The sequence below is a fragment of the Pseudomonas brassicacearum genome (assembly GCF_009601685.2).
In the GTDB taxonomy this organism is placed as follows: domain Bacteria; phylum Pseudomonadota; class Gammaproteobacteria; order Pseudomonadales; family Pseudomonadaceae; genus Aquipseudomonas; species Aquipseudomonas kilonensis_B.
Window position 1 is genome coordinate 861520 of sequence record NZ_CP045701.2, and the last position, 230686, is coordinate 1092205.

Annotated in this window: 176 protein-coding genes, 3 tRNA genes, 2 rRNA genes, 1 other RNA gene, 3 pseudogenes and 1 riboswitch (1 of these 186 cut by a window edge); of the genes and pseudogenes, 110 read left to right on the forward strand and 75 right to left on the reverse strand. The window is 60.2% G+C overall.

Translation table 11 applies throughout. From position 1 onward, the window contains the following. Positions 1–89: 89 nt before the first annotated feature. The 8 genes from GFU70_RS03710 to GFU70_RS03745 all read left to right on the forward strand — a co-directional run bounded on the left by GFU70_RS03710 (position 90) and on the right by GFU70_RS03745 (position 15140). A 23S ribosomal RNA gene (locus tag GFU70_RS03710) occupies positions 90–2981 on the forward strand. Between the two features lie 169 nt (positions 2982–3150). Next, a 5S ribosomal RNA gene (gene rrf, locus GFU70_RS03715) occupies positions 3151–3266 on the forward strand. Positions 3267–3422: 156 nt separating this feature from the next. Then, a complete protein-coding gene (gene recC, locus GFU70_RS03720; RefSeq protein ID WP_058542092.1) occupies positions 3423–6875 on the forward strand; it encodes an exodeoxyribonuclease V subunit gamma in 3453 nt (1150 codons plus the stop codon). Then, complete coding sequence (gene recB / locus GFU70_RS03725; RefSeq protein ID WP_153387613.1) at positions 6872–10561, forward strand: exodeoxyribonuclease V subunit beta; 3690 nt, start codon at positions 6872–6874, stop codon at positions 10559–10561. Before recC ends, recB begins: the two co-directional genes overlap by 4 nt. Then, on the forward strand, positions 10558–12654 hold the full coding sequence (recD, locus tag GFU70_RS03730) for an exodeoxyribonuclease V subunit alpha (RefSeq protein ID WP_058542090.1): 2097 nt from the start codon (positions 10558–10560) through the stop codon (positions 12652–12654). The genes recB and recD overlap by 4 nt, the downstream gene beginning before the upstream one ends. A gap of 138 nt (positions 12655–12792) precedes the next feature. After that, complete coding sequence (locus GFU70_RS03735; RefSeq protein ID WP_058542089.1) at positions 12793–13368, forward strand: YfiR family protein; 576 nt, start codon at positions 12793–12795, stop codon at positions 13366–13368. Then, positions 13365–14633: a diguanylate cyclase domain-containing protein gene (locus GFU70_RS03740; protein WP_058542088.1), complete on the forward strand. Its 1269-nt coding sequence runs from the start codon at positions 13365–13367 to the stop codon at positions 14631–14633. Before GFU70_RS03735 ends, GFU70_RS03740 begins: the two co-directional genes overlap by 4 nt. A gap of 69 nt (positions 14634–14702) precedes the next feature. After that, on the forward strand, positions 14703–15140 hold the full coding sequence (locus GFU70_RS03745) for an OmpA family protein (RefSeq protein WP_226921146.1): 438 nt from the start codon (positions 14703–14705) through the stop codon (positions 15138–15140). Here GFU70_RS03745 and GFU70_RS03750 read toward each other — a convergent pair. Beyond that, positions 15137–16084, reverse strand: coding sequence for a LysR family transcriptional regulator (locus GFU70_RS03750; protein WP_058542084.1), 948 nt, complete (start codon positions 16082–16084; stop codon positions 15137–15139). The two genes, GFU70_RS03745 and GFU70_RS03750, sit on opposite strands and share 4 nt — an antisense overlap. 140 nt (positions 16085–16224) lie before the next feature. Here GFU70_RS03750 and GFU70_RS03755 point away from each other — a divergent pair, with 140 nt between their 5' ends. Beyond that, a complete protein-coding gene (locus GFU70_RS03755) occupies positions 16225–17751 on the forward strand; it encodes a CoA-acylating methylmalonate-semialdehyde dehydrogenase (protein ID WP_153387614.1) in 1527 nt (508 codons plus the stop codon). A 10-nt stretch (positions 17752–17761) separates the two neighbouring features. After that, positions 17762–18649, forward strand: coding sequence for a 3-hydroxyisobutyrate dehydrogenase (gene mmsB / locus GFU70_RS03760; protein ID WP_153387615.1), 888 nt, complete (start codon positions 17762–17764; stop codon positions 18647–18649). Positions 18650–18844: 195 nt separating this feature from the next. Here the strand turns inward: mmsB and GFU70_RS03765 are convergent, their stop codons facing one another. Both GFU70_RS03765 and GFU70_RS03770 read right to left on the reverse strand, forming a co-directional pair. Next, a complete protein-coding gene (locus GFU70_RS03765) occupies positions 18845–19189 on the reverse strand; it encodes a cupin domain-containing protein (protein ID WP_153387616.1) in 345 nt (114 codons plus the stop codon). A 97-nt stretch (positions 19190–19286) separates the two neighbouring features. After that, on the reverse strand, positions 19287–20168 hold the full coding sequence (locus GFU70_RS03770) for a LysR family transcriptional regulator (RefSeq protein WP_153387617.1): 882 nt from the start codon (positions 20166–20168) through the stop codon (positions 19287–19289). 144 nt (positions 20169–20312) lie between these two features. Here GFU70_RS03770 and GFU70_RS03775 point away from each other — a divergent pair, with 144 nt between their 5' ends. Then, positions 20313–21077, forward strand: coding sequence for a sulfite exporter TauE/SafE family protein (locus GFU70_RS03775; protein ID WP_153387618.1), 765 nt, complete (start codon positions 20313–20315; stop codon positions 21075–21077). On the opposite strand, the gene GFU70_RS03780 is transcribed toward GFU70_RS03775, so the two are convergent. Then, positions 21067–21381: a putative quinol monooxygenase gene (locus GFU70_RS03780; RefSeq protein WP_153387619.1), complete on the reverse strand. Its 315-nt coding sequence runs from the start codon at positions 21379–21381 to the stop codon at positions 21067–21069. The two genes, GFU70_RS03775 and GFU70_RS03780, sit on opposite strands and share 11 nt — an antisense overlap. 200 nt (positions 21382–21581) lie before the next feature. On the opposite strand from GFU70_RS03780, the gene GFU70_RS03785 reads away from it, so the two are divergent. The 3 genes from GFU70_RS03785 to GFU70_RS03795 all read left to right on the forward strand — a co-directional run bounded on the left by GFU70_RS03785 (position 21582) and on the right by GFU70_RS03795 (position 24275). Continuing rightward, positions 21582–22172, forward strand: coding sequence for an NAD(P)H-dependent oxidoreductase (locus GFU70_RS03785; protein ID WP_058542078.1), 591 nt, complete (start codon positions 21582–21584; stop codon positions 22170–22172). A 194-nt stretch (positions 22173–22366) separates the two neighbouring features. After that, on the forward strand, positions 22367–23278 hold the full coding sequence (locus GFU70_RS03790) for a LysR family transcriptional regulator (RefSeq protein WP_153387620.1): 912 nt from the start codon (positions 22367–22369) through the stop codon (positions 23276–23278). 103 nt (positions 23279–23381) lie between these two features. Continuing rightward, entirely contained in the window at positions 23382–24275 is an 894-nt protein-coding gene (locus tag GFU70_RS03795; RefSeq protein WP_153387621.1) for an NAD-dependent epimerase/dehydratase family protein, read from the forward strand. Between the two features lie 84 nt (positions 24276–24359). Here the strand turns inward: GFU70_RS03795 and GFU70_RS03800 are convergent, their stop codons facing one another. Then, positions 24360–25805 carry a SulP family inorganic anion transporter gene (locus tag GFU70_RS03800; RefSeq protein WP_058542075.1) on the reverse strand — a complete coding sequence of 482 codons (1446 nt, stop codon included), beginning with the start codon at positions 25803–25805 and terminating at the stop codon, positions 24360–24362. A 301-nt stretch (positions 25806–26106) separates the two neighbouring features. Between GFU70_RS03800 and GFU70_RS03805 the strand changes: the two genes are divergently transcribed. The 4 genes from GFU70_RS03805 (at position 26107) to GFU70_RS03820 (ending at position 30321) form a co-directional block, all read left to right on the forward strand. After that, a complete protein-coding gene (locus GFU70_RS03805) occupies positions 26107–27456 on the forward strand; it encodes a gluconate:H+ symporter (RefSeq protein WP_153387622.1) in 1350 nt (449 codons plus the stop codon). 27 nt (positions 27457–27483) lie between these two features. Beyond that, on the forward strand, positions 27484–28344 hold the full coding sequence (locus tag GFU70_RS03810) for a MurR/RpiR family transcriptional regulator (protein WP_018613046.1): 861 nt from the start codon (positions 27484–27486) through the stop codon (positions 28342–28344). A gap of 1 nt (position 28345) precedes the next feature. Then, on the forward strand, positions 28346–29818 hold the full coding sequence (locus GFU70_RS03815; protein ID WP_116643227.1) for an N-acyl-D-amino-acid deacylase family protein: 1473 nt from the start codon (positions 28346–28348) through the stop codon (positions 29816–29818). A 134-nt stretch (positions 29819–29952) separates the two neighbouring features. Then, positions 29953–30321, forward strand: a complete 369-nt coding sequence (locus GFU70_RS03820) for a glyoxalase superfamily protein (RefSeq protein WP_058542072.1) — start codon at positions 29953–29955, stop codon at positions 30319–30321. Here the strand turns inward: GFU70_RS03820 and GFU70_RS03825 are convergent. From GFU70_RS03825 to GFU70_RS29000, 6 genes and pseudogenes are all read right to left on the reverse strand, one after another. Continuing rightward, a complete protein-coding gene (locus GFU70_RS03825) occupies positions 30299–33109 on the reverse strand; it encodes an RHS repeat-associated core domain-containing protein (RefSeq protein WP_153387623.1) in 2811 nt (936 codons plus the stop codon). The genes GFU70_RS03820 and GFU70_RS03825 overlap by 23 nt on opposite strands. Next, positions 33106–37581: a SpvB/TcaC N-terminal domain-containing protein gene (locus GFU70_RS03830; protein ID WP_153387624.1), complete on the reverse strand. Its 4476-nt coding sequence runs from the start codon at positions 37579–37581 to the stop codon at positions 33106–33108. Before GFU70_RS03830 ends, GFU70_RS03825 begins: the two co-directional genes overlap by 4 nt. Then, positions 37578–42122, reverse strand: coding sequence for a neuraminidase-like domain-containing protein (locus GFU70_RS03835; protein ID WP_153387625.1), 4545 nt, complete (start codon positions 42120–42122; stop codon positions 37578–37580). The genes GFU70_RS03830 and GFU70_RS03835 overlap by 4 nt, the downstream gene beginning before the upstream one ends. A gap of 29 nt (positions 42123–42151) precedes the next feature. Next, positions 42152–44683: a Tc toxin subunit A gene (locus GFU70_RS03840; RefSeq protein ID WP_153387626.1), complete on the reverse strand. Its 2532-nt coding sequence runs from the start codon at positions 44681–44683 to the stop codon at positions 42152–42154. A 159-nt stretch (positions 44684–44842) separates the two neighbouring features. Continuing rightward, positions 44843–45706 carry a methyl-accepting chemotaxis protein gene (locus GFU70_RS28995; protein WP_413468847.1) on the reverse strand — a complete coding sequence of 288 codons (864 nt, stop codon included), beginning with the start codon at positions 45704–45706 and terminating at the stop codon, positions 44843–44845. Between the two features lie 42 nt (positions 45707–45748). Further along, a pseudogene (locus tag GFU70_RS29000) lies at positions 45749–46840 on the reverse strand (methyl-accepting chemotaxis protein); the annotation flags it as partial. A gap of 243 nt (positions 46841–47083) precedes the next feature. Between GFU70_RS29000 and GFU70_RS03850 the strand changes: the two are divergent. Together GFU70_RS03850 and GFU70_RS03855 are read left to right on the forward strand one after the other, a co-directional pair. Further along, on the forward strand, positions 47084–47755 hold the full coding sequence (locus GFU70_RS03850; RefSeq protein ID WP_058544348.1) for a histidine phosphatase family protein: 672 nt from the start codon (positions 47084–47086) through the stop codon (positions 47753–47755). A gap of 24 nt (positions 47756–47779) precedes the next feature. Then, a complete protein-coding gene (locus GFU70_RS03855) occupies positions 47780–48625 on the forward strand; it encodes a phosphatase PAP2 family protein (protein ID WP_116643222.1) in 846 nt (281 codons plus the stop codon). Positions 48626–48777: 152 nt separating this feature from the next. Here GFU70_RS03855 and katG read toward each other — a convergent pair whose 3' ends face one another. Continuing rightward, positions 48778–51042, reverse strand: coding sequence for a catalase/peroxidase HPI (katG, locus tag GFU70_RS03860; RefSeq protein ID WP_153387627.1), 2265 nt, complete (start codon positions 51040–51042; stop codon positions 48778–48780). A 370-nt stretch (positions 51043–51412) separates the two neighbouring features. Between katG and GFU70_RS03865 the strand changes: the two genes are divergently transcribed. Then, positions 51413–52003: a hypothetical protein gene (locus GFU70_RS03865; RefSeq protein ID WP_058546491.1), complete on the forward strand. Its 591-nt coding sequence runs from the start codon at positions 51413–51415 to the stop codon at positions 52001–52003. A 50-nt stretch (positions 52004–52053) separates the two neighbouring features. On the opposite strand, the gene GFU70_RS03870 is transcribed toward GFU70_RS03865, so the two are convergent. From GFU70_RS03870 to GFU70_RS03895, 6 genes are read right to left on the reverse strand one after another with little or no spacing between them, the layout of a single operon-like run. Continuing rightward, positions 52054–53568 (reverse strand): ABC transporter substrate-binding protein, encoded by a 1515-nt coding sequence (locus GFU70_RS03870; protein ID WP_058546492.1) that lies wholly within the window; start codon positions 53566–53568, stop codon positions 52054–52056. A gap of 29 nt (positions 53569–53597) precedes the next feature. Continuing rightward, complete coding sequence (locus GFU70_RS03875) at positions 53598–54569, reverse strand: ABC transporter ATP-binding protein (RefSeq protein WP_058546493.1); 972 nt, start codon at positions 54567–54569, stop codon at positions 53598–53600. Continuing rightward, complete coding sequence (locus tag GFU70_RS03880; protein ID WP_116643219.1) at positions 54566–55552, reverse strand: ABC transporter ATP-binding protein; 987 nt, start codon at positions 55550–55552, stop codon at positions 54566–54568. Before GFU70_RS03880 ends, GFU70_RS03875 begins: the two co-directional genes overlap by 4 nt. After that, complete coding sequence (locus GFU70_RS03885) at positions 55549–56406, reverse strand: ABC transporter permease (RefSeq protein WP_116643218.1); 858 nt, start codon at positions 56404–56406, stop codon at positions 55549–55551. Before GFU70_RS03885 ends, GFU70_RS03880 begins: the two co-directional genes overlap by 4 nt. Continuing rightward, positions 56403–57350 (reverse strand): ABC transporter permease, encoded by a 948-nt coding sequence (locus GFU70_RS03890; protein WP_058546496.1) that lies wholly within the window; start codon positions 57348–57350, stop codon positions 56403–56405. Before GFU70_RS03890 ends, GFU70_RS03885 begins: the two co-directional genes overlap by 4 nt. A 3-nt stretch (positions 57351–57353) precedes the next feature. Further along, on the reverse strand, positions 57354–58241 hold the full coding sequence (locus GFU70_RS03895) for a proline iminopeptidase-family hydrolase (RefSeq protein WP_153387628.1): 888 nt from the start codon (positions 58239–58241) through the stop codon (positions 57354–57356). 164 nt (positions 58242–58405) lie between these two features. Between GFU70_RS03895 and GFU70_RS03900 the strand changes: the two genes are divergently transcribed. From GFU70_RS03900 to GFU70_RS03945, 10 genes are all read left to right on the forward strand, one after another. Then, positions 58406–59167, forward strand: coding sequence for a LuxR family transcriptional regulator (locus GFU70_RS03900; protein ID WP_153387629.1), 762 nt, complete (start codon positions 58406–58408; stop codon positions 59165–59167). 90 nt (positions 59168–59257) lie between these two features. Next, entirely contained in the window at positions 59258–60157 is a 900-nt protein-coding gene (locus GFU70_RS03905; protein WP_153387630.1) for a proline iminopeptidase-family hydrolase, read from the forward strand. A 186-nt stretch (positions 60158–60343) separates the two neighbouring features. After that, positions 60344–62050 (forward strand): ShlB/FhaC/HecB family hemolysin secretion/activation protein, encoded by a 1707-nt coding sequence (locus GFU70_RS03910; protein ID WP_153387631.1) that lies wholly within the window; start codon positions 60344–60346, stop codon positions 62048–62050. Between the two features lie 25 nt (positions 62051–62075). Continuing rightward, positions 62076–71354: a hemagglutinin repeat-containing protein gene (locus GFU70_RS03915; protein ID WP_193034274.1), complete on the forward strand. Its 9279-nt coding sequence runs from the start codon at positions 62076–62078 to the stop codon at positions 71352–71354. A gap of 308 nt (positions 71355–71662) precedes the next feature. Then, positions 71663–72328 (forward strand): hypothetical protein, encoded by a 666-nt coding sequence (locus GFU70_RS03920; protein ID WP_058546210.1) that lies wholly within the window; start codon positions 71663–71665, stop codon positions 72326–72328. A 164-nt stretch (positions 72329–72492) separates the two neighbouring features. Beyond that, positions 72493–73527, forward strand: a complete 1035-nt coding sequence (locus GFU70_RS03925; RefSeq protein WP_058546205.1) for a hypothetical protein — start codon at positions 72493–72495, stop codon at positions 73525–73527. A 181-nt stretch (positions 73528–73708) separates the two neighbouring features. Beyond that, positions 73709–74275, forward strand: coding sequence for an Imm6 family immunity protein (locus GFU70_RS03930; protein ID WP_153387632.1), 567 nt, complete (start codon positions 73709–73711; stop codon positions 74273–74275). A 76-nt stretch (positions 74276–74351) separates the two neighbouring features. Further along, positions 74352–74834: a DUF6985 domain-containing protein gene (locus GFU70_RS03935; protein WP_058546206.1), complete on the forward strand. Its 483-nt coding sequence runs from the start codon at positions 74352–74354 to the stop codon at positions 74832–74834. Between the two features lie 155 nt (positions 74835–74989). After that, the gene (locus GFU70_RS03940; RefSeq protein WP_153387633.1) at positions 74990–75805 is read left to right on the forward strand and encodes a hypothetical protein; all 816 of its coding nucleotides are present in this window, start codon (positions 74990–74992) and stop codon (positions 75803–75805) included. Between the two features lie 136 nt (positions 75806–75941). Beyond that, on the forward strand, positions 75942–76391 hold the full coding sequence (locus GFU70_RS03945; protein WP_153387634.1) for an SMI1/KNR4 family protein: 450 nt from the start codon (positions 75942–75944) through the stop codon (positions 76389–76391). A 294-nt stretch (positions 76392–76685) separates the two neighbouring features. On the opposite strand, the gene GFU70_RS03950 is transcribed toward GFU70_RS03945, so the two are convergent. Beyond that, positions 76686–78047: a Fic family protein gene (locus GFU70_RS03950; RefSeq protein WP_153387635.1), complete on the reverse strand. Its 1362-nt coding sequence runs from the start codon at positions 78045–78047 to the stop codon at positions 76686–76688. A gap of 180 nt (positions 78048–78227) precedes the next feature. Next, on the reverse strand, positions 78228–78500 hold the full coding sequence (locus GFU70_RS03955; protein ID WP_116643210.1) for a hypothetical protein: 273 nt from the start codon (positions 78498–78500) through the stop codon (positions 78228–78230). 255 nt (positions 78501–78755) lie between these two features. Here GFU70_RS03955 and GFU70_RS03960 point away from each other — a divergent pair. The 4 genes and pseudogenes from GFU70_RS03960 to leuA all read left to right on the forward strand — a co-directional run. Continuing rightward, positions 78756–78941: pseudogene (locus GFU70_RS03960) on the forward strand (leucine-rich repeat domain-containing protein); the annotation flags it as partial. A gap of 99 nt (positions 78942–79040) precedes the next feature. Then, a complete protein-coding gene (locus GFU70_RS03965) occupies positions 79041–79874 on the forward strand; it encodes an oxidoreductase (RefSeq protein WP_153387636.1) in 834 nt (277 codons plus the stop codon). Positions 79875–79895: 21 nt separating this feature from the next. Then, positions 79896–80831, forward strand: coding sequence for an AraC family transcriptional regulator (locus tag GFU70_RS03970; protein ID WP_153387637.1), 936 nt, complete (start codon positions 79896–79898; stop codon positions 80829–80831). A 229-nt stretch (positions 80832–81060) separates the two neighbouring features. Then, entirely contained in the window at positions 81061–82755 is a 1695-nt protein-coding gene (gene leuA / locus GFU70_RS03975) for a 2-isopropylmalate synthase (RefSeq protein WP_153387638.1), read from the forward strand. Positions 82756–83021: 266 nt separating this feature from the next. Here leuA and ssrA read toward each other — a convergent pair. From ssrA to GFU70_RS04010, 7 genes are all read right to left on the reverse strand, one after another. Then, positions 83022–83415: a transfer-messenger RNA gene (gene ssrA / locus GFU70_RS03980) on the reverse strand. A 96-nt stretch (positions 83416–83511) separates the two neighbouring features. Further along, entirely contained in the window at positions 83512–83802 is a 291-nt protein-coding gene (locus GFU70_RS03985) for a hypothetical protein (protein ID WP_058543806.1), read from the reverse strand. Positions 83803–83901: 99 nt separating this feature from the next. Next, the gene (locus GFU70_RS03990) at positions 83902–86769 is read right to left on the reverse strand and encodes an FAD-binding and (Fe-S)-binding domain-containing protein (RefSeq protein WP_153387639.1); all 2868 of its coding nucleotides are present in this window, start codon (positions 86767–86769) and stop codon (positions 83902–83904) included. Further along, the gene (locus GFU70_RS03995) at positions 86766–87437 is read right to left on the reverse strand and encodes a LutC/YkgG family protein (RefSeq protein ID WP_058543804.1); all 672 of its coding nucleotides are present in this window, start codon (positions 87435–87437) and stop codon (positions 86766–86768) included. The genes GFU70_RS03990 and GFU70_RS03995 overlap by 4 nt, the downstream gene beginning before the upstream one ends. Further along, complete coding sequence (locus GFU70_RS04000; protein WP_058543803.1) at positions 87434–88891, reverse strand: LutB/LldF family L-lactate oxidation iron-sulfur protein; 1458 nt, start codon at positions 88889–88891, stop codon at positions 87434–87436. Before GFU70_RS04000 ends, GFU70_RS03995 begins: the two co-directional genes overlap by 4 nt. Further along, positions 88888–89712, reverse strand: a complete 825-nt coding sequence (locus GFU70_RS04005) for a (Fe-S)-binding protein (protein ID WP_058543802.1) — start codon at positions 89710–89712, stop codon at positions 88888–88890. Before GFU70_RS04005 ends, GFU70_RS04000 begins: the two co-directional genes overlap by 4 nt. Before the next feature lie 150 nt (positions 89713–89862). Then, entirely contained in the window at positions 89863–91557 is a 1695-nt protein-coding gene (locus GFU70_RS04010) for a lactate permease LctP family transporter (protein ID WP_058543801.1), read from the reverse strand. A gap of 262 nt (positions 91558–91819) precedes the next feature. Here GFU70_RS04010 and GFU70_RS04015 point away from each other — a divergent pair, with 262 nt between their 5' ends. After that, entirely contained in the window at positions 91820–92587 is a 768-nt protein-coding gene (locus tag GFU70_RS04015) for an FCD domain-containing protein (RefSeq protein WP_058543800.1), read from the forward strand. Between the two features lie 118 nt (positions 92588–92705). Here the strand turns inward: GFU70_RS04015 and smpB are convergent, their stop codons facing one another. Continuing rightward, positions 92706–93188, reverse strand: a complete 483-nt coding sequence (gene smpB / locus GFU70_RS04020; protein WP_047229073.1) for an SsrA-binding protein SmpB — start codon at positions 93186–93188, stop codon at positions 92706–92708. Positions 93189–93306: 118 nt separating this feature from the next. Here smpB and GFU70_RS04025 point away from each other — a divergent pair, with 118 nt between their 5' ends. Genes GFU70_RS04025 through GFU70_RS04035 form a run of 3 tightly spaced genes read left to right on the forward strand, consistent with a single transcriptional unit; the run spans position 93307 to position 95460 of the window. After that, positions 93307–94710, forward strand: coding sequence for a sodium-dependent transporter (locus tag GFU70_RS04025; protein WP_058543799.1), 1404 nt, complete (start codon positions 93307–93309; stop codon positions 94708–94710). Between the two features lie 7 nt (positions 94711–94717). Continuing rightward, entirely contained in the window at positions 94718–95161 is a 444-nt protein-coding gene (locus GFU70_RS04030) for a type II toxin-antitoxin system RatA family toxin (protein WP_153387640.1), read from the forward strand. After that, positions 95158–95460 (forward strand): RnfH family protein, encoded by a 303-nt coding sequence (locus GFU70_RS04035; RefSeq protein ID WP_058543797.1) that lies wholly within the window; start codon positions 95158–95160, stop codon positions 95458–95460. The genes GFU70_RS04030 and GFU70_RS04035 overlap by 4 nt, the downstream gene beginning before the upstream one ends. A gap of 59 nt (positions 95461–95519) precedes the next feature. On the opposite strand, the gene GFU70_RS04040 is transcribed toward GFU70_RS04035, so the two are convergent. Continuing rightward, positions 95520–96047: an outer membrane protein assembly factor BamE gene (locus tag GFU70_RS04040; protein WP_058543796.1), complete on the reverse strand. Its 528-nt coding sequence runs from the start codon at positions 96045–96047 to the stop codon at positions 95520–95522. Positions 96048–96144: 97 nt separating this feature from the next. Between GFU70_RS04040 and fur the strand changes: the two genes are divergently transcribed. Next, a complete protein-coding gene (gene fur, locus GFU70_RS04045) occupies positions 96145–96549 on the forward strand; it encodes a ferric iron uptake transcriptional regulator (protein WP_058543795.1) in 405 nt (134 codons plus the stop codon). Positions 96550–96625: 76 nt separating this feature from the next. Here the strand turns inward: fur and recN are convergent, their stop codons facing one another. Beyond that, positions 96626–98299 (reverse strand): DNA repair protein RecN, encoded by a 1674-nt coding sequence (gene recN / locus GFU70_RS04050; RefSeq protein ID WP_116643193.1) that lies wholly within the window; start codon positions 98297–98299, stop codon positions 96626–96628. Between the two features lie 240 nt (positions 98300–98539). Between recN and grpE the strand changes: the two genes are divergently transcribed. The 8 genes from grpE to GFU70_RS04090 all read left to right on the forward strand — a co-directional run bounded on the left by grpE (position 98540) and on the right by GFU70_RS04090 (position 109018). Beyond that, positions 98540–99106, forward strand: a complete 567-nt coding sequence (gene grpE / locus GFU70_RS04055) for a nucleotide exchange factor GrpE (RefSeq protein ID WP_058543793.1) — start codon at positions 98540–98542, stop codon at positions 99104–99106. A 101-nt stretch (positions 99107–99207) separates the two neighbouring features. Then, a complete protein-coding gene (gene dnaK / locus GFU70_RS04060) occupies positions 99208–101124 on the forward strand; it encodes a molecular chaperone DnaK (protein ID WP_014336568.1) in 1917 nt (638 codons plus the stop codon). A 322-nt stretch (positions 101125–101446) separates the two neighbouring features. Beyond that, a complete protein-coding gene (gene dnaJ / locus GFU70_RS04065; RefSeq protein ID WP_058543792.1) occupies positions 101447–102571 on the forward strand; it encodes a molecular chaperone DnaJ in 1125 nt (374 codons plus the stop codon). A 9-nt stretch (positions 102572–102580) separates the two neighbouring features. Next, entirely contained in the window at positions 102581–103387 is an 807-nt protein-coding gene (dapB, locus tag GFU70_RS04070) for a 4-hydroxy-tetrahydrodipicolinate reductase (protein ID WP_058543791.1), read from the forward strand. 255 nt (positions 103388–103642) lie between these two features. Then, a complete protein-coding gene (gene carA / locus GFU70_RS04075) occupies positions 103643–104779 on the forward strand; it encodes a glutamine-hydrolyzing carbamoyl-phosphate synthase small subunit (protein ID WP_058543790.1) in 1137 nt (378 codons plus the stop codon). 105 nt (positions 104780–104884) lie between these two features. Further along, positions 104885–108106 (forward strand): carbamoyl-phosphate synthase large subunit, encoded by a 3222-nt coding sequence (gene carB, locus GFU70_RS04080; protein WP_153387641.1) that lies wholly within the window; start codon positions 104885–104887, stop codon positions 108104–108106. A 2-nt stretch (positions 108107–108108) separates the two neighbouring features. Next, positions 108109–108585, forward strand: a complete 477-nt coding sequence (gene greA / locus GFU70_RS04085) for a transcription elongation factor GreA (RefSeq protein WP_116643809.1) — start codon at positions 108109–108111, stop codon at positions 108583–108585. A 28-nt stretch (positions 108586–108613) separates the two neighbouring features. Beyond that, positions 108614–109018, forward strand: a complete 405-nt coding sequence (locus GFU70_RS04090) for a hypothetical protein (RefSeq protein ID WP_058543788.1) — start codon at positions 108614–108616, stop codon at positions 109016–109018. A gap of 10 nt (positions 109019–109028) precedes the next feature. Here the strand turns inward: GFU70_RS04090 and GFU70_RS04095 are convergent, their stop codons facing one another. After that, positions 109029–109337: a YhbY family RNA-binding protein gene (locus GFU70_RS04095; protein ID WP_003177852.1), complete on the reverse strand. Its 309-nt coding sequence runs from the start codon at positions 109335–109337 to the stop codon at positions 109029–109031. A gap of 105 nt (positions 109338–109442) precedes the next feature. Between GFU70_RS04095 and rlmE the strand changes: the two genes are divergently transcribed. The 16 genes from rlmE (at position 109443) to GFU70_RS04175 (ending at position 124974) form a co-directional block, all read left to right on the forward strand. Next, positions 109443–110075, forward strand: a complete 633-nt coding sequence (gene rlmE, locus GFU70_RS04100) for a 23S rRNA (uridine(2552)-2'-O)-methyltransferase RlmE (protein WP_003177853.1) — start codon at positions 109443–109445, stop codon at positions 110073–110075. A gap of 200 nt (positions 110076–110275) precedes the next feature. Next, positions 110276–112186: an ATP-dependent zinc metalloprotease FtsH gene (ftsH, locus tag GFU70_RS04105; protein WP_013692252.1), complete on the forward strand. Its 1911-nt coding sequence runs from the start codon at positions 110276–110278 to the stop codon at positions 112184–112186. Between the two features lie 8 nt (positions 112187–112194). After that, positions 112195–113046: a dihydropteroate synthase gene (gene folP / locus GFU70_RS04110; protein WP_116643189.1), complete on the forward strand. Its 852-nt coding sequence runs from the start codon at positions 112195–112197 to the stop codon at positions 113044–113046. Positions 113047–113062: 16 nt separating this feature from the next. Beyond that, entirely contained in the window at positions 113063–114400 is a 1338-nt protein-coding gene (gene glmM, locus GFU70_RS04115; RefSeq protein ID WP_058543786.1) for a phosphoglucosamine mutase, read from the forward strand. A 66-nt stretch (positions 114401–114466) separates the two neighbouring features. Further along, positions 114467–115222 (forward strand): triose-phosphate isomerase, encoded by a 756-nt coding sequence (gene tpiA / locus GFU70_RS04120; protein ID WP_058543785.1) that lies wholly within the window; start codon positions 114467–114469, stop codon positions 115220–115222. A 4-nt stretch (positions 115223–115226) separates the two neighbouring features. Next, a complete protein-coding gene (secG, locus tag GFU70_RS04125) occupies positions 115227–115610 on the forward strand; it encodes a preprotein translocase subunit SecG (RefSeq protein WP_081264508.1) in 384 nt (127 codons plus the stop codon). A 21-nt stretch (positions 115611–115631) separates the two neighbouring features. Further along, positions 115632–115717: transfer RNA gene (locus tag GFU70_RS04130), tRNA-Leu, on the forward strand. Between the two features lie 97 nt (positions 115718–115814). Further along, positions 115815–115891 (forward strand) — tRNA-Met (locus GFU70_RS04135). Positions 115892–116031: 140 nt separating this feature from the next. Further along, positions 116032–116490 carry a ribosome maturation factor RimP gene (rimP, locus tag GFU70_RS04140; RefSeq protein ID WP_013692254.1) on the forward strand — a complete coding sequence of 153 codons (459 nt, stop codon included), beginning with the start codon at positions 116032–116034 and terminating at the stop codon, positions 116488–116490. A gap of 59 nt (positions 116491–116549) precedes the next feature. After that, entirely contained in the window at positions 116550–118031 is a 1482-nt protein-coding gene (nusA, locus tag GFU70_RS04145; RefSeq protein WP_003177868.1) for a transcription termination factor NusA, read from the forward strand. 27 nt (positions 118032–118058) lie between these two features. After that, the gene (gene infB, locus GFU70_RS04150) at positions 118059–120578 is read left to right on the forward strand and encodes a translation initiation factor IF-2 (protein ID WP_058543784.1); all 2520 of its coding nucleotides are present in this window, start codon (positions 118059–118061) and stop codon (positions 120576–120578) included. A 159-nt stretch (positions 120579–120737) separates the two neighbouring features. Next, positions 120738–121139, forward strand: a complete 402-nt coding sequence (gene rbfA / locus GFU70_RS04155; protein ID WP_003177871.1) for a 30S ribosome-binding factor RbfA — start codon at positions 120738–120740, stop codon at positions 121137–121139. 3 nt (positions 121140–121142) lie between these two features. After that, positions 121143–122060 carry a tRNA pseudouridine(55) synthase TruB gene (gene truB / locus GFU70_RS04160; protein WP_014336577.1) on the forward strand — a complete coding sequence of 306 codons (918 nt, stop codon included), beginning with the start codon at positions 121143–121145 and terminating at the stop codon, positions 122058–122060. Between the two features lie 143 nt (positions 122061–122203). Beyond that, entirely contained in the window at positions 122204–122473 is a 270-nt protein-coding gene (gene rpsO, locus GFU70_RS04165) for a 30S ribosomal protein S15 (RefSeq protein ID WP_003197723.1), read from the forward strand. Positions 122474–122667: 194 nt separating this feature from the next. Then, a complete protein-coding gene (gene pnp, locus GFU70_RS04170; RefSeq protein ID WP_058543783.1) occupies positions 122668–124773 on the forward strand; it encodes a polyribonucleotide nucleotidyltransferase in 2106 nt (701 codons plus the stop codon). 125 nt (positions 124774–124898) lie between these two features. Next, positions 124899–124974 (forward strand) — tRNA-Thr (locus GFU70_RS04175). A 9-nt stretch (positions 124975–124983) separates the two neighbouring features. Here GFU70_RS04175 and GFU70_RS04180 read toward each other — a convergent pair. After that, entirely contained in the window at positions 124984–125532 is a 549-nt protein-coding gene (locus tag GFU70_RS04180) for a hypothetical protein (RefSeq protein ID WP_153387642.1), read from the reverse strand. 305 nt (positions 125533–125837) lie between these two features. Here GFU70_RS04180 and GFU70_RS04185 point away from each other — a divergent pair, with 305 nt between their 5' ends. Together GFU70_RS04185 and ltrA are read left to right on the forward strand one after the other, a co-directional pair. After that, the gene (locus tag GFU70_RS04185; RefSeq protein ID WP_153387643.1) at positions 125838–126143 is read left to right on the forward strand and encodes a DUF6388 family protein; all 306 of its coding nucleotides are present in this window, start codon (positions 125838–125840) and stop codon (positions 126141–126143) included. A 559-nt stretch (positions 126144–126702) separates the two neighbouring features. Further along, positions 126703–128001, forward strand: a complete 1299-nt coding sequence (gene ltrA / locus GFU70_RS04190) for a group II intron reverse transcriptase/maturase (RefSeq protein WP_153387644.1) — start codon at positions 126703–126705, stop codon at positions 127999–128001. A 71-nt stretch (positions 128002–128072) separates the two neighbouring features. On the opposite strand, the gene nadC is transcribed toward ltrA, so the two are convergent. Then, positions 128073–128921 carry a carboxylating nicotinate-nucleotide diphosphorylase gene (nadC, locus tag GFU70_RS04195; RefSeq protein ID WP_058543957.1) on the reverse strand — a complete coding sequence of 283 codons (849 nt, stop codon included), beginning with the start codon at positions 128919–128921 and terminating at the stop codon, positions 128073–128075. 227 nt (positions 128922–129148) lie between these two features. On the opposite strand from nadC, the gene GFU70_RS04200 reads away from it, so the two are divergent. The 4 genes from GFU70_RS04200 (at position 129149) to GFU70_RS29005 (ending at position 135146) form a co-directional block, all read left to right on the forward strand. Continuing rightward, the gene (locus GFU70_RS04200) at positions 129149–131362 is read left to right on the forward strand and encodes a DUF1631 domain-containing protein (protein WP_153387645.1); all 2214 of its coding nucleotides are present in this window, start codon (positions 129149–129151) and stop codon (positions 131360–131362) included. Between the two features lie 64 nt (positions 131363–131426). Beyond that, positions 131427–131987 (forward strand): 1,6-anhydro-N-acetylmuramyl-L-alanine amidase AmpD, encoded by a 561-nt coding sequence (gene ampD, locus GFU70_RS04205; RefSeq protein ID WP_058543955.1) that lies wholly within the window; start codon positions 131427–131429, stop codon positions 131985–131987. Next, positions 131984–132820: a regulatory signaling modulator protein AmpE gene (gene ampE / locus GFU70_RS04210; RefSeq protein WP_058543954.1), complete on the forward strand. Its 837-nt coding sequence runs from the start codon at positions 131984–131986 to the stop codon at positions 132818–132820. Before ampD ends, ampE begins: the two co-directional genes overlap by 4 nt. A gap of 1621 nt (positions 132821–134441) precedes the next feature. Further along, the gene (locus GFU70_RS29005; RefSeq protein WP_413468848.1) at positions 134442–135146 is read left to right on the forward strand and encodes a methyl-accepting chemotaxis protein; all 705 of its coding nucleotides are present in this window, start codon (positions 134442–134444) and stop codon (positions 135144–135146) included. Positions 135147–135266: 120 nt separating this feature from the next. Here the strand turns inward: GFU70_RS29005 and GFU70_RS04220 are convergent, their stop codons facing one another. After that, positions 135267–136043 carry a TatD family hydrolase gene (locus GFU70_RS04220; protein ID WP_153387647.1) on the reverse strand — a complete coding sequence of 259 codons (777 nt, stop codon included), beginning with the start codon at positions 136041–136043 and terminating at the stop codon, positions 135267–135269. A gap of 20 nt (positions 136044–136063) precedes the next feature. After that, a complete protein-coding gene (gene cra, locus GFU70_RS04225; protein WP_058543951.1) occupies positions 136064–137059 on the reverse strand; it encodes a catabolite repressor/activator in 996 nt (331 codons plus the stop codon). Positions 137060–137347: 288 nt separating this feature from the next. Here cra and ptsP point away from each other — a divergent pair, with 288 nt between their 5' ends. From ptsP to GFU70_RS04245, 4 genes are all read left to right on the forward strand, one after another. Next, on the forward strand, positions 137348–140212 hold the full coding sequence (ptsP, locus tag GFU70_RS04230; RefSeq protein WP_153387648.1) for a phosphoenolpyruvate--protein phosphotransferase: 2865 nt from the start codon (positions 137348–137350) through the stop codon (positions 140210–140212). Next, on the forward strand, positions 140212–141153 hold the full coding sequence (gene pfkB / locus GFU70_RS04235; protein WP_058542938.1) for a 1-phosphofructokinase: 942 nt from the start codon (positions 140212–140214) through the stop codon (positions 141151–141153). The genes ptsP and pfkB overlap by 1 nt, the downstream gene beginning before the upstream one ends. A 14-nt stretch (positions 141154–141167) precedes the next feature. Beyond that, positions 141168–142910: a PTS fructose-like transporter subunit IIB gene (locus GFU70_RS04240; RefSeq protein WP_153387649.1), complete on the forward strand. Its 1743-nt coding sequence runs from the start codon at positions 141168–141170 to the stop codon at positions 142908–142910. Between the two features lie 97 nt (positions 142911–143007). Continuing rightward, on the forward strand, positions 143008–144549 hold the full coding sequence (locus GFU70_RS04245; protein WP_153387650.1) for an alkaline phosphatase D family protein: 1542 nt from the start codon (positions 143008–143010) through the stop codon (positions 144547–144549). A 152-nt stretch (positions 144550–144701) separates the two neighbouring features. On the opposite strand, the gene GFU70_RS04250 is transcribed toward GFU70_RS04245, so the two are convergent. Next, the gene (locus GFU70_RS04250; protein ID WP_193034298.1) at positions 144702–147227 is read right to left on the reverse strand and encodes a PepSY domain-containing protein; all 2526 of its coding nucleotides are present in this window, start codon (positions 147225–147227) and stop codon (positions 144702–144704) included. A gap of 676 nt (positions 147228–147903) precedes the next feature. On the opposite strand from GFU70_RS04250, the gene GFU70_RS04255 reads away from it, so the two are divergent. Beyond that, positions 147904–150165 (forward strand): alpha-xenorhabdolysin family binary toxin subunit A, encoded by a 2262-nt coding sequence (locus GFU70_RS04255; RefSeq protein WP_153387651.1) that lies wholly within the window; start codon positions 147904–147906, stop codon positions 150163–150165. 110 nt (positions 150166–150275) lie between these two features. Continuing rightward, positions 150276–151184 carry a hypothetical protein gene (locus GFU70_RS04260; protein WP_153387652.1) on the forward strand — a complete coding sequence of 303 codons (909 nt, stop codon included), beginning with the start codon at positions 150276–150278 and terminating at the stop codon, positions 151182–151184. Positions 151185–151232: 48 nt separating this feature from the next. Here the strand turns inward: GFU70_RS04260 and GFU70_RS04265 are convergent, their stop codons facing one another. The 5 genes from GFU70_RS04265 to GFU70_RS04285 form a co-directional block, all read right to left on the reverse strand. Then, positions 151233–152396, reverse strand: coding sequence for a type III PLP-dependent enzyme (locus GFU70_RS04265; RefSeq protein WP_058542932.1), 1164 nt, complete (start codon positions 152394–152396; stop codon positions 151233–151235). A 420-nt stretch (positions 152397–152816) separates the two neighbouring features. Next, positions 152817–153974 (reverse strand): betaine/proline/choline family ABC transporter ATP-binding protein, encoded by a 1158-nt coding sequence (locus GFU70_RS04270; protein ID WP_058542931.1) that lies wholly within the window; start codon positions 153972–153974, stop codon positions 152817–152819. Next, positions 153971–154624 carry an ABC transporter permease gene (locus tag GFU70_RS04275; protein WP_058542930.1) on the reverse strand — a complete coding sequence of 218 codons (654 nt, stop codon included), beginning with the start codon at positions 154622–154624 and terminating at the stop codon, positions 153971–153973. Before GFU70_RS04275 ends, GFU70_RS04270 begins: the two co-directional genes overlap by 4 nt. Positions 154625–154639: 15 nt before the next feature. Beyond that, on the reverse strand, positions 154640–155542 hold the full coding sequence (locus GFU70_RS04280) for a glycine betaine ABC transporter substrate-binding protein (protein WP_058542929.1): 903 nt from the start codon (positions 155540–155542) through the stop codon (positions 154640–154642). A gap of 26 nt (positions 155543–155568) precedes the next feature. After that, complete coding sequence (locus GFU70_RS04285) at positions 155569–156285, reverse strand: ABC transporter permease (protein WP_058542928.1); 717 nt, start codon at positions 156283–156285, stop codon at positions 155569–155571. 330 nt (positions 156286–156615) lie between these two features. On the opposite strand from GFU70_RS04285, the gene GFU70_RS04290 reads away from it, so the two are divergent. Further along, a complete protein-coding gene (locus tag GFU70_RS04290) occupies positions 156616–158199 on the forward strand; it encodes a peptide chain release factor 3 (protein ID WP_058542927.1) in 1584 nt (527 codons plus the stop codon). 897 nt (positions 158200–159096) lie between these two features. Continuing rightward, complete coding sequence (locus tag GFU70_RS04295; RefSeq protein ID WP_058546776.1) at positions 159097–159348, forward strand: hypothetical protein; 252 nt, start codon at positions 159097–159099, stop codon at positions 159346–159348. An 80-nt stretch (positions 159349–159428) separates the two neighbouring features. On the opposite strand, the gene GFU70_RS04300 is transcribed toward GFU70_RS04295, so the two are convergent. From GFU70_RS04300 to GFU70_RS04355, 12 genes are all read right to left on the reverse strand, one after another. Continuing rightward, a complete protein-coding gene (locus tag GFU70_RS04300; protein WP_064107094.1) occupies positions 159429–160409 on the reverse strand; it encodes a peptide ABC transporter ATP-binding protein in 981 nt (326 codons plus the stop codon). Beyond that, a complete protein-coding gene (locus tag GFU70_RS04305; RefSeq protein ID WP_058546775.1) occupies positions 160409–161377 on the reverse strand; it encodes an ABC transporter ATP-binding protein in 969 nt (322 codons plus the stop codon). The genes GFU70_RS04300 and GFU70_RS04305 overlap by 1 nt, the downstream gene beginning before the upstream one ends. A gap of 10 nt (positions 161378–161387) precedes the next feature. Continuing rightward, positions 161388–162299, reverse strand: a complete 912-nt coding sequence (locus tag GFU70_RS04310) for an ABC transporter permease subunit (protein WP_058546774.1) — start codon at positions 162297–162299, stop codon at positions 161388–161390. A gap of 10 nt (positions 162300–162309) precedes the next feature. Next, the gene (locus GFU70_RS04315; RefSeq protein WP_058546773.1) at positions 162310–163320 is read right to left on the reverse strand and encodes an ABC transporter permease subunit; all 1011 of its coding nucleotides are present in this window, start codon (positions 163318–163320) and stop codon (positions 162310–162312) included. A gap of 76 nt (positions 163321–163396) precedes the next feature. Continuing rightward, on the reverse strand, positions 163397–164992 hold the full coding sequence (locus GFU70_RS04320; protein ID WP_116643171.1) for an ABC transporter substrate-binding protein: 1596 nt from the start codon (positions 164990–164992) through the stop codon (positions 163397–163399). Positions 164993–165067: 75 nt separating this feature from the next. Next, a complete protein-coding gene (locus tag GFU70_RS04325) occupies positions 165068–166447 on the reverse strand; it encodes an OprD family porin (RefSeq protein WP_116643170.1) in 1380 nt (459 codons plus the stop codon). Between the two features lie 171 nt (positions 166448–166618). Continuing rightward, on the reverse strand, positions 166619–168220 hold the full coding sequence (locus GFU70_RS04330; protein ID WP_116643169.1) for an ABC transporter substrate-binding protein: 1602 nt from the start codon (positions 168218–168220) through the stop codon (positions 166619–166621). A gap of 305 nt (positions 168221–168525) precedes the next feature. Continuing rightward, positions 168526–170151, reverse strand: a complete 1626-nt coding sequence (locus tag GFU70_RS04335; protein WP_058546769.1) for an ABC transporter substrate-binding protein — start codon at positions 170149–170151, stop codon at positions 168526–168528. A gap of 255 nt (positions 170152–170406) precedes the next feature. Beyond that, positions 170407–172008, reverse strand: coding sequence for an ABC transporter substrate-binding protein (locus tag GFU70_RS04340; protein WP_058546768.1), 1602 nt, complete (start codon positions 172006–172008; stop codon positions 170407–170409). 279 nt (positions 172009–172287) lie between these two features. Further along, positions 172288–172968 carry a serine/threonine protein phosphatase gene (locus tag GFU70_RS04345; RefSeq protein ID WP_153387653.1) on the reverse strand — a complete coding sequence of 227 codons (681 nt, stop codon included), beginning with the start codon at positions 172966–172968 and terminating at the stop codon, positions 172288–172290. Next, the gene (locus GFU70_RS04350; protein ID WP_058546767.1) at positions 172965–173669 is read right to left on the reverse strand and encodes a hypothetical protein; all 705 of its coding nucleotides are present in this window, start codon (positions 173667–173669) and stop codon (positions 172965–172967) included. Before GFU70_RS04350 ends, GFU70_RS04345 begins: the two co-directional genes overlap by 4 nt. Continuing rightward, the gene (locus GFU70_RS04355) at positions 173666–174448 is read right to left on the reverse strand and encodes a MarR family transcriptional regulator (protein ID WP_081264531.1); all 783 of its coding nucleotides are present in this window, start codon (positions 174446–174448) and stop codon (positions 173666–173668) included. The genes GFU70_RS04350 and GFU70_RS04355 overlap by 4 nt, the downstream gene beginning before the upstream one ends. A gap of 1152 nt (positions 174449–175600) precedes the next feature. On the opposite strand from GFU70_RS04355, the gene GFU70_RS04360 reads away from it, so the two are divergent. From GFU70_RS04360 to GFU70_RS04370, 3 genes are all read left to right on the forward strand, one after another. Continuing rightward, positions 175601–175993: a DUF6124 family protein gene (locus tag GFU70_RS04360; RefSeq protein ID WP_058545385.1), complete on the forward strand. Its 393-nt coding sequence runs from the start codon at positions 175601–175603 to the stop codon at positions 175991–175993. Positions 175994–176126: 133 nt separating this feature from the next. Continuing rightward, a complete protein-coding gene (locus GFU70_RS04365) occupies positions 176127–176372 on the forward strand; it encodes a hypothetical protein (protein WP_153387654.1) in 246 nt (81 codons plus the stop codon). Positions 176373–176421: 49 nt separating this feature from the next. Continuing rightward, positions 176422–176679, forward strand: coding sequence for a hypothetical protein (locus GFU70_RS04370; RefSeq protein WP_153387655.1), 258 nt, complete (start codon positions 176422–176424; stop codon positions 176677–176679). 309 nt (positions 176680–176988) lie between these two features. Here GFU70_RS04370 and GFU70_RS04375 read toward each other — a convergent pair whose 3' ends face one another. After that, a complete protein-coding gene (locus tag GFU70_RS04375; RefSeq protein ID WP_058545382.1) occupies positions 176989–177705 on the reverse strand; it encodes an SIMPL domain-containing protein in 717 nt (238 codons plus the stop codon). Positions 177706–177939: 234 nt separating this feature from the next. Here GFU70_RS04375 and GFU70_RS04380 point away from each other — a divergent pair, with 234 nt between their 5' ends. The 9 genes from GFU70_RS04380 (at position 177940) to GFU70_RS04420 (ending at position 189897) form a co-directional block, all read left to right on the forward strand. After that, positions 177940–179202, forward strand: coding sequence for an ATP-binding protein (locus GFU70_RS04380; protein WP_058545381.1), 1263 nt, complete (start codon positions 177940–177942; stop codon positions 179200–179202). Beyond that, a complete protein-coding gene (locus GFU70_RS04385) occupies positions 179195–179755 on the forward strand; it encodes a response regulator transcription factor (RefSeq protein WP_003177957.1) in 561 nt (186 codons plus the stop codon). Before GFU70_RS04380 ends, GFU70_RS04385 begins: the two co-directional genes overlap by 8 nt. Positions 179756–179846: 91 nt before the next feature. After that, positions 179847–181574 (forward strand): ABC transporter ATP-binding protein/permease, encoded by a 1728-nt coding sequence (locus GFU70_RS04390; protein WP_116643164.1) that lies wholly within the window; start codon positions 179847–179849, stop codon positions 181572–181574. A 276-nt stretch (positions 181575–181850) separates the two neighbouring features. After that, positions 181851–182597 (forward strand): FadR/GntR family transcriptional regulator, encoded by a 747-nt coding sequence (locus GFU70_RS04395; RefSeq protein WP_058545379.1) that lies wholly within the window; start codon positions 181851–181853, stop codon positions 182595–182597. Between the two features lie 503 nt (positions 182598–183100). Then, complete coding sequence (gene kdgD, locus GFU70_RS04400) at positions 183101–184012, forward strand: 5-dehydro-4-deoxyglucarate dehydratase (protein ID WP_058545378.1); 912 nt, start codon at positions 183101–183103, stop codon at positions 184010–184012. Between the two features lie 129 nt (positions 184013–184141). After that, the gene (locus GFU70_RS04405) at positions 184142–185587 is read left to right on the forward strand and encodes an aldehyde dehydrogenase family protein (RefSeq protein ID WP_153387656.1); all 1446 of its coding nucleotides are present in this window, start codon (positions 184142–184144) and stop codon (positions 185585–185587) included. Between the two features lie 175 nt (positions 185588–185762). Then, positions 185763–187127: an MFS transporter gene (locus GFU70_RS04410; protein WP_058545376.1), complete on the forward strand. Its 1365-nt coding sequence runs from the start codon at positions 185763–185765 to the stop codon at positions 187125–187127. A gap of 13 nt (positions 187128–187140) precedes the next feature. Beyond that, a complete protein-coding gene (garD, locus tag GFU70_RS04415; RefSeq protein ID WP_058545375.1) occupies positions 187141–188694 on the forward strand; it encodes a galactarate dehydratase in 1554 nt (517 codons plus the stop codon). A 261-nt stretch (positions 188695–188955) separates the two neighbouring features. Beyond that, entirely contained in the window at positions 188956–189897 is a 942-nt protein-coding gene (locus GFU70_RS04420; protein ID WP_058545374.1) for an AEC family transporter, read from the forward strand. A gap of 144 nt (positions 189898–190041) precedes the next feature. Here GFU70_RS04420 and GFU70_RS04425 read toward each other — a convergent pair whose 3' ends face one another. The 6 genes from GFU70_RS04425 to gatC form a co-directional block, all read right to left on the reverse strand. Beyond that, the gene (locus GFU70_RS04425) at positions 190042–190422 is read right to left on the reverse strand and encodes a carboxymuconolactone decarboxylase family protein (RefSeq protein WP_003177973.1); all 381 of its coding nucleotides are present in this window, start codon (positions 190420–190422) and stop codon (positions 190042–190044) included. Beyond that, positions 190419–191480: a calcium/sodium antiporter gene (locus GFU70_RS04430; protein ID WP_064107092.1), complete on the reverse strand. Its 1062-nt coding sequence runs from the start codon at positions 191478–191480 to the stop codon at positions 190419–190421. The genes GFU70_RS04425 and GFU70_RS04430 overlap by 4 nt, the downstream gene beginning before the upstream one ends. Before the next feature lie 49 nt (positions 191481–191529). Then, the gene (locus GFU70_RS04435) at positions 191530–191907 is read right to left on the reverse strand and encodes a septal ring lytic transglycosylase RlpA family protein (protein ID WP_058546626.1); all 378 of its coding nucleotides are present in this window, start codon (positions 191905–191907) and stop codon (positions 191530–191532) included. Positions 191908–192100: 193 nt separating this feature from the next. Continuing rightward, entirely contained in the window at positions 192101–193546 is a 1446-nt protein-coding gene (gene gatB / locus GFU70_RS04440; protein ID WP_058546625.1) for an Asp-tRNA(Asn)/Glu-tRNA(Gln) amidotransferase subunit GatB, read from the reverse strand. 10 nt (positions 193547–193556) lie between these two features. Next, positions 193557–195008, reverse strand: coding sequence for an Asp-tRNA(Asn)/Glu-tRNA(Gln) amidotransferase subunit GatA (gatA, locus tag GFU70_RS04445; RefSeq protein ID WP_153387657.1), 1452 nt, complete (start codon positions 195006–195008; stop codon positions 193557–193559). A gap of 16 nt (positions 195009–195024) precedes the next feature. Then, positions 195025–195312, reverse strand: a complete 288-nt coding sequence (gene gatC / locus GFU70_RS04450; RefSeq protein ID WP_003197816.1) for an Asp-tRNA(Asn)/Glu-tRNA(Gln) amidotransferase subunit GatC — start codon at positions 195310–195312, stop codon at positions 195025–195027. A gap of 372 nt (positions 195313–195684) precedes the next feature. Here gatC and mreB point away from each other — a divergent pair, with 372 nt between their 5' ends. The 8 genes from mreB (at position 195685) to tldD (ending at position 207168) form a co-directional block, all read left to right on the forward strand. Continuing rightward, entirely contained in the window at positions 195685–196722 is a 1038-nt protein-coding gene (mreB, locus tag GFU70_RS04455; RefSeq protein WP_002555108.1) for a rod shape-determining protein MreB, read from the forward strand. 139 nt (positions 196723–196861) lie between these two features. Next, positions 196862–197998, forward strand: a complete 1137-nt coding sequence (gene mreC / locus GFU70_RS04460) for a rod shape-determining protein MreC (protein WP_081264529.1) — start codon at positions 196862–196864, stop codon at positions 197996–197998. Beyond that, positions 197995–198483 (forward strand): rod shape-determining protein MreD, encoded by a 489-nt coding sequence (gene mreD / locus GFU70_RS04465; RefSeq protein WP_003197820.1) that lies wholly within the window; start codon positions 197995–197997, stop codon positions 198481–198483. The genes mreC and mreD overlap by 4 nt, the downstream gene beginning before the upstream one ends. A gap of 238 nt (positions 198484–198721) precedes the next feature. Continuing rightward, complete coding sequence (locus GFU70_RS04470; protein WP_058546622.1) at positions 198722–199318, forward strand: Maf family protein; 597 nt, start codon at positions 198722–198724, stop codon at positions 199316–199318. A 56-nt stretch (positions 199319–199374) separates the two neighbouring features. Then, entirely contained in the window at positions 199375–200832 is a 1458-nt protein-coding gene (gene rng, locus GFU70_RS04475; RefSeq protein WP_018613976.1) for a ribonuclease G, read from the forward strand. Between the two features lie 60 nt (positions 200833–200892). After that, complete coding sequence (locus tag GFU70_RS04480; RefSeq protein WP_153387658.1) at positions 200893–204696, forward strand: YhdP family protein; 3804 nt, start codon at positions 200893–200895, stop codon at positions 204694–204696. 160 nt (positions 204697–204856) lie between these two features. Further along, positions 204857–205720 (forward strand): carbon-nitrogen hydrolase family protein, encoded by an 864-nt coding sequence (locus GFU70_RS04485; RefSeq protein ID WP_058546620.1) that lies wholly within the window; start codon positions 204857–204859, stop codon positions 205718–205720. A 5-nt stretch (positions 205721–205725) separates the two neighbouring features. Beyond that, entirely contained in the window at positions 205726–207168 is a 1443-nt protein-coding gene (gene tldD, locus GFU70_RS04490) for a metalloprotease TldD (RefSeq protein ID WP_058546619.1), read from the forward strand. Between the two features lie 243 nt (positions 207169–207411). On the opposite strand, the gene yjgA is transcribed toward tldD, so the two are convergent. Further along, positions 207412–207936, reverse strand: a complete 525-nt coding sequence (gene yjgA / locus GFU70_RS04495) for a ribosome biogenesis factor YjgA (protein WP_003197830.1) — start codon at positions 207934–207936, stop codon at positions 207412–207414. Between the two features lie 108 nt (positions 207937–208044). Between yjgA and pmbA the strand changes: the two genes are divergently transcribed. Further along, on the forward strand, positions 208045–209391 hold the full coding sequence (gene pmbA / locus GFU70_RS04500) for a metalloprotease PmbA (protein WP_058546618.1): 1347 nt from the start codon (positions 208045–208047) through the stop codon (positions 209389–209391). An 83-nt stretch (positions 209392–209474) separates the two neighbouring features. Here the strand turns inward: pmbA and GFU70_RS04505 are convergent, their stop codons facing one another. From GFU70_RS04505 to GFU70_RS04550, 10 genes are all read right to left on the reverse strand, one after another. Continuing rightward, positions 209475–209750 (reverse strand): HPr family phosphocarrier protein, encoded by a 276-nt coding sequence (locus GFU70_RS04505; protein WP_058546617.1) that lies wholly within the window; start codon positions 209748–209750, stop codon positions 209475–209477. 15 nt (positions 209751–209765) lie between these two features. Then, complete coding sequence (rapZ, locus tag GFU70_RS04510; protein WP_058546616.1) at positions 209766–210623, reverse strand: RNase adapter RapZ; 858 nt, start codon at positions 210621–210623, stop codon at positions 209766–209768. Between the two features lie 2 nt (positions 210624–210625). Further along, positions 210626–211090, reverse strand: coding sequence for a PTS IIA-like nitrogen regulatory protein PtsN (gene ptsN / locus GFU70_RS04515; protein ID WP_058546615.1), 465 nt, complete (start codon positions 211088–211090; stop codon positions 210626–210628). A gap of 12 nt (positions 211091–211102) precedes the next feature. Next, complete coding sequence (hpf, locus tag GFU70_RS04520) at positions 211103–211411, reverse strand: ribosome hibernation-promoting factor, HPF/YfiA family (RefSeq protein WP_058546614.1); 309 nt, start codon at positions 211409–211411, stop codon at positions 211103–211105. Positions 211412–211487: 76 nt separating this feature from the next. Next, positions 211488–212981, reverse strand: a complete 1494-nt coding sequence (locus GFU70_RS04525; protein WP_058546613.1) for an RNA polymerase factor sigma-54 — start codon at positions 212979–212981, stop codon at positions 211488–211490. 164 nt (positions 212982–213145) lie between these two features. After that, positions 213146–213871 (reverse strand): LPS export ABC transporter ATP-binding protein, encoded by a 726-nt coding sequence (lptB, locus tag GFU70_RS04530; protein WP_018614004.1) that lies wholly within the window; start codon positions 213869–213871, stop codon positions 213146–213148. Further along, positions 213871–214419, reverse strand: coding sequence for a lipopolysaccharide transport periplasmic protein LptA (gene lptA, locus GFU70_RS04535; RefSeq protein WP_058546612.1), 549 nt, complete (start codon positions 214417–214419; stop codon positions 213871–213873). Before lptA ends, lptB begins: the two co-directional genes overlap by 1 nt. After that, entirely contained in the window at positions 214406–214975 is a 570-nt protein-coding gene (gene lptC / locus GFU70_RS04540; protein WP_058546611.1) for an LPS export ABC transporter periplasmic protein LptC, read from the reverse strand. The genes lptA and lptC overlap by 14 nt, the downstream gene beginning before the upstream one ends. Before the next feature lie 7 nt (positions 214976–214982). Next, on the reverse strand, positions 214983–215507 hold the full coding sequence (locus tag GFU70_RS04545) for a KdsC family phosphatase (RefSeq protein ID WP_058546610.1): 525 nt from the start codon (positions 215505–215507) through the stop codon (positions 214983–214985). Continuing rightward, on the reverse strand, positions 215508–216482 hold the full coding sequence (locus GFU70_RS04550) for a KpsF/GutQ family sugar-phosphate isomerase (RefSeq protein WP_153387659.1): 975 nt from the start codon (positions 216480–216482) through the stop codon (positions 215508–215510). A 274-nt stretch (positions 216483–216756) separates the two neighbouring features. Here GFU70_RS04550 and GFU70_RS04555 point away from each other — a divergent pair, with 274 nt between their 5' ends. From GFU70_RS04555 to hisC, 10 genes are all read left to right on the forward strand, one after another. Then, on the forward strand, positions 216757–217566 hold the full coding sequence (locus GFU70_RS04555) for an ATP-binding cassette domain-containing protein (protein ID WP_058546608.1): 810 nt from the start codon (positions 216757–216759) through the stop codon (positions 217564–217566). Then, positions 217566–218363, forward strand: coding sequence for a lipid asymmetry maintenance ABC transporter permease subunit MlaE (gene mlaE / locus GFU70_RS04560; RefSeq protein ID WP_058546607.1), 798 nt, complete (start codon positions 217566–217568; stop codon positions 218361–218363). The genes GFU70_RS04555 and mlaE overlap by 1 nt, the downstream gene beginning before the upstream one ends. Then, entirely contained in the window at positions 218363–218830 is a 468-nt protein-coding gene (mlaD, locus tag GFU70_RS04565; protein WP_053118499.1) for an outer membrane lipid asymmetry maintenance protein MlaD, read from the forward strand. The genes mlaE and mlaD overlap by 1 nt, the downstream gene beginning before the upstream one ends. 11 nt (positions 218831–218841) lie before the next feature. Further along, positions 218842–219495: a phospholipid-binding protein MlaC gene (locus GFU70_RS04570; protein WP_058546606.1), complete on the forward strand. Its 654-nt coding sequence runs from the start codon at positions 218842–218844 to the stop codon at positions 219493–219495. Positions 219496–219503: 8 nt separating this feature from the next. Further along, on the forward strand, positions 219504–219809 hold the full coding sequence (locus tag GFU70_RS04575; RefSeq protein ID WP_058546627.1) for a lipid asymmetry maintenance protein MlaB: 306 nt from the start codon (positions 219504–219506) through the stop codon (positions 219807–219809). A gap of 115 nt (positions 219810–219924) precedes the next feature. Beyond that, positions 219925–220164, forward strand: coding sequence for a BolA family protein (locus GFU70_RS04580; RefSeq protein ID WP_003439919.1), 240 nt, complete (start codon positions 219925–219927; stop codon positions 220162–220164). 22 nt (positions 220165–220186) lie between these two features. Next, positions 220187–221452, forward strand: coding sequence for a UDP-N-acetylglucosamine 1-carboxyvinyltransferase (murA, locus tag GFU70_RS04585; protein WP_003197868.1), 1266 nt, complete (start codon positions 220187–220189; stop codon positions 221450–221452). Between the two features lie 243 nt (positions 221453–221695). Continuing rightward, positions 221696–222331 carry an ATP phosphoribosyltransferase gene (gene hisG / locus GFU70_RS04590; RefSeq protein WP_058546605.1) on the forward strand — a complete coding sequence of 212 codons (636 nt, stop codon included), beginning with the start codon at positions 221696–221698 and terminating at the stop codon, positions 222329–222331. Positions 222332–222454: 123 nt separating this feature from the next. Then, positions 222455–223807 (forward strand): histidinol dehydrogenase, encoded by a 1353-nt coding sequence (gene hisD, locus GFU70_RS04595; RefSeq protein ID WP_153387660.1) that lies wholly within the window; start codon positions 222455–222457, stop codon positions 223805–223807. A 1-nt stretch (position 223808) separates the two neighbouring features. Continuing rightward, the gene (gene hisC / locus GFU70_RS04600; protein ID WP_153387661.1) at positions 223809–224861 is read left to right on the forward strand and encodes a histidinol-phosphate transaminase; all 1053 of its coding nucleotides are present in this window, start codon (positions 223809–223811) and stop codon (positions 224859–224861) included. Between the two features lie 774 nt (positions 224862–225635). Here hisC and GFU70_RS29010 read toward each other — a convergent pair. Both GFU70_RS29010 and GFU70_RS29015 read right to left on the reverse strand, forming a co-directional pair. Next, positions 225636–226478: a methyl-accepting chemotaxis protein gene (locus GFU70_RS29010; RefSeq protein ID WP_413468850.1), complete on the reverse strand. Its 843-nt coding sequence runs from the start codon at positions 226476–226478 to the stop codon at positions 225636–225638. Between the two features lie 15 nt (positions 226479–226493). Next, positions 226494–227774, reverse strand: a pseudogene (locus tag GFU70_RS29015) (HAMP domain-containing protein); the annotation flags it as partial. Positions 227775–227992: 218 nt separating this feature from the next. On the opposite strand from GFU70_RS29015, the gene GFU70_RS04610 reads away from it, so the two are divergent. After that, positions 227993–228808, forward strand: a complete 816-nt coding sequence (locus GFU70_RS04610; protein WP_058543353.1) for a M48 family metallopeptidase — start codon at positions 227993–227995, stop codon at positions 228806–228808. 136 nt (positions 228809–228944) lie between these two features. Here the strand turns inward: GFU70_RS04610 and GFU70_RS04615 are convergent, their stop codons facing one another. Both GFU70_RS04615 and GFU70_RS04620 read right to left on the reverse strand, forming a co-directional pair. Next, positions 228945–229529 (reverse strand): TMEM165/GDT1 family protein, encoded by a 585-nt coding sequence (locus GFU70_RS04615; RefSeq protein WP_058543354.1) that lies wholly within the window; start codon positions 229527–229529, stop codon positions 228945–228947. Between the two features lie 89 nt (positions 229530–229618). Further along, a riboswitch (yybP-ykoY riboswitch) is annotated at positions 229619–229739 on the reverse strand. 50 nt (positions 229740–229789) lie between these two features. After that, positions 229790–230686, reverse strand: the 3' portion of a protein-coding gene (locus GFU70_RS04620; RefSeq protein ID WP_058543355.1) for a class I SAM-dependent methyltransferase. The gene runs 102 nt beyond the window's last position; 897 of the gene's 999 nt are visible here — the last part of the coding sequence; its start codon lies beyond the right edge, outside the window; it ends in the stop codon at positions 229790–229792.

A 230686-nucleotide genomic window follows, 5' to 3' on the forward strand; every position in this document is an offset into this window, starting at 1 on the left:
AGGTAAAATTTGTGAGTTGCTCTTTGAGCAAGATCGAATTTTCGGCGAATGTCGTCTTCACAGTATAACCAGATTGCTTGGGGTTATATGGTCAAGTGAAGAAGCGCATACGGTGGATGCCTTGGCAGTCAGAGGCGATGAAAGACGTGGTAGCCTGCGAAAAGCTTCGGGGAGTCGGCAAACAGACTTTGATCCGGAGATGTCTGAATGGGGGAACCCAGCCATCATAAGATGGTTATCTTGTACTGAATACATAGGTGCAAGAGGCGAACCAGGGGAACTGAAACATCTAAGTACCCTGAGGAAAAGAAATCAACCGAGATTCCCTTAGTAGTGGCGAGCGAACGGGGACTAGCCCTTAAGCTTCTTTGATTTTAGCGGAACGCTCTGGAAAGTGCGGCCATAGTGGGTGATAGCCCTGTACGCGAAAGGATCTTAGAAGTGAAATCGAGTAGGACGGAGCACGAGAAACTTTGTCTGAATATGGGGGGACCATCCTCCAAGGCTAAATACTACTGACTGACCGATAGTGAACTAGTACCGTGAGGGAAAGGCGAAAAGAACCCCGGAGAGGGGAGTGAAATAGATCCTGAAACCGTATGCGTACAAGCAGTGGGAGCCCACTTTGTTGGGTGACTGCGTACCTTTTGTATAATGGGTCAGCGACTTATTTTCAGTGGCGAGCTTAACCGAATAGGGGAGGCGTAGCGAAAGCGAGTCTTAATAGGGCGTCTAGTCGCTGGGAATAGACCCGAAACCGGGCGATCTATCCATGGGCAGGTTGAAGGTTAGGTAACACTGACTGGAGGACCGAACCGACTACCGTTGAAAAGTTAGCGGATGACCTGTGGATCGGAGTGAAAGGCTAATCAAGCTCGGAGATAGCTGGTTCTCCTCGAAAGCTATTTAGGTAGCGCCTCATGTATCACTGTAGGGGGTAGAGCACTGTTTCGGCTAGGGGGTCATCCCGACTTACCAAACCGATGCAAACTCCGAATACCTACAAGTGCCGAGCATGGGAGACACACGGCGGGTGCTAACGTCCGTCGTGAAAAGGGAAACAACCCAGACCGTCAGCTAAGGTCCCAAAGTTATGGTTAAGTGGGAAACGATGTGGGAAGGCTTAGACAGCTAGGAGGTTGGCTTAGAAGCAGCCACCCTTTAAAGAAAGCGTAATAGCTCACTAGTCGAGTCGGCCTGCGCGGAAGATGTAACGGGGCTCAAACCATACACCGAAGCTACGGGTATCACGTAAGTGATGCGGTAGAGGAGCGTTCTGTAAGCCTGTGAAGGTGAGTTGAGAAGCTTGCTGGAGGTATCAGAAGTGCGAATGCTGACATGAGTAACGACAATGGGTGTGAAAAACACCCACGCCGAAAGACCAAGGTTTCCTGCGCAACGTTAATCGACGCAGGGTTAGTCGGTCCCTAAGGCGAGGCTGAAAAGCGTAGTCGATGGAAAACAGGTTAATATTCCTGTACTTCTGGTTATTGCGATGGAGGGACGGAGAAGGCTAGGCCAGCTTGGCGTTGGTTGTCCAAGTTTAAGGTGGTAGGCTGGAATCTTAGGTAAATCCGGGATTCTAAGGCCGAGAGCTGATGACGAGTTGCCCTTTGGGTGACGAAGTGGTTGATGCCATGCTTCCAAGAAAAGCTTCTAAGCTTCAGGTAACCAGGAACCGTACCCCAAACCGACACAGGTGGTTGGGTAGAGAATACCAAGGCGCTTGAGAGAACTCGGGTGAAGGAACTAGGCAAAATGGCACCGTAACTTCGGGAGAAGGTGCGCCGGTGAGGGTGAAGCACTTGCTGCGTAAGCCCACGCCGGTCGAAGATACCAGGCCGCTGCGACTGTTTATTAAAAACACAGCACTCTGCAAACACGAAAGTGGACGTATAGGGTGTGACGCCTGCCCGGTGCCGGAAGGTTAATTGATGGGGTTAGCTAACGCGAAGCTCTTGATCGAAGCCCCGGTAAACGGCGGCCGTAACTATAACGGTCCTAAGGTAGCGAAATTCCTTGTCGGGTAAGTTCCGACCTGCACGAATGGCGTAACGATGGCGGCGCTGTCTCCACCCGAGACTCAGTGAAATTGAAATCGCTGTGAAGATGCAGTGTATCCGCGGCTAGACGGAAAGACCCCGTGAACCTTTACTATAGCTTTGCACTGGACTTTGAATTTGCTTGTGTAGGATAGGTGGGAGGCTTTGAAGCGTGGACGCCAGTTCGCGTGGAGCCATCCTTGAAATACCACCCTGGCAACTTTGAGGTTCTAACTCAGGTCCGTTATCCGGATCGAGGACAGTGTATGGTGGGTAGTTTGACTGGGGCGGTCTCCTCCTAAAGAGTAACGGAGGAGTACGAAGGTGCGCTCAGACCGGTCGGAAATCGGTCGTAGAGTATAAAGGCAAAAGCGCGCTTGACTGCGAGACAGACACGTCGAGCAGGTACGAAAGTAGGTCTTAGTGATCCGGTGGTTCTGTATGGAAGGGCCATCGCTCAACGGATAAAAGGTACTCCGGGGATAACAGGCTGATACCGCCCAAGAGTTCATATCGACGGCGGTGTTTGGCACCTCGATGTCGGCTCATCACATCCTGGGGCTGAAGCCGGTCCCAAGGGTATGGCTGTTCGCCATTTAAAGTGGTACGCGAGCTGGGTTTAGAACGTCGTGAGACAGTTCGGTCCCTATCTGCCGTGGACGTTTGAGATTTGAGAGGGGCTGCTCCTAGTACGAGAGGACCGGAGTGGACGAACCTCTGGTGTTCCGGTTGTCACGCCAGTGGCATTGCCGGGTAGCTATGTTCGGAAAAGATAACCGCTGAAAGCATCTAAGCGGGAAACTTGCCTCAAGATGAGATCTCACTGGGACCTTGAGTCCCCTGAAGGGCCGTCGAAGACTACGACGTTGATAGGCAGGGTGTGTAAGCGCTGTGAGGCGTTGAGCTAACCTGTACTAATTGCCCGTGAGGCTTGACCATATAACACCCAAGCAATTTGTATGCTCCAAGCTGAAAAGCAAAGAGACCAGATTGCGGTGTGTGAAGACGAAACGAACCGAAAGTTCGAGAGACTCACCAGCAACACACAAACTATCGCATACCCATTCGCTGGCACGTGACCGCAAGGCACGCACCGGCTACCGAATTTCTTGACGACCATAGAGCATTGGAACCACCTGATCCCATCCCGAACTCAGCAGTGAAACGATGCATCGCCGATGGTAGTGTGGGGTTTCCCCATGTGAGAGTAGGTCATCGTCAAGATTAAATTCCGAAACCCCTATCTGCTGACGCAGGTAGGGGTTTTGTTTTGCCTGCAAGAAAGTTCTTACGGCAAGCGCGGACAGCTCCCGGCTGTCACAACCCCCCGACAGTGCTAAGGTTCTGCCCCTAGCTTTTGCATTTTCAAGGATGCCTTTCATGCCGGACGCAACGTCCCTTAGCCCAGCGTTCATGGTGGTTCACGGAAATCGCCTTGATGAGTTGCGCAGCCTGGTAATCAGCCTGATGCGGCGCTATCCGCTGGCCCCCCTTGAAAATGAAATCGCCCTGGTACAGAGCAACGGCATTGCCCAATGGCTCAAGCTTGCACTGGCTGAAGACCCGGAAGATGACGATTCCGGCGGCTGCGGTATTGCGGCCGCCATTGATGTGCAGCTGCCGGGCAGTTTCATGTGGCAGCTTTATCGAACAGTCCTGGGACGCGACGAAATTCCGGCCAAGTCCCTGCTGGATAAGGCTCCGCTAACCTGGCGCCTGATGCGCCTGCTGCCGCAGTTGATCGAGCAGCCTCATTTCGAACCTTTGCGACGATTCCTTACCCACGACACCGACTTGCGCAAGCGCTATCAACTGTCCGAGCGCCTTGCCGATCTATTCGACCAGTACCAGGTCTACCGGGCCGACTGGCTCGAGGATTGGGCTGAAGGTCGACACCAGACCAGAAATGTCCGAGGCGAAATCAAGCCGCTCGCGCCGGCAAATTGCTGGCAAGCGGAACTGTGGCGAGCCTTGCTGCTGGATGTGGGGGAGCAAGGCATGGCGCAAAGCCGTGCCGGCGTTCATCAGCGCTACATCGAACGTATCAACAGCCTGCAAGTCGCTCCGAAAGGCCTGCCCGCACGGGTCATCGTGTTTGGTATTTCTTCGTTGCCTGCCCAGGTCCTGGAGGCGCTCGCCGGCCTTTCCCGGTTCAGCCAGGTTTTGCTCTGCGTGCATAACCCGTGTCGCCATCATTGGGCGGACATCGTCGCCGACAAGGACTTGTTGCGTCACCAATACAAGCGCCAGGCACGCAAGGCGGGCATGCCCGTCGTCCTCGATCCGCAGACCCTGCATCAACATGCCCATCCGTTATTGGCCGCCTGGGGCAAGCAAGGGCGCGACTATATCAACCTGCTCGACAGCTACGATGACCCCAACAGTTATCGCTCGGTATTTCGCGACGGGCGAATCGACCTGTTCACTGATGGAACCCCGACGACTCTTCTCAGCCAGTTGCAGGATGACATCCTGGAGCTGCGCCCCCTGAATGAAACCCGGGAACACTGGCCTGTCGTCGATACGGCGCGAGACGGCTCGATTCGTTTTCATGTGGCCCATGGCGCCCAGCGTGAAGTCGAAATTCTTCACGACCAATTGCTGGCCCACTTCAGTGCGGACCCGACCCTGCGCCCACGGGATATCATCGTCATGGTCCCGGACATCGACAGCTATGCACCGCACATTCGCGCGGTGTTCGGCCAGCTCGACAGGAGCGATCCTCGTTTCATTCCCTTCACGCTGACCGACCAGGGCCAGCGTGGACGTGACCCGTTGCTGATCGCCGTCGAGCATTTGCTCAAGCTGCCGGATAGTCGTTTCCCGGTCAGCGAAATCCTCGATCTGCTGGATGTCCCGGCGTTGCGCGAACGGTTTGGTATCGATGAAGCCGACCTGCCGACACTGCACCGCTGGATCGAAGGGGCAGGCATTCGCTGGGGGATGAGCGCCGAACACCGTGCCGGTTTGGGCCTGCCTGCCGAGCTTGAGCAGAACAGCTGGCATTTTGGCTTGCGTCGCATGTTGCTGGGGTATGCCGTCGGCAGTTCGAACGCTTATGAGGGCATTGAACCCTATGACGAGATCGGGGGCCTGGATGCGGCGTTGATCGGTCCCCTGGTTGCTTTGCTGGATGCCCTGGAGGTTGCCCATCAGGAACTCACCCGGCCGGCATCGCCGCAGCAATGGGGTTCACGGCTGCAAGACCTGATGCAGTTGTTTTTCCTGGCAAGCAACGAGCATGACGACTATTTGCTGGCCCAACTCGAAGACCTGCGGGAAACCTGGCTGGAAACCTGTGAGTCGGTGGGGCTGCACGATGAATTGCCGCTGACGGTGGTGCGCGAGGCGTGGTTGGCCGGACTGGATCAGGGGCGACTGTCCCAGCGTTTCCTGGCCGGCGCGGTCAACTTCTGTACCTTGATGCCGATGCGCGCGATCCCCTTCAAGCTGGTGTGCCTGCTGGGGATGAATGACGGTGATTACCCGCGAGCCCAGCCGCCTTTGGACTTCGACCTGATGGGCGGTGATTATCGCCCGGGCGACCGTTCCCGGCGTGAGGACGACCGTTACCTGCTGTTGGAAGCGCTGCTTTCTGCCCGGGAAAAGCTGTACATCAGTTGGGTGGGACGCAGCATTCGCGACAACAGCGAGCGCCCGGCATCGGTGTTGATCGGCCAACTGCGCGATCATCTCGCCAGTGGCTGGCGGTTGGCAGATGACAGCAAGCCTCTTCTCGAGGCTCTGACCCAGGAGCATCCGTTGCAACCGTTCAGCGCACGTTATTTCCATCAAGGTGACGAGCTGTTCAGTTACGCCAGCGAATGGCGGATGCTCCATGACGCTTGCGATCAAATCGATAAAAACCAGGTACTGGAACCCTACGTTCAGGAAGAGCCTTTGGGCCTCGGGCAGTTGCAGGACTTCCTGCGCAATCCTGTCCGCCATTTCTTCAGCCAGCGGTTGAAAGTGTTCTTCGAGGCCATCGAAGCGCCTTTGGCCGATGACGAACCTTTCGTGCTTGATGCGCTGCAACGCTACAGCCTGAGTGACAGCCTGCTCGAGGCCGCCTTGGTACGCCTGGACCAGCCGGACCTTGCCCTCACCGCTCACGCCAAAAGACTGCAGAACAGTGGCCTGTTACCCATGGCCGGTTTCGGTGAATGCATGCAGCGCGAATTGATCGAACCCTTGCCGGATCTGCTCCAGCGTTACCAACAGCTTCTGGCGTTATGGCCGACACCGTCGCTCAGCGCTGTGCCCGTCAGCCTGCAATTGCAGGGAGTGAATGTCGAAGGGTGGCTCAGTGGTTTGCACCAGCGTTCCGACGGTGCGGTCCTCGCTATCACGGCCATACCCAACAGCATTGGCTCCACCAAGACCCGTAAGTGGCATCGCCTGATACGGCCTTGGGTCAACCATCTCGTGGCCTGTGCTAATGGCTTGTCGTTGACGACGGCGCTGGTGGCCAGTGATGACAGCTTGCTCCTGGCCCCTTTTGAAGAGCCTGTCGCACAAAGGCTGTTGGCCGACATGCTGCTGGCCTGGCAGGCCGGTATGCGCCAACCGCTACCGATCGCGGTGAAGACGGCTTTCGCCTGGCTCGGTCAGAGTGATCCGGTCAAGGCCGAAGCGGCGGCTCGCAAAGCTTATGAAGGCGATGGGCAGACGTTTGAAGGCGAAAGGCGGGAAAGTCCGGCCTTGGCTCGACAGTTTCCTGATTTCGACGCATTGATGGCTGACGAAACATTCCCCGACTGGTGCGATGCGCTTTACCGACCATTGCTCCAAGCCCCATGGCGTTCATTGGTCGGCGAGGAGACCCGCTCATGAGTCGGCAGACACCATTGGCCCTGGCCTTCCCATTACGGGGCAGCCAACTGATCGAGGCGAGTGCCGGTACCGGCAAAACCTTCACCATTTCGGCGTTTTACCTGCGCCTGGTGCTGGGGCACGGCGGTTCGGCGTCCGGTTTTGGCCGCGAGTTGCTTCCACCGCAAATCCTGGTAGTGACCTTCACGGACGCTGCCACCAAAGAGCTGCGTGAACGGATTCGCACCCGTCTGGCCGAAGCGGCGCGTTTCTTCCGTGACGAAATTCCCGCCCCGGATTCGCTGATCGCTGCGTTGCGCGATGAGTTCAACGCTGACCAATGGCCTGGCTGCGCGAACCGGCTGGACATCGCCGCGCAGTGGATGGACGAAGCGGCCGTCTCGACCATCCACAGTTGGTGCCAGCGCATGTTGCGTGAGCATGCCTTCGACAGCGGTAGCCTGTTCACCCAGACCCTGGAAACCGACCACAGCGAATTGCTGGGCGAGGTACTGCGCGATTATTGGCGGTTGTTCTGCTATTCGATGCAAGGTGAGGCGCTGAACTGGGTGCGTACCCATTGGGGAGGGCCGGCAGCGCTGTTGCCGCGGGTGCGAGGTTTGTTTGCCAGCGAGCGTGGCGACGGTGACGGGCTTGAGCCTGCCGAACTCATCGCCGCGGCCCTGCAAGAGCGCAGCGCCGCCTTGCTCGATCTTAAGGCGCCGTGGCGGCAATGGGCGGTGGAACTGCTGGAGATCTGCCAGCAAGGCGTTGCCAGCAAGTCTGTCGACGGGCGCAAGATGCAGGCGCGTTACTTCGAACCGTGGTTTCAGAAAATCACTGCCTGGGTCGATGACGAAAGCCTTGAGCTGTTGGACATCGGCACCGGGTTCACGCGGCTGACGCCCGAGGGCATGGCCGAAGCCTGGAAAGGTGAAGTGCCCGACCATCCCGGGCTGGAAGCCATGGCCGGTCTCAAGGCCAGCCTGGATGCCTTGCCCACCCCAGATGCCGCGGTGTTGCAGCATGCCGCGCAATGGGTCGGGGCGCGCTTCGAGGCAGAGAAACGTCGCCGCGCCGAGATGGGCTTCGACGACATGCTGCTGCGCCTTGATGCGGCCCTGCAGGCCGACGGGGGCGAGCGTCTGGCGAGCCTGATCCGCGAACAGTTTCCGGTGGCGCTGATCGATGAGTTCCAAGACACCGACCCGGTTCAATACCGGATCTTCGAAAGCATCTACCGCATCGAAGACAATGATCCTGAGACCGGGCTTTTCCTGATCGGCGACCCGAAGCAGGCGATCTACGCTTTTCGCGGTGCCGACATCTACACCTACCTGCGTGCTCGCGAAGCCACTGCTGGCAGGTTGCACACGCTGGGCACGAACTTCCGTTCCAGCCATGCCATGGTGGGCGCGGTCAATCAGGTTTTCCAGAATGCCGAGTCCCGCCCGAAGGGGCGTGGGGCCTTTCTGTTCCGTGAGCCTTCGGGCGAGAACCCGGTGCCGTTCCTGGCCGTTGAGTCCCAGGGGCGCAAGGAGTCCTTGCAGGTTGCTGGGCAGGCGGTCGCGGCGCTGAACATCTGGCACCTGTCGTCGGACCAACCGCTTTCCGGTGCGGTGTATCGACAATCGATGGCGGCCGCCTGCGCCAGTGAGATCACGGCGTTGCTCAACGGCGGCCAGTCGGGACGCGACGGCTTCACGGTCGATGGCGGAACGTTGCGCGGGTTGCGCCCGGCGGATATCGCCATCTTGGTGCGCGACGGTAAAGAAGCGCAGGCGGTGCGAGACGCGTTGTCCGCGCGGGGCGTGCGCAGCGTCTATCTCTCCGACAAGGATTCGGTCTTTGCGTCGCAGGAAGCGCGGGATTTGCTGATCTGGCTCCGGGCCTGTGCCGAGCCGGATGCCGAGCGACCGCTACGGGCAGCCCTGGCCAGCATCACGTTGAACCTGTCGCTGACGGAACTGGAGCGTCTCAATCAGGATGAGCTGGCCTGGGAGGCCCGGGTCATGCAGTTCCGTGGTTATCGTACGGTCTGGCGCAGCCAGGGCGTGCTGCCGATGTTGCGGCGCCTGCTGCATGATTTCGAACTGCCCCAGGCCCTGATGGCGCGCAGCGATGGCGAGCGGGTGCTGACCAACTTGTTGCACCTTTGCGAATTGTTGCAGCAGGCCGCCGGTGAGCTGGATGGCGAACAAGCCTTGATCCGGCATTTGTCCGAGCACCTGGCCTTGTCCGGGCAAGCGGGAGAAGAGCAGATCCTGCGCCTGGAAAGCGATGAGCAACTGGTCAAGGTGGTCACGATCCACAAGTCCAAGGGGCTGGAATATCCGTTGGTCTTTTTGCCCTTCATCTGTTCGACGAAACCGGTGGACGGCAGTCGATTGCCGTTGCACTACCACGATGAGGCCGGCAAGGCGCAGATCAGCCTCAAGCCCACTGCCGAATTGATCGCCAAGGCCGATGACGAGCGCCTGGCCGAGGACCTACGGCTTCTCTACGTGGCACTGACCCGTGCACAACATGCCTGCTGGCTAGGTGTCGCGGATCTCAAGCGGGGCAGCAACAACCGCTCGATCCTCCATGTGTCCGCGCTGGGGTATCTATTGGGCGGTGGTGCACCGTTGGCCGAGTCGGTGGAACTGGGGCGTTGGTTGCAAGACCTGCAGCAAGACAGTGACGCAGTGAGCTGCCAGCCAATGCCCGAAGCCACCGACGAGCACTACCGGCCCCCGCGCAACGAAGCCGTGTTGCTTGAACCCTTGGTGCCCCTGCGAAAAGCCAGCGAGAACTGGTGGATCGCGTCCTACAGTGCCTTGCGCATCAGCGAAAACCTGAGCGAAGGCAGCGATACCGCGCCAGAGAGTCCGCAGGCCCAGAAACTGTTCGACGATGAGCGACTGGACCCGGACGCTCCCAGGGAGACCCTCGCTGTCGGTGGCGACATCCACCGCTTTCCCCGTGGCCCCAACCCCGGCACTTTTCTGCATGGCCTGCTGGAGTGGGCCGCAGGGGAGGGCTTTTCATCTGCGCCAGCGGATATCGAGGATGCCATTGCCCGACGCTGCAATCGCCGAGGTTGGAAAGGCTGGATCAGCACACTGAGCGATTGGCTGCAGCACCTGATCAAGATGCCCATGCACGTCGGCAATGACCAGGCGCCAGTGGTGCTCGAACAACTGACCCGGTTCCAGGTGGAGATGGAGTTCTGGTTCGCCAGCCACAAGGTCGATGTGCAAAAGCTTGACCAACTGGTCTGCCAGTTCACCCATGGCGGTGTCGCTCGCGTCGCGGCGGAACCGGTGCAGCTGAACGGCATGTTCAAGGGTTTCATCGATTTCACGTTCGAGCACGACGGTCGGTACTACGTGGCCGATTACAAATCCAACTGGCTGGGTGTCGATGACATGGCCTACACCGTACCGGCCATGGAACAGTCGATCCTGGACCACCGCTACGACCTGCAATACGTGCTGTACCTGTTGGCCCTGCATCGCCAGCTCAAGGCACGACTCCCCGATTACGACTACGACCGGCATGTCGGCGGTGCGCTGTACCTGTTCCTTCGCGGAACCCGCTCAGCCAGTCAGGGCGTGTATTTCACCAAGCCGCCACGGGCATTGATCGAACAACTGGATCGCCTGTTCCAGGGGGCGCCCGAACCCAAGGCTGAGCCGGCATGGGTTCAGGGAGAATTGCTATGAGTCGTTCCTTTGCCGACCTGCTGCCCAAATCGTCCGACGACGAAAGCCTGGTTGACCTGGCGCCCTTGAGCCGTGCGCAGGACCTGCTGTTGTTACTGACGCGCTGGGTCGAGCGCGGCTGGTTGCGCGCCCTGGACAAGGCATTCGTGGCGTTCCTCCATGAGCTGGCACCTGACGATGATCCTTTGGTCCTGCTCGCCGCTGCGCTGACCAGCCATCAACTGGGTCACGGGCATGTTTGCCTGGATGTGTTCGAGACGCTCAAGGAACCGGATTTTGCGCTGTCGCTGCCTCCCGAGGGTGACCTGCAGACTGGCGTGATGCTGTTGCCGTCGCAAATATTGGCGACACTGGACGGAGTCCATTGGTGCAAGGCCCTGGCGTCCAGTCGTCTGGTGGCCCTGGCCGTGGATGGGAGCGAAGAGGCGCAGCAACGTCCGATGGTGCTGTCTGGCAAGCGTCTTTATCTGCGCCGCTACTGGGGTTATGAACGGCGGATCGATGAGGCGTTGCGCCAACGGCTTATCGAGCATGAAGCGGCGCCCGGCGACTTGCGCGAGCGTTTGGACGGGCTGTTCGGGCCGGCCAATGCCAGCGGCCCGATCGATTGGCAGAAACTGGCCTGCGCGCTGGCGACTCGAGGGGCCTTCAGCATCGTGACCGGCGGCCCGGGCACAGGCAAGACCACCACCGTCGTGCGCCTGCTGGCCCTGCTCCAGGCACCGGCCGTCGAGGCCGGGAAGCCACTGCGGATTCGCCTGGCCGCGCCCACTGGCAAGGCGGCGGCGCGCCTGACCGAGTCCATCAGTCAGCAGGTCCGGACCCTGGATGTGGACGACGCGGTGCGCGAACGGATTCCCTGCGACGTCACGACAGTCCATCGTTTGTTGGGCAGCCGCCCCGGCACCCGGCATTTTCGCCACCATGCAGGCAATCGCTTGCCACTGGATGTGCTGGTGGTCGATGAAGCGTCGATGATCGACCTGGAGATGATGGCCAATCTGCTGGATGCACTACCGACCCATGCACGGTTGGTGTTGCTGGGGGACAAGGACCAATTGGCCTCTGTAGAAGCCGGTGCGGTGCTGGGGGATTTGTGTCGAGACGCCGAGGAGGGCTGGTACAGCCCCCGGACCCGAGCCTGGCTTGAGTCGGTCAGTGGTGAAAACCTGGCGGCCAGTGACCTGCAACAGGACCTCGACGGCACTCATCCCCTGGCACAGCAAGTGGTCATGCTCCGGCATTCCCGGCGTTTCGGCGAAGGCAGCGGGATCGGTCAACTGGCGCGCTGGGTCAACCAGCAGCAGCCTGAAAAAGCCCGTCAGTTGCTGGAGCAAGGGCAGTATGCCGATCTGTCTTCCTTGAAATTAACGAGTGAGCACGATACGCAGCTGGAAAAACTGTTGCTCGACGGCAAGCCCGAAGGGCCCCAGGGTTATCGGCATTACCTGAGCTTGCTACGGCAGCGACGCCCGGCCATTTCTCGTCCGCTGGAGGACCTTTGCTGGGCTGATTGGGCTCGGGAAGTCCTGGCGGCCTTTGACGAATTCCAATTGCTCTGCGCGGTGCGCAAAGGTCCATGGGGTGTCGAAGGGCTGAACCTGCGAGTCACCACCGCATTGCTCAAGGCCCGCCTCATCGATAGCGATCACCAGTGGTACGAAGGGCGTCCGGTGCTGATGACCCGTAACGACTATGGGCTGGGGCTGATGAACGGCGATATCGGAATTGCCCTCAAGTTGCCCGAGCGAGACGGGCCCGATGCCGGCAAACAGGTCCTGCGGGTCGCTTTCCCGCGCAACGATGGCCAGGGCGGTGTGCGTTTCGTCCTGCCCAGCCGCCTGAATGATGTGGAAACCGTGTATGCCATGACGGTGCACAAATCCCAGGGCTCGGAATTCACCCATACCGCGTTGATCCTCCCGGATGCGCTGAACCCGGTATTGACCAAGGAGTTGGTATACACCGCCATTACCCGGGGCAAGCAATGGTTCAGCCTGATAGAGCCGCGAGCGGGGGTGTTCGAGGAAGCGGTGCGGCGCAAGGTCAAGCGCTTGAGCGGGCTGATGCTGGAGTTGGAGCGTGATGACTGAGTGATCAGCTTTCGTGATTCAATGCCTGGGTCACGATTCTGACTGTTTTCTGTCAGATATGTCCGTAGGACGCCGGCTCGCTGGCTTTTGGGCACTGTGCTATCGTTCCGACATTTATCGTATACCAAGAGATTTTCCATGAAAGTGGCGGTTCGGGAGGCGGTGCGCAGCAAGGACTGGGGGCATTATCTGCTTGCCGGTCTTCTGTGGTTGCTGTCGTCTGTGGTGGTTGCCGAAGAGCCGCCATCCACGAGCCGGGCTGAACAGCGGGCCGAGTCGGTCACTCAAGTCGTCTTGGGCATTCTCAGCTACGCTCGCTGGCCAGTGGAGCCTGCGCAGTTGCAACTGTGCATCGTCGGCCCGACCCAATACACCGACGACCTGGTCAAAGGCACCACCCAGGCCACCGGTCGACCGGTGACCGTGCAGCGATTGCTGGCCGATCACCCTGGCATCGCCACGGATTGCAACGCTGTCTACATCGGCAGGCTGACCAGCGACGAACGCACCCGCCTGTTTGACTCTCTGATCGGCAAGCCCGTGTTGAGCATCAGCGAAGGCGGTGACCAGTGCACCGTGGGTAGCCTGTTCTGTCTGCGGGTCGGTGACGAGCAGGTATCGTTCGAGGTCAACCTCGACTCGGTAGCGCGCAGTGGCGTGCGTATTCATCCGAGCGTTTTGCAGCTTTCCCGTCGCAGGCCGGCAGTCCCATGAGTCTGTCCAAATCGCGGATCCGTCCCACCCTGGGTGCGGTCATCGGGCGCGGCCACCTGATTGTCGCGTTGGTGGCAATCACCATGGCCAGCGTTTCCCTGACGTTGCTGGGTGTGCTTGCGTTGCGGGTCTACGCCGATCACAACCTGCACCTGATCGCTCGCTCGATCAACTACACCGTGGAAGCGGCCGTGGTATTCGATGACGCGGCGGCGGCCACCGAGGCGCTGGCTTTGATTGCCTCCACCGAGGAGGTCGCCGATGCCCAAGTGTTCAATGAGCACGGCCGCCTGTTGGCGCGCTGGCAACGTCCGGATACCGGTTTATTGTCGGAACTGGAAATGCACATTGCCAAGGCGTTTTTGGAAAAGCCCATCAGCCTGCCGATCGTTCATCAAGGGCGCAACATCGGCAGCATTCTATTGGCGGGGCATGGCGGCAGCCTGTTGCGCTTTTTGCTCAGTGGTCTGGCAGGGATCATTTTGTGCACGGCGGTGAGTGCCTGGGTGGCGCTGTACCTGGCGCGCCGCCAGTTGCGGGCAATCACCGGACCATTGCGCAGCCTGGCCGAAGTGGCCCACGCCGCACGCAGCGAGCGGGCCCTGGACCGGCGTGTGCCGCCGGCCGCCATCGCCGAACTGGATAACCTGGGCAATGACTTCAATGCACTGCTCGACGAACTGGAATCGTGGCAGACCCACCTGCAAAGCGAAAACGAAACCCTGGCACACCAGGCCAGTCACGACAGCTTGACCGGCTTGCCGAACCGGGCGTTTTTCGAGGGCCGGTTGATCCGCGCCTTGCGCAATGCCAGCAAGCTCAACGAGCAAGTGGCCGTGTTGTACCTGGACAGCGACCGGTTCAAGGGTATCAACGACAATTTTGGTCATGCCGCCGGTGACGCGGTGCTGACGGCGGTGGCGACCCGGGTCCGGGCACAGTTGCGTGAAGACGACTTGGTCGCACGCCTGGGGGGCGATGAATTCGCCGTACTGCTGGCCCCCCTGCACAAGGCCGAGGACGCCGAGCGGATCGCTGAAAAAATCATCGCCAGCATGGAAATGCCGATTCAATTGCCCGGTAATGCTTCGGTGCTGACGTCCCTCAGTATCGGCATTGCCGTTTATCCCGATCATGGTGCCACGCCGGGCACCTTACTCCACGCCGCCGATGCGGCAATGTACCAAGCCAAACGCCTCGCTCGAGGCGGTCAACATACGACGGGGTCGGATCACCCCGTCGCTGATCTTCATACCAGGAGCTGACTCGTGCGTTCATATCTTCCATTTTCCCTGCGCTGGTTCGCGGCGTTTTTGTTGCTGGCCGTCCTGGCCATGACCGGTTGCCAGACGGCACCGCAGAAGGGCCTGACCCCGGCGCAAATCGCCGTACTCAAGCAACAAGGCTTCGAGCTGACTGACGATGGCTGGGCGTTCGGTCTTTCGGGCAAAGTCCTGTTCGGCAGTGACGTGGAAAACCTCAACCCGGCCAGTACCGAAATCGTCGAGCGCATCGGCAAGGCACTGTTGGGGGCGGGAATCCAGCGGGTACGCGTCGATGGTCATACCGACGCATCGGGCTCCCAGGCCTATAACGAACAACTGTCGATGCGCCGCGCCGTCAGCGTGAGCAAGGTGCTGACAAGCGTTGGCATGCGCGAAGAGAACGTCCAATTGCGCGGCCTGGGCAGCAGCAAACCGGTCGCCTCCAACGACACCGCCAGCGGCCGCACCGAAAATCGCCGTGTCGCCATCGTGGTCATCGCCGACTAGTCGGCGAACACCATCTCCCGGCTGTCACCCATCAGCAGTGGCTGGTTCTGTTCAGTCACCTCGCGAATGTAATCCCACAACAAGGTAATCCGCTTCAGCTTCCTCAAGTCCTCCCGGCAGTACATCCAGAACTGCCGGGTGACGGTGATTTCTTCCGGCAGTACCGGCAGCAGCCGTGGGTCCTGGGCGGCGAGGAAGCAGGGCAGGATTGCCAGCGAGCGGCCTTGCTGCGCTGCCACGAATTGCGCGATCACGCTGGTGCTGCGCAGGTGGGCGTTGGCGCCGGGCAGGACGTTGGCCAGGTAGAGCAATTCGGAACTGAACGCCAGGTCATCCACGTAGCTGATGAATGAGTGCTGGCCCAGGTCCGCCGGGCGCTGGATGGGCGGGTGGTTGTCCAGGTAGGACTGGGTGGCATAGAGCTGCAACCGGTAGTCGCACAATTTGCAGCATACATACGGGCCATGTTCGGGGCGTTCAAGGGCGATGACGATGTCGGCTTCGCGCTTGGAGAGGCTGATGAAGTGCGGCAGCGGCAGGATGTCTACCGAAATGGCTGGGTAGGCGTCGACGAAGTGGCTCAGTTGCGGGGTGATGAAGAAGCTGCCGAAGCCTTCGGTGCAGCCCATGCGCACGTGGCCGGACAGCGCGACGCCGGAGCCTGAGACCTGCTCGCAGGCCATGTGCAGGGTGCTTTCGATCGATTCGGCATAACCCAGCAGGCGCTGGCCTTCGGCCGTCAGGACAAAACCGTTGGTCCGGGATTTCTCGAACAGCAGCGTGCCCAACGAGGCTTCCAGCGAGCTGATGCGTCGCGACACCGTGGTGTAGTCGACGGCCAGGCGCTTGGCGGCCGTGCTGGCCTTGCGGGTGCGGGCCACTTCGAGGAAAAACTTGAGGTCGTCCCAATTCAGCGACCCCAGGGAGGTGATGTTTTTTTGCATGTTGGACCGGCTTTTATGTGCATTCTTATTAGAAGTTTGCACATCTATACTCCAAAAACAGTCTCATCACCAAGCGTGTCCCATGCGCCTTGGTTTTTGCTGAATCAGCGCTCTCTATAAGAACAATCCCGGAGGCCAGCATGAACGTTTCCCTTACGCCCAGCGATACCACCCTGCAAACCGTCAGACTACTGATCGATGGCGAGTGGGTTGAATCCCAGTCCAGCGAGTGGCACGACATCATCAACCCGGCCACCCAGCAGGTGTTGGCGAAGGTTCCGTTCGCCACGGCCTCGGAAGTCGATGCCGCCATCGCCGCTGCCCAGCGTGCTTTCCAGACCTGGAAACTGACACCCATCGGCGCGCGGATGCGCATCATGCTCAAGCTCCAGGCATTGATCCGCGAGCATTCCAAGCGCATCGCCGCCGTGCTCAGCGCCGAACAGGGCAAGACCATCGCTGACGCCGAGGGCGATATTTTCCGTGGCCTGGAAGTGGTCGAGCACGCCTGTTCCATCGGCACCCTGCAGATGGGCGAGTTCGCCGAGAACGTCGCCGGTGGTGTTGATACCTACACGCTGCGCCAGCCGATCGGGGTGTGCGCGGGCATCACTCCGTTCAACTTCCCGGCGATGATTCCGCTGTGGATGTTCCCGATGGCCATCGCCTGCGGCAACACCTTTGTGCTCAAGCCATCGGAACAGGATCCGCTGTCGACCATGCTCCTGGTGGAGCTGGCCATCGAGGCCGGCGTGCCGGCGGGCGTGCTCAATGTGGTGCATGGCGGCAAGGATGTGGTGGACGCGCTCTGCACCCACAAGGACATCAAGGCGGTTTCGTTCGTCGGCTCGACGGCAGTCGGCACCCACGTGTATGACCTGGCGGGTCGTCACGGCAAACGCGTGCAGTCGATGATGGGCGCCAAGAACCACGCGGTGGTGTTGCCCGATGCCAATCGTGAACAGACCCTCAACGCCTTGGTCGGTGCCGGCTTCGGCGCGGCGGGCCAGCGTTGCATGGCCACTTCCGTGGTGGTGCTGGTGGGCGCGGCCAAGCAGTGGTTGCCGGACCTCAAGGCCCTGGCACAGAAGCTCAAGGTCAATGCCGGCAGCGAGCCGGGCACTGACGTCGGCCCGGTGATTTCCAAGCGGGCCAAGGCGCGGATCCTCGAATTGATCGAGAGTGGCGTGCAGCAAGGGGCCAAGCTGGAGCTCGATGGTCGTGGCATCAGCGTGCCGGGTTTCGAGCAGGGTAATTTCGTCGGCCCGACCCTGTTTTCCGGCGTGACCACCGACATGCGCATCTACACCGAAGAAATCTTCGGCCCGGTGCTGGTGGTGCTGGAAGTCGACACCCTGGATCAGGCAATTGCCCTGGTCAACGCCAACCCATTCGGCAACGGCACCGGCCTGTTCACCCAGAGCGGTGCGGCGGCGCGCAAATTCCAGAGCGAAATCGACGTCGGCCAGGTAGGCATCAATATCCCGATCCCGGTGCCCGTGCCGTTCTTCAGCTTCACCGGTTCCCGCGGTTCGAAACTCGGCGACCTCGGTCCGTACGGCAAACAAGTGGTGCAGCTCTACACTCAGACCAAGACCGTGACCGCGCGCTGGTTCGATGACGACAGCGTCAATGACGGTGTGAACACCACCATCAATTTGCGTTAAGGAGCCGGACATGAACATCGCATTTATCGGCCTGGGCAACATGGGCGCCCCCATGGCGCGCAACCTGCTCAAGGCTGGCCATTCGCTGAACCTGTTCGACCTGAACCAGACGGTGCTGGCTGAACTGGCGGCGTTGGGCGGCACGATCAGCGCCTCGCCTCGCGACGCGGCCCAGGGCGCTGCGCTGGTGATCACCATGCTGCCGGCCGCCGCCCATGTGCGCAGTGTCTGGCTGGGTGAAGACGGCGTACTGGCCGGCATCGCCGCCGGCACACCGGCGGTGGATTGCAGCACCATCGACCCACAAACCGCCCGCGACGTGGCGGCTGCCGCGGCGAAACAAGGGGTGGCGATGGCCGATGCACCGGTCTCGGGCGGCACCGGCGGTGCGGCGGCCGGCACGTTGACCTTCATGGTCGGCGCCACGGCTGAATTGTTCGCCACCTTGCAACCGGTGCTGGCGCAAATGGGCCGTAACATCGTGCATTGTGGAGAAGTCGGCACCGGGCAGATCGCCAAGATCTGCAACAACCTGCTGCTGGGGATTTCCATGGTGGGCGTCAGCGAGGCCATGGCGTTGGGCGATGCCTTGGGAATCGACACCCAAGTGCTGGCCGGCATCATCAACAGCTCGACGGGCCGGTGCTGGAGTTCGGACACCTACAACCCCTGGCCGGGCGTGATCGAAACGGCGCCGGCGGCCCGTGGTTATACGGGGGGCTTTGGCGCCGATCTGATGCTCAAGGACTTGGGCCTGGCCACGGAGGCCGCACGGCAGGCCCATCAGCCGGTGGTGCTGGGCGCGGTGGCGCAGCAGTTGTACCAGGCGATGAGCCAGCGGGGCGAGGGTGGGAAGGACTTTTCGGCGATTGTGAACAGTTATCGCAAGCCGCAATAGGACCAGTGATATCGAGGGGCTTCTGTGGGAGCAAGGCTTGCCCGCGATTACAGGCGATGCGGTCTCTGAGAGAACGAGGTGCCTGCATCGCGGGCAAGCCTTGCTCCCACAGATTGCTCCGTCGCCACAGAGGCGGTGCAATCTACAAAGTTGTTTTCCGAGAGACCGCGTCGGGTGGTCTCTCGGTTTTTTGTTTCAGGCAAAGACGAAATATTTGCGCACGGTCTCGACCACTTCCCAAGTGCCTTTCATGCCTGGCTCGACGATGAAGATGTCACCTGCGCGCAAATGGATCGGCGCCATGCCGTCCGGGGTGATGATGCAGTAGCCTTCCTGGAAATGGCAGTACTCCCACTTCACGTAATCCACGCGCCATTTGCCAGGTGTGCAGATCCAGGTGCCCATGATCTTGCTGCCGTCTTCGCTGGTGTAGGCGTTGAGGTTGACGGTGTGCGGGTCGCCTTCGAGTTTTTCCCATTTGCAGGCGTCGAGTACGGGCAGCGGATGGGTGTCGCGCAGGACGGTGATGGGGGCGGTCATGTGAACTCCGAAAGGGGCAGAAGAGAACAGGCACCCTAACGTGCGGCATGAGCGGGGAGATGTCTGTGGTCGACACCGGGCTATCCAGAAGCGCGCATCAGTCGGCCAGATGCCGAGCCAGGGCCTTGGCGTAGGCAGGCAAACCGTCGAAGTGGCGGGCGCACAGCAGCAACGCCCGGTGCGCCCAGGCTTCTTGCAGCGGGACACATTGATACGAAGGCTCGGGTGGGCGCCGGTCGATGGCAGCCTTTGGCACGATGGCAATGCCTGCACCATGGGCCACCATGCGAATCATCCCATCGAAACCCTCGGCGCGAATGCGCACTTGCATGCGTGAGCCAATGTGCAGGGCCTGCTCTTCCAGGTGAATCGCCAAGGCACTGGAAGCGTTCAGGCCGACATAATCGTGGCTGAGGGTCTCGCTGAAACGTACGGTGCGACCGTCAGCCAGGGGGTGTCCGGTCGGTAGGATCAATACCAGTGGGTCGTCGCGAAAAGGCCAGGCCTGAAGGCCATCGGTGTCGACTGCGTCGGAAACGATCCCCAGGTCCGCCGCGCCTTGACGCAGTGCATGGGTGATCCGTGTGCTGGGCAGTTCCTGCAGGTCAATGTCGAGGTTGGGATGGGTCTTGAGAAAGCCGGCCAGCAGTTCGGGCAGGTACTCGGTCATAGCGCTGGTGTTGCACAGCAACCGCACCCGGCCTTTGACGCCCTTGGCGTATTCGGCCAGGTCCTGTCGCAGGCGTTCGGCCTGTTGCAGCAGGACCCGGGCGTGCTCGGCCAGGGCCTTGCCCGCCGGCGTGGGGGTTACGCCGCGCCGGCCGCGCTCAAGCAGATCGGTGCCCAGGGACGCTTCCATGGCGCGCACTCGTGCACTGGCCGCGGCCAGGGACAAATGGCTGCGAGCCGCACCGGCGGTGATATTGCCGGTGTCGAGGATGTTCAGGTAGAGGCGCAGGTCGGTGAGGTCGAAGTGCATGGGCGGGGATCCTGTCTCAAGTGCTGCGGCGCCTGGCTTATCGTCATCGCGAGCATCAGCGAATTCATAGCCTCTTGCCGCAAGAGAGGCACCCTCAGTATATGGCAGATTTTCAAGCCAAGGCCCGGGGCGCACGATACCCCCATGGACGCACTCATCGCTTTCTATCAGAACCTCGGCTTGGCCCTTTCCCTGCTGGTCATCGGCACCTTCCTGCTGGCCGGCACCCTCAAGGGCGTGATCGGCCTCGGCCTGCCGACCATCTCCATGGGCTTGCTCGGGCTGGCTATGGCCCCAGCGCAGGCTGCGGCGCTGCTCATCATCCCGGCCACTCTGACCAACCTCTGGCAGTTGGCTTTCGGCGGTCATCTGCAAGCGCTGCTCCGGCGCCTGTGGCCGCTGTTGCTGGCGATTTTCATTGGCACCGGGCTCGGTACGTTGTGGCTCGACATGATGGGCGGGGCCTGGGTGGTGCGGGCCTTGGGCGCGGCGCTGGTGCTGTATGCGTTGAGCGGGCTGTTGCTGCCAACGCTGCGGGTCGGCGCCGATGTCGAGCCGTGGATCGCTCCGCTCTGCGGGCTGCTCACCGGCCTCATCACGTCCGCCACCGGCGTATTCGTCATTCCGGCGGTGCCCTATCTGCAAGCGCTGGGCTTGAGCAAGGACGAACTGGTACAGGCCTTGGGCCTGTCATTCACCGTTTCTACCCTGGCCCTGGCCGCCGGCCTGTTGTGGCGCGGCGCACTGGGCGGGAGCGAGTTGAGCGCTTCGTTGCTGGCGCTGGCACCGGCGCTGCTGGGGATGTGGCTGGGGCAATGGTTGCGCCAGCGGATCAGCGCCGTGTTGTTCAAGCGGGTATTTTTCATCGGCCTCGGCGTGCTCGGCGGCCATCTGTTGCTCAGCGGCTAGCCGAGGACGGGCTGAGCATGTCGACGCGGCGGATTTCGAAGTCGCGCTCCAGATAATCCATGCGTTGTTCGAAGAACGCTTTCATGTGCGGCAGGTTCGAGTGCACCTCCAGATGCGCCTGGGAGGCCCAGATCTCATAGAAGATGAACAGCGTCGGATCCTGCTGGTCCCGCAGCATGTGATATTCGATGCAGCCGGGCTCGGCACGGCTTGGCTCGACGTAGGCACGGAACAGCGCTTCGAAGGCTTCGGCTTTTTCCGGACGGGTCTTGGCGTGCAGGATGAAACCGTGCAGTTCGCTCATTGAGGGGGCTCCTGAGATAAAAGAGGTCTCGAATTCTAAAGCAATAATCAGCCGCCCATTCGTGCGTATAGGTCAAATCAGTTTTGCCGTTGCGGCGCTTATTCCACGGAAGGTTCATCGTTATTGTGCCGCCATCATTTTCAACCTTTCCATGCGGCGGCCTTTGACGGCCCATGCTGTGGAACCCGATGAGGCTCCCCATGAAAAAAGTCCTGTTGCTCAATGGCGGCAAACAGTTCGCTCACTCCGACGGTCGCTACAACGCCACGCTCCACGATACGGCTGCCAGCGTGTTGGACCGTGGCGGTTTTGATGTGCAAACCACCTTCATCGACGGCGGCTACGACATCAAGGAAGAAGTCGCCAAATTCCTTTGGGCCGACGTGATCATTTACCAGATGCCGGGTTGGTGGATGGGCGCACCGTGGACCGTGAAGAAATACATCGACGAAGTCTTCACCGAAGGCCACGGCAGCCTCTACGCCAGTGACGGCCGGACCCGTTCCGATGCCTCGCAGAAATACGGCAGCGGTGGCCTGATCCAAGGCAAGCAGTACATGTTGTCCCTGACCTGGAACGCCCCGCAGCAAGCCTTCGACGACCCGACCGACTTCTTCGAGGCCAAGGGCGTGGACGCGGTGTACTTTCCGTTCCACAAAGCCAACCAGTTCCTCGGCATGACCGGCCTGCCAACCTTCCTGTGCGTGGACGTGATGAAGCGCCCGAACATCGAAGAAGATGTGGCGCGGTATGAGCAGCATTTGCGCGAGGTGTTCGGCCTGAAGGCGTGACCTTTCTTTTGCTGCGTATCCCGATACTATCCTGTGGCGGGTGGGTGAACCTGCGCCGTGGGAGCAAAGCTTGCTCGCGAAACAGACACCTCGATTCCCGAAAGGTCGCGGCGCCTTCATCGCGAGCAAGCTTTGCTCCCACATAGCGAGGATAAATCCCCTCGCCACAAGAGATCAGTCGACAGGGGGGATACGTGAAAGCCAGATCCGACGAATTGCAGATTTTCGTCTGCGTGATCGAATGCGGATCCATCTCCGCCGCCGCCGAGCAGGTCGGGCAGACGCCGTCGGCGGTCAGCCGCACGTTGTCGCGGCTGGAGGCCAAGCTCGACACCACGCTGATCAACCGCACCACGCGGCGCATGGACTTGACCGAGGAGGGCAAGTATTTCTTCGAGCAGGCCAAAGGTATCCTCGACCAGATGGATGAGCTGGAAGAGCGCCTGTCATCCCGCCAGAAGAACCCTGCAGGCCGCTTGCGGATCAACGCGGCCTCGCCGTTCATGCTGCACGCCATCGTCCCGCACATCGAAGAGTTCCGCAGGCTCTACCCGGACATCCAGCTCGAACTCAACAGCAACGACCTGATCATCGACCTGCTGGAGCAAAGCACCGACATCGCCATCCGCATCGGCACCCTCACCGACTCGACGCTCCATGCCCGTGCCCTGGGCTGCAGCCCGTTGCACATCCTGGCCAGCCTCGCTTATCTGAAACAGCACGGCACGCCGTCAAGCGTTGCCGAGCTGGCAGGCCATGCGCTGCTGGGGTTTGCCCAGAACGAGGGCCTCAACCAGTGGCCGCTGCGCCACGTACACGGCGATCGTTGGCCGATCCAGCCCGCCATCAGCGCGTCCAGCGGCGAAACCGTGCGCCACCTGGCGCTGCAAGGGCAGGGCATTGCCTGTTTGTCGGACTTCATGACCCGCGAAGACATCCGTGCCGGGCGGTTGAAGGTGCTGCTGGCCGATGCCAACAGCGGATATCGCCAGCCGATCAATGCCGTGTACTACCGCAACTCGCAACTGGCCCTGCGGATCCAGTGTTTCCTGGACTTCATCCAGGGCAAGCTCGCCGGCTACGCCGCTCGGGAATTCAAGGGCTGATTCGTGACTTCAAGGCAAGAGTGATTTGGGCAATGTGGACTGTTTCGTCAGGGAAGGGTCCTCGATACTCGCGCCATCACTGATCTGGCCAAGGAGTTTCTCCATGAACGTATTCGTCACCGGCGCTGCCGGTTTTATTGGCGGTTCCATCGCCACCGGCCTGGTACGCGCCGGGCACCGAGTCACTGGTCTGGTGCGTAGCGCCGACCAGGCGAGCGAACTGACGGCGCTGGGCATCGAGCCGGTTATCGGCACCCTCGAAGACAGCGCGCTGCTGACCGAGCAGGCCCGTGCCGTCGATGCGGTGATCAATGCCGCCAGCAGCGACCACCGCGGTGCGGTCCAAGCCTTGATCGAAGGGCTCAAGGGCTCGAACAAAGTGCTGCTGCACACCAGCGGTTCGAGCATCGTCGGCGACGCGTCGGGCGGTCGTTCCAGCGATGCCATCTACTACGAAAATGACCTGCCGGCACCCACCGCCGACAAGGCTGCCCGTGTCGCCATCGACAATCTGGTCCTGGATGCAGCGAAGCAAGGCGTGAACTCGGCGGTGATCTGCAACACCTTGATCTACGGCCACAGCCTGGGCGTCAAGCGTGACAGCGTGCAACTGCCGCGCCTGCTCAAGCAGGCAGCTAAAAGTGGCGTGGTGCGGCATGTCGGGCCGGGACAGAACATCTGGTCCAATGTGCACATCGAGGACGTGGTCCAGTTGTACAAACTGGCCCTGACCCGCAACCAGCCGGGCACCTTCTACTTCGTCGAAAGCGGCGAAGCCTCGTTCATCGACATCACCACCGCCATGGCCCGGGCGTTGAACCTTGGCGAACCGCAGGACTGGCCATTGGCCGATTCCGAAGCGGAGTGGGGCTACGAAATGGCCAACTACGGCCTGGGCTCCAACAGCCGTGTACGGGGCAAGAACGCCCGTGAGCTGCTGGGTTGGACGCCGAAGCGAACGTCGGTGGTGGAGTGGGTTCTTAATGAGATGGTGTGAGAATCATCAGTAGAACATAGGACCTGTGGGAGCGGGCTTGGTGGGAGCAAAGCTCGCTCCCACAGGGTTTGTGTTGGCATGTCCTCAGTCGTGATGCACGCCCGCGCGCTTGAGCATCTGCTTGCAGCGCTCGGACAGGTGGAACACCCGCAGGTGCTTGCCGGCTCTGCTGTAGCGTTCGCGCAGGGTCTTGAGTGCGGCGATGGCCGAGTAGTCGACGAAGCTCAGATGCCGGCAGTCCAGGGTGACCTGGGCCGGGTCGTTGGCCGGGTCGAACTGGTTGAGGAACGGCGTCGTCGAGGCGAAGAACAGCGTGCCGTGCAGGCGATAGAGTTTGCTGCCGTCGGCTTCCTGGTGCGTGTCGGCGTAAAGCTCCCGGGCCTGTTGCCAGGCGAAGTTGAGCGCTGCGATGACGATGCCGCAGAGCACGGCCACCGCCAGGTCGGTGAACACCGTAATGACGGTCACCGCGATGATCACCAACACATCATTCTTCGGCACCTTGTTGATCACCCGCAGCGAAGCCCAGGCGAAGGTCTGCTGCGCAACCACGAACATCACGCCCACCAGCGCCGCCAGCGGGATGCGCTCGATCAACGGTGACAGGAACAACACGAACAGCAACACCATCACCCCGGCCACCACGCCCGATAACCGTCCGCGCCCACCCGAGCTGAGGTTGATGACCGTCTGGCCGATCATGGCGCAACCACCCATGCCGCCGAACAACCCCGACGCCATGTTCGCCGCGCCCAACGCCACGCATTCACGGTCCGGATAACCGCGGCTCTGGGTGATTTCATCGGTCAGGTTCAGGGTCAGCAGGGTTTCCAGCAAACCAACCATCGCCATGATCACCGCGTAGGGCGCGACGATCTGCAGGGTCTCCAGGTTCCAGGGAAGCTCGGGCCAGGCGAAGGCGGGCAAGCCGCCGGCGATGTGGGCCATGTCGCCCAGCGTTCGGGTGGGCAGGCCGAGCAGGTAGACCGCCAGGCCGACGCCGAGGATCGCCACCAGGGCCGGCGGCACGCTGCGGGTCAGGCGTGGCAGCAGGTAGACGACGGCCATGGTCAGGGCTACCAGACCGGCCATCAGGTACAGCGGGCTGCCGCTGAGCCAGGTTTCACCCTGCTTGAAATGCTCCAATTGGGCCAGCGCAATGACAATCGCCAGGCCGTTGACGAAGCCGAGCATCACCGGGTGCGGGACCATGCGCACCAGCTTGCCCAACCGCAACAGCCCGAAGGCCATCATGATCAGTCCACTCAGCAGCACGGTGGCCAACAGGTATTGCACGCCGTGCTGCACCACCAGCGCGATGATGACCACGGCCATCGACCCTGCCGCCCCCGACACCATGCCTGGCCGGCCGCCGAACAGGGCGGTCAGCGTACAGATGATAAAGGCGCCATACAGCCCCATCAGCGGATTGAGGTGGGCCACCAGGGCGAAGGCGATGCATTCGGGGAGCAAGGCGAAAGAGGTGGTGAGGCCGGCGAGGGCGTCGGCGCGAAGACGTGCTGGTTTCATGGTTTACCTGACTGGGCGCCGGTGGAGAGTCGGCTGCCGGAGAGTGGTGCAAAAACAGGTGCGAATGGTACGGAATTGAACGCGGTGCGGCCAGCCGTCTGTGTCGAGCGGATCAATCCCCTGGCCACAAGGGGCGATGAAAGTCTTGCGCTGGATTTTCATCAGCGCCGTGTCGCGATGTCCGTCAGCGACAAATTTTATCTGTGCGCGAAAATTACTTTCAGTGGGTTTGAAGATTCTCCGTCGAAATGATTTATGAGTTTCACAACACATCGACGTGACCCCATTCGAGGAGTAACGCATGGCCCCTGCTTTCGGTTATTGGCTACTGGTCTACGCGGCCATCGCGATCATTGCGCTGATCGTTCTGATCGCTCGTTATCGGCTTAATCCGTTCATTGTGATTACCCTGGTGTCCATTGGCCTGGCGCTGCTGGCCGGGATGCCGCCCTCGGGCGTGGTGGGGGCGTACGAGGCGGGTGTCGGCAAGACGCTGGGGCACATTGCGCTGGTGGTGGCCTTGGGCACGATGCTCGGCAAAATGATGGCCGAGTCTGGCGGGGCCGAGCGCATGGCGCAGACGTTGATCGAGCGCTTCGGCGAGCGCAACGCTCATTGGGCAATGGTGTGCATCGCGTTTCTGGTCGGGCTGCCGTTGTTCTTCGAAGTCGGTTTTGTGCTGCTGGTGCCCATCGCCTTTACCATCGCCCGGCGTGTGGGCGTGTCGATCCTGATGGTGGGGCTGCCGATGGTCGCCGGGCTTTCGGTGGTGCATGCGCTGGTGCCGCCGCATCCGGCGGCGATGCTGGCGGTGCAGGCATTCCAGGCTTCGGTGGGGCAGACCTTGCTGTACGCGATCCTGATCGGCATTCCCACCGCGATCATCGCCGGCCCCCTTTACGCCAAATTCATCGTGCCGCGCATCCAGCTACCGGCCGAGAACCCGCTGGAGCGACAATTCCTCGACCGTGAGCCGCGCGCCAACCTGCCGGGTTTCGGCGTGACCCTGGGGACCATTCTCCTGCCGGTGATCCTGATGCTGATCGGCGGCTGGGCCAACCTGATCTCCACGCCGGGCAGCGGTTTCAACCAGTTCCTGCTGTTCATCGGCAACTCGGTGATTGCCCTGCTGCTGGCGACCATCCTCAGTTTCTGGACCCTCGGCCTGGCCCAGGGCTTCAACCGTGAGTCGATCCTCAAGTTCACCAACGAATGCCTGGCACCGACCGCCAGCATCACTTTGCTGGTAGGGGCAGGCGGCGGCTTGAACCGGATCCTGGTGGACGCCGGGGTCACGCAACAGATCGTCTGCCTGGCCCAGGAATTCCAGCTGTCACCGCTGGTCATGGGCTGGCTGTTCGCCGCACTGATGCGCGTCGCCACAGGGTCAGCCACCGTGGCAATGAGCACGGCCTCGGGCATCGTCGCGCCCGTGGCGATTGGCCTGGGTTATCCCCATCCCGAACTGTTGGTGCTGGCGACCGGCGCCGGGTCGGTTATCTTTTCCCACGTCAACGACGGCGGCTTCTGGCTGATCAAGGAATACTTCAATATGACCGTCACGCAAACCTTCAAGACCTGGACCGTGCTCGAAACGCTGATCTCCGTGGTCGCGTTCGCCTTGACCCTAGGGCTTTCACGCTTGCTTTGAGCGCAACGCCACCCAACAGGAGCCGCCATGGACATCCTCTACCAGATCCGCTCCCGTCAGGATTCCTTCAGCGCCGGCGAAGGCAGAATCGCCCGGCTGATGCTCGACGACGTAGGCTTTGCCGCTTCTGCCAGCCTCGATGAACTGGCCCAGCGGGCGGAAGTCAGCAGCGCCACCCTGTCGCGCTTCGCCCGTACCGTCGGCTGTCGTGACCTGCGGGACTTGCGCCTGCAACTGGCCCAGGCCAGCGGTGTCGGCAGCCGCTTCCTCGACCCGGCGGGCGCGCCGGAGCAATCGGCGTTTTATGGGCAGATCGTCGGCGATATCGAAGCGACCCTGCGCCAGCATTTGTCGGCGTTCGAAGAGTCGCGGTTCGGCGATGCGGTGCGGATGATCGGCAAGGCGCGGATGATCCATGCGTTCGGCCTCGGTGGCTGGTCGGCGCTGTGCGGTGAGGAATTGCAGGTGCGCCTGGTGCGGTTCGGCTATCCGATTGCCGCCTGCCGCGACCCGGTGATGATGCGCATCACCGCCACCTCGTTGAGCGACCAACATCTGGTCATCGCCTGTTCACTGACCGGTATCACGCCGGAGCTGTTGAGCGCGGTGGAACTGGCCCGCAGCTACGGCGCGGCGATCCTGGCCATCACCCGCGCCGACTCGCCACTGGCTCAATTGGCCGACTGCGTGTTGCCCCTGCAAGGCGCCGAAACCTCGTTCATCTATAAACCCACGGCGGCACGCTACGGCATGCTGCTGGCCATCGACGTGCTCGCCACCGAGCTGGCGCTGGCCCACCCCGAAGACAATCAAGAGCGCCTGCGGCGAGTCAAACTCGCCCTGGACGATTACCGCGGTGGCGACGATCACTTGCCGCTGGGAGACTGACATGCTGTACGACACGCTTATCCGCAATGCGCTGGTCATCGATGGCAGCGACACGCCTGGTTACCGCGCCGACGTCGCCATTCGCGCCGGTCGCATCGAACGCATCGGCAACTTGCACGATGCCCGGGCGGTGGAAGACATCGACGCCGCCGGCCGCGTGCTCGCGCCAGGCTTCATCGATGTCCACACCCACGACGACACGGTGGTCATTCGCCAACCGCAGATGCTGCCCAAGCTCAGCCAGGGCGTGACCACGGTCATCGTCGGCAACTGCGGCATCAGCGCTTCGCCAGTGAGCCTGCGGGGCGATCCGCCGGACCCGATGAACCTGCTCGGCACGGCCCGAGCGTTCGCCTACCCACGCTTCGCTGATTATCGGGCGGCGGTGGAGGCCGTCACGCCAGCGGTCAACGTCGCGGCATTGGTGGGCCACACGGCGCTGCGCAGCAATCACATGGACGATTTGTTGCGCACCGCCTCGGTGGGAGAAATCGCCGCCATGCGTCGGCAATTGCGCGAAAGCCTGGAGGCCGGAGCGCTAGGTTTGTCCACCGGCCTGGCCTACGCCAACGCGTTTTCGGCGTCCACCGACGAAGTCATGCAACTGAGCGAAGAGTTGGTCGCGTTCGGTGCGGTCTACACCACCCACCTGCGCAGCGAATTCGAACCGGTGCTCGAAGCCATGGACGAGGCCTTCCAGATTGGCCGACACGCCCAAAGCCCAGTGATTATTTCCCATCTCAAATGCGCGGGTGCCGGTAATTGGGGACGCAGTCCGCAGGTGCTCGCGGCGCTGGAAAACGCGGCAAAAACTCACCCGGTCGGCTGTGATTGCTACCCCTATGCGGCCAGCTCCTCGACCCTGGATCTCAAGCAGGTGACCGATGCCCATCGCATCACCATCACCTGGTCGACACCGCATCCGCACTTGGGCGGTCGCGACCTGGCCGACATCGCCAACGAATGGGGCGTGTCGCTGCTGGACGCGGCGCGGCGCCTGCAACCGGCCGGCGCGGTGTACTACGGCATGGATGAAGGCGATGTACGACGGATCCTCGCCCATCCGTTGTCCATGGTCGGCTCCGACGGTTTGCCTGAAGACCCGTTTCCCCATCCGCGCTTGTGGGGGGCTTTCCCACGGGTACTGGGACATTTCAGTCGTGATGTCGGGCTTTTTCCGTTGCACACCGCCGTGCACAAAATGACCGGTCTTTCAGCGGCGCGCTTTGGCCTCAAGCAACGGGGTGAAATTCGTGAAGGCCATTGGGCGGACCTGGTGTTGTTCAATCCACAGACGATTCGCGACGTGGCGGATTTCAACGCGCCGCAACGGGCCGCCGAGGGCATCGATGGGGTGTGGGTCAACGGTGTCTTGAGTTATGACGAGGGCCAGGCGAATGGACGCAGGGAAGGGCGGTTCCTGGCGCGCGAAGGCGATCTGAGCCGGGGATTCAGTCCACCGGATAGTATTTGATGGCGTGCAAACAGCTGTAATCGGGTTAATTGACGTCACAATAATGGCACTGCGACATTAAAGAAGCGGAACCCAAGGCCGAAGCATTAAGTTCAACCCAGCTAAACTGGGTCTTTTCAGCCAGGGAGCAACCCATGAGCTTCGGTAAAACCACTCCGATCCTGAGGATCTTCGATGAAGCCAAGGCGTTGGCGTTTTATGTCGACTTCCTGGGCTTTACCGTCGACTGGCAACATCGCTTCGGTGACGACTTCCCGCTGTACCTGCAAGTCTCCCGCGGCGACTGTGTGCTGCACCTGTCCGAGCACCATGGCGATTGCACACCGGGTTCGGCGCTGCGGATCGAGACCGATGAATTGGAAGCGTTCCAGCAGCAATTGCTGGCCAAGCAATACCGCTACGCCCGTCCACAGATCCAGGCCATGCCCTGGGGTAGCCAGGACATGGCGGTGGTCGATCCGTTTGGCAACCGGTTGGTGTTTACCAACGCTGAGCTTTATTGATCTGCGCTACGTGAAAATTGTACAAACGCTGATTCCTAAGCTGGCGGCCCGTTGAGATGCTGACGTTTTGAGGAATGATGGCGCTGCAGTTGAAACAGGCGATAAATGGCTGCGGTTGCGTCTGGCTACCCGTCAACTTTTCGGTGAACAGCGTCGTATCTGAAAGCACTCTTTCAGCTTGTCCGGGATAGAGCGCAACAACCGAGTTCAGTACACCGACCTCCCCATGAGCCCCTGGTCCTCCAGCTCGTATGGGGATGATCCCATCGCAAGCTTCGATATGCTTGGCGATGAAACTTCGGGTTGGATCCTGGAGCTCATACAGGTCGTCGATTGTTCTGCTTAGCGTTGGGTCGAACTTCAGCGCATCAGCATCTACTTGAAACTGATAGATTGGGTCGTTTTTCCTGTCGCGGTAATTATCGGCCAAGTTCTCCAGGTAATCAGCAGTCTGGCTGATCCTGTAGCTTCCGAAGTTCAGGTAGAACCTTTCGCTGGTAGCGGAGCCATCATAATTCGGGTCTACCCCGCGATATCCCGTTGGGCCGGATTTTGGCGCAGCAAGATTGAAATGCTCCATGATGGCCGTGTCGTTGTCGCCCGTGCGGTCCTTGATAACGCCATAGGAGTGAACGACAAGCTCTTTGCGTTTTGTCTTGCTAAAGCTGGGGCTGGCATCGGGATCTTTTTCGGGGCCTTGCTTGCCCTTCTTCGGTTTTGGAGGGGGCGGCGCCATCATTTTTTTCGAACGTGCCCCCCCATCCTGTTTCGTCCATTCGACAGGGTCGATCTCCACGCCTTGGGCATCGGAGATTATCAACCCTTGGTGATCGACATACCTCATCGGGTTATTCCCCACCATGCAATACAGGTTCAACCCATCGACCGCTCCCGCCGGATCGGGGCTGATCCAGCGCTGCAGCCACGGCGCGTAGTAGCGCTGCCCGTAGTAATACAAGCCACTGGCGTCGCGCTCCTTGCCGGAGTAGCGAAGGGTCCGGTAGTCGGCTTCGACGGCCGAGCGGGACGCGGCCCAAGCGGTTGCGCCATAAGGCAGATAACTTTCCTGGCTGACCAGGTTGCCCTGATCGTCCAGTTCCAGTGAGCTTGAGCCCAGATGGTCGCCAAAGCTGTAGCGCAGTGGGTTGGCGGCGAGGGCGGATGGTCGGCCCTCGGACCAAAGCAGATATCGCATGCTGCAGCGACCCGCTTGCAGGGTAATGACTTCCAGGCGTTCGTTAGGCCGAGTGCGAATTTCAAGGCCTGGCAGATAACGGACTTCCCGGGTGTGGACCCTCGTCGCGCCCTGGGTTACCTGGATCTTGCGTACGCGTTGACCGCCGCTGTCGTAGCAATAGCGCTCGATGTCATCGGAGGCATTTTCACGCCGGACCAACACCACGCTGTCGAGCTGATTACGCAGGTTCCAGGTCAGCGCCTGGCCCGGAGAAAGCGCCTGTTGGTTGCCGTTGGCATCGAAGTCCAGCGCCACCTCGGACGCTGAGTGGCCTTTGTTCCAGGAACGCAGGCGATTGCTCGCGGCGGCCACGTTCAAGGTTCGGGTGTAGTGATTGCCGTCGCGACGATGGCGCAGTTCAGTCAAGTTGCCGCCAGCGTCGTACGCGTAGTGTTCGGTGAAGTTGAACAGTTGCCCGGAGTCGATGGGTATGTGACCGAGGGCGGGAAGGTCCGGCGGGCTGATCAGACCAGCGGCCTCGCGCCCCGTCGCGCTGATCAATTGATAAAGGCTGTCGTAAGTGAACACGCTGCTGGCTTCGACCCGCTGGTTATTGCCGAACTGCACCGGTTGGGCCTTGTCCACGATGTGCGTCACGTTACCCACCGGGTCATAGGTGTAGCGCAGGTCCTGCAAGGTGCTGGCAGCCAGCGATGTGCGCAGGGCGGTCAATCTTCCGTTGGCTGGATCGAACACGGCACGGCTGATGACACCGTTGCCGGTCGTCTGGGATTCGATCTGACCGCACGCGTTGTAGGCGAGATGGTTCACGATGAGCTTTTCGGTGGTCGCGTTTCTTGTTTGCAGCCCCACAGACTTGAGCTGGCCTGCGACATTGAACGAATAGCGCTGCTGGTGCCGGGCGGCATCGGTCTGCTGAATAATCTCGGTGAGCGCGTTGTAGCGCCACCTCGTCGTGTAGCCGTCGCCTTCTTCAAGCAGGCGATCACGGTCTTTCTCATCCGCTGGCCAGTCCGGTCGTTCGGCCTCGGCCAGCAAGTGCCTGGTCTGGCTGAGGGGCTTGGCGCAGAGCGCATACTCATGGATCAACAGGGTGCCGGCGCTGTCGTCGTGACGGATCAGCGCACCGCACCGGTTATGCAGCGCGGATGCCGGTGAGCTGTCGCCGTAGTGCAGGCATTCGACCCGGCGCGGCATCTCGCCTGCCGCTTGCTCATGGATGGCAGTCATGCGCAGTTGCGTGTCGTAGGTGGTTCGCCGATAGGTGCCCCGCTGATCCCAGCAATGCGATATCTGCCCGGCATCGCCAGGCAAGTACAGGCGCCACCCGGCATCGATGTTGTCGAGCAACAGCGTCTTGCCGGACATACTGTAGACAGTCTGCAGGTTCACCCCTTCCGTAGCCTTGGCAAACAGCCGAGGGTCGCGCTGCGCAACCTGTCGTCCCGCCGCGTCGAAGATTTGCTGGGCAATGCGCGCCTGGGAGGGTTCCTGAACGTCGCGCCGGTAGTATGCGATTTGCCGCACGGGCAGGCCACGGCTGTCGATGGCGTTGAGGGTGGGCGTCTTGTGATGAAGGCGTGCGTTCATGCATCACCTCCGTTCGTGGCGAGGTGTTCGGACATGACTTCTTGCAGCGTGTCATTTTCGTCCTCGTCCACGGTGTACCAAGGGTGGCGGGTGTGTCGGCGCATGTAGGAGAGGCCGGCATGCCTGGCCAGGTACGTGAGGGTGGGGCGACCGAGGGCGTCGTAGAACTGCTGGTCGCAATGACCGAATTGACGCAGGGACACATCGTTGAGGTAGCGATGTTGATCGGCGAAGTAAGGGCGGTAGATGCGCACCGCCAAGCCCTTGCTGTTGTATTCCACCCGTTCGCTGACACGCCAGCGCTTTTCTGCGATCTGCTCCTTGGGCGTTCCATTCTTCAGCGTCAGGTCGCCTTTGGCGTCGACGACGTAGGCCTGGCCCGGTTCGACGAGTTGCTTGCTTTGCAATGTTCGTCCGAAGCCATCGAAGCAGGTGACGGCGATGCGGATCTGTTTCTGATCGTCATCGGGGTGGCGGTCGGCGACCAGTGTGGCGATGTGCACGGGTTCACGTGTCGAGGCGTCGAGTTGTTTTTTCAACTTGAGTTCGTCGGCAGAGAGAGCCTGAAGCTGCGACAACCGGACGCGAGCCGACGCGCAGATATGCCCGGCCGGGAGCAGGTCGCCGTTGCTTACGCAACGCGCCAGCCAGTCGGCGTCCGCCAGGGCTGGCGTCGAGACGCAACCCATCCAACTGAAGGGCGCGTGATAGAGGGCCGTGGCGGCGTCCTGCAGAGCTGCCTTGCTTTGGTTGATGGCTTCTGTCGGGCTGCTGAACGATGGCTGTTTGAATTGAGCAAGCGGTTTGAAACCCCTGGGCGTGTGCTGCTCGTTACCATAAAAAGAGGTGGCCAATACTTGGCCAAACGCATCGATCAGGCCTTCCTGGACGTTGCCGTTGGGGTCGGTGATGCGTCGGGGGTGGAGTGAGCGGTAATCATGGGTCGTCTCGGTGGCACAGCCATCCGCTTGTTGGACGCGGGTGATCACACAGTGGTGGCGGTCGTGGCTGATTTCGATCACGCCATGGCTTTCGCTCGGCTGGAAGGTTCGGATTTTGTAGAAACCTTCCCGTTGGGCATAGGTCGCGAAGCCGCTCTTGACTGACCAGAGTCGTATGGGGGAGCTGCTCACAGGAAGAAAATCGGCCATGCGGTGATAGTGATTCCGTTCGAGCATGCGTCCCTTGGGGCGTGTTTCCTGGGGCAACAGACGGAAAGCCCTGAGGGCGGTTTCGTCCAGTTCGGCCGTTTCCAGATGGTCGGGCAGGGCCTGGAAGTCTGCGGTGCCATCCGCCAGGGTGGCTGCGCTCGAAGCGTTTTTGTAACGTTGCACGGTCAGGCCGGTCAGCACGCCCTGCTCCGTCCAGCTTGTTTGCTTCATGCGTTTGCTGAGGGTCTCGAACGTGATGTCCTGCGGCGCCAGCCCTCCCGTCTCGGGGGCCTTGGGACATTGCAGCGCCTGGGTGCGCTGGCGATAAGGCAGGCCCAGCCGCCACGCTTGGGGTGTTTGCAGGTGAATGAATTCGGCGCGGGTTTCGCTCAGGTAGTAGGACTGTTGTGCCGGGTCATGAGCGTCTCGCCACCATTGTTGTTGATCCGCGTCGCTGAAGGGCGGGGTATCGGTGGCGGTTTTGCGTCGAGCGTAATGGACGCTCACGCTGTGAGTCAGTGCGCCATAGCGGTCATGCTGCAAGTTGAGGGTGTGCTGGCACTGCGGGTCGTCGCTCAGGCCGTCGTACTGGAAGTTGATGGACTCAAGCAGCAATGGCAGCAGGCGCGCATAACGGCGATCACCGTCGGGAGCTTGTAGCAGACGTACCTGGTAACGGTTTTCCTGGACCGAATACAACGTCCGGCGTTTACCCCTTGCGTAGGTCTCGCTGCGCAATAAACGACCACTCAGGGCGCGGCACATTTCAAGCGTGGTCGCGGCGTCTGGCGGATCAATCAGTACGTCGCTATTGCTGTCGGCATCGTATTGGCACAGTAACGCCTTGCCCAGTGCCACGGCTTCCCGGTCAGCGTCGTGATATCCGGTTCGGGCCATGTCCATCGACTGTCCGGTATGAAACCAGGTTTTTTTCAGGCAGGGTGCGGTGAAGCCTGGTGTGTCAGCATCGTCGGGATGGGCTTCGTTGTCGGTTTGCAGCAGCAAGCCGAAGCCGCGAAATTCTCGTTCGATGCCATCGTAATAACCCCGGCGATAGGAGAATCTCAGCGTCAGGCAATTACCGGTGACCTCATCCACCTGGGTCTGGCGCGACACCAGGTACAGGGGCAACGGCAGATGACAGGCAAGAGGGGCGCCAGCTTTTACTCTTGCGGCCTTTTCGTCCAACCATTCCTGGGCCGAGCTGCGGTAGATGATGCTATGGGCGGCGCCCATGTTGTTGTTGGTGTCGGTCAGCAGATACGGTTTTTCACCCACAAAGTCGTAGCGCCAATGTTGCGCTGGGGTCAGGTACGGCACGCTCAGTATCAGGCTGGAGCAGCCGAGCCCTTGCAGGTCGGCGATGTTCACCTGGCATAAGGGGTCGTAGCGCAGGCCTTGTGGCCAGGGCAGCGCAACCGCAGGCGCAAAGCCGTTGCCGCCGCGGTTCATGAAGATCAGCGCCTGATCCGCCTGCAGGTAGATCAGGTCGGTGGCGCCGGAGCCGTCCAGGTCCGCAAGGCGGATACGCGAGGCGTCGAAGGCCTGGTGGGCAAGGCCCGGAAAATCCAACACGATGCCTTTGCCGAAATGTCCGCGTCCCAGGTTCGGCCAACACTTCACTTCGTTGTGACGAATGCGCACCAGATGCTGCTGGCCGCTGCCGAGCAGATCACTGAACGCCACCAGCTCGGAGGGTGACGCGGTGAATACCGGCAAGTCATCGTCATCGTGAGGGACTTCTTCAGCCTGCGCAAACCCGCGTTCGCGTTGATGGGCATACAGGCGAATGCTGCGTGGGCCTATCAAGGCCAGGTCGCTGAGGCCTTCGCCCATCAGGTCGGCCAGTTGCCCTTGTGGATGGAAAAATTCTGCAGGGAACGCGTGAAACGTCGCGAAGTCCGACCAGCTTCGATCAGCACCGAGGAAAAAAAAACCGTTGAGCCCCGGTTGGGCTATGACCCAGTCCAGCCGACCATCGCCGGTGAGGTCGCTCAAGGCCTGGTGCAGCGGTTTTGTCGTATCGCAGACGGGGATCTGGGGCAGCGCTTGCCACTGGTCGTAAGTCACTTCATTCGTCTTGGCTTTGGCCCGAATGGGGTCGCGGTAATACCAGCCTGTGTCGCTCTGATAAAGCACACCGGGCAAGCCTTCACCGTACAAGTCCACCAGTTGAAACCCCTGGACACCGCTGAGCCCCGGCATGTCCTGGAAACGTTGCCAGGTGCGGCTGTCTGGGGAGTGGTTGAACGGGCTGTAGCTAAATTCAACGGGGGGGCGGTTCTGCGCAGTTGCCCGGGCGTCGTATGCCTGGTCATGGGCCGCGCTCAGGAGATGATAGCCCAGGGATGTCTGGCGGTAATCAAGCAGCAGGCGTCGCACGAGAACGGGGGCGGAGCCCAGTTCCTCGGGAAAACAATGGAACATCAATACCTGGCGGCACAGGCGCTCGGTGCGTAGTTCAAACCCGTAGGCGAAGGTGGAAAACGCATCGCTACGGGGTTGCCATCGTTGACCTTCATAGTGCGGTTGCTGGTCGTACCCGGTACTTCGTTCGCCATAGTCGAACACCAATTCGAAGTGCCATTGCACCGGTGTGGGCTGACTCGTTTTAAATAGGTAGAGGTCGGCATCGGCCTTGAAATTGCCATAGCGCACGTGGCTCAAATAGCGTTGGGCCGTTGTATCCCCCGTGTACTGATAAAGAATGTGCTCGCCGTGAGCATTCAGGCTTTCTTCCAGTAGCCATTCACCTACGCGGCTTGCTTGCTGGGGATCGGCCCGTCGCGATTGGGGATTTTTTCCGAACAGATGGAGGCTGCCATCGGCGCCGTGCACGAGCCAGAAACCTGGTTTGTCGTTGTTCGACGACCAATGTTCAATTCGGTCGAAGCTGCTTTCGATTCTTGGAAAGTGGCGCGTCACTGTGTAGGTCGTGCCCAGCACCAGCGTGTTGTAGCGATCGATGAGGGTTGAATGAATAGCGCCGTTTGCGTCGCGCTCGGGTAACCAGACCACACCGTTGGGGCCGACGATCTCGTCGTCCTCGGCATAGGCCGGTACGCCCTTGCTAGTGCGTCGTGCCACGCTGGGTAACGACAGCCCCCAACCGATACCGAACACGCTGTTGCCGGCGCAGCTGTCGTAACTTAACGACAAGGACGGAGCAAAGCCGCGTCCTGGCGAAATCGGCAAGGCAATTTCATAGGACGCGGTGCCGTGGGCGCCGACGTTTCCCCACCCTTTGCCGATGCTCTGGATGGCCCCGCCACCCTTGGGCAGGGCCGGCGCGGTAATGGGTAATGCGGATTGCTCGTTCATCGCGCACCTCCGGCGGCCCTGGCCGTATAGCTCACGTGCACGATGACGTCGGTCAACGATTCCAACAGGTCTTTTTGTGCTCGAGGATTGGGGAAAGTCAGTTGCCACGTGGAGACAGCGCCGGTGTATTCGAACGGCAGGTAGCGTTCATCGTTGAAGTTCAGGGTGAACAGGCCGTTGTCGTCGACACCCGTGGAAAGGGCGATCTGTTGGTTGGCGCGCCGACCCTCCATGACCCGGACAGGGTTATCAGGGGGCATGAACACTTTGCTGGAGGTCTGAGTCAGCGTGGCCCGGATGTTTTCATAAGGACCGACGATGGCCGGTAAGGAAACGCTGATGGTTCTGATCCGCCGCAAGCAGTGGTTCTGATCCTTGTAATCCTCCTCGAACAGTTCGTGGGGCAGCTCGAACTCGCATTGGCCATTCCTCAGGTCGGCATGCATGTCCGGCCATGGTTTGTTGATCGTCGAGGTTGGGGTCTGGTCCTTCAATTGACGCAGAGAAATCGTCTTGCGGATCTCCAGCTCTCGCTCGCTACGACGCCGATATTCGGCCTGCATGTTCAACAGGCTGAGTTTCAATTGCTCGCCTGCTCCAAGCCCTCGATAGGTGGTATTCCATGCGCCGGGCTGAATGAATCGCCTGTCAAAGTCGGCAATTTCGTATTGCCAGCAATTCTCGGCGGCTAGGCACAGGGCGAGCGTCGTGTCGTAGGCCTGGCGGTAGAACTGCGCGAACCGGCTGTTGAGCCATTGATACAGTTGCGTCTTTGTGAAACGCGTGCTGAGAAAGTCGTAGTGGGTCTTGGCTTGGCTCAGGGCGGCTTCCGCCAGGCGCAATTGCAGGCGCGTGGCGGTTTGCTGCTCGTTGAAGTGCGCCAGCTGGGCGTCGATCTGCGCCAGTTCGAGTTGTGCTTGGCCACGCATCAGGGTCCATTCCTCCCTGCGACGATTGAACTGAGCCGTGCGGTCGAGATGGGCCGCCACCGTGCGATCGTCGATAGCGGTGCCTTGGGCGAGTGCGCTGGCAGCATGCGTGGCACCTTCCCAGCGAGCGCCACCGCTGCTGAAACCAAAGACGTTCGGAATCATCATCAGGCTGCCAGCCATGACCTGGGAGGCCGATGCCGATAGCTCGGCGGCGCCGCTGCTCAAGTACAGCTGGCAGGCCTGCGCCTCGGCGTCACTGATGCCCTTGTCCAGTAATTGCTGGTAGTGGTTGATCCGGTCCTGGACGATCGCCTTGCTGGCCAGCAGCGCCTGGAGGTTCTGACGGTCAACGTTCAAGATCTGGCGTTGCAGGTCGACCGAGATTTTCGCCAGGTCCCATGCTTGTTGTTGCTGCAGCTCCTGTAACTGGGTCTGTTCCTTGCGTTCGATCAGCGACAACAGCGAGGCACCAAACTGGCTGAGGCTTTCCACTGCACTCAGCGCCTGGCTGTGCGTGAGCGAGAACCGAAAGTGCGGGATCGCTGCGTTCGGCAACCCTCGAGCTGTATTGTCTGAAGTATTCAGTACAGGGGTACTGAGCAACGCGCGAGGGTCCAGCGGTGTTGCAAATACCGGCAGGTGCAGCGGCTTGCCGGCGATGTCGAGGTTGTGCCGCAAGTTGTACAGGCGGCTTTGGGCAATGTCCCAGCACTGGAGCAACTGCGGGTGGAATGGCAGACGCAAATGCGGGCTGTCGATGGTTGGCAAGGAGGCATGCAAAGAGCCTTCACGAACGGGCAGTGAGGGCAGGGAGCGGGCGAGTGATCGTTCAAAGGTACGTAAGTCCTCACTGGTGGTTTCACTCAGCGTTTGCAGGCTGAGGCTTATCCAATGATCGACCGATTGAACGGTCGGGCGTGGTCCCAATAGGTCCAGCACCCGCACATACCACAGCTTTGCCTCGCTGAAGCCGTCAGGGGTCAGTGTGCGGTAAGCAGCGTCGCCTCGATTGACCAGGATGTCGAGGTACAGGAAGTACAGCGCCTTGCGAAAGTGCACCGGATGGCTGAGCGCGATCTGATGAGGGTCGTGGGGCGCCTGGTCGGCATACGAAGGCGTGGGGCTATCGAGTAAAGGAACGGCCCTCCAGCAGGTTTCCTGGCCGCGATCTGGGTCAAAGAGACGGCGCAACCAGCGTTCGGCTTCCTCGTAGCGCTGTTCGGCGTTCAAGCGATGGGCGACCAGCCATGGCACGAAGAGGAATAGTTCGGTGAAGTAACGACCGTAAGGACCGTGGAAGTCCATTGTGTTGTGGGTAGCGTTTGGTAGGGCGGGCTCTGGCAGGTTTTGTGTCGTCCAGTCGAACAGCTCATCCAGCCCGTTCTCCATACGACGAATCAGTTCTGCGGCGAAGGTGGTGTTCAACCTGATCGGTTGGCGCAGTTGGCCCGCTGAATCGCTGTCGCTGATGGCGCTATGGGTAAAATCGACAAATTGGCTGGTACCCAGGCCAGTGGTCGATGAGTGGGTAATGCTTGGGGCTTGAACGTGCGTAGCAATACAGTCCAGCTTGATGGCTTTAAGGGCGGAGTAGCGTTTCTTTTCCGGTTCACTGGGGTAGACAAAGGCAACCCCACAAAAAAAAGTATCACCGTCTTGGCTGAGTTCCTTGCTGTGCCAAGTGAACTCGAAGAACTCCGTCAGCCTGGGCGCGGGGCTGGACTGCGCTACCACCGTCAGGTTTTCATACGACAGTGGTTGAGTTGCCGAGGTGGTTGGCTGACGAAAGATCACATATTGAACATTGAGCGGTTCATCAGTATTGACGACTGCCTGACCAAGGTCGAGCGCTGCGGCGTTGCCGGCTTGTATCGTCAGATTTTTTAGCGTTCCGGCAATTGAGCTGTCATTCCCGCGTCTACTTTCGTTAATCAGATAGCGTACTGCTTCTGTGGAAAACATCTTTCCCTGAAGGTCTTTGTTTGTCTGCAGTGTGATACCGGGCGAATGTTCAGAGTCTTTGAGTACATCGACCATGCGGTCGATCGATATTGTGTGGGGTAGGTTAGAAGATAACGAGGTGTGACTGGTTAATGTAAGGCTGGAGCCCGCCTCCAGTGCCACGTAGGGCGCCCCTGGCAGGCTGCGGGCAGGAAGTACCAAAGTGAGTTGAAGTCTTGGGAGTCGATTGGGACTGGTTGCAAGTCTCAACCTGATGTTTTCAGCCCTTGTATATAATTCCATCCCTTTGAAATCGACGGCTGCGGTCATGCGTAGCGTCAGCGTGGAGGCGGTCCGGCCATTGTTCGATCTGATGCTTATTCGATCCTGCTGGCTTTCAAAATCCGACATGACAGTGCTCATGCCCGTCGGGAGGGAAGCTTCAGTGATTCGGATTTCGGAACTTCTTCTGGTTTGAATGCGTTGGTTGACAACGTCTATGAGCCCTTTCCCGGTGATGGCTGGGCGAGTAGTGGCAAGATTACTGTCGATACAAATCGTTCTGATGAACGCAAAGTCGTTACCGACCCCAGGGGGGGATTCGGTTTTGGGGCCTCGTGCAGACAGGGCGATAAACAGTGCATCGTTGCGTTGTTCAGCAGCAGTACCTATTGAAGCTTTAATGGCGTCCAGGTCCTGGCCACAGAGCGTTTTGTCCTCGCAGTAACCTTGCAGGCCGATTCGCGGCGTGCTCCATTTCCCATCCGGCTTTTTGAAGCAAAAGCTCAAGCGCAAAAGTGGATGGCTGGTGCCTGTTCGCCCGGCGGAGGCAGGAGCGGAATCCATGCTGAAGGCCTTTGGATCCTGTTGTATGCATTCTGCCCAGGTCACGAACAGGCGATTGTTGAACCAGACAGGACGAATCGAGTGTTCGACCGCGCTTTCGGGGATCGGAACATCGGCTTTTTTCCAGTCCGACCAGGCAAACGGATCCGGCTGGTCTCGTTTGGTGGCGATGGCCGGGGGCCGTGGTGGCGGACCGTCCAGCGGGCGTTGTGCCATGTCCAGCGAGCGCCAGAAATAAGTATTCTCGGACCGTGATTTGGCAATGAAATAGTAGGTGCTGTTGGCAAAGTCCTCGCCGTCGATGTAGCCATTGAGAACATTCAGATTGGCGACTTCTTCGAATCGGGTCAGGTAGGCCATGACCGCCGACTGAACCGCATCGGGCTGGATCCGGCTCTGGTTGAGGTCGTTTTCCAACTGCTGAAAATTGTCGCTTTTGTTATTTCTCAGGACGGGGTCCAGGTAACTTGCGGGGAAATAAAGCAGCTTTTGATGAGCTGCCCAAAGGGGATACTGGTGCATCTCGTTGCGCCACGTTTGCATGGACTCGGGCGTGATGCTTGCCCGATCAAAGCCGGGCTCCATGTTCATCAGGATGCGATTGATGTATTGCTGAAGGCTGGCAATGGCGCAGGCCACAGGCGTGGTGGGCACATCCTGGCTGACCAGCACGTCCAGTAGCCAGTATTCGTAAAGGTCCTGGGCCGTCTTGAGCCGCACCGTCCCGGTCGGACCCTTATCGGACGCAGCCTTGTTCAGGTAGAGCGCCAACTGCGCATCGCGCAGGCTTTCATCCAGCTGCTTTTTTATGGCAACGGTCATATTCAATCCTTGAATAAAAAAAGTACGCCTCAATGGCACGCAGCGATCAGCCCTTCACCGACGATCTTCCAGTCCTGCCTCAGGCTGTTGTTATTGAGTGCGGCGGCCTTGAGCAGCAGGCTTGCCGACAGGCCTGTACTCACGCAAGACGCCTGGCAACGCATGACCCAATCCACCGCTTGCATCGTGGTGGCGCGTTTTGACGTCAGCTGCGCTGTCAGGCAAGTCACTTGCTCGATGTTCCAACCCAGCAGGTGGGCCAACAGGCCGTTGGCTGTCTGCGTGGAATGTTGCGACCGGTCTTGATTGGCGAGCTGCAAGTAGTGCAACAGGTTTTCTTCTGGCTGTGCCTGATGTCGCGCGCAATGACTGAACCGTTCGAGTAAATACAGCGTTTGAGGTGTAAGCGTTCCTGAACTGTTCGAGGCTAACCACGTGGGATGGTCCATCAGCACCTGTAGCGTGCTGCTGCTCAGATGCAATTTCTGGCAGGCTTGCGCGGCGCGAAACACGCGCGCCAGCAATGGAGGTGTTTTGCCGACCGTTGCGATGATGGCCTCGACCATTTCCGTGGCGTTGGTGCCGGCCATTTTCATCACGCTGGGAAGGTATTCGGCGGACAAGTCAGCCGTATCGTGCAGCAGTGTTTCGACCAGGCGTTGATGGTCGCTGGTGGATCTGGCGTGTTCTCGAAGTGTGGCCAATCTTTTTTCCAGGTTCGGGTTCAACGGTAAGTCATGCCTGGCATCTTCGAACAGGCGACACCACTGCAACACGTCGAGATTGTTTTGCTTGAGCCAGTCCACTGCCCAATCCATCGCCATCAGTACGTCGAGAATGTCGGGGCGAGTACTGGTCACAGCCCCTGTCACCAACGCCCGACAGAACGTATCGCCTCCCATTAGCCGGGCCAGTTCCGTGCATTCCAGAGGCGACAGGCCAAACATCCGTGCGATACGGGCCTGGCGGTAGAGTGAGGAGACAGTAGGCAAATCCTGTTTTAGCGCCAGGTACTTCCCGGTCTGTTCCACAAGCAGTAACAACGCGTCTTCGGTGAGGGCAAGGCCCAGGCCCGCACCGAGATAGCTGAGGGTTTTGAGATCCGCGATATCGAGGTCCGTCGCCTGCTTCCACGCAGGGCGTTCGAGCAAGCGGGTGCGATTGAATACCTGGTCAAGCAACGGAACCCGTTCTACGCAAGCGCCGGTCGGCATTTCGTGCACCAGCGAAGCAAATTCTTCAGGTGTAATGCCGTGGCGCCGCTTCATGTATTGATAGACCCCAAGCGCGCGCAAGGTATTGGCGCTGAACGTCATTGCAGTGTTGCCTTCCGAACGCAGGATATTGACGAGCAGCGCATCCAGTTCGGCAAAGGGGATACCGGTCCATTGGTGCAGTCGGACCATCCGCTGAATGCGATCGAAACGTTCGTAGGACTTGTTACCGAACCCTGGCGGGTTGGTGTTGGTTTCAAGTGTCAGGGCAGCTGAAGCATTGGGTCCGTTGATGTAAGCGGCGCCCTGGTGAACACGTGTCGAGGGTGGGTTATGGGTCGAGATACAAGGGCTGTATCTGCCATGCGCCAGTAGCTGCTCAACCTGTTCCGTCGTCAGCCCGGTACGCTCCTTGAAGAATGTGAAATCACCCAGGCGCCCGATATCTTCAGTGCCATAGGCTTTTTCCAATACCTTGAAATCGAACTCCGAAGCGAGCGGTGCGAGCAAGAGTGCCTGCTGCGCCGGACTGAGCCCTGAAAGCAGTTTTTGCGCTTCGATAGGCGATTGCGAAACGTGTCCATACGTTGAGCCGTCCTGGCAAAACGGCAGTTTCAGGCTGATCCGGTAATTGACTTCACCCAGGGCGGGTTTACCCTCGCCCAACCCAAGCAGGCATTGATGGTGGTGAAGATCATAGGGCAGTGAAAAGGGATAGTGTGCGCTGGCCAAGGCCTGATGGAGGGTGGTGCCGTCATCGAGACTGGTCTCGATATTACTGCGCAACGTGTTGTTGATGATGTCGAGCATCGGTCGTGTCGCGAAGGTACTGTGTGGGTCGAGCACCAGTGTTTTGAGGTCAGGTCGACGCTTCTCCAAGAGGCGCTTGCCGGGATGCGTGGAGCTGTTCTCCAACTGCCTGGCAAACAGATACAGCGCACGCAAGTAGGCCACGGGCGAGTCGATCGCGGCGATGTCACCGTCCTGGCAAAATCGATTCCAGTTTTCCTGGAACAGCGCTTGATAGCTGATCGGCCCTGGGGTTGAACTTGAGTCCAGGCTGCGTCGCACACGGGGTTTGGTGTCGCTGCAGGACAGTTGATGTTCCAGGTACAAGCGGCTGATCTGTCGAGCGTGGCTTGCCGCATTGTCGTAGGCCTGCCCGGCATCTGCGTCGCAGTGCCTGGCCAGTTCCTGGGTGAACTGTGCCTTGCCCAGGCGCATGATGTCGAATACCGATGTCAGCCCCAGTTGCTGCATGGCGGTTTTGAAATCGGTTGTTGCAGCGCCTTCGCCAATTGGCGGGGCAACGAGCTGGTGCAACAGAGAGCCGTTGTCTGCGTCCATGTAAGTGCCTCTCCTGTTCGAACGGAATGTTCTTGTCAGGAGAAAACCGTACAGGAGTACGCAAAAAAAGGCGGTAGGACGTGGGCCGGAGGTGTGTACGAAAGGGCGATGCGCATGAGGTACCTGTGAGGCCTCATACGCATGCGGGAGGTTGGAAGCTTAAACGCGGAAGTGACTGACCAGCATCTGCAACTGATTACCCAACCGTGCCAGTTCCACACTGGAGGCGGCGGTTTCGTCGCTGGCGGCGGCGGTCTGTTCGGACACGTCGCGCACGTTGATGATGCTGCGGCTGATCTCCTCGGCGACGGCGCTTTGCTGTTCGGCGGCCGCGGCGATCTGCTGGTTCATCGACTGGATGTTCGACACCGTGCGGGTGATGTTTTCCAGTGACGCGCCGGCCTTGCGGGTCAGTGCCACGCTGCTGTCGGTGAGGCTGCGGCTGTTGTTCATCACGGCGGCCACTTGTTGGGTGCCGTTCTGCAGGCCGGCCACCAGGCCTTCGATTTCTTCGGTGGATTTCTGCGTGCGCTGGGCCAGGCCACGGACCTCATCGGCCACCACCGCAAAACCACGCCCGGCTTCACCGGCGCGGGCTGCTTCGATCGCTGCGTTGAGGGCCAGCAGGTTGGTCTGTTCGGCCACGGCCTTGATCACGTCCATGACGCTGCCGATCTTGTCGCTTTCCTGTTGCAGCACGGTCATGGCGTCGGTGGAACGCACCACCTCGCTGGCCAGGCGTTCGATCTGGGCGATGGCTTCGCTGACCACCTGGTCGCCGGCACGGGCTTCGCCGTCGGCAGCGGCCGCGGCCTGGGAGGCCTCTTCGGCGTTGCGGGCCACTTCCTGGACCGTGGCGGTCATTTCGTGCATGGCGGTCGCGACCTGGTCGGTCTCGACTTTCTGGCTGTTGACCCCGGCGCTGGTCTGCTCGGTCACGGCGGACAGTTCTTCGGCAGCGCTGGCGATCTGGGTCACGCCATCGCGGATGCCGCTGATCAGGTCACGCAGGGTCACGCCCATGCGCGCGATGCCTTGTTGCAGCACGCCCAGCTCATCGCGGCGGGTGACGATGACGTTCTGCGACAGATCGCCGCCGGCAATGCGTTCGACCACGGCCAGGGTATCGCGCAGCGGGCCGGTGATCTGGCGAGTGATGATCACGGCCGCAATGACGCCAACCAGCAACGCCAACAGGGTGCTGACCAGTTGCAGGGTGCGGGCCTGGGCACTTTCGGCGTCGCGGCGGTCGAGTTGGATCTGGTACAGCTGCTCGCTCAACGTCACGATTGACGCGCCCTGTTCAGTCATTTCCTTGCGTGCCTGTACCGCGTCGGCGATGGCCACCTTGAAGGCCTGCACGGCGCTGCGGTATTGGGTCAGGGCGTTTTCCAGCTGGCGCAGTTCAGCCTGGCGGGTGCTGGAAAAATGCTCGTTGAGCGGCGTGAGCGAAGCGATGGCAGCGTCCAGTTGGGCGACGGCCTTGCGTTCGGTGTCGGCGTTGCTATTGGCGGTGTAGCCGCGCACTTCATAGCGGGCCAGCATGAAGGCCTGCTTGGCCTGGGTGATGGCCTGGAACTGAGAGAAACGATCGTCTCCGGGGGCCATTTTCAGCACGTCGGAATCCAGGGTTTCGATCAGCTTGTAGGCAATCTCGGCGTTCGCACCCATGGCATCGCGGGCGGTGTTGCCGGTGCGGTAGGCGCTGCGCATTTTGTTCAGGGACACCTGGTAGGCGCTGATGACTGCGCTCTGCTCCTTGAGCCGCTTGACGTTTTCCGGGCTCTTGAAGCTGCTGAGCAAGGCATTTTGTTGCGCCACGAAACCATCGAGGGTGGTCTGCACATTTTGGGCGGCGGTCTCGTCACCATTGGTCAGCATGTATTGCAGGCGCGTGACCCGAAGCTTGGTCAGGCCGGCGTTGAGCTGGGTGATGTCGCTCATCCAGTTGCTGCGGTCGATCAGCCCGCCCAGGCTGGTCCAACTGGTCAGGGCCAGCAGGCAGGTCAGTACCAGCACCAGGCCGAAGCCCAGGCCCAATTTCATGTTGACGCTAATGTTGCCAAACCAGCTGTTCATCAAATTCCTCCAGGAACGTTGTGCTGCTTGATCGTCGGTACACTGGAAGATTGTTGTTGTTAAGAGCCAGCAGAGCATGTAACTGGGCTGTATCGGCGGTGGGTTCAATATCTGTAAGTTTTTTTCCGGGTATCTGTGTGAGCAAGGCTTGCCCGCGATGAAGGCGATGCGGTCTTCCAGGGAATCGGGGTGCCTGTTTCGCGGGCAAGCTTTGCTCCCACACCAAGCATTTTTTCACATCTGTTTCACCGCCTGCCTACGTCGGCCTCTCTACTGTCGCGCCATCGAATGACTGGGTGGATGCCGTTGGGGCGGCTTGATGTGGAACTGAGACTGAGTCTTTTCGGCCTGAGGCGCTCGATCGCTACGCGCCGGTTTGCCCGTTACCGAAACACAATGGTCGTGCTGGCTTCGGCGCTGCTGGTCATCCCGTTGACCCTCTGGTTGCTCAGACCGGCGGCGGTGCCGGACCTGGCCCATGGCAACATCGCCGGCGCCCGGGCCTTGGCCGATGGCTGGGCCAAGGGCGAGATGATCGTGCTGGTGCGCCATGTCGAGCGCTGCGATCACTCCAAGGCCGCGTGCCTGAATGATCGCGAAGGCATCACTGACCGGGCCCGTGCCGTTGCGGTGGGCCTGGGGGCGCGATTCGAGCAGTTGGGCCTGGGCAACGCCGACCTCTACAACAGCCCTCTGGTTCGTGCAGCCCAGACGGCGAGCTACATGTTCAACAAGGTCGGCACCGGTGACGATTGGCTGTTCAATTGCCGGCATGACCTGCTGCGCAATGCGCTGGCCCACAAAGTCGCCGGGCGCAACCTGATCCTGGTCACCCACAGCGAATGCATGCAGGCATTGGAAACCACGCTCCAGCGGCCTACCTCGACGTTTGGCTACGGTGCTTCGCTGTTCGTCTCCACCGCCCAGCCACAAGCGCCGCAGTTGCTCGGTTTTATCGAAGCATCTGACTGGCGCTCGGTGGCGTTTCAGTAATTTTTCCCACGATTAGGACCGCCCATGCTGACGTCTGCTCGCGCCCGTTTCTACGGGCTCAATCTTGGAATTCCCCTGCTCTGTGCCACGGTGGTGTTCTTGCTGTTCGACATGACTCGCGTCGACATCGCCTTCAGCAATTTATTCTACGACCCGCTGCACCAGGTCTTTCCGTTGGAGCACGTGCGGCTGTTCGAGAAGATCACCCATAAGTGGGCCAGGATCATCCCGAACTGGACCGGCGAGGCGGCGATTATCGGGGCGCTGTTGTCGTTTGTCTGGCCGATCTTCAAGCCGGAAAAACGCCCGGGGTTGCTGCGCCTGTTGGAGAAAACCCGGTTGGCCGCGCCGTTGCGTTTTGCCCACAAGCATCGGCGCGATTTTCTCTACGTAGTCGTCGCCTTTTCCCTCAGCACCGGGGTGATCCATTACCTCAAAAGCCACACCAGCGTGTACTGCCCAGTGGAAACCACCCAATACGCCGGCAAGATCGAGCACAAGGAATGGTTCCAGAATTTCGATCTGCTGAAAGCCGCCGGTGACGGTCGCTGCTGGCCCGGCGGTCATGCGTCCGGCGGCTTCACGATGCTGGCGCTGTATTTCGTCGCCCGCCGCTACCGCTGGCGTCATTCGAAAGCCTTGATGCATGGGGCATTGGTCCTGGGGTTTGTCTACGGCACGACGCGGGTCCTGCAGGGCTGGCATTACATGTCCCACACGTTCTGGGCGGGGATATTCGTCTGGTTGAGTTGTTGGCTGATGGCGTTGCTGTTTTATGGGCGCGCGGCCTTGGAGCAGCCTGTGTTGAAACCACAGCGAGCGACGACGGCTGTCTTGCCTGCGTCGGGCAACGCACGTTCGTCAGCCTGAATGCCAGGCAAAAAAAAGCCCGCCGGGAGAGCGGGCTAAAACCTTAGTTTCTTGAATGAGCGAGGCGACTTTACCCAATCACGCGGGGGCGTGGGGTGAAGAAAAGTTCATGAGGTCGCCTCCTTGCCAGACCTCATGCCCTCGGATTCTTCTCACCTGAGATCAAACCGATCCAGGTTCATCACCTTGACCCACGCCGCGATGAAGTCGTTGACGAACTGCTCCTGCGCATCCGGGCTGGCATAGACTTCGGCCAACGCCCGTAGCTGCGCGTTGGAGCCGAAGACCAGGTCGACACGGGTGCCGGTCCATTTGACCTGGCCGGTCTGGCGGTCGCGGGCCTCGAAGGTTTCCTGGGTGTCGGAAAGCGGTTTCCATTCCACGCCCATGTCGAGCAGGTTGACGAAAAAGTCGTTGGTCAGTGCTTCGGGGCGTTGGGTGAAAACCCCGTGGGACGTCTGGCCGACATTGGTATTCAACACGCGCAGGCCGCCGATCAATACCGTCATTTGCGGGGCGCTGAGGGTCAGCAGTTGTGCCTTGTCGATCAGCAACGCCTCGGCGGACACGCGGTACCGGCCCTTGAGGTAGTTGCGAAAGCCATCGGCGATGGGTTCGAGAAAGCCGAACGACTCGACGTCCGTCTGCTCCTGGCTCGCGTCCATGCGTCCTGGCACGAACGGTACCGTCACGCTGAGCCCGGCATTTTTCGCGGCCTGTTCAATACCGGCGCTGCCGGCCAGCACGATCAGATCCGCCAGGGAAATTTTCTTGCCGTCGGATTGGGCGGCGTTGAACTCATCCCGGACCTTTTCCAAGGTCGCCAGCACCTGAGCCAGTTGTTCGGGCTGGTTGGCCGGCCAATCTTTCTGCGGGGCCAGGCGCAGGCGCCCGCCGTTGGCGCCGCCACGTTTGTCGGAGCCACGGAAGGTGGATGCCGCGGCCCACGCCGTAGACACAAGCTGTGAAACCGTCAGGCCCGAGGCCTGCAACTTGCCTTTGAGGGCGGCAATGTCGCTGTCGTTGACCAGCGGATGGTCGACCGCCGGGATAGGGTCTTGCCACAGCAGTTCTTCGTTGGGCAGTTCCGGGCCGAGGTAGCGTGAGAGCGGGCCCATGTCGCGGTGGATCAGCTTGAACCAGGCGCGGGCGAAGGCATCGGACAACTGGTCCGGGTTGGCCAGGAAGCGCCGGGAGATTTTTTCGTAGATCGGGTCGAAGCGCAGCGCCAGGTCGGTGGTCAGCATCGTGGGGTTACGCCGTTTGGACGGGTCGTGGGCATCGGGGATGATGCCCGCGCCTGCACCGTTTTTTGGCGTCCATTGGTGCGCGCCGGCCGGGCTCTTGGTCAGCTCCCACTCGAAGCCGAAGAGGTTCTCCAGGTAGTTGTTGCTCCAGCGGGTGGGCGTGGTGGTCCAGGTGACTTCCAGGCCACTGGTGATGGTGTCGGGCCCCTTGCCGGTGCCGAAGGTGCTCTTCCAGCCCAGGCCTTGCAGCTCCAGGCCAGCGGCTTCGGGTTCGGCGCCGACATTGTCCGCAGGGCCTGCGCCGTGGGTCTTGCCAAAGGCGTGGCCGCCGGCAATCAATGCGACGGTTTCTTCGTCGTTCATGGCCATGCGGGCGAAGGTTTCGCGGATGTCCACCCCGGCGGCGACCGGGTCCGGCTGGCCCTCGGGGCCTTCCGGGTTGACGTAGATCAGTCCCATCTGCACGGCGGCCAGCGGGTTCTCCAGGTTACGTCCCTCGTCAGTGCGGCTTTCTTCGTTGCCAGGCTCGGCCACCAATTGGCCTTCGCCGGGGTCTTGCATGGCGGCTTTGTCGGGCTTGCCATAGCGAACATCGCCCCCCAGCCATTTGTTTTCGGAACCCCAGTAGACGTCTTCATCCGGCTCCCAGACATCGGCGCGGCCACCGGAAAAACCGAAGGTCTTGAAGCCCATGGACTCCAGCGCGACGTTGCCGGTGAGGACGATCAGGTCGGCCCAGGAGATATTGCGGCCATACTTCTGCTTGATCGGCCACAGCAGCCGACGTGCCTTGTCGAGGCTGACGTTGTCTGGCCAGCTGTTGAGCGGTGCAAACCGCTGCTGGCCGGAACCCGCCCCACCGCGCCCGTCACCAGTGCGGTAGGTGCCTGCACTGTGCCAGGCCATGCGGACAAAGAGTGGCCCGTAGTGACCGAAGTCCGCCGGCCACCAGTCTTGCGAGTCGGTCATCAGTGCATTGAGGTCTTGTTTCAGGGCCTGGAAGTCCAGGCGCTTGAACGCCTCGGCATAGTTGAAATCCTCGCCCATGGGGTCGGACAGCGAGGAATGCTGGTGCAGGATCTTCAGATTCAGTTGGTTCGGCCACCAGTCGCGGTTCGTCGTACCACCGCCTGCGGCGTGATTGAACGGGCATTTCGATTCGTTTGCCATGAGAAGCTACCTTTGGTCGTATTCATCCAGCTATCCAGCCCGGCGGGGCTTCGAATAGCGACAGGCGAAATAAATGACACAGGGCGCAGGGCTCACGGTTTGCTCAACTGATCGTATGCAGCCACACGGCAACGCACGAGAGGTCTTGTTACCCATTCGGTGGCCCACGGCAAGCCCAGTACGTTTCTGAACGCTTCGTATCTCTTTGTCAGGTTTCACGGGCCGGATTGCACCAGCCTGAGTTCAGGCTAGTCCCCCTTTGCCAGATAGCTAATAGGCGCAGTATTAACGCTCGATAGGGATAATCTTTTATCGGAGCCCAGCGGTGAGGCAGATGATATGAATGGCGCCTGCCGTGACGGACCCAATAATGAACAAATGCCCGCGCAGCACGGCCTTCCACGAAGCGGGTCACGCCCTGGCCTTTTGGTGGAACGGCCAACCGATAAAACGCATCACCGTGCGTACCAAGGTCGAAGCCCGCGCGGGGCCTCTGTTCGACCTGCGCGGCTACCCTCGATACGCAGAGGGGTTGGTCGAAGCTGACTACTTTGTCTCGCGCCCGGCCTTCGACGGCCCGGGGATCGCTGAATACCTGCCCTCGATGGTCGATGCCATCGAGCGGGACCTGCTCCATTGCTTCGCGGGGCCGGTGGCCGAAGCGGTCTACCGGCACCGCCGGTCCGACCGGTTGATCAGGGGCAGCGGCCGGGGTGACCTGGACCGGGGGCACGAATTGATCAGCCTGCTGCCGCCGCGCAAGCTGCTCGATGCCCAATCCCAGGCCATCGCTCGTTGCAGCTGCCTGGTACACCGTTACTGGCCGGCGGTCAGCGCCGTGGCGGGCTTTCTGCAAGAGCACGGCACGGTTGAGGGGAACGCCGTCACAGCGCTGCTGTGCGAGATGACCGGGGAGCGGCCGATGTTGTTTGGCCATCAAGTGGCAAGCCTCGACTCGTGATCGAGGCATTGCCACTGGCCCTATCCGACTCGGATGAAAGCCACTACGCGTTAGCGCTTCACCGTTTCCTCAAGAGAGAAGCGTCCCAGTGGGTTTTGTTGGAAGTGCTCGATGTTCTTGCGCGAGATATTGATGTACGGGCTGTAGTAGAGGTCGATCCAGTTGACGTCCTGCTTGGCGATCGCCTGAAGGTCGGTATACATCTGCTTGCGCTTGGTCGGGTCCACTTCTACCCGCGCGGCCGCGACCAGATCCTTGACCTTGTCGTTCTTGTAGCGGGTCATGTAATTCATGTTGGTGTCGTGTCCCAGCACGAAGGTGGTCTTCTGGTCCGGGTCGAGGATGTCGTTGGTCCAGTACATCACGGACAGATCGTAATCGCCGTCGATCAGCATTTGCCAACTCTGAGTAGGGTCGACTTTCTGCAAGGTGGCTGTCACGCCGACCGCTGCAAGCTGTTGCTGGACCAGCACGGCGATCTGCTCGTCGGCTTCATTGCCCGCATTGACCACGTAGTTGAGCTTCAGGCCTGAGGCGCCTGCATCTGCCAGCATTTTCCTGGCTTTTTCCGGGTCGTACGGGCGCTGCAGATTATCGGCATTGTGATAAAGCGCACCTTTAGGGATGTAGGAGTAAGCCACCTGGCCATGGCCGAACGTCACGGTATCGACCAGGGATTTTTTGTTGATCGCAAGGTCCAGGGCCTGACGTACTTCAGGCTTGCCCAGCAGTCCGTGCTCATGGTTGATCAGCAGATGATCCTCACGGGTGGAGGGATCCATGTGTACGACCAGGTTGGGATCTTTCTTCAGGGTTTCGACGCGCGAGAAGGGCACGAAGATCGCTGAATCCAGTTCACCGGCCTGTACCTTCAACATCCGCGTGTTGTCATCCGGGATGGAGATCCATTCCACGCCATCCAGGCTCACCTTGTCGGCCTGCCAGAAGTTGGGGTTCTTTTCCAGCACCACGCGATCACCGCGTAGCCACTCCTTGACGATGAAGGCGCCAGAGGCAACGGGGTCCTGGGCATAGGCTTCCTCACCCATTTTTTCCATGGCCTTTTGCGACAGGATGGAGACGTTGGGCAACGCCAGCTGCGCGAGGAAGGGCACGGAAGGACCTGTGAGTGTCACCACCAGTGTCTGTGGGTCGGGTGCTTGGGCCTTGTCGATAATCTTGTAGGAGTCGCTCCACAGCGACCCTTTGTTGTCGCGAATGCGCAACAGACTGAACGCTGCGTCGCTGGCGGTAATCGGCGAGCCGTCGGAGAACTTGGCCGGGCGTAGTTTGAAGGTGTAAGTCAGACCATCGTCGGAAACCTGCCAGCTTTCGGCCAGCCCCGGTACCAGCTGGGTGCCGGTGTTGTCGACGCGCACCAATACGTCGTAAACATTGGAGAACACCCAGTTATCACGGTTCTGCGCGCTTTTGATCGGGTCGAACGTCGTACTTTCTTCACGGCAACCGATGGTCAGCACGCCTGCTGCCTGGGCGACACCGGCCGCCAGTGTGCAAACGGTCAACGTCGCGGCGGTCAGCAATTTCAGATGTTTCGATCGCATGGTCAAACTCCCTATTGATGAATGTTTTTTTAGAGCAATGGCTCTCCGAGCACACAGCTATAACGATGTCCATTGATGTCATGGATGGGGGGCGGTGTTCTCGCGCAGATGGGTTGTGCATACCGGCAGCGCGGGTGAAAAGCGCAGCCCGATGGAAGGTTCAGGGGGCTGGGTGGCTCGCCGGGCAGGGGGGCGCCCAGCAACGGTCGCGTCGGGTCGATGTGTGGAATGGACTGGATCAGCGCGACGGTATAGGGATGCCGCGGGCTGCTGAACACGGCCTCCGTGGGGCCTTGCTCGACGATCTTGCCGAGGTACATCACGGCGACCCGATCACATAGCCGCCGAATGATCGCCAGGTCGTGGGCAATGAACAGAATCGTCAGGTTCATGCGCTGCCGCAGCTCCAGCAACAGGTTGATGATCTGTCCCTGTATGGAAACGTCCAGCGCGGCCACGCATTCATCGGCGATGATCAACCGTGGCTCGATGGCCAGTGCCCGTGCGATCCCCACACGTTGGCATTGACCGCCACTCAACGAACCCGGCTTGCGGTTGGCCAGCTCCGGCCGCAGGCCGACCAGGGTCAGCAATTCATCGACCCGATGGCGAATCATCGGGGCAGGGATCGCGCATCGCACTCGCAGCACTTCAGCCAGGGTGTCGCCAATGCTCATTCGCGGATTGAGGGCGGTATAAGGATCCTGGAAAATCATCGCGGTTTCGTGGCGCAGTCGCTCGATGTCGATCCGCTTGCCCTGAGTCATATCCACGCCATCGAACAGGATTTGTCCGGCGCTGACCTCAGTGAGGCGCAAGATGGCCCGACCCAGGGTGCTCTTGCCGCTGCCCGACTCACCCACCAGCCCAAGCACCTCCCCGGTGGCCAGGCTCAGCGACACACCGTTGACGGCTTTCACCCATTGCCGGTTGATCCCGAACGGACCGCTGCCAGGGGCGGCGAAGCGCACCTGTAGATCCTTCACGTGCAACAGGGTCATGACGAAGCTCCCGCAGGCAGCGGGTAATGGCAGGCCACTCGGTGTGCCTCTGCCGCGACTTGCATCTGTGGCAACAGCCGCGTGCACTGGCTGCCCTGCTGAAGGCAGCGTGGATTGAAGCGGCAACCGGTGGGCAGCGCATCCAGCAGAGGAGGCTGGCCAGCGATGGTTTTGAGCATGGCATGACCGGCGCTGGTAGCCGGTTGGCAGTCGATCAGGGCCGCCGTATAGGGATGTCGTGGGTGAGCCAGCAGATCAAGCTTGTTGCCATGTTCGCAGAGCCGACCGGCGTACATCACCGCGATGGAATCACAGGTCTGGGCGACGACCCCCAGGTCATGGGTGATCATGATGATTGACAGCCCACGTTGGTCGCGCAAATCCAGGAGCAGGCGCAGGATCTGTGCCTGTACGGTGACATCCAGGGCGGTGGTCGGCTCATCGGCGATCAGCACCTGGGGGTTGCAACCCAGTGCCACGGCGATCATGGCGCGTTGACGCATGCCACCGGAAAACTCATGGGGATAACTGTCGACCCGCCTTGACGGATCGGGAATGCCCACCTGGCGTAACACATCAATGGCCTTCGCCCGTGCTTCTCGCTTGGACGCCCCCTGATGCAGGCGTATGCCCTCGCCGATCTGTTCGCCGATACGCATCAACGGGTCAAGATGACTGCCGGGATTCTGGAAAATCATCCCCAGTCGCCGACCCCGTATGCCCCGCATGCCGGCTTCATCCAGTGACAGCAGATCCTCACCAGCGAGGCGCACGGCCTTGCCCTGGACCCGGAGGGTTGAAGAGGGTAGCAAGCGCATCAAGGCCCGGCAGGCCATCGTCTTGCCAGAGCCGCTCTCACCCACCAGACCGAGGATTTCGCCTTCGGCCAAGTCAAATGACACACGATCCACCAGCGTGACCTCGGATTCACCATGGCCGGCGATCACGCTGAGGTCCTCGACGTGCAACACTGGTGTGCTCATGGACGCTCTCCGAGGTGCTCGGCGACACCGTCGGCCAGCAGGCTGAAGCCCATGGCCAGGGTGACGATCGCCAGTCCCGGGAAGGTGCAGATCCACCAGGCATTGGTGATAAAACTCTGGCCCTCGGCGACCATCGTGCCCCACTCGGATGTGGGTGGCTGCACCCCCAGGCCGAGGTAGCTGACCGCCGCCCCATTGAGCAGTACCAGCACCGCGTCGGACATGGAAAACACGATCGAACCGAACATGGCATTGGGCAACAGGTGCCGAAACAGAATGCGGCCATGACCGAAGCCCAGGCTTTTCGCCGCCAAGGCGAAATCGCTTTCCTTGAGCACCAGAATCTGCGAACGGATCAGCCGTGCATAGGACACCCAACCCACCAAAGCCATCGCAATATAAAAGCTGCCCAGGCCGGGGCCTAGGATGGCCATGATTGCCAACATCAGCACCAGGAAGGGGAAGGCCAGAATAATATCGATCAGGCGCATGCAGATCGTGTCGAACCGGCCACCGATATAGCCGGCCAAGGCGCCGACGCAAGTGCCGATCAAGAACGGGAAAACCACCCCGATCACGCAAATCTGCAAGTCGATGCGCGCGCCCCAGATCACTCGGGAAAGAACGTCGCGACCGAAATTATCCGTGCCGAACGGATGGGCCAGGCTCGGCCCCAGCAGGCGGATATCGGTGTTCTGGGCAATCGGATCGAAGGGCGCGACCCAGGGTGCGAAGAGTGCGAGCAACAGCCAGCCAAACAGAATCGCCAGGCCTAGCACGGTGGCCAGGCGACGGTTGCGCAAGCCCAAACGCAGGGCAAGACGCCAGGCGGGCCTGATGGTCTGGCTGCTCATCGCATGTTCACCCGCGGATCAATCATCACGGTCAGCACATCGGCGAGGAAATTGACCATGACGGTGGCAAGGGCCAGCACCATGGCCACGCCTTGGACCACCATGTAGTCGCGGGTAAAGATGCCGCGTACCAACAATTGACCGATGCCGGGAATGGCAAACAGACTTTCGATGACCACCGTGCCGCTGATCAACCAGCCGATGTTCACCGCCAGCAGGTTGACCGCCGGTACCAGGGAGTTGGGCAGCACATGCCGACGAAATATCGCCCGCTCGGACAAGCCCCGGGCTCGTGCGGCGGTGGCATGATCGGCGTGTAGCTCCATGAGCATGCTGGCGCGCAGATTGCGCACCAGAACGGCGGAGAGTGCCAAGGCAATGGTCAGGCACGGCAAAACCATGTGATGCAGTTTGTCCCACCCTGTACGTCCATAGCCTGAGACCGGGAATAGCCCCAACTGCACACTGAGCAGCAGGATCAACATGATGCCTAGCCAAAACGCCGGCATGCCCAGCCCTGCCGTGGTGAACAGGCGAATCAGGTGATCCTGCCAGCCGCCCTTGTTGCGCGCGGCCACCGTTGCCAGCGGCACGGCAATCAGCAGCGCCAGCAGTACGCTGCCGAGCACCAGGAACAGGGTTGGCTCAATGCGGGTACTGATCAGCTTCAAGGCATCGACTTTGTAGAGCAGCGATTGGCCGAGATCGCCTTTGAACAGGTTCTTGAGAAAGTAGAAGTACTGCATCCACAACGGCTGGTCGAGACCGTACTGGGCACGAATCCGGATCAGCGCCTCCGGCGTGCTGCGCGAGCCCAGCAGTGCCCGGGCGGGGTCCCCGGGGATTGAGCGCACGAGCACAAAAGTGATCAGGCTGATGCCAAACAGCACCGGCAATAGCTGTAGCGGACGCGACAGGATGAAACGATAGCGCGCCAGGTTCATGGGCTAGTTCCGATGGCGTTGCAGAAAATCCAGCAGCACTGGGAAATAGGATTGGGGCTCTTCGTAGAATGGCATGTGGCTGCTGTTGGGGAACACATTCAGTTGTACATCCTTGAGCGCCATTTTCATGCGCATTGCACAGGCTGGCGTCAGTTCATCATGTTGACCGGTGGTGATCAGCACAGGCATTTCGAAGTCGGCCATCTGTTCGATGCGATTCCAATCCTTCAGATTGCCGGTATAGAGAAACTCATTGGGGCCCTGCATGGTCATGTAGGGTCCCATGTTCCAGTCACCCAGGGAACGTGTCACCGGTGCTGGCCACTCGTCCAGACGGCAGACATGGCGATAGTTGAGCAGGGTGATGGCCGCCTGGTATTGCGGATGATCCAGGGTGCCCAAGGCTTCATGGCGCTGCATCATCGCGACGGTCTCACTGCCCAGGGCAGCCCGCAGACGCTCCAGCTCCAGGGACAGGTGAGGGATATCGCCGGCGGTATTTTCCAGGATCAGGGTTTTCAGCGATTGGGGGTGATGAATGGCGTACTCGATCGCCAGCCAGCCACCCCAGGAGTGCCCCAGCAGGTGCACTTTGCCCAGGTCGAGGGCTTGGCGGACGGTCTCTACCTCCGCCACATAACGGGTGATGTCCCACAGGGATTCGTCAGTAGGCCTGGCCGAGGCGCCAGTACCCAACTGATCGAAAGCGATGACCCGCAAGCCCTTTTCCTTGAGCCAGCCATGGCTGTCACGCAGATAGTCGCAAGGCAATCCCGGACCGCCATTGAGGCACAACAGCACTTCATCGCCGTCGCCAAAGCCATAGGCCACCAGGTGATGACCATCGACCTCCACGTCGTACCGCTGGTCTGGCTCGATTTCACGCCACATCGTTGCTCTCCTGCTCAGGTGCCGCCCGTTGGCTAAACCTTACCGAGGAAGCTACGCGCCCATAAGCTAGCAATTCTTATAGGTTTGACCTGGCATTCCCTCGCTCAGGCGTGGCATTCTACTTGCACGATTTCAGGATTGAAATTAATAAGGGAGCTGAATGGATGCAGGCCAAGCTGTCTGACTTCAATACCCGTCTTTTGTCTGGCAGGAGCCTGGACGAACAGATGGATAACACCTTGGGGATGGTCCAGGCGTTAGGCTTTGAGGCCTTGGTGTACGACTACAGTCCGGTGCCGCTGGATCATGATGGGGCACTGATCACCCCGACTGTGCTGAAATTGCGCAATACCCCCCGTGACTGGCACTCGCTCTGGTGTGAAGAAGGTTATTACCAGATCGACCCCGTCCAGCATCTGGCAATCAATGCCATTTCTCCTTTTGTCTGGTCCTATCGGCCAGAGGCCGACACGGTGCTGCAACCGTTCATCGGCCATAGTCATGCGCCGGTCGTGAGCTATCTGCAGGATTCGCGCATGACCTGCGGCGTGACGGTGCCGATGCATTTGCCCAAAGGCGGCTTTGCGACATTGACCGGGCTGCGCGCCGATACGAAGGGGAGCACCCTGCAGGATGTCCGGCAAACGCTGGGCGACTTCAGCCTGATTTCCCATGCCCTGCAAGAGGCGGCTTTTCCGCTGCTCGGCAAGGAATCCCGCGCATGCCCGGTTCGCCTGACCAAACGCGAGCGTGAGTGCTTGAGATTGGCCGCCGAAGGGTTGACGGCGGCGGACATTGCCAGGCAACTGAATCGTTCGTTGGCCACCATCACCCTCCACCTGACTTCCGCAATGCACAAGCTCGGCGCCAGGAATCGGGTCCAGGCCGTGGTCAGGGCGGTGCATTATCGGTTGCTCGATAGCTGAAATCGGGCAAAAACCTATCTGTTTGTCTAGTTATTCCGCCGGCCAGTCCCCGGTATCGTATGCCGCAGGCTTTCTAGGGAGCGGCACGAAATGGATCTTTCCGTAATGCACGAAGGCTTTGCGCCTTTTGGTCCGTATCAGACCTGGTATCGCATCACTGGCGATTTCAGTAGTGGCCGTACGCCACTGCTGATCCTGCATGGCGGCCCGGGCTGTACACACGATTATGTCGATGCCTTCAAGGATATTGCCAACAGTGGCTATCCGGTGATTCATTACGACCAACTGGGCAATGGGCGCTCCACCCATCTCCCGGAAAAAGACCCCTCGTTCTGGAACGTGGCGCTCTTTCTCGATGAGTTGGAGAACCTGCTGGATCATCTGGGCATTCGCGACAATTACGCACTGTTGGGGCAATCCTGGGGCGGCATGTTGGCCAGCGAACATGCGGTGCTCCAGCCCGCGGGCTTGCGCGCGTTGATTATCGCCAACTCCCCGGCGGACATGTCCACCTGGCTCCTTGAAGTCAATCGCTTGCGCCAGCTTCTACCCATTGAGGTGCAGCAAACACTGCTCAAGCACGAGCGGGCTGGAACCTTGACGTCGACCGAATATTTTGAGGCCGCTCGGGTTTTCTACGACCGTCATGTCTGCCGTGTCACGCCCTGGCCTGATGAAGTCGCCCGTACCTTTGCCCAGATCGATGCCGACCCTACCGTCTATCACGCCATGAATGGTCCCACCGAATTCCATGTGATCGGCAGCATGAAGGACTGGTCCATCACCGATCGCTTGCCTCGGATCAAGGTGCCGACGCTGCTGGTTTCAGGCCGATACGATGAAGCGACGCCGTTGGTGGTCAAACCCTATGTGGATCATGTTCCTGACATTCGCTGGGCGCTGTTCGAACACTCCAGCCATATGCCCCATATCGAGGAGCGGATGGCTTGCATGGGAACTGTGGTGAGTTTCCTAGATGAGTGTTTGTAGGCGTCTGTCCAATCCGAGCAGTCGTTTTTGTTGTGTTTTTCGACGCGTCCTGTGAGACGCGTCTCTTTTTTGCGTAGAAAATCTACGTTCTCTTGAACCGAAGGCGATATGCCGGGTCTGGTGTGCGCGCATTGCCATGCACGCCTGCTCGCATGCTGCCGTCATTTCTGTATCGAGGGAACGAACATGTCCGTATTTGCCTTAGGGACGAGGCTAGCCGTTGCGTCGCTGTATTTTCTAGCGATGAACGTTGCCGTCGCCGCGCCAACCCCCGGTGACACGGACCTGATCCGCGAACGTCAGGATCGCTTGCTCGAAGAGCAGCGCCGACGCCTTGAGGAACTCAAGGACCTGCCCGGCAAGGAGGCGAAGCCGGCCCAGCCCACCGCACCTGCCGATACCCGTTGCTTCCCGATCAAGACCATCGAGCTCAAGGGCGCCGATGCTTTGTCCGAGGCGGAGCGCGAACGCCTGCTCAAGCCCTACATCGGCCAATGCCTGGGCGTGCCGCAGCTCAACGAGCTGCTCAAAGTCATTACCGACCATTATCTCGACAAAGGCCTGGTCACCAGCCGTGCCTATTTGCCGCAACAGGACCTGTCCAGCGGTCACCTGCAAGTGCTGGTCGTCGAGGGGCGCCTGGAAGGCCTCAAAGGTGCCGAAAACAGCAAGCTGTCGGATCGCGAGTTGGCGATGGCGTTTCCCGGCAAAACCGGCGAACTGCTCAACCTGCGGGAGATGGAGCAGATGGTCGATCAACTGAACCGGTTGCCGTCCAACCGTGCGCAAATGGAACTGACACCGGGGCAGAACATCGGTGGCAGCCAGGTGCTGGTCAACAACACTGCGCAAAAACCTTGGCGCGCCGGCCTGTCACGGCATAACGATGGGCAGAAAAGCACGGGCGAGCAGCAATGGGGCGCTTCCCTGGACTGGGACAGCCCCTTGGGCCTGGCTGACCAACTGGCCTTGCGCGGCGGCCACGATGCCGTCAGCGATCACCAGAAAACCTCGCGCAACGCCATGTTCTATTACAACTTGCCGTTTGGCTGGTGGAACCTGAGCTACACCTACAGCCAGAGCGAGTACCGCGCCGTGGCCCAGGCCAACGGCTTCAATTTCAAGCAAAGCGGCGACAGCCAGAACCATCAGGTGCGCCTGGAACGGGTGATCCATCGCGACGCGGTAAGCAAGACCTCCCTCAATACGGGCCTTTCGTACCTGCGCACCAACAACTTCGTCGCGGACAGCAAGATTGCCGGCAGCAGCAATCGCATCAGCGAGGCGCAGTTCGGCATCAACCATGGTCGGCGGGTCGGCAATGCCTTCGTCAACCTCGACCTGGGTCTGCAGCAAGGCGTCGGCGCCCTCGACGCCCAAGGCGATGACGACCCTGGCCCCGGGCTGCCGGATGCGCGCTACCGCAAATACACCGCCACCCTCAGCTACCTGCAACCCTTTGTACTGGGCGGCGAATCCTTCAGCTTCAGCAGCCTGATGACCGGCCAACGCAGCGAGGATGCGTTGTTCGCCCCGCAGCGCATGAGCCTGGGCGGCCTGTCGTCGATTCGCGGCTACAAGGACCAGACACTGTCCGGCGACAGCGGCGGCTACTGGCGCAACGACCTGCGCTGGAGCCGTCCGGTGACCCTGCAATGGCTACGCCCGGTATTCGCCGAATACGGCACCAGCCTCGGTTATGACCAAGGCGTGATTCGCGGTAATCGCTACAACGGTAGCGAGCACGGGCGCATGTCGAGCAACTCGCTGGAGTTATTCGCCCGAGGCGAGCACCTGAGCGCCAGCGTCACCTTCGCCCATTCCCTGGAACGTCCGGATGTCCTGACCGCGCGCGAAGCGCCGATCTACTTCCGCGTGGATGTATCCATCTAAATTTCTGCTGTAACGAGACCTGATCATGGACGACCGCCAATACGCCTTCCTGGCCCGCCAGCCTTCCGCTGCCCTGCAAACCCGCGAGCAGTTCTGGGGCATGCCCAAGCGCGGCCTGGCGTTCCTGTTGGCCAACGTCATGTTCTGGCAACCGCTGTGGGCCCAGGCCGACGGCATCGTGGTCAGCGCCCCGGGCACCAGCCTCGGCCAGGCCGGCAATGGCGTGCCGGTGGTCAACATCGCCAAGCCCAACGGCAGCGGTCTGTCTCATAACCAGTTCAAGGACTACAACGTCGGCAGCAACGGCGTGATTCTCAACAACGCCACCAACGCCGCCCAGTCCACGCAACTGGGCGGGATCATCCTCGGCAACCCGAACCTCAAGGGCACGGCCGCCAAAGTCATCCTCAACGAAGTCAACGGCGGCAACCCGAGCCAGCTGCGTGGCTACACCGAAGTGGCCGGGCAGTCGGCCCACGTCATCGTCGCCAACCCCTACGGCATCACCTGCAACGGTTGCGGTTTCATCAATACCCCCAGGGCGACCCTGACCACGGGCAAGCCGATCATCGAAAACGGCCAGGTGGGTCGCTATCAGGTGGATCAGGGCAGCGTCGCCATTGAAGGCGCGGGTCTGAACGCGAACAACGTCGACCGCTTCGAAATCATCACCCGCAGCGCCAAGATCAATGCCGAGCTCCAGGCGAAGAACCTGACCATCGTGGCCGGGCGCAACGACGTCAACGCCAATACCCTGAACGCCACTGCCCGTGCCGATGACGGCAGTGCGAAACCAGAATTGGCCATCGACTCCTCGGCCTTGGGTGGTATGTACGCTGGCGCCATCAAGCTGGTGGGGACCGAGGCCGGGGTTGGCGTGAAGCTGGACGGCAAGATGGTTGCCAGTGGCGGCGACATCCAACTCGACGCCAACGGTCATTTGAGTTTGGCGCAGACGGCTGCTGCCGGTGCCGTCGACATCGAGGCCAAAAGCCTGGAAACCCAGGGGCAGGTGTACGCCGGTAGCCGCCTGGACGTGAAGACCCAGGGCGACCTGACCAGCCAGAACAACCTGGTAGCGCGCGACAGCATTCACCTGGACAGCGGTGGCACGCTGAGCAACAACGGCATTATCGAAGCCGGGGTCAACGCCGATAACAGCCGCAATGCCACGGGTGATGTCACCCTCATTGCCAAGCAACTGAACAACGCCGGCAAAACCGTCATCGCCAGTCGCGACCTGAATGTCACGACCACCGCAGCGCTGAACAACCAGGGCGGCACGCTCAGTGGGCAGGGCAAGACCACCGTCACCGGCAACGTTGTGGATAACCGCAATAAAGGCCGGATCCTGGGTAACACCGAACTGCACCTGAGCGCCGATCAGGTCCTCAACAGCCAGGGCGGCCTGATCAATAGCCAGGGCCTGCTGACGGCCAACCTGGGCCATCTGGAAAACAATGCAGGTGAGCTGTCGAGCCTGAACAGCGCGACCCTGGTCCTCGGCAGCCTGGACAACCTGACCGGCCTGGTCATGGCCGGTAAAAACCTCGACATCACTAATACCGGCGCGATCAATAACCGGGGCGGCGAGCTGTCCAGCCAAGGCGTCATGACCGTGCGCACCGACAGCCTGGACAACCGCAACAAAGGCACCGTCGCCGCCAATGGCAAGCTGCTGGTCACGGCGACCGGCAAGGTCAACAACGCCGATAAAGGCCTGCTCGCCAGCCGTGCTGCTGAGGTCGAGTTCGATGCTGCCAGTTTGAATAACGCTAAAGGCACGCTGCAAGGCGAGGGCCTGGTCACCGTGGATGTATCCGGCGACATCGATAACCAGGGCGGCAGCATCATCGCCAAGGACGCCAAGCTGAATGTCTTCGCCACCAACCTGGACAACCGTGGCGGCGTGCTGTCCAGCGTCAAGGCGGCACTGGAGGCACGGGCCACCGGTGTGCTGAAAAACGGCTATGACGTGAACCGCCAGGGCGGCACGATCCAGGCCCAAGGACTCAGCATCCAAGCCTTGGCGGGGCTGTTCAACGACGGCGGACGCATCGCTGCGCAAGCCGGCGATGTCGTGGTCACCAACGCAGCGGCGAATATCAACAATCGCAACGGCGGGATATACGCCACGGGCAAGGTCTGGGTCACTGGCCGGGGCATGGACAACAGCGGCGGTGGGCAGGTCAGCGCCAGTCGCATCGACTTTGACCTTTCGGGGGCGCTGAACAACAACGCGGGCATCATCGAAAGCCAGGACAGCCTGGATATCCTGGCCGCCAGCTTGAGTAACCTGAAAGGCCAACTGCGCACTCTGGGCCAGAACAGCACCACGGTGTTCAACATCGGTGGCCTGTTCGATAACAACGACGGCACCCTGGAAACCGCCAGCCAAAATGTCGGCCTGGACACCGGCAGCATTCAGAACGTGGGTGGCAAGCTGTTGCACACTGGCCTGGGAGTGTTCGGCATCAGCCAGGCCAACCTGGGGCAGGCCGGCGGCCAGTTGGTGACCTACGGCAACCTGACAGTGACGGCAGACCGCTGGACCAACAGCACCGCGATCCAGGCCGGGCATCTGGTCGTGAATGTCGACCAGTTGACCCAGACCGCCACCGGCCAGTTGCTCAGCGCCAATAGCATGGAAGGCCGCGGCAGCAACTGGCGGGTTGATGGCCTGATCGGCAGCGATGGAGCCATCGACCTGCAACTGACCGGTGCCTATGCAGGCAACGGCCGCTTGAGCAGCCTCGGCACCTTGGGTCTCAAGGCCGCACTGATCAATCTGGAGCAAAACGGCAGTATCGCGGGCGGTGGCAACACAACCGTCGTGGTCGATGGCGTCCTCAACAGCTACGGTCGCCTGATCTCGGCGGCGGACCTGAGCGTCACGGCCGCCATGGTCAACAACTACGGCACGCTGGGCAGTGCCGGGGCGCTCGGTGTAACAACCGGCGATCTGCTCAACGAACACGGATTGATCTTCAGCGGCGGCAATACCAGCCTGCGCGTCAACAGCCTGACCAACCGCTATGCCGATATCTACAGCCTGGGTGACCTGAACATTGATCGCGACGGCCTCGGCACCCGTGCCAGCCGCATCCTCAACAGCTCCGGCTCGCTGCAGAGCGACGGCAACATGCGCCTGGCAGCCAGCACTATCGACAACGTCCGCGAAATACTGACCACCCACGACGCGGGCATCTACACCGCCTCGATCAGGGAGGTGGCCTGCATCCCAGGTGATTGCGACGGCCCCAAGCAAAACCACGTCTGGCAGATCATCCAGCGCGACAAGTTCGAAGTCACCGCGGCCAGCGCCGCCTCCAGCATCACCACCGGCGGCAACCTGAATATCCAGGGCGACACCCTGACCAACCGGAGCAGCAGCATCGGCGTCGGCGGTGCATTGACCGCCAACCTCGTCAGCCTGAACAACATCGGCATCGAGACTGGCGAGACCGAAACCTCGCGCACCTTCAGGTCCCAACGCACGCGCCACCCGAGTGGCTGGCGCGTCGCCGCGAATGACTTCACCAACAAATACTGGTTGCAGAGCCCGGGCTACAACGCCAACGACCTGGGTGGCCTTGAAGCAGCGATGAGCCGCTTCATCGGCATGACCGAGACTGAGTTTCTGCAGTTTCGCACCCAGACCAGTACGACCGATAACCAGACCTATGCCGCGATTATCCAGGCCGGTGGCGCCATCGACATTCCTACCCAGGGCGACCTCAACAGCGGCGTCGTGCGTGGCGGCTACAACTACGTTGGCGCTGGCCCACGCACCGACACCCAGGCCGACAACGCCTTCTCGACCCGCATCAGCGTCAATCGGCAGCTACCCCCGAGCCTGACCCAGCAACAAGTCGATCCGCTGGCCTTGCCGGGCTTTGACTTGCCCACCGGGCAAAACGGCCTGTTCCGCATGAGCGGCGACGGCTCCACCACGCCGACCCAGAGCACGGGCCTGACGCAAGTGCGTGGCCTGCCGGATCGCTCGTTCCAGGCCAACCCGCAAAAGTACTTGATCGAGACCAACCCGGCGCTGACCGACATGCGCCGGTTCATGAGCTCCGATTACCTGCTGACAAACCTGGGCTACGACCCGGACACCGCCGCCAAGCGCCTGGGCGACGGCTTCTACGAACAACGCCTGATCCAGCAAGCCGTGATCGCCCGTACGGGCCAACGCTTCCTCGACGGCCAGACCTCCGACGACGGCATGTTCAAGTACCTGATGAACAATGCCATCGCCAGCAAGGACGCACTTGATCTGTCCCTGGGCGTCAGCCTGACCGCCGAACAGGTTGCGGCCCTGACCCATGACATCGTCTGGATGGAGACCCGGACGGTGAATAATCAACAGGTGTTGGTGCCGGTGCTTTATCTGGCCCAGGCCAATAATCGTCTGGCGGCTAATGGGGCGTTGATTCAGGGTTCCGATGTGAGCCTGATCGCCGGTAAAAACCTGAACAATGCGGGCACCTTGCGCGCGTCCAGCAACCTGAGGGCGACGGCGGGCGACAGCTTGGTCAACAGTGGGTTGATGGAAGCGGGTGGTCGGCTTGATGCGTTGGCGAGTAATAACCTGACTAACAGGGCGGGTGGGGTTATTGCTGGGCGGGATGTCAGTGTTGTTGCCGTGGCGGGTGATTTGACCAATGAGCGAACCATTACCCGGCATGCCAGCAGCACCGGCTACAAGACTGAGCAACGCGAATTTGCCGACAGTGCGGCGCGGATTGAGGCGAGTCATGACCTGAGCGCGGGCGCTGGGCGGGATATCGCCAATGTTGGTGGTGTGCTCAAGAGTGGTAACGACACCACATTGCGCGCAGCCCGAAATATGAACATCACCGCCGCCGAGCAGGTGGACAGCCATACGCAGGGCAGCAAACATCGAGACCAGACCATTACCCAGAATGGTTCTAGCGTTACGGTTGGACGCGATCTTCAGGCCGTTGCGGGTGGTGACCTCAAGGTGATCGCTAGCCAGGTCGAAGCCAAGCGGAACTTGGCCATTGTCGCTACCAAGAACTTGACCTTGGGGCCCGCGGCGAATGAACAGCATTCGTATGGCCAGAGCAAGAAGGTCAAGAGCATCGAGGATCATGTCCAGCAGGTGTCCACCACGCTCAAGGCGGGCGGGGATGCGACGCTGAGCGCGGGGCAGGATCTCACGTTGGTAGCGAGTACGGTCAACGCGGGGAATGAGGCGTACCTGGTGGCGGGTAACAACCTCGCCCTGAAGGCCGCTGCGGATCAGGACTACAGCTTCTACAGCAAGACCAAGAAGTCTTCTTCCGGGAAGAAATTCCGGCTGGATGAAACGGACAGCACCTCCCAAGTGGGCAGCCTGGTCAGTTCTGGCGGCAACAGCACACTGGTGACGGGAGAAAACCTGCTGTTGGCGGGTAGCGCGGTTACCGCCGAGAAAGGTGCGACGAAATTGGTCGCAGGCAAGGATGTTCAGATTTTTGCCGTGACGGATTCCGACAGCGCTCGACATGAGCGTAAGGAAAGCAAAAGCAGTTGGGGCGGGTTCAAGTCGAGCAAAGTCCAGGACAAGGTCGACGAGAAACGCACCACGGCGGTGGGCAGCATGGTCTCCGGCGAGACGGTTACGGTCGCGGGCGGCCAAGATGTGAAAGTGACGGGCTCGTCCCTGGTCAGTACCGGTGATCTGGCAGTCCAGGCCGGGCGCGACCTGACCATCGACGCGGCGCAGAACACCTTCTCGCGCACCGATATGCATAAGGAAAAGAATCGTGACCTGACAGGTGTGCTGACCGGTAACAAGCTGGGCCTGGATGACATGACGGGCAACCAGCATCTGTTTATCAACAGTCAGAAGCACAACGGCACGGCTACAGAAACCACGCTTACCGGCAGCACGATCGGCTCCAGTGCCGGCAATGTAACGCTCACGGCTGGGCGCGAGTTGAGTGTGGTGGCCAGTGATCTGGTCAGTACCAAGAACACCAACCTCTCGGGTTCCAACGTCACCTTGGCTGCCGGTATGGAAAGTGCCAGCCAGAGCAGCACGGACAAATCCAACGGTCTCGCCGTAGGGCGCGTGGTGGGTGGGGCGATTGTCGATACGGTGAAGAGCATCCGGGACAACGCGAAGGCCGCGCGGAACGCCGATGATGGTCGTCTGAAAGCCGTGAAGGGGGCACAAGCCCTGATGGCGCTCAACGGCATGGGCGATCGGGTTGACGATCTTGCTGCGGCCGCCAGTGGCAGCCCAAATAGTAGTGGTGCCGTGTTCAAGATCGGGACGGAGCTGGCCAGCACCCACAGCAAGAGCACTACGCAATACGACAGCACCACCGCCAAGCAGACCACCGTCAACAGTGGCGGCAGCCTGCTGATCGTTGCGTCAGGCCAGGCTGCCGGGACCGCCGGGGATATCCATGTTCTCGGCAGTAAGCTGAAGGCGGCCGATACGCTGCTGCTGGCCAAGAACGACATCACGTTCGAGAGTGCACAAAACACCGAAGATCGTGAGAACCATAGCAGCAACAACAAGACCGCCATCGGGGCGAGCTTCAACATCGGCTCGCAAAACGGTTTCACCCTCGACCTGGGTGCCCAGCTCGCCAAAGGCAAGGGGAGCGGTCACGACGTCACGCAGGTCAACAGCACCCTGGATACGGGCTCGCTGAAACTGCAGAGCGGAAATGACACGACCCTGGCTGGCGCACAGATCCATGCCGACAGCATCCAGGCATTGGTTGGCGGTGACCTGAACATCGCTTCGCGGCAAGACACGTCCGAGCACAAGAACAAGCAAACCAGCGGCGGCTTTGGCGCCAGCATCTGTGTACCGCCGTTCTGTTACGGCGAAACGGTGACGGCGACCGCCAACATCGCCGCTAGCAACATGAACAGCAAGTACGAGGCGGTGACTGATCAAAGCGGTCTGTTCGCCGGCAAGGACGGTTACAACATCACCGTGGGCAAGAACACCGTGCTGCAAGGCTCGGTGATTGCCAGCGAGGCCACGGCCGATAAGAACAGCTTGAGCACGGACAGGCTGATCGTCAGTGACATCAAGAACGTCAGTGAGATCAAGAGCCAGTCTGCGGGCTTCAACGTCTCTTATGGCAGTGGTTATGGCGACTTGAAGCCAGGTACCACCTTTGGTGGCAGCGTTCCGCTGTCGCTCAAGGATTCCGACCACAGCACAACGCGCAGTGCTGTCAGCGAAGGCACGATCACGGTCCGCAATGCGGCAGGGGCCAATGATCTTGTGGGGCTGAGCCGGGACACCGACAACGCCAATTCGCGATTGGACCGTCCAGATGAAAAGGCAATGGAGGAGCGGATCGAGCTGATCCAAAGCACCGTTGCCTTATCCAAGACGGTCATCTCCGAAGTCGCCAGTACGCAGCAACAGGCTGCTAGTGAAAGAGCTCGAAACGCTTCGACCGAGCAAGAACGCAATGCTGCAATCGCCGATGCCAAGAGCTGGGACGTGGGCGGTGAAAAACTTTTCATGGCTGATATTGCCGCGGGCTTGATTGCGGCGGGTCTGGGCAGCGTTGGGGGCACCACGGCGGTGGGGCTGGTGGCGAACACCACGGCCGCCGACACGTATAAGAAAATTGGCGATTACGCCGACCAACAGTTGGCAGAGGCGACGCGCCAGAAAGACAAAACGCTTCAGGCCACATGGGGCGAGGGCGGTGCTGCGCGCGTCTTGCTCCACAGCCTGGCCGGCGCTGCGCAAGGCTTATCCAGCGGCACGGCCGCCGGGGGCGCGCTGAGCGCGGGAGCCTCGGCGACAATCATGCCGGCCATGGACAAAGTGCTTAAAGACGGCGGTATCGGTATCGACAGCCGGGATGCCTTTAATGCCTTGCTGGCAGCAGGTTTGGGAGCGGCGGTAGGTAAGGGCGGCATCTCCCAGGCGAGTGGCGCGAATATCGCGAGCAACGTAGAAAAATACAACCGCCAGGCCCACCCCACCGAAGCACGCCTGATCGAGCAGGAAGCGCCGAAGCTGGCTGCTCAGTTGGGCATCAGCGAGGCCGAGGCCGAGCAGCAGATGGCGCGGGCGTTTGCGTTTTATACCGATGCAGATTGGAACAAGACAATTGGTGGAGCGGACAGCCAGTTTGATGCTGTGACACTGGAGTATCTGGGGAAAGCATTGGCGCCGTTGGCTGATCGGTATGACACCACGGTTGGAACTCTGGAGAACGACAACAAGGGTTATACCTCCGGCGAGACGCTGGCTCTGATAAAGAACTACAACAAAACGCATTCATCTGAATTCAAGAATGCGGATATCAATATTGCGTACCTCGGTGACCCCGACTCGTATGGCACCACTGACCTGGCTAATTTCTACAAACTGAATCTTGATTTCAGCGGTAGAAAAAACGGGGCGTTTGACGGAGCCAAGGGAGCGCTAGCCGGTGCGGGTATAAGCGTGTGGTCCACGGTTCAATCCATGGCTTCGATGGGGAACGACCTGCTTTCGGGCCATGTATTGGAGGTTGCCAACAACGCGCTCGACCCATTTGTGGATCCACAGGACATCATTGGTGACTGGAAGGTCACTCAGGATGGCCAGGATTTTGTTTTCAAGCTGCAAAACAATCGCTATGGTCTGGCGCTGCAAGCGACGAAGAACAGTATTGATCTCGGGTCGTTGCTCCTTCCAGGGCTTGGCGAAGTGGGGGCAGTGGGGAAGGTCGGTGAGCTGGGGCAGTTTGAGGCGAAGCTTGCGCAGCAGTTGGATACTTTTACTGGTGCAAAAGGGCCGGTGCAGGTTGTCCCTGATGCAGTCAACCCTCCCAAGGTCAGCCCGGTTGAAGACCTGTTTGGGCAGACATTTGAAAGTATCCCGCTGTCGCACCTTCCCAATTGGAAGACCGGTTCGCTTGTAAATGATGGGGTGTTGGGCGAGCAACTGGCCCTTCAAACCCTCAACGGAAAAACCGGCCTCAATTTCAAGCCATTGCAGAACGGTAGCAACCACGGCTGTGATGGCTGCGCGGTGGCGATCAATGGCGATACGATTACCGTGGTGGTGATGGATGCGAAGTCTTCTGTGAACGGTGTGAATGCGGCACGCACGCCGCATGGGGATCCGGAGACAAGATTGAGAGGGTGGTTGCAAAAAAGTTCGATAACCCAATCCGATCCTGCGTTGGCTCGAGCCTTGAGATCCGCGCTGGGAAGAGATGGAGTCAAAGTCCAAGGCGTTACCGTTAAAGTCGGTTTGCCAGCACCCGCTAAAACAGGTCAAGCAGAAGTTAAGGTGGAACCATGGCCCAAAAAATAAATCAATTTGAACGCGTGGGTGTGAACCCAAGGTGGCCCTCTTACAAATCAGTACTTGCTCGCATCGCCAGAGGGCCGCATGTTGAGGACGCGTTTTATGTCAACGCGATACGCGAATACGTCACTAGGAAGGATGCAAGACCCACTGATCCAATGATGGTTCCAAATAAAAATAATGCGACAGATAGCATCTCAGAAGAAATGGCGCGGGTAAGACTTTATAAAGTACTTGCCACTGCACCAGACAACCCGCAATGGTTGCAAGAATTGGCTCACTGGATGCGTTACTACCAGGTAGGTGTTTGGCAATTGTACTTTTGGGCGCACCAGTACGATCAACGCCCCGGTAACTATATTCGCCAGCAAAACTACAGTATCCAAACCGGTGCCAACATGATGGGCACGATGGCGATCCTGGGCTGGAAGGATGCCGTCCTCCATCAGGGCTATCTCACTCATGCGGCGCTTAATCGCGAACATCAGTTGGTGATCGAGTACGAAGAGCAGCACCGCCGCGCCCAAGCCTTTATGCTTCGCGTGTTTGCCGATTGGGTGGGGAATGTATCGCACCTGTGGCCGGCCTATGCATATGATGAACCTATCTACGAAGCTCTACTGGCCAACTGGCGCACCGCCAACCCCGACGACTTGTTGCCCTGCCTGCTGGCCGCATGTGACCGCCACACCTGGCAAACCGGCAAAGACAGCCAAAAGAATTCGTACGATTTCGATCAGGAATGCCACATGGAGCGCGTGCCGTTGGAAATCCTCTACATACTGCGTCTACGCCAATGGGAAGGCTTGCCCAATCCTCAGCAGATTGATCATCCGCTGATGGCCGCGCCCTTTGACCAATTGCCGCCCGAGCAGCCAGTGCCTGAGTTGGACGAGTTGATGCAAGGTGTGCTCAAACGCGCAAGGGAAGACTGGCCACAGTACGATGAAGTGTTGTCGTTGCCAGCATTGAGGAGTTGAAAGGTGCAAAAGAGCTGAGAAAAAAGGGGACAGATTTATTTTTTTGCTAAGTACTTAAATAAATCTGTCCCCTTTTTTCTTTCTTTTTTCCTTTTTTCCTTTTTTCCTTTTTTCTATTTTTCTATTTTTCTTTTTTAAGCGTCAATGATGCGCTTGGAGCATTCATGAAGAAAGCAACGCTGCTAATTATTGGCTTGATTCTGACGTTATCCGGCTGCAAATCCAACGTCCGGGACTCTTCTCCTAACCTGCTTCGCGACGGTATCCAATTCCAGCAGAAAAAGGTTGTCGTCGATGCGCAGCACGCCAAGGTGATCATGAAAGCGACGGGCAATGTCGTCCCTGTGGAGTTTGCAATCAGGCGAGCGACGGACCCAGACCGACGTATGGATGTGCAGGGGACAGTGGTGGATTCCGGTCGCGGCAAAGTGTTCGGCTGGATTGCCAAGCTCAACGAAACGGCCCACAGCGCGACCTTGAAGCATTTCCCTCAGTTGGAAGTGCAAGCTGATCCCGATCAGCCATTCGAGGTATCGGGTTACGCCACTGGCGAAAGTATCAACCGCGGTTATCGTTGCGGTCCGATCAGCACCATTTTCACGCCGGAGAAAGGCAAGGTTTATCTGGCGGAACTCCAGTTTGTGGGTGGAGGCTGTGAACTGCATGCCTATGACATCACGCAGCCTCAGGAGCGTATTCCGGTCATAGGTAGCGCGCAAAACGGTGGCTTCGCCAACGCCGTCCCGGGTTGCAAGTCGGCAACGACCTCGGTGAATAATCAGCCGGTCACAACACAGTTTTGCATCAAATCCATCATGCTCCAGCCTTCGCAGTATCGCGTTAGCGTCAACGATCAGACTGTTTTCAGCGGTACCGATTACGAGCGCGTTGCTTTTGTAAAAACCGTTAAGGAAGGGGCCGTAACCGGTGGTTGCAATGAAATGATCGAGGCGCAGGCGGGCACTACTCAAAAGCCTGTCGCCTTTAAAGACCTGCCAGCTGATTTAGTAGCGGGCTGCCACATTACTGCGGACGCTGAGGGCAGAGCCCAACCGTTTAGTAAAGATGAAGCCTGTGACAAGGTGTTCTACAAGGCCATGATGCCGGTTTTAGGCAAGGTAGTACCCGTGGAGGTGGCGCGGCAATGTTTCGTCAGAATAGGGGGGCAGACAGTATTTGAGGACCGTTTCAGTTTCTGACTTAAGATTTGAGATGCGTTTATATGAGGATGTGGTCCTCCATAATATTTTCGTTTGTTTTCGTTGCTAATTCTATATCTATATACCTAAGTAGTAGTAATTTATGTGGGAAAAAGGGGGCGGATTTATTTGCTTGCTCAGTTATTAAATAAATCCGTCCCCTTTTTCTGAGAGGTTTTCCATGGAGAATAGCGAGTTGTTAGGTGTTATCGACAGCATGGTTTGGACTAAGAAGGCCGCTATTTTTCTTCTATTGCTGGATCGCGCTTTAGTGAATCTAGAGTCCGCGAACCTAACTCACGATAGGTGTGAGGAAGCTATCGATCTCTGCTGGCAGTGGATGTCTGATCGCAGTGTGGATGGGGACCACTTGGCGTATTATCTGGACTCTGATGAAATGCAAAATGGTCCGTTGGCAGAGCAAAATTTTGAATCGGATAGTCTGCAACAGAATAGCTTGATTCTAATTCTCTTAGTTGTAGGTTTTTTTGCTCATCGGGCTTATGAGTTTTCAGGTCAACAAGAAAAGATGTCAGCGTCAATAGCCGAGGCGAATGAGGGGGCTATTGACTACATTGTTGACTATGTCGACAAGACCGACCTTCGGAGTGTTTTATTTGGTTTTCTGTCCAAGAGCGAAACGTTTAGTGGGGGGGCTTTCATGATTCGTGCACCTTGGGGAGATGAACAATACTGGCGCGGTCGTGAAACAAAAGATAACAAAAAAGGGGACAGATTTATTTTGTGAAACACAGAGGGGCAGATTTGTTGGTTTTGCTCGGTTTATAAATAAATTTGTCCCCTTTTTATTTAGGCGGTTAAAAATGAGTTTTGTCTCAGGTAGTGATTTTGGTGAGCTGCTTTTTGATGGGATTTGGACCGGGCTGTGCGATGTAGTGATTTTTGGATGCCACCATGAGGTGCCGCTTGTTGTTCAAACGTTTGATGGCGACCCAATATCTGAAACTCAGCGGCTTGCGTTTCGAGAGTTTGATTCAAATAAAATCGCGATTTCTTTATTGATAGAAGAAACTGTTTTCAACTATTACCTTGGTAGGGTTGAGGAATACCGAGAATGCTTTGGTGCTGAAGAGGTCGATATCAAGGCGCCCAGAGTCCATGCAGTTGACGATATGCATGGATTAGTTTCTTTGAAGTGCATTAAAGTAATGTCCGCTTTTAATACCAGGGCGCGCGAAATCGGTTTTATCTTTGATGCCACCTTCGACCCCCAGCTTGGTTTGGGGGTTCTGGTTACTAATGGTTCAGTAGAAGCTGTTGATGCGCAGGATATTTTGCTGGGTTGATTGGCGTATAGAAAAAAGGGGACAGATTTATTCTTTTGCTAAGTGCTTAAATAAATCTGTCTCCTCTTTTTTCGTTGCGGTTGGCCCCATCTCACCTTTGCACAGAATAGAAATTCCTGACTGGTCCACTCCTCTGGTGCCAAAACGGTAAGAATATGAACTTTGAAAACGCGCTTAAAGCTCTCAGTCTGCCGGATGCAGTGGTAGCGTGTGCTGCCGGAAGAATCAGGTCACCCATTTGCACTCTAGAGGCACCTGCTCAATGGTTTGGTTTTCCACCTGCGCTGGTCCCAATCTGGAGTGACGGCTCTCGTCCAACCTATATTGGATATTGGAAGCACTGGTTCGTGGAGCGGGAGCCTTGTTTTGTAAAGATGTTCGTAAGCTCCGATCGCATGACGACGGAGATCGCCAGAACGCCTTCACAATTGTTTGGAGTAATCGCGATGATGGCGATCAGTTTGGATGATGGGGTGACGTTAGATCTTGAACAGTTTGCGGCGAGGGTAGGGCTTGAAAGCTTATCGGAGCTGGATGCGGTCTCTCTGAAAACAGGTGACGACCCAAAGGGGTTTCCCAAGGCAGAGCTGTTTAGAACATTGACCCCTCTTGACTGTAATTCTTATGACGGCAATCCATATATGGGAGACTTTCCCAGTGAGTTTGCCAGAGGGAACTGGTGGGAAACTAGCTGTTCCTTTGAGGTTCTCAATAAGAATATGCGAATACCAGAGAGCGCGAGCTTGCCTGGCTGGTTTGATCCTGTTCAGGTAAAAACGACGCTATTCGAAAGTTTTATGTCGGAGGGTCGCTTGGACTATGCCTGGCTGACATTGAACTCGACTGGCTGGTTAATTGCTGATGCAAGACGGGCGATTATAGAACTGCAAGCTCGCACCTGCGATGAGGTTTTCGGTTGTGTTGCTGCGTCTTGGCTATCGTTTGCTGATGATAGTGCTGGAGGTTATTGAATGTGCTAGTGCTCTGAGAAAGAAAAAAAGGGGGCAGTAAGGCGCAAAGGGAGCGGGCTTATTGGGTTTTCTCAGTTTATAAATAAATCTGCCAACTTTTTGCGCTATGAGCAGAAAATTTATTTGGTAAATAACTATGATGAATTCAGTAGAAATAAGACGTCTTATAGACGAAATAACATCCGCTGAGCTTTTTGAGGGGGATTATGGTGACTGTATTTTTAATGTTGATGCCATACTGAGCGGTGTTGAAGAAATGGACCGAAAAAGTGTGCCTACTGATTATCTTGAGTTTCTTGAAAATTTTGGATTCGGTGAACTAGACGCTGCTTTTTACGTTGATGATGGTCCGGAAAAATATTCAACTATATGCGGTCGGGAAATTGAGGGTTATGAAGGAGTTTATATAATCGGTGGGAGTTCGAGCGACGTGCTATATGCTTTTGACGCAAAGAATAATTGGCAAGTTGTAGAGGTTAGCTCAGAGTTGGATGGGTTTGAGGTGTTAGCATCGAACTTTTCTGACTTTATCTTAGAGAAGCTTAAGTATGTAAAGTCCATGGTTGAGCGACGCGCGGCACGCTAATGGTTACTTTGCGATCTAATAGGTTCAAAAGCGACAATTGGGACCAACGATACAGCCTCAGTGGAGATAGGGTCTTCTGTACCTCAACTAAAAAAAGGGGCAGATTTATTTTGTTAGTTGCAGAGGGGCTGCCTCATTGCTTTTCTTGGTTTATAAATAGATCTGTCCCCTTTTTTTTACTTCGATACCAGCAAAAAGGGATCGAAAGGGGACAGATTTATTTTATGAGCAGGTCTGTTGGTTTGTATGTTGATAAATAAATGGGCGTCCCCATTTTTGCGCAGTGATCATCCATCAGTGGCCATGGAGCGACTTCCAGGACATGAACTCTGATGGTCGTAACCCATAGCGTGCGAGGACCCCTTCGTGCAGTCGACGGAGTTCTTCGACGATCAGTGCTTGCACCTCCGGCTGCTCTCTTTCCGAAACATATTCCGTTACCGAGCGTTGAATACAGAACAACGGGTCAAGCTCTGGGTGAGTGACGATTTCCCGAATGGTCTTCTTGATGAGGTCTCGCCATGCCAGGCGTAAAGGGTCCGGCTCCGCAAGGTCTTGCTTGATTGCCAGATATTCCTGTGTTGAGCGTTCGTAGGCCCAGATATACAGGTCGCGAAGCAGCTCTACCCGAGTCATTTCGTACACGCCTAATGTGGCTCGGCTGTAGGCCTGCTCCGGTACATCCAGAAAGGTCAGCGGACAAAGGTTGGCCCGGAACAAAGGGAGATTCGCTGCCAGTCGGGAGGTGCGTTTATTGATGTCGGCAAAAGGCTGCAAATAGGGCAGGTGCACCATCATGAAGAAAGACTGCTCGAACGGATCAGCGATCTGATTGGCTTTGCCAAGCAGGACGTCCAGTGCATCTTCAATTTGCTGTGGCGTTGAGAGCGGGCGATAGGTGCTTTTCCCGATGTCGACGGCGTGCTGGCGAATTCGGCCCTCGTCTGCTGGGTTGGGCAGCAGGTTTTCGGCCAAGGCGCTATGCAGGTTCATCAATGTGTAGCGGTTGAACTCGGCACTCTCGATGTTCTCGACCAAAAGCTCGATAGCTGTCTTATGGTTCAAGATCATCTGCGTTTCTATAGCGGCCTTGCCCTGTGCTGCCTTACCTTGCTCGATGAGTTGTCGCGTGTCGAGCCGTGAGTAGGTGTTCCCTTCCAGATGGCTTGATGCCCACGACAGATCAATCAACAAGCGATTCAGGACCGCCCGGCTGTAAGTGCCTGCTGGCTCCGTCGCATCTGCGGTTTTGCCCATCCTGTGCAATTGGCGCCGCAACGACTCAGGTAAGTACCCTGTCTCGTTAGGACGATAGGCGTCCAGAAAGTCACGTTGGTAGCCCACCGGCTTGCGCGCTTCTGTGGGCTGGTTGATATAGGCGAGTATGTCCCGGCTGTCTGCAGATAATGGAATGAAGGCAGGGAAGGCATCGGTGTCAGTATTCAGGGCGTGGGTTTCGGCCTGGTGTTCTATTGCGAAATAACGTCGTGCCCTGCCTTCTCCCTGTGCAGTGATTTGGCTGCTTTCGACCAGGTTTGCAAGGATGCGCTGCGCCGTTCGCCGGGCGATTTCCGGGTGCTTGGTCAAAAGCTCTGAGAGGCTCGCCCCGCTCCTGGATGCCAGGATACTGTTCAGTATGTCGGTGGTCGAAGGCATGGTTATGTTGGCGCTGTTGGAGAAGATTTGGCGCGATTATGGCGCAGTTCTCAGAATCGCGCCATTTTGGATTGAAAATTTGGCGCAGTTCTTGACGAACTGCGCCACAGCTCATCGCAGCAGATGGATGTAGTTGCTCACGGTGGGGGCTACGTTATGGCCATAGTCGCCCGTCTTCACTTACTCCGCCGCCTGCGCCCGCAATCGTCTGCCAATCACATCCATCACATCACACCCGTCGCGCAGCGCAATCGTCAGCATTTTGCAAAAGTCGGAAAGCACCAGCGTGTCGGAACTGATCTCCGAGCGGAACGCGATGTTTTCCAGCAGTTGAGTCACCGTGCGGATGCGGTAGTCAGCGGTTTCGAAGAGGACATCAAGCGGGGCTTGGGTGTCGATCAGCAGGGTAGCGGGGGTGCAGTCGATGCCGGTGATGGGCATGTATCGATTCATCGGTAGGACCTCATTCAGTTGTAAGGAGCTACCTCGTTGCCGGGTCGCCAAACCCGAGTCGCCATTGGGCGACGAGGAACTATAGGCCGCCCCGATCAAGCGCTACAAGACACCGCTTTCCGAGCTTCATGTAGGAGCTTTGGCCTTTCTACGGCTGTATTTCCCTACATTTGGTTTACAGCTATCAACGGGTTCGAATTAGCCGTCCATTTGGCACCTTGTCATGGCTAGAGAGGGGACTGTGGGTGAAAGCGATTGCCGCTGCGGGACCTGACACTCGGCGCCGATCCAGGGGAATCGCGGATCACGTCGGCCGTGGTGCCGGTGTTGGAGCAACTGCCGCTGCAAACACTGTGGTTGCCCAACCGCGCTGGGATCGATGCAAACGGTTGGGACCGCTTGGCCAGGTTGCCAGCCCACGTGACCGGTCCGGGAATCTGACGTGCTGATAGGAATAGGCAATGCCCCAAGGCAAACCGGCATAGGTGGGCCATTTTTCGATCGTTACCATGGCCTCCTGTTTATCCATTGGAGTTCACCATGCACGACAGAAAAACCCTCTTCATCACCGGCGTGAGCAGTGGCTTGGGCAACGCCCTGGCGCAAGAAGCGCTCGCAGCAGGCCACCGTGTCATCGGCACCGTGCGCAGTGAGGCGGCGTTGCAGGCTTTCGAAGCGCTCTCCACGGAACGTGCCCATGGCGTGATCCTGGACGTCACCGAGTTCGACCGAATCGATAGCGCAGTGGCGCAGATAGAAACCACTTACGGCCCGGTCGATGTGCTGGCCAACAATGCTGGCTACGGTCATGAAGGCATCTTCGAGGAATCGCCGCTGGAGGAGATGCGTCGCCAGTTCGACGTCAACGTGTTTGGCGCGGTGGCATTGACCAAGGCCTTCGTGCCGTACTTTCGTCAACGCCGTGCGGGGCATATCCTCAACATCACCTCCATGGGCGGCACCATTACGATGCCGGGCATTTCCTATTACTGCGCGAGCAAGTTTGCCCTCGAAGGCCTCTCCGATACGCTGAGCAAGGAACTGCTACCGTTCAACATCTTCGTGACCGCCGTCGCGCCTGGTTCGTTTCGCACCGACTGGGCGGGGCGTTCGATGCAGCGCACGGCGCGGAGCATTGCCGACTACGACGCCAGTTTCGATCCGATACGTAACGCGCGCGTGGAGAAAAGCGGCAAGCAACTGGGCGACCCTCGGAAAGCGGCGCAAGCGATGTTGCAGATCATTGCCAGCCCGACGCCACCTGCGCACTTGCTGTTGGGCAGCGATGCACTGAGCCTGGTGCGCGACAAGCTCAGTCGTGCGGCCAGTGAGATCGATCAATGGGAAACGCTGACCCGTTCGACCGACGGTTGAACGGCCAGCAAAGGGGCATCAATGACTCAGGCCTCAAACACCTCGCGCATGGTGCAGTTGATGGAACAGCTTGCGCCGGTCGAGGGCTACAACCTCAGCGCGCTGGAGGACATCCGTTTTCTGCGTTCGAACCGGCCGCTGACGCGCACGCCGGTGTTGTATGAGCCCGGCATCGTGATCTTGTGCCAGGGGCGCAAGCGCGGTTATCTGGGGGAGGACGTCTACGTGTATGACGCCCAGCACTATCTGGTGGTGTCTGTCCCTGTTCCATTCACCATGGAGACCGACGCCACCGAAGCTGAGCCCATGCTGGCGGTCTACATGCGCCTCGACTTACAGCTGGCCAGCGAGTTGATGTTGCAAGTCGACGAGACCCTCGGCCCCAGCGATGCCCAACCCAAAGGCATGTACGCCTCGCCCATGGACGATTTGCTGCGCAGCTCGACGCTGCGTTTGCTGGAAGCCATGAGCCGCCCGGGCGAAGCGCAAATACTCGGGCCGTCACTGGTACGGGAAATCTACTACCGGATCCTGACCGGCGAGCAGGGCGGCTCGATGCGCGCCGCGCTCAGTCGCCAGGGGCACTTCGGCAAGATCACCCGGGCGATCCGCAAGATCCACAGCTGCTACCACGAGCACCTGGACGTCGAAGCGCTCGCCGACGAAGCCAACATGAGTATCCCCAACTTTCACCTGCACTTTCGCAGCGTGACGGACTCCACGCCCATGCAGTACTTGAAATCGACACGTCTACACCAGGCGCGATTATTGATGCTGCACAACACCATGAGCGCTTCGACGGCCGCGTTCAACGTCGGCTACGAAAGCGCCTCGCAATTCAGCCGCGAATTCAAGCGGATGTTCGGGCGCACGCCTCAGGCGGAGATTGAATGGATGAAGGCGACTTATGCGTTGCCGGCGCCTGTTGCGCCGTCTGTTTATGTTTCGTCGCATTAGGGGTGGATTATCCCTATCTCGTAAGATTCAAAATTGTCCAATATTTAAGTGGTCTAGCATAAACAACCAATATTCTTATAGTCATTGGTTTTTCTTGTGGTTTTTCCCCTTTTGATGACGTGAAGACGCAATTTGTATCAAGTTATGTTCGTTTATTATTGGATCCAATGTTCGGAGGCGTCAGATGCCGAGCCTGCCCACCTAGGACGTATCAAAAAGGATAAACGCCATGATGCTGAAGGATCCTTCCAGCAAATATCGACATTTCACCACAGTGGATCTGCCGGACCGCACATGGCCCGGTCAGGTCCAGTCCGTTGCGCCTAGCTGGTGCAGCGTCGATATGCGCGATGGCAATCAGGCCTTGATCGAGCCGATGAATGCCGAACGCAAGCGCCGTTTCTTCGACCTGTTGGTCAAGGTCGGCTTCAAGGAAATCGAAGTAGGTTTTCCCGCCGCTTCGCAGACCGATTTCGACTATGTGCGCGAACTTATCGAAACGGGTGCGATTCCCGATGACGTGACGATTCAGGTCATGACGCAAGCCCGCAGCCATCTCATCGAGCGCACGTTTGAGGCATTGAAGGGCGCTCCCCGCGCTATCGTGCATGTGTACAACGCGACCGCACCGGTGTTTCGAGAGGTGGTATTCGGTGTTGACCGCGCCGGGTGCATCGAGATTGCCACCCAGGCCACTCGCGAAATCAAACAGCACATGGACAACAATCCCGAGACGCAGTGGACCTTCCAGTATTCCCCCGAGACTTTTTGTTTCACCGAGTTGGATTTTGCATTGCAAGTCTGCGAGGCGGTGACGGACGTCTTTGCACCAACGCCTTGCAACAAGATGATCCTGAACCTGCCGACGACCGTCGAAGTCTCCACGGCCAATGTCTTCGCCGATCAGATCGAATGGTTTTGCCGGCATTTCAGCCGTCGTGACAGCGTGATCATCAGCGTCCATCCGCACAATGACCGGGGCACCGGGGTTGCCACCGCCGAGCAGGCCTGCCTGGCCGGTGCCGAACGGGTCGAGGGCACGCTGTTTGGTAACGGCGAGCGGACCGGCAATGTCGATATCCTCACCCTGGCCATGAATCTCTACACCAGCGGTATCGATCCGCAGTTGGACTTCTCGGACATCATCCACGTCCAGCGCGAGGTGGAATACTGTAATCAGTTGCCCACGCATCCTCGCCATCCTTACGCGGGCGAATTGGTGTTCACGGCCTTTTCAGGGTCGCACCAGGACGCGATCAAGAAAGGCTTTGCAGTGCGCCAGGCCAATCTCGATGGCTTCTGGGAAGTGCCTTATTTGCCCATTGATCCGGCGGATATGGGGCGCAGTTATGAGGCGGTCATTCGCGTCAATAGCCAATCCGGCAAAGGCGGCGTGGCCTATCTGCTTGAACTGCATGGGGTCGTGATGCCGCGCCGATTGCAGATGGAGTTCAGCGCCCTGGTCCAGCAAGAGGTGGATGGATCGGGCCAGGAGATCAGTAGCGAGATGATCCTTGCGTGCTTTACCCGGCACTATCTGGATGAGGGCAATCCCTACACGTTATTGCAGCCTAAATTGGTCAGCGAAGGCGCTGTGACTTACCTGGAGGGCGTGCTCGACATGGGGGGCACCAAGTTCGACCTCAGCGGTGAGGGCAACGGTCCGCTGGCGGCGCTGGTCGATGCATTTGCCCAGCGTGGCGTTCACTTCGATATCGCCGATTATCATGAGCACGCTGCTCGCGATGGGGCTCAGGCCGAAGCACTTGCCTATGTCGAGATTCGCGTGAATAACCGGCTGCTATTCGGCGCCGCGCGCGACGGCAGTAGTTTGCTGGCGTCCCTCAAGGCGGTGACAAGCGCCGTCAATCACGCATCGCGCCTGGGGCTGCTCAGCGTGATGAGCGCTGTGGTGCCTTGCTGACATGGTGCGTGTACAACCCTGGCGACGTTGGCCGGTAACTACGGTCATGGGGGCATAGTGGCTTCGCATCGGCATGCCGAAGGGCAACGGGTGTATGCCATTAATGGCGTGATGTCGGTCTCGGTCGCCGGTGCGACGTGGGTGGTTCCCTATGGCCACGCGCTGTGAGTAACCTCGGGTTGGACACGCGTAGGGCGGGAGCAGGCGTCGGAGAGTTTTGGTGGGGCACAAAAAAAGACGTCCGTGGACGTCTTTAGATGTTGAAGTGGTGGAGCCGGGGGGATTTGAACCCCCGTCCGCCAGTACTCCGCTGTCGGTACTACATGCTTAGCCGTGTCTATTAAGTTAACCCTCAGCGACCCGACGGGCAGGGTGCTTTGGGCGAGTTGTGTAAGTTTTAGCCGATTCGTCCACAACGTACTGCACGGCGATTCTGTTCTATATGACAATCACTTTGGGTTTACAGACATCCCCTGATGATTGCTGGACCCGAAGGTACCAGAAGGGAAGGGCTAAGGCTGCTTACGCAGCGAGAGCGTATTCCCCGTAGGTTTCGTCATTGGCAACTATAGGAAGTTGCAACAGTGGATTTACGAGTTCTGTTACCAACTCGGCATGCACCTAAAGTTTCGCAACCGGCGTCGAATCCTAAACGGCCCCGAACCTGTCGCTCCATGAAGCTGGAGGAGCGGCAGGCATTTGCAGTGTACGCCAATCCGCGTCTGAGGCCAACCCGAAGGTTGGCCGGACGCGACATTACTGCGGATCGCCTTTGGTGTTGTTCTGCAATTTCTGAATGGCTTGAGTGGTCAGCGAGATGCATTCCTTCGTGCCTTGCTCGGTGCCTTTGGCCTGTGCAGCGGAGGCCTGCTGGACGGTGGCATCCATGTCAGATTTCATGCTTTCACTCATTTGCTCGGTGCTGACCTTGGCATCCTTGATTTTTTGCAGATTGACTTGGCAAAGGTCTGCTTGGTCATTTGCAAACACCGGAGAGGCCAACATCGCAGCGGAAATGAACAAGCCAGCAAGTGCGGTGTGCTTCATGTGAATCTCCTTTAACGTCTGGTCTCGGTGCTGGCCGTAGGGTCACAGACAGGGCCGAGCATAAGGGAGGACCCAGCAAAGCCGGGCCTATTCAAGTGACTACAGCGATGCGCAGGAATTCGATTTTTCTTCGAGCCCCCTGGCAAGGCCCTCACCATTGACGGGTTTGGGGCGGGTGACGCGGTCTACCAGATACACCAGCCCGTGGTAGTCGATTGCGCCGTGCTGTGTAAGACCTATCTCACAGGTTCGGCTGGTGGAAATCCCTTCGCTGCAATGCTGTACCGCGTCCTTCAGTGAGCGCAGCGAGTGGGCGTTCAGCTCTGGCGTGGAGAAGCCCTTGTCGCCGGCGAAGCCGCAACAATGGATGCCTTCGGGGATGACCACGTGTTTGCTGCACTTGCGCGCCAGGTCGATCAGCGCCTGGCTTTCGCCAAGGTGCTGCGTGCTGCACGTGACGTGCACGGCGATGGGCGCCTCCTGGGGAATGAAGTCGAGACGATCCATTAAATGCGTGCGGATGAAGCGCACCGGGTCATACAGGTCCAGGCGCACGTCACCGAGGTCCTGAACCAACCGCAGCGTGCACGGGCTGGTGTCGCAGTAGATGGGATCGAGCCCGCCACGACTGGCGTGCAGCAATGCGCCAATCAGTTCCTGGCGCTTGTGCTCGGCCTGTTCGGTGTAGCCTTTGGATGCAAAGGGTTGGCCGCAGCAGAGGCTGTCCACGTTGTCTGGAAAGACCACCTGATAGCCGGCCTTTTCCAGCAGCCGTTGGGTTTTTTCGTACAACGACATCTGTTCTTTATCCCCCGCTGCCGGGCCCATGACCCGAGACACGCACGCCGCCAAGTACACCACCCTCGGACGTGCGTCCGACACGGTAGGGCTGAACCGGATGGCTTTTTCCGGTTGGGGCATGGCGTTGGTCCACTGTGGCACCTGGCCCTTGGACAGGCGCGTCAATGAGGCCGACAGTTTCGCCAGGCGAGGCGCGCCAAGCAGCATGCGCGCACCGTTGGCGACGTGCAGGGCAAAGCGGGCGCCTTGCAATGTGGTGGCGAAATTTCCTTCAATCCAGTTGGCGGTTTTCGTCTTCGTGGCGTCACGGCTGCGCAGCTTTTTCACCAGCTCGCCGGTATTGATGCCTACCGGGCAACGTTGCGCACATAGCCCGGTAGCGGCGCAGGTGTCGATGCCCTGGTATTGGTAGGCACGTTCCAGTTCGGTGGTGTCCGTGCCGGCGCGTTTTTTGGCTTGGATATCCCGCCATATCACGATGCGCTGGCGCGGGCTCAAGGTCAGGTCCTTGGACGGACACACCGGCTCGCAAAAACCGCACTCGATGCACTTATCCACAATCTCATCGGCGGCCGGCAGCGGTTTGAGGTGCTTGAGGTGGATCTGCGGATCTTCGCTGAGCACCACGTCCGGGTTGAGAATGCCGTTGGGATCGAGCAGGCGTTTGAGCTGCCACATCAATTGGTAGGCATCGCTGCCCCATTCCAGCTCGACGAACGGCGCCATGTTGCGCCCGGTGCCGTGTTCGGCTTTCAGCGAGCCGCCGAATTCCACCGCCACCAAGTGCGCCACGTCGTCCATGAACGCCTGGTAGCGTGCGACTTCTTCGGCGCTGTTGAAGCCCTGGGTGAAGACGAAGTGCAGATTGCCTTCCAGCGCGTGTCCGAAAAGGATCGCTTCGTCGTAGTGATGTTTGTCGAACAGTTCGATCAGGCGGTTCACGCCGATGGCCAATTGTTCCACCGGAAAGGTCACGTCTTCGATGATCACCGTGGTCCCGGTTTTGCGTACTGCGCCCACGGCTGGGAAGGTGTCTTTGCGGATCGCCCAGAGCCGGGCGTTTTCCCGTGGGTCTTCAGTAAAGTCGACTTGTTTTTCCACTGGGAAGCCGGCCAGCGAGGCCATGATCCGGGCCAACTGTTCTTGTAGTAAAGACGAGGAAGCGGCGCGGGATTCGATCAGCAAGGCGCAGGCATTGGTCGACAGATGCTGTACGAAATCCGGCATGCCCGGTTTGTCCTGCACCGAGCGCAGGCTGCGACGGTCCAGCAACTCCACGGCCGATACCGGCTGGCTTTTCAGCACGGTGACGGCGTTGCAGCAGGTTTCCACATCCGGGAAGACGATCAGTGCCGAGGCTTTGTTTGGATGGTCGATGACGGTGTTGTAGGTCACCGCGCTGATAAAGCCGAGGGTGCCTTCGGAGCCGACCAACAGGTGGCTCAAGATATCCACAGGCTCGTCGAAATCCACCAGGGCGTTGAGTGACAGGCCGGTGGTATTTTTCAGACGATATTTATGCCGGATTCGCGCAGCCAGTTCAGTGTTGGCACGGGTCTCGCGGCCCAGAGTTGCGAGGCGTTCCAACAGTTCGCCATGACTTGTACGAAAAGCCGCCACGCTGCTGTCGTCTTCAGTATCCAGACGCGTGCCATCGGCCAGTACCAGGCGGATGCCGGCCAGGGTGTGATAGGTGTTCTGCGCCGTGCCGCAGCACATGCCGCTGGCATTGTTGGCGACGATGCCGCCGATTTTGCAGGCATTGATCGACGCCGGATCTGGGCCGATCTTGCGCCCGAACGGCGCCAGCCAGGCGTTGGCCTGGGCACCGATCACGCCGGGCTGCAAACGGATCTGCGTGCCCTGTTCACGAATCTCGCGCCCGTTCCAGTTATCCCCCAGCACAATCAGCACCGAGTCGCTGATGGCTTGCCCGGACAGGCTGGTGCCGGCGGCACGGAACGTGACGGGGACTTGGTCGCGCTGGGCCAGTTTGAGCAGGGCAATCACTTCATCTTCGGATTCGACGCGCACCACCAGTTTCGGAATCAGCCGATAGAAACTGGCGTCGGTACCGAAGGCCAGGGTCGACAGCGGATCGTCGAAACGGCGTTTTTGCGGAATCAGTTGCTGTACATCACGCAGGAAAGGGGCCGGAAGGGTCATTGGTCCTCCAGAATCAAGACCACCAGATCCTTCGGACCATGGGCGCCATAGGCCAGGACCTGTTCGATGTCAGCGGTTTTCGACGGGCCCGACACCAGCAGGGCGTTGGTGGGCATGCCTTGGGCCCATTGGAATTGCTGCTGCACTTCATAGAAGTTGTCACGGATCTCGCTGGCCTTGAGCAGGGCGAAATGCACCGGTGGCACCAGGCTCATCAGCCGTGGTTCTTCCCGCGTCGGCCAGATAATCAGGCTGCCGGTGGCGGCGATGGCGCCGAGGGTCCCGGTGAGGCTGGCGGGGGTGTCGTTGAACAACTCGGCCTTCCACTCTTCTACCGGGCGGTCGTAGGCCTTGAGGGTTGGCAGGTCCGGATGGTTCGCCCAGAACTGTGTGATTTTTTGCCCGTGCGCGGTGGTCGGGGCGATGAGCAGGCTCGGCAATTGACGGTCGCGCAGCAATTGCGCGAGCAGGGCCGGCCAGCCTTCGTCGGTCGTCAGGTGGATTTCGGTGTGTACCGCTTCCATCAGCTTGCGCAATTGCGCGATACGATCCTCGGGCGCGTAGCGGTAGGTTTGCGTCACCAGCTCGACGTCGAAATTGTCGGCAACCGGTGTGGCGCCGGTCAGGCTTTTGCGCAACTTGGCGAGGATATTGTCCTTGGCGCTCATCGGCGGTCTCCCTGCTGGTTCAGGTGTTCGCGGGCCAGATCATGCAAAGAGCGGGCGGCGGGTTTGGGGGCGCTGTGGTTCTGGGTCCATGGCCCGACGTTGTTGGGCGTCAGGGCGCGCAGGCGCGTGGCGAGGAACCCGAACAGGCGATACAAGCGTGGCGAACTGTTGAGCTGAGCCCAGGCATTCCAGATGAAGCGTTCCTTGGGCGAGTATTTGCTGCCCTGGCCACGCATCACCTGATGGGGGCTGGCCGGCGCCTTGACGTTTTCTTCCCGCAGCCGCCGCAGCAGCGCGGGAATCGGGATTTTCACCGGACACACTTCACCGCAGGCGCCGCACAGCGAAGACGCGCTCGGGTGGTCCGGCACCTTGGCCAGGCCGACCATGTGCGGGGTGATGATTTTTCCGATGGGGCCCGGGTAAACCTCGCCGTAGGCATGGCCGCCGATTCGGGTATAGACCGGGCAATGATTCATACAGGCGCCGCAGCGGATGCAGTTCAGTGTCTGGCGCAATTCGCTGTCGGCAAACGCCTGGCTGCGACCGTTGTCGAGCAGGACCAGGTGGACTTCCTGGGGACCGTCCAGTTCGTCAGCCTTGCGCGGGCCGGAGATCATGTTGACGTAGGTGGTGATCGGCTGGCCGAGGGCCGAACGGGTCAGCAGCGAGAGCAGCGGCACGACGTCGCGCAGGTTCTCGACGACTTTTTCGATGCCGGTCACGGCAATGTGCACCGGCGGCACGGTGGTAGACATCCGCCCGTTGCCTTCGTTTTCCACCAGCAGCAGCGTGCCGGTTTCAGCGACGGCGAAGTTCACGCCGGAGACGCCGATGTCGGCCTCGAAGAATTTCTGCCGCAGCACTTTGCGACCGATCTGAATGAGTTGGTCAACGTCCTTGGTGTACTCCACGCCGAGTTTGTCGTGGAACAAGGACGCGACCTGACCGGCATTCTTGTGGATCGCCGGCATAATAATGTGTGAAGGCTTCTCGTGGTCGAGCTGGACGATGTATTCCCCCATGTCGGATTCGAGACATTCAATGTCCCGAGCCTCGAGGAAATGGTTCATCTCCATCTCTTCGCTGACCATCGATTTGCCCTTGATCACTTGCCGCGCCTCGTGAGCGCGGATGATCGAGAGGACGATGCCGTTGGCTTCGTCCACCGTTTCCGCCCAGTGCACATTCACACCGTTGCGGGTCAGGTTGCTTTCAAGTTGCTCGAGCAGGTCGGGCAGCTTCGATAACGCACGGGCGCGGACGGCGTTGCCCAGCACGCGCAGGTGTTCTCTTTCGTGGGCATCGCTGAAGGACGCTGCCCGCTTGGTCATCAGTGAATCCATCGCTGTGCGAAAGTTGTTTCGCAGTTGCGTGTCGCCCAGCGCCTTGTGGGCGCGGGCGCGAAAATCTTCCTGCACCTCAACGGTCGGAATCAGCGTCGGCGTGCTCATGCGACACCTCCGGTACGCTGCCAGAGGAAGCTCGCCAGGTGCTGGCCGCGTAGCGCCTCCTGCTGTTTTTCCAGTGCGCCATTGATGTTCATCAGGCAACCACAATCGGCACTGATGACCTTGTGCGCGCCGGATTCCTTCAGCGCTCGGGTCTTGTCGGCCACCATCGCGCCGGAAATATCCGGCATGCGAACGCTGAACGTCCCACCAAAACCACAGCATTCGCTTTCGTGGCTGTGGTCGACTCGTTCCACATTGCGCAACTGCGCCAACAACGCGCGGCCGTGCAGGTGGGTGTTCATTTCACGCCGTGCCGAGCAGGACGTGTGCAGCGCGACTTTCACCGGTCCACCGCTGTCGTTCAACTGCACTTTGCAGACGAACAGCAGGAACTCGGCCAGTTCATAGGTCCGGGCGGCCAGGGCCTGGACTTGCTTGAGCGTGTCGGGCTCGTCCTTGAACAGGTCGGCGTAATGCTCGCGCAGCATGCCGGCGCAGGAGCCCGAGGGCACCACCACCGGATAGTCTTCGGCAAACAGGGCCAACTGCGCCCGCGCCACCGTTCGCGCCTGCTCGGTGTAACCCGAGGTGTAGGCCGGTTGGCCGCAGCAACTTTGCCCTTGCGGGTAGTCCACCCGGATTCCTTCGCGCTCCAGCAGATGAATCGCATCCATCCCGGCTTCGGGATAGAACAGGTCCACCACGCACGTGCCGAACAGGTAGACCCGTTGCGGTTTCTCGCTGGGGTACTGCCGAGGCTCGGGCAATGGCGGGGCGACACGGGTCGCGTTCGGCACGGCGTTGTAAAAAAGCTCGCTCATCAGGCGTGTCTCCGGGTGGTCCCGGTTATCCGTCCGCTGAGGCTGCTGAATATAGCCAGGAAATCTTTCAGCAGCCTTGCAGACCCGGTTGTGAATAGCAGACGCCGAATCACGGTTCGGCGTCGGTTTTTCCAGTATCGCGTGTAGGACTTAATGAACCAGCATGCCGGTAAACCAGTAGGCTTGGGCCAGCGTGATCAGGCCGACAATCGTTGCAAAGAATAGGCTGTGTTTGAGGGTGAAACGGAACAGATCCGATTCCTTGCCCACCAGCCCGGTCGCCGCACAGGCCACTGCGATCGATTGTGGCGAGATCATTTTGCCGGTCACGCCGCCGCTGGTATTGGCCGCGACGAGCAAGGTGTCGTTGACGCCGATCTGATGCGCGGTGGTGGCTTGCAGCGAGCTGAACAGCGCGTTGGACGAGGTATCGGAACCGGTCAGGAACACCCCCAGCCAACCCAGGAACGGCGAGAAGAACGGGAACGCTGCGCCCGTGCCGGCCAGCACCAGGGCCATGGTCGACGACATGCCCGAGTAGTTGGTGACGAACGCGAACGCCAGCACCATGCCGATGGACAGGATCGGCCAGCGCAGATCGAAAAGTGTTTCTTTAAAAGTGGTAAGACCAGTTTTGATGTTGATCTTCAGCACCAGCATCGAGATCAGTGCGGAGAAGAAAATCGCCGTGCCGGTGGCGGAAATCGGATCAAGCTTGAACACGGCCGGAATGGCGGTGGGGTTGGTCACGATGGGCGCGACCTTGATCACCATCTGGTCCAGGTGCGGGATGGCGAAGTTGAACACCCAGCCGTACATCGAGCCGCCAGCGGCGAACATGGCCTTGAACGGCTTGAGGGTCCAGATCGTCACCAATACGGTCAGGATCAGGAACGGCGACCACGCCTTGATGATTTCCCCCAGGCTGTAGGGCGAAGCCACGGTGCTGCGCGGTTGGCCGAAACCGCCGACGCTGGCGGTGACCGTTGCGCTGGAGGTGGCACCTGCAATCTGGGCGCCAGCGGTGCGCTTGGGCTGCCAGACTTTGAGGAACAGCGTCAGGGAAATCAGGCTGGCCAGGGCGGAGGTGATGTCCGGCAGTTCCGGGCCAATGAAGTTGGAGGTGAAGTACTGAGTGATGGCGAAGCTCAAGCCTGCCACCAGTGCAGCAGGCCAGGTTTCCCGCACGCCGCGCAGGCCGTCCATCATGAACACCAGCCAGAACGGCACGAACAGCGAGAGCAAGGGCAACTGGCGACCGGTCATGGCGCCGATCTTGAAGGCGTCGATCCCGGTGACCTGACCGGCCACGATGATCGGAATGCCCAACGCACCGAACGCGACCGGGGCGGTGTTGGCGATCAGGCACAGGCCGGCGGCGTACAGGGGGTTGAAACCCAGGCCTACCAGCAGCGCGGCAGTGATCGCCACCGGTGCACCGAAACCGGCGGCACCTTCCAGGAAGGCGCCGAAGCAAAAGCCGATCAGCAGCACTTGCAGGCGTTGGTCATCGGTAATCGACAGCACCGAGCTGCGAATCACCTCGAACTGGCCGCTCTTGACCGTCAGTTTGTAGAGGAATACGGCGGCGACGATGATCCAGGCAATGGGCCACAGACCATAGGCAAAGCCATAGCCGGCGGCGGCAAAGGCCATGTCTGCGGGCATATTGAACGCGAAAATCGCCACGGCAATCGCCAGCGCCAATGTGATGCTGCCGGCCACATGCCCCTTGAGGCGAAACACCGCCAAGGCCAGGAAGAAAAATACGATGGGAATGACGGCCACGAGTGCGGACAAGCCGAGGCTGCCGAGCGGGCTGTAGAGCTGTTGCCAGGTTTGCATAATGGGTGGGCCCCTAATTGTTGTTGGTCAGGCACTGGTCAGCGGTTTTGGATAATTGGTAATACCAATTTACAAGCGCTGTTGGCTAGGGTAAAAGCGTTGGTTGTCGTGTGTCAATTTGCCGCCCTGAAACTTTCGTCGAATAAGCGGTGCAGAGGGCATCTGATCCGGTGGTGAAACGGCTTTTGATGGGTGTGGACAAAGCCCGGATGGGCCAGAATAGAGAGCCCGGCGAGCCGTCGGGATCGTGGAGAATTGAGTTATGGGGTTTGATCAGATTCGTCAGCGCCGTTTGTCTGACGATATTGTCGAGCGGCTTGAAGGCATGATCCTTGAAGGCACGCTGAAGTCGGGTGAACGGCTGCCGGCCGAACGGACCCTGGCCGAACAGTTCGGCGTTTCACGCCCTTCGTTGCGCGAGGCAATCCAGAAACTGGCGGCCAAAGGCTTGTTGGTCAGTCGCCAGGGCGGCGGCAACTATGTGGTGGAGTCGCTAGGCTCGACGTTCAGTGATCCGCTGCTGCAGCTTTTGGAAAGCAATCCCGAAGCGCAACGTGACTTGCTGGAGTTCCGTCACACCCTGGAAGCGTCCTGTGCTTATTACGCGGCGTTGCGGGCCACGGAGGTGGATCGCGAGCGACTGACGGCGGCATTCGACGAGTTGCAGGATTGTTACTCGCGCCACGACGAGGTCAGCCGGGCGGAAGAGGGCGCGGCGGATGCCCGGTTTCACCTGGCGATCGCCGAGGCCAGTCATAACGCGGTGTTGCTGCACACGATTCGTGGCTTGTTCGATTTGCTCAAGCGCAACGTGGTGACCAACATCGGCGGCATGTACAAGCAGCGCAGTGAAACCCGCGACATGTTGATCAGCCAGCATCGGGAGTTGTACCAGGCCATCATGGGCGGGCACGCGGAGCAGGCGCGGGAAGTGTCCAGCCGACATATCTTGTATGTGCAGGAGGTGTTGGAGGAGGTGCGTCAGGAAGTGCAGCGCGTGGCGCGGGCGGAGCGGCGCAAAGGGATGTGATCGCGGCTGTGGACCCTGTGGGAGCGAGCTTGCTCGCGATGGCGGCCTGTCTGACACATCAATGTCGCATGTGTCATCGTCATCGCGAGCAAGCTCGGCTCCCACAGTCGATCCCGGGCTAGTCTTCCTTGCCCTTGTTGCGCACCGCGCGCTGCAGCTCGCGGCCGGCATCGCGTTCGCGCTCGGTATCGCGCTTGTCGTATTCCTTCTTGCCCTTGCCCAGGGCAATCTCGCACTTGATCAAGTGCTTGCTCCAGTACAACGACGTGCAGACGCAGGCGTAGCCCTTCTGCTGAACGGAGGCGAAGAGTTTTTCCAGCTCGCGTTTGTTGAGCAGCAGCTTGCGCGAGCGCGTCGGATCGGCAATCACGTGGGTGCTGGCCGTGGTCAGCGGCGTGATATGGCTGCCCAGCAGCCAGGCCTCGCCGTCCTTGAGCAGCACGTAGCTGTCGACCAGTTGCGCCTTGCCGGCACGCAGGCTCTTTACTTCCCAGCCGGCCAGGACCATGCCAGCCTCGAAACGCTGTTCGATGAAGTAATCGTGTCGCGCCTTTTTATTTTGCGCGATGGTCCCTGTGGGGTGTTTCTTCTGTTTAGCCATAGGGGCGGCATTATAGGCAGTTGCGTGCGTGTCGGCTACGGTGAAGCTGCGTGCTTGAGCACGTTGAGTGAATCCCGGACAATGCGGCCTCTTTTTTTAACGCTTGGGCGTGATCACGATGTCGACAGACAAGGTTTCTGTCCACGGCAGTTGGGCTAGCCGCTGGGTCTTTATATTCGCTGCAACCGGTTCGGCGGTGGGGCTGGGCAGTATCTGGAAATTCCCCTACATGGTCGGCGTCTACGGTGGCGGTGCCTTCGTACTGATGTTTCTGGCTTGCATCGCGCTCATCGGCGCGCCGGTGATGCTGGCTGAAACCCTGATCGGTCGACGAGCCCGGCAAAGCCCGGCCAATGCCCTGAAGGTGCTTGCGGTGGAAGCAGGGCACTCGCCCAAATGGTCGTGGGGGGCCTTCGCCGGGATGATCACGGCGCTGTTGATCCTGTCTTTCTATAGCGTGGTCGGCGGCTGGTCGCTGGACTACATCATCGACATGGGGCGCGGGGATTTCCAAGGGGTGACGCCTGATCAGGTGGGCGCCTACTTCGGCAATGTGATTGCCGATCCCTGGAGGCTGACCCTCTGGCATACGATTTTCATGGTGCTTTCGGCGGTGGTCATTGCCCGGGGCGTGGTTGCCGGGCTTGAGCGCAGCCTGCGGATCATGATGCCGTTGCTGTTCGTGATGATCCTGGTGCTGCTGGGCTACAGCATGACCACCGGGCATTTCATGGAAGGGGTGCATTTCATGTTCGACTTCCAGCCGGAGAAAGTCATGGATGGCCTGCTGCCGGCTATGGGGCATGCGTTTTTCTCCCTGAGCGTCGGGGTCGGTTCGATCATGATCTACGGCGCCTACATGCCCAAGAGTGCGTCCCTGACCCGGACCGTTGTCGGTGTCGCACTGTTGGATACCTTCGTGTCGCTGTTGGCGGGGATGGCATTGTTTCCGATTGTGTTCGCCGCTGGCCTGAACCCCAGTGAAGGGCCGGGGCTGATGTTTGTCAGCCTGCCTTTTGCCTTCGGCAACATGGCGTTCGGACAGGTGATGGGCGTGGTGTTTTTCCTCCTGGTAGCCATCGCAGCCTGGAGTTCGGCCATCTCCTTGTTGGAGCCCATGGTGGCTTACCTGGTTGAACGGACCCGGCTCAGTCGTGCCTGGGTGACCTTTTGGCTGGCCTTTACCTGCTGGTTTGTCGGCCTGGGTACGGTGTTTTCCTTCAATATATGGAAGCAGGCGAAGTTTTTCGTGAACGAAGACGGGCTCTTCCATCTCTACCGGTGGGGCGCAACCGGAGGGCTGGACTTCTTCGGCGTGATTGATTTCTTCACCTCACGGATCATGCTGCCATTGGGTGGTTTGTGTTTCGTAGTGTTTGCAGGATGGATCATGGGGCGCGAAGCGGTGCGTGATGAATTGTCGCTGCGTAGCCCGGTATTGTTTGGCTTGAGCCTGTTCTTGATGCGCTACGTGGCGCCCATCGGCATTCTTGTAGTGTTTGCCGCCCAGCTGTGGAAGTGACGCTTACATGACGACACATATTCAACGCTCAGCCTTGCTGCCCTACCCGGCGCAGGCACTGTATGACCTGGTCAATGATGTGACGAGCTACCCGGAGTTCTTGCCGTGGTGCTCATCGGCCGAGGTGCTGGAGAGCTCTGAAAATCATATGCGTGCCAGCCTCAACATTGCCAAGAGCGGCTTGAGCCAGCGCTTCGTCACGCGCAATACATTGGTGCCGGGGCAGTCCATTGAAATGAACCTGGAAGAAGGACCCTTCAACCAACTCCATGGGGTCTGGGTGTTCAAGCCTCTGGGTGAAAAGGCCTGCAAGATCAGCCTGGACCTGTCGTTCGACTACGCCGGCCCTCTGGTGCGGGCGACGTTGGGGCCGCTGTTCAACCAGGCTGCCAATACTCTTGTCGACGCGTTCTGCCAGCGGGCCAAGCAGAATGCAGAGCTCAAGCGTTGATTGAGATAGAAGTGGTGTATGCCTCGGCGGAGCGTCAGGTCCTGCGCAAATGCGCCGTGCAGGAAGGCATCAGTGTTCGCGCCGCGCTGGTCGCTTCGGGCATTGCCGATGAGTTTGCGCAGCTCGACCTGGCGACTTGCCCTGTGGGGATTTTTGGCAAAGTGGTTGCCGATCCAGAGCACCAGCTGGTGCAGGCGGCTGATCGACTGGAGATTTATCGCCCGTTGTTGGCCGATCCGAAAGAAATCCGGCGTCTGCGCGCGGCCAAGGCGGCCCAAGCGCGCCAATCGGAGCCATAACCTGGCTTGAATCGTAGGCAATAAAAAACCCGGCATGCCGGGTTTTTTTATGTCGCGATTTATTGCGGTGAGGTATCCAGGGGCTCTGGCGTCGGGACTGGTACGGTCTCGACCTGGTCCACCTCTTTCTGGATCTGATCCAGCAACGAACCTGGCTTGACCGGTTTTTCCGGTTTGGGCTTTTCGGCATTCTGGGCCGGGTCGGTCACGGTGGTGTCGCTGTCCTTGCCCATGATGGCCTCGTCGCGGCTCACACCAGGCATGAAATCGCCCGACAGGCTGACGAGTTGGTCATTGGGGCTAAAGATAACGCTGATGCGTTCTTGTTGGCGCTCACCGCCGCCTGGCTGCAAGCTGTACAGGTAATCCCAGCGATCGGCATGGAACGTGTCGGTCAGCAGAGGGTTACCCATGATAAACCGTACTTGCCGGCGGGTCATTCCCGGGCGTAACTGGTCTATCATGTCCTGCGTGACGACATTGCCCTGCTGGATGTCGATTTTGTAAACCCCGGGGAATGAACAACCGGCGAGTGCGAGCAGTCCCACAAAGGTGAAACTGGTTAGCAAGAGCTTGGTGTTTTGCATCGGTGGGCGACTTCCACTATCTTGGCTGGGACAACGTAAACGCCGATCATACCCGCATTAAGAGAAGCTGCGAAGCAGCATCGCGAGAAAGCTGACCATGGTTGAAAATAGCGAACTACGCAAAGCCGGCCTCAAAGTGACCCTGCCACGGGTCAAGATTCTACAAATGCTCGATTCCGCGGAGCAGCGTCACATGAGTGCCGAAGACGTCTACAAGGCGCTTATGGAGGCTGGCGAGGACGTTGGTCTGGCCACGGTCTACCGTGTCCTGACTCAGTTCGAGGCTGCGGGTCTTGTGGCTCGTCATAATTTCGATGGCGGTCATGCGGTCTTTGAATTGGCTGACGGGGAACACCACGATCACATGGTGGACGTGGATACCCGTGAGGTCATCGAGTTCATCAGCCCGGAAATCGAAGCACTGCAAAAAGAAATTGCTGAAAACTATGGCTTCGAGTTGATCGATCACCATCTCGTCTTGCATGTACGCAAGAGGAAGTAAGCTCGTTGTGTGAGCCCGCGGCTCCCAAAACGAAAGAAGGCGACCCTAGGGTCGCCTTCTTGCTATGGGGCTTTTGTCAGATTTTTGCGGCGACGACCATTTTTTTCGCGTGAGCCAGGGACTCCTTGGTGAGGTCGATGCCCCCGAGCATCCGAGCCACTTCTTCCACACGCTCGTTTTTGTTGAGCTTGGACACGGCGGTGCGAGTTTCCTCTTCGCCACGTACCTTGTGCACAAATAAATGCTGGTGTCCCTGGGCGGCGACCTGGGGCAGGTGAGTCACCGTCAGCACCTGGCCGCGCTCCCCCAGCCGGCGCAGCAACTGGCCGACAATTTCTGCTGTCGGGCCACCGATGCCCACGTCCACTTCGTCGAATACCAGCGTCGGCACGCGAGAGGTCTGTGCGGTGATGACCTGGATGGCCAGGCTGATCCGTGACAGCTCGCCGCCGGACGCCACTTTAGCCAGGGCCTTGAGCGGTTGTCCGGGGTTGGCGCTGACCAGCAGTTCCACTTGCTCCAGGCCATTGGGCTGGAGTTCGTCGCCAGCGTTGGGGCGTAATTCGATGGTGAAGCGCCCGCCGGGCATGCCCAGGCGCTGGATTTCCTGCTCCACGGCGCTGGCCAGCCCTGTTGCAGCGTGCTGGCGCAGTTCGCTGAGCTCCTTGGCCTTTTCCTGATAATGACGGGCATAAGAAGCCAGCTCGTCCCCGAGGCGTTCGATGGATTCATCGTTGGCGTTCAGAGTTTCCAGTTCTTCCAGCAGCCGCAGCTGGAGTTCGGCAACATCGGTCGGCTGGATGCGGTGCTTGCGCGCCAGTGTATAGATGGTGTCCAGGCGTTCTTCCAGGTACTGCAGGCGAGCCGGGTCGGCATCGAAATGATCGAGGAACCGGTTCAGCTCCCCGACGGCCTCTTCGACCTGGATCTGCGCACTCGTCAGCAGGTTGGTCGCCTCGTTCAGGGCACCCACCGAATTGTTCACGCTCGAGAGTCGGTTCAGGCTCGCGGTCAGTGCATTGAGCACATTGCCTGAATCGCTCTCGCTGCATTGTTCGACCACTTGGCGGCAAATGCCCAGCAGGGTTTCGGCGTTGGTCAGGTTCTTGTGTTCCTGCTCCAGTTCTTCCAGTTCATTTTCACCCAGGGCCAGGTTCTCCAGCTCTTCGAGCTGGTAGCTCAACAACTGGTGCCGGGCGCGCTGTTCGTCGCCGGAATTGGAGAGTCGATCCAGTTCCTGGCGGGTCTGGCGCCAGCGTTGGGCTGCCAGTTGGACCTGTCGGGCCAGGTCCGTGGCGCCGGCGTATTCATCCAGCAAGCGGCGATGGGTGTCGGCCTTGAGCAGGGATTGGTGTTCGTGCTGGCTGTGAATGTCAATCAGCAGCTCGCCGAGGGCCTTGAGGTCGCCCAAGGGGCTGGGTGTGCCATTGATGTAGCCTCGGGAGCGGCCTTCGGCAGTGATGACCCGGCGCAGGATGCACAGGCCGTCGGTGTCCAGGTCGCGCTCGGCCAGCCAGGCGCTGGCCTCGGGGATGTCGACCAGGTCGAACGTCGCCAGGATGTCGGCCTTGTCCGCTCCGGGGCGCACCACGCCGCTGTCGGCGCGGTCGCCCAGGGTCAGGCCCAGGGCATCGAGCATGATCGACTTGCCCGCGCCGGTTTCACCGGTGATCACGCTCATGCCTCGATCGAGTTCGAGGTCGAGGTGTTCGACGATGGCGTAGTTGTGTACGGACAGGTGCACCAGCATAAGGCCGCTCCCAGGCTTTAGGTCTGGTTATTTATACAGTGTTTTGTTTCGGCCTGACAATGCCCTCGCTTAGCTCGATTTGCTTGGTGAAGTGGTTTTCTTAGCGCAGCGGGGAATGGTTATGCAGCTGTTTTTTGTAAGGTTAATTCGTCGGATGGCCCTTGAAGCTGCAAAACCCGACCCCATATACCGGGCAGAAGCGCGAGTTGAGCTCGCGGACGAAGTTGAGAGGAGAAATCTATGGCTGACGAACAGACGCAGGACACGCAAAATCTAGACGCCAATCAGGCTTCCCAGGATTCGGGTGAAGATCTGGCGGCACGTGTACAAGTGCTCGAGGAGCAACTGGCCGGTGCGCAGGATCAGGCGTTGCGTGTAGCAGCCGACCTGCAGAATGTCCGCCGTCGCGCCGAGCAAGATGTAGAGAAGGCTCATAAGTTCGCCTTGGAGCGTTTCGCCGGCGACCTGCTGCCGATCATCGACAGCCTGGAGCGTGGCCTGGAGCTGTCCAATCCGGATGACGAGAACATTCGTCCGATGCGTGAAGGCATCGAGCTGACGCTGAAGATGTTCCAGGACACCCTCAAGCGTTATCAGCTCGAAACCCTTGATCCACACGGCGAACCCTTCAACGCCGAGCACCATCAGGCGATGGCGATGCAGGAAAGTGCCGACGTCGAGCCAAACAGTGTGCTGAAGGTTTTCCAGAAGGGCTATCTGCTTAACGGTCGTCTGCTGCGCCCGGCCATGGTCGTGGTCAGCAAGTCGCCAGCGCCGGTTTCGCCTTCTATTGATGAGCAGGCTTGAAAACGGTTGTAGCGGCCCCATCTATAAGTCAAGCGTTTAAGTGCTACCGCAGTTAGCCACCACTGCTGCGGCAACAAAATCCAAGTTCCGGGAGAGTTAACATGGGCAAGATTATCGGTATCGACCTGGGGACCACCAACTCGTGCGTCTCCGTGCTGGAAAACGGCAAGGCCAAAGTCATCGAAAACGCTGAAGGCGCGCGTACCACGCCGTCGATCATCGCTTACGCCAATGATGGCGAGATTCTGGTTGGCCAGTCGGCCAAGCGTCAGGCAGTGACCAATCCGCATAACACCCTGTACGCGGTGAAGCGTCTGATCGGTCGCAAGTTCGACGAAGAAGTCGTCCAGAAAGACATCAAGATGGTGCCTTACAAAATCGCCAAGGCTGACAACGGCGATGCCTGGGTTGAAGTGAACGGCCAGAAAATGGCACCGCCACAGATCTCGGCTGAAATCCTCAAGAAAATGAAGAAAACCGCCGAAGATTACCTCGGCGAAGCGGTGACTGAGGCGGTCATTACTGTTCCTGCCTATTTCAACGACAGCCAGCGCCAGGCGACCAAAGACGCCGGCCGCATCGCGGGCCTGGACGTAAAACGTATCATCAACGAACCGACTGCGGCCGCTCTGGCCTACGGTATGGACAAGGCCAAGGGCGATCACACCGTGATCGTTTACGACTTGGGTGGCGGTACCTTCGACGTCTCCGTGATCGAGATCGCTGAAGTCGACGGCGAGCACCAGTTCGAAGTACTGGCAACCAACGGTGACACGTTCCTCGGTGGTGAAGACTTCGACATCCGCCTGATCGACTACCTCGTCGACGAGTTCAAGAAAGAAAGCGGCATGAACCTCAAGGGTGACCCGCTGGCCATGCAGCGCCTCAAAGAAGCCGCTGAAAAAGCCAAGATCGAACTGTCCTCGAGCCAGTCGACCGACGTGAACCTGCCGTACATCACTGCAGACGCCACCGGTCCTAAGCACCTGAACGTAAAAATCTCCCGCGCCAAGCTCGAAGCGCTGGTGGAAGACCTGGTCCAGCGCACCATCGAACCTTGCCGCATTGCGATGAAAGATGCCGGTATCGACGTTGGCTCGATCAACGACGTGATCCTGGTCGGCGGTCAGACCCGTATGCCACTGGTTCAGAAGCTGGTGACCGATTTCTTCGGTAAAGAAGCACGTAAAGACGTCAACCCTGACGAAGCTGTGGCCATGGGTGCTGCTATCCAGGGCGCGGTATTGGCTGGTGACGTGAAAGACGTTCTGCTGCTCGACGTCAGCCCGCTGACCCTGGGTATCGAAACCATGGGCGGCGTGATGACCGCGCTGATCGAGAAAAACACCACGATTCCTACCAAGAAATCCCAAGTGTTCTCGACGGCCGACGACAACCAGGGCGCCGTGACCATTCACGTGCTGCAAGGCGAGCGTAAGCAAGCGGCCCAGAACAAGTCCCTGGGCAAGTTCGACCTGGCCGAGATTCCACCAGCGCCACGTGGTGTGCCACAAATCGAAGTGACCTTCGACATCGACGCCAACGGCATCCTGCACGTCGGCGCGAAAGACAAGGCCACTGGCAAGACTCAGTCGATCGTGATCAAGGCCAACTCCGGTCTGTCCGAGGAAGAAATTCAGCAGATGGTTCGCGATGCTGAAGTCAACGCCGAGGAAGACCGCAAGTTCGAAGAGCTGGCCAGCGCCCGCAACCAGGGCGATGCCTTGGTGCACTCGACTCGCAAGATGATCGCTGATGCTGGCGAAAAAGTGACCGCGGAAGAGAAAACCGCTATCGAAGCGGCCGTGGTTGCCCTGGAAGCTGCCGTCAAAGGCGACGACAAGGCGGCCATCGAGGCGAAGATCGAAGAGCTGTCCAAGGTCTCCGCGCCAGTGGCTCAGAAGATGTACGCCGAACAGGCTCAGCCTGCAGAAGGCGCGGCTGCGCAGGGCGAATCGGCTGAGAAAGCCGACGACGTCGTTGACGCCGAGTTCGAAGAAGTGAAAGACCACAAGTAATCGCTTGTTGGTCGGCCGGTTGACTGCATTTGTGCGGTGGCTGGTAGGATGTCGCCGCGCGGGAGCTTGCTCCCGCGTTGGCGTGTCTGGAGCCAGTGAATTTTTTACAGCATGCGACAGTGTTCGGATGTTGGCGGTGTGTTCGGGAATGCTCCTGCTTTCCGGCGATAGACGCCGCGTTTTGGCCGGGGCCCTGGCTGAAAGATATATGACCAGGATCGTTGAATTGACGTGAGTTGGGTCCGGGCCTGTATTGGGGCTCAACGAGTTTGGCAAGGTTCAGGAGAGGTTTGCCGGACGTCCTATAAGAGTGCGAAGACTAATGGCAAAGCGTGACTTTTACGAAGTATTGGGTGTCGAGCGAGGGGCTGGCGAGGCGGAGCTGAAAAAGGCCTATCGTCGCCTGGCGATGAAGCACCACCCGGACCGTAATCCCGGCGACAAAGCGTCGGAAGAGATGTTCAAGGAGGCCAACGAGGCCTACGAAGTACTGTCCGATTCGAGCAAGCGCGCAGCTTACGACCAGTACGGTCATGCCGGGGTCGACCCAAGCATGGGTGGCGGCGGTGCCGGTTTCGGCGGTCAGAATTTTTCCGATATTTTTGGTGATGTGTTCAGCGATTTCTTCGGTGGCGGTCGCGGCGGTGCCCGTGGCGGCGCCCAGCGCGGCAGTGATTTGCGCTACACGCTGGAGTTGAACCTGGAAGAGGCGGTGCGCGGGACTACCGTCAATATCCGCGTTCCAACGCTGGTTAATTGCAAGCCATGCGATGGTTCGGGTGCCAAGAAGGGCTCCTCGCCCGTGACATGCCCAACCTGCGGCGGCATCGGCCAGGTCCGCATGCAGCAGGGCTTCTTCTCGGTGCAGCAGACCTGCCCGCGTTGCCATGGCCAAGGCAAGATCATTTCCGATCCGTGCGACTCCTGCCACGGCGAAGGGCGTGTCGAAGAGTACAAGACGCTGTCGGTCAAAGTGCCGGCCGGTGTCGATACCGGTGACCGCATTCGCCTGTCTGGCGAAGGCGAGGCGGGTGCCCAGGGTGGTCCGACCGGCGACCTGTATGTGGTCATCAACGTGCGCGAGCATGCGATTTTCCAGCGCGACGGCAAGCACCTGTTCTGCGAAGTGCCGATCAGCTTCGTCGATGCGGCCTTGGGTGGCGAGCTTGAGATTCCGACCCTCGACGGTCGCGTCAAGCTGAAAATCCCCGAGGGCACGCAGACCGGCAAGCAGTTCCGGATCCGTGGCAAAGGCGTCGCGCCAGTACGTGGCGGTGGTGCGGGCGACCTGATGTGCCGCGTGGCGGTGGAGACTCCGGTCAACCTGGGTCGGCGTCAGCGTGAGCTGTTGGAAGAGTTCCGCAACTCGCTGGCGGATGACAACAGTCACTCCCCGAAAACCACCGGCTGGTTCGAAGGCGTGAAACGCTTCTTCGGCGACCTGTAAGGAGTTCGCATGCGACGTATAGCTGTGATGGGCGCTGCGGGGCGCATGGGCAAGGCGCTGGTCGAGGCGGTACAGCAGCGCTCGCCGCTCTCCGGCCTGACGGCAGCCATCGTTCGGCCCGACAGTACGCTGGTGGGCGCCGATGCGGGCGAGCTGGCCTCGCTGGGGCGTATCGGCGTGCCGATGTCCGGCGGCCTGGAGAAGGTGCTCGACGAGTTCGATGTACTGATCGATTTCACCCTGCCGGAAGTGATGCTGAAAAACCTCGCGATCTGCCGCAAGCACGGCAAGGCCATGGTGATCGGCACGACGGGGCTGGATGCTGCGCAAAAGCAATTGCTGGCCGATGCGGGCAAAGACATTGCGATCGTGTTCGCCGCGAACTTCAGCGTGGGCGTGAACCTGTCGCTGAAGCTGCTGGACATGGCGGCCCGGGTCTTGGGTGACGATGCGGATATCGAAATCATCGAGGCGCATCACCGGCACAAGATCGACGCGCCTTCGGGAACGGCCTTGCGCATGGGTGAGGTGATTGCCGATGCGCTGGGTCGCGACCTGCAGGAAGTGGCCGTGTATGGGCGCCAGGGGCACACCGGTGCGCGTGAGCGCAGCACCATCGGTTTCGCCACTGTGCGCGGTGGTGATGTGGTGGGCGACCACACCGTGCTGTTCGCCACTGAAGGCGAGCGCCTGGAGATCACTCACAAGGCATCGAGCCGGATGACGTTCGCCAAGGGTGCTGTACGTGCCGCGTTGTGGCTGGATGGCCGCGAGGCTGGTTTGTACGACATGCAGGACGTTCTCGACCTGCGTTGATGCCCTTAAGTGCGGGGTTCAGGTTATACTGAGCCCCGTATTACACCGCTTCGCGACGGCCTGTCGCATTCCCCTGCCTTTAAGGCTCATTAGCGGTGGACCAAAAAAGCCTTTTTCTGTAAGCTACAGCTTTAGTGTGTCCACTAAAAGCGCGCAGAATAATTCAGTGAACAAGCGGGGTGACGTGTCCATACGTCACTCCGCTTTTTTACAACCTGCGATCGCCCTTTCAGGCTTTATTTACGGGAGGTCTTCTTGACTAAGCCAGCCATACTCGCCCTTGCTGATGGCAGCATTTTTCGCGGCGAAGCCATTGGAGCCGACGGTCAGACCGTTGGTGAGGTGGTGTTTAACACCGCAATGACCGGCTATCAGGAAATTCTTACCGATCCTTCCTACGCCCAACAGATCGTTACCCTGACTTACCCGCACATCGGCAACACCGGCACCACGCCGCAAGATGCCGAGTCTGATCGTGTCTGGTCCGCTGGCCTGGTCATCCGTGACTTGCCGCTGGTAGCGAGCAACTGGCGTAACACGATGTCCCTGTCCGATTACCTGAAAGCCAACAACGTCGTGGCGATCGCCGGTATCGACACCCGTCGCCTGACCCGCATCCTTCGGGAAAAAGGCGCGCAAAACGGCTGCATCATGGCCGGCGACAACATTTCCGAAGAAGCCGCCATCGCCGCTGCCCAGGGCTTCCCTGGCCTCAAGGGCATGGACCTGGCGAAAGTCGTCAGCACCAAGAAGCAGTACGAATGGCGCTCCACGGTCTGGGACCTGAAGACCGACAGTCACGCGACGATCGAGGCCTCCGAGCTGCCTTACCACGTAGTGGCCTACGACTACGGCGTCAAGCTGAACATCCTGCGCATGCTGGTCGAGCGTGGTTGCCGCGTCACCGTGGTGCCGGCCCAAACCTCGGCTGCCGACGTCCTGGCCCTCAAGCCCGACGGTGTGTTCCTGTCCAACGGCCCGGGTGACCCCGAGCCTTGCGACTACGCGATCCAGGCGATCAAGGACGTGCTGGAAACCGAGATCCCGGTATTCGGTATCTGCCTCGGTCACCAACTGCTGGCCCTCGCTTCGGGCGCCAAGACCATGAAGATGGGCCACGGCCACCACGGTGCCAACCACCCCGTGCAGGACCTGGATACCGGCGTGGTGATGATCACCAGCCAGAACCACGGTTTTGCGGTGGACGAAGCCACCCTGCCGGCCAACGTGCGCGCGACTCACAAGTCGCTGTTCGACGGCACGCTGCAAGGTATCGAGCGTACCGACAAGAGCGCGTTCAGCTTCCAGGGCCACCCTGAAGCCAGCCCGGGCCCGAACGATGTGGCTCCGCTGTTCGATCGCTTCATCAACGAGATGGCCAAGCGACGCTGACCGCGAAAAGCCCGAGGGCGGCCCCGAGCGCGGCGGCCCCTTCGGGCGCTTCAAAGATTGTTCGACGGCCTAGCCGACTGACCTGCGGATTTGAGTGACAAACCCATGCCAAAACGTACAGACATAAAAAGCATCCTGATTCTCGGCGCCGGCCCGATCGTGATCGGCCAGGCCTGCGAATTCGACTACTCCGGCGCCCAGGCCTGTAAAGCCCTGCGCGAAGAGGGCTACCGCGTCATCCTGGTGAACTCCAACCCGGCCACCATCATGACCGACCCGGCCATGGCCGACGCCACCTACATCGAGCCGATCAAGTGGCAGACCGTTGCCAAGATCATCGAGAAGGAGCGCCCGGACGCGCTGCTGCCGACCATGGGTGGCCAGACCGCGCTGAACTGCGCCCTGGACCTGGAGCGCGAAGGCGTCCTGGAAAAATTCGGTGTGGAAATGATCGGCGCCAACGCCGACACCATCGACAAGGCCGAAGACCGTTCGCGCTTCGACAAGGCGATGAAATCCATCGGCCTGGACTGCCCACGCTCGGGCATCGCCCACAGCATGGAAGAGGCCAATGCCGTCCTGGAGCGCCTCGGCTTCCCATGCATCATCCGTCCGTCCTTCACCATGGGCGGCACCGGTGGTGGCATCGCCTACAACCGTGAAGAGTTCGAAGAAATCTGCGCCCGTGGTCTCGACTTGTCGCCGACCAAGGAATTGCTGATCGACGAGTCCCTGATCGGCTGGAAAGAATATGAAATGGAAGTTGTCCGCGACAAAAAGGACAACTGCATCATCGTCTGCTCCATCGAAAACTTCGACCCGATGGGCGTGCACACCGGTGACTCGATCACCGTCGCACCCGCCCAGACCCTGACCGACAAGGAATACCAGATCCTGCGTAACGCCTCCCTGGCGGTCCTGCGTGAGATCGGCGTGGAAACCGGCGGCTCCAACGTCCAGTTCGGCATCTGCCCGAACACCGGGCGCATGGTGGTCATCGAGATGAACCCGCGGGTATCCCGTTCGTCGGCCCTGGCTTCCAAGGCCACCGGTTTCCCGATTGCCAAGGTCGCTGCCAAGCTGGCCGTGGGCTACACCCTGGACGAGCTGTCGAACGACATCACCGGCGGCAAGACCCCGGCGTCCTTCGAACCGTCCATCGACTACGTTGTCACCAAGCTGCCACGCTTCGCCTTCGAGAAGTTCGCCAAGGCCGATGCCCGCCTGACTACCCAAATGAAGTCGGTGGGTGAAGTCATGGCCATCGGCCGGACCTTCCAGGAATCCTTGCAAAAAGCCCTTCGCGGCCTGGAAGTGGGTGTCTGCGGCCTCGATCCGAAGCTGGACCTGGCCGACCCGGAAAGCATGAGCGTGCTCAAGCGCGAGCTGACCGTGCCGGGTGCCGAGCGTATCTGGTACGTGGCCGATGCCTTCCGTGCCGGCATGACCGTCGAGCAGATCTTCGGCATGAACATGATCGACCCTTGGTTCCTGGTGCAGATCGAAGATCTGATCAAGGAAGAGGAGAAGGTCAAGACCCTGGGCATGTCCAGCATCGACCGCGACACCATGTTCCGCCTCAAGCGCAAAGGCTTCTCCGACATGCGCCTGGCCAAGCTGCTGGGTGTGACCGAGAAGAGCCTGCGCGCGCATCGCCACAAGCTGGAAGTGTTCCCGGTCTACAAGCGCGTCGACACCTGCGCGGCCGAGTTCGCCACCGACACCGCCTACCTGTACTCCACGTATGAAGAAGAGTGCGAAGCCGCGCCATCGACCCGCGACAAGATCATGATCCTGGGTGGCGGTCCTAACCGGATCGGCCAGGGCATCGAGTTCGACTACTGCTGCGTACACGCGGCACTGGCCCTGCGCGACGACGGTTACGAGACCATCATGGTCAACTGCAACCCGGAAACCGTGTCCACCGACTACGACACCTCCGATCGCCTGTACTTCGAACCAGTGAGCCTGGAAGACGTGCTGGAAATCGTCCGTGTCGAGAAGCCAAAAGGCGTGATCGTCCAGTACGGCGGCCAGACTCCGTTGAAGCTGGCGCGCGCCCTTGAAGCCGCTGGCGTGCCGATCATCGGCACCAGCCCGGATGCGATCGACCGCGCCGAAGACCGTGAGCGCTTCCAGCAGATGGTCGAGCGCCTGAACCTGCGCCAGCCGCCAAACGCCACAGTGCGCAGCGAAGACGAAGCGATTCGTGCCGCCGCCAAGATCGGTTACCCGCTGGTGGTGCGTCCGTCCTATGTACTGGGCGGTCGCGCGATGGAAATCGTTTACCAGGAAGACGAGCTCAAGCGCTACCTGCGTGAAGCGGTCCAGGTGTCCAACGACAGCCCCGTGCTGCTGGACCACTTCCTCAACTGCGCCATCGAAATGGACGTGGACGCGGTCAGCGACGGCAAGGACGTGGTAATTGGCGCGATCATGCAGCACATCGAACAAGCGGGCGTTCACTCTGGTGACTCCGCTTGCTCGCTGCCGCCTTACTCGCTGCCGGCGCACATCCAGGACGAGATGCGCGAGCAGGTCAAGAAAATGGCCCTGGAACTGGGCGTTATCGGCCTGATGAACGTGCAACTGGCCCTGCAGGGCGAAGACATCTACGTCATCGAAGTCAACCCGCGCGCTTCCCGGACCGTGCCGTTCGTCTCCAAGTGCATCGGTGTTTCCCTGGCGATGATCGCTGCGCGGGTCATGGCTGGCAAAACCCTGAAGGAACTGAATTTCACCAAGGAAATCATTCCGAACTTCTACAGCGTGAAAGAGGCGGTGTTCCCGTTCGCCAAGTTCCCTGGCGTCGACCCGATCCTCGGCCCGGAAATGAAGTCCACCGGTGAAGTGATGGGTGTGGGCGATACCTTCGGTGAAGCCTTCGCCAAGGCCCAGATGGGCGCCAGCGAAGTGTTGCCGACCGGCGGCACGGCGTTCATCAGTGTGCGTGATGACGACAAGCCACTGGTTGCAGGCGTAGCCCGTGATCTGATCAACTTGGGCTTCGAAGTGGTCGCCACTGCCGGTACTGCCAAGCTGATCGAAGCGGCAGGCCTGAAAGTGCGCCGCGTGAACAAGGTGACCGAGGGGCGTCCGCACGTGGTCGACATGATCAAGAATGACGAAGTCACGCTGATCATCAACACCACCGAAGGTCGCCAGTCGATCGCCGATTCCTACTCCATTCGTCGCAATGCGCTGCAGCACAAGATCTACTGCACGACGACCATTGCGGCGGGCGAAGCGATCTGCGAAGCGCTCAAGTTCGGTCCCGAGAAGACCGTGCGTCGCTTGCAGGATCTACATGCAGGATTGAAGGCATGAGCATAACCAAGTACCCGATGACTGTTCAGGGCGCGAAAGCCCTGGAAGAGGAACACGCCCACCTGACCAAGGTCGTTCGTCCGAAGCTCAGCCAGGACATCGGCACGGCCCGGGAACTGGGTGACCTGAAGGAAAACGCCGAATACCACGCTGCTCGCGAGCAGCAGGGTATGGTCGAGGCGCGTATCCGTGACATCGAGGGCCGCATGCAGAATGCGGTCGTCATCGACGTCACGACGATCCCGCACACCGGCAAGGTGATCTTTGGCACTACCGTGGAAATCGCCAACGTCGAGACCGATGAAAGCGTCACTTACCAGATCGTTGGTGAGGACGAGGCAGACATCAAGCTCGGCAAGATTTCCGTTGGTTCGCCCATTGCTCGCGCCTTGATTGCCAAGGAAGAGGGCGATGTGGTGGTGGTGAAGACGCCAGGTGGTGTCATTGAGTATGAGATTGTCGAAGTCCGTCACATCTGAACGAAGGCGCCCGCTGCGAGCGGGCGCCATGATCTGGCAGCTCACCCAGATGTTGTGGGTGGGCGGCGTCTGGTTGTTGCACGTCGGTTTGCTGCCGGTGCTGGGGCGAGTCGGCCTGGCACCGCTGCTCATTGATGAAATCGCAGGCATGCTGACGGCGCTGCTGGTGGGTTTTTCCGCGGCGTGCGTGTTGTTTCAGGCTTTGGTGCTGGTTCAGGCCGAGGGCCTTGCCAGTCTATGGCGCGACATTCGTGGGCAATTGTTGCTCATGTCGCTGTACGCATGCGGGATGTTCTTTGCGGTGCGTCTAGGCTGGCCGGATGCGAGCCAGTGGCAGGTATTCAGTTACCTGGTGCTGGGTTTTTCCGGACTGGTGCTGGTGTTGCAGCCGGTTCCCGGGTGGAGCGGCAGGGTGTGCGAGGCACACCCTTGACCCTTTGGCATCACTTGAAGCGGTGAACGTTCGACAGTTGCTTGTTGACGCTGAAGTTCTTGCGATAAATCAGCGCCATCTTGCCGATGACCTGCACCAGGTCTGCCTTGCCGGTCTTGCACAGTTCGGCAACGGCAGCCAGGCGGGCTTCGCGGTCGAGGATGTTGAGCTTGATCTTGATCAGCTCATGATCGCCCAAGGCGCGTTCCAGTTCGGCGAGTACACCTTCAGTCAAACCGTTGTCAGCCACAGTCAAAACCGGTTTCAGATGGTGGCCAATGGATTTGTATTGTTTCTTCTGCTCTTGAGTGAGCGGCATAATCTGACCCCTGCGTCTGATCTTGTAAAAAGCGGCGGCCAGTTTACCCGAGCGAGTCCGGGACCGCCCACTTAATCACGACCCGTTTTATTTTTGAGGTGGCCCGTGGCCCGTTCCAAGACAAGTCTTAAATGGCTGCAAGAGCATTTCAACGACCCATTCGTGAAAATGGCGCAAAAAGACGGGTATCGTTCCCGTGCCAGCTACAAGCTGCTGGAGATTCAGGAAAGAGACCGATTGATCCGTCCAGGCATGAGCGTGATCGACTTGGGCGCCGCCCCGGGTGGCTGGTCCCAAGTGACCAGTCGTCTGATTGGTGGGCAAGGCACACTGATCGCTTCCGATATCCTGGAAATGGACAGCATCCCGGATGTGACCTTTATTCAGGGCGACTTTACCGAGGACGCCGTACTGGCGCAGATCCTTGAAGCGGTTGGAAAAAACGAGGTGGACCTTGTGATTTCCGATATGGCCCCCAATATGAGTGGATTGGCATCTGTTGATATGCCGCGATCAATGTTCCTGTGTGAGTTGGCACTGGATCTTGCGACTCGGGTGTTGAAGCCAGGTGGTGATTTTTTGATCAAGGTCTTCCAGGGTGAAGGCTTCGACGAATACCACAAGAGCGTGCGCAAGCAGTTCGAGAAGGTCACGACACGCAAGCCGAAATCATCGCGTGATCGCTCCCGTGAGCAGTACCTGCTGGGCCGTGGTTTCCGTGGTCGCAGTGAGGAATAAGAGGTTTTTCGACCGGGGCGATAGGTTTTTCGTATTTCGTCCCGTGAGCATTAGCGAATATTGTGTGGAAAGTGTTTCACAAAGGGTTACAGACGGCGCCTGCCAGAGTCGTAGGTAATGTAGTAAGTTAGGCCGGTGAATATCATGCGAAGCACGCGCCAGTAGCGGAGCTTGCTTCAGAGGGTAGTTAATTGAACGATATGGCAAAGAATCTGATCCTGTGGTTGATCATCGCCGCTGTCCTTGTGACCGTGATGAACAACTTCTCCAGCCCTAATGAGCCGCAGACCCTCAACTATTCCGACTTCATCCAGCAGGTCAAGGATGGCAAGGTCGAGCGCGTAGCCGTTGATGGCTACGTGATTACCGGCAAGCGCACCGATGGCGATAGCTTCAAGACCATTCGTCCGGCGATCCAGGACAATGGCCTGATCGGCGACCTCGTGGACAACCATGTCGTGGTCGAGGGCAAGCAGCCTGAGCAGCAAAGCATCTGGACCCAGCTCCTGGTCGCCAGCTTCCCGATCCTGGTGATCATCGCCGTGTTCATGTTCTTCATGCGCCAGATGCAGGGCGGCGGCGGAGGCAAGGGCGGACCGATGAGCTTTGGCAAGAGCAAGGCCCGGCTGCTTTCCGAAGACCAGGTGAAAACCACCCTGGCCGACGTCGCGGGTTGTGACGAAGCCAAGGAAGAAGTGGGCGAACTGGTTGAGTTCCTGCGTGATCCGGGCAAGTTCCAGCGCCTGGGCGGTCGTATTCCACGCGGCGTGCTGATGGTAGGCCCGCCAGGTACTGGTAAAACCTTGCTGGCCAAGGCGATTGCCGGTGAAGCCAAGGTGCCGTTCTTCACGATTTCCGGTTCCGACTTCGTGGAAATGTTCGTCGGCGTGGGCGCCAGTCGTGTCCGTGACATGTTCGAGCAGGCCAAGAAACACGCACCCTGCATCATCTTCATCGACGAAATCGACGCCGTCGGTCGCCATCGTGGCGCCGGCATGGGTGGCGGTCACGACGAGCGTGAACAGACCCTCAACCAGTTGCTGGTCGAGATGGACGGTTTCGAAATGAACGACGGCATCATCGTGATTGCCGCCACCAACCGTCCTGACGTACTTGACCCCGCGCTGTTGCGTCCTGGTCGTTTCGACCGCCAGGTCGTGGTGGGGCTGCCGGACATTCGCGGCCGCGAGCAGATCCTCAAGGTCCATATGCGCAAGGTGCCAATGGGTGACGACGTCGCCCCGGCAGTGATCGCGCGTGGTACGCCGGGCTTTTCCGGTGCCGACCTTGCGAACCTGGTCAACGAAGCGTCGCTGTTTGCTGCTCGCACCGGCAAGCGCGTCGTGGAGATGAAGGAATTCGAGCTGGCCAAGGACAAGATCATGATGGGCGCAGAGCGCAAATCCATGGTCATGTCGGAGAAAGAAAAGCAGAACACTGCGTACCATGAGGCGGGTCACGCGATCGTCGGTCGTGTCGTGCCTGAGCATGATCCGGTCTACAAGGTCTCGATCATCCCGCGCGGTCGTGCCCTGGGCGTGACCATGTTCCTGCCGGAAGAAGATCGCTACAGCCTGTCCAAGCGTGCATTGATCAGCCAGATATGTTCGTTGTACGGCGGCCGTATCGCTGAAGAAATGACGCTGGGCTTCGACGGTGTGACCACTGGCGCCTCCAACGACATCATGCGTGCCAGTCAGATCGCTCGGAATATGGTCACCAAGTGGGGCCTGTCCGAGAAGTTGGGGCCGCTGATGTATGCCGAAGAAGAGGGGGAAGTATTCCTCGGTCGTGGTGGCGGTGGCCAGCATGCAAGCTTCTCCGGCGAGACGGCCAAGCTGATCGATTCCGAAGTGCGCAGCATCATCGACCAGTGCTACGGCACTGCCCGGCAGATTCTCACGGACAACCGTGACAAGCTCGATGCCATGGCTGATGCCCTGATGAAGTACGAAACCATCGATGCCGAGCAGATCGACGACATCATGGCGGGTCGCGTGCCTCGCGAGCCTCGTGACTGGTCGGGTGGTACGGGTACTTCCGGTACGCCGCCGGCAGTACAGGGTGAGCGTCCGGAAACACCGATTGGCGGTCCGGCCGCTGATGTCTAAGGCTTGAAATGACTTCTGTTCAGTCCTCGACCCGGTTGCCTTGCGGCAACCGGGTTCTTGATTTGGCCCATGCGCATGTCATGGGCATTCTCAATGTCACGCCTGATTCCTTTTCCGATGGTGGTCGATTCAGCCAGCTCGATGCTGCGCTGCGGCATGCCGAGGCCATGGTGGTCGCGGGGGCAACGCTGATCGATGTGGGTGGCGAATCGACCCGGCCGGGCGCACGCGCGGTCTCGCCTACCGAAGAGCTGGAGCGAGTGGCGCCGATTGTCGAGCGCATCCATCGCGAACTTGATGTCATTATCTCGGTCGATACGTCCACGCCTGCGGTCATGCGTGAGACGGCGCGACTGGGGGCAGGCCTGATCAATGATGTTCGGTCCTTGCGGCGCGATGGTGCCCTGGACGCTGCGGCGGCCACCGGGCTGCCGGTGTGCCTGATGCATATGCTCGGCGAGCCGGGGACCATGCAGAATGACCCGCACTATGATGATGTGACCAGGGAGGTGGGTGAATTCCTGGTGGAGCGTCTGAGCCAGTGTGCTGCCGTGGGCATCCCCGCCGAGCGGATCATTCTTGACCCCGGGTTCGGCTTTGCCAAGACCCTGGCTCACAACCTGAGCCTGTTCAAACATATGGAAGCCTTGCATGCCCTGGGGCGGCCCCTGTTGGTTGGGGTCTCGCGAAAGAGCATGATAGGCAATGCCTTGGGCCGCCCGGTGGGCGAGCGCCTGTATGGCGGTCTCGCGCTGGCCGCCTTGGCCCTTGCCAAGGGTGCGCGCATATTGCGCGTGCACGATGTAGCCGAAACGATGGATGTCGTGCGGATGATTGCAGCTGTGGATTCAGCCGAATAAGAATGACGGAGCACTTATGAGCAAGAAATACTTTGGCACCGACGGTATTCGTGGTCGGGTCGGCGAATACCCTATTACCCCTGATTTCATGCTCAAGCTCGGCTGGGCGGCCGGCATGGCGTTCCGTAAAATGGGCGCTTGCAAGGTGCTGGTCGGCAAGGACACGCGAATTTCCGGCTATATGTTCGAATCGGCGCTCGAGGCCGGCCTGACCTCGGCAGGCGCCGATGTGATGCTGCTGGGTCCGATGCCAACACCGGCCATCGCCTACCTGACGCGTACGTTCCAGGCGCAGGCAGGCATCGTGATCAGTGCCTCGCACAACCCTCATGATGACAACGGCATCAAATTCTTCTCCGGCCAGGGTACCAAGCTGCCGGATGATATCGAATTGATGATCGAAGAGCTGCTGGACACGCCGATGACTGTGGTTGAGTCGAGCAAGATCGGCAAAGTGTCGCGGATCAACGATGCGTCGGGTCGCTACATCGAGTTCTGTAAAGGCAGTGTGCCGACCGGTACCAGTTTTTCCGGTCTGAAAGTCGTCGTCGATTGCGCCCACGGCGCCACCTATAAAGTTGCGCCGAGCGTCTTTCGCGAGCTGGGCGCCGAGGTGGTGGTGCTTTCCGCCCAGCCTAATGGCCTGAACATCAACCATAACTGTGGCTCCACCCATACCGAGGCACTGCAGGCTGCGGTGCTGGCAGAGCAGGCCGATCTCGGGATCGCCTTCGATGGCGACGGTGACCGGGTCCTGATGGTTGACCACACCGGGACGGTGGTCGACGGTGACGAGCTGCTGTTCATCATTGCTCGCGACCTGCATGGGCGCGGCAAGCTGCAGGGCGGTGTGGTCGGTACATTGATGAGCAACCTCGGGCTTGAACTGGCCCTGGCGGACCTGGATATCCCGTTCGTGCGGGCTAACGTGGGTGACCGCTACGTGATCTCGGAGCTGCTGGAGCGCAACTGGGTGATCGGGGGCGAGAACTCCGGCCACATCGTGTGCTTCGACCATACCACCACGGGGGACGCGATCATTGCGGCCCTGCAGGTGCTGATGGCGCTCAAGGCGCGCAATGAAGGTCTCGCACAGTCGCGCCAGGCTTTGCGCAAATGCCCGCAAGTGTTGATCAACGTGCGTTTCGGTGGCGGCGTAAATCCTCTTGAGCATGCGAAGGTCAAGCAGGCCAGTGAGCGTGTGACACAGGCGATGGCGGGGCGTGGGCGCGTGTTGCTGCGCAAGTCCGGCACAGAGCCGCTGGTGCGCGTCATGGTCGAAGGAGAGGATGAAGCGCAAGTTCGCGGTTATGCCGAAGAGCTGGCAAAACTGGTTACTGAAGTTTCTGCCTGAATTCGGCTTGCCAGTCATGAATCGGTTGGGTAACATCTGCGCCCACTTTGACCGACGAGGTACAGCATGCGTCGCCCTATGGTAGCTGGTAACTGGAAGATGCACGGTACCCGCGCCAGCGTCGCTGAGCTGATCAATGGCCTTCGTCATCTGGCCTTGCCTAGCGGTGTTGATGTCGCGGTATTCCCGCCTTGCTTGTATATCAATCAAGTGGTTGATGGCTTGAAAGGCAAATCGATTTCGGTCGGTGCGCAGAATTCTGCGGTGGAATCCATGCAAGGTGCGCTGACCGGCGAGATTGCGCCGAGTCAGTTGGTGGATGCAGGTTGCTCCCTGGTCCTGGTCGGACACTCCGAGCGTCGCCAGATCATGGGCGAGCAGGACAGGACCTTGATCCGCAAGTTTGCTGCGGCCCAGGCCTGCGGTCTGATTCCGGTGTTGTGCGTAGGGGAGACCCTTGAGCAGCGGGAGGCCGGCAAGACCCTTGAGGTTGTCGGGCGTCAGCTGGGCAGCATCATCGAAGACCTGGGTGTTGGTGCTTTTGCAAAGGCGGTCATTGCTTACGAGCCGGTCTGGGCCATTGGCACCGGGCTGACTGCTTCGCCGCAACAGGCGCAGGATGTGCACGCAGCCATCCGTGCCCAGTTGGCGGCAGAGAATTCTGAAGTGGCACGAGGTGTGCGGCTTCTATACGGCGGCAGCGTGAAGGCGGCCAATGCGGTCGAACTGTTCGGCATGCCGGATATCGATGGGGGGCTCATTGGTGGAGCGTCCCTGAATGCAGATGAGTTCGGTGCGATTTGTCGCGCCGCGGGAAACTGAAAAAATGCTGGAAACAGTCGTAGTCGTTTTTCATCTGCTGGGTGCACTGGGCGTAGTTGCCCTCGTATTGCTGCAGCAGGGTAAAGGTGCGGATGCTGGTGCGTCTTTCGGTGCAGGTGCTTCAAATACTGTGTTCGGAAGCCAAGGTTCCTCTACCTTTCTTAGTAAGTTTACTGCTATACTTGCCGCCGGTTTCTTCTTGACCAGCTTAGGGTTAGGTTACTTTGCTAAAGAGAAAGCTCATGAGCTGACTCAAGTAGGTTTGCCAAACCCAGCGGTACTGGAAGCGCCAAAGCAACAACCGGCTTCTGATGATGTCCCGGTGCTTCAAGAGCAAAAGTCGGCCAATCCGGCGACTGACGTGCCTCCAGCTCAAGAGCAGAAGTAAGAAGGTTTCAAACGCTGTATTGCCGAGGTGGTGGAATTGGTAGACACGCAACCTTGAGGTGGTTGTGCCCATAGGGTGTAGGGGTTCGAGTCCCCTTCTCGGTACCAATTATCAGGAGAGCCCGCGAATGCGGGCTTTCTTGTAGGTGGAAGGGTTACATTGACCCTGTAAGGGATCGGTCGTATACTTCCGCCCCAGCTTTGTCGCGGGATGGAGCAGTCTGGTAGCTCGTCGGGCTCATAACCCGAAGGTCGTCGGTTCAAATCCGGCTCCCGCAACCAGTTTCAGGGGCCCCTTCCAAGGGGCTTTTTGTTAGCTGGACACTTTATAACGCCGCTGTTCGACGGCGTTTCAGGGATGGGCGATTCGCCCATTTTTTTTTATTTGCACAGCATGCACAAACATGCACGAGGGGGTTCAGGTGTCGAGCAAGCTAGAACAGTTGCAGGCCTTGTTGGCCCCGGTGGTCGTGGCCCTTGGCTATGAATGCTGGGGTATTGAGTTTTCGGCTCAAGGTCGCCACTCACTATTGCGCGTTTATATCGATAAGGAAGGCGGCGTGTTGGTGGATGATTGCGCCATCGTCAGCCGTCAGATCAGCGGTGTACTGGATGTTGAAGATCCAATCACCTCTGAATACACCCTTGAAGTTTCCTCGCCTGGCATGGAGCGCCCCCTGTTCACACTTGAACAGTTCGCTTCGTTTGCCGGTGAACAAGTGAAGATCAAGCTGCGTTCGCCTTTCGAAGGTCGACGCAACTTCCAAGGCCTTCTGCGCGGTGTAGAAGAGCAGGACGTCGTGGTGCAGGTAGATGACCATGAGTTCCTGTTGCCGATCGATATGATCGACAAGGCCAACATTATTCCCAGTTTTGACTGATACGTGCCAGATACTGCGGATCCCGCGGATCCAATGGCTTGCGAAAGGCGAGGCGTACGATGAGCAAAGAAGTACTGCTGGTTGTTGAGTCGGTATCCAATGAAAAGGGCGTACCGGCTAACGTTATTTTTGAAGCGCTGGAGCTGGCTCTGGCCACTGCTACCAAGAAGCGGTTTGAAGACGAAGTTGATTTGCGTGTGGAAATCAATCGCCACACTGGTGCCTACGAGACTTTCCGTCGCTGGACGGTGGTCGAGGAAGCCGACCTGGACGATCCGGCTATCGAAACCTGGCCGAGCAAGGTTGCAGAAACGCACCCGGGCGCCAAGGTAGGTGATGTCGTCGAAGAAAAAATCGAATCCATTGAATTCGGTCGCATCGCTGCACAGACTGCCAAGCAGGTTATTGTGCAGAAAGTTCGCGAAGCCGAGCGCGCGCAAGTCGTCGACGCTTATCGCGAACGCCTGGGGGAAATCATCTCCGGCACCGTGAAAAAAGTGACCCGCGACAACGTGATCGTCGACCTGGGCAACAACGCTGAAGCGTTGCTGGCTCGTGAAGACATCATCTCTCGCGAAACTTTCCGGGTCGGCGTGCGTTTGCGTGCGCTGCTCAAGGAAATCCGCACCGAGAACCGGGGCCCACAGCTGATCCTGTCGCGTACAGCGCCGGAAATGCTGATCGAGTTGTTCCGCATCGAGGTGCCGGAAATTGCTGAAGGCCTGATCGAAGTCATGGCCGCCTCCCGTGATCCGGGTTCGCGTGCCAAGATCGCGGTCCGCTCCAAGGACAAGCGTATCGACCCGCAAGGTGCCTGCATTGGCATGCGTGGTTCGCGTGTCCAGGCCGTATCCGGCGAGTTGGGCGGTGAGCGTGTGGACATCGTCCTGTGGGACGATAACCCGGCTCAGTTCGTGATCAATGCCATGTCGCCTGCTGAAGTGGCGGCAATTATCGTCGACGAAGATGCCCACGCCATGGACATCGCCGTTGGCGCAGACAATCTGGCTCAGGCCATCGGTCGCGGTGGTCAGAACGTGCGTCTGGCCAGCCAGTTGACTGGCTGGACCCTGAACGTGATGACCGAATCGGACATCCAGGCTAAGCAGCAAGCTGAAACCGGCGACATCCTGCGCAACTTCATCGAAGAGCTTGAAGTCGATGAAGAGCTGGCTCAGGTGCTGGTGGATGAAGGCTTTACCAGCCTGGAAGAGATTGCCTACGTACCGGTGGAGGAAATGCTCAACATCGACGGCTTTGACGAGGAGATCGTCAACGAGCTTCGCGCTCGGGCCAAGGATCGTTTGTTGACCAAAGCCATCGCTACTGAGGAAAAGCTGGCAGACGCCCATCCGGCCGAAGACCTGCTCTCGCTTGAGGGCATGGACAAGGATTTGGCGATGGAACTGGCGGTGCGCGGCGTAATTACCCGCGAAGACCTGGCCGAGCAGTCTATTGACGATCTGCTCGACATCGACGGCATTGACGATGATCGTGCCGGCAAGTTGATCATGGCCGCCCGAGCCCACTGGTTCGAGTAATTAGGCGCGGCCTGAGGAGAGAAGTGCATGACGCAAGTCACGGTGAAACAACTGGCCGATGAGGTCAAAACACCGGTAGAGCGCCTGTTGCAGCAGATGCGTGAGGCAGGTCTGCCGCACACCGCCGCCGAGGAACATGTGACCGACAGTGAGAAGCAGTCCCTGCTGACTCACCTGAAGAGCAGTCACAAGGCGAAAGTGGAAGAACCGCGCAAGATCACTCTGCAGCGTAAAACCACCAGCACCCTGCGTGTTGCCGGTAGCAAAAGCATCAGCGTTGAAGTACGCAAGAAGAAAGTCTTCGTACAGCGCAGCCCGGAAGAAATCGAAGCCGAGCGCAAACGCGAACAGGAAGAACGTCGCGCAGTAGAAAATGCTGCTCGTCAGAAGGCTGAAGAAGAAGCCAAGCGTCGCGCCGAAGAAGAAGCGCGTCGCCAGCCTGCTGCTGCGCAAGCCGCTCCGGTAGAAGCCGTCGAGGCTACTGCCCCGGTAGCCGAACCTGCGCGCGAAGCCGCTCCAGTCGTGGCGCCGGCGCCGGCTCCAGCCGATACCCGCAAGCGCGACGAGCAGCGTCGTCCCGACAAACCACGTGCCGACGACAACCGTCGTGGCAGTGGCGATGGCGAGCGCAAGAACGCTCCTCATCGTGCTTCGGTCAAGGAAAAGGCGCCGGCACCCCGTGTTGCGCCACGTACCACCGACGAAGAAAGCGACGGCTTCCGTCGTGGCGGTCGCGGCAAGGCCAAGCTGAAGAAACGCAACGCCCACGGTTTCCAGAGCCCTACCGGCCCTGTCGTGCGTGAAGTGAAGATCGGCGAGACCATCACTGTGGGCGATCTGGCCCAGCAGATGTCGGTCAAGGCTGCTGAAATCATCAAGTTCATGTTCAAGCTGGGTACGCCAGCCACCATCAACCAGGTACTGGACCAGGAAACTGCCCAACTGGTTGCTGAAGAGCTGGGCCACAAAGTGACCCTGGTCAGCGACACCGCCCTGGAAGATTCCCTGGCCGAGTCCCTGAAGTTTGAAGGTGAGGCGGTTTCCCGTGCACCGGTCGTGACCGTAATGGGCCACGTCGACCACGGTAAAACGTCCCTGCTCGACTATATTCGTCGTGCGAAGGTTGCAGCAGGTGAGGCTGGCGGTATTACCCAGCACATCGGCGCCTACCACGTTGAAACCGACCGCGGCATGGTGACGTTCCTCGACACCCCGGGTCACGCCGCGTTTACCGCGATGCGTGCCCGTGGTGCCAAGGCGACCGACATCGTGATCCTGGTAGTTGCAGCGGACGACGGCGTGATGCCGCAAACCATCGAAGCCGTTCAGCATGCCAAGGCAGCTGGCGTACCTCTGGTGGTTGCGGTGAACAAGATCGACAAGCCGGGCGCCGATCTCGATCGCATCCGTAGCGAACTGTCGGTTCATGGCGTGACTTCCGAAGAGTGGGGTGGCGACACTCCATTCGTACCGGTCTCGGCGAAGATGGGTACCGGCGTTGACGAACTGCTCGAAGCCGTTCTGTTGCAAGCCGAGGTTCTGGAATTGACCGCTACGCCTTCGGCTCCTGGCCGTGGTGTGGTCGTTGAATCGCGCCTCGACAAGGGCCGTGGCCCGGTTGCGACCGTCCTGGTCCAGGACGGTACGTTGCGTCAAGGCGACATGGTGCTGGTCGGCTCGAACTATGGCCGCGTGCGCGCCATGCTCGACGAGAACGGCAAGCCAATCAAGGAAGCCGGTCCCGCTATCCCGGTCGAGATCCTCGGCCTGGACGGCACCCCGGACGCTGGCGACGAGATGAGCGTTGTGGCTGACGAGAAGAAAGCCCGTGAAGTGGCTCTGTTCCGTCAAGGCAAGTTCCGCGAAGTCAAACTGGCTCGTGCTCACGCTGGCAAGCTGGAAAACATCTTCGAGAACATGGGCCAGGAAGAGAAGAAGACGCTCAACATCGTCCTCAAGTCCGACGTCCGTGGCTCGCTCGAAGCGTTGAACGGCGCCTTGAACGGCCTGGGTAACGACGAAGTGCAAGTGCGTGTGGTCGGTGGCGGTGTCGGTGGTATCACCGAATCCGACGCCAACCTGGCACTGGCCTCCAACGCTGTACTGTTCGGCTTCAACGTGCGTGCCGATGCCGGCGCTCGCAAGATCGTCGAGCAGGAAGGCCTGGATATGCGTTACTACAACGTGATCTACGACATCATCGAAGACGTCAAGAAAGCGTTGACCGGTATGCTGGGCAGCGACGTCCGGGAGAACATCCTGGGTGTGGCCGAAGTTCGCGACGTGTTCCGTTCGCCGAAGTTTGGTGCCATCGCCGGTTGCATGGTGATCGAGGGTGTTGTTCACCGTAACCGTCCGATCCGTGTACTGCGTGAAGACATCGTGATCTTCGAAGGCGAGCTGGAATCCCTGCGCCGCTTCAAGGATGACGCTTCCGAAGTACGTGCCGGCATGGAATGCGGTATTGGCGTCAAGAGCTACAACGACGTCAAGGTCGGCGACAAGATCGAAGTCTTCGAGAAGGTCCAGGTTGCTCGCAGCCTCTAACTCGCGTACTTCAAGAGCCGCACCGGGCAGCCGCATGAACATGCGCTGCCTGGTTGGCGGACTCTAAACGCAACGCCCGGTCTGGCTTTTGCCAGGCCGGGCGTTTGCCGCTTTCAGACCTTGCGGGTTTCACCGTGGGGCAGTAACAGGTAACAAGACATGGCAAAAGAATACAGCCGTACCCAACGAATCGGCGATCAGATGCAGCGTGAGCTGGCCCAACTGATCCGTCGCGAAGTCAAAGACCCGCGCGTCGGCCTGGTCACCATTACCGCAGTGGAAGTCAGCCGTGACGTCGGTCATGCCAAGATTTTCATCACCGTGATGGGCCAGGACAGCGCCGAAGAAATCGCCCAGAGCATCAAGGTGCTCAACTCGGCCGCCGGCTTCCTGCGTATGCAGCTGGCCCGGGAGATGAAGTTGCGCAGCGTCCCTCAGTTGCACTTCCACTACGACGAAAGCGTCGTGCGGGGTGCGCATCTGTCGGCCCTGATCGAACGCGCCGTGGCTGAAGACAGTCAGCACCCGGTTGCGGCTGAACCCGAAGACACCAAGGAGTAATCGGTGGCTCAGGTCAAACGTATCCGTCGTAACGTCAGCGGTATCATCCTGCTCGACAAGCCGCTGGGGTTCACGTCCAACGCGGCGTTGCAGAAGGTTCGCTGGCTGCTCAATGCTGAAAAGGCCGGGCATACCGGTAGCCTCGATCCGCTGGCCACCGGCGTGTTGCCGTTGTGCTTTGGCGAGGCGACCAAGTTCTCCCAGTACCTGCTCGATTCTGACAAGGGCTATGAGACCCTGGCGCAGCTGGGCAAGACCACCACCACGGCAGATGCCGAAGGTGAGGTTTTGCTGGAGCGCCCGGTGACCGTTGGTCAGGCAGATATCGAAGCGGTGTTGCCGAAATTTCGCGGGCAAATCAGCCAGATACCGCCGATGTACTCGGCTCTGAAGCGTGATGGCCAGCCGTTGTATAAATTGGCCCGTGCAGGCGAAGTAGTGGAGCGGGAACCGCGTTCTGTTACTATTGCGCGCTTGGAATTGCTGGCCTTTGACGGTAATACTGCGCGGCTGGCCGTGGACTGCAGCAAAGGCACCTATATCCGGACCCTGGTGGAGGATATCGGTGAACAGCTCGGCTGTGGCGCGTACGTGGCAGAATTGCGACGGACCCAGGCCGGGCCTTTCACGTTGGCCCAGACGGTCACGCTGGAAGAGCTTGAAGCGGTACATGCCGAAGGCGGCAACGAAGCGGTCGACCGTTTCCTGATGCCATCGGACAGCGGGTTGCTGGACTGGCCGCTGTTGCAGTTTTCGGAACACAGCGCGTTCTACTGGCTCAACGGCCAGCCGGTACGCGCCCCGGATGCGCCGAAGTTCGGCATGGTCCGGGTACAGGATCACAACGGTCGCTTCATCGGTATCGGTGAAGTGAGCGAAGACGGGCGTATTGCGCCGCGTCGATTGATTCGGTCGGAATGACCGGAACCAGCCTGCCTGACAGCAGGTTGGCGAGTGTGGCTGTTAACAGGCACGGTCACTACTCATTTATAGATACAGGGATTTGTCCCTGGCCTGTTGAAGCTGTTTCCTTGAAACAGTTTCCTGACTAAAAGGATTGCCTCATGGCTCTCGACGTTCAAGAAAAAGCTCAAATCGTAGCTGACTACCAGCAAGCTGTTGGTGACACTGGTTCGCCAGAAGTGCAAGTTGCACTGCTGACCCACAACATCAACAAACTGCAAGGTCACTTCAAGGCCAACGGTAAAGATCACCACTCCCGTCGTGGTCTGATCCGCATGGTAAACCAGCGTCGTAAGCTGCTGGACTACCTGAAAGGCAAGGACGTGAGCCGTTACAGCGCTCTGATCGCTCGCCTGGGTCTGCGTCGCTAATCAGCGATTGCGCTAGAGGTTGGTGGTCTGTCGTACGTCAGTGGGTTTTCCGCTGGCGCATGGCAGGCTCCCAGCCTCAAGTTTTATCTGGATACACGTTTTACCCTGGACAGACGTCGGGCCGATTCCCGTCACTGCCCAAGAATTTCGCAAGAAGACAAGTTCCCCAAGAGCCACAAAGAAGGTAGGACACCGTGAACCCGGTAATCAAAAAATTCCAATTCGGTCAGTCGACCGTTACCCTCGAGACTGGCCGCATCGCCCGTCAGGCCTCCGGCGCAGTGCTGGTCACCGTTGACGACGACGTCAGCGTATTGGTGACCGTTGTCGGTGCCAAGCAAGCCGATCCAGGCAAGGGCTTCTTCCCTCTGTCTGTTCACTACCAGGAAAAGACTTACGCTGCCGGTAAGATCCCTGGCGGTTTCTTCAAGCGCGAAGGCCGTCCTTCCGAGAAAGAAACCCTGACTTCCCGACTGATCGACCGTCCGATCCGTCCGCTGTTCCCAGAAGGCTTCATGAACGAAGTGCAGGTTGTCTGCACCGTCGTCTCCACCAGCAAGAAAACCGATCCGGACATCGCTGCGATGATCGGTACCTCGGCTGCCCTGGCGATCTCCGGCATTCCTTTCGATGGCCCGATCGGCGCTGCCCGCGTCGCGTTCCACGAAAGCACCGGCTACCTGCTGAACCCGACCTACGAGCAACTGAAGGCTTCGAGCCTGGACATGGTCGTGGCCGGTACTTCCGAAGCCGTGCTGATGGTTGAATCCGAAGCCAAGGAACTGACCGAAGACCAGATGCTGGGCGCCGTGCTGTTCGCCCACGACGAGTTCCAGGTGGTGATCAACGCCGTCAAGGAACTGGCCGCCGAAGCCGCCAAGCCAACCTGGGCCTGGGCTCCGCAAGCCGAAGCCACCGAACTGCTGGGTGCGATCCGTGCCGAGTTCGGCGAAGCGATCTCCCAAGCCTACACCATCACCGTCAAGGCCGACCGTTACGCACGCCTGGGCGAGCTGAAAGACCAGGTCGTTGCCAAGCTGTCCGGCGAAGAAGGCCAGCCATCGGCCAGCGACGTCAAAGCCGCTTTCGGTGAAATCGAATACCGCACCGTTCGCGAAAACATCGTCAACGGCAAGCCGCGTATCGACGGTCGCGACACCCGCACCGTACGTCCGCTGAACATCGAAGTCGGCGTCCTGCCGAAGACCCACGGTTCGGCACTGTTCACCCGTGGCGAAACCCAGGCGCTGGTCGTTGCAACACTGGGCACCGCCCGTGACGCGCAACTGCTGGACACCCTGGAAGGCGAAAAGAAAGACCCGTTCATGCTGCACTACAACTTCCCTCCGTTCTCGGTGGGCGAGTGTGGTCGCATGGGTGGCGCTGGTCGTCGCGAAATCGGTCACGGCCGTCTGGCCCGTCGTTCGGTCCAGGCCATGCTGCCAGCCGCTGACGTGTTCCCGTACACCATTCGCGTGGTATCGGAAATCACCGAGTCCAACGGTTCGAGCTCGATGGCTTCGGTCTGTGGCGCTTCCCTGGCCCTGATGGACGCTGGTGTGCCGATGAAGGCGCCGGTTGCCGGTATCGCCATGGGTCTGGTCAAAGAGGGCGAGAAGTTCGCCGTCCTGACCGACATCCTGGGTGACGAAGACCACCTGGGCGACATGGACTTCAAAGTGGCCGGTACCGCCAAAGGCGTCACCGCACTGCAGATGGACATCAAGATCAAGGGCATCACCGAAGAGATCATGGAAATCGCCCTGGGCCAGGCCCTGGAAGCGCGCCTGAACATCCTCGGCCAGATGAACCAGATCATCGGTCAGTCCCGTACCGAACTGTCGGAAAACGCTCCGACCATGATCGCGATGAAAATCGACACCGACAAAATCCGTGATGTCATCGGTAAAGGCGGCGCGACCATCCGTGCGATCTGCGAAGAAACCAAGGCTTCGATCGACATCGAAGACGACGGTTCGATCAAGATCTTCGGCGAAACCAAGGAAGCGGCAGAAGCAGCACGCCAGCGCGTCCTGGGGATCACCGCAGAAGCCGAGATCGGCAAGATCTACGTCGGCAAGGTTGAGCGCATCGTCGACTTCGGCGCGTTCGTCAACATCCTGCCGGGCAAGGACGGTCTGGTTCACATCTCCATGCTGAGCGATGCTCGCGTCGAGAAAGTGACCGACATCCTCAAAGAAGGCCAGGAAGTGGAAGTGCTGGTATTGGACGTGGACAACCGCGGCCGTATCAAGCTGTCCATCAAGGACGTCGCAGCAGCCAAGGCATCGGGCGTTTAATCACCCCTTCGCCTGACCGCTGAACAAGCAAACGCCCCGACTGGTTCGGGGCGTTTTGCTGTGTGGTGAAAATCCCTGCGTCGCGGGTTGCCTGGCCACAGGGGACGGTGCTAGGTTTAGCCACCGCCCGTGTAGCTCAGTCGGTAGAGCAGCGCACTCGTAACGCGAAGGTCGCAGGTTCGATTCCTGTCTCGGGCACCATCCCCCTCGTTATTTCACTTTCCTGCTCAGCTCCTCGACCGTGCGTTTGAGCTGATCCATCTCGCGATCCTGATCGCTGAGCTCCCGTTTCAGGGACGAAATCTCGCTGTTGCTCGAATTCGAACTGGAGCCGCTATTGCGCTTGAGTTCTTCCACTTGCTTGCCCAGATCGTTCAGGTCGCGTTCCTGTTCCTTGATGGTGCGCTTGAGTTCGTCGATCTCCTTGCTGCTGGAGGTGGAACTGGAGCCACTGTTGCGCTTGAGTTCTTCGATCTGACGGGCCTGCTCGCTGAGGACGCGTTTCTGGCTTTCCAGTTCCTCGGCGTTGTTCTTCACGGTTTTTGGCAGGTTTTCCAAGGCGCTGACGCTGACATCGGTCTTGACGAGTACGTACTTATCAAATCGGTCATAACGAAGGGCAGGAATGGCGTCGTTGGAAGACGGCCCATCGGAGGAGACTTCAACAGCCGCTTGAGCAATGCCGGTCAAGGTCAGGCTGCCGAGCAGCAAGGTCGCGGTAGCAAGCCGGGTCAACGAACGTTTCGAAAAGCTGCGCATCACTGGGGTTCCTTGTGAAGTGCCGGTATGGCACATGGCTACGACTGGTTATTTTGACAGATGTTCCCAAGCTCCCCTGGTTTCTCATGCGCATTTTTTTTTGTGGGATAGATGTAAAGAACCGTGTAAATCGTCGGCAAAACGTCCTATATTCAATGCCTGCATGTGCATCGCCCAGCAGTTTTCAGATGATCCCCGAATGGTTCTGAAGGCCAGATAAACCGGGCTTCACACGGTTTTTTTGCGTCAGAGAGATCCTTGATGATCCAGATCCATCTTCCATTCCCCAGATCAACGAGAACGCCATGACTGTTAAAGAATTGTCCCAGGAAGCCAGGCACGAAGAAGCGCTGAAAAAATACGTATTGGATGCGCCCCAGTTGCTGGAAGAGATCAAGGACTTGTCTGCCGACGATCAAAAAGACCAGATCCAATGGGCGTTCGAGGACGAGGCCGAAGCCCAGGGGCTGCAACCTTGGGAGCTGACGCTCAAGTACACCAGCGCACCTGAAGAATTCGAGGCACAGCGCCTTGCCTTGCACAAGGAAGCGGCCGAGGTGTTGGGTGTGGAATGGGATGAGTACTGCGAGATGAACAATCTGGTGGTCTGAAAAAAACGCCAGTCTTCAAGGCTGGCGTTTTTTGTTGGTGCGCCAGGCATGGCGCGTTGCGCGTAAGCGCAACCAGCTTGGCTGTGGTGGCCACGCTGGTGACTTGGAGGTGCAAGTCCTCTACACACCCGGCAAGGGGAAGTGTTAGCCAGAGGCAAGGGTGTCGCGGGTGACTGCGAATCTGAAGGAAGCCCGAGGCAAAATGCTGGCCTGACGAACAGGAAGCGGATAGAGGCGGCGCAGCGGGGTAAGAAGGCCAACATCTTCAAAGCCCAATACTTGCACGGAACGCTGTGACGTAGATCCGACAGGCATAAGCAGGAAGGTCGCGCGAATTACCCTGGGAGATCTGCAGGCTTGCCACTGTGCTACCGAGCGTCGAGAGGCGACGGGATGAGCGTGCAGAAGTCAGCTGAAGCCGTAGTAATCGCCGAAACCGGGGCGATGAAGGGCCGAACAGGTTATGCCGCCAGTAGGCGTCAGAGTCTCGTCGAATGTTGAAGTGTGGAATATTCTCTAAGAGAAGACTGCTACCCCAAGCTCCGGACGGTATCCGAGGGTGACGACTGGCAGGGCACAAACATCGGCGGCGTCTGTGACGTGGACGAACGCGGAGCCGGACACGCTGATGGAGCGGGTGCTTGTGCCCGCCAACCTGCGGCGTGCGTACCAACGCGTGGTCAGCAACAAGGGCGCACCGGGTGCCGATGGCATGACGGTGGAGCAATTGGCGGACTACACGAATCAGTATTGGCCGATCCTCAAGGCTCGGCTGCTGGCCGGCGAGTATCACCCGCAAGGTGTGCGCGCCGTCGAAATCCCCAAACCCAAAGGTGGAACACGGCAGTTGGGCATTCCCAACGTCGTGGATCGTCTGATCCAACAGGCCTTGCTGCAACAGCTCACGCCGATTTTCGACCCTCTGTTCTCGGACTACAGCTACGGCTTTCGCCCGGGTAGAAGCGCTCATCAAGCCATCGAAACAGCCCGCACCCATGTGGCGGCGGGCCACCGCTGGTGCGTGGAGCTCGATCTGGAGAAGTTCTTTGATCGGGTCAACCACGATGTCGAAGACAAGCGGGTGCTCAGGCTGATCCGTTGTTACCTCGAAGCTGGAGTCATGTCGGGTGGGGTCGTCAGCCGCCGGCAGGAGGGGGCGCCGCAAGGCGGCCCGCTCTCGCCGCTGCTGTCGAACATCCTGCTCAACGAACTCGACCGCGAATTGGAACGGCGGGGCCATCGCTTCGTGCGTTATGCCGATGATGCGAACATTTATGTGCGCAGTCGTCGTGCTGGCGAACGGGTGTTGGCCGGGGTTGAGCGCTTCCTGAGCCGGCGACTGAAACTAGCGCTGAATCGGGAAAAGAGCCGTGTGGCGCGGCCCTGGGTCTGTGACTACCTGGGTTATGGGATGAGTTGGCATAAACAGCCGAAGCTGAAAGTGGCGACGCTGAGCCTAGGGCGCTTGCGCGACCGGCTCAGAGCGCTGTTGCGTGGGGCACGTGGTCACAAGATGGCGGATGTCATTGACCGGATAAACCCCGTGCTGCTTGGCTGGGCGGGCTACTTCAAGCGCAGTCAGAACAAGCGAGCCCTTGAGGAACTGGACGGTTGGGTACGACGTAAGCTTCGATGTGTCATCTGGCGCCAATGGAAGCAGCCCTCGACGAGGGCGCGCAACCTGATACGCCTAGGCCTTAGCGAAGCGCGAGCCTGTACATCAGCATTCAACGGGCGAGGCCCATGGTGGAACTCGGGAGCGTCACATATGAATCAGGCGCTACCGAAGAAACTGTGGAATCAGCTCGGATTGCTCTCGATACTGGATACGATAAACCGGCTTAGCCGTGTAACCTGAACCGCCGTATACGGAACCGTACGTACGGTGGTGTGAGAGGACGGCGGCTGTAAGGCCGCCTCCTACTCGATTCAGAGGCTCAAGCGCATCGACAGATCCACTGCCTTCACATCCTTGGTCATTGCGCCGATCGAGATGTAGTCCACCCCTGTCTCGGCAATCGGGCGCAACGTGCTTTCGTTGATCCCGCCGCTGGCTTCCAGTTTCGCCTTGCCGCCATTGAGACGTACGGCTTCACGCATGTCGTCCAGGCTCAACTCGTCGAGCATGATGATGTCGGCGTTGGCCGCCAGCGCTTCTTTCAATTCCGCCAGGCTTTCGACTTCGATTTCCACCGGTTTGCCCGGAGCGATCTTGTGGGCGGCAGCGATGGCCTGGGCGATCCCGCCGCAGGCGGCGATGTGGTTTTCCTTGATCAGGAAGGCATCGTACAGGCCGATGCGGTGGTTGTGGCAGCCACCGCAGGTGACCGCGTACTTCTGGGCCAGACGCAGCCCGGGCAGGGTCTTGCGAGTGTCCAGAAGCTTGACCTGGGTACCGGTGACAAAGTCGGCCAGGTAACGAGCCCGCGTGGCAACGCCGGAAAGCATTTGCAGGAAGTTCAGCGCGCTGCGTTCGCCGGTCAGCAGCGAGCGGGCCGGACCTTCCAGGTGGAACAGCGCTTGATCGGGTTTGACCCGTTCGCCGTCGGCTACTTGCCAATGCACCGCGACACGCGGGTCCAGTTGCCGGAATACGGCATCGACCCAGGCCGTGCCACTGATGACTGCCGCGTCGCGGGTGATGATGGTGGCCTTGGCCAGGCGTTCAGCGGGGATCAGTTGCGCAGTGATGTCGCCGCTGCCGATGTCTTCAAGCAACGCACGGCGCACGTTGGCTTCGATTTCGGCGGTCAGATCGGCGAGGCGTAGATTCGGCATAACGGGCTCCACAAACAAAGTGGCCTGATTATAGGGTGTCGAAACCTGCATTTGGTCGCGTCCTCGCAACATTTCCTCATTTCCCCGGTCACTTATTGCGCCGTATTTCGAGATGGATCACAGAGTGTGCTGGTGCGACGGGGTTCTTTTACCTGATAATCCGCCTTTCGATTGACGTCATAGCTTTGACGTCTCGAGCCGAAGCAAAGCTGTTTCAGGAGGCCAGGATGCACAACGACGGGAATGTAGTGCCTTTGCACAAGGTCGCTACCGATCAGGCGAATCCTTCGCCGCTCGCCCGCCTGCCTGTGATTCTGCTTCAGGTTCGCGACAAGGCCGCCCAGCAGTTGCGCCAGGGCTTGCAGGGGCTGTTCGATAACGCCGACGACACTTTGTTTGAAATGGCCGACCGGGCGCGCGATGACGTCGAGCAGAACCTCTACTTCGAGGCCATGCGGGACCTGCGCCTGAAGCGCAAAAGCATCGAGCGTGAATTTATCGAGCAGTTTTTCGAGACCTTCGTCAGCCTCGCCCAGTACGACCTGACCCACGCCACCCTGGCGCCGAACCTGGCGCCAGAGAGTCCAATCCAGCGCTCCCAGGACGAGCTGGAGCGGCATCTGGCGGTCGAGGCGATGGTCACCCGGGTGCTCAGGCGCGATGGCGTGTCGCTGGAGCAACTCACAGCCCGGCTCGGTGTGCTGCTGGCCCGACCGCTGGCCAATCAGCACAATCCCCTGAGCCCGGCACTGCTGTGCGAGAAGTTCCTGCAGGCCGGGCGCAACCTGGGCGTGGAAATCAAGGTCAAGCTGATCCTGCTCAAGCTGTTCGAGCGTTATGTGCTCAGCGATTGCGACCAACTCTATACCGAGGCCAACCAGTTGCTGGCCGCCACAGGTATCCTGCCAGAGCTCAAGGTTACGCTGGCGCGCCGGGCGTCGGATCGCTCCGAGGATAGCCCCAGGCCCAACGCCGAGGTGGCTGCCAAGCCCAGCGATGACGAGGTCGATGACAGCGTGCAGGAAGTGTTCGCCGCCTTGCAGAAACTGTTGATGCAGGTGCGTGGCACTGTCGCGCCGACCCTGGAGCCCAGCGTGCCGCCCCAGCCGATTTCTACCCGTGACCTGCTGCGGTTGCTCTCTCATTTGCAGCAATACGTGCCGGCGCCAACCGCTCACGACGAGTTCGATTTGCGTAGCCAGCTCGAGCAACTGTTGACCCGGGTCAGCGTCAGGAGTGGCAAGTCTCGCGTGGTCGAAGGCGCCGATGAAGACGTGATCAACCTGATCTCGATGATGTTCGAATTCATCCTCGACGATCACAACTTGCCAGACTCTTTCAAGGCCCTGATTGGCCGCCTGCAGATCCCGATGCTCAAGGTCGCGGTGCAGGACAAGAGTTTTTTCAGCCGTGGCAATCATCCGGCCCGGCGACTGCTTAACGAAATTGCGGCCGCGGCCATGGGCTGGGGCGATTGCGACGATCATCAGCGCGACAGCCTCTACCTGCGCATCGACCAGGTGGTGCAGCGCTTATTGAACGATTTTGTCGATGACCCGGCGATTTTCTCCGAGCTGCTGGCCGACTTCCTGGCCTTCACCAGTGACGAGCGCCGCCGCAGTGAGCTGCTCGAACAGCGTATCCGCGATGCCGAAGAGGGCCGGGCCAAGGCCGAGCTGGCGCGCCAGCGCGTCGAAGGGGCGCTGAACCAGGTGATGTTGGGCAAGGTCTTGCCGCAAGCGGTGGTGGAGTTCGTGCAACACGCCTGGAGCCAAGTGTTGCTGCTGACGTGCTTCAAGCATGGCAAGTATTCCGCCGAGTGGCAGGCCGACGTCTTGACCCTGGAGCAATTGATCTGGAGCGTCCAGCCTCACGACGAACCCGATGCCGGCCTGCGTTTGCTGGCGATGGTGCCCGAACTGCTCAAGGCCTTGCGTGACGGCTTGAGTCGCTCGGCGTTCGATCCGTTTGCCACCAGCGAGTTTTTCAGTGAGCTGGAAGCCCTGCATGTGCAGGCGCTCGAGCGCATGGGTCAAGCGACGGAACAGGCCCAGTCGTTCACGTCACCGGTCATGGTCGAGGTGCTGGAAAGAATCGTCTTGCGTCCCCCTCAAAAAACGGCGGGGGAGAGCGTAGCGGTGCATTTGCCGGCCGACGACGTGGGCCTGCTCCAGGTCGACCAGTTGCACCTGGGGAGCTGGGTCGAATTCCAGGAGGACGACGACAACACCCTGCGTTGCAAGCTGGCGGCGATCATCGAGGCCACTGGCAAATACGTATTCGTCAATCGCACCGGCCTCAAGGTGCTGGAGCACAGCCGTACCAGCCTGGCCCTGGAGTTTCGCCGGGGAGCGGCGCGGCTGTTGGACGACACCCTGTTGTTCGATCGCGCGCTGGAGTCGGTGCTGGGCAATCTGCGCCAGCTCAATCGCGGCAAGTGATCGCGCAGGCCGGTCCGATCACGGCATACTGGCGGCTTTCACCGTCGTCATCGAAGGAACCTGTATGCAGTTGGACTCCGCGAGCGGTTGGTGCGAAGGGGTGCGTCATTGCCCATCGCCCAACTTCAATGCGCGCCCCGAAGGCGAAATCTCCCTGCTGGTGATCCACAACATCAGCTTGCCACCGGCACAATTCGCCACGGGCAAGGTGCAGGAATTCTTCCAGAATCGTCTGGATGTCACGGAGCATCCCTACTTTGTCGGTATCGCCGACCTGCGCGTTTCTGCGCATTTTCTGATCGAGCGTGACGGCGCTGTGACCCAGTTTGTCTCTTGTCTGGATCGCGCGTGGCATGCGGGTGTCTCGTGCTTCGAGGGGCGTGAAACCTGTAACGATTTTTCCTTGGGCATCGAGCTTGAGGGCACGGATGATCTGCCGTTCACCGATGCGCAATATGCCGCATTGGTGGACCTGACCCGGCAGTTGCAAGCGGCGTTCAGGGCGATCACAGTGCAGCGTATCTGCGGGCACAGCGACATCGCACCGGGGCGCAAGACCGATCCGGGACCGGCATTCGACTGGGTGCGCTATCGCGCGGCCCTGACAGAAGGGGAAGGACAATGAGTTTTCTGGTGTTGCTGCTGGCCGTCTGGATCGAGAAGTTCTCGGCCTTGCGCCAGCGGGTCCAGCGCGACGGCGGTTGGCTGCACGAGCTGAACAAGCTCGAGGCGAGCCCACGTTGGATCAACCGACCCTGGCTGGTGCTGACGATTTTGGTCCTGCTGCCTGTGGCGCTGCTGGCGTTGCTGCTGTGGGTGCTGGAACCGGTGGCCTACGGTCTGTTGGCGCTGCCGGTGCATTTGCTGGTGGTGATTTACAGCCTGGGACGCGGCGATCTGCTGGCCGGCCTCGGGCCGTTTCGCGACGCGTGGCGTCGAGAAGACCTGCAAGCGGCGGCCCACGTGGCCAAGCGCGACCTGGACATTGAAGCCGATGATGGCGAGCAGTTGCTGGAGCGGGTCCAGGGGCATTTGTTGTGGCAGGCCTACCAGAGCTTTTTCGCGGTGATTTTCTGGTACTTCCTGTTGGGCCCGGTCGCGGCCCTGAGTTATCGACTGCTGGCGCTGGCCGCCGAGCACAGCCAGAACCCCGGCGTGGCCGAGCGGGCCGCGCAAATGCGCCATGCCTTCGATTGGGTACCGGTGCGGTTGCTGGCGGCGAGCTTCGCCCTGGTGGGCAATTTCGTCGCGGTGAGCCGGGTCATGCTGCATGAGCTATTGAACTGGAACATCAGCGCCGCCGCTCTCATCGACAAAGTCGGCCTGGTGGCCGGCGAGATCCCCAGGCCCGTCGCCGGACCGGACGGCATCAACAGCCTGGACCGCCTCTGGGAGTTGCTGCTGCGCGCGGCGGTGCTCTGGTATGCCGGGTTTGCGTTGTGGACGGTGTTGGCCTGATCAATGTAGGCCTAGGAGCTTTTGTGGCGAGAGCTTGCTTGCGCTCGGTTCTGTAGGAGCTGGCGAAGCCTGCGATCTTTTGATCTTTTGATCTTTCGCTTGAGATTCAAGTGTTTTTGGAAAGATCGCAGCCTCGTTGCACTCGACAGCTCCTACACAGCTCCTACACCGTTAACCTTAAGTTACAAATCTCTCCGCCGATTTAGGCTATACAGGAGCAGCGCCCGAATAGTGGCTTTCTGCTCTCTCCGTGCGCGAGCCCATAACAATAAGAACACTACCGGGAGGCTTCCTAGTGAAGAGTTTGCTCTGGCCCGCCGTCGCGCTGATGAACCGCCTGAGCTTCGGCATGAAGTTCAGCCTGATCAGCGTGCTGTTCCTGTTGCCCATGCTGGTGACCAACTTCTTTCTGGTGCGCGATTCCTATCGGGAATTCCAGGGCACGCAAGTGGAGCTGCAAAGCCTCGACCTGCTGGGCAGCAGCCTGATCCTGCGCCGGGACCTGGAAACCCTCAATAACCTGGTGCAGATCAATGCCAGCCTGGGCCAGTCCGGCAAGGCCGGTGATGTGGAGGCGAAGATCGGCAGCCTGGAGCAACAGGTCCTCGCGCGGCTGCAAGGCATGGTCGCCATGGCCGTCGAACCTGAGCAGATCAGTGCCTTCGATGCCAAGCGCGACGAGATGATCGGTGCTTTCAAGGCCCAGCAGGCCGAAAGATCCCTGCAGAGCAAAAGTGCACTGATTGGCAAGTTGCTCAACAGCGCCCAGATGTTCAGCCAGATCATCGCCAGCCAGGCGGGGCTGAGCCGCGACAACCAGAGCGATATCCGCCAGCTCAGTGAGCTGATCATCGGCACGACCCCCAAGGTCACCCAGATACTCGGCGAAGGCCGGGCGCTGGGCGCGTCCTCGTTGGGGCTGGGGTTTCTCAATTCGGCGTCGAGCACCCGTTTCGACGAGTTGCTGGGGCAGATCGAAAAGCTCCAGGGCGAGTACGACTTGAAACTGCAGGACGCCCTCGGCTCCAGTCAGGCTGCCGGACAAACCCTGGCCGCCCAGGCCGACGGCAGCAAGAGCACGCTCAAGAAAGCCTCGGAGCTGATCGAGGAGCAGGTGGTGATGGCTGATACCCTCGATGCGCCGTGGCCGGCATTCTTTGAGCAGGTCAGTGGCTTGATGGAGCAGACCTATCGGCTGAACGAGGCGACCCAGACTTTTCTCGGCGTGCAGTTGCAGCAGCGTCTGGAGCAGAATCGCAGCCACATGGTGCTGCAAGCCGTGGCGTTGGTGCTGGTGTTCCTGTTGATTTTTTACCTGTACGCGGGTTTCTACGCGTCGACCCGCACCACCCTCCAGCACCTGGGCCAGATGATGGACAAGGTGGCAGCGGGGGACATGACGGTCAATTTCGTCGCCCGCAGCAAGGATGAGCTGGGTGAATTGGGGGAAGTGTTCAACGGTACGGTGGCGAAGATCCATGACTTGATCGAGCAGGTCGGCCGCACGGTTGCGGAAGTCGAACGCCAGGCCGGGCAGGTGGAAACGGTATCGGCCCAGAGCAACCAGGCCGTCGCCGGCCAGCGCAGCCAGATCGAACTGGTGGCCACGGCGATGAACCAGATGTCGGCCACGGCCCAGGAGGTTGCCCGCAGTGCCGCCGCCGCCGTGAGCAGTGCCCACAGCGTGAACGACGAAACCCTCAGCGGGCGCGGGCTGGTGGAATCCCAGCAGGGCAGCATCGCCCGCCTGGCCAGCGAGATCGATCAGTCAGTGCAGGTGATCAATCAACTGGCGACCGACAGCCAGGCCATCAGTCGCGTGCTGGATGTGATCAAGAGCATCGCCGAGCAGACCAACCTGCTGGCCCTCAATGCCGCCATCGAAGCGGCCCGGGCCGGTGAGCAGGGGCGCGGCTTTGCGGTGGTGGCCGATGAAGTGCGGACCCTGGCCAAGCGGACCCAGCAATCGACCGAAGAAATCGAAGCGATGATCAGCCGCTTGCACGGCGGTGTCGGCGCCGCGGTCAAGGCGATGGGCACCAGTCATGAGATGGCCAGCGGCACGGTCGGTCAATCGGAAAAGGTCCAGCAGGCCTTGGAAAACATTCTTGGCGCGGTGGGCATGATCGTCGACCAAAACCAACAGATTGCCGCAGCGGTAGAGCAGCAGACGGCCGTGGCCCATGACATCGACCAGAACATCGTCGAGATCAACCGCGCCGGCGAACGCACCGCCGAAGGTGCCCACCAGACCGAAGACGCCAGCCGCGAACTGTCCGCCCAGGTGGTGGTGCTCAAGCAGTTGATCAATGCGTTTCGGGTGTAGTTCCTAGGCCCACCACAGATCCAATGTGGGAGCGGGCTTGCTCGCGATAGCGGTGCATCAGTCGCCAAATAGGTTGCCTGACACTCCGCTTTCGCGAGCAAGCCCGCTCCCACAGGTTTTTTACCAGTTGAACAATGTTCGGGCGTTGCTGGTACTGGCCTCGGCCAATCGTTCTGGGCTGATACCCATGATCCCGGCCAACGCCTCACAAATCGCCGGCAAATGCCCCGGCGTATTACGTTGGCCGGGGAACATCGCCGGGGCCATGTCCGGGGAGTCGGTTTCCAGCACCACCGCGTCCAGCGGCAATTTCGCCAGCACACGGTGCATGCGCAAGGCCTGGGGCCAGGTCGCGGCACCGCCCAGGCCGAGCTTGAAGCCGAGCTTGATGTACTCGCGGGCCTCTTCAAAACTGCCGGCGAAGGCGTGGATGATCCCTGCGCGTTTGGGCCCCGTGCGCTTGAGGGTCGCGATCACGTCGGCATGGCTGCGGCGCACGTGGATCAGTGCTGGCAGTTCGAACTCCACCGCCAGTTGCAGTTGTGCGTCGAACAGCCTCTGCTGACGTTCGCGGTCCAGGGTCGGGATGTAGTAATCCAGGCCGATTTCCCCCACGGCACACAATTGCCGGTGCCCGGCCAGGCGGCTCAGCCACTCGCGCAGTAGCGCCACGTCGTCGGGGCGATGCTGGTCGAGATACACCGGGTGCAGGCCCAGCGCGGCATGCAGGTCCGGGTCGCTTTGCACCAGGTCCCAGACCCGCTGCCAGTTGTCCCGGTACACACCCAGCACCACCATTTGCCGCACGCCCAAGGCGCGGCTTTCGGCCAGCAGTGCCGGGCGGTCCGCGTCGAAGTCCGGGAAATCCAGGTGGGTGTGGGTATCGATCAACTCCATGCATCAATCCTGAAGAAGCTTCAGCCCTGGTGAATACGCTGCTTGAACGTCCGCGCGATGGCCTGCACGCCTGGCTGGTAGTCATCGTTTTCGATGGCCGCCAGGGCCAGTTCCAAGGCTTTTTCGGCGATCAGTTGGTGCTGTTGGGACATGGCATTGACCGGTAGCGGCAGGAAATCCAGCAACTGCGTGTCACCAAACGTGCCCAGGCGCAACGGCCGCGACTTGAGCGGGAAATCGTGAAGGGCGTCGAACACCCCTTGCAGCAGCACATAGGACGTGGTGATCAGCGCATCGGGCAGATGCCCCAGGCGTGCGAGCATTTCATCCATCAACTGGCGGCCGCATTCACGGCTGAACGACTCACCATGCTCGATCAGCACCTGGCCCTCGAACCCGGCCAGTGCTTCGCGAAAACCTGCGGTGCGTTCCTGGCTGATACTCAACTCGGGACGAGCGCTGATCAGCGCGATTTGCCGAGGGTGGGTTTGCAGCAGGCTGCGCGTCAGTTGCAGGCTGGCCTGGCGGTCGTCGCTGATCACCGAGCAGAACCGCGCAGGGTCCATGACCCGGTCGATGGCGATGATCGGAATGCCCTTGGCCTGCAGTTGCTGGTAACTGTCGTCGCCGGTCGGCAGGCAACTGGCGACGATCAGCGCATCGCAGCGGCGGGCACGGAACAACTGCAACAGTTGCCGTTCGCTGTCGGGGGCGTCGTCGGAACTGGCGATCAGCAACTGGTAGCCTCGGGCCCGTGCGCCTTGTTCCAGCAACTTGGCGATGCGTGCGTAACTGGGGTTTTCCAGGTCTGGCAGGATGAAGCCCAGGGTGCGGGTGTGTCGGCTGCGCAGCCCGGCGGCCTGGGGATTGGGCGTGAAGCCGTGTTCCTGGACCACCGCCCGCACCCGTTCGACGGTGGCGCTGCTGATGCGTTGTTGTTCGGCCTTGCCGTTGATGACGTAACTGGCGGTGGTCACGGACACACCGGCCAGTTGGGCAATATCACTGAGTTTCAACCCGGTTTTCCTTGTTTTTTCGAGTTAGCCCCGACGATAAGGGCCATCCTACCCGATTCAAGCTGACGGTCACCGTCCAAACGCTTACGACAAGTTGCACTTCAAGGATGAGAGATTATCGAGTAACGTGCCAATCTTTCTAGATTAAACGTTTCAGCAAGCGTATTTTCAAGGCTAGCAGGATTTTTGGCCCTTCTGCCGTGATCACGCCAAAAATCATCCTGCAACGCTAAGCTGATTCATTCAAAACAATACCTGGCGCCAACCGGACGCCAAAAAGGAGAAAGCATGCTCGAGCTCACTCTAGAGCAGATATCCATGGCTCAGACGGCTGTGGATAAAGACGCTGCACTGCAACTGCTCGCCGACAAACTGGTGGCCGATGGCTTGGTGGCTGAGGGGTACCTCGCCGGCTTGCAGGCTCGTGAAGCCCAGGGCTCGACCTTTCTTGGCCAAGGTATTGCCATTCCCCACGGCACCCCGCAGACCCGCGACCTGGTTTATTCGACCGGTGTGCGCCTGCTGCAATTCCCGGAGGGCGTGGACTGGGGCGATGGTCAGATCGTCTACCTGGCGATCGGTATCGCGGCCAAGTCCGACGAACACCTGCGCCTGCTGCAACTGCTGACCCGCGCCCTCGGCGAGACTGACCTGGGCCAGGCCCTGCGCCGTGCCAGTTCCGCCGAAGCCTTGCTGAAGCTGCTGCAAGGCGCGCCGCAGGAACTGGCCCTGGATGCCCAGATGATCGGTCTGGGTGTGTCGGCGGACGATTTTGAAGAGCTGGTATGGCGTGGCGCCCGCTTGCTGCGCCAGGCCGATTGCGTGAGCAATGGCTTTGCCGGGGTGTTGCAGCAAGTCGATGCGCTGCCCCTGGGCGATGGCTTGTGGTGGCTGCACAGTGAACAGACCGTCAAGCGTCCGGGCCTGGCGTTCGTCACGCCGGACAAGCCCATCCGTTACCTGGGTCAACCGTTGAGCGGTCTGTTCTGCCTCGCCAGCCTCGGCGAGGCTCACCAGGCTTTGCTGGAAAGGCTCTGCGCCTTGCTGATCGAAGGTCGCGGCCACGAACTGGGTCGCGCCACCAGCAGCCGCAAGGTGCTGGAAGTGCTCGGCGGCGAACTGCCCGCCGATTGGCCCAGCGCGCGCATCGGCCTGGCCAATGCCCATGGCCTGCATGCACGCCCGGCGAAAATCCTCGCTCAGTTGGCGAAAAGCTTCGAAGGCGAGATCCGCGTGCGCATCGTCGACGGCCAGGACAGCGCGGTGTCGGCCAAGAGCCTGAGCAAGCTGTTGAGCCTGGGCGCCCGTCGCGGCCAGGTCCTGGAATTCATCGCCGAGCCGAGCATTGCCGCCGATGCATTGCCGGCACTGCTGGCGGCCATCGAAGAAGGCCTTGGCGAAGACGTCGAACCGCTGCCGCCGCCGAGTGCACCGCGGGAAACGGTAATGGCCGAAGTGGCGACTGTCGTGCTGGCGCCCGAATCCGGCAGCCTGATCCAGGCCGTCGCCGCCGCCCCGGGCATCGCCATCGGCCCGGCCCACATCCAAGTGCTGCAGGCCATTGACTACCCGTTGCGCGGTGAGTCGGCGGCCATCGAGCGCGAGCGCCTGCAAAACGCCTTGAACCAGGTGCGCCGCGATATCCAAGGCCTGATCGAACGCGCCAAGGCCAAGGCCATCCGCGAGATCTTCATCACCCACCAGGAGATGCTCGACGACCCGGAGCTGAGCGACGAAGTCGACACCCGCTTGAAGCTGGGCGAGAGTGCGCAAGCGGCATGGATGGGGGTGGTTGAAGCTGCCGCGAAAGAACAGGAAGCCTTGCAGGACGCCTTGCTGGCCGAACGTGCCGCCGATCTGCGCGACGTCGGCCGTCGTGTGCTGGCGCAACTGTGTGGCGTCGAAACCCCGAACGAACCCGATCAACCCTACATCCTGGTGATGGACGAAGTCGGCCCGTCCGATGTGGCCCGCCTGGACCCGACGCGGGTGGCGGGGATTCTCACCGCCCGTGGCGGCGCCACCGCCCACAGCGCCATCGTTGCCCGGGCCTTGGGCATTCCAGCGCTGGTGGGCGCCGGTACGGCGGTGTTGCTGCTGGCGCCGGGCACGTCCTTGTTGCTGGATGGCCAGCGCGGTCGCCTGCACGTGGACCCTGACGCCGCCACCTTGCAACGGGCTGCCGAGGAACGCGACACCCGCGAGCAGCGCCTCAAGGTCGCTGCCCAGCAGCGCCACGAACCGGCGCAGACCCGTGAGGGTCATGCCGTGGAAGTGTTTGCCAACATCGGCGAAAGCGCCGGTGTCGCCAGTGCGGTGGAGCAGGGCGCCGAGGGCATCGGCCTGTTGCGCACCGAATTGATTTTCATGGCCCACAACGAGGCCCCGGACGAAGCGACCCAGGAAGCCGAATACCGCAAGGTGCTCGACGGCCTGGCCGGTCGACCGCTGGTGGTGCGCACCCTCGATGTGGGCGGCGACAAGCCGCTGCCGTACTGGCCGATCGCGAAAGAAGAAAACCCGTTCCTGGGCGTGCGTGGCATTCGCCTGACCTTGCAGCGTCCGCAGGTCATGGAAGCGCAACTGCGTGCCCTGTTGCGCTCGGCGGACAACCGCCCATTGCGGATCATGTTCCCGATGGTGGGCAGCGTCGATGAATGGCGCCAGGCCCGGGACATGACCGAACGCCTGCGCCAGGAAATTCCCGTGGCGGACCTGCAACTGGGGATCATGATCGAAGTGCCGTCCGCCGCGTTGCTGGCGCCGGTGCTCGCCAAGGAAGTCGACTTCTTCAGCGTCGGCACCAACGACCTGACGCAATACACCCTGGCGATCGACCGTGGTCACCCGACCCTTTCTGCCCAGGCCGATGGCCTGCACCCGGCGGTGCTGCAACTGATCGACATCACCGTGCGCGCCGCCCATGCCCATGGCAAATGGGTCGGCGTGTGCGGCGAACTGGCGGCCGACCCGCTGGCGGTGCCGGTGCTGGTGGGCCTGGGCGTGGACGAACTGAGCGTCTCGGCCCGCAGCATTGCCGAGGTCAAGGCGCGGGTCCGCGAATTGAGCCTGGCGCAAGTACAAACCTTGGCCCAAGAGGCCTTGGCCGTGGGCAGCGCCGATGACGTGCGCGCATTAGTGGAGGCGCTGTAATGGCGAAGATTCTTACCCTGACCCTCAACCCGGCGCTCGACCTCACGGTAGAGTTGGCGCGCCTGGAGCCGGGCCAGGTCAACCGCAGCGACGCCATGCACGCCCACGCCGCCGGCAAGGGCGTGAACGTGGCCCAAGTGTTGGCCGATCTCGGCCATACGCTGACGGTCAGTGGTTTTCTGGGCGAAGACAATGCCCAGGTGTTTGAGACGCTGTTTGCCCAGCGTGGTTTTGTCGACGCCTTTATCCGTGTTCCCGGCGAAACCCGCAGCAATATCAAACTGGCCGAGCAGGATGGGCGCATCACTGACCTCAACGGCCCGGGCCCGGTGGTTGATGAAGCCGCACAGCAGGCCTTGCTGGCGCGCCTTGAGCAAATCGCCCCCGGTCACGACGTGGTCGTGGTCGCGGGTAGCTTGCCTCGGGGCGTCAGCCCGCAGTGGTTGCAGGCCTTGATCATGCGCTTGAAAACACTCGGCCTGAACGTGGCCCTGGACACCAGTGGCGAAGCCTTGCGCGTCGCCCTGGCGGCGGGGCCGTGGCTGATCAAGCCGAACACCGAGGAGCTGGCCGACGCGCTGGGTTGCGAGGTGGTGAGCGAATTGGCCCAGGCGCAAGCGGCGCAGCGCCTGCATGCCCAGGGCGTCGAACATGTGGTGATTTCCCACGGTGCCGATGGCGTGAACTGGTTCAGTGTCGGTACGGCGCTGCATGCTTCGCCACCCAAGGTCAGCGTCGCCAGCACCGTGGGTGCCGGGGATTCGCTGCTGGCGGGCATGCTGCACGGCTTGCTCAGCGCCGACACCCCGGAGCAGACGCTGCGCACCGCCACGGCCATCGCCGCCATGGCGGTCACGCAGATCGGTTTTGGCATCCACGACACCGCGTTGCTGGCGTCGCTTGAACAGGGCGTGCGCGTGCGCCCCCTGACAGAACAATAAGAGGGTTCGCAAGAATGAAACTAGCCATTGTGACGGCCTGCCCCAACGGCATGGTTACCAGTGTGTTGTGTGCCCGCCTGCTGGACGCCGCGGCGCAGCGCCAGGGTTGGAGCACCAGTGTCGAAGTCCATGACGCGGCCCATCCGGAACGCCAGTTGTCGGCGGCGACCCTCGAAGCAGCCGAGTGGGTCTTGCTGGTTGCCAGCGGCCCGGTGGACCTGTCGCGTTTCGTCGGCAAACGCCTGTTCCGCAGCACCCCGGCCCTGGCCCTCCAGGATGTTGATGCGGTGCTGCGCCGCGGCGCCGAAGAGGCCGAGGTTCTTCTCGCCTCGGATGTCGTGGAGCAAGTGCCGGCGGTGTCGACCGAGCGTGCGCCGCGCCTGGTTGCCATCACCGCATGCCCGACGGGCGTTGCCCATACCTTCATGGCCGCCGAGGCTTTGCAGCAGGCGGCGAAGAAGCTCGGCTACGACCTGCAAGTGGAAACCCAGGGGTCGGTCGGTGCGCGCAATCCGTTGAGCGCCGAGGCCATCGCCGAGGCGGACGTGGTGCTGCTGGCGACCGACATCGAAGTCGCCACCGAGCGTTTTGCCGGCAAGAAGATCTACCGCTGCAGCACGGGCATCGCCTTGAAACAGGCCGAAGCGACGCTGAACAAAGCGCTGGTCGAAGGTCGCCAGGAAAGCGCGTCGAGCGCTGCCGGCGCCCCGGCCAAGTCGGAGAAGACCGGCGTCTACAAGCACCTGCTGACGGGCGTGTCGTTCATGCTGCCGATGGTGGTGGCCGGTGGTCTGTTGATCGCCTTGTCGTTTGTATTCGGCATCACCGCCTTCAAGGAGCCCGGCACGTTGGCGGCCGCGCTGATGCAGATCGGCGGCGACACCGCGTTCAAATTGATGGTGCCGCTGCTGGCCGGCTACATCGCCTATTCCATCGCCGACCGTCCGGGCCTGGCGCCGGGGATGATCGGCGGGATGCTGGCGAGCACCCTGGGCGCCGGCTTCATTGGCGGGATCATCGCCGGTTTCCTGGCCGGTTACGTGGCCAAGGCGATCAACCGCTACGCACGCCTGCCCCAGAGCCTGGAAGCACTCAAGCCGATCTTGATCATCCCGCTGCTGGCGAGCCTGATCACCGGCCTGGTGATGATCTACATCGTCGGCAAACCGGTGGCAGGCATGCTCGAAGGCCTGACCCATTTCCTCGACAGCATGGGTACCACCAACGCGATCCTGCTGGGCGTGCTGCTGGGGGCGATGATGTGCGTCGATCTCGGTGGGCCGATCAACAAGGCCGCCTACGCCTTTTCGGTGGGGCTGCTGGCTTCCCAGAGTTATGCACCGATGGCCGCGACCATGGCCGCCGGCATGGTGCCGCCCATTGGCCTGGGCATCGCCACTTTCATCGCCCGGCGCAAATTCGCCCAGACCGAACGCGAGGCCGGTAAAGCTGCGTTGGTGCTGGGGCTGTGCTTCATCTCCGAAGGCGCGATTCCGTTCGCCGCCAAGGACCCGCTGCGGGTGATCCCGGCCAGCATCGCCGGCGGCGCGCTGACCGGTGCGCTGTCGATGTACTTCGGCTGCAAGCTCATGGCCCCCCACGGTGGTCTGTTCGTGATGCTGATCCCCAACGCCATCAACCATGCGCTGTTGTACCTGCTGGCGATCGTAGCGGGGAGCCTGCTGACGGGGGTGGCGTATGCGCTGCTCAAGCGGCCTGAGGTGGTGGAGATGGCGTTGGAGCCGGCCAAGGCCTGAGATCACACTGCTTTGCCTACTGTGGGTGTTCATGAGTTCCTGTCACACCCACTTCACAGAGCCATGCTTAAGTTTTCCCATTTCAAGGGAGAACACCATGAGCGAATTCGACCTGGGCCGCCGTCGTGTGATGCAAGCCGTGGGGGCGGGGTTGTTGTTGCCGGGGCTGGCGCCGGCGGTGATGGCTTCGGTCAAGGATCGGCCGGTGCTCACCGACGGTGTGCAGTCCGGCGACTTGCAGGGCGACCGGGCGATGATCTGGAGCCGCAGCGACCGTCCGGCGCGGATGGTGGTGGAGTGGGACACCCGCAGCAAGTTCAGCAATCCGCGTCGCTTCGTCTCGCCCATGGTCGATTCGCGCAGCGATTTCACCGCCCGGGTCGAACTCACCGGCCTGCCGCCCGACCAGGCAATTTTCTACCGGGTGCATTTCGAAGACGCCCAGAGCGGTGCTGCCAGCGAACCCTGGTTGGGCCACCTGCGCAGCGTGCCGCAGTTCAAGCGCGACATCCGTTTTGTCTGGAGCGGCGACACCGTCGGCCAGGGCTTCGGCATCAACCCGGACATCGGCGGCATGCGCATCTACGAAGCCATGCGCCTGCGCCTGCCGGACTTTTTTATCCACAGCGGCGACACCATCTACGCCGACGGCCCGGTGCCGGCGCAAATCACCGCCGAGAATGGACGCGTCTGGCGCAACCTCACCACCGAAGCCAAGAGCAAGGTCGCCGAGACCCTGGATGAGTATCGCGGCAACTATCGCTACAACCTGATGGACGAAAACGTACGCCGTTTCAATGCCGAGGTGCCGCAGATCTGGCAGTGGGACGACCATGAGGTGGTCAACAACTGGTCGCCGGGCAAGCAACTGGACGAGCGCTACCAGACCAAGGATATCCACAGCCTCGTGGGGCGCGCGCGACAGGCCTGGCTGGAATATGCGCCGATGCGCCTGCAGAAGGCCGACGGCGGTGGACGCATCTACCGCAAGCTCGGTTATGGGCCGTTGCTGGATGTGTTCGTGCTGGATATGCGCAGCTACCGCGAAGCCAACGACGCCAACCTCGGCGCGGCCAAACCGTTCCTGGGGCGTGAGCAGTTGAATTGGCTCAAGCGCGAACTCAAGCATTCCCGGGCCCAATGGAAAGTCATTGCCGCCGACATGCCCATCGGCCTCGGTGTGCCGGATGGCGAGGTCAGCCCCGGTGTGCCGCGCTGGGAAGCGGTGGCCAACGGTGATCCGGGCGCAGCCCAGGGCCGTGAAGTGGAGATCGCCGAACTGCTCGGCTACCTGCGCAAGCATCAGGTGCGCAACTACGTCTGGCTCACCGCCGATGTCCACTATTGCGCCGCCCATCACTACCACCCCGAACACGCCGCGTTCCAGGATTTCGAACCGTTCTGGGAGTTCGTCGCCGGGCCGCTCAATGCGGGCAGCTTCGGGCCCAACGCCTTGGACAAGACGTTTGGGCCCGAAGTGGTGTTCCAAAAAGCCCCCCCGGCCCAGAACACCTCGCCGTTCGCCGGGTATCAGTTCTTTGGCGAAGTGAACATCGACGGGCCAAGCGGGGAGATGAGCGTGGTGCTGCGGGACCTGGAAGGTGTGGCGGTGTTCGAGAAGAAGTTGCAGCCGGTTTGACTGTCAGTCGTGCCAGGAACCTCTGTGGGAGAAGCCTCTGTGGGAGCAAAGCTTGCTCGCGATAACGGTACATCTGTCAATAAATGGCTGGCTGACAGTCCGCTATCGCGAGCAAGCTTTGCTCCCACAGGGGTACTAAAGATGGGCGTTTGTCAGTAGACATCCCGCCGATACCGACCCTGCTCGATCAGCCGCTCCACTTCCTCGCGCCCCAGCACGTTGTTGAGCACGTGATCCACCCCGGATGCCATGCCCTGCAAGCTGCCGCAGACATAGATCACCGCGCCGTCGGCCAGCCATTGCTTGAGCAGCGCGGCTGATTCCAGCAGGCGGTCCTGGACGTAGACTTTCTGCTTCTGATCCCGGGAGAAGGCCAGGTCCAGGCGTTCCAGGTCGCCTGAGGTCACCCATTCCTGCAATTCATCGCGGCAGTGGAAATCGTGTTCGCGGTTGCGCTCGCCAAACAGCAGCCAGTTGCGCTGCATGCCCTCGGTGACGCGCGCCTTGAGCAGGCTGCGCAGGCCGGCCAGACCGGTGCCGTTGCCCAGCAGGATCATCGGCACGCCTTGGGCCGGCAGATGGAAGCTGCTGTTGCGGCGCAGCCGCAGGCTGATGGCGCTGCCCAACGGTGCGTGTTCGGTCAGCCAGCCCGAACCGACGCCGAGGCTGCCGTCGGCGTGACGTTCCTGGCGCACGATCAGTTCCAGCACACCGTCGGCCGGGATCGAGGCGATGGAGTACTCGCGTATCGACAGCGGCGCCAGGGCATCCACCAGTGCCTGGGCATGCAGGCCGACCAGGTGGGCACGGTTTTCCGGGAGTTGGCGGGTCGCCAGGGCCTGGTCGAGGCTCTGGGACAGGCCATCGACCTGTACGCGCGCGTGGCCGGAGAGGCCGAGCCCGTCGAGCAAATGTTCGATGGCCAACAGGTCATTGCGCGGCAGGATTTCCACCAGGTCACCGGCCAGCCAACTGCTCGGGCCAGGGGCGGTGAGGCCCAGCAGGTACACGCCCGAGCTGCTGCTGTCGGGGTTGAGCAGGGTGCGTTGGCTCAGCGTCCAGTTCTCGAAGCTTGGCGCTTGCCAGGCATCCAATGGCGCCTGGCCGGTCAGTTCGGCCAATTGCTGTTGCCAGTGACGCAGGGCGTAAGGGTCGCCGCTGTCCACTTCCACTGGCGCGAACAGGGTCTTGCCGCCGTGTTCCGCCAGCCAGGCGTGCAGGCGCCGGGCGAAGCCGCAGAAGTGTTCATATTGCCGGTCGCCCAGGCCCAGCACCGAATACTGCAGGCGCTCCAGGCTCAAGGCCTGGCCCAGCACCTTGCGTTCGAAACCGCGGGCGCTGTCCGGTCCTTCGCCGTCGCCAAAGGTGCTGACGACAAACAGCGCGTGGGTAGCGTTGTTCAGGTCCTGCTCACGAACGCTGGCCAGTGGCTGGACGTTCACGGGCAAGCCAGCGGCCTGAAGTTGGCCGGCGGTCTGCCAGGCCAGTCGCTCGGCGAAACCGCTTTGGCTGGCGAAGCCGATCAGCCAGGCCGGCGCATTGCCCGGGTTGGCGCTCAGGGCCTGGCGGGCGTTTCTGGCCTGGCGCTTCTTGCGGCGACGGTCCAGGTACAGCAACCAGCCGGTGATGAAGAACAGCGGCATGGTCAGTGCGGCGACGGTCATCAGGATCCGCCCGACCAGGCCGAAGTAACTGCCGACATGCAGGGCATAGACACTGGTCAGCAACTGCGCCTTGAGGCTCTTGTCGCTGTAGCGGCTGTGTCGGCTGACAACGCCGGTGGCCGGGTCGAGGGTGAGCTGGTTCAGCGCCCGGTCGTGGGGCGAGTTTTTCAGCAGGTAGAACACGGTCGCCGGTTGTCCGGCCACGGGCGGCATGCGCACGTTATAGGCCGACAGTCCGGGGCCGGCAGCGCTGTAGATGCTGCTCCACATGGCCCGGTAATCGGCCACGGGAAGTGGGCCGCTTGGCACCGGGCCGCGATTGCGCACCCGTTCCTCTTTCGGTGAATCGGAGAGCAGGCGGGTCACGCCTTTGTTGTACCACTCGTAGGACCAGGTCAGCCCGGTCAGGGCCGCCAACAGATAGAACACCAGGCACCAGGTGCCCGCCACCGAGTGCAGGTCCCAATTGAAGCTGCGGCCTTTTTTCCCCCAGTCGAGGGTCAGCCAGGCGCGCCAGCTTTTCCATTGGCGCGGCCAACGCAGGTACAGCCCGGACAGGCAGAAAAACACCAGGATCAGTGTGCAGGCACCGGTGATTTGCCGACCGACATCATCCAGGGTCAGGACGCGGTGCAACCTGAGTATCAGGCCGAAGAAGTCCTGGCCCGTCACATCGCCCATGAATTGTGCGTTGTAAGGGTTGAAATAGCGCACGGCGCCACGTTTTTCCCCAGCAGGCGCCGCAAAGATCACCCGCGCAGCGTTACCGCTGTCGGTCTCGACCCAGAGCATGGCGACAGTCTTGCCGGCGGCGGCTTCGATCTGCTCTACCAGCTCGGCGGGCGGCAGGACGCCGGCCGGCTGCTTCTCGACCATCAGCACTTGCGGATTCAAGGCCCGCAGGATTTCATCCTGGAACGACACCACAGCCCCGGTAACGCCCATCAACGCCAGGACCAGTCCGGCACTGATGCCGAAAAACCAGTGCAACTGGAACAGGGTTTTCTTCAACACGTCGCTCGCCTTGTTCATTTACTGTTCATCACGGCGTGCATTATGCCGTGTGTTATCGAGAAGCATTCATAAACACACGCAAAAGCCTCGATCATTTGCATGAGCGGGGCTTGTTGCCGCTGTGACCAAGCCGCTAGCGCCCTGGCCCGCGTCCGTAGGAACTGTGTAGAAACCGTAGGAACCGCAGGAGCTGTAGGAGCTGTCGAGTGCAACGAGGCTGCGATCTTGTCCCAGACAATTGAGTAGAAAGCGAAATCGAAAGCGAAAGATCAAGATCAAAAGATCTCAGACTTCGCCTGCTCCTACAGAGCCCAGCGCTCGCCGCGTCGGCACGGTGTTGATGTTGTATGCGAATTTTCGCTGGTTCACGGCTCAACTCGATACGGCACCCACCTGTCGCCTAGTTGATTGTCATCGTGGATGGACGAGTATCGGGTGCGCATCGAACAGTTGGAAAATCAGTTGAATAGTTGCTCTATGGGGCTGTTATTTATTGCTCGGTCAGGGGTGTTTATTGTTGTTGTCCTGCTTTGGTATTGTTCTCTAATATTTGATTTTTTTTTGCTTTTGACTGGGTTTGTCCTGATGGATTAGTGTTGGTGGCGCTGCACTTGCTTTTACCCTTGATGTAAGCGAGTGAGTAATTTGGAGCAGTAATTTAATTAAAGGATTAATTATGAATGCTAATAGTCTATGGAACGATGCACTTGAAAATGCCTCTGCCGACGACCTTGCCCGGTTTGCACAACTTGTGCCCAAGACGCTCGCCAATGCCTCTGCGCCAGAGCAGGAAGGCAACTCTCGTGGCAAAGGGTTATTGCTGACGAAAAAACAGATCATTGACCTGCGCAAATACGAAGCCGCCGCCTTGGCACTTCCCTTCACCCTGGCGGATGTGAAGGATTACTTGAATTTTGGTGCCGACGCAGGCGTGGGGCTCAAACATGAGGATTTTTTAAGGACCTTCAGCGCCACTCGCCGTCATGCCCAACGTTGGTCGCCGTTGCGCGAAGCAATCATGCTGACTGGTAGTCAATTGAAATTATTTGCTGCAAGCATGACCCTTTACGGTCGAGATATAGAAGAAGTCTATGCCGATGTCAGGGCTTGCGGTTTGCTGGATAAACATAACATCAGGAACTTGGAAGAGTTAAAACGCCTGGAGCTGGAATTGGGAGATAAATTTCCGGGTATTGAATTGGAATCTGACACCGTCAGCGACTTGGGATACTACCTGGACCAGATTTTCAAACGGATCAAGGACAATCTGGACGGTGTCACCGCGATCAAGGAACAGTTGGCTTCGTTTGGTTATGATTTACGCGAGTACATCCTTCCTGAAATAAAGTTGCGCATCAGTTTGATTGGCAGCAACTCGCTGCCAGCCGACATCGAGACGCTCAAGCAGCAAATTGATGAGCGGTCCCGGCAGATCAACGAGAAAAACGCCGACTACAAGAATGCCGTGGAAAAATCCATCGGGGCTGCTGCAGGAATGAACCTGCTCGGCCTGGCGCTGGCGATCTACCTGGGCGTAGAGGCTGAGAACATCCGGGCGCAAAGGAATAGCCTCTACAAGGAACAGGAAGAGGCGATTGAAACGCTGAAGAGTAAGAACCAGACACTCGGCTCCTTGACGCGCGTAAAGCACGACCTGCAAGGACTGGAACTGGTCGCTGTCGATGCGGATATCGCCACGCAGAACCTGATGCATGTCTGGAACGTCATGCATCTATACGTGAAAGATTCCCAGGATGCGGTTTCCAGGATTACCGACGCTTTAAGTCTGAGGCGCTTTATGTCGGCATTCCGAGAAGTGGTCAAACCGTGGAGTCAGATCGAGCATGATGCCGATGCGTTGATTGCAGTATTCAAGGAGGCCGACGCGGAGTATGAGCGCAATTATCGCGTCCAGCCTCGACTCGAATTCTATCGGGCACTGCCCAGCGCTTATCCGGCTGTGGACCGCCAGATCATGGCTGACAGCCACACATTGATGCGAGACGGAGCGGTTAGATCCAAGGCGCTATTCATCAATTGGAACTACCTGCCGCAACTGCATGATCGGTTCCGTGATCTGGTGGGCAATGTGAGTCAGAGCAGCGGCGTTCTGAGTACGTCTGCTCTGAACATGAAGGTGGGACTCGACGGCAGCATGCGGCGCCTGGAACGTCTCGAAAAAGAATTGACGGATGCGTCGGATCAACAAGAGATAGAAGAAATCGAGGCTGACCGCGCGGAGGAGTTGCTCAGGATCGCTTCTCTAGTGGTTCGGCCCGTCCAGCAACTCGCCAGTCAATTGTCGGCGATCGATGACCGTTTTGATCGACGCTTAACGTTGGGTTTCATTGACGACCTTGGCAACGAGCAACAAACCGTCCAGGCATCTCTGGATCGAATGAATGATGAACGTACCGAGCGCCAGAACGAACGCGCAGTCATCAACGAAGCCATTGAGGCGCTGAAGACGGGCGGGGTTGAGGCGATTGGCAACGATTTGCTCCTGACGCTGGAAGAAGTCATGAAGCTCGGTATTGCACCCCCTCAGGTGCAATTGGTCATGTTCGCCATCGAACAACTTAAAAAGACCCTCGGACAAATCGGCGATGGGCTTCGGTTCCTCGACATGGTGCGCGAGCGGGACAAACTGGTTGAGAAAATCGAGGCGCTGGCACGCGATATCGAGACGAAAACCCGAGTCCTGACCTCACTCAAAGGGAAAGTCGAGTTTCTCCAGAACATTCACACCCTTGACGACCAGCGCCAGCGCTACGTGGGTGAATACCAGCGCGCAGTAGAGGCTTTCCAATCGTTCGTCTCGCAGATCGATGCCGGCAAGCAAGCCGATGACGCGCAGCGCAGTCGCGAATTCATCAATCACGCACAGCTGTTCAGCGCCTTCTTGACCCCGCTGGCACTGCCTTTGACTGCACATTGAGCCTCGACACGCAGCTATAGCTGTCTGGGCTTTGAAACAATGACGAAAGGCTGTCGGGGATCTGCCGCCTCGCGGCATCTACCGACGGCCTTTTAGCTTGGTAACCGATCATGTTTGATTTCTTGTTGGATAAGAAGAGTGTTTCTTCGTTGAAAGAGTACATAGGTTTTTTGAACGACCTGCCCGTCGTCTTGGATGAGATCAAGCGTTTTTCGGATTCTTTCCAACGGTCGGGCCATGCGATGATGACCCCGCCTGATGCGCAGGCGCTGACTCGGGCGGCCGTCGCCAATGAAAGTCGTTGGCGAGCGATTCTCATGGTTGTTCCTTCATTGGCGACAATGGGGCGTCATCTGGTCGCCGAGACCGATACGTTTACGCAAGAATTTGCACAGGTGGCTCAGCACACTGCCGGTGCTGCGGGTCGTGTGCCGATGCAAAATGTCGACCCCGTGCGCTTCACCCCCATCAACGCCGGTCAACAGGGCACCAACCGTCCGCCCGACGTCTTGTATCTGATCAACAATCTCTGCTTGCGCCTGGATCAATGCGCGAAGGTCGCGGCGCATTTCAAGACGTTGATTATTGAGGTTTCCCAGACGATCCACAGTATTTTCGTGCGCTTCATCGACTCATTGGCATTGAGGTTGTGCATCTGTGATGCGCCTGTCTCAAAGATCGAGGCTTACTACAGCCTCGGGCGAATAGGCTTGCCGAATATGCCGTACGACACGGGCAGTTATTATTCCCAAGAGCAACGACGGGAAAAAGCCAGGGAACATTTGAAAATTTTGGGTGAGATCTATGTGCGGGCCATTTCAGCCGGTAACAATTTCGCCGATTTTTGTCATCGCCTGAACCATTTCCTGACCTGCGTTAAGGTTGAGCTTCAATCCAACGATCCGCAGCGCAGCCTGCGACGAGCGAAAAGTTCGATGGCGCAAGTCGCTTATCCGTTGCAAGAACTGGATGTCATGGTAAGCGCCTTGGAGCGTCTTTCTCCCAAATACCAGTCATGAAAAAGCCCGTGACGCTGTCACGGGCTTTCGACTTCAAGCGTTCAGCAGTTACACGTAGAACGACTTCAACGGCGGAAAGCCATTGAATTCCACCGCGCTATAGCTGGTGGTATAGGCACCGGTCGACAGCCAGTACAGGCGATCCCCAATGGCCAGGTTCAACGGCAAACCATACTTGTAGTTTTCATACATGATGTCAGCGCTGTCGCAGGTAGGCCCGGCGATCACCACTTCTTCCATCTCGCCTTTCTTCTCGGTCCAGATCGGAAACTTGATGGCTTCGTCCATGGTTTCGATCAGGCCGGAGAACTTGCCCACATCCGTGTACACCCAACGCTCGACGGCGGTACGGGACTTACGCGCCACCAGCACCACTTCGCTGACCAGGATACCGGCGTTGGCGATCAACGAACGGCCCGGCTCCAGGATGATTTCCGGCAGGTCGTCGCCGAAGTCTTCCTTGAGGAAACGGATGATTTCCTCAGCGTAGGTTTCCAGGCTGTTGGTGCGGGTGATGTAGTTGGCCGGGAAGCCACCACCCATGTTGATCAGCTTCAGGACGATGCCGTCTTCTTCCTTCAGGCGTTCGAAGATTACCTTGACCTTGGCGATCGCCGCGTCCCAGACGCTGATGTCGCGCTGTTGCGAGCCGACGTGGAACGAAATGCCGTACGGCACCAGGCCCAGGTCGCGGGCCAGGATCAGCAGGTCCATGGCCATGTCGGTCTGGCAGCCGAACTTGCGCGACAACGGCCAGTCAGCGGTGGTCGAGCCTTCGGTGAGGATCCGTACATAGACTTTCGAGCCCGGTGCGGCCTTGGCGATGTTACGCAGGTCGGCTTCGGAGTCGGTGGCATACAGGCGCACGCCCTTCTCGTAGAAGTAGCGAATGTCGCGGGATTTCTTGATGGTGTTGCCGTAGCTGATCTGATCCGGGCCGACGCCACGGCTCATGACCTTATCCAGCTCATAGATCGAGGCGATGTCGAAGTTCGAGCCTTTATCCTTGAGCAGGTCGATGATTTCCACCGCCGGGTTGGCCTTGACGGCGTAGTAGACCTTGGCGAATTCGAAACCGGCGCGCAGGTCGTCATAGGCCTTGGAGATCATCGCGGTGTCGATCACCACGAACGGGGTTTCCTGCTTGTCGGCGAACGCTTTCATTCTCTGGAAGGTTTCGCGCGCGAAATAATCTTCGACCTGGATCGACATACTTGGGACTCCTACTGGCAAACATCAGGATCAATGGGTGTGAGGGCAAGCAGCCCCCGTGAACGTCCTCCGTATCCCCACTTTGGTTCGCCTACTTCCCAAGGCATGTCGCCGAAAGCAAAAAGGCCATGGGACGCTTGATTCCCTTGGCCTTGCTGTCTCGTCGTCAGTACTTGAGCCGGATGGATCGTTTCCAGCATGGACGTTCGGCGCGAACTTTAGGGCGTGAGGGGCCTGAGATCAACTAAAAATGTCGCGTTTTTGCACTCATTCGTCGTGCGGTGCGCGACAGCTCCTGATGTAACCGACCTGCGTGACAGATTGATGTTCCCCTGGATTGGTATTCGACCTTGCTCAATATGGCTTTTGCCTTTGTGGCGAGGGAGCAAGCTCCCTCGCCACAAAGGCAGTCGTGGCCGATCAGGCCGACGCAGTCTCCGCCGGCGAGACAATGCTGGTCTTGCCCCCACGAGAGCGCCCCGAGCTCAGGTACTCGGCAATCGATTCCTGCGTCACCTCGCCGAGGAATACCCGCTCGGCATCCATCACCGGCAGCCACGAACGGTTGAACTCGTACATGCGCGACAACAGGATCCGCAGGTGTTCATCGTAAGCCGCTGTGGCGTTGAATTTGCTCAGGTACTGCGAGCAGGCGCCGGTCTGACGGTGCAGGTCGCGACGTCTTACAAAGCCCAGGGCCTTGTTCTCGGAGCAGGTCACCACCAGGTAGCGACGGTCATGTTCGTCCATCAGTTCCAGTGCCTCGCCCACCGGTGTCTCGGGGCTGACTGACGGGGCGTTGTCGGCCGCATCTTCGGCCTTGACCAGCAGCAGGCGCTTGAGCGTGCTGTCCTGGCCGACGAAGCTGCTGACGAACTCGTCGGCCGGATGCGCCAGCAGCGTGTCCGGGTGATCGAACTGGATCAGTTTGCCGGCGCGGAAGATCGCAATCTTGTCCCCCAGCTTGATCGCTTCGTCGATGTCGTGGCTGACCATGATCACGGTCTTGTTCAGCGCCCGCTGCATTTCGAAAAACTCGTTCTGGATCATCTCGCGGTTGATCGGGTCCACCGCGCCGAAGGGTTCGTCCATCAGCAGCAGCGGCGCATCGGCCGCCAGGGCGCGGATCACACCGATCCGCTGCTGCTGGCCGCCGGAGAGTTCACGCGGGTAGCGATGCAGGTACTGCTTGGGTTCGAGCTTGATCATGCTCATCAATTCGCGGGCGCGGTCGTGGCTCTTCTGCTTGTCCCAGCCGAGCAGGCGCGGGACCACGGTGATGTTTTCCTCGATGGTCATGTTCGGAAACAGGCCGATCTGCTGGATCACATAGCCGATGTTGCGGCGCAGGGTCACTTCGTCCAGGCCGGTGGTGTCTTCACCGTTGATCAACACCTTGCCCGAGGTGGGCGCGATCAGGCGGTTGATCATCTTCAGCGTGGTGCTTTTGCCACAGCCCGATGGCCCGAGGAACACGCAGATCTCGCCTTCGTTGACGGTCAGGCTCACCGAGTCCACGGCCTTGACGTCCTTGCCGTTGCTCTTGAAGGTTTTGCTGAGGTTTTGAAGTTCGATCATTTCAGTAATCCTTTTGGGGTCAGCGAACGTTGCAGCCATTGCAGAAGCAGGTCGGCGAAGATGGCCAGGAGACTGACCAGCACGGCGCCGACGATCAGCATCGACATGTCGCTGCGGCTGATGGAAGCGAGGATGAGTACGCCCAGGCCACCGGCGCCGATGGTGGCGGCGATGGTCATGACACCGATGTTCATGACCACGGCGGTGCGCACGCCGGCCAGGATCACCGGCACGGCGATGGGCAGTTCGACCATGCGCAGGCGCTGGCCGAAGGTCATGCCGATGCCGCGAGCGGCTTCACGGATGCCCGGTTCGACGCCGGTCAGGGCCAGGTAGGTGTTGCGCATGATCGGCAACAGGGAATAGAGGAACACGGCGGTGATCGCCGGCATCGGCCCCAGGCCCTGGCCGAATGTGGAATAGACCGGCAGCAGCAGGCCGAACAAGGCGATTGATGGAATGGTCAGCAGCACCGTGGCGCTGGCCTGCAATGGGCCGGCGAGCGTCGGGAAGCGGGTCATGAAAATGCCCAGCGGTACGCCGACCAAGATCGCCAGGGTCACGGCGATGCCCACCAGGGTGATGTGCTGCCAGGTCAGGTGCAGCACCAGCGGCCAGTCCAGATGGGAAAAGGCGTCAAGAAAATCCATGGCTTTTCCTCCAGGTCATTGGGTTGAGAGCAGCGAATGCTGGCGCAGGAAATCGGCGGCAACGGCCGAAGGGCTTTCGTGGTTGACGTCCACGCGGGCGTTGAGCTGGCGCATGGTTTCATCGTCAAACAATTCGGCCAGGGGTTTGAGCTGCGCGGCCAATTGCGGATTTGCATCCAGAGTCGTCTGGCGCACCACGGGCGCGGCGGTGTAGTCCGGGAAGTATTGCTTGTCGTCTTCCAGCAGTTTGAGTTTGAACGCGCTCAAGCGCCCGTCGGTGGTGTACACCAGCCCGGCGAATACTTGGCCGTTGCGCAGGGCGGTATAGACCAGGCCCGCGTCCATTTGCCGGATGTTTTCGCGGGTCAGGTTCATGCCGTACAGCTTGACCATGCCATCCAGCCCGTCGGAACGGTTGGCGAACTCGGTGTCCAGGGCCACCAGGTGATTTTCATCGGCCTCGGCCTGTAACACAGTGTTCAATTGGCTGATGGTGTTGATCTGTGGATATTGCTGGGCGATTTTCTCCGGCAAGGCCAGGGCATAGGTGTTGCTGAATTTCGACGGCGTCAGCCAGGTCAGGCCTTTTTTTGCGTCGATTTCTTTCACCCGGGCGTAGGACTGCGCGCTGTCGAGTTTCTCCGTGATGTGGTTGTAGGACACCAGCGAGACGCCGGTGTATTCCCAGAGCAGGTCCAGTTGACCACTCTCCTGGGCGCTACGGGCCAGGTTGCTGCCAAGTCCGCCGGTGATCTGCGCGTCGTAGCCTTTGCCACGCAGGTATTGCGCAGTGATTTCTGCCAGCAGCGTCTGCTCGGTGAACACTCGGGCGCCGAGGCGAATCAGCGGTTTTTCAGCGGCCTGGGCGAATCCTGCGAACAGCAGGACGCAGCCCAGTATCAAGCTCAACTTCTTCATAAACGATTTCCTTTATCCAGCCGGGCTTATGACGGTCGTAGACCGCGTTCCAGCCAGAGACGGCTGGCCAGTGTCACCAGGCCGTCGAGCAGCAACGCCAGCAGAGCGGTGCAAACCGCGCCGAGCAGCAGTTGCGGCTGATTGTTCAAGGCGATGCCAGGGAAGATCAGGCTGCCGAGGCTGTTGGCGCCGATCAGGAATGCCAGGGGGGCAGTGCCGACGTTGATCGCCAGCGCCACGCGCACACCACCGACGATGATCGGCACGGCATTGGGCAACTCGACTCTCCACAGCACCTGGCGCGGGGTCATGCCGATGCCGACGGCGGCTTCCTTGAGGGAGCCCTGGACATTTTTCAGGCCTTCGTAGGTGTTGCGCACGATGGGCAGCAGCGAGGCGAGGAACAGGGCGAAGATGGCGGGCCCGCTGCCGATACCCAGGAAGCCCAGGGCGATGGCCAGCACGGCCAGGGGCGGCACGGTGTTGCCGACGTTGAAGACTTGCATGAAGCGCTCGGCGCGCCCGACCATCGCGGGGCGGCTGAGGGCGATGCCGGCGGGGATGCCCACGATCAGGGCTGCCAACATGGACGCCACAACGAGCATCAGGTGAGCTTGCAGGTAAAACAGTAGATCGTCGTGGTAACGCTCAATCGTATCGATACCGATCCAATAGACCAGCAGGGCCAGGAGAGCGACGACGATCGCGCCCCCTGTCAGCCCTTTGCCATAGCGGATAGCCACAGGCGGACTCCTTTGTATTTCAGTCGGCGCGCGCTTTCCCGTGCGGCAAACCGTCAGGTCGCCGGGAAAACGTTCGCGAGAAGCAGCTCTGTTCAGTGCCGGTAAAACGGCCTGTAAATTGAGCCATGAGCGCAGCCTCGTCAGGCTAACTTGCTGATTTTGCAGACCCTGACGAACAGCCGTGTCAGGGTGGTGGACGTCTTCACGGGGCGAAAGGTTCCCACGTAAGGGGGCATTTGGCCACCCCGAATGTGCCCAATGGTTCGGTTCCTGGCGCAAGTTGAGCTATAATCGCCGCCCTTTTTTGAATCACCTGCCAGGCGATTTCCCATGACCAAACAGGCCGCCGAAGTCGCGAAACGCCGCACTTTCGCCATTATTTCCCACCCCGATGCCGGTAAGACCACCATCACCGAGAAGCTCTTGCTGATGGGCAAGGCGATTGCGGTCGCCGGCACGGTGAAATCTCGTAAATCCGACCGCCATGCCACCTCCGACTGGATGGAAATGGAAAAACAACGGGGTATTTCCATTACCACGTCGGTCATGCAGTTCCCGTATCGCGATCACATGATCAACCTGCTCGACACCCCGGGCCACGAAGACTTCTCCGAAGACACCTACCGCACCCTGACGGCAGTGGACTCGGCGCTGATGGTCCTCGACGGCGGTAAAGGCGTCGAGCCACGGACCATCGCGCTGATGGACGTCTGCCGCCTGCGGGACACGCCGATCGTCAGCTTCATCAACAAACTGGACCGTGACATCCGCGACCCGATCGAACTGCTCGACGAGATCGAAGCGGTCCTGAAGATCAAGGCGGCGCCGATCACCTGGCCGATCGGCTGCTACCGCGACTTCAAGGGCGTGTACCACCTGGCCGACGACTACATCATCGTCTACACCGCCGGGCATGGTCATGAACGCACCGAAACCAAAATCATCGAGAAGCTCGACTCCGACGAGGCCCGCGCCCACCTGGGCGACGAGTACGACCGTTTTGTCGAGCAACTGGAACTGGTGCAGGGTGCCTGCCACGAGTTCAACCAGCAGGAGTTCCTCGACGGCCAGCTGACCCCGGTGTTCTTCGGTACTGCCTTGGGCAACTTCGGTGTGGACCATGTGCTCGACGCCGTGGTCGATTGGGCCCCGCGCCCGCTGGCCCGTGTCGCCAACGAGCGCACCGTGGAGCCGGTGGAAGAGAAGTTCACAGGCTTCGTGTTCAAGATCCAGGCGAACATGGACCCCAAGCACCGCGACCGCATCGCCTTCATGCGCATCTGCTCCGGCAAATACGAAAAGGGCATGAAAATGCGCCACGTGCGCACAGGCAAGGACGTGCGCATCGGCGACGCCTTGACGTTCTTCTCCTCGGAACGCGAGCAGTTGGAAGAAGCCTTTGCCGGTGACATCATCGGTCTGCATAACCACGGCACCATCCAGATCGGCGACACCTTCACCGAAGGCGAAACCCTGGGCTTCACCGGCATCCCGCACTTCGCCCCGGAACTGTTCCGCCGCGTACGCCTGAAGGATCCGCTCAAATCCAAGCAACTGCGCCAGGGCCTCCAGCAACTGGCCGAAGAAGGCGCCACCCAGGTGTTCTTCCCGACTCGCAGCAACGACATCATCCTCGGTGCCGTCGGTGTGCTGCAGTTCGACGTCGTCGCCAGCCGCTTGAAAGAGGAATACAAGGTCGAATGCTCCTACGAGCCGATCACCGTGTACTCCGCGCGTTGGGTCGAATGTGGCGACAAGAAGAAACTCGAGGAATTCTCCAACAAGGCCGTGGAAAACCTCGCGTTGGACGGCGGCGGTCACCTGACCTACCTGGCCCCGACCCGGGTCAACCTGGCGCTGATGGAAGAGCGCTGGCCGGATGTGAAATTCCGCGCGACGCGTGAGCACCACTAAGCGCTGAGCGTTGAAACCGAAACCCCGTTGCGAAAGCTGCGGGGTTTTTTATGGCTTGTCCCGTGTCCTGAACATAAATAATTCACTGTGGGAGCGAGCCTGCTCGCGAAAGCGGTGGGTCAGTGTGCCTGGATGTTGGATGTACTGGCGCCATCGCGGGCAAGCCTTGCTCCCACAGTGGATCTTCAGTGGGCCAGAAACGGGTGTTAGGCACCGTTTCCTCTGTGGGAGCAAAGCTTGCTCGCGATAGCGGCGGGTCAGCTTGCCTGGATGTTGGGTGTGCCGCCGCCATCGCGGGCAAGCCTTGCTCCCACAGTGGATCTTCAGTGGGCAAGAAACGTGTGTTAGGCACCGTTTCCTCTGTGGGAGCAAAGCTTGCTCGCGATAGCGGCGGGTCAGCTTGCCTGGATGTTGGGCGTGCCGCCGCCATCGCGGGCAAGCCTTGCTCCCACAGTGGATCTTCAGTGGGCCAGAAACCTGTGTTAGGCACCGTTTCCTCTGTGGGAGCAAAGCTTGCTCGCGATAGCGGCGGGTCAGCTTGCCTGGATGTTGGGTGTGCCGCCGCCATCGCGGGCAAGCCTTGCTCCCACAGTGGATCTTCAGTGGGCAAGAAACGTGTGTTCGGCACCGTTTCCTGTGGGAGCAAAGCTTGCTCGCGATAGCGGTGGGTCAGTGTGCCTGGATGTTGGATGTACTGGCGCCATCGCGGGCAAGCCTTGCTCCCACACTTTTGGGCGTTAGTTGCTTTGGAGATAAGTCTTATTCGAAACCAATCTGTCGGGCGGTGGCATTTATGGTGGTTTGGGAGCGTCTTATCTGGTGAACCGGCCTGTTCAGAACTAGATTTTCTTGAGCACCGTCAGGTCCCGGCTTTATCCGGAAAAGAAGGAATTGGCTATGAACAAGCTGCTACGCATGATGTTTTTGCTGAAGGTGTTGGTGATGTTGTCGCTGGGCTCCACAGCGGCGTGGGCGGAGTGCGATGAGCACGAGCAGCACGCGTCGAGTGGCTCGGTGGCGCAGGGTGAGTTGATGCTGGCCGCGACGGATGCGGACGCAGGTGATCCAGACGATGGCGAGGATGATGATGGTTCGCCAATCGACACGCCGGATGACGATGAGGATGCGGAGGGCGATAGCCAGACGTAGATTTCTGACCTAAAGAAAACCCCTCCAGCCCCAACTGAGACTCAGTCGGGGTTGGAGGGGTTTTTTATCGCAGGTACCTGTTACGCCGCGCCATCGAGGAATTGCTCGGCGTAGTGACACGCCACCTGCCGGTTATCCAGCAACCGCAACGCCGGTTCTTCAGTCTGGCAGCGCTCGGTGGCATACGGGCAGCGCTTGTGGAAGGCGCAGCCGGACGGCGGGTTGAGCGGGTTGGGCAATTCGCCGACGATCTTGATCTTCGGCTTGTTCGGGTCCGGGTGGATGGTTGGGGTGGCCGACAGCAGCGCCTGGGTGTACGGGTGCAACGGACGGCTGTAGATGGACTCGTTGGGACCCATTTCCACCGGGCGGCCGAGGTACATCACCATCACGTCGTCGGCCACGTGCTGCACCACCGCCAGGTTGTGGGAAATGAACACGTAGGCGGTGTTGAATTCCTCCTGCAGGTCCATGAACAGGTTCAGCACCTGGGCCTGGATCGATACGTCCAGCGCCGACGTCGGTTCGTCCGCCACCAGCACCTTGGGTTGCAGCATCATGGCGCGGGCCAGGGCGATACGCTGGCGCTGGCCGCCGGAGAACATGTGCGGGTAGCGCTGGTAATGCTCGGGGCGCAAGCCCACCTGCTTCATCATCGCCTGGACTTTTTCCCGCCGTTCGGTGGCCGACAGGCTGGTGTTGATCAGCAACGGCTCGGCCAGTTGATCACCGACTTTCTGCCGTGGGTTGAGGGACGCATAGGGGCTCTGGAACACCATCTGCACGTCTTTGCGCAACTGCTTGCGTTCGGCCTTGTTGGCGCCGCTCACTTCCTGGCCGGCGATTTTCAGGGAGCCGGTGGACGGCTCTTCGATCAGCGTCAGGGCCCGGGCGAGGGTGGATTTGCCGCAACCGGATTCGCCCACCACGGCCAGGGTCTTGCCGGCTTCCAGTTCGAACGACACGCCGTTGAGGGCGCGCACGGTCGCATGGCCCTTGAACATGCCGCGGGACACTTCGTAATGACGGGTCAGGTCACGGGCGGTAAGTACGACGGCCATCACGCCACCTCCTGGTTCAACGGGTAGAAGCAGCGGGCGAGGCTGTTGGATTTCGGATCGAGAGCCGGGCGTTGTTGACGGCAGTTGTCCTGCACGTACGGGCAGCGCGGCGACAGCAGGCAACCCTGTGGACGGTCGTAGCGACCGGGGACGATGCCGGGCAAGGTCGCCAGGCGCTCGGCGCCCATGCTGTGCTCCGGAATCGCCGCCAGCAGCGCTTCGCTGTACGGGTGGGCGGGGATGTCGAACAGTTCGGGCACCTTGCCGACTTCCACCGCTTGGCCGGCGTACATCACGCACACGCGCTGGGCGGTTTCAGCCACCACGGCGAGGTCGTGGGTGATCAGCACCAGGCCCATGTCTTGCTCTTTTTGCAGGGCCAGCAGCAGGTCCATGATCTGCGCCTGGATGGTCACGTCCAGGGCGGTGGTCGGTTCGTCGGCGATCAGCAGCTTCGGCTCGCCGGCAATCGCCATGGCAATCGCCACGCGCTGGCTCATGCCGCCGGACAGTTGATGCGGGTAGGCGTTCATACGGCTGGCGGCGCCCGGGATCTCGACTTTTTCCAGCAGTTCGATGGCGCGCTTGCGGGCGGCCTTGCCGGACATTTTCAGGTGCAGACGCAGCACTTCTTCGATCTGGAAACCCACGGTGTAGCTGGGGTTGAGTGCAGTCATCGGGTCCTGGAAAACCATCGCCAGGTCCTTGCCGACGATCTGCCGGCGCTGGCGGTTGCTCAGCTTGAGCATGTTCTTGCCGTCGAAGTTCAGCGCATCGGCGGTGACGATGCCAGGGTGCTCGATCAGCCCCATCAGCGCCATCATGGTCACGGATTTACCCGAGCCCGATTCGCCGACGATGGCCAGGACTTCGCCTTTGTCCACGGACAGGTCCAGGCCGTCGACCACCGGTACGGCGGTGGCGTCGCCGAAGCGAACGTTGAGATTCTTGATTTCTAGCAGTGACATGGGAATCTCCTCAGGCGGCATTCTTGAGTTTCGGGTCCAGCGCATCGCGCAGCCCGTCGCCCATCAGGTTGATTGCCAGCACGCTGAGCAAAATGGTCAAGCCAGGCAGGCTCACGACCCACCAGGCGCGTTCGATGTAGTCGCGGGCCGAGGCCAGCATGGTGCCCCACTCCGGGGTGGGCGGCTGGACGCCGAGGCCGAGGAAGCCCAGGGCGGCGGCGTCGAGGATCGCCGAGGAAAAGCTCAGCGTCGCCTGGACGATCAGCGGTGCCATGCAGTTGGGCAGCACGGTGATGAACATCAGGCGTGGCAGGCCGGCACCGGCCAGGCGGGCGGCGGTCACGTAGTCGCGGTTCAGCTCGCCCATCACGGCGGCGCGGGTCAGGCGCACGTAGGACGGCAGCGAGACAATGGCGATGGCGATCACGGTATTGATCAGGCCAGGGCCGAGGATGGCGACAATCGCCACGGCCAGCAGCAGCGAAGGCAGGGCCAGCATGATGTCCATCAGGCGCATGATGGTCGGGCCGAGCAGGCGTGGGAAGAACCCGGCGAACAGCCCCAGCAGGATGCCCGGGATCAGCGACATCACCACCGACGACAAGCCGATCAGCAGCGACAGGCGCGAACCCTGGATCAGGCGCGAGAGCAAATCGCGGCCCAGTTCGTCGGTGCCCAGCAGGAACTGGATTTGCCCGCCCTCAAGCCACACCGGTGGCGTCAGCAGGAAGTCGCGGTATTGCTCGCTCGGGTCGTGAGGCGCGACCCACGGGGCGAAGATCGCGCAGAACACGATCAGGGTCATGAACAGCAGCCCGGCCACGGCGCCCTTGTTGCGGGAAAACGCGTGCCAGAATTCTTTGTACGGGGACGGGTACAGCAGGCTTTGATCGACTGCTACCGCGGTAGTTGGAGTACTCATGGTTTTGATCTCAGCGCTGGTGACGGATGCGTGGGTTGGCAAAGCCGTAGAGGACGTCCACGACGAAGTTGACCAGAATCACCAGGCAGGCGATTAACAGGATGCCGTTCTGCACCACGGGATAGTCCCGGGCGCCAATGGCTTCGATCAGCCACTTGCCGATGCCCGGCCAGGAGAAGATCGTTTCGGTCAGCACCGCGCCGGCCAGCAGCGTGCCGACTTGCAGGCCGACCACGGTCAGCACCGGGATCAGCGCGTTGCGCAGGCCATGCACGAACACCACGCGCGAAGGCGATAGGCCCTTGGCGCGGGCGGTGCGGATGTAGTCTTCGCGCAGCACTTCGAGCATCGAGGAGCGGGTCATGCGGGCGATCACCGCCAGCGGAATGGTGCCCAGCACGATGGCCGGCAGGATCAGGTGGTGCAGCGCATCGAGAAACGCGCCCGGCTCATCGGCCAGCAGGGTGTCGATCAGCATGAAGCCGGTTTTCGGCTCGATGTCGTAGAGCAGGTCGATCCGTCCCGATACCGGGGTCCAACCGAGGGACACCGAGAAGAACATGATCAGGATCAGGCCCCACCAGAAGATCGGCATCGAGTATCCCGCCAGGGAGATACCCATCACCCCATGGTCGAACAGGGACCCTCGCTTGAGTGCCGCGATCACCCCGGCCAGCAGGCCCAGGATACCGGCGAACAACAGCGCGGCCATGGACAGCTCCAGGGTCGCGGGGAACAGCGAGCTGAACTCGGTCCATACGCTTTCACGGGTACGCAGCGATTCGCCGAGATCGCCGTGGGCCAGTTTGCCGATGTAGTCCAGGTACTGGGCATACAGCGGTTTGTTGAGGCCAAGGCGTTCCATTGCCTGTGCATGCATTTCGGGATCGACCCGACGTTCGCCCATCATCACTTCCACGGGGTCGCCGGGGATCATGCGAATCAACGCGAAGGTCAGCAAGGTGATGCCGAAGAACGTGGGGATCAATAATCCCAGTCGGCGGGCAATAAAACTAAACATCTTCAGGTGTACCTCATCAGCCGGTTAGGCGTGCCCGGTAGCCCTTGGGGTCAAGGGTTGCCAGGCGTTTTCTTATCTACTTCACCTGGGTGGTGGCGAAGTTATTGGTGGTGAGCGGGCTAATCACGTAGCCCTCTACGTTGTTGCGCATTGCCGTGAACATGCGAGTGTGGGCCATGCTGATCCAAGGCTGGTCCTGGTTGAAAATCACCTGGGCCTGTTCATAGAGCTTGGCGCGTTCCTCGGGGTTCACTGTGGCGCGTGCCTCGTCGATCAGCGCCTGGAATTTCTCGTTGCACCAGCGCGCGTAGTTTTCGCCGTTCTTGGCGGCCTCGCAACTGAGCATAGGCGTCAGGAAGTTATCCGGGTCACCGTTGTCGCCCGCCCATCCGGCGGAGACCATGTCGTGCTCGCCGTTTTTCGCGCGCTTGAGCATTTCGCCCCATTCCATCACGCGGATGTCGACCTTGATTCCGACTTTCGCCAGGTCCGCCTGCATCATCTGCGCGCCGAGCATCGGGTTGGGGTTGGTCGGGCCGCCGCCGTTGCGCGTGAACAGGGTGAACACGGTGCCTTCCGGCACGCCGGCTTCCTTGAGCAACTGACGGGCTTTGTCCAGGTCGCGGGTCGGGTTCTTCAAGTCGTGGTTGAAGCCCAGCAGGGTCGGCGGGTACGGGTTGACCGCCACGGTGGCGTTGCCCTTGCCGAACAGCGCGTTGACGTAGGCTTCCTTGTCGAAGGCCAGGTCGATGGCTTTGCGCACCCGCACATCGCTCATGTATTTGTGGCTGGTGTTCAGGGCGGTGTAGGAGACGGTCATCGCATCCAGCTCGGCGACCTTCAGGTTCGGGTCTTTCTTGATGCTGGGGATGTCATCGGGTTTGGGGTACAGCGCGATCTGGCACTCGTTGGTCTTGAGTTTCTGCATGCGCACGTTGTTGTCGGTGGCGATCGCCAGTATCAGCGCATCGGCTGGCGGCTTGCCACGGAAGTAGTCCGGGTTGGCCTTGAAGCGCACCTGGGCGTCCTTGCTGTAGCGCTGGAAGATGAACGGGCCGGTGCCGATCGGCTTGCTGTTGAGGTCGCCGGCCTTGCCTGCCTTGAGCAACTGATCGGCGTATTCGGCCGGGTAGATCGAGGAGAAGGCCATGGCGATGTCGGCCAGGAACGGTGCTTCGCGGCGGGTCAGGGTGAACTTGACCGTGTGCTCGTCGACTTTCTCGACGCTCTTGAGCAGTTCCTTGAAGCCCATGCTTTCAAAGTAGGGGAAGCCCACGCTCGACAGTTTGTGCCACGGGTGATTCGGGTCCAGCTGGCGCTGGAAGCTCCAGACCACGTCGTCGGCGTTCATTTCGCGGGTCGGCTTGAAGTAGTCGGTGGTGTGGAACTTGACGCCCTTGCGCAGGTGGAAGGTGTACGTCAGGCCATCGTCACTGATGTCCCAGGATTCGGCCAGGGCCGGAATCACTTCGGTGGTGCCGGGCTTGAAATCGGCCAGGCGATTGAAAATGGTTTCCGCCACGGCGTCGGCGGTGACTGCAGTCGTGTACTGGACCATGTCGAAGCCTTCCGGGCTGGCTTCTGTGCAAACCACCAGGGGTTTGGCCGTGGCGCCAACGGCAACGCTCAGCAATGCGGCGGCGATGGCGGCGCGTAGGGGAATCATGTTCATCGTCAATCCTCTGCAATCGGGTAATTGGCAAAAGACCGGACGGTCAACCTTGTGAGTCGACCGCCCGGTGGCAGTTTAGAGAATGTTGAACGGGATGGTGGTGACCAGGCGGAACTCGTTGACGCTGCCGTCGGCCTGGTTTTCGCTGGCGCGGTGCGTGGTGTAAGTGGCGCGTACCGCGGTGGCTTTCAGCGGGCCGCTTTGTACGGCGTAAGACGCACCGATGCCGTATTCGTAGTGATGTTCACCGTCCATGGCTTTCACATCGGTATAGCCGGTGCTGTTGTAATGCGTACCATCGATGCCCCAGCCGCGAGCCTGGTAGATGTTGAACTTCAGGCCTGGCACGCCGTATTCAGCCATGTTCAGGCCATAGGCGATCTGGAAGGATTTCTCGTTCGGGCCGTTGAAGTCCGACAGCAGGGAGTTGGCCAGGTAGATGCCGTTGGTTTCGTGCAGGTAGTCGAAGTACTCGTTACCGTCCACTTCCTGGTACGAGAACGTCAGGCTGTGGGCCTGGTGAGTCAGCCCGAACGACAGGGAGTAGGTATTGTTGTCGATATCACCCAGTTTGCTTTTGCCCGAGTCCACAGTCCTGTAGTAGTTCAGGCCGGTGGTCAGGCTCAGTACCGAGCTGTCGCCCAATACGTGGCTGGCGCCGAAGTAGTATTGGTTCCACAGGTCTTCGGCCTGGGTGCCCCACAGGCTGGTGGTGAGGCTGGCGAACGGCTGGTAAGTGATACCGGCGGTGTTCACATGATCAGCTTCGGCCGAGGAGCTGCCGTATTCGGAGCGGAACTTGGCGAGGCTTTGCTCGGTACGGGGAGAGTTACGGTCGAAGGTCGCGACGTCGAATGCCAGGTTTTCCAGCTCTTCGCTGTGCAGGCTCACGCCCTGGAAGCTCGAAGGCAGGGCGCGGTTACCGATCACGTCGACCATCGGGCTGCTGAAGTTTTGACGACCGGCGGTCAGGGTGGTGTTGGAAACGCGTGCCTTGACGTTCGCCAGGCCCAGTTTGCTCCACTGGTCGACGGCGTCGCCATCGGAGTGCGCCAGGGTACGGTTGGAACCGCCCATGATGTCATCGTGATCACCGAGCAACGCGATAGCGTTATAGGCCGCGACTTCGGTGCTGAAGCCAACGGTGCCTTGGGTGAAGCCGGAGGTGTAGTTCAGGATGGTGCCCTGGACCCAGTTGGTCCGGCGCGAATCGCTGCGATCAACACCGTCGCGCGTGTAGCTGAAGGCGCCGCCGCGGCGTTTCAGTTCGTTGGAATACCAGTTGCGAGTGCTGCCACTGACCGACTGGCCTTCTACGAAGCCGGTGGCTTCGGATTGAGCGCTGGTGGTCTTGACGGTCACCGGATTGAACGCCTGGCTCTGCGATTCTGCGTAGGCCGTGGCCGTGACGCTGCTGATGGCCAAGGCCAGTAACGCGGTGCTGCTCAGTTTCATGGATAAAGCTCCTTTTCTTTCTTTTAATGCCGTTCTTTTTTGGTGATACGGCTATTGGTTTTTGCAACTCATTCACAGCTAGCAAACGTTTGCATGGCGCCTGATCGGCGAATTCAGGCAAGACGTCTGCGTGAGGGCTTCCTGGGAAGCCCTCGCTGTGCAGCTAGGCGGTTATGGGTTCAGGCTGACGCCCGAGAACACGTTGCGACCGAAGGGGCTGACTTTGAACCCTTCGACTTTGGCACTCAGCGGCTGGTTGACCGTCGAGTGGGCGACAGGGGTGATCGGCACTTGCTGCTTGAGCAACTGCTGGGCCTGTTTGTAGAGCACGGTGCGCTGGTCGCGGTCGGTAACGACCTTGGCCTGCTTGATCAGCTTGTCGTAGTCCTGGTCACACCACATGGAGTAGTTGTTGCCGCCAATGGCGTCGCAGCTGTACAGCGTGCCCAACCAGTTGTCCGGGTCCCCGTTGTCACCGGTCCAGCCGATCAGGCTGATGTCGTGCTCGCCGTTCTTGGTGCGCTTGATGTACTCGCCCCATTCATAGCTGACGATCTTCACCTTCAGACCGATCTTGGCCCAGTCAGCCTGAAGCATTTCGGCCATCAGCTTGGCGTTGGGGTTGTACGGGCGTTGTACCGGCATGGCCCAGAGGGTGATTTCGGTGCCTTCCTTGACCCCGGCGGCCTTGAGCAATTGCTTGGCTTTTTCCGGGTTGTAGGGAACGTCCTTGATGGTGTCGTCGTAGGACCATTGGGTTGGCGGCATGGCGTTCTGCGCCAGTTGCCCCGCGCCCTGGTACACGGCATTGAGAATGCTTTGCTTGTTCACCGCCATGTCCAGCGCCTGGCGCACTTCGACCTGGTCGAACGGCTTGTGGCGAGTGTTATAGGCGATGTAGCCCAGGTTGAAGCCGGGCTTCTCGATCAACTGCAGCTTGGGGTCGTTCTTCAAGGCCGGCACATCGGCCGGACGCGGATGCAGGGTGACCTGGCATTCGTTGGCCTTGAGCTTCTGCACCCGCACCGAGGCGTCGGTGTTGATGGAGAAGATCAGGTTGTTCAGCTTGACCCGTTCCGGCGCCCAGTACTGCTTGTTGGCGACGTAGCGGATGTTGGAGTCTTTCTGGTAGCTCTTGAACTCGAACGGCCCGGTGCCGATCGGCTTCTGGTTGATGTCGCTCGGCTTGCCGTTCTTGAGCAACTGCTCGGCGTACTCGGCCGACAGGATCGCGGCAAAACTCATGGCGATGTTCTGGATGAACGCGGCGTCCACGCTGTTGAGGGTCATGACCACGGTCAGCGGCCCGGTCGCTTCCACCTTGGCGATGTTCTTGTTCAGGCTCATGCCGTTGAAGTACGGGAACTCGGTGGGGTAGGCCTTGCGGAACGGATGCTGCGGGTCAAGCATGCGGTTGAAGGTGAACAGCACGTCGTCGGCGTTGAAATCCCGGGTCGGTGTGAAGTAGTCGGTGGTATGAAACTTCACGCCTTCGCGCAGGTGAAACGTGTACGTCAGGCCGTCTTCGGAAATGTCCCAACGGGTCGCCAGGCCTGGGACGACATTGGTCGCGCCTTTTTCAAACTCGGCCAGGCGGTTGTACAGCGGCTCGGCGGCATCGTTGTCGGTGGCCGTGGTGTATTGCGCGGTGTCGAAGCCGGCGGGGCTGCCTTCGGAACAGAACACCAGGCTGCCGCCAGCGGCCTGGGCTGCGGATGTGGCGGCCAGCAGGCCGGTGCCCAGCAATGCGGATAAAACCAAGGTATGGCGCATGACGCTCCCTCTCTCGTTCGGGGTGTTTAACAGTGAACCGGTGTCCTTCCGGGGACAGGTCCGGAGCACTGAGCTCATTCCATTGCGTAGCGATGCCGCAGGGTTGGCAAGCCGTCCAGGCCTCGACGGTAGGAGTCGTGGGCCAGGCGGTAAATGCGTAATGCCTGAAAGACTTGTGGGAAAAGGCGATACGTCCTAAACCAACTGCTGTGGTACGCAGTGCTTTTGGATGTAGGCGATTTCCTGAGTCTTGGTCTCGGCAGATACAGCAACGGCGACGTTGAGGACGCCGCCGTTGCCTGTCTTTATTTGCTGACGCTGACGCCGTAGAAGGAGTTCAAGCCAAATGGGCTGATCTTGAAATCCTGCACGTTGGCGCGCATGGGTTGATACACCGTCGAGTGAGCGATAGGTGTCATTGGCACGGCATCCTTGAGGACGTGTTGTGCCTGTTTGTACAGTTCGGTGCGCTTGGCTTGGTCGGTGGTGCGCTTGGCTTCCTTGACCAGACCGTCGAATTTCTTGTCGCACCATTTGGAGAAGTTGTTGCCGGCCAGCGAGTCGCAGCCGAACAGCACGTTGAGCCAGTTGTCCGGGTCACCGTTGTCACCGCTCCAGCCGATGATCATCGCCTGGTTCTCGCCGCCTTTGGAACGCTTGATGTACTCGCCCCATTCGTAGCTGACGATGTTGACGTTCAGGCCGATTTTCTTCCAGTCGGACTGCAGCATCTCGGCCATCAGCTTGGCGTTCGGGTTGTACGGACGCTGGACCGGCATCGCCCACAGGGTGATGTTGGTGCCTTCCTTGACGCCGGCTTCCTTGAGCAGCTCCTTGGCTTTCTCAGGGTCGTACTTGGCGTCCTTGATGGTGGTGTCGTAGGACCATTGGGTCGGCGGCATGGCGTTGACCGCCAGTTGGCCAGCGCCCTGGTAGACCGAATCGATGATCTGCGGCTTGTTGACCGACATGTCCAGCGCCTGGCGAACTTTCAGGTCGGCCAGAATGTTTGGCTCATTGCTGCCCTTGATCTTGTCCATCACGTTGTAAGCGATGTAGCCCAGGTTGAAACCCGCCTGGTCAGGCATCTTCAGCGCTTTATCTTCCTTCAGGGACTTGAGGTCGGCCGGGCGTGGGAAGAGGGTGATCTGGCATTCGTTTTTCTTGAGCTTTTGCATGCGCACCGACGGGTCGGTGGTGATGGCGAAGATCAGATTGTCGATCTTCACGTCTTCAGGCTTCCAGTAGTTCTTGTTCCCGGTGTAGCGGATGTTGGAGTCTTTCTGGTAGCTCTTGAACACGAACGGGCCGGTGCCGATCGGCTTCTGGTTGATGTCGGAGGCCTTGCCTTCCTTGAGCAGTTGGGCGGCGTATTCGGCGGACTGGATCGAGGCGAAGCTCATGGCCATGTTCTGGATGAACGCGGCGTCGACATCCTTGAGGGTGAACTTGACGGTGTGGTCGTCGACTTTATCGATCTTGGTGATGTTGGTGTCCATCCCCATGTCGGTGAAGTACGGGAACTCGGTCGGGTAGGCCTTACGGAACGGGTCGTCCTTGTTGATCATGCGATTGAAGGTGAACAGCACGTCGTCGGCGTTGAACTCGCGGGTCGGCTTGAAATACGGGGTGGTGTGGAACTTGACGCCTTCACGCAGGTGGAAGGTATAGGTCAGGCCGTCGTCGGAAATATCCCACTTGGTCGCCAGGCCAGGAATCACGGCGGTGCCGCCACGTTCGAACTGGGTCAGGCGGTTGAACATGGTCTCTGCAGAGGCGTCGAAGTCGGTTCCGGTGGTGTACTGACCAGGGTCAAAACCGGCCGGGCTCCCTTCGGAGCAGAACACCAGGTTAGTCGCGGCGGAAGCGAAAGGAGCGCTGGCTAGTAAGCTTGCGCCGACTAAAAACGGAATGACCGCTTGTTTAAGCATGTTGGCCTCATGATTTGTTGTCATTTTTGGATTTGAGGGCGACCTCGTGAGTCGTCCTGCGGATACTTATGCAGGCCCCATACCCAATGCAAGATCCAGAGCCGTTACAAGCCTGAAACAGTGGCACGGACGTACCTTAATGTCGCATCTGTGTAACTTCTGACGCATTTGATCGTTTGCGCGTGTTTTTTTGGGGCTGATTGCGCTCTTTCCCGGTGCGCCGCGTGGCGCTGGCGCACCGGGAAGGGGCGGGTATTACTTCTTCAAACCCACGCCGTAGAAGGGTGTAAGGCCGAAGGGGCTGAGTTTGAAATCCACCACCTGCCTGTTTATCGGCTGGAATACCGTGGAATTGGCGATCGGGGTGATCGGCACCTGTTGCTTGAGGATTTTCTGCGCTTGTTGATACAAATCGATCCGTTTCTGGCGGTCTGTCGAGACTTTGGCCTGCTGGATCAAGCGGTCATACGCCGGGTCGCACCACTTGGCGTAGTTGCTGCCCTTGACCGCCGCACAGCTGTACAGCACCCCCAGCCAGTTGTCGGGGTCGCCGTTGTCGCCGGTCCAGCCGTAAATCATTGCATCATGTTCGCCATTTTTTGCACGCTTGATGTACTCGCCCCATTCATAACTGACGATGTTGGCCTTGATCCCAATCTTGGCCCAATCCTGCTGGATCATCTGCGCAGACATTCGCGCATTGGGGTTGGAGGCGCGCTGCACCGTCATCGCCCATAAATCGATGGTGGTACCCGGCGCAACCCCGGCTTCCTTGAGTAGCGCCTTGGCCTTGGTCACGTCATGAGGCGCGTCCTGGATGGTCGGGTCGAACGACCACTGGGCCGGCGGCAACGCGTTTTGCGCCAGCTGCCCGGCGCTCTGGTACACGGCCTTGATGATTGCCGGCTTATCGATGGCCATGTCCAGCGCCTGGCGGACCTTGAGCTGATCCAAAGGCGGATGCGTGACGTTGTAGGCCAAAAAGCCCAGGTTGAAACCGGGCTGCTTGAGCACTTGCAGGTTGGGGTCTTGCTCGATTACCTCGATGTCGGCCGGACGCGGATAACCACTGACCTGGCATTCGCCACGCTTGAGCTTTTGCAGGCGCACGGCGGCGTCGGGGGTGATGGAAAAGATCAGGTTGTCGAGCTTCACGTCCTCGGGTTTCCAGTACGCAGTGTTGGCGGCGTAGCGGATCTGCGAGTCCTTCAGGTAGCGCTTGAACATGAACGGCCCGGTGCCAACGGGTTTCTGGTTGAGGTCGCCGGCCTTGCCTTGTTTGAGCAACTGCGCGGCATATTCGGCTGATTGCACGGAGGCAAAACTCATCGCCAGGTTCTGTACGAAGGCGGCGTCGACGTTGTTCAGGTTGAAGCGCACGGTGTGTTCGTCGACTTTTTCAACGCTCTTGATCGTAGTGTTCAGGCCCATGTCGGTGAAGTACGGCGACTCGGTGGGGTAGGCCTGGCGAAACGGGTGTTGTGGGTCGAGCAGGCGCTGGAAGGTGAACAGCACGTCGTCGGCGTTGAACTCGCGGGTGGGGGTGAAGTAGTCGGTGGTGTGGAATTTCACCCCGTCGCGCAGGTGGAAGGTGTAGGCCAGGCCATCGGGGGACACCTCCCAGCTCGTCGCCAATCCGGGTTCGACCTCGGTGCCGCCGCGCTTGAATTGGGTGAGGCGGTTGAAGACGGTTTCGGCTGAGGCGTCGAAGTCGGTGCCGCTGGTGTATTGGCTGGGATCGAACCCGGCGGGGCTGGCTTCGGAGCAGTAGACCAGGGTGGTGGCGGCCTGGGCCATTGGGGCGCTGCTGATCAGGGCCAGGGTCAGCAGGAGGGGCTTGAAGGTGGTTCTGTCCATGAAATCCCTTGGGGGTGGTGAGGTTTTTCAGGAGAGTAGCGTTGTGGGCAGGGGTGTTGGAAATATCGAAAAGTGAGGGGGACCGTTGGGTTTGGGTATAGCCTCTTGGACGAGGCGGCTTTACAGCCGACCTGGCGCTCCCGGTCGTACACCCGTCAGGTCTGTGGGAGCAAAGCTTGCTCGCGAGGCGGCCTTATAGCCGACCTGGCTCTCCCGGCTGTACCCCCGATCCAAGTGTGTGCGGGCTTGCTCGCGAAGGCGGCCCAAATGAGTTGATTGTTAAGCGGGGATTTGAACGACTATCCAGGAGACGTCGTCATCGATAAGGAGGGGGCTTAACAGCTCAGATCCAAGCAACTGGGCCTGTGTCACATCGCTCAAGTCAGCCCAAAAGCCATCGGTTGCAAAAGCCAGTTTTTCACCTCCAATGGTCGTCCTTGTGACAATCTCGGGATCTGGTCTATTCCGTGCTTTGAAACACCGGCTTATCCGATGCCGGCCTGGATCTGCTGCCAGTTGTCGGTGGTCACGATCGCGCTTCCAGTTGGCAAGACAGTGAGGTGCTGTGAACCAGGTGATCGGGCGGTTTGAAGAAACAATGCCGGCGCAGCAGTCGCCTTCGTAAGCGATGGTGAGAAGTCCTGCAGCGGCTACACCGACCAGATAGCTCGCTGACCCTGTGAAGGCTGTTGAAAAGAGTTGCTCGTGTACGTCATTCAATACCTCCTTGAGTAACGCCGCCGCTTCTTCATGGCTGTTATCCGAACAACCCTGTGCGACTTTCTCGAAATACAGTGTGAGTATTTGATCGACCAGCGCCTGTGCGAGCAGGCCACTGCCTGGTCTTGACGTGCCGTCTACGACGACAAGCAGTCCTCGTGCTCCGTCGAACCTTGCTCCTACACCGTCTCGGTTTTCATCTCTTGCCCGACCTTTAATCGACCTGGCTGAGTGAATCATTGGATGTCGCCCAACTGTTTCAGGCGCTGATAAATCAGTTTGCCTCGGCCTGGGTTTGCGCTGACGGAATGGAAGCTTTGTATTACATAATCCAGTGAATTGAGTGCCAGCAGCTCGGTGATGCCGGTCGCAACATACGTTCGTAGTGCCTGATCTGCCTGGCGAACCTCCTCCAGCAAACTCTCTCGGCCGTCTATGACGAGAACGATATCCTCGACATCTTTGTGGTAGGCATCGCCGTTGCCGCGGCCTTTGAATGCTTCGAGCTTGGTCGCGATAAAGTAGGCGGGTTTGAAAATTTTGATCGCAATCCCGCTGGGCAGCGTGAAGGTGTCTGCGTTCGCCAGGCCGTCCACAAACCAGCGGTTTTCATAACCGAGCACCTCCTTCACGGAGGGCATCACGTCGACGATCACATCGTTGAACTTGAACCGGCACGTTACGTCGCTGTACTCGGCGGTAATCTTGAAACCCTTATTGGCCAAGCGCTCTGTCAGTCTTTGCCAGTCAGCGATGCCTCCTAGCTCAATCACCAGGTCCACGTCGTCAGTGCTGCGAATATCGTCCAGCACAATGTCGTCAGTACACAGAAGCCAGGTGGTCGAGCCGCCAACGAAGGCGACCTCTTTTAAAAGCTCGTCACCCAATCCCAGTGCGACGGCACTCAACATCTCGTAGTTGTGATCGGAGGCAATGCTCAAAGGCCCATCCCTTTTTTAAGCAGTTGAATGGCGACGCTGGTTTCGCGAGGTCCGCCCAACCGTATTGAGTCCACCAAGGCCAAGTAGTGATAGAGGGTTCGGTCGTTCTTCACGGCTTCCGGCACTGTCTTATAAATCGGTTCGATGGTTTGGCCGCGTTCTGTGCCGTGTGGGTCGGGCCAGACATGGATATTCCCGCCGACGCTTTTAAGGTGTTTGGACAGCACCGGTGATGCAAAGCCTGTTGGAATTCCGCGCGCCAGGGCGCCAGGCTTGACAGGGAAAAAGTACTTCAGCGCGTGCTCGGTAATCTTTAAAAGCGCCAGGCGATTCACTTTGGGCAAGGAGGTTTCATAGTCGTTTGTTACCAGTCCAGCCTCCCGGCACCGGGCGATCGAGTTCGATATCTCGCTTTTGCTCAAGCCCAAGGATTCAGCCAGGGCTCTGAGGGTGTAGCGGTCTTCCCATTTGGCGGCGGTCCTTTTCTGGGAAAGATTATCGTCGGCGTCCCAGCCTTCCCACTGGAACGAGTCTGCGTCGATGATGCGTTTTATGGCGAGCTCTAAGTTGTCCCAGGGTTTTTCAGGCGGCGGGGCGGTGATGAATGTTGGCTCAGGGCTGTAGTCATCCGGCAGTAAGTCAATCTGGGATAAGCCGCCCCATGCCACTGTTTGGCTGCCTGTCGGAGACACTTCCTCCTGCGCGTGAAGGCTGGTCATTTTGTACATGAGCAAAATATCTTGACTTTTCACGTCGGTTAAATCTCTGTTTGTCCACATTCCATAAAATGTGGACAAGTGTTGCTCACTGTTTTTTATGATGTCAAATATTATTTTAGGGCGAGAAGCGGAAAAGTAACCAAAACGCTACCTGCCCCCACTACTCGGCACTTCGCCTAGGCTCGGTGTGCCCGAGCGCAGGCATGGTTAACGGGGAGCCTCAGATCAACGTCCATCGCGAGGCGGCCTAGTAGCCGACCTGGTTCTCCCGGTCGTACACCCATCAGATCTGTTTGAGCAGGATCTGTGGGAGCAAAGCTTGCTCGCGAGGCGGCCTTACAGCCGGCCTGTTTCTTCGGCTGTCCCCAACCCAAATTGTGGGAGCGAGCTTGCTCGCGATGAGGCCAGTAAGCTCAACATCCATGTGACTGAACCACCGCCATCGCGAGCAAGCTTTGCTCCCACAGGAGAAACGCGGTCTCACCAAGAGTCAGGTCGGCTACTAGGCCGCCTCGTGGCGGACGTTGATCTGGGGTGCCCCGTTAACCACGCTGGCTGAACGAAGGTATTGCGCAGTGGGCAACCCGGCATGGATGCCGGGTTAACCGCGCTGGGCCATGGATGGCCCTTCGCGGCGGCCCACGGAGCAATGCCTTCGTTCAGGCATGCCGAGCCTAAGCGAGGCACCGAGTGGTGGGGCCATGAGCGTTTTGCTTACTTTTGCGCTTCTCAAAAGTGAGCCGCCGTCAGGGCGGAACCATTAGTCGCCGTCACCAAAAAAACGGATATACACACATCTCTGAAAAGGGGCCGCTGCGCAGCCCAGCGGGAGCAAGCTCCCTCGCCACGGGGTTTGCAGCGCCAGGAAGTGTGATGGGTCATTCATTTGTGTAGGAGGGATCACCAGTCCTGAAACGAAACATCCCACAGCTTTTTAGGGTTGCCGCTCGGAAGTGGGCTCTCTAACCTTTGAACGTCGCTGCCTAATCAGCGACCGGGTGTGGAAACCTGAACCTTTAGCAGTGGCATGGCTGAACATCGTGTTGCCGACGTCTGGTTTCGTCTGCAAACTGCGTCTTGGCGGCTGTGCGTGGGCAGACTTCGTCTGGCCGGGTCCTGCTAACCGGTATTTCCACCCCACGTACCGCTGCCACCTATTGTCGCGTGGAAACGACACAGGGATGGCTCCAACTTTAAGCAGGAGAATTGAATATGGATAAGTCAGTCCCCGACCCACCCTTCAACAAAACCAACCCCCTTTCCGGCTTCGACTCCATCGAAGACCTACTCAAAGACCGCGCCGCCGCCGAGCGTGCTCTCAATCATTACCTCAACCCAAAACCTCCAGAATCAAGCACCGACCCGCGCATCGACAGCCTGTTTTCCGTCACCGCCAAAGCTGACGCCGACACACTACTGACCAGCACCTCCGAAACCCTGGCTTCGATAAAAGCCATGGCCGAGGACCTGGCTTTCGAAGTAGAAGGCACGCGGCGCAGCGTGGCGTTGGGGATTCATCAATTGGTGGAGTTGTGCCAGTTGCTGGTGGACAAGGCGTTGGATCAGTTAGAGGCGACGGTCAGTTCTGCCGAGGTACAGGGTTAACCATTGCTGTACGGCCATTCACCTGTAAGTTCTGACAGTAGACGGATAGCGCGCTTGATCATACGGTGAACTCAGGCGCGCGTTCCGTCAGTAGCGATGCCCCAATCATTTTTTCAACGAAAGGGGCGTAACCATGGCCGCTAAAGAAATTCGCATGTCGTTTGAAGACTTTGAGGGCGACGGTAAAAAAGAAATGGTGATCGAGTTTTATTCCAGAAAGAAACTCGAGTTTGCGAGGTATCTTACGTCCTCGAAGAACGATGGAAGGTACGACAAGGTCGAGGTCAAAGGTGACGTCGATGGAGACGGCGACTTCGATTCGCGTGACAGAAAATTGGTCCTCAAGCTCGCTCAAGCCGCCGTGGCCATGCTGAAGTAAGTGTCACGGTCTACGCTGCGCGATGCAACCCAATGGATGAGGTGTCGCGATGGTTGCCGAAGAAGTTCGCATAACGCTCAGAAACCTTGACGGTGACGATTGTCCCGAAGTCAGGTTTGAATTTTACTCCGATCAAAAGTGTTATTTCGTTACCTTTGTTTCCTCGTCTTTAAAGAATGGAGTCTATAACGACGTGCGTATAAAAATTGACTTGAATGAGGATGGCAAGCGAGATATGAAAGATGTTTCTTTACTGGCTCGCCTCGCTCAAGCAGCGGTACCTCTGTTGAAGATAGCGACCAAGTAGACATTCTCAAATCGAGAGCGATATTGGGGAACCGGTTTGAGGCGTTTTTTAAAACTGCAGATTCCACCGCTCCAACTGACGCATACGATGACTTAGGGGTTCATGTTTATTTTGATAAGCAGGATACCGTTATCGGCCTGGAGTTTTTGAAGTGGAGCGATCTCAGTTGGCGGGGGCAACGTTTGGTTGGCACAGGGGCTCCATCTGCCTGACACACCGAGGTGTCAGGTTTGGGTCTGCTGTGCAGCCCAACGGGGATAAATCCCCTCGCCACAAGGGCTTCATTGGGCTGCACAGTCAGCGCATCGATTACTGCATCAACACCTCAACCACCCCATCCGCCGTCATCGTCACCTTGCTGGTACCCGCTTCCACTTCAGGCGTGACCGACTCCGCATCCATCGAAGCCCCTTTCATCATCATCTGCGGGCGCATGTACGGTTGTGGATAACCGTTGGTATTGAAGTTCAGGTTGACGATCTTGTAACCCTTGCCGCCCAAGGCTTCGGTGGCCAGTTGGGCGCGGGCCTTGAAGGCGTTGACGGCGTCCTTGAGCAGGGCGTCTTCGCTGCTTTGGCGGGTAGCGGTGGCGATGGCGAAGTCCATGCCACCCATTTTCAGGTCGCCCAGCAGTTCGCCGGTGAGTTTGGACAGGGCGGCGAAGTCGGCGCTTTCCAGGCGCAGTTCGGCGCGCTCACGCCAGCCGGTGATTTTCTGGCCTTTGTTGTCGTAGATCGGGTAGCTGTTGCGGCTGCCTTGGCGCAGGTTGATGTCCTTGACCTCTTTGGCTTGGCCGATGGCTTTGTTCAGCGTGGTGCTGACGGCGGCGGCGAGTTTGGCCGGGTCCGTGTTCTGTTCTTCGGTGTAGAGGGTGACGATCATCAGGTCGCGGGCCACTTCCTGGCTGGCTTCGGCGCGCAGGGATATCTGGTTGTAGTGAAGCTCGTCGGCGGCCAGGGCCGGCAGGCTGGCGACGGTGCCGAGGCTGAGGGCGAGCAGGGCGGCGGGGCGACTGAACGTGTGCATGAAAGCTCCTTGGAATGATGCGCAGGGGTGAGGTCCGGGCCTGCGTGAACGTTAAGACTCTAGCTTTTATGGGCGGGTTCGCACAGTTACAACTTCTATACAGATGTGCATGAGTCCAATGGACAGGGGGTGTGTCATTTCGAGGCTGTGGCGCTTTGCCGCATAGCTGCCTGTGCAAGCCGCGCCTTGGTTATACTCCGTGCGATTCGCCTGGAGCGCTCATCAGGAGAGCTCATGCTCACCCCTTTGCAAATGACATCCGCCTCTCGCCAGAACCTCTGGCGCCTGACATTCATCCGTATCCTGGTCCTGGCGGCCCAGGCCGGCTCGGTGGGGCTCGCCTATTGGTTCGACCTGCTGCCGCTGCCCTGGCTGCAACTGGCGATCACCCTGGCTTGCTCCAGCGTGCTCTGCGCACTGACGGCGATTCGCCTGCGCACCTCGTGGCCGGTGACCGAGCTGGAATACGCCGTACAGCTGGCCGGCGACCTGTTTATCCACAGCGCGCTGCTGTATTTCTCCGGCGGCTCCACCAACCCCTTCGTTTCCTATTACCTGGTGCCTTTGACCATCGCAGCGGTGACGTTGCCGTGGCGCTATTCGCTGATCCTTTCAGGCATCGCCCTGGCGCTGTACACCTTGCTGCTGGCACGGTTCTACCCATTGGAAACCTTTCCCATCGCCCGGGAAAACCTGCAGATCTACGGCATGTGGCTGAGTTTCGCCCTGGCCGCGGCGGTCATCACGTTTTTTGCCGCGCGCATGGCCGAGGAGCTGCGCCGCCAGGAAGAACTGCGGGCCATCCGCCGTGAAGAGGGCCTGCGCGACGAGCAATTGCTGGCCGTGGCGACCCAGGCCGCTGGCGCAGCCCATGAATTGGGTACACCGCTGGCGACCATGAGCGTGCTGCTCAAGGAGATGCGCCAGGATCACCACGACCCGGCGCTGCAGGACGATCTCAGTGTGCTGCAGGACCAGGTCAAGCTGTGCAAGGAAACCTTGCAATACCTGGTGCGCGCCGCCGAGGCCAATCGGCGGTTGGACATCGACATGCAAGCGGTCACCTTCTGGCTCGACGATGCCTTGAACCGCTGGCACCTGATGCGCCCGGAAGCCAGTTATCGCTTCCAGTGCCTGGGCAAGGGTGTGGTGCCGCGCATGGCCCCGCCGCCAGACCTGACCCAGGCGCTGCTGAACCTGCTCAACAATGCCGCCGACGCTTGCCCCGAAGGGCTGGAAGTGGCGTTGGACTGGAACGCCTATGAGCTGACCATCAGTATTCGCGACCACGGCGCCGGTGTGCCGCTGGCGATTGCCGAGCAAATCGGCAAGCCGTTCTATACCACCAAGGGCAAAGGTTTCGGCCTGGGCCTGTTTTTGAGCAAAGCCAGCGTGACACGCGCCGGCGGCTCGGTGAAACTCTACCCCCATGAGGAAGGCGGCACGCTCACCGAGCTGCGCCTGCCCCATGCCGACCGAGGAGACGAACATGAGTGACGAGATCCAAGTCGACGGCGAAGAGCTGCCGCACCTGTTGCTGGTAGATGACGACGCCACGTTTACCCGCGTCATGGCCCGGGCCATGTCCCGTCGCGGTTTTCGCGTCAGCACCGCAGGTTCTGCCGAGGAAGGCCTGACCATCGCCCAGGCCGACCTGCCGGACTACGCCGCCCTGGACCTGAAAATGGACGGCGATTCCGGCCTGGTGCTGTTGCCCAAGCTGCTGGAGCTGGACCCGGAGATGCGTGTGGTGATCCTCACCGGCTACTCGAGCATCGCCACCGCGGTCGAGGCCATCAAGCGCGGCGCCTGCAACTACCTGTGCAAACCGGCGGACGCCGATGATGTGCTGGCGGCGCTGTTGTCCGAGCACGCCGACCTCGACACCCTGGTGCCGGAAAACCCCATGTCGGTGGATCGCCTGCAATGGGAGCACATCCAGCGGGTGCTGACCGAGCACGAAGGCAATATTTCGGCCACGGCTCGCGCTTTGGGCATGCACCGGCGGACTTTGCAGCGCAAATTGCAAAAGCGTCCCGTGCGTCGCTGAACCTGCGCTGAACGAATGCTGTCCACCCTCGCGGCACGTCGGGCCGTTGTTTTATGATCGGCCCGAGTTTTTTCCCTATTGAGCCTTAACCATGAATCAGAACGCTGAATATTCCGCGGTCAATGACGCGGTGCGCGGGCAGTTTTTCCGCCGTGTCTGGCAAATGACCACGCCGTACTGGCGCAGTGAGGAGAAGGGCAAGGCCTGGACGTTGTTGATCGCCGTGATTGCGCTGTCGCTGTTCAGCGTGGCGATTTCGGTATGGTTCAACAATTGGTACAAGGATTTCTACAACGCCTTGCAAGAGAAGGATAGCGCGGCATTCTGGCAGTTGATCCTGTATTTCTGCGGCATCGCAGCAGTGGCGATCCTCGGCGCTGTCTATCGCTTGTACCTCACGCAGATGCTCACCATCCGTTGGCGGGCTTGGCTCACCGAGCAGCATTTCGCCCGTTGGCTCAGGGACAAGAACTATTACCGACTGGAGCAGGGCGGTTATACCGATAACCCGGACCAGCGGATTTCCGAAGACCTCAACAGTTTCACCTCAAAAACGCTGGAGTTGGGCCTGGGCCTGCTACGCACCGTAGTCAGCCTGGTGTCGTTCTCGATTATTTTATGGGGCATCTCTGGCAGCATTGACGTGTTCGGTTACACCATCCCGGGTTATATGTTCTGGTGCGTTCTGGTGTACGCGGCGGTGGGCAGTTGGCTGACTCACCTGATCGGTCGCCGCCTGATCGGTCTCAACAACAACCAGCAGCGCTTCGAAGCCGACCTGCGTTTCTCGATGGTGCGGGTGCGGGAAAACGCTGAGAGTATCGCTCTCTACAATGGCGAGCCCAACGAAAACCGTCGCCTGAGCGAGCGTTTCGGCCTGGTGTGGCACAACTTCTGGAACATCATGCAGGTGTCCAAACGCCTGACGTTTTTCACCTCGGGTTATGGGCAGATCGCGATCATCTTTCCGTTCATCGTCGCTGCGCCGCGCTATTTCGCTGGCAAAATCCAATTGGGCGAGCTCATGCAGATCGGCTCTGCGTTCGGCAATGTGCAGGAAAATTTCAGTTGGTTCATCGACGCTTACGCTGAACTCGCGGCGTGGCGCGCCACCTGCGATCGTCTGCTGAGCTTTCGCCAGGCCATGAGCGACAACGAAGACCGCGTGCCGGCCATTGACGTGCAAAACCAGGGCAGTGCATTGCAAGTGCAAGAACTGGGGTTGGACCTGGCCGATGGCCGCCATCTGCTCAGCAAGACCAATATGACCGTCGAGCCGGGGGAGCGGGTGATGCTCAGTGGACGTTCGGGCAGCGGTAAATCCACGCTGTTCCGGGCGATGGGGCACCTGTGGCCCGAAGGACACGGCGCGATCCGCTTACCCGCGGCGCGTTATTTATTCCTGCCGCAAAAACCCTACCTGCCCATTGGCACGTTGCGCGAGGTGCTGAGTTATCCACAGCCGGGCGACACGTACCCGCACGAGCGTTACGCCCAAGTGCTGGAAACCTGCCGCCTGCCGCATCTGGTGTCGCGACTGGACGAGGCCAACCACTGGCAGCGCATGCTCTCGCCCGGCGAGCAGCAACGCCTGGCTTTCGCCCGCGCATTGCTTTATGCACCGCAATGGTTGTACATGGATGAGGCCACGTCGGCGATGGATGAAGAAGACGAGGCGACGCTGTACCAGGCGCTGATTGACCAGTTGCCAGGCCTGAGCATCGTCAGCGTTGGTCACCGAAGCAGTTTGAAACGTTTCCATCCACGACATGTGCGTATCGAAAATGGCCAACTCGTGGAGCGCACCGTGGCAGCATAAACACCGAAAACCTGTGGGAGCGAGCTTGCTCGCGATAGCGATGTATCAGTTGATATTGATGTGGCTGACCCTCCGCCATCGCGAGCAAGCTCGCTCCCACAAGGTTTTTTGGTGAACCTGATGCTTGTGCACGCAACCGCTCTAGTGCGGGAGTGAGCCCGCTCGCGATGACTGCGAATCGGTTTCAGCGCCAGACTCGCCACTTCACCCACGGTGATCGTACAACCACGTTGCGCTATGATGATGCCATTCAGCCGTTTAACGAGACACAGCCCCATGGAAAGACCGATCGACGTACCACGCCTTCCCCGCAAGCGCCGCAGCCTGGCGCAGGAGCTGGTGACGGTGTTGACCGAGCAGATTCGCGACGGCCTGCTCAAGCGTGGCGATAAATTGCCCACCGAGTCGGCGATCATGGAAGCCCATGGCGTCAGTCGCACGGTGGTGCGCGAGGCGATTTCCCGCTTGCAGGCGGCCGGCCAGGTGGAAACCCGCCATGGCATTGGTACTTTCGTGCTGGACACACCCAGCCCAAGCGGTTTTCGCATCGACCCGGCCACCGTGGTCACCTTGCGTGACGTGCTGGCGATCCTGGAGTTGCGCATCAGCCTGGAAGTGGAGTCCGCGGGGCTTGCGGCGCAGCGCCGCAGCGACGAGCAACTGGCCGCGATGCGCGCCGCCCTCGACGCCTTGAACGAAAGCGCCGCCCACGCCAGCGATGCGGTGGCCTCGGACTTCGCTTTCCACCTGGAAATCGCCCTGTCCACCGGCAACCGCTACTTCACCGACATCATGACTCACCTGGGCACCAGCATCATTCCGCGTACCCGGGTGAACTCGGCGCGCCTGGCCCACGATGACCAGCAGCGCTACATGAACCGCCTGAGCCGTGAGCACGAGGAAATCTACGACGCCATCGCCCGCCAGGACTCCGAGGCGGCCCGTGCGGCCATGCGTTTGCACCTGACCAACAGCCGCGAACGGCTGCGCCAGGCGCATGAAGAGGCGCAGGCGCAGGGCTAGCCGCTCGTCACTGCTGCTTGCTTGCGCTTGGCTGCATCGTAGGCGCTCTGTAGGAGCTGCCGAAGGCTGCGATCTTTTGATTTTGATCTTGATCTTGATCTTGATCTTTCACTTGGGACTCAAGTGTCTGGGGAAAGATCGCAGCCTCGTTGCACTCGACAGCTCCTACACGGCTCCTGCATAGCTCTTACATAGCACCTACACAGCTACTAGGACGCAGCCCGGTGGGGGAGCGAGCCCTTTGCCGCCGGGGCGCCTGTTGGCAGCGTTGACAGTGACGATGAGCGGCCTTGCTCCTTGGCGAGGGCAAGTTTGAGCGGTCTTCCAATCTGCTCAAAAGCCGCGAGTTACAAGGCTTGGCCACAAATACCCCCGGACCTGGCATTCGACAAAAGACGAAATGCAGTTGACGTTCACATTTTAAGTTGTACGATGACCTACAACTTCACATGAAGCTGAACCGTTTTCCTACAACACAACATTGCGTCCAGGGTGTTCGAATAATGAATCCACAAGAACTGAAGTCCATCCTCTCGTCTGGCCTGCTGTCGTTCCCGGTCACCGATTTCACTGCTCAAGGCGATTTCAATCGCGACAGCTACATCAAGCGCCTCGAGTGGTTGGCCCCGTATGGCGCCTCTGCATTGTTCGCAGCGGGCGGCACCGGTGAATTCTTCTCCCTGGCCGCCAGCGAGTATTCCCAAGTCATCAAGACCGCCGTCGATACCTGCGCCACCAGCGTGCCAATCCTCGCCGGTGTTGGCGGTGCCACTCGCCAGGCCATCGAATACGCTCAAGAAGCCGAGCGCCTGGGCGCCAAGGGCCTGTTGCTGCTGCCGCATTACCTGACCGAAGCCAGCCAGGACGGCGTTGCCGCCCACGTTGAAGCAGTGTGCAAATCGGTGAAGATCGGCGTGGTGGTGTACAACCGCAACGTCTGCCGCCTGAATGCCACGCACCTGGAGCAACTGGCCGAGCGCTGCCCGAACCTGATCGGCTATAAGGATGGCCTGGGCGATATCGAACTGATGGTGTCGATCCGCCGTCGTCTCGGCGATCGTTTCAGCTACCTGGGCGGCCTGCCGACCGCAGAAGTCTATGCCGCGGCCTACAAGGCCCTGGGCGTGCCGGTCTACTCCTCGGCGGTGTTCAACTTCATTCCGAAGACCGCGATGGATTTCTACCACGCTATTTCCCGTGACGATCATGAGACCGTCGGCAAGATCATCGACGACTTCTTCCTGCCGTACCTGGACATCCGTAACCGCAAGGCCGGTTACGCGGTGAGCATCGTCAAGGCCGGCGCGAAGATCGTGGGCTATGACGCAGGTCCGGTGCGCACGCCGCTGACCGACCTGCTGCCAGAAGAATACGAAGCCCTGGCCGCGCTGATCGACAAGCAAGGCAAGCAGTAACAGACCCGACAAGGCCGCTGAGCAATCAGCGGCTTTTTGCGTAAAGCTTGATCGTTCCCACGCTCTGCATGGGAACGCCACCAGGGACGCTCTGTGTTCCTAGACAGCTTTTGTAGAAGGAGTAGCTCCGTGGCAGATTCAAAGCGTTTCGATAACTACATCAACGGTCAGTGGGTGGCTGGTGCCGACTATTGCACCAACATCAACCCGTCTGACTTGTCCGATGTCATCGGTGAATACGCCAAGGCTGACGCAGCGCAAGTCAATGCCGCCATCGAAGCCGCCCGCGCCGCGTTCCCGGCCTGGTCGACCTCGGGCATCCAGGCCCGTCATGATGCACTGGACAAGGTCGGCAGCGAGATCCTCGCCCGCCGTGAAGAACTCGGCCAACTGCTGGCCCGGGAAGAGGGCAAGACCCTGCCCGAAGCCATCGGCGAAGTGACCCGCGCCGGTAATATTTTCAAGTTCTTTGCCGGTGAATGCCTGCGCCTGTCGGGCGACTACGTGCCGTCGGTGCGCCCAGGCGTCAACGTTGAAGTCACCCGCGAAGCCCTAGGTGTGGTCGGCCTGATCACACCGTGGAATTTCCCGATTGCCATTCCTGCGTGGAAAATCGCCCCAGCCCTGGCCTACGGCAACTGCGTGGTGATCAAGCCCGCCGAGCTGGTGCCGGGCTGCGCCTGGGCCCTGGCCGAGATCATTTCCCGCGCCGGTTTCCCGGCCGGTGCGTTCAACCTGGTGATGGGCAGCGGCCGTGTGGTTGGCGAAGTGCTGGTCAACAGCCCGAAAGTCGACGGCATCAGCTTTACCGGTTCGGTGGGCGTGGGGCGGCAGATCGCGGTCAATTGCGTGGCGCGCCAGGCCAAGGTGCAACTGGAGATGGGCGGCAAGAACCCGCAGATCATCCTCGACGACGCCGACCTCAAGCAGGCCGTCGAACTGGCGGTACAGAGCGCGTTCTACTCCACCGGCCAGCGTTGCACGGCCTCGAGCCGCCTGATCGTCACCGCCGGCATCCATGACAAGTTCGTCGAGGCCATGGCCGAGCGCATGCAGTCGATCAAGGTCGGCCATGCGTTGAAGGCCGGTACCGATATCGGTCCGGTGGTTTCCGAAGCCCAGCTCAGCCAGGACTTGAAGTACATCGACATCGGCCAGAGCGAAGGCGCTCGGTTGGTCAGTGGCGGTGGGCTGGTGACGTGCGACACTGAAGGTTACTTCTTGGCACCGACCCTGTTCGCCGACAGCGAAGCCTCGATGCGCATCAGCCGCGAAGAGATCTTCGGCCCGGTGGCCAACGTCGTGCGCGTGGCCGACTACGAGGCGGCGCTGGCGATGGCCAACGACACCGAGTTCGGTCTGTCCGCCGGCATCGCCACCACCTCGTTGAAGTATGCCAACCACTTCAAGCGCCATTCGCAGGCGGGCATGGTGATGGTCAACCTGCCGACCGCTGGCGTGGACTACCACGTGCCATTCGGCGGGCGCAAAGGCTCGTCCTATGGTTCGCGTGAGCAAGGTCGCTATGCGCAAGAGTTCTACACCGTGGTGAAGACCTCTTACATCGGCTCCTGATACACCGCAACACCCCTGTAGGAGCTGTCGAGTGTAGCGAGGCTGCGATCTTTTGGTCTTTCGCTCGCAACTCAATGGTCTGAGGCAAGATCGCAGCCTCGTTGCACTCGACAGCTCCTACAGGGCGTAACACAGCACTGACCCGTATAAAAATAATGAGTGGAAGTAGATTTACATGCAAGAAACCAAGCCGACTCGCGTCCGCTATTTGATCCTGCTCATGCTGTTTTTGGTGACGACGATCAATTACGCCGACCGCGCAACCATCGCTATCGCCGGCTCCAGCCTGCAGAAAGACCTCGGCATCGATGCCGTTACCCTCGGTTATATCTTCTCCGCCTTCGGCTGGGCCTATGTGGCCGGGCAGATCCCGGGCGGCTGGCTGCTTGACCGGTTCGGGTCGAAAAAAATCTATGCCTTGAGCATTTTTACCTGGTCGCTGTTCACCGTGCTGCAAGGCTATGTCGGTGAATTCGGCGTCTCTACCGCCGTGGTGGCGCTGTTCATGCTGCGTTTTCTGGTTGGGCTGGCCGAGGCGCCTTCCTTCCCGGGCAACGCCCGCATCGTCGCGGCCTGGTTCCCCACCGCTGAACGCGGCACCGCTTCGGCGATTTTCAACTCGGCCCAGTATTTCGCTACGGTGTTGTTTGCGCCGCTGATGGGCTGGATTGTCTACCGCTTCGGCTGGCAGCACGTGTTTATCGTGATGGGCGTGGTCGGTATCGTGTTCTCGCTGGTCTGGCTGAAAATTATCCACAGCCCGCGCCAGCATCCGATGATCAACGAGGCCGAGTTCAATCACATCGCCGCCAACGGCGCGATGGTCGACATGGACCAGGACAAGGGCAGGGGTAAGAAGTCCGACGGTCCGAAGTGGGATTACATCCGCCAACTGCTGACCAACCGCATGATGCTTGGCGTGTACTTGGGCCAATACTGCATCAACGGCATCACCTACTTCTTTCTGACCTGGTTCCCGGTGTACCTGGTGCAAGAGCGCGGCATGACCATCCTCAAGGCCGGTTTCATCGCCTCCTTGCCGGCGATCTGCGGCTTCATCGGGGGCGTGCTGGGCGGGGTGATCTCTGACTACCTGCTGCGCAAGGGCCACTCGCTGACGTTCGCCCGCAAGGCGCCGATCATCGCCGGCCTGCTGGTGTCCAGCAGCATCGTGGCGTGCAACTACGTGGACATCGAATGGATGGTGGTGGGCTTCATGGCCCTGGCCTTCTTCGGTAAAGGCGTGGGTGCATTGGGCTGGGCAGTGGTCTCCGATACGTCGCCAAAACAGATCGCCGGTTTGAGCGGTGGCCTGTTCAACACCTTCGGTAACCTGGCATCGATCACCACGCCAATCGTCATCGGCTACATCATCAATGCCACCGGTTCGTTCAAGTGGGCACTGGTGTTCGTCGGTTGCAACGCGCTGGTGGCGGTGTTCAGCTACCTGGTCATCGTGGGGCCGATCAAGCGTGTCGTACTCAAAGAACCCATGGGCAGGGATGACCAATCTTCCAGCCTGTCTGAAGCTAAATCCTGAAGGAGCGGCGTCCATGCAACTGATTGAACATGCCGATTCGCCGCGTTATATCCGCCTGCATGAGCGGGACAATGTGGTGATCGTCGTCAATGACCAGGGCGTACCGGCCGGGACCGAGTTCCCGGATGGCCTGGTCACCGTGGACTTTGTGCCCCAGAGCCACAAGGTCACGCTGCAGGATATTCCCGAGGGCGGCGAGGTGATTCGCTACGGCCAGGTCATTGGCTACGCGCTGCAACCGATCCGCCGTGGCAGTTGGGTCAAGGAGGACCAGTTGCGCATGCCCACCGCGCCGCCGCTGGACAGCCTGCCGCTGTCCACCGATGTGCCGGCGGCCGATGCGCCGCTGGAGGGCTACACCTTCGAGGGCTATCGCAACGCCGACGGTACGGTCGGCACGCGCAATATCCTGGGCATCACCACCACGGTGCAGTGTGTGACCGGGGTGCTGGACCATGCGGTCAAGCGCATCAAGGACGAACTGCTGCCCAAGTACCCGAACGTCGATGACGTGGTGGCGCTGACCCACAGCTACGGCTGCGGCGTGGCGATCACCGCCACCGACGCCTACATCCCGATCCGCACCGTGCGCAACCTGGCGCGCAACCCGAACCTGGGTGGCGAGGCGCTGGTGATCAGCCTGGGCTGCGAGAAATTGCAGGCCGGGCAGGTGATGCATGAAGGCGACAGTTCGGTGGACCTCAGCGAGCCGTGGTTGTATCGCTTGCAGGACTCCAGCCACGGTTTTACCGAAATGATCGAGCAGATCATGGCGCTGGCCGAGACCCGCTTGAAGAAACTCGACCAACGCCGCCGCGAAACCGTACCGGCTTCGGAGCTGATCCTGGGCATGCAGTGCGGCGGCAGCGATGCGTTCTCCGGTATTACTGCCAACCCGGCGTTGGGTTATGCCTCGGACCTGTTGCTGCGGGCCGGGGCGACGGTGATGTTCTCCGAAGTCACTGAAGTGCGCGATGCGATCTACCTGCTGACTTCCCGGGCACAAACCCGGGAAGTGGCTCAGGAACTGGTGCGCGAAATGGACTGGTACGACCGTTACCTGGCCAAGGGCGAGGCCGATCGCAGTGCCAATACCACGCCGGGCAACAAGAAGGGCGGGCTGTCGAACATCGTCGAAAAATCCTTGGGCTCAATCGTCAAGTCCGGCAGCAGCGCGATCAACGGCGTGCTCGGCCCGGGCGAACGTTTCAAGCAAAAGGGCCTGATCTTCTGCGCCACGCCGGCCAGTGACTTTGTCTGCGGCACGTTGCAACTGGCGGCGGGGATGAACCTGCACGTCTTCACCACCGGCCGCGGCACGCCATACGGCTTGGCCATGGCCCCGGTGGTGAAGGTCTCGACCCGCACCGAACTGGCCCAGCGCTGGCCGGACCTGATCGACATCGACGCCGGCCGGATCGCCACCGGGCGCGCGACCATCGAGGAGCTGGGTTGGGAGCTGTTCCACTACTACCTGGACGTGGCCAGCGGCAAGAAACAAACCTGGTCCGAGCGGCACAAGCTGCACAACGACATCACGTTGTTCAACCCGGCGCCGATTACCTGATGATTTCGTGATCGCCGGAGATCCAGTGTGGGAGCGAGCTTGCTCGCGATAGCGGTGGTTCAGCTAGCATCGATGTTGGATGTGCTGCCGTCTTCGCGAGCAAGCTCGCTCCCACAGGGGATTTGCGGAGAGTGCGGATTTTGTGTTCACTGAAGAACACATGTGGGAGCGAGCTTGCTCGCGATAGCGATCCACCAGACGCCAATGCCGTGAGTGGCTTATCATTAGCCACCTAACGACACCCTTCTCAAGGTCCCCGGCATGCTGGCAATTTTCCTCGAAACCCTGAACATCACCGCGCCGGTGTTTGCCATGTTGTTTCTGGGGACGTTGCTCAAGCGCATCTATTGGATCAACGACAATTTCATCCACATGGCCTCGTCCCTGGTGTTCAACGTCACCATGCCGGCGCTGTTGTTCCTCGGCATCCTGCATGCCGATCTCCACGCGGCATTGCAGCCGGACCTGTTGATCTATTTTTCCATTGCCACCCTGGTGGGCTTTGCCGTGGCCTGGGGCTGGGCGATCTGGCGTTGCCCGCGTGAGGACCGTGGCATCTATACCCAAGGTGCCTTTCGCGGCAACAACGGCGTGATCGGCCTGGCACTGGCAGCGAGCATGTACGGCGACTACGGGATTTCCCTGGGGTCGATACTCGCGGCGTTGGTGATCCTGTTCTACAACACCCTGTCGACGATCGTGCTGGCGGTCTACAGCCCAGTGATCAAGTCCGACCCCTGGAGCATCTGCAAAAGCGTGGTCAGCAACCCGCTGATCATCAGTGTGGTCGTGGCCGCGCCGTTCGCCTATTGGCAGATAGGCCTGCCGAACTGGTTCGAAACCTCGGCCAAATACCTTGCCCAGATGACCTTGCCCCTGGCGTTGATCTGCATCGGCGGCACACTGTCACTGGCGGCCTTGCGCAAGAGCGGCAAGATGGCCCTGAGTTCGAGCCTGGTGAAGATGGTCGGGCTGCCGCTGCTGGCCACCCTGGGCGCTTGGCTCTGGGGCTTTCGCGGGGCGGAGCTGGGGATCCTGTTCCTGTACTTCGGCAGCCCGACCGCCGCGGCCAGTTACGTCATGGCCCGGGCGGCCGATGGCAACCATGAGCTGGCGGCGGCGATCATCGTCATCACCACGCTGATGGCGGCGATCACCACCAATCTGGGGATTTTTGTGTTGCAGTGGGGTGGGTGGATCTAGCCTGCAGATTTGCAGCGCTCTGGCGATCCATTCGCGAGCAAGCCCGCTCCCACATTCGATCGCGTTCCCATGGAAGAACGCAGTCAATGTGGGAGCGGGCTTGCTCGCGAAGAGGCCTGACCTGCCACTGCAAGGATCAGGCTTTTACTCAGGCTTCTGGTAGCTATCGATTACTTCCTGTGCCGCCCGAAACGCATCGATCGCCGCCGGCACGCCCGCGTACACCGCGCAATGCAGCAATGCCTCGCGAATCTCTTCCACCGTGCAGCCATTGTTCAGCGCGCCACGCACGTGGCCTTTGAGTTCCTGCGGGCACTTGAGCGCGGTGAGGGCGGCCAGGGTGATCAGGCTGCGGGTTTTGAGCGGCAGGCCCTCGCGGCTCCAGACGCTGCCCCAGGCGTGTTCGTTGACGAAGTCCTGCAATGGCTGGGTGAATTCGGTGGCGTTGCCCAGGGCGCGGTCGACGAATGCGTCGCCCATGACCTGGCGACGCATGTCCAGGCCGGTCTTTGGAGTGTCGGTCATGGCAAATCCCTCTTGTGGTGTTGGCGGCGCCAGGCGCGCAGGGAGGTGAACAGTAAAAACACGAGCAGGGCCGGCAGCACATAGAACAGCATCAGCCGCTCCAGTTGGCCGGCCAGGGGCATGCCGGTGGTGAACGACACCACATGCAGCCCATAGGCCAGGTACAAACCCAGCAACAGCAGGCCTTCGGCGCGGGTGACACGATAACCGGAATAGAACACCGGCAGGCACAGCACCGCCACGCCGAGCATTACCGGCAGGTCGAAATCCAGGGCGTTCGGTGAGACCGACAGTGGCGTGGGCGCTGCCAGGGCGGTCACTCCCAGTACACCCAGCAGGTTGAACAGGTTGCTGCCGATGACGTTGCCTACCGCAATGTCCCGTTGGCCGCGCAGGGCGGCGATCAATGAGGTGGCGAGCTCCGGCAGCGAGGTACTGACAGCGACAATGGTCAGGCCGATGATGCGCTCCGAAAGCCCCAGGTCCGTCGCCACTTCCACCGCCGCACCCAACAGCAGGTGCCCGGCGAAAATCAGCATGGCCAAACCCAGCACGATCATCGACAGGCTCTTGGGCCACGATCCCCGGGTCAGCTCGATACCCACCGCGTGCGGCCGTCCCGAGTGCCGCGACTGGCGCAGCAACAGGCCCAGGTACACCACCAGGGCCACCAGCAGCCAGACGCCATCCAGCCGGGTCAGTTCTTCATTCCAGGCCAGCACGAACACCAGCAGGCTGGCACCGATCATCAACGGGATGTCCAGGCGCACCAGTTGGCGCGAGACGCGCAACGGAATGATCAGCGCCGACAGCCCAAGGGTGACGAGGATGTTGAAGATGCTGCTGCCGATCACGCTGCCCACGGCGATGTCGGCATTTTGCGCCAGGGTCGCCTGCAGGCTCACGGCCATTTGTGGGGCGCTGCTGCCGAACGCGACGACGCTCAGGCCGATGATCAGCGGTCGTACTTGCAAGCGTGCTGCCAGGCCCACGGCGGCGCGTACCAGCAGTTCGGCACCGCCGATCAGCAACAGCAGGGCGCCGAACAATTCGATCAGGCTGAGCAGCGGTAGGGCGGTGAGTAGGGAAATGGCCGGGCTCCGTCTATCAATCGTCGAGGGCTTGCACGCGCACCCGTGCGGTGCCGCTGCGCAACATGCCCAGTTGCTCGGCGGCTGCGCGGGACACGTCGATCAAGCGGCCTCGGGAGTATGGGCCACGGTCGTTGATGCGCACCACCACGCTGTCATTGTTGCCCAGGTTGGTGACTTTCACTCGGGTGCCGAACGGCAACTGGCGGTGGGCGGCGGTCAGGCTGTGCTGGTCGAAACGCTCGCCGCTGGCGGTGCGCTTGCCATGGTGCCTGGCACCGTAATAGGAGGCGACGCCGGTCTGGTCGTAGCCGTGTGGGTCGACCGTCCCGCTCTGGCTGGCGCAACCGGCCAGCAGGGACAGCAGCGCGCAGGCGCCGAGGAGACGCTTCATGTGGGGTTTCCAACTACAGATAGGGGCGCTGGCCAGTGGGAACAAAGCCTGTGGGAGTAAAGCTTGCTCGCGATGAAGACACCTCGATCCATCAGTGGACCGCAGTATCGACCATCGCGAGCAAGCTTTGCTCCCACAGGCTCGCTCCCGCAAGGGGGAGTGGAGCCAGGCTTGATATCTGGCCCCATGGTCATCAGCCCTCGAGCTTGCTTTTGAGCAGTTCGTTGACCTGTTGCGGGTTGGCCTTGCCCTTGGAGGCTTTCATGGCCTGGCCGACGAAGAAGCCGAACATCTTGCCGCGCTTGGCTTCGTCTGCCGCACGGTACTGTTCGACCTGCTCGGCGTTGGCCGCGAGCATTTCATCGAGCACGGCGGAAATCGCGCCGGTGTCGGTGACCTGCTTCAGGCCGCGCTTTTCGATGATCTCGTCGGCGCTGCCTTCACCGTTGGCCATGGCTTCGAACACCATCTTGGCGATCTTGCCGGAAATGGTGTTGTCCTTGATCCGCACCAACATGCCGCCCAGTTGCTCGGCCGAGACCGGCGACTGGTCGATTTCCAGGCCCTGCTTGTTCAGCAGGCTGCCCAACTCGACCATCACCCAGTTGGCCGCCAGCTTGGCGTCGCCGCCGATGCTCACGACTTTCTCGAAGTAATCGGCCTGCTCGCGGCTGGTGGCCAGGACGTTGGCGTCATAGCTCGACAGCCCGAACTGCGCCTGGAAGCGCTCGCGTTTTTGCGGCGGCAATTCTGGCAGGGTGGCGCGTACGTCATTGAGGAACGAGTTCTCGATGACCACCGGTAGCAGGTCCGGGTCGGGGAAGTAACGGTAGTCGTTGGCTTCCTCTTTACTGCGCATCGGACGGGTCTCGTCCTTGTTCGGGTCGTACAGGCGGGTCTGCTGGATGACCTTGCCACCGTCCTCGATCAGTTCGATCTGGCGCTGGATCTCGCTGTTGATCGCCTTCTCGATGAAGCGGAACGAGTTGACGTTCTTGATCTCGCAGCGGGTGCCGAACTCGACCTGGCCCTTGGGGCGGATCGACACGTTGCAGTCGCAACGCAGCGAGCCTTCGGCCATGTTGCCGTCGCAAATGCCCAGGTAGCGCACCAATGCGTGGATCGCCTTGACGTAGGCCACGGCTTCCTTGGCGCTGCGCATGTCCGGCTCGGAAACGATTTCCAGCAGCGGCGTGCCGGCACGGTTCAGGTCGATGCCGGTGGCGCCGTTGAACTCTTCGTGCAGGCTCTTGCCCGCGTCTTCTTCCAGATGCGCACGGGTGATGCCGACACGCTTGACCGTGCCGTCTTCCAGGGCGATGTCCAGGTGGCCCTTGCCGACGATCGGCAATTCCATCTGGCTGATCTGGTAGCCCTTGGGCAGGTCCGGGTAGAAGTAGTTCTTGCGGGCGAACACGTTGTGCTGGCCGATCTCGGCGTCAATCGCCAGGCCGAACATCACCGCCATGCGCACCGCTTCGGCGTTGAGCACCGGCAGCACGCCGGGCATGCCCAGGTCGACCAGGCTGGCCTGGGTGTTGGGCTCGGAGCCGAACGTGGTGGAACTACCGGAAAAGATTTTCGACCGGGTGGTGAGCTGGGTATGAATCTCCAGCCCGATCACGACTTCCCATTGCATGTGTTTCTCCTCAGAAGCCGGTTGGGGTGCGGGTGTGCCAGTCAGTGTGTAACTGATACTGGTGGGCAACGTTCAACAGGCGGCCTTCCTGGAAATACGGCGCGAGCAATTGCACGCCCACCGGCAGGCCATCGACGAAACCGGCCGGCATGGACAGGCCCGGCAAACCGGCGAGGTTGGCGGTGATGGTGTAGACGTCTTCCAGGTACTCGGCAACCGGGTCACTGGTCTTGGCGCCCAGTTTCCAGGCCGGGTTCGGCGTGGTCGGGCCGAGGATGATGTCGACCTCGTTGAAGGCGGCCATGAAGTCGTTCTTCACCAGGCGACGGATTTTCTGCGCCTTGAGGTAGTAGGCATCGTAGTAGCCGGCGGACAGCGCGTAGGCGCCGACCATGATCCGGCGCTGCACTTCGGCGCCGAAGCCTTCGCCACGGGAGCGCTTGTACAGGTCGATCAGGTTTTCCGGGTTCTCGCAGCGATAGCCGAAGCGCACGCCGTCGAAACGCGACAGGTTCGAGGACGCTTCTGCCGGGGCGATCACGTAGTACGCGGGAATCGCGTGCTGCATGTTCGGCAGGCTGATTTCCTTGATGACGGCGCCGAGCTTCTCCAGCTCCTTGACGCTGTTGTGGACCAGCTCGGCGATGCGCGGGTCGAGACCGGCACTGAAGTATTCCTTCGGCACGCCGATGCGCAGGCCTTGCAGCGAGCCGTTGAGGCTGGCGCTGTAGTCCGGCACAGGCTCATCGATGCTGGTGGAGTCGTTCGGGTCGAAGCCGGCCATGCCTTGCAGCAGGATTGCGCAGTCTTCGGCAGTGCGGGCCAGCGGGCCACCCTGGTCGAGGCTGGAGGCATAGGCGATCATGCCCCAGCGCGAGACGCGACCATAGGTGGGCTTGAGGCCGGTGAGGTTGGTGAACGCCGCTGGCTGGCGAATCGAGCCGCCGGTGTCGGTGGCAGTGGCGGCCGGCAACAGGCGCGCGGCCACGGCGGCGGCGGAACCACCGGACGAGCCGCCCGGTACGTGCTCCAGGTTCCAGGGGTTTTTCACCGGGCCGTAGTAGCTCGACTCGTTGGCCGAACCCATGGCGAATTCGTCCATGTTGGTCTTGCCCAAAGTCACGGTGCCGGCGGCAGCCAGCTTGGCGACCACGGTGGCATCGTACGGCGCCTTGAAATTGTCGAGCATCTTCGAGCCGCAGCTGGTGCGGATGCCCAGGGTGCAGAACAGATCCTTGTGGGCAATCGGCGCGCCGAGCAGGGCGCCGCTTTCACCATCGGCGCGACGGGCGTCGGCGGCCTTGGCCTGGCCCAGGGCCAGTTCTTCGGTGAGGCTGATGAAACTGTTGAGCTGCGGGTCGAGCTGAGCGATGCGCGCCAGCAGGACTTTGGTCAGTTCTTCGGAGGAAAACTTTTTGTCGGCGAGTCCGCGGGCGATCTCGGCCAGGGTCATGTGATGCATGAGAGGCTCTTTCCCTTTAGTCGATGACTTTCGGAACCAGGTACAGGCCGTTTTCGACCGCTGGTGCGATGGACTGGTAGGCCTCGCGATGATTGGATTCGGTCACGACGTCGGCGCGCAGGCGCTGGCTGGCTTCCAGTGGGTGTGCCAGCGGTTCGATACCGTCGGTATTGACCGCCTGCATCTCGTCGACCAGCCCCAGAATGCTGTTCAGGGCAGAAGTAATGTGTGGAAGATCGGCTTCATTGAGGCCCAGGCAGGCCAGATGAGCGATTTTTTCCACGTCGGAGCGTTCAAGCGCCATGGGATTCTCCAGTGGAAAACAAAACGGACGCAGTCTGTCCGTGTGTTAGATTGTCGGAACACTACCGCATTTCTACGGCCGTGGTGCCCTGTATCACAAGTGCTGTTCCTTTTTGACGGCGTCTATTACCGTCATGCTGCGTTGCCGCTTCTCGCCATAGCGGGCTATGACTCGTCGCGGCGCCTTGCCTGACGACAATAGCCACTCGTCAAAGAAGGAACGCATTTGCGAAACAGGGCACTGGCCGCGATTGTGGGGTTTGGTGCACAGAAAAGCGGCCAATTTAACATATTGGCGCCTTGCCCAAAATCCCTGTCGTTGTTAGAGTTTGCCGCACTTTTTTACCCACGCGTTGCCTAGGGTCCCTTTCCCATGTTCAAGAAACTGCGTGGCATGTTTTCCAGCGATCTTTCCATTGACCTGGGCACTGCCAACACCCTTATTTACGTGCGCGAGCGCGGTATCGTCCTGAATGAACCCTCGGTCGTGGCCATCCGCACCCACGGTAACCAGAAAAGTGTCGTGGCTGTCGGTACGGAAGCCAAGCGCATGCTGGGCCGTACACCGGGCAACATCGCGGCCATTCGCCCGATGAAAGACGGCGTGATCGCCGACTTTAGCGTCTGCGAAAAGATGCTGCAGTACTTCATCAACAAGGTTCACGAGAACAGCTTCCTGCAGCCCAGCCCTCGTGTGCTGATCTGCGTTCCATGCAAGTCCACCCAGGTTGAGCGACGCGCTATCCGTGAATCGGCCCTCGGTGCCGGTGCTCGTGAAGTGTTCCTGATCGAAGAACCCATGGCTGCTGCCATCGGTGCCGGCCTGCCGGTAGAAGAGGCCCGCGGCTCGATGGTCGTCGACATCGGCGGCGGCACCACTGAAATCGCGCTGATCTCCCTCAACGGTGTGGTCTACGCCGAATCCGTACGTGTGGGCGGCGACCGTTTCGACGAAGCGATCATCACCTATGTGCGTCGCAACTACGGCAGCCTGATCGGCGAATCCACCGCCGAGCGCATCAAGCAGGAAATCGGCACGGCCTACCCGGGCGGTGAAGTGCGTGAAGTCGACGTACGCGGTCGCAACCTGGCCGAAGGCGTTCCACGGGCGTTTACCCTCAACTCCAACGAAGTGCTCGAAGCGCTGCAAGAATCGCTGGCGACCATCGTCCAGGCCGTCAAGAGCGCCCTGGAGCAGTCGCCGCCGGAGCTGGCATCGGACATCGCCGAGCGCGGCCTGGTGCTGACCGGTGGTGGCGCGCTGCTGCGTGACCTCGACAAGCTGCTGGCCCAGGAAACCGGCCTGCCGGTGATCGTTGCCGAAGACCCGTTGACCTGCGTTGCCCGCGGCGGTGGCCGTGCATTGGAAATGATGGACAAGCACACCATGGACCTGCTCTCCAGCGAATAAATTGGCTGGATCGTCTAGGTTGTTCGCTCCGGGCAGCACTTTGCAGTGCTGCCCGTTGGCGTTTATCTTCTGTCATTCGTATCCAGGCCGGTTTGATGCCGTATGAATAAAGAAAACATTTGCCTGGGAGGAGCGGCCTATTAAACCGCTTTTCGCCAAAGGCCCCTCATTGGGTGTGCGCCTGCTGGTGCTGACCGTGCTTTCGGTCGCGCTGATGGTGGTCGATGCCCGCTTCACGCTGCTCAAGCCTGTACGCAGCCAGATGTCGCTGGTGTTGATGGAGTCCTACTGGATCACCGACCTGCCGCAGCGCTTGTGGCAAGGTGTCGCCAGCCAGTTTGGCAGCCGGACCGAATTGGTCGCCGAAAACGAAAAACTCAAGACCGAAAACCTGCTGCTGCAGGGGCGCATGCAGAAGCTGGCGGCCCTCACCGAGCAGAACGTGCGGCTGCGTGAGTTGCTCAATTCTTCTGCGCTGGTCAACGAGAAGGTCGAAGTGGCCGAATTGATCGGCATGGACCCCAACCCCTTCACCCACCGCATCATCATCAACAAGGGCGAGCGCGACGGCGTGGTCCTCGGCCAGCCGGTGCTCGACGCCCGGGGCCTGATGGGCCAGGTGGTGGAGTTGATGCCCTACACCTCCCGGGTGCTGCTGCTGACCGATACCACCCACAGCATTCCCGTGCAGGTCAATCGCAACGGCTTGCGCGCGATTGCCAGCGGCACCGGCAACCCGGAACGCCTGGAACTGCGCCATGTGGCCGACACTGCCGACATCAAGGAAGGCGACCTGCTGGTCAGCTCAGGTCTTGGCCAGCGCTTCCCGGCTGGTTATCCGGTGGCAATGGTCAAGGAGGTCATCCATGACTCCGGCCAGCCGTTTGCCATCGTTCGCGCGGTGCCGACGGCTGCATTGAATCGCAGCCGCTACCTGCTGCTGGTATTCAGCGACAACCGCACGCCCGAAGAGCGTGCCAACGACGCCGCCGTGGCCCAGGAAGCCCAGGATCGGCAGAGCGGCGAGGCGGCCGCCACGGCGACAGCCCCTGCCACCGTGCCGAAACCACAAGTGCCGGCACCCGCTACGGCGGCTCCGGCCACCACACCGGCGGCAACCCCGGCCACTGCACCCGCCGCGGCTGCTGTGAAACCGACCCGGTCGGCCACCCACGCGCCCGCCGCGCAGCCAGCTCAGCCAGCCCGGCCCGCCGCCAAACCGCCAGCCTCCACGCCGGCCACCGCGCCAGCCCCCAGGGGAGCACGAGAAGAATGAGCAGTACCCAATCCGGTAACGGCTGGATGGTCTGGTTGACCTTCGCCATCGGCCTGTTGCTCAGTGTTTCGCCGCTGCCGCAGTTCATGGAAATCCTGCGCCCACTGTGGCTGGCCCTGTTGCTGGCTTTCTGGGCGCTGGCCTTGCCGCACAAGGTCGGCATGGTCACCGCCTGGTGCCTGGGCCTGGCCGAAGATGTGCTTTATGGCACGTTGCTTGGGCAGAACGCACTGATCCTGACGCTGATCACCTTCCTGGTGCTGTCGTTGCAACAACGCCTGCGGATGTTCCCCATGTGGCAACAATGCCTGGTGATCCTGGTGATCTTCGGCCTGGCGCAGCTGGTGCAATTGTGGCTCAGCGCGCTGACCGGCAATCGCCAGCCGACCCTGGCGCTGGTGTTGCCGGCCCTGGTCAGTGCCTTGCTCTGGCCATGGGTCAGCTTCGGTTTGCGTGGCCTGCGCCTGCGTTTCAAAATCAACTGATTCGGTCAGGATATCTACACTTTTTTGATGACTTACATCCCTGGGGCCAAAGATTGAATCCCGCTGGGCTCTGTAGGCGCTGGCGAAGCCTGCGATCTTTCGATCTTGATCTTTCGCTTGCGACTCGATTGTCCGGGACAAGATCGCAGCCTCGCTTCGCTCGTCAGCTTCTACACGGCGCAGCCCGGCGGAAGCAATCTCTGGCCATAGAAGCCGGTCGCGTAAGGGAGATGTCTTGATGAAACCGCTTTACCTCGCCTCAGGTTCGCCGCGTCGACGTGAACTGCTCACGCAGATCGGCGTGCCCTTTACCGCCATCGGCGCGGACATCGACGAAACTCCCCTGGACCACGAAACCCCTTCGGCCTATGTCGAGCGCCTGGCGCGCGGCAAGGCCGAGGCGGGGCGACGAGCCCTGGACGCCGGCATGGATGGCTGCGTGCTCGGGGCCGACACTGCCGTAGTGCTGGACGGGCGAATTCTCGGCAAGCCCGAGAACCAGGCCGATGCCATGACGATGCTCTTGAGCCTGTCCGGTCGCGAGCATGAAGTTTTGACCGCCATTGCCATACTGGATGGGCAGCGTTGCGAATCCCGCGTTGTGCGCAGCCTGGTGCGCTTTCGTTCGATCACGGAACAGGAAGCGGCGGCCTACTGGGCCAGTGGCGAACCCCGGGACAAGGCTGGCGGCTATGGTATTCAAGGGCTGGGCGCGGTGTTTGTCGCCGGGCTCGAAGGCAGTTATTCAGCCGTGGTCGGCCTGCCACTGTGCGAAACCGCAGAACTACTGGGCCATTTCGGCATACCCTGTTGGCAAACCTTGAACGCGCGCTGAGCGCCGTCTGACTTGATGCGGCCATAATCGTGAACATGCCTGAACGAGACCCTGCCATGAGTGAAGAGATCCTGATCAACATCACGCCGATGGAATCGCGCGTGGCGGTGGTTGAAAACGGTGTGCTGCAAGAGGTCCACGTCGAGCGCACGCAAAAGCGTGGCATCGTCGGCAATATCTATAAAGGCAAGGTGGTGCGGGTGCTGCCGGGCATGCAGGCAGCCTTTGTCGACATCGGCCTGGACCGTGCGGCGTTCATTCACGCTTCGGAAATTTCCATGCGCGAAGGGCCAGCGGTGGAGAGCATCAGCGCGTTGGTCCATGAAGGCCAGAGCCTGGTGGTGCAGGTCACCAAGGACCCCATCGGCTCCAAGGGCGCGCGCCTGACCACGCAACTGTCGATTCCGTCGCGCTACCTGGTGTATATGCCGCGCACCGCCCATGTCGGCATTTCCCTGAAAATCGAAGACGAAGCCGAGCGCGAGCGCCTCAAGCAGGTGGTCAGCGACTGCGTGGAAAAAGAAGGCATCAAGGAAGCCGGTGGGTTCATCCTGCGCACCGCCGCCGAAGGGGCCGGGGCCGATGAGATCCTGATGGACATCCGCTACCTGCGCAGGCTCTGGGACCAGATCGCTGCGCAGATCAAGACCATCGCCACCCCCAGCGTGATCTACGAAGACCTGGGCCTGGCGCTGCGGACCTTGCGCGACCTGGTCAGCCCCAAGATCGAGAAAATCCGCATCGACTCCCGGGAAACCTTCCAGAAAACCACCCAGTTCGTTGCCGAGCTGATGCCGGAAATCGCCGACCGCCTCGAGCATTACCCTGGCGAACGGCCGATTTTCGACCTGTACGGGGTCGAAGACGAAATCCAGAAAGCCCTTGAGCGCAAGGTACCGCTCAAGTCCGGGGGCTACCTGGTGGTGGATCCGGCCGAGGCCATGAGCACCATCGACGTCAACACCGGGGCGTTCGTCGGCCATCGCAACCTGGAAGAAACCATCTTCAAGACCAACCTGGAAGCCGCCACGGCCATCGCCCGGCAACTGCGCCTGCGCAACCTGGGTGGGATCATCATCATCGACTTCATCGACATGGAGGATGAAGAGCACCAGCGCCAGGTGCTGCGGACCCTGGAAAAACAACTCGAACGCGACCACGCCAAGACCAACATCATCGGGATCACCGAGCTGGGCCTGGTGCAGATGACCCGCAAGCGCACCCGAGAAAGCCTCGAACAGGTGCTGTGCGAGCCGTGCAGCAGTTGCCAGGGCCGCGGCAAGCTCAAGACTCCGGAAACCGTGTGTTACGAAATCTTCCGGGAAATCCTCCGGGAGGCGCGCGCCTACCAGGCCACTGGCTATAGAGTGTTGGCGAACCAGAAAGTGGTGGACCGCCTGCTCGATGAGGAGTCAGGCAACGTCGCGGAGCTGGAAGCGTTTATCGGACGCACGATTCGCTTCCAGGTGGAAACCATGTATTCCCAGGAACAATACGACGTGGTGTTGCTCTGAAGAGCTTGGGAAGCGGCGGGCCCGCGGATTTGATTGTCTTTGCCAGGGGAGCCCACTGACATGGAGCGTCTGACACGCATGATGGCGACGCTGACCCGTTGGGCGCTGGGACTGTGCGCGCTGCTGCTGGTGTTGCTGGCGTTGTACGTCAGCCTCGGTCGTGAGCTGGTCCCGCTGGTGGCCGAATACCGCGCCGACGTCCAGACCCGGGCCAGCGCCGCCTTGGGCATCCCCGTGCATATTGGCAACCTCGACGGTAGCTGGAGCGCCCTGGCGCCGATCCTGGCGGCGCGCGACGTGGTGGTCGGCGAGGGTCCCAACGCCTTGCACCTGGATCAGGTGCGGGCCGTGCCTGACCTGTGGGATAGCCTGTTGGCGCGTCAGGTGCGCATCGCCCACCTGGAAGTCAGCGGCCTGAAGATCAGCCTCAAGGAGGGTGCCGACGGCAAGTGGGTCCTGGAAGGCCTGCCAGTGCAGGACGATCAGCCCCTCGATCCACAGCAACTGCTCGAGCGCATGCAGGTGGTTTCCAAGCTGTCGTTGCTCGATAGCCAAGTGACCTTGCAGCCCCTTGAGCAACCACCGCTGACCCTCACCTACGTCGGTTTGAGCCTGCGCACCGGCGCCACCCATCAACGGCTGGACGCCCGCTTGACCCTGCCTGACGGTCAGCCCGTAGCGATCAACCTGCGTACCCGTATCCGCGCCAGTGATTGGAAGAATGGCCAGGCCGATGCCTACCTGAGCCTGCCGCAAAGCGACTGGTCCAAATGGCTGCCGAAACGCCTGACCCAACAATGGAATTTTTCCCGGATCAAGGCCGGTGGCGAGTTCTGGCTGAGCTGGGGGGACGGCACGGTGCAAAGCGCGGCCATGCGCTTGAACGCCCCTGACATCCAGGGCGCCTACGCCGAGCGCAAACCGGTGCAGATCCATAACCTGGCGCTCAATGGATATTTCCAGCGTGGCGACCAGGGTTTTACCGCGACCTTCGATTCTTTGGCGATGAACCTGGGCGAAACCCGCTGGGAGTCACGTCTGCTACTGCAACAGAGCAGCGCCACCGAAAAGGCCGAAGAGCGCTGGCACTTGCAGGCCGATCGCCTTGACCTGGCGCCGCTGACCCCATTGCTTCATGCCTTGGCGCCATTGCCTGAAGGTGTCGCGACGGCCATCGACCGGCTCAAGGTGACCGGTGGTCTGCGCAATGTGCTGGTGGATTACCGGCCGCAGAATACCGGTGATCAAAAAATCAGTTTCGCCACGAATTTGGACACCGTGGGCTTTGATGCCTATCGCGGTGCCCCGGCTGCGCGCAATGTATCGGGGAGCCTGAGCGGCGACCTCGGTGGCGGCGAGCTGCGCATGGACAGCAAGGACTTTTCCTTGCACCTGGACCCGATTTTCGCCAAGCCCTGGCAGTACCTGCAGGCCAACGCCCGGCTGACCTGGAAACTCGACAAGCAAGGCTTCACCCTGATCGCGCCATATTTGAAGGTGCTGGGGGAGGAGGGCCGGATTGCTGGCGACTTCCTGATCCGCCTGCATTTCGACCACAGCCAGGAAGACTACATGGACCTGCGGGTCGGCCTGGTGGACGGTGACGGACGCTACACCGCCAAGTACTTGCCGGCGGTCCTCAGCCCGGCGCTGGATGAGTGGTTGCGCACGGCCATCGTCAAGGGGGCGGTGGACGAGGGCTTTTTCCAGTATCAAGGCTCGCTCAATCACGGAGCCGAGGACGCGGCGCGCAGTATCAGCCTGTTTTTCAAGGTGCATGATGCCGAACTGGCGTTCCAGCCGGGCTGGCCTTCGGTCAGCAAGGTCAGCGGCGATGTCTTTGTCGAAGACAGCGGCGTGCGCATTTTCGCCAGCCAGGGCCAATTGCTCGATACCCAGGTCAAGGATGTTTCGGTGAACATTCCCCATGTACCCAGCGGGAAGAGTTCTCATCTGTTTCTGAATGGCCGGTTCGCTGGAGGCCTGGGCGACGGCCTGAAAATCCTCCAGAGCGCGCCGATCGGGACGGCCGAGACGTTCGCTGGCTGGGAGGGTGAGGGCGATCTGCAAGGCAGCGTGAAGCTCGACATCCCCCTGGTCAAAGGCGAGCAACCGAATATCCTGGTGGATTTCGCCACCGACAAGGCCCGTCTCAAGCTCAGCGAGCCGGTGCTGGAGCTGACCCAGCTCAAGGGCGATTTCCGCTTTGACAGCAACAAGGGCCTGAGCGGCAAGGGCATCAGTGCCCGGGCATTCGACCGGCCCGTGACCGCGCAGATTTTCGCCGAGGGTCGCGCTGGTGCGCTCAACACCCGGGTTACCGCGTCCGGGCAGGTAGAGGTCAAGAAACTCACCCGTTGGCTGAATGTCACCCAGCCATTGCCGGTATCCGGTGTCGTACCCTACCGGTTGCAGGTGATCCTCGACGGCGCCGACAGCCAATTGTCGGTCAGTTCCAACCTCAAGGGCGTGGCGGTGGACCTGCCGGCACCCTTCGGCATGGCCGCCGATGTCGGGCGCGACACGGTGTTTCGCATGACCCTGCAAGGGCCGGAGCGGCGTTATTGGGTTGATTATGGCGACCTGGCCAGTTTCACTTACGCCGCGCCGAGCGGGAAAGTCGCCGACGGCCGCGGCGAATTGTTGCTGGGCGCTGGCGATGCCGTTCTGCCCGGGGCCAAAGGTTTGCGACTGCGCGGCTCACTGTCGGAACTGGACGTGAGCCCCTGGCAGGACCTGGTGAACAAGTATGCCGGCCAGGATCCGGGCGGCAGTGCCAAGCAATTGCTCAGCAGCGTCGATCTGAGCATCGGCAAGCTCACGGCCATGGGCACGACCCTGGACCAGGCATCGGTGCAACTGGATCGCAAGCCGGACGCCTGGGCCTTGCGGCTTGGCAGCCAGCAGGCCAAGGGCAATGTCAGCCTGCCAGACGCCAAGGCCGCCCCGATTGGTATCAAGCTCGATTATGTGCGCCTGCCGGCCGCAGACCCGACGGTCCAGACCGATGAAAACGCTCCGGATCCGTTGGCGTCGGTCGATCCCAGCAAGATCCCGGCCATGGATATTGCCATCGGCCAACTGTTCCAGGGCCCTGATCTCATCGGTGCGTGGTCGTTGAAAGTGCGACCGACCGCCAAGGGCATCGCGCTGAGCAATCTGGACATGGGCCTCAAGGGCATGGTGTTGAACGGCAGTGGCGGCTGGGAAGGCGCGCCCGGTTCCACCAGCAGTTGGTACAAGGGCCGTATCGGCGGCAAGAACCTGGGCGACGTGCTCAAGGGCTGGGGTTATGCCCCAAGCGTGACCAGCCAGAAATTCCGTCTGGATGTCGACGGCCGTTGGCCCGGCTCGCCGGCGTGGGTCGCCACCAAGCGCTTTTCCGGCAGCCTCGATGCGTCGCTGAGCAAGGGCCAGTTTGTCGAAGTTGAAGGCAGTGCCCAGGCGCTGCGGGTATTTGGCCTGCTGAACTTCAACTCCATCGGCCGACGCCTGCGCCTGGACTTCTCCGACCTGTTCAGCAAGGGCTTGAGCTACGACCGGGTCAAAGGGCTGTTGGTGGCGAGCGACGGTGTGTACGTGACCCGCGAACCCATTACCTTGACCGGGCCGTCGAGCAACCTGGAACTCAACGGCACGCTGGACATGGTGGCCGACCGGGTCGACGCCAAGCTGCTGGTGACGCTGCCGGTGACCAACAACCTGCCAATTGCCGCGCTGATCGTTGGCGCACCGGCGGTGGGTGGGGCGCTGTTTCTGATCGACAAACTGATCGGTGACCGCGTGGCGCGCTTTGCCAGCGTAAGATACGACGTCAAGGGGCCGTGGAAAGAGCCGAAGATCACCTTCGACAAGCCGTTTTGACAGTTCGACGCCAACTCCCTTGTGGGAGCCGGCCTGTGGGAGCAAAGCTTGCTCGCGATTGAGGTGTGTCAGTCAGCCTATATGTTGGATGTACCTGCCTCATCGCGAGCAAGCCCTGCTCCACAGCCGCCTTGGGCGAGGATAAAAAGAGGGAAGCTCCATGCCAGTCGCAGTGATTCAAATGGTCAGCCAGAGCGATGTGCTCGCCAACCTGGCCCGTGCCCGTGTGCTGCTGGAGCAGGCGGCCGCAGGCGGCGCAAGGCTGGCCGTGCTGCCGGAGAATTTTGCGGCGATGGGGCGGCGGGACATTGCCGATATCGGTCGTGCCGAAGCCTTTGGTCAGGGACCGATCCTGCCCTGGTTGAAACAGGTCGCCCGAGACCTCAAGTTATGGATTGTGGCCGGCACGTTGCCGTTGCCACCGGTGGACCAGCCCGAGGCCAGGTCCCATGCCTGTTCGTTGCTGGTCGACGACCAGGGCCAGATCGTGGCGCGCTACGACAAGCTGCACCTGTTCGATGTGGATGTGGCGGACAATCGCGGGCGCTATCGCGAGTCGGATGACTATGCTTATGGCGCTAACGTGGTGGTTGCCGATACCCCCGTGGGTCGGGTGGGCCTGACGGTCTGTTATGACTTGCGATTCCCGGAGCTCTACAGCGAGCTGCGGGCTGCCGGGGCCGAGCTGATCACGGCGCCGTCGGCGTTTACCGCGGTGACCGGCGCGGCCCATTGGGACGTGCTGATCCGCGCCCGGGCCATCGAAACCCAGTGCTACGTGCTGGCGGCCGCCCAGGGCGGGGTGCATCCGGGGCCGCGGGAAACCTTCGGCCACGCCGCGATTGTCGACCCGTGGGGCCGTGTGCTGGCACAACAGGATCAAGGTGAGGCCGTGCTGCTGGCCGAGCGCGACAGCAGCGAACAGGCGTCCATCCGGGCGCGCATGCCGGTGGCCAGCCATCGGCGCTTTTTCTCGCAGGGCGCTCGACAGCGGCCTGTCCAAGACGACGAATTCAAGGCGTAAATCATATGAGCGGGTTGTTGTCCTCAGTCAGTGAACACCTTCTAGCCCCCGGCGGCGTGACCCTCGAAAGCCTGCAAGGCGTGCTGGGCGATCTGGCCGGCCCGGGCATCGATGCGGCCGACCTGTATTTCCAGGGGCAGATTTCCGAGTCCTGGTCGCTGGAAGACGGCATCGTCAAGGAGGGTAGTTTCAACCTCGACCAGGGCGTGGGCGTGCGCGCCCAGTCCGGGGAAAAGACCGGTTTTGCCTACAGCAACGCCATCACCCTCGAGGCCCTCGGCGCTGCGGCCCGTGCAGCCCGCTCGATCTCCCGCGCCGGGCAGAACGGCACTGTCCAGGCGTTCAGCAGCCAGGACGTGGCACAGTTGTATGCGCCGGATAACCCGCTGGAAGTCATGAGCCGCGCCGAAAAAGTCGAGCTGCTCAAGCGCATCGACGTTGCCACCCGTGCCCTCGACCCGCGCATCCAGCAAGTGTCGGTCAGCATGGCCGGGGTCTGGGAACGGATCCTGGTGGCTTCCACCGACGGCGGCCTGGCGGCGGACGTGCGGCCGCTGGTGCGGTTCAACGTCAGCGTGATCGTCGAGCAGAACGGTCGCCGCGAGCGCGGTGGCCATGGCGGCGGTGGGCGCACCGACTACCGTTATTTCCTCAGCGAAGACCGCGCCATGGGCTACGCCCGCGAAGCGCTGCGTCAGGCGCTGGTCAACCTGGAGGCCATTGCGGCCCCGGCAGGTACGTTGCCGGTGGTACTGGGGTCCGGTTGGTCCGGCGTGCTGCTGCACGAAGCAGTCGGCCACGGCCTGGAAGGCGATTTCAACCGCAAGGGCAGCTCGGCCTACAGCGGGCGCATGGGGGAAATGGTCGCCTCGAAACTCTGCACCATTGTCGATGACGGCACCCTGGCCGGGCGTCGCGGCTCCCTGAGCGTCGACGATGAAGGCACCCCGACCGAATGCACCACGCTGATCGAGAACGGCGTGCTCAAGGGCTACATGCAGGACAAACTCAACGCCAGGCTGATGGGCGTGGCCCGTACCGGCAACGGTCGCCGTGAGTCCTACGCGCACTTGCCGATGCCGCGCATGACCAACACCTACATGCTGGGCGGCCAAAGCGACCCGGCGGAAATCATCGCCTCGGTGAAAAAAGGTATTTATTGCGCCAACCTCGGCGGTGGCCAGGTGGACATCACCAGCGGCAAGTTCGTGTTCTCCACCAGCGAGGCCTACCTGATCGAGGACGGCAAGATCACCGCACCGGTCAAGGGCGCGACCCTGATCGGCAACGGGCCGGAGGCGATGAGCAAGGTGTCGATGGTCGGTAACGACCTGGCGCTGGACAGCGGCGTGGGTACGTGCGGCAAGGACGGGCAATCGGTGCCGGTAGGCGTCGGCCAGCCGACCCTGAAGATCGATGCGATTACCGTGGGTGGCACGGGCGGATAAGCATGTACACGAACTCCCAGGAGCCATGTAGAAACCATGTTGAAGCTACGTAGAAGCTACGTAGAAGCTATGTAGGAGCCGTGTAGGAGCTGTGTAGGAGCTGTCGAGTGCAACGAGGCTGCGATCTTTCCCCAGACACTTAAGTCTCAAGCGAAAGATCAAAAGATCAAAAGATCAAAAGATCAAAAGATCAAAAGATCAAAAGATCGCAGCCTACGGCAGCTCCTACAGAACGGATGAAACTCAGCGCAGGCCGCGTTGGGTTTCGTCCAGCTCACGGATGTACTTGAAGATTTTACGGCTCGAGGCTGGTGGCTTGTTCTGCGCCAGTTCGTGCTGGGCCTGACGGATCAGGGAGCGCAATTGCTGACGATCAGCCTCCGGGTAGTCGATGACGAATTTTTCCAGCACGCCGTCGTCGCCTGCGATCAAGCGATCGCGCCAGCGCTCCAGATTGTGGAAACGTTCGTTGTACTGTCGGGTGGAGGCATCGAGTTGATCGAGCAGGACCAGGATGGCGTCAGTGTCCTGATCGCGCATCAGTTTGCCGATGAATTGCAGGTGCCGTTTACGCGCGATATTCGCGGTGTGCTTGGGCGCATCGGCCAGGGCCCGGCGCAAGGCGTCGGTCAACGGCAGTTTGGCCAGCAAGTCAGGCTTGAGTGTTGTCAGGCGCTCGCCGAGGTCAACCAGAGCATGCAGCTCGCGTTTGACCTGGGATTTGCTTTTTTCACCCTCGTAGAGGGAGTCGTCGTAAGAATCAACCATGGTGGCAGTCCGCAAAGAAACGCCGCCATGATAACCAGTCGGGGGCCGCTTGTCCGGCCCGGTCGCTCGATGGCCATCACCGAAAAGAGAATTTGAGTGGAGAACACCATGAGTGCAGTTCAAAGCGTCGGCCCGCAAGCATTGCCGGCACTGCAGGAACAAGTCGAGCAGATCCTTGCCGAGGCCAAGCGCCAGGGCGCCAGTGCCTGTGAGGTGGCGGTGTCCCTGGAACAGGGCCTGTCGACGTCGGTGCGCCAGCGTGAGGTGGAAACCGTCGAATTCAATCGCGACCAGGGGTTCGGTATCACGTTGTACATGGGCCAGCGCAAGGGCTCGGCCAGCACCTCGGCGAGCGGCCCGGAGGCGATTCGCGAAACCGTCGCCGCGGCACTGGCGATTGCCAAGCACACTTCAGAAGACGAAGCCTCGGGCCTGGCCGATGCCGCGCTGATGTGCAAGGAGCTGCGCGACTTCGACCTGTTCCACGCCTGGGACATCACCCCCGAGCAGGCCATCGAACAGGCACTGCGTTGCGAAGCTGCGGCATTCGAGGCCGACAGCCGGATCAAGAACGCCGACGGCACGACGCTCAATACCCACCAGGGCTGCCGGGTCTATGGCAACAGCCACGGTTTCATCGGCGGTTATGCATCGACCCGCCACAGCCTCAGTTGCGTGATGATCGCCGAAGCCGACGGCCAGATGCAGCGCGATTACTGGTACGACGTGAGCCGTCAGGGCGCCTTGCTCGCGGATCCTGTGAGCATTGGCCAGAAAGCCGCGCAACGGGCGGCCAGCCGCCTGGGCGCGCGCCCGGTGCCGACCTGTGAGGTGCCGGTGTTGTTTTCGGCCGAGCTGGCTGGTGGCTTGTTCGGCAGCTTCCTGTCGGCGGTGTCCGGCGGCAACCTGTACCGCAAGTCGTCGTTCCTCGAGGGAGCGCTGGGCCAGAAGTTGTTCCCGCAATGGATGACCATCGACGAGCGTCCACACCTGATGCAGGCCATGGGCAGCTCGGCGTTCGACGGCGATGGCCTGGCCACTTACGCCAAGCCGTTCGTGGAAAACGGCGAGCTGGTGTCCTACATCCTCGGTACCTATTCGGGCCGCAAGCTCGGCATGCCGAGCACCGCCAATGCCGGCGGCGTGCATAACCTGTTCGTGACCCATGGCGAAGAAGACCAGGCCGCCTTGCTGCGGCGCATGGGCCGGGGGCTGCTGGTGACCGAACTGATGGGCCACGGCCTGAACATGGTCACCGGGGACTATTCCCGTGGCGCGGCGGGTTTCTGGGTCGAGAACGGCGAGATCCAGTTCCCGGTCCAGGAAGTGACCATCGCCGGGAACATGCGCGACATGTTCAAGCAGATCGTAGCGGTGGGCAACGACCTGGAGCTGCGCAGCAACATCCGCACCGGTTCGGTGTTGATCGAGCGTATGACGGTGGCGGGTAGCTAACGCTCAGCGCGTAAAAAAGCGCGTCATCCACTGGATGACGCGCCTTTTTTGTGCCCAATGAATCCGCCTTGGGACCTGGGCAGTTACTCGCCTTCGTCGAAATATCGGTTGATCAGGTCCACCAGCGCGTCCATCGCTTCCTGTGCCTGTTCACCTTCGGTGAGCAGGTGGATCTTGGTGCCCTTGCCGGCGGCGAGCATCATCATCGCCATGATGCTTTTACCGTCGACCGCAGTCTCGGGCGTGCGGCCAACCCTGATGGTGGTGTCCTTGAACTGGCCCGCGACTCCGACGAACTTGGCCGACGCTCGGGCATGCAAACCCAGCTTGTTGATGATTTCAATTTCCTGAGCAGGCATCGCGATGTGAATCCTTTAGCTGAGGTCGCGGTGGCGAACCTGGACGTTCTTCAGGGATTGTTGCAGGAGTTGACCCAGGCGTTCGGTCAGGTAGACGGAGCGGTGATGTCCACCGGTACAACCGATGGCGATCGTGACATAGGCGCGGTTGCTCGCGGCAAAGCGGGGCAGCCATTTGAGCAGGTAGCTGGAGATGTCCTGGTACATTTCCTCGACATCCGGCTGGGCGGCCAGGTAATCGATCACCGGTTGGTCGAGCCCGGATTGCTCGCGCAATTCCGGTTTCCAATAAGGATTGGGCAGGCAGCGCACATCGAACACCAGGTCGGCGTCTACGGGCATGCCACGCTTGAAACCGAACGACTCCACCAGGAACGCCGTGCCCGGCTCAGGCTGGTTGAGCAGGCGCAGCTTGATCGTGTCGCGCAACTGATACAGGTTCAGGTGCGTGGTGTTGACCTTCAGGTCCGCCAAGTCGGCGATCGGCCCCAATAGTTGGCTTTCATCCTCGATGGCTTCGGCCAGGGAGCGGTTGGCATTGCTCAGCGGGTGGCGCCGGCGGGTTTCGGAAAAACGCTTGAGCAGTGTCTCTTCATCGGCATCCAGGTACAGCACGTCGCACTGGATATGCCGGCTGCGCACTTCCTCGAGCAGTTCAGGAAAACGCGACAGGTGGCTTGGCAGGTTACGCGCATCGATGGAGACCGCCACCAGTGGCTGCGCCAGCTCGGTGTGGATCAGGGCGCGCTCGGCCAGTTCCGGCAGCAGGCCGGCGGGCAAATTGTCGATGCAATAGTAGCCGCTGTCCTCAAGCACGGCGAGGGCCGTGCTTTTACCGGAGCCGGAGCGGCCACTGACAATGATCATGCGCATTTTTAATGACCGTTCTGCTCGTCCAGGACAACCTGGTACAACGCTTCGTTGCTTGGTGCGCTGCGCAGTTTTTCGCGCACTTCCTTGCGGTCCAGCATGCTGGCAATCTGGCGCAGCAGCTCGAGGTGCGCATCGGTCGCCGCTTCCGGTACCAGCAATACAAACAGCAGGTCGACCGGGGCGCCGTCGATGGCGTCGAAATCGATAGCCGTTTCAAGGTGCAACAGCGCGCTGATCGGCGCCTCACAGCCCTTGAGACGGCAATGGGGAATGGCGATGCCGTTGCCAAAACCGGTGGAACCGAGTTTTTCACGGGCAACCAGGGCCTCGAAGACGTCCTGCATGACCAGATCAGGCACCTCGCGGTGGATCAGGTTGGCAATGTGTTCGAGGGCTTTCTTTTTACTGCCGCCCGGCGCGTTCACTTGGGAGCGGCCGGGGGTCAGGATGGTTTCTAGTCGGATCATGGATTGGGGGGGTTAACGACCGGTCGCGCCCTGGAGGAGGCTCTGGGTCTTTTCCTTATGCTTTTTGAGTTGGCGATCCAGCTTGTCGGTCAGCAGGTCAATCGCGGCATACATGTCTGTGTGCTCTGCGTTGGCAACCACTTCTCCGCCGGGGATATGCAGCGTGGCTTCGATTTTCTGCAGCAGTTTCTCGACGGTCATCGTGACTTGCACGTTGGTGATCTTGTCGAAATGCCTCTCCAATCGGTCGAGTTTTTCGCCGATGTAGGTGCGCAGGGGTTCGGTCACTTCCAGTTGGTGTCCACTGATGTTGACTTGCATACAGCTTCTCCTTCGTTGCCAGTGCATAAAGCGGCAGGCAGAAATGCCTGCCACTGGAACGCTGTGGCGTGGCCTGTTACATCAACCGCTTGCGTTCGCTCGAAGGCGCGATCCCGAGGGATTCGCGGTATTTGGCGACGGTACGGCGGGCCACCTGAATGCCTTGTGCCTCCAGTAAACCAGCGATCTTGCTGTCACTCAACGGCTTTTTCTGATTTTCCGCGGCCACCAGTTTTTTGATGATCGCGCGGATGGCCGTGGACGAGCATTCGCCGCCTTCGGAGGTGCTGACGTGGCTGGAGAAAAAATATTTCAATTCATAGATGCCCCGGGGGGTATGCATGAATTTCTGGGTGGTTACCCGGGAAATCGTCGACTCGTGCATGCCCACTGCCTCGGCAATGTCATGCAGGACCAACGGTTTCATCGCTTCATCGCCATACTCCAGGAAGCCGCGCTGATGCTCGACGATCTGGGTGGCCACTTTCATCAGGGTTTCGTTGCGGCTTTGCAGGCTCTTGATGAACCAGCGCGCCTCCTGCAACTGGTTGCGCATGAAAGTGTTGTCGGCGCTGGTGTCGGCGCGCTTCACAAAGCCGGCGTACTGGGCGTTGACCCGCAGCTTGGGCACCGATTCCTGGTTGAGCTCCACCAGCCAGCGGTCGTTGTGCTTGCGCACGATTACGTCTGGAACCACGTATTCGGGCTCGGTGGATTCGATCTGCGAGCCGGGGCGCGGGTTGAGGCTCTGCACCAGTTCGATCACCTGGCGCAGTTCATCTTCCTTGAGCTTCATGCGACGCATCAACTGGCTGTAGTCGCGACCGCCCAGCAAGTCGATGTAGTCGGTGACCAGCCGCTTGGCTTCGGCCAGCCACGGGGTCTTGGCGGACAACTGGCGCAGTTGCAGCAACAGGCACTCGCCCAGGTTGCGGGCGCCGATGCCAGCCGGTTCGAACTGCTGGATGCGATGGAGGACGGCTTCGATCTCGTCCAGCTCGATGTCGAGCTCGGGATCGAAGGCTTCGAGGATTTCTTCGAGGGTCTCGTCCAGGTAGCCCTGGTTGTTGATGCAATCGATCAGGGTCACGGCGATCAGGCGATCGGTGTCGGACATCGGCGCCAGGTTCAGCTGCCACAGCAGGTGGCTTTGCAGGCTTTCGCCGGCGGAGGTGCGGGTGGTGAAGTCCCACTCGTCGTCATCGCTGCTCGGCAGGCTGCTGGCGCTGGTCTGATAGACGTCTTCCCAGGCCGTGTCCACGGGCAGTTCGTTGGGGATGCGTTCGTTCCATTCGCCATCCTCGAGGTTGTCCACCGTCGGGGCGGCTTCCTGGTAGGTCGGTTCCGGGATTTCGGTGTTGGTCTTCTGCTCGACGTTGTCGGCCAGTGGGTCGGTGTTGTCGAAGTCGTCGCCTTCTTCCTGGCGTTCGAGCATCGGATTGGACTCCAGGGCCTCCTGGATCTCCTGTTGCAGGTCCAGGGTCGACAATTGGAGCAGGCGGATGGCCTGTTGCAGCTGCGGTGTCATCGTCAGCTGCTGGCCCATTCTCAAGACTAGCGATGGTTTCATGGCAGGGGCTTAACACCTTATTCGCCGGCGCACATGCGCCATCCACTACAGGGCGCCGAAGCGCCAAACTTAAGCAAATTATATGCCTGAAACTGAAGTGTTTGCCTAGGGCGTCGCCATAATAAAATGAAACGACGCTCTAACGATTCGCCAGACACTTTGGCTTACAGGCGGAACTCATGGCCCAGATACACTTCCTTGACCAGGTCATTGGCCAGGATCGCTGCGGAGTCGCCTTCGGCGATCAGCTGGCCGTCATTGACAATGTAGGCGGTTTCGCAGATATCCAGCGTCTCGCGCACGTTGTGGTCGGTGATCAGCACGCCGATCCCCTTGGCCTTGAGGTGATGGATGATCTGCTTGATGTCGCCCACCGAGATGGGGTCCACGCCGGCGAACGGTTCGTCGAGCAGGATGAACTTCGGTGCGGTGGCCAGGGCGCGGGCGATTTCCACGCGGCGCCGCTCGCCCCCGGACAGGCTCATGCCCAGGTTGTCGCGAATGTGGCTGATGTGGAATTCCTGCAGCAGGCTTTCCAATTCCTGGCGACGACCGGCCTTGTCGAGTTCCTTGCGGGTCTCGAGGATCGCCATGATGTTGTCGGCAACCGACAGTTTGCGGAAGATCGACGCTTCTTGCGGCAAATAGCCGATACCTGCCTTCGCCCGGCCGTGCATCGGCTGGTGGCTGACATCCAGGTCGTCGATCAGTACGCGACCCTGGTCGGCCTGGACCAGGCCGACGATCATGTAGAAGCAAGTGGTCTTGCCCGCGCCGTTGGGGCCGAGCAGGCCGACGATCTGGCCGCTGTCGATGGACAGGCTGACATCACGCACGACTTGACGGCTCTTGTAGCTCTTGGCCAGATGCTGAGCTTTCAGAGTTGCCATTACTGGGCCTTCTGCTCGTCGGTTTTCTTTTTCGGTTGGATCACCATGTCGATCCGCGGACGCGACTCGGTCACCTTGCTGCCGGTGGCGCGACCGGCGCTTGCCAGCTTCTTGACTGTGTCGTAGACGATTTTCTCGCCCTGGGTGATGTTGTTGTCCTTGTCGATGACCTTGGCGCGGTCGATCAGGACCACGCGATCCTTGGAGGCGTGGTACTGGATGGTGACCCCGTAGCCCTGCACAGGCTTGGTATCGCCGGCAGTTTGCAACTGCTCGAAATAGGCCAGGTTGCCCACCGAGGTCACCACGTCGATGTCGCCGGCCGGGGTGCGGGTGATGGTCACGGTATTGCCGGTGACCTTCATCGAGCCCTGGGTGATGATCACGTCACCTGTGTAGGTGGCGACACCTTTCTTGTCGTCGAGCTGGGCATCGTCGGCCTGGATGCGGATAGGTTGGTTGCGGTCGTCGGGAAGAGCCCAGGCGCTCGCGCTTCCCAGTGCTGCGCCCAGACTGAGCAAAATAGGGAGGGTTTTAGCGAGCTTCATACTGTCCTCTTACGTTCGATAGCAGGTGTATCCTGCTTTCCTTCAAATACGCTTTCATTCCCGTGCCGGTCGACACACCCCCGGCGCCGTCGATTCTAACGGGTTGCTCGGTCTGCGCATATTCTTGCTGTGGGAACACGGTCATGCGCGTGCTGGTGATGATGGTCGTACGGTTTTTCTCGTCGGTTCGGGCGATGCGCACCGAGTCGATCAGTTCCACTTCGGTGCCGCCGGAATTGACTTCGGCGTGCTCGCTCTGCACATGCCACGGAAACTCGGTGCCGCGGAACATGTTCAGGTCGGGCTTGGTGACCAGCGTAATGTCAGTGGCCTTTACGTGGTCGACCTTGTCGGACGTCATCTCATATTGCACTTTGCCGTCGGGCAGGTACTGCAGGGTATGCGTGTTGGTCGCGTACCAGTCGATCTTTTCCTCGATCTGGGTCGCGGGTCGGTCGAGAAACCGTTCGGGGCTGATGTTCCAGTAGCCCACCGCAGCGAAAATCGCCGCGATACAGCCGAACACCACGATGGTGCGAATCTTCTTGCTCAGCATAAATGGCTCACAGGTACGCGGCGTTGGCCGCTTCGAGGCGGCCCTGGGCGCGCAGGATCAGTTCACAGAATTCGCGGGCCGCACCTTCGCCGCCTCGCGCCGTGGTGACGCCGTGGGCATGCTCGCGCACGAAGCTGGCCGCGTTGGCGACTGCCATGCCCAGGCCTACCCGGCGAATCACCGGCAGGTCTGGCAGGTCGTCACCGAGGTAGGCCACCTGTTCATAGCTTAGGTTGAGTTGGCCCAGAAGCTCGTCCAGCACCACCAGTTTGTCTTCGCGCCCCTGGTAAAGGTGCGGGATGCCGAGGTTCTTCGCGCGTCGCTCGACCACCGGGGTCTTGCGACCGCTGATGATGGCGGTCTGCACGCCGGCGGCCATCAGCATCTTGATGCCTTGGCCGTCGAGGGTGTTGAACGTCTTGAACTCGCTGCCGTCTTCAAGGAAGTACAGGCGACCGTCGGTCAGCACGCCGTCGACATCGAACACCGCCAGCTTGATGGCCTGGCCGCGTTGCAACAGTTCTGTGTTCATTTACATGACTCCCGCACGCAGCAAATCGTGCATATTCAGGGCGCCCACCGGACGGTCCTCGTCGTCGACGACCACCAGGGCGCTGATCTTGTGGTCTTCCATGATTTTCAGGGCCTCGGCGGCGAGCATCTCGGCGCGGGCGGTCTTGCCGTGGGGCGTCATGACTTGCTCGATGGTGGCACTGTGGATGTCGATGGTGCGGTCCAGGGTGCGGCGCAGGTCGCCGTCGGTGAAGATCCCGGCGAGCTTGCCGTCGGCTTCCAGGACCACCGTCATGCCCAGCCCCTTGCGGGTCATCTCCATGAGCGCGTCCTTGAGCAGCGTGCCGCGCAACACTTGCGGCAACTCTTGGCCGGCGTGCATCACGTTTTCGACTTTCAGCAGCAGGCGACGGCCGAGGGCGCCACCGGGATGGGAAAAGGCGAAGTCTTCCGCGGTGAAGCCCCGGGCTTCCAGCAGCGCCACGGCCAGGGCGTCGCCCATGACCAGGGCAGCGGTAGTGGAAGAGGTCGGTGCCAGGTTCAGCGGGCAGGCTTCGTGTTCGACATGAACATTGAGGTTCACTTCGGCGGCCTTGGCCAGCGGCGAGTCCGGGTTGCCGGTCATGCTGATCAACTGGATGCCCAGGCGCTTGATCAGCGGCAGCAGCGTGATGATCTCATTGGTGGAGCCGGAGTTGGACAGGGCCAGGATGACATCGTCCCGGGTGATCATGCCCATGTCTCCGTGGCTGGCTTCGGCCGGATGGACAAAAAAGGCCGTGGTGCCGGTGCTGGCGAGGGTGGCGGCGATCTTGTTGCCGATGTGCCCGGACTTGCCCATGCCGACCACGACCACGCGGCCTTTGCTGGCCAGAATCATCTCGCAGGCGCGTACGAAATCAGCGTCGATATGGGGCACCAAGCCTTGTACGGCTTCGAGCTCGAGGCGGATGGTACGTTGTGCCGATTGAATCAGGTCGCTGGATTGGCTCATGTCAGAAATCGTATAGCCCGATGAAAAGGCGGCGATTATAGCGGCAATGAACAATTCCCTCACGTAAGTTCGTCATGCTTTGTTCGAGGGGCTGCAAGGTTCGACATAAAATGTGGCTTTTTACCTTAAGCCACACTTAACAGGCGGGGCGTTGGCCTTGGGCGCTTGGCTGTTGCAGTGATATAGTTCGCCGCCGGTTCGCGTGCCCGGCGGTACCGGCGCTTGTCGACCGCCCAGGGCATTCGAATGTGAGGCTGCATCGCAAGGAGTTTAGATGAGTGCCGACAACGCCTACGCGGTCGAGCTGAAGGGACTGTCCTTCAAGCGAGGGACGCGCAGCATTTTCAATGACATCGATATTCGCATTCCACGCGGCAAGGTCACTGGCATCATGGGGCCTTCCGGGTGTGGCAAGACCACGCTGCTGCGGCTGATTGGGGCACAATTGCGCCCCAGCGCCGGCGAAGTCTGGGTCAATGGTCAGAATCTTCCCGAGTTGTCTCGCAGCGACCTGTTCGATGCGCGCAAGCACATGGGCGTGCTGTTCCAGAGTGGCGCGCTGTTTACCGATCTCGACGTGTTCGAGAACGTGGCGTTCCCGTTGCGGGTCCATACCGAGCTGCCGGAAGAGATGATCCGCGACATCGTCCTGCTCAAGTTGCAGGCCGTCGGGCTGCGAGGCGCCCTGGACCTGATGCCCGACGAGCTGTCCGGCGGCATGAAACGCCGGGTCGCGTTGGCGCGGGCGATTGCCCTCGATCCGAAGATCCTCATGTACGACGAACCCTTCGTCGGGCAGGACCCGATCGCCATGGGTGTACTCGTGCGCCTGATCCGCCTGCTCAACGATGCGCTGGGCATCACCAGCATCGTGGTCTCCCACGACCTGGCCGAAACCGCCAGCATTGCCGACTACATCTATGTAGTCGGTGATACCCAGGTGCTGGGGCAGGGTACGCCCCAGGAACTGATGGATTCGGACAATCCGCGCATTCGCCAATTCATGAAGGGTGATCCGGACGGGCCGGTGGAGTTCCATTTTCCGGCCACGGATTACCGTACCGATCTGCTGGGGAAGCGCTGATGCGCAAGAAATCACTATTGGAAAGAATTCGCCTGTTTGGCCGCTCCGGTATCGATGTGGTGGCAGTGCTGGGCCGTTCCTCGCTGTTTCTGATGCATGCCCTGCTTGGGCGCAACTCGACGGGTGGTGGTTTTAGCCTGCTGGTCAAGCAGTTGCACTCGGTGGGCGTGATGTCCCTTGTGATCATCGTGGTCTCCGGGATCTTCATCGGCATGGTCCTGGCGCTGCAAGGGTTCAACATCTTGTCCAGCTACGGTTCGGAGCAGGCGGTCGGGCAGATGGTTGCGCTGACGCTGTTGCGTGAGCTCGGCCCCGTGGTCACGGCGCTGCTGTTTGCCGGGCGTGCCGGTTCGGCGCTGACGGCCGAAATCGGCAACATGAAGTCCACCGAACAATTGTCCAGCCTGGAAATGATCGGCGTCGACCCACTCAAATACATCATTGCCCCGCGCCTGTGGGCCGGTTTCATTTCCCTGCCGGTGCTGGCGATCATTTTCAGCGTCGTGGGGATCTGGGGCGGCTCGTGGGTGGCAGTAGACTGGCTGGGGGTCTATGAGGGTTCCTACTGGTCAAACATGCAGAACAGCGTCGATTTTCTCGACGACGTGCTCAACGGCGTTATCAAAAGTGCCGTATTCGCTTTCGTGGTGACCTGGATCGCTGTGTTCCAAGGCTATGACTGTGAGCCCACGTCAGAGGGGATCAGCCGTGCCACAACCAAGACCGTGGTGTACGCCTCGCTGGCGGTCCTGGGCCTTGACTTTATTCTGACCGCCTTGATGTTTGGAGATTTCTGATGCAAAACCGCACCCTGGAAATCGGTGTCGGCCTTTTCTTGCTGGCTGGCATCCTGGCTTTGCTGCTGCTGGCCCTGCGGGTCAGTGGACTGGCACCGACGGCTAGCACCGATACTTATAAACTTTATGCCAACTTTGACAATATCGCCGGTTTGACGGTCAGAGCCAAAGTGACCATGGCCGGTGTCACCATCGGCAAGGTCACGGCAATCGATCTGAATCGCGAGGATTTCACCGGTCGAGTGACGCTGCAGTTGGAAAAGCGCGTGGACAACCTGCCGACTGATTCCACTGCATCTATCCTCACCGCTGGGCTGCTGGGTGAGAAATACATTGGCATCAGCGTGGGCGGGGAAGACGCCGTGCTCAAGGATGGTGGCGTCATCCACGACACGCAATCGTCCCTGGTGCTCGAGGACCTGATCGGTAAATTCCTGCTCAATACCGTTAGCAAAGACGCCAAATGAGGAGCTTTTGAATGATCTCTATCTTGCGACGTGGCCTGTTGGTGTTGCTCGCGGCGCTGCCGTTGATGGCTAACGCCATGGCTGCGCCTTCGGCCCATGACATCATCCAGGACACGACGACCCGGTTGTTGGCGGACCTTGCCGCCAACAAAGAGAAATACAAGCAGGACCCAAGCGCGTTCTATGACGCACTGAACGGCATCGTCGGCCCCGTGGTCGACGCCGACGGCATCTCCAGGAGCATCATGACCGTCAAGTATTCGCGCAAGGCAACCCCGGCGCAGATGACTCGCTTCCAGGAGAACTTCAAGCGCAGCCTGATGCAGTTCTATGGCAACGCCTTGCTTGAGTACAACAACCAGGGCATTACCGTTTCGCCGGCCAAGGATGAAAACGGCAATCGCACCAGCGTTGACATGCAGGTCAAGGGCAACAACGGCGCGATCTACCCTGTTTCCTACACACTCGAGAAAATCAACGGCGAGTGGAAGGTGCGCAACGTGATCATCAATGGCATCAACATCGGCAAGCTGTTCCGTGATCAGTTCTCCGACGCGATGCAGCGCAATGGCAACGACCTGGACAAGACCATCAACGGTTGGGCCGGTGAGGTCGCCAAGGCCAAGGACGTGGCCGAAGAAGCCAAAGAGAAGCAGGCACAATGATCGAGTCGGTGAGTGAATCGGCCGTTCGTCTGGATGAGGCTGGCGTGCTGATGCTCAGTGGCGTGCTGGATTACCGCACCGGCCCGGCTCTGCGCAAGCAGGGCCAGGCGCTGATCGAGTCCGTCAGCGCCGCCGAAGTGGTCATTGACTGCTCGGCGGTGCAGAAGTCCAGCAGCGTCGGCCTGTCGCTGCTGCTGTGCTTCATGCGGGACGCCAAGGCTGCCGGCAAAACGTGGAGCATCCGTGGGATGCCCGAAGACATGCGCGAAATAGCCCAGGTCAGCGAATTGACCGAGTTGTTGGCGCACCCCTGATCCACATCGTTGGAAAAGTCCCCCCGTCAGAGTCCTGTTTCGCGGGGTTCGCAGGCGCGGGGCTTTTTTGTATGATGTGCGACCCGCGCGCACAGGGCGCCGATTGAGGTTGAGCATGCAGGCTGTAGAAGTGAAGAGCTTCCTAGAAGGAAAGCTGCCTGGTACGCAGGTGGAAGTTGAAGGCGAAGGCTGCAACTTCCAGTTGAACGTGATCAGCGATGAACTGGTGGCGTTGAGCCCAGTGAAGCGTCAGCAGAGCATCTATGCCCATTTGAACCCATGGATCGCCGATGGCAGCATCCACGCGGTCACGATGAAATTTTTCAGCAGCGCGGCCTGGGCCGAGCGCACCTGAGCCCAAGGGCCTCGAGATTCTTATGGATAAACTGATTATTACCGGCGGCGTTCGTCTTGATGGCGAAATCCGTATTTCCGGGGCAAAGAACTCCGCCCTGCCGATCCTGGCCGCGACCCTGCTGTGCGATGGCCCGGTGACCGTGGCCAACCTGCCGCACCTGCACGACATCACCACGATGATCGAGCTGTTCGGCCGCATGGGCATCGAGCCGGTGATCGACGAGAAGCTCAGCGTCGAGATCGACCCGCGCACCATCAAGACCCTGGTCGCCCCGTACGAACTGGTGAAGACCATGCGTGCGTCGATCCTGGTATTGGGCCCGATGGTCGCCCGTTTCGGTGAAGCCGAAGTCGCCTTGCCTGGCGGTTGCGCCATCGGCTCGCGTCCGGTGGACCTGCACATTCGCGGCCTGGAAGCCATGGGCGCGGTGATCGACGTCGAAGGCGGCTACATCAAGGCCAAGGCGCCGGAAGGCGGCTTGCGCGGCGCACACTTCTTCTTCGATACCGTCAGCGTGACCGGTACCGAGAACATCATGATGGCCGCCGCACTGGCCAAGGGCCGCAGCGTGCTGCAAAACGCCGCGCGCGAGCCTGAAGTGGTCGACCTGGCGAACTTCCTGATCGCCATGGGCGCCAAGATCAGCGGCGCCGGCACCGACACCATCACCATCGATGGCGTCGAGCGTCTGCATTCGGCCACCTACAAAGTGATGCCGGACCGGATCGAAACCGGCACCTACCTGGTGGCCGCTGCTGTCACCGGTGGCCGCGTCAAGGTCAAGGACACCGACCCGACCATCCTTGAAGCCGTCCTGGAGAAACTCAAGGAAGCCGGTGCCGAAGTCACCTGCGGCGAAGACTGGATCGAAGTGAACATGCACGGCAAGCGGCCAAAAGCCGTCAACGTGCGGACTGCTCCGTACCCGGCATTCCCGACCGACATGCAGGCGCAGTTCATCTCCCTCAACGCCATTGCCGAAGGCACTGGCGCGGTGATCGAGACAATCTTCGAAAACCGTTTCATGCACGTGTACGAATTGCACCGCATGGGCGCCAAGATCCAGGTCGAAGGCAACACCGCCATTGTGACCGGTACCGAGAAGCTCAAGGGCGCGCCAGTGATGGCCACCGACCTGCGGGCCTCGGCCAGCCTGGTGATCTCGGCCCTGGTTGCCGAAGGCGACACCCTGATCGATCGCATCTACCACATCGACCGTGGCTATGAGTGCATCGAAGAAAAACTGCAGATGCTCGGCGCCAAGATCCGCCGCGTACCGGGCTAATTGGAAAGTGACTGCGCGGCGATCAGGCAAGGCGAAAACAGGCGAGGAAGCGGAGTTGACTGGTTGTCAATGAGCATTCCGAGCCTGTTTTCAACGCAGTATGATCGTCGCGCAGGCACTTTCCGTGGGCACAAGGACGTGCCCGTTGATTTCGTTTCAGGTCGAGGGTGTTTGCACCCTCGATGTGTGTCCGGCGCCGCTTGCGACCGGGCATGAGTACCTTGATAAGGACTGACGTTTCCCATGTTGACCATCGCACTGTCCAAGGGCCGCATCCTTGACGACACCCTGCCGCTTCTGGCTGAAGCGGGCATCGTGCCGACCGAGAATCCGGACAAGAGCCGCAAGCTGATCATCCCCACGACCCAGGCCGATGTGCGCTTGCTGATCGTGCGTGCCACCGATGTGCCGACCTACGTGGAACATGGCGCCGCCGACCTGGGCGTTGCCGGCAAGGACGTGCTGATGGAATACGGTGGCCAGGGCCTGTACGAACCCCTGGATCTGCAGATCGCCCGCTGCAAGCTGATGACCGCCGGTAAAGTCGGCGCGCCGCAGCCCAAGGGGCGTTTGCGCGTGGCGACCAAGTTCGTCAACATTGCCAAGCGTTATTACGCCGAGCAGGGCCGTCAGGTCGATATCATCAAGTTGTACGGTTCGATGGAGCTGGCGCCACTGATCGGCCTGGCGGACAAGATCATCGACGTGGTCGACACCGGCAACACCCTGCGGGCCAACGGTCTGGAACCCCAGGACTTCATCGCTGACATCACCTCCCGGCTGATCGTCAACAAGGCTTCGATGAAAATGCAGCACGCCCGTATCCAGGCTCTGATCGATACCCTGCGCAAGGCAGTGGAATCGCGACACCGCGGCTGATTCACCTGCGCGACCTTGAGTCGCGCCCGTCTATCCGTGTCATAGCCAATTTTCTCAGGTGCCCACGCGAATGGACTGGTAGCTTAGGGCGCCTGAGCATTTGCCATTAATGAGGCCCTCGCTATGACCGCTCCCACTTCGATTCGCCGACTCAACGCTGCCGACCCGGATTTCGCACATCATCTGGATCATCTGCTGAGCTGGGAAAGCGTGTCTGACGACTCGGTCAATCAGCGGGTGCTGGACATCATCAAGGCCGTGCGCGAGCGTGGCGATGCCGCCCTGGTGGAGTTCACCCAGAAATTCGACGGCCTGCAAGTGGCGTCCATGGCCGACCTGATCCTGCCGCGCGAGCGCCTGGAACTGGCCCTGACCCGGATCACCGTGCCCCAGCGCGAAGCCCTGGAGAAAGCCGCATCCCGGGTGCGCGACTATCACGAAAGGCAGAAACAGGACTCCTGGAGCTACACCGAAGCCGACGGCACCGTGCTGGGCCAGAAGGTCACGCCGCTGGACCGTGCCGGCCTGTACGTGCCGGGCGGCAAAGCGTCCTATCCGTCCTCGGTGCTGATGAACGCGATTCCGGCCAAGGTCGCCGGCGTGACCGAAGTGGTCATGGTCGTCCCGACTCCGCGCGGTGAAATCAACGAACTGGTGTTGGCCGCCGCCTGCATCGCTGGCGTGGACCGGGTGTTCACCATCGGCGGTGCCCAGGCCGTGGCTGCGTTGGCCTATGGCACCGAAAGCGTGCCGCGGGTCGACAAGGTGGTCGGGCCGGGCAATATCTATGTCGCCACCGCCAAGCGCCACGTGTTTGGCCAGGTCGGCATCGACATGATCGCCGGCCCGTCGGAAATTCTCGTGGTGTGCGACGGCCAGACCGACCCGGACTGGATCGCCATGGACCTGTTTTCCCAGGCCGAGCACGACGAAGACGCCCAGGCGATCCTGGTCAGCCCGGACGCCGAGTTCCTCGACAAGGTCGCCGCCAGCATCGACAAGCTGCTGCCGACCATGGACCGCGCCGAGATCATCAACACCTCGATCAATGGTCGTGGGGCGCTGATCAAGGTCGATGACATGGCCCAGGCCATCGAAGTCGCCAACCGCATCGCACCGGAACACCTGGAGTTGTCGGTCGCCGATCCGCAGGCCTGGTTGCCGCAGATCCGTCACGCCGGTGCGATTTTCATGGGGCGCCACACCAGCGAGGCCCTGGGTGACTATTGCGCAGGCCCCAACCACGTGCTGCCGACTTCCGGCACCGCGCGCTTCTCGTCGCCGCTGGGGGTGTATGACTTCCAGAAACGGTCGTCGATCATCTTCTGCTCCAAGCAGGGTGCCTCCGAACTGGGCAAGACCGCTTCGGTGCTGGCTCGCGGCGAATCGCTGAGCGCCCACGCGCGCAGTGCCGAGTACCGCATTCTTGATGAGCCATCCATTGACGAGCCATCCGTTGAACGGCAGGGGAACTGAAATGAGTAAATTCTGGAGCCCGTTCGTCAAGAACCTGGTGCCCTACGTGCCGGGTGAACAGCCGAAGCTGACGCGCCTGGTCAAGCTCAACACCAACGAGAACCCCTACGGCCCATCGCCCAAGGCCCTGGCGGCGATGCAGACCGAGCTCAACGACAATCTGCGCCTGTATCCGGATCCCAACAGCGACCTGCTGAAAAACGCCGTGGCCCGCTATTACGGCGTGCAGAGCAACCAGGTGTTCCTGGGCAATGGCTCGGATGAAGTACTGGCGCATATTTTTCACGGCCTGTTGCAGCACGACCAGCCGCTGTTGTTCCCGGACATCAGCTACAGCTTCTATCCCGTGTACTGCGGGTTGTACGGCATCCAGTTCGATGCGGTGCCGCTGGATGAGCAGTTCCGGGTCGACCCGGCGGACTATGCCAAGCCGAACGGCGGGATCATTTTCCCCAACCCGAACGCGCCGACCGGCTGCCTGCTGGCGCTGGAAGCGGTCGAGCAGATCCTCAAGGCCAGCCCGGATTCGGTGGTGGTGGTCGACGAGGCCTATATCGACTTCGGCGGCGAGACGGCCATCAGCCTGGTGGATCGCTATCCGAACCTGCTGGTGACCCAGACCCTGTCCAAGTCCCGCTCGCTGGCGGGGCTGCGCGTGGGCCTGGCGGTGGGGCATCCGGACCTGATCGAAGCGCTGGAGCGGATCAAGAACAGCTTCAACTCCTACCCACTTGATCGCTTGGCGAATGTCGGCGGCGCAGCGGCGTTCGATGATCGCGAGCACTTCGATCGGACCTGCCGGTTGGTCATCGAGCACCGTGAATGGGTCGTGGCCCAACTGCAGGCCAAGGGCTTTGAAGTCTTGCCCTCGGCGGCCAACTTCATCTTCGCCCGCCACCCCCGGCACGATGCGGCAGGGTTGGCGGCGAAACTGCGGGAACAGGGTGTGATCGTGCGGCACTTCAAGCAGGAGCGGATTGCCCAGTTCCTGCGGATCAGCATCGGCACGCCGGAGCAGAACCAAGCGCTGATCGAAGCCCTCGGCGAACTCTAAACCCCTGCATTGAACCTGTGGGAGTCTGTGGGAGCAAAGCTTGCTCGCGAAGGCGGTGTATCAGTCACTTCAAGATTGGCTGACCCGACGCCATCGCGAGCAAGCTTTGCTCCCACAGTTTTTTTCGGGTGTTCGCAAGATCGGCATGCCACCGCCAATCCCCTGTGGGAGCGGGTTTGCCCGCGAAGGCGTGGTGTCAGTCACTTCAAGGTTGGCTGAACGGACGCCATCGCGAGCAAGCTCAGCTCCCACAGTTTTTTTTCGGGTTTTCGGGTGTTCGCAAGATCGGCATGCCACCGCCAATCCCCTGTGGGAGCGGGCTTGCCCGCGAAGGCGTGGTGTCAGTCACTTCAAGGTTGGCTGAACGGACGCCATCGCGAGCAAGCTCAGCTCCCACAGTTTTTTTTCGGGTTTTCGGGTGTTCGCAAGATCGGCATGCCACCGCCAATCCCCTGTGGGAGCGGGCTTGCTCGCGAAGGCGTGGTGTCAGTCACTTCAAGGTTGGCTGAACGGACGCCATCGCGAGCAAGCTCAGCTCCCACAGTTTTTTTTTCGGGTTTTCGGGTGTTCGCAAGATCGGCATGCCACCGCCAATCCCCTGTGGGAGCGGGCTTGCCCGCGAAGGCGTGGTGTCAGTCACTTCAAGGTTGGCTGAACGGACGCCATCGCGAGCAAGCTCAGCTCCCACAGTTTTTTTCGGGTGTTCGCAAGATCGGCATGCCACCGCCAATCCCCCCTGTGGGAGCAAAGCTTGCTCGCGATGGGGCCTTTGGATCAGACCCTGAACTGATTGATCAATCGCCGCTGCTGCTCCGCCAGTTTGGTCAATCCGGCGCTGGCCGCGCTGGATTCATCGGCGCCGCTGGCTACTTCGTTCGCCACTTGCCCGATGTTGATCACATTGCGGTTGATGTCATCGGCCACGGCACTTTGTTCCTCGGCGGCGCTGGCGATCTGGGTGTTCATGTCGTTGATCACCGACACGGCCTGGGTGATCGTTTCCAGGGCCTGGGCCGCTTTCGCCGCATGCTGCACGCTTTCGTCGGTGCGGTGCTGGCTGTCTTCCATCACCCGCACCACGTCCCGTGTGCCTTGTTGCAACTGTTGGATCATCGTCTGGATTTCTTCGGTCGCCTGCTGCGTCTTCTGCGCCAGGTTGCGCACTTCATCGGCGACCACCGCAAAACCACGGCCCTGCTCACCGGCCCGGGCGGCTTCGATGGCCGCGTTGAGGGCCAGCAGGTTGGTCTGCTCGGCGATCCCGCGGATGGCGGTGAGGATCGCGTTGATGTTCTCGCTGTCCTTGGCCAAGGTCTGTACCACGCTTACCGCCTTGCCGATTTCCACGGCGAGGGCACCAATGGAGGTGGAAGTGTCCCGCACGATCTGCATGCCCTGGCTGGCGGCCTGGTCTGCATGACTGGCGGCCTGGGCGGCTTGGGTCGCGTTACGGGCCACATCCTGCGCGGTGGCCGTCATTTCGTGCACGGCCGTGGCGACCTGATCGATCTCCGACATTTGCTTGTGCACGCCCTGGTTGGTGCGGATCGCGATATCAGCGGTGTGTTCCGATGAATCGCTGACGCTCTGCACCGAGGTCACCACCTGGGTGATCATGCCCTGCAATTTGCTCAGGAAAGTATTGAAGCCCCTGGCGATCGCCCCCAATTCATCGGCGCGGTCGCTGACCAGGCGACGGGTCAGGTCGCCTTCGCCCTGGGCGATGTCATCGAGCATCGCCACCATTTGCTTGAGCGGCCGGGCAATGCCGTGGCCCACCAGCCAGATCACCAGCAGACCGATGCCGGCAATCACCAGGCCCACCATCGCCATGCCGAAGATATCGGCCTGGCGTTGACGGTCGAGGTCTTGCTGCAACGCTTGCAGGTCGGCCATGACCGCATTCAGCGGCAGTTGCAGCATCAGCGTCCAGCGGGCGTTGGTCTCGCCGATGCCGAACGGCATGTACACCTCGATATGCCCGTGTTCTTCGTCGATGTCGTAGCGCACCTCGCCGACGCCCAGCTTGGCCAGGTTATCCAGTTCGCTGGTGTCCAGCAGGTCGCTGGCCTTTTCCCCGAGTTTGCTCGGGTCCTTGGTGAAGGCCACCAGCCGGTTGTTGCTGGAGAGCAAGGCCATTTCCCCGGCGCCGTCGTACAACTTGCCGTCGGCGGCCACGAGCATGTCCTGGATGAAGTTCACCGACAGATCGGCGCCGACGATGCCCTGGAACTTGCCATCGATCATGATCGGTTCGATGAACGAGGCGAGCATGGTCATCGTGCTGCCAACGCGATAGGGCGCCGGGTCGATCACGCAGGCTTTCTTGCTGTCCTGGGAGCACAGGTAGTACTCACTGGCACGGATGCCGGTGGAGAGCAGTTTCTGATCGGTCACATCGGCGAGTTTTTCCAGGCCCAGGGTGCCGTCCTGGTTACGGAACCACCACGGCAGGAAACGCCCGTTGGTTTCCATGCCCAACACCTGGCTGTTCACATAATTGCCATCGTTGTGGTCGATGGCGTTCGGCTCCCAGGCGATGTAGGCGCCGAGGATCTTCGGGTTGCGCACCACGGTCTCGCGCAACAGGCTGATCATTTGCTCGCGGGACACCTTCAGTTGCGGGTTGCCGTCCGCGCCGTTCATGCCCATCAAGGCGTTGCTGGTGGCCAGGCCGCGGGCTAGCAGCAGCGGGGCTTCCAGTTCTCGCTGGATCAGGCTGGCCTGGGTGCGGGCCAGGGCACCGAGGCGTTGTTCGATGAGTTGTTCGAACTGCGCCTTGGTTCGCTGTTGCACCATGTCCTGGGTGCGCGCGCCGGCAAACAGCGCATACAGCACAAGGGCAGCCACCACGCTGAGTACGATGGCGCCGGCCAGGGCCGCCACGGAAAACTGGATCGATCTGAATTTCATAAAGGCTCCGGACGCGGAAATGACGTCTGGAGCGGTTATCGGCGTTTCTGTGGGGCGACATGAGGGGTAGTTCGTCGGATGACTGTTTTAGCAGTGTGAGTGTCGCAAATGGACTGGGTGAGGTCTGTCCGAAAAACCTGCAATCGCTCGCTGTGTATCTGGCGCCGATACAAATCAAGGCCTAGGATACGCCCACGTTTCCAGGGAGCTTCTTTTACATGAACAAGACATTGATGGTGAGTGCTTTGAGCGCGGCTCTGCTGCTCGCCGGTTGCCAATCGGTCAATACCACCAGCGGCGGAGCCGTGGGCGTGGAACGCAAGCAATACATGTTCAGCATGCTGTCGACCGATCAGGTCAACCAGATGTACGCCCAGTCCTACCAAAAGACGATGGGGGAGGCGAGCGCCCAAGGCGTGCTGGACAAGACCAGCAAGGATGCCAAGCGCATCCAGGTCATCGCCGACCGCTTGATTGCCCAGGCGCCCGTGTTCCGCCCGGATTCGGCGCAGTGGAACTGGGAAGTGAACCTGATCAAGAGCGATGAGCTCAACGCCAATTGCGGTCCTGGCGGCAAGATCATGTTCTACACCGGCCTGATCGACCAGTTGAAGCTGACCGATGCTGAAATTGCCGCGATCATGGGCCACGAAATCGCCCACGCCCTGCGCGAGCACGGGCGCGAAGCGATGTCCAAGGCCTATGGCATCGAGATGGCCAAGCAGGGCGCTGGCGCCTTGTTCGGCCTCGGCCAGGACAGCCTGGCGTTGGCCGACACCGTCGCCAACTACGGCATGACCTTGCCCAACAGCCGCGGCAACGAGAACGAAGCCGACCTGATCGGCCTCGAGCTGGCCGCCCGCGCTGGCTACGACCCGAACGCGGCGATCACCTTGTGGAACAAGATGGCCAAGGCTTCGGAAGGCGCGCCACCGGAATTCATGAGCACCCACCCGTCGTCGAGCAGCCGTATCGCTTCGTTGCAGGCGGCGATTCCGAAGGTGATGCCGCTTTATCAGCAGGCCAAGAAGTAAGCATCGTCATGCTGTGAGGCGGCTGGCCTCATCGCGAGCAAGCTCGCTCCCACAAAGACCTGCAGTGAACACAATCGTGTGAACACCTGCAGCCCCTGTGGGAGCGAGCTTGCTCGCGATAAACGATGACGCGGTCTCAAACCCACCCACTACTCTGCATTGCCTTGTACACCGCCACGATCGCCAGGACGAAGAACGCCGAGGCCGCCAGGCGACGGATCAGGGTCAGGGGCAGCTTCTCGGCGGCGAAATTGCCCGCCAGGACCACCGGCACGTTGGCAATCAACATGCCCACGGTGGTGCCAATGATCACCAGCCACAACTCCGGGTATTGCGCGGCGAGCATCACCGTGGCGATCTGCGTCTTGTCGCCGATTTCCGCCAGGAAGAACGCAATCAACGTCGTCAGGAACGGTCCGAACTTGCGGGCCGTGTTGGCTTCTTCATCGTCCAGTTTGTCCGGGACCAGGGTCCACAGCGCCGTGGCCGTGAAGCTTGCCGCCAATATCCAGTGCAACATTGCGTTGGAGAAAAACCCGCTGACCCAGGCGCCTACTGCCCCGGCGGCTGCGTGGTTGGCAAGTGTTGCAGCAATGATGCCGGCGATGATCGGCCAGGGTTTGCGAAAGCGAGCGGCCAGGATGAGCGCGAGCAATTGCGTCTTGTCGCCGATTTCGGCCAGCGCAACGATGGCGGTAGGTACGAGGAGTGAGTCCAGCATCAGGAATTCCTAAAGGGGCGGGTCGACACGGCTATGACACGTACAGCCTTCCCGCCCCGGGTAAGGTGTGCGTGTCATAGGTCTTGTCAAACCCAGCGACCATCTGCGTGGACGCTTGGGCCGCATACGCCATGGTCTGCTGACCAAGTATGTTGACGTATGCCGGGCGAGCATGGCGCTCGCGGGAGACTACTCCCCTAGGACGGAGCGGATTCTGCCTAGGCAAATCCGATAGAGCAAGTGCTGTTGCCTAAAAGATTTCAACCGCGCTTGGCCCGGTAGATGCGAAAGCCCTGGCCTTCGGCCTTGATTGCGCAGACGCCCAGATGCTCCTCGATCAGTGGCTGGTACTTGAGGAAGCTATTGGCAACCAGCCGCAGTTCGCCGCCGTTTTTCAGATGTTTGGCTGCTTTTCGCAGCAGGTTTTCCGTGGCGTGGTAATCGGTGTGCACGCCGACATGGAACGGTGGGTTGCTCAGGATCGCACTCAAGCCCATCGGTGCGGCGTCGATGCCGTCACCGGTCAGCACCTCGGCCTCCAGGCCGTTGGCGGCCAGGGTCAGGCGACTGCTGGCGGCGGCGAATGCGTCCACGTCCAACAAGGTGACGGTGTTGTGCGGATAACGTCGCTTGACCACCGCCCCCAGCACCCCGGCACCGCAGCCGAAGTCCAGCAAATGCCCGCTGGGCAGTTTATCCAGGTGTTCCAACAGCAACGCACTGCCGCGGTCCAGGCGACCATGGCTGAACACCCCCGGCAGGCTGATGACCTTCAGCGGGCCTTCGGCCAGGGGCAATTCGTAGGTCTGGGCCAGGCTTTCCAGGGGCGTGGCCTCGGGCGCGTTGGCGACGGTGACCTGCCACAGTTGGCAATGCCGCGCGCTGTCGAGCTTGCGTGGCTTGCCGAACGGGTTGAGCTGTTTGGACGCGCCTTCGATGCCGCTGCGCTTTTCCCCCACCAGGTACACCTCGCGACCGGCCAGGCGCGCCGCCACGGCATTGAGGATGTAGTCGGTCAGATCCTTGGCCTTGGGCAGGAACACCACGGCCGTGTCGAACCCACGCTCGGGGACGTTCACGCCAAAGTGGCTGCGCTCGGGGAAGCGAGCCTCCAGCGCGGCCTGATCCCCGGCATGCCAGCACCAGCCATGGGCCTC

Bases quoted from the DNA above. Each gene is read 5' to 3' on its own strand.
- GFU70_RS04305 (WP_058546775.1), bottom strand. From the start codon at position 161,377: ATGTCACTGCTAGAAATCAAGAATCTCAACGTTCGCTTCGGCGACGCC.
- GFU70_RS03775 (WP_153387618.1), top strand. From the start codon at position 20,313: ATGGACGCACTCATCGCTTTCTATCAGAACCTCGGCTTGGCCCTTTCC.
- GFU70_RS03820 (WP_058542072.1), top strand. From the start codon at position 29,953: ATGAGCTTCGGTAAAACCACTCCGATCCTGAGGATCTTCGATGAAGCC.
- GFU70_RS03910 (WP_153387631.1), top strand. From the start codon at position 60,344: ATGTCCGTATTTGCCTTAGGGACGAGGCTAGCCGTTGCGTCGCTGTAT.
- ampD (WP_058543955.1), top strand. From the start codon at position 131,427: ATGCAGTTGGACTCCGCGAGCGGTTGGTGCGAAGGGGTGCGTCATTGC.
- GFU70_RS04485 (WP_058546620.1), top strand. From the start codon at position 204,857: ATGCCAGTCGCAGTGATTCAAATGGTCAGCCAGAGCGATGTGCTCGCC.
- leuA (WP_153387638.1), top strand. From the start codon at position 81,061: ATGATGCTGAAGGATCCTTCCAGCAAATATCGACATTTCACCACAGTG.
- GFU70_RS03915 (WP_193034274.1), top strand. From the start codon at position 62,076: ATGGACGACCGCCAATACGCCTTCCTGGCCCGCCAGCCTTCCGCTGCC.
- GFU70_RS04480 (WP_153387658.1), top strand. From the start codon at position 200,893: ATGGAGCGTCTGACACGCATGATGGCGACGCTGACCCGTTGGGCGCTG.
- GFU70_RS04420 (WP_058545374.1), top strand. From the start codon at position 188,956: ATGCTGGCAATTTTCCTCGAAACCCTGAACATCACCGCGCCGGTGTTT.
- glmM (WP_058543786.1), top strand. From the start codon at position 113,063: ATGAGCAAGAAATACTTTGGCACCGACGGTATTCGTGGTCGGGTCGGC.
- GFU70_RS03770 (WP_153387617.1), bottom strand. From the start codon at position 20,168: ATGCACTTCGACCTCACCGACCTGCGCCTCTACCTGAACATCCTCGAC.
- GFU70_RS03755 (WP_153387614.1), top strand. From the start codon at position 16,225: ATGAACGTTTCCCTTACGCCCAGCGATACCACCCTGCAAACCGTCAGA.
- GFU70_RS04345 (WP_153387653.1), bottom strand. From the start codon at position 172,968: ATGATTCACTCAGCCAGGTCGATTAAAGGTCGGGCAAGAGATGAAAAC.
- GFU70_RS04390 (WP_116643164.1), top strand. From the start codon at position 179,847: ATGAATCAGAACGCTGAATATTCCGCGGTCAATGACGCGGTGCGCGGG.
- GFU70_RS03735 (WP_058542089.1), top strand. From the start codon at position 12,793: ATGAAAGTGGCGGTTCGGGAGGCGGTGCGCAGCAAGGACTGGGGGCAT.
- katG (WP_153387627.1), bottom strand. From the start codon at position 51,042: ATGGCAAACGAATCGAAATGCCCGTTCAATCACGCCGCAGGCGGTGGT.
- GFU70_RS03800 (WP_058542075.1), bottom strand. From the start codon at position 25,805: ATGAAACCAGCACGTCTTCGCGCCGACGCCCTCGCCGGCCTCACCACC.
- pfkB (WP_058542938.1), top strand. From the start codon at position 140,212: ATGGCGAAGATTCTTACCCTGACCCTCAACCCGGCGCTCGACCTCACG.
- GFU70_RS04615 (WP_058543354.1), bottom strand. From the start codon at position 229,529: ATGCTGGACTCACTCCTCGTACCTACCGCCATCGTTGCGCTGGCCGAA.
- GFU70_RS03995 (WP_058543804.1), bottom strand. From the start codon at position 87,437: ATGAGCGCCAAGGACAATATCCTCGCCAAGTTGCGCAAAAGCCTGACC.
- GFU70_RS03940 (WP_153387633.1), top strand. From the start codon at position 74,990: ATGAACTTTGAAAACGCGCTTAAAGCTCTCAGTCTGCCGGATGCAGTG.
- GFU70_RS04340 (WP_058546768.1), bottom strand. From the start codon at position 172,008: ATGGACAGAACCACCTTCAAGCCCCTCCTGCTGACCCTGGCCCTGATC.
- recC (WP_058542092.1), top strand. From the start codon at position 3,423: ATGCCGGACGCAACGTCCCTTAGCCCAGCGTTCATGGTGGTTCACGGA.
- GFU70_RS04505 (WP_058546617.1), bottom strand. From the start codon at position 209,750: ATGCCTGCTCAGGAAATTGAAATCATCAACAAGCTGGGTTTGCATGCC.
- GFU70_RS04375 (WP_058545382.1), bottom strand. From the start codon at position 177,705: ATGCACACGTTCAGTCGCCCCGCCGCCCTGCTCGCCCTCAGCCTCGGC.
- GFU70_RS03930 (WP_153387632.1), top strand. From the start codon at position 73,709: ATGGAGAATAGCGAGTTGTTAGGTGTTATCGACAGCATGGTTTGGACT.
- GFU70_RS04315 (WP_058546773.1), bottom strand. From the start codon at position 163,320: ATGTTTAGTTTTATTGCCCGCCGACTGGGATTATTGATCCCCACGTTC.
- GFU70_RS03750 (WP_058542084.1), bottom strand. From the start codon at position 16,084: ATGCAAAAAAACATCACCTCCCTGGGGTCGCTGAATTGGGACGACCTC.
- GFU70_RS04395 (WP_058545379.1), top strand. From the start codon at position 181,851: ATGGAAAGACCGATCGACGTACCACGCCTTCCCCGCAAGCGCCGCAGC.
- GFU70_RS03780 (WP_153387619.1), bottom strand. From the start codon at position 21,381: ATGAGCGAACTGCACGGTTTCATCCTGCACGCCAAGACCCGTCCGGAA.
- GFU70_RS04300 (WP_064107094.1), bottom strand. From the start codon at position 160,409: ATGGCCGTCGTACTTACCGCCCGTGACCTGACCCGTCATTACGAAGTG.
- GFU70_RS03815 (WP_116643227.1), top strand. From the start codon at position 28,346: ATGCTGTACGACACGCTTATCCGCAATGCGCTGGTCATCGATGGCAGC.
- GFU70_RS04275 (WP_058542930.1), bottom strand. From the start codon at position 154,624: ATGGATTTTCTTGACGCCTTTTCCCATCTGGACTGGCCGCTGGTGCTG.
- GFU70_RS04270 (WP_058542931.1), bottom strand. From the start codon at position 153,974: ATGATCGAACTTCAAAACCTCAGCAAAACCTTCAAGAGCAACGGCAAG.
- GFU70_RS04325 (WP_116643170.1), bottom strand. From the start codon at position 166,447: ATGAAACTGAGCAGCACCGCGTTACTGGCCTTGGCCATCAGCAGCGTC.
- ptsN (WP_058546615.1), bottom strand. From the start codon at position 211,090: ATGATCCGACTAGAAACCATCCTGACCCCCGGCCGCTCCCAAGTGAAC.
- mreD (WP_003197820.1), top strand. From the start codon at position 197,995: ATGAGCAGTACCCAATCCGGTAACGGCTGGATGGTCTGGTTGACCTTC.
- garD (WP_058545375.1), top strand. From the start codon at position 187,141: ATGCAACTGATTGAACATGCCGATTCGCCGCGTTATATCCGCCTGCAT.
- tpiA (WP_058543785.1), top strand. From the start codon at position 114,467: ATGCGTCGCCCTATGGTAGCTGGTAACTGGAAGATGCACGGTACCCGC.
- GFU70_RS03925 (WP_058546205.1), top strand. From the start codon at position 72,493: ATGAAGAAAGCAACGCTGCTAATTATTGGCTTGATTCTGACGTTATCC.
- GFU70_RS04310 (WP_058546774.1), bottom strand. From the start codon at position 162,299: ATGAGTACTCCAACTACCGCGGTAGCAGTCGATCAAAGCCTGCTGTAC.
- mlaD (WP_053118499.1), top strand. From the start codon at position 218,363: ATGCAAAACCGCACCCTGGAAATCGGTGTCGGCCTTTTCTTGCTGGCT.
- GFU70_RS04015 (WP_058543800.1), top strand. From the start codon at position 91,820: ATGGGGTTTGATCAGATTCGTCAGCGCCGTTTGTCTGACGATATTGTC.
- GFU70_RS04200 (WP_153387645.1), top strand. From the start codon at position 129,149: ATGCACAACGACGGGAATGTAGTGCCTTTGCACAAGGTCGCTACCGAT.
- recN (WP_116643193.1), bottom strand. From the start codon at position 98,299: ATGCTGGTGCACCTGTCCGTACACAACTACGCCATCGTCGAACACCTC.
- GFU70_RS04185 (WP_153387643.1), top strand. From the start codon at position 125,838: ATGACTGTTAAAGAATTGTCCCAGGAAGCCAGGCACGAAGAAGCGCTG.
- GFU70_RS03840 (WP_153387626.1), bottom strand. From the start codon at position 44,683: ATGGACGCAGACAACGGCTCTCTGTTGCACCAGCTCGTTGCCCCGCCA.
- GFU70_RS04255 (WP_153387651.1), top strand. From the start codon at position 147,904: ATGAATGCTAATAGTCTATGGAACGATGCACTTGAAAATGCCTCTGCC.
- GFU70_RS03990 (WP_153387639.1), bottom strand. From the start codon at position 86,769: ATGACCCTTCCGGCCCCTTTCCTGCGTGATGTACAGCAACTGATTCCG.
- folP (WP_116643189.1), top strand. From the start codon at position 112,195: ATGACTTCTGTTCAGTCCTCGACCCGGTTGCCTTGCGGCAACCGGGTT.
- GFU70_RS03805 (WP_153387622.1), top strand. From the start codon at position 26,107: ATGGCCCCTGCTTTCGGTTATTGGCTACTGGTCTACGCGGCCATCGCG.
- recD (WP_058542090.1), top strand. From the start codon at position 10,558: ATGAGTCGTTCCTTTGCCGACCTGCTGCCCAAATCGTCCGACGACGAA.
- GFU70_RS04180 (WP_153387642.1), bottom strand. From the start codon at position 125,532: ATGCGCAGCTTTTCGAAACGTTCGTTGACCCGGCTTGCTACCGCGACC.
- kdgD (WP_058545378.1), top strand. From the start codon at position 183,101: ATGAATCCACAAGAACTGAAGTCCATCCTCTCGTCTGGCCTGCTGTCG.
- GFU70_RS04360 (WP_058545385.1), top strand. From the start codon at position 175,601: ATGGATAAGTCAGTCCCCGACCCACCCTTCAACAAAACCAACCCCCTT.
- GFU70_RS04380 (WP_058545381.1), top strand. From the start codon at position 177,940: ATGCTCACCCCTTTGCAAATGACATCCGCCTCTCGCCAGAACCTCTGG.
- GFU70_RS29005 (WP_413468848.1), top strand. From the start codon at position 134,442: ATGTCGGCCACGGCCCAGGAGGTTGCCCGCAGTGCCGCCGCCGCCGTG.
- GFU70_RS04555 (WP_058546608.1), top strand. From the start codon at position 216,757: ATGAGTGCCGACAACGCCTACGCGGTCGAGCTGAAGGGACTGTCCTTC.
- rpsO (WP_003197723.1), top strand. From the start codon at position 122,204: ATGGCTCTCGACGTTCAAGAAAAAGCTCAAATCGTAGCTGACTACCAG.
- rbfA (WP_003177871.1), top strand. From the start codon at position 120,738: ATGGCAAAAGAATACAGCCGTACCCAACGAATCGGCGATCAGATGCAG.
- dnaK (WP_014336568.1), top strand. From the start codon at position 99,208: ATGGGCAAGATTATCGGTATCGACCTGGGGACCACCAACTCGTGCGTC.
- GFU70_RS03745 (WP_226921146.1), top strand. From the start codon at position 14,703: ATGACCGGTTGCCAGACGGCACCGCAGAAGGGCCTGACCCCGGCGCAA.
- lptB (WP_018614004.1), bottom strand. From the start codon at position 213,871: ATGGCAACTCTGAAAGCTCAGCATCTGGCCAAGAGCTACAAGAGCCGT.
- GFU70_RS04385 (WP_003177957.1), top strand. From the start codon at position 179,195: ATGAGTGACGAGATCCAAGTCGACGGCGAAGAGCTGCCGCACCTGTTG.
- pmbA (WP_058546618.1), top strand. From the start codon at position 208,045: ATGAGTGCAGTTCAAAGCGTCGGCCCGCAAGCATTGCCGGCACTGCAG.
- GFU70_RS04355 (WP_081264531.1), bottom strand. From the start codon at position 174,448: ATGTGGACAAACAGAGATTTAACCGACGTGAAAAGTCAAGATATTTTG.
- tldD (WP_058546619.1), top strand. From the start codon at position 205,726: ATGAGCGGGTTGTTGTCCTCAGTCAGTGAACACCTTCTAGCCCCCGGC.
- gatB (WP_058546625.1), bottom strand. From the start codon at position 193,546: ATGCAATGGGAAGTCGTGATCGGGCTGGAGATTCATACCCAGCTCACC.
- gatC (WP_003197816.1), bottom strand. From the start codon at position 195,312: ATGGCGCTTGAACGCTCCGACGTGGAAAAAATCGCTCATCTGGCCTGC.
- recB (WP_153387613.1), top strand. From the start codon at position 6,872: ATGAGTCGGCAGACACCATTGGCCCTGGCCTTCCCATTACGGGGCAGC.
- GFU70_RS03875 (WP_058546493.1), bottom strand. From the start codon at position 54,569: ATGACCCTGTTGCACGTGAAGGATCTACAGGTGCGCTTCGCCGCCCCT.
- dnaJ (WP_058543792.1), top strand. From the start codon at position 101,447: ATGGCAAAGCGTGACTTTTACGAAGTATTGGGTGTCGAGCGAGGGGCT.
- GFU70_RS03865 (WP_058546491.1), top strand. From the start codon at position 51,413: ATGAACAAATGCCCGCGCAGCACGGCCTTCCACGAAGCGGGTCACGCC.
- GFU70_RS03785 (WP_058542078.1), top strand. From the start codon at position 21,582: ATGAAAAAAGTCCTGTTGCTCAATGGCGGCAAACAGTTCGCTCACTCC.
- GFU70_RS03880 (WP_116643219.1), bottom strand. From the start codon at position 55,552: ATGAGCACACCAGTGTTGCACGTCGAGGACCTCAGCGTGATCGCCGGC.
- nusA (WP_003177868.1), top strand. From the start codon at position 116,550: ATGAGCAAAGAAGTACTGCTGGTTGTTGAGTCGGTATCCAATGAAAAG.
- GFU70_RS03900 (WP_153387629.1), top strand. From the start codon at position 58,406: ATGCAGGCCAAGCTGTCTGACTTCAATACCCGTCTTTTGTCTGGCAGG.
- lptC (WP_058546611.1), bottom strand. From the start codon at position 214,975: ATGCTGAGCAAGAAGATTCGCACCATCGTGGTGTTCGGCTGTATCGCG.
- infB (WP_058543784.1), top strand. From the start codon at position 118,059: ATGACGCAAGTCACGGTGAAACAACTGGCCGATGAGGTCAAAACACCG.
- GFU70_RS03740 (WP_058542088.1), top strand. From the start codon at position 13,365: ATGAGTCTGTCCAAATCGCGGATCCGTCCCACCCTGGGTGCGGTCATC.
- GFU70_RS04410 (WP_058545376.1), top strand. From the start codon at position 185,763: ATGCAAGAAACCAAGCCGACTCGCGTCCGCTATTTGATCCTGCTCATG.
- GFU70_RS04240 (WP_153387649.1), top strand. From the start codon at position 141,168: ATGAAACTAGCCATTGTGACGGCCTGCCCCAACGGCATGGTTACCAGT.
- carB (WP_153387641.1), top strand. From the start codon at position 104,885: ATGCCAAAACGTACAGACATAAAAAGCATCCTGATTCTCGGCGCCGGC.
- nadC (WP_058543957.1), bottom strand. From the start codon at position 128,921: ATGCCGAATCTACGCCTCGCCGATCTGACCGCCGAAATCGAAGCCAAC.
- GFU70_RS04095 (WP_003177852.1), bottom strand. From the start codon at position 109,337: ATGCCGCTCACTCAAGAGCAGAAGAAACAATACAAATCCATTGGCCAC.
- GFU70_RS03855 (WP_116643222.1), top strand. From the start codon at position 47,780: ATGCTGACGTCTGCTCGCGCCCGTTTCTACGGGCTCAATCTTGGAATT.
- rapZ (WP_058546616.1), bottom strand. From the start codon at position 210,623: ATGCGCATGATCATTGTCAGTGGCCGCTCCGGCTCCGGTAAAAGCACG.
- GFU70_RS04335 (WP_058546769.1), bottom strand. From the start codon at position 170,151: ATGCTTAAACAAGCGGTCATTCCGTTTTTAGTCGGCGCAAGCTTACTA.
- GFU70_RS04090 (WP_058543788.1), top strand. From the start codon at position 108,614: ATGATCTGGCAGCTCACCCAGATGTTGTGGGTGGGCGGCGTCTGGTTG.
- GFU70_RS04370 (WP_153387655.1), top strand. From the start codon at position 176,422: ATGGTTGCCGAAGAAGTTCGCATAACGCTCAGAAACCTTGACGGTGAC.
- mlaE (WP_058546607.1), top strand. From the start codon at position 217,566: ATGCGCAAGAAATCACTATTGGAAAGAATTCGCCTGTTTGGCCGCTCC.
- GFU70_RS04470 (WP_058546622.1), top strand. From the start codon at position 198,722: ATGAAACCGCTTTACCTCGCCTCAGGTTCGCCGCGTCGACGTGAACTG.
- GFU70_RS04320 (WP_116643171.1), bottom strand. From the start codon at position 164,992: ATGAACATGATTCCCCTACGCGCCGCCATCGCCGCCGCATTGCTGAGC.
- GFU70_RS03955 (WP_116643210.1), bottom strand. From the start codon at position 78,500: ATGAATCGATACATGCCCATCACCGGCATCGACTGCACCCCCGCTACC.
- ftsH (WP_013692252.1), top strand. From the start codon at position 110,276: ATGGCAAAGAATCTGATCCTGTGGTTGATCATCGCCGCTGTCCTTGTG.
- ampE (WP_058543954.1), top strand. From the start codon at position 131,984: ATGAGTTTTCTGGTGTTGCTGCTGGCCGTCTGGATCGAGAAGTTCTCG.
- GFU70_RS03890 (WP_058546496.1), bottom strand. From the start codon at position 57,350: ATGAACCTGGCGCGCTATCGTTTCATCCTGTCGCGTCCGCTACAGCTA.
- GFU70_RS04025 (WP_058543799.1), top strand. From the start codon at position 93,307: ATGTCGACAGACAAGGTTTCTGTCCACGGCAGTTGGGCTAGCCGCTGG.
- GFU70_RS04005 (WP_058543802.1), bottom strand. From the start codon at position 89,712: ATGAGCGAGCTTTTTTACAACGCCGTGCCGAACGCGACCCGTGTCGCC.
- GFU70_RS03965 (WP_153387636.1), top strand. From the start codon at position 79,041: ATGCACGACAGAAAAACCCTCTTCATCACCGGCGTGAGCAGTGGCTTG.
- GFU70_RS03835 (WP_153387625.1), bottom strand. From the start codon at position 42,122: ATGACCGTTGCCATAAAAAAGCAGCTGGATGAAAGCCTGCGCGATGCG.
- GFU70_RS04280 (WP_058542929.1), bottom strand. From the start codon at position 155,542: ATGAAGAAGTTGAGCTTGATACTGGGCTGCGTCCTGCTGTTCGCAGGA.
- GFU70_RS04245 (WP_153387650.1), top strand. From the start codon at position 143,008: ATGAGCGAATTCGACCTGGGCCGCCGTCGTGTGATGCAAGCCGTGGGG.
- GFU70_RS28995 (WP_413468847.1), bottom strand. From the start codon at position 45,706: ATGGGCGTGACCCTGCGTGACCTGATCAGCGGCATCCGCGATGGCGTG.
- hisD (WP_153387660.1), top strand. From the start codon at position 222,455: ATGACCGCTCCCACTTCGATTCGCCGACTCAACGCTGCCGACCCGGAT.
- GFU70_RS04550 (WP_153387659.1), bottom strand. From the start codon at position 216,482: ATGAGCCAATCCAGCGACCTGATTCAATCGGCACAACGTACCATCCGC.
- hisG (WP_058546605.1), top strand. From the start codon at position 221,696: ATGTTGACCATCGCACTGTCCAAGGGCCGCATCCTTGACGACACCCTG.
- murA (WP_003197868.1), top strand. From the start codon at position 220,187: ATGGATAAACTGATTATTACCGGCGGCGTTCGTCTTGATGGCGAAATC.
- GFU70_RS03870 (WP_058546492.1), bottom strand. From the start codon at position 53,568: ATGCGATCGAAACATCTGAAATTGCTGACCGCCGCGACGTTGACCGTT.
- GFU70_RS03885 (WP_116643218.1), bottom strand. From the start codon at position 56,406: ATGAGCAGCCAGACCATCAGGCCCGCCTGGCGTCTTGCCCTGCGTTTG.
- fur (WP_058543795.1), top strand. From the start codon at position 96,145: ATGGTTGAAAATAGCGAACTACGCAAAGCCGGCCTCAAAGTGACCCTG.
- smpB (WP_047229073.1), bottom strand. From the start codon at position 93,188: ATGGCTAAACAGAAGAAACACCCCACAGGGACCATCGCGCAAAATAAA.
- gatA (WP_153387657.1), bottom strand. From the start codon at position 195,008: ATGCATCACATGACCCTGGCCGAGATCGCCCGCGGACTCGCCGACAAA.
- GFU70_RS04580 (WP_003439919.1), top strand. From the start codon at position 219,925: ATGCAGGCTGTAGAAGTGAAGAGCTTCCTAGAAGGAAAGCTGCCTGGT.
- GFU70_RS03810 (WP_018613046.1), top strand. From the start codon at position 27,484: ATGGACATCCTCTACCAGATCCGCTCCCGTCAGGATTCCTTCAGCGCC.
- GFU70_RS03905 (WP_153387630.1), top strand. From the start codon at position 59,258: ATGGATCTTTCCGTAATGCACGAAGGCTTTGCGCCTTTTGGTCCGTAT.
- GFU70_RS03830 (WP_153387624.1), bottom strand. From the start codon at position 37,581: ATGAACGAGCAATCCGCATTACCCATTACCGCGCCGGCCCTGCCCAAG.
- rng (WP_018613976.1), top strand. From the start codon at position 199,375: ATGAGTGAAGAGATCCTGATCAACATCACGCCGATGGAATCGCGCGTG.
- dapB (WP_058543791.1), top strand. From the start codon at position 102,581: ATGCGACGTATAGCTGTGATGGGCGCTGCGGGGCGCATGGGCAAGGCG.
- GFU70_RS04220 (WP_153387647.1), bottom strand. From the start codon at position 136,043: ATGGAGTTGATCGATACCCACACCCACCTGGATTTCCCGGACTTCGAC.
- GFU70_RS04040 (WP_058543796.1), bottom strand. From the start codon at position 96,047: ATGCAAAACACCAAGCTCTTGCTAACCAGTTTCACCTTTGTGGGACTG.
- GFU70_RS03795 (WP_153387621.1), top strand. From the start codon at position 23,382: ATGAACGTATTCGTCACCGGCGCTGCCGGTTTTATTGGCGGTTCCATC.
- GFU70_RS03765 (WP_153387616.1), bottom strand. From the start codon at position 19,189: ATGACCGCCCCCATCACCGTCCTGCGCGACACCCATCCGCTGCCCGTA.
- hisC (WP_153387661.1), top strand. From the start codon at position 223,809: ATGAGTAAATTCTGGAGCCCGTTCGTCAAGAACCTGGTGCCCTACGTG.
- yjgA (WP_003197830.1), bottom strand. From the start codon at position 207,936: ATGGTTGATTCTTACGACGACTCCCTCTACGAGGGTGAAAAAAGCAAA.
- GFU70_RS03945 (WP_153387634.1), top strand. From the start codon at position 75,942: ATGATGAATTCAGTAGAAATAAGACGTCTTATAGACGAAATAACATCC.
- GFU70_RS04525 (WP_058546613.1), bottom strand. From the start codon at position 212,981: ATGAAACCATCGCTAGTCTTGAGAATGGGCCAGCAGCTGACGATGACA.
- GFU70_RS04000 (WP_058543803.1), bottom strand. From the start codon at position 88,891: ATGAGCACGCCGACGCTGATTCCGACCGTTGAGGTGCAGGAAGATTTT.
- GFU70_RS04265 (WP_058542932.1), bottom strand. From the start codon at position 152,396: ATGTCGATCCAGGTCGAAGATTATTTCGCGCGCGAAACCTTCCAGAGA.
- GFU70_RS03895 (WP_153387628.1), bottom strand. From the start codon at position 58,241: ATGTGGCGTGAAATCGAGCCAGACCAGCGGTACGACGTGGAGGTCGAT.
- GFU70_RS04435 (WP_058546626.1), bottom strand. From the start codon at position 191,907: ATGAAGCGTCTCCTCGGCGCCTGCGCGCTGCTGTCCCTGCTGGCCGGT.
- GFU70_RS04330 (WP_116643169.1), bottom strand. From the start codon at position 168,220: ATGCGCCATACCTTGGTTTTATCCGCATTGCTGGGCACCGGCCTGCTG.
- GFU70_RS03985 (WP_058543806.1), bottom strand. From the start codon at position 83,802: ATGAAGCACACCGCACTTGCTGGCTTGTTCATTTCCGCTGCGATGTTG.
- GFU70_RS04570 (WP_058546606.1), top strand. From the start codon at position 218,842: ATGATCTCTATCTTGCGACGTGGCCTGTTGGTGTTGCTCGCGGCGCTG.
- grpE (WP_058543793.1), top strand. From the start codon at position 98,540: ATGGCTGACGAACAGACGCAGGACACGCAAAATCTAGACGCCAATCAG.
- GFU70_RS04295 (WP_058546776.1), top strand. From the start codon at position 159,097: ATGAACAAGCTGCTACGCATGATGTTTTTGCTGAAGGTGTTGGTGATG.
- GFU70_RS04610 (WP_058543353.1), top strand. From the start codon at position 227,993: ATGAACAAGACATTGATGGTGAGTGCTTTGAGCGCGGCTCTGCTGCTC.
- hpf (WP_058546614.1), bottom strand. From the start codon at position 211,411: ATGCAAGTCAACATCAGTGGACACCAACTGGAAGTGACCGAACCCCTG.
- GFU70_RS03935 (WP_058546206.1), top strand. From the start codon at position 74,352: ATGAGTTTTGTCTCAGGTAGTGATTTTGGTGAGCTGCTTTTTGATGGG.
- mreB (WP_002555108.1), top strand. From the start codon at position 195,685: ATGTTCAAGAAACTGCGTGGCATGTTTTCCAGCGATCTTTCCATTGAC.
- GFU70_RS03970 (WP_153387637.1), top strand. From the start codon at position 79,896: ATGACTCAGGCCTCAAACACCTCGCGCATGGTGCAGTTGATGGAACAG.
- lptA (WP_058546612.1), bottom strand. From the start codon at position 214,419: ATGAAGCTCGCTAAAACCCTCCCTATTTTGCTCAGTCTGGGCGCAGCA.
- GFU70_RS03950 (WP_153387635.1), bottom strand. From the start codon at position 78,047: ATGCCTTCGACCACCGACATACTGAACAGTATCCTGGCATCCAGGAGC.
- GFU70_RS04290 (WP_058542927.1), top strand. From the start codon at position 156,616: ATGACCAAACAGGCCGCCGAAGTCGCGAAACGCCGCACTTTCGCCATT.
- GFU70_RS03825 (WP_153387623.1), bottom strand. From the start codon at position 33,109: ATGAACGCACGCCTTCATCACAAGACGCCCACCCTCAACGCCATCGAC.
- GFU70_RS29010 (WP_413468850.1), bottom strand. From the start codon at position 226,478: ATGATCACCCAGGTGGTGACCTCGGTGCAGAGCGTCAGCGATTCATCG.
- GFU70_RS04545 (WP_058546610.1), bottom strand. From the start codon at position 215,507: ATGAACACAGAACTGTTGCAACGCGGCCAGGCCATCAAGCTGGCGGTG.
- GFU70_RS04030 (WP_153387640.1), top strand. From the start codon at position 94,718: ATGACGACACATATTCAACGCTCAGCCTTGCTGCCCTACCCGGCGCAG.
- secG (WP_081264508.1), top strand. From the start codon at position 115,227: ATGCTGGAAACAGTCGTAGTCGTTTTTCATCTGCTGGGTGCACTGGGC.
- ptsP (WP_153387648.1), top strand. From the start codon at position 137,348: ATGCTCGAGCTCACTCTAGAGCAGATATCCATGGCTCAGACGGCTGTG.
- GFU70_RS04425 (WP_003177973.1), bottom strand. From the start codon at position 190,422: ATGACCGACACTCCAAAGACCGGCCTGGACATGCGTCGCCAGGTCATG.
- GFU70_RS04010 (WP_058543801.1), bottom strand. From the start codon at position 91,557: ATGCAAACCTGGCAACAGCTCTACAGCCCGCTCGGCAGCCTCGGCTTG.
- GFU70_RS04260 (WP_153387652.1), top strand. From the start codon at position 150,276: ATGTTTGATTTCTTGTTGGATAAGAAGAGTGTTTCTTCGTTGAAAGAG.
- mmsB (WP_153387615.1), top strand. From the start codon at position 17,762: ATGAACATCGCATTTATCGGCCTGGGCAACATGGGCGCCCCCATGGCG.
- GFU70_RS04365 (WP_153387654.1), top strand. From the start codon at position 176,127: ATGGCCGCTAAAGAAATTCGCATGTCGTTTGAAGACTTTGAGGGCGAC.